This window comes from Paraburkholderia sp. WC7.3g, from assembly GCF_050436345.1.
In the GTDB taxonomy this organism is placed as follows: Bacteria; Pseudomonadota; Gammaproteobacteria; order Burkholderiales; family Burkholderiaceae; genus Paraburkholderia; species Paraburkholderia podalyriae.
Window position 1 is genome coordinate 3,833,988 of record NZ_JBNDMA010000002.1, and the last position, 230,686, is coordinate 4,064,673.

General features: G+C 63.9%; 196 protein-coding genes, 2 tRNA genes, 14 pseudogenes and 1 riboswitch (2 of these 213 only partly in view). Of the genes and pseudogenes, 101 read left to right on the plus strand and 111 right to left on the minus strand.

The window, feature by feature from the left end; all coding sequences use genetic code 11:
• From OKW43_RS29270 to OKW43_RS29280, 3 genes are all read right to left on the minus strand, one after another.
• A protein-coding gene (locus tag OKW43_RS29270) for a TolC family protein (protein ID WP_187639513.1) crosses the window boundary here: on the minus strand, positions 1–573 show its beginning. Its footprint begins 960 nt before the window's first position; only the first 573 of its 1,533 coding nucleotides appear in the window; its start codon is at positions 571–573; its stop codon lies off the left edge, out of view.
• 374 nt (positions 574–947) lie between these two features.
• Positions 948–1,124, minus strand: a complete 177-nt coding sequence (locus tag OKW43_RS29275; RefSeq protein ID WP_187639514.1) for a hypothetical protein — start codon at positions 1,122–1,124, stop codon at positions 948–950.
• Between the two features lie 327 nt (positions 1,125–1,451).
• The gene (locus OKW43_RS29280) at positions 1,452–2,474 is read right to left on the minus strand and encodes an IS30 family transposase (RefSeq protein WP_429445436.1); all 1,023 of its coding nucleotides are present in this window, start codon (positions 2,472–2,474) and stop codon (positions 1,452–1,454) included.
• 93 nt (positions 2,475–2,567) lie between these two features.
• Between OKW43_RS29280 and OKW43_RS29285 the strand changes: the two genes are divergently transcribed.
• From OKW43_RS29285 to OKW43_RS29295, 3 genes are read left to right on the plus strand one after another with little or no spacing between them, the layout of a single operon-like run.
• Positions 2,568–3,089 carry a helix-turn-helix domain-containing protein gene (locus OKW43_RS29285; RefSeq protein ID WP_429451249.1) on the plus strand — a complete coding sequence of 174 codons (522 nt, stop codon included), beginning with the start codon at positions 2,568–2,570 and terminating at the stop codon, positions 3,087–3,089.
• Positions 3,067–3,411: a transposase gene (locus OKW43_RS29290; protein ID WP_429451251.1), complete on the plus strand. Its 345-nt coding sequence runs from the start codon at positions 3,067–3,069 to the stop codon at positions 3,409–3,411. The genes OKW43_RS29285 and OKW43_RS29290 overlap by 23 nt, the downstream gene beginning before the upstream one ends.
• A 2-nt stretch (positions 3,412–3,413) precedes the next feature.
• On the plus strand, positions 3,414–3,602 hold the full coding sequence (locus OKW43_RS29295; RefSeq protein ID WP_429451253.1) for a hypothetical protein: 189 nt from the start codon (positions 3,414–3,416) through the stop codon (positions 3,600–3,602).
• A 50-nt stretch (positions 3,603–3,652) separates the two neighbouring features.
• On the opposite strand, the pseudogene OKW43_RS29300 reads toward OKW43_RS29295, so the two are convergent.
• A pseudogene (locus tag OKW43_RS29300) lies at positions 3,653–4,898 on the minus strand (pyridoxal phosphate-dependent aminotransferase).
• Between the two features lie 390 nt (positions 4,899–5,288).
• On the opposite strand from OKW43_RS29300, the pseudogene OKW43_RS29305 reads away from it, so the two are divergent.
• Both OKW43_RS29305 and OKW43_RS29310 read left to right on the plus strand, forming a co-directional pair.
• Positions 5,289–5,472, plus strand: a pseudogene (locus OKW43_RS29305) (IS110 family transposase); the annotation flags it as partial.
• Between the two features lie 80 nt (positions 5,473–5,552).
• Positions 5,553–5,629: transfer RNA gene (locus tag OKW43_RS29310), tRNA-Asp, on the plus strand.
• 368 nt (positions 5,630–5,997) lie between these two features.
• On the opposite strand, the pseudogene OKW43_RS29315 reads toward OKW43_RS29310, so the two are convergent.
• The 4 genes and pseudogenes from OKW43_RS29315 to OKW43_RS29330 all read right to left on the minus strand — a co-directional run bounded on the left by OKW43_RS29315 (position 5,998) and on the right by OKW43_RS29330 (position 12,107).
• A pseudogene (locus tag OKW43_RS29315) lies at positions 5,998–6,978 on the minus strand (D-alanine--D-alanine ligase).
• A 398-nt stretch (positions 6,979–7,376) separates the two neighbouring features.
• Positions 7,377–8,444, minus strand: coding sequence for an alpha/beta hydrolase family protein (locus tag OKW43_RS29320; protein WP_429451255.1), 1,068 nt, complete (start codon positions 8,442–8,444; stop codon positions 7,377–7,379).
• A gap of 123 nt (positions 8,445–8,567) precedes the next feature.
• Positions 8,568–11,708 carry a Mur ligase family protein gene (locus OKW43_RS29325; RefSeq protein WP_429451257.1) on the minus strand — a complete coding sequence of 1,047 codons (3,141 nt, stop codon included), beginning with the start codon at positions 11,706–11,708 and terminating at the stop codon, positions 8,568–8,570.
• A gap of 183 nt (positions 11,709–11,891) precedes the next feature.
• Positions 11,892–12,107, minus strand: a complete 216-nt coding sequence (locus OKW43_RS29330) for a hypothetical protein (RefSeq protein WP_187639462.1) — start codon at positions 12,105–12,107, stop codon at positions 11,892–11,894.
• A gap of 142 nt (positions 12,108–12,249) precedes the next feature.
• Here OKW43_RS29330 and OKW43_RS29335 point away from each other — a divergent pair.
• Positions 12,250–12,481: pseudogene (locus OKW43_RS29335) on the plus strand (transposase); the annotation flags it as partial.
• 253 nt (positions 12,482–12,734) lie between these two features.
• Here OKW43_RS29335 and OKW43_RS29340 read toward each other — a convergent pair.
• Together OKW43_RS29340 and OKW43_RS29345 are read right to left on the minus strand one after the other, a co-directional pair.
• Entirely contained in the window at positions 12,735–13,775 is a 1,041-nt protein-coding gene (locus OKW43_RS29340; RefSeq protein ID WP_429451260.1) for an OmpA family protein, read from the minus strand.
• Between the two features lie 116 nt (positions 13,776–13,891).
• The gene (locus OKW43_RS29345) at positions 13,892–17,482 is read right to left on the minus strand and encodes an Ig-like domain-containing protein (RefSeq protein ID WP_429451262.1); all 3,591 of its coding nucleotides are present in this window, start codon (positions 17,480–17,482) and stop codon (positions 13,892–13,894) included.
• Here OKW43_RS29345 and OKW43_RS29350 point away from each other — a divergent pair.
• The 3 genes from OKW43_RS29350 to OKW43_RS29360 all read left to right on the plus strand — a co-directional run bounded on the left by OKW43_RS29350 (position 17,435) and on the right by OKW43_RS29360 (position 20,617).
• A complete protein-coding gene (locus OKW43_RS29350; protein ID WP_429451264.1) occupies positions 17,435–20,107 on the plus strand; it encodes a hypothetical protein in 2,673 nt (890 codons plus the stop codon). The two genes, OKW43_RS29345 and OKW43_RS29350, sit on opposite strands and share 48 nt — an antisense overlap.
• A gap of 189 nt (positions 20,108–20,296) precedes the next feature.
• Positions 20,297–20,437 carry a hypothetical protein gene (locus OKW43_RS29355; protein WP_187638106.1) on the plus strand — a complete coding sequence of 47 codons (141 nt, stop codon included), beginning with the start codon at positions 20,297–20,299 and terminating at the stop codon, positions 20,435–20,437.
• A gap of 42 nt (positions 20,438–20,479) precedes the next feature.
• On the plus strand, positions 20,480–20,617 hold the full coding sequence (locus OKW43_RS29360; protein ID WP_187638105.1) for a hypothetical protein: 138 nt from the start codon (positions 20,480–20,482) through the stop codon (positions 20,615–20,617).
• 533 nt (positions 20,618–21,150) lie between these two features.
• On the opposite strand, the gene OKW43_RS29365 is transcribed toward OKW43_RS29360, so the two are convergent.
• Positions 21,151–21,297 (minus strand): hypothetical protein, encoded by a 147-nt coding sequence (locus tag OKW43_RS29365; RefSeq protein WP_187638114.1) that lies wholly within the window; start codon positions 21,295–21,297, stop codon positions 21,151–21,153.
• Positions 21,298–21,668: 371 nt separating this feature from the next.
• Here OKW43_RS29365 and OKW43_RS29370 point away from each other — a divergent pair, with 371 nt between their 5' ends.
• The 6 genes from OKW43_RS29370 (at position 21,669) to OKW43_RS29395 (ending at position 29,475) form a co-directional block, all read left to right on the plus strand.
• Entirely contained in the window at positions 21,669–23,342 is a 1,674-nt protein-coding gene (locus OKW43_RS29370) for an ABC transporter substrate-binding protein (protein ID WP_429451267.1), read from the plus strand.
• A gap of 40 nt (positions 23,343–23,382) precedes the next feature.
• A complete protein-coding gene (locus tag OKW43_RS29375) occupies positions 23,383–24,411 on the plus strand; it encodes an ABC transporter permease (RefSeq protein ID WP_429451269.1) in 1,029 nt (342 codons plus the stop codon).
• Entirely contained in the window at positions 24,408–25,322 is a 915-nt protein-coding gene (locus tag OKW43_RS29380) for an ABC transporter permease (protein WP_429451271.1), read from the plus strand. Before OKW43_RS29375 ends, OKW43_RS29380 begins: the two co-directional genes overlap by 4 nt.
• The gene (locus OKW43_RS29385) at positions 25,319–27,508 is read left to right on the plus strand and encodes an ABC transporter ATP-binding protein (RefSeq protein WP_429451273.1); all 2,190 of its coding nucleotides are present in this window, start codon (positions 25,319–25,321) and stop codon (positions 27,506–27,508) included. The genes OKW43_RS29380 and OKW43_RS29385 overlap by 4 nt, the downstream gene beginning before the upstream one ends.
• Before the next feature lie 439 nt (positions 27,509–27,947).
• On the plus strand, positions 27,948–28,709 hold the full coding sequence (locus OKW43_RS29390; protein WP_429451275.1) for a hypothetical protein: 762 nt from the start codon (positions 27,948–27,950) through the stop codon (positions 28,707–28,709).
• A gap of 304 nt (positions 28,710–29,013) precedes the next feature.
• Complete coding sequence (locus OKW43_RS29395; protein ID WP_429451277.1) at positions 29,014–29,475, plus strand: hypothetical protein; 462 nt, start codon at positions 29,014–29,016, stop codon at positions 29,473–29,475.
• Positions 29,476–29,568: 93 nt separating this feature from the next.
• On the opposite strand, the gene OKW43_RS29400 is transcribed toward OKW43_RS29395, so the two are convergent.
• Positions 29,569–30,414 (minus strand): aldo/keto reductase, encoded by an 846-nt coding sequence (locus OKW43_RS29400; protein WP_429451279.1) that lies wholly within the window; start codon positions 30,412–30,414, stop codon positions 29,569–29,571.
• 195 nt (positions 30,415–30,609) lie between these two features.
• Between OKW43_RS29400 and OKW43_RS29405 the strand changes: the two genes are divergently transcribed.
• Positions 30,610–31,356 (plus strand): GntR family transcriptional regulator, encoded by a 747-nt coding sequence (locus OKW43_RS29405; RefSeq protein WP_187638099.1) that lies wholly within the window; start codon positions 30,610–30,612, stop codon positions 31,354–31,356.
• 42 nt (positions 31,357–31,398) lie between these two features.
• Here the strand turns inward: OKW43_RS29405 and OKW43_RS29410 are convergent, their stop codons facing one another.
• Positions 31,399–32,802 (minus strand): CoA transferase, encoded by a 1,404-nt coding sequence (locus OKW43_RS29410; RefSeq protein ID WP_429451812.1) that lies wholly within the window; start codon positions 32,800–32,802, stop codon positions 31,399–31,401.
• A gap of 126 nt (positions 32,803–32,928) precedes the next feature.
• Here OKW43_RS29410 and OKW43_RS29415 point away from each other — a divergent pair, with 126 nt between their 5' ends.
• Positions 32,929–34,170 carry a citrate/2-methylcitrate synthase gene (locus tag OKW43_RS29415; protein ID WP_429451281.1) on the plus strand — a complete coding sequence of 414 codons (1,242 nt, stop codon included), beginning with the start codon at positions 32,929–32,931 and terminating at the stop codon, positions 34,168–34,170.
• 56 nt (positions 34,171–34,226) lie between these two features.
• Here OKW43_RS29415 and OKW43_RS29420 read toward each other — a convergent pair whose 3' ends face one another.
• Positions 34,227–34,532, minus strand: a complete 306-nt coding sequence (locus OKW43_RS29420) for a DUF2917 domain-containing protein (RefSeq protein ID WP_187638096.1) — start codon at positions 34,530–34,532, stop codon at positions 34,227–34,229.
• Between the two features lie 181 nt (positions 34,533–34,713).
• On the opposite strand from OKW43_RS29420, the gene OKW43_RS29425 reads away from it, so the two are divergent.
• The 3 genes from OKW43_RS29425 to OKW43_RS29435 all read left to right on the plus strand — a co-directional run bounded on the left by OKW43_RS29425 (position 34,714) and on the right by OKW43_RS29435 (position 39,317).
• Positions 34,714–36,132, plus strand: a complete 1,419-nt coding sequence (locus tag OKW43_RS29425) for a PLP-dependent aminotransferase family protein (protein ID WP_187638095.1) — start codon at positions 34,714–34,716, stop codon at positions 36,130–36,132.
• Positions 36,133–36,261: 129 nt separating this feature from the next.
• A complete protein-coding gene (mdtD, locus tag OKW43_RS29430; RefSeq protein ID WP_429451284.1) occupies positions 36,262–37,722 on the plus strand; it encodes a multidrug transporter subunit MdtD in 1,461 nt (486 codons plus the stop codon).
• Between the two features lie 320 nt (positions 37,723–38,042).
• The gene (locus OKW43_RS29435) at positions 38,043–39,317 is read left to right on the plus strand and encodes an EAL domain-containing protein (protein WP_187638093.1); all 1,275 of its coding nucleotides are present in this window, start codon (positions 38,043–38,045) and stop codon (positions 39,315–39,317) included.
• On the opposite strand, the gene OKW43_RS29440 is transcribed toward OKW43_RS29435, so the two are convergent.
• Positions 39,273–40,328 carry a sigma-70 family RNA polymerase sigma factor gene (locus tag OKW43_RS29440; protein ID WP_187638092.1) on the minus strand — a complete coding sequence of 352 codons (1,056 nt, stop codon included), beginning with the start codon at positions 40,326–40,328 and terminating at the stop codon, positions 39,273–39,275. The two genes, OKW43_RS29435 and OKW43_RS29440, sit on opposite strands and share 45 nt — an antisense overlap.
• A 24-nt stretch (positions 40,329–40,352) precedes the next feature.
• Here OKW43_RS29440 and OKW43_RS29445 point away from each other — a divergent pair, with 24 nt between their 5' ends.
• From OKW43_RS29445 to OKW43_RS29455, 3 genes are all read left to right on the plus strand, one after another.
• The gene (locus OKW43_RS29445) at positions 40,353–40,505 is read left to right on the plus strand and encodes a hypothetical protein (RefSeq protein WP_187638091.1); all 153 of its coding nucleotides are present in this window, start codon (positions 40,353–40,355) and stop codon (positions 40,503–40,505) included.
• Between the two features lie 31 nt (positions 40,506–40,536).
• Complete coding sequence (clpP, locus tag OKW43_RS29450; protein WP_429451814.1) at positions 40,537–41,184, plus strand: ATP-dependent Clp endopeptidase proteolytic subunit ClpP; 648 nt, start codon at positions 40,537–40,539, stop codon at positions 41,182–41,184.
• A 176-nt stretch (positions 41,185–41,360) separates the two neighbouring features.
• A complete protein-coding gene (locus OKW43_RS29455; protein ID WP_187638090.1) occupies positions 41,361–42,881 on the plus strand; it encodes an NYN domain-containing protein in 1,521 nt (506 codons plus the stop codon).
• Positions 42,882–42,963: 82 nt separating this feature from the next.
• On the opposite strand, the gene OKW43_RS29460 is transcribed toward OKW43_RS29455, so the two are convergent.
• The 4 genes from OKW43_RS29460 to OKW43_RS29475 form a co-directional block, all read right to left on the minus strand.
• On the minus strand, positions 42,964–43,515 hold the full coding sequence (locus OKW43_RS29460; RefSeq protein WP_187638089.1) for a glycine zipper family protein: 552 nt from the start codon (positions 43,513–43,515) through the stop codon (positions 42,964–42,966).
• Between the two features lie 1,301 nt (positions 43,516–44,816).
• Complete coding sequence (locus OKW43_RS29465) at positions 44,817–46,352, minus strand: sialidase family protein (protein ID WP_429451288.1); 1,536 nt, start codon at positions 46,350–46,352, stop codon at positions 44,817–44,819.
• 294 nt (positions 46,353–46,646) lie between these two features.
• Positions 46,647–48,182 carry a sialidase family protein gene (locus OKW43_RS29470; protein WP_429450517.1) on the minus strand — a complete coding sequence of 512 codons (1,536 nt, stop codon included), beginning with the start codon at positions 48,180–48,182 and terminating at the stop codon, positions 46,647–46,649.
• Between the two features lie 247 nt (positions 48,183–48,429).
• Positions 48,430–50,754 carry a sialidase family protein gene (locus OKW43_RS29475; protein ID WP_246530321.1) on the minus strand — a complete coding sequence of 775 codons (2,325 nt, stop codon included), beginning with the start codon at positions 50,752–50,754 and terminating at the stop codon, positions 48,430–48,432.
• A gap of 447 nt (positions 50,755–51,201) precedes the next feature.
• Between OKW43_RS29475 and OKW43_RS29480 the strand changes: the two genes are divergently transcribed.
• Entirely contained in the window at positions 51,202–51,576 is a 375-nt protein-coding gene (locus tag OKW43_RS29480; protein ID WP_429451845.1) for a hypothetical protein, read from the plus strand.
• Here the strand turns inward: OKW43_RS29480 and OKW43_RS29485 are convergent.
• The 13 genes and pseudogenes from OKW43_RS29485 to OKW43_RS29545 all read right to left on the minus strand — a co-directional run.
• Positions 51,496–51,788: pseudogene (locus OKW43_RS29485) on the minus strand (acyl-CoA dehydrogenase family protein); the annotation flags it as partial. The gene OKW43_RS29480 and the pseudogene OKW43_RS29485 sit on opposite strands and share 81 nt — an antisense overlap.
• 9 nt (positions 51,789–51,797) lie before the next feature.
• On the minus strand, positions 51,798–52,913 hold the full coding sequence (locus OKW43_RS29490; RefSeq protein WP_429451816.1) for a porin: 1,116 nt from the start codon (positions 52,911–52,913) through the stop codon (positions 51,798–51,800).
• A gap of 455 nt (positions 52,914–53,368) precedes the next feature.
• Positions 53,369–54,418: an SMP-30/gluconolactonase/LRE family protein gene (locus OKW43_RS29495; protein ID WP_429451291.1), complete on the minus strand. Its 1,050-nt coding sequence runs from the start codon at positions 54,416–54,418 to the stop codon at positions 53,369–53,371.
• Between the two features lie 177 nt (positions 54,419–54,595).
• Positions 54,596–55,090, minus strand: a complete 495-nt coding sequence (locus OKW43_RS29500) for a YbhB/YbcL family Raf kinase inhibitor-like protein (RefSeq protein ID WP_187638084.1) — start codon at positions 55,088–55,090, stop codon at positions 54,596–54,598.
• Between the two features lie 179 nt (positions 55,091–55,269).
• Positions 55,270–56,079, minus strand: coding sequence for an SDR family NAD(P)-dependent oxidoreductase (locus OKW43_RS29505; protein ID WP_429451293.1), 810 nt, complete (start codon positions 56,077–56,079; stop codon positions 55,270–55,272).
• A 140-nt stretch (positions 56,080–56,219) separates the two neighbouring features.
• The gene (locus tag OKW43_RS29510) at positions 56,220–57,380 is read right to left on the minus strand and encodes an acyl-CoA dehydrogenase family protein (RefSeq protein ID WP_429451295.1); all 1,161 of its coding nucleotides are present in this window, start codon (positions 57,378–57,380) and stop codon (positions 56,220–56,222) included.
• Positions 57,377–59,185 carry an acyclic terpene utilization AtuA family protein gene (locus OKW43_RS29515; RefSeq protein WP_429451297.1) on the minus strand — a complete coding sequence of 603 codons (1,809 nt, stop codon included), beginning with the start codon at positions 59,183–59,185 and terminating at the stop codon, positions 57,377–57,379. The genes OKW43_RS29510 and OKW43_RS29515 overlap by 4 nt, the downstream gene beginning before the upstream one ends.
• Entirely contained in the window at positions 59,170–59,934 is a 765-nt protein-coding gene (locus OKW43_RS29520) for an enoyl-CoA hydratase-related protein (RefSeq protein WP_187638080.1), read from the minus strand. Before OKW43_RS29520 ends, OKW43_RS29515 begins: the two co-directional genes overlap by 16 nt.
• Entirely contained in the window at positions 59,931–61,178 is a 1,248-nt protein-coding gene (locus OKW43_RS29525) for a CaiB/BaiF CoA transferase family protein (protein WP_429451299.1), read from the minus strand. Before OKW43_RS29525 ends, OKW43_RS29520 begins: the two co-directional genes overlap by 4 nt.
• A gap of 23 nt (positions 61,179–61,201) precedes the next feature.
• Positions 61,202–61,750: a 2,4'-dihydroxyacetophenone dioxygenase family protein gene (locus OKW43_RS29530; RefSeq protein WP_429451301.1), complete on the minus strand. Its 549-nt coding sequence runs from the start codon at positions 61,748–61,750 to the stop codon at positions 61,202–61,204.
• Positions 61,747–62,517, minus strand: a complete 771-nt coding sequence (locus OKW43_RS29535; RefSeq protein ID WP_429451303.1) for a cupin domain-containing protein — start codon at positions 62,515–62,517, stop codon at positions 61,747–61,749. The genes OKW43_RS29530 and OKW43_RS29535 overlap by 4 nt, the downstream gene beginning before the upstream one ends.
• Positions 62,514–62,780, minus strand: coding sequence for a hypothetical protein (locus OKW43_RS29540; protein WP_429451305.1), 267 nt, complete (start codon positions 62,778–62,780; stop codon positions 62,514–62,516). Before OKW43_RS29540 ends, OKW43_RS29535 begins: the two co-directional genes overlap by 4 nt.
• A gap of 98 nt (positions 62,781–62,878) precedes the next feature.
• Positions 62,879–63,670, minus strand: coding sequence for a GntR family transcriptional regulator (locus OKW43_RS29545; protein WP_429451306.1), 792 nt, complete (start codon positions 63,668–63,670; stop codon positions 62,879–62,881).
• A 393-nt stretch (positions 63,671–64,063) separates the two neighbouring features.
• On the opposite strand from OKW43_RS29545, the gene OKW43_RS29550 reads away from it, so the two are divergent.
• The 3 genes from OKW43_RS29550 (at position 64,064) to OKW43_RS29560 (ending at position 67,744) form a co-directional block, all read left to right on the plus strand.
• A complete protein-coding gene (locus tag OKW43_RS29550) occupies positions 64,064–64,552 on the plus strand; it encodes a hypothetical protein (protein ID WP_187638075.1) in 489 nt (162 codons plus the stop codon).
• Positions 64,553–65,675: 1,123 nt separating this feature from the next.
• A complete protein-coding gene (locus OKW43_RS29555) occupies positions 65,676–66,551 on the plus strand; it encodes a tyrosine-type recombinase/integrase (protein ID WP_429445530.1) in 876 nt (291 codons plus the stop codon).
• Between the two features lie 23 nt (positions 66,552–66,574).
• A complete protein-coding gene (locus tag OKW43_RS29560) occupies positions 66,575–67,744 on the plus strand; it encodes an IS91 family transposase (protein WP_429445528.1) in 1,170 nt (389 codons plus the stop codon).
• A 699-nt stretch (positions 67,745–68,443) separates the two neighbouring features.
• Here the strand turns inward: OKW43_RS29560 and sodB are convergent.
• Positions 68,444–69,022, minus strand: a complete 579-nt coding sequence (gene sodB / locus OKW43_RS29565) for a superoxide dismutase [Fe] (RefSeq protein WP_187637910.1) — start codon at positions 69,020–69,022, stop codon at positions 68,444–68,446.
• 215 nt (positions 69,023–69,237) lie between these two features.
• Positions 69,238–70,617 carry an exodeoxyribonuclease VII large subunit gene (gene xseA / locus OKW43_RS29570; protein ID WP_187637909.1) on the minus strand — a complete coding sequence of 460 codons (1,380 nt, stop codon included), beginning with the start codon at positions 70,615–70,617 and terminating at the stop codon, positions 69,238–69,240.
• Positions 70,618–71,166: 549 nt separating this feature from the next.
• On the opposite strand from xseA, the gene lpxK reads away from it, so the two are divergent.
• The 5 genes from lpxK (at position 71,167) to OKW43_RS29595 (ending at position 75,253) form a co-directional block, all read left to right on the plus strand.
• Positions 71,167–72,183: a tetraacyldisaccharide 4'-kinase gene (gene lpxK / locus OKW43_RS29575; RefSeq protein WP_429451309.1), complete on the plus strand. Its 1,017-nt coding sequence runs from the start codon at positions 71,167–71,169 to the stop codon at positions 72,181–72,183.
• Complete coding sequence (locus OKW43_RS29580; protein WP_007180583.1) at positions 72,164–72,367, plus strand: Trm112 family protein; 204 nt, start codon at positions 72,164–72,166, stop codon at positions 72,365–72,367. Before lpxK ends, OKW43_RS29580 begins: the two co-directional genes overlap by 20 nt.
• 200 nt (positions 72,368–72,567) lie before the next feature.
• Entirely contained in the window at positions 72,568–73,362 is a 795-nt protein-coding gene (gene kdsB, locus OKW43_RS29585; RefSeq protein WP_187637907.1) for a 3-deoxy-manno-octulosonate cytidylyltransferase, read from the plus strand.
• A 211-nt stretch (positions 73,363–73,573) separates the two neighbouring features.
• Positions 73,574–74,239 (plus strand): adenylate kinase, encoded by a 666-nt coding sequence (gene adk / locus OKW43_RS29590; protein ID WP_187637906.1) that lies wholly within the window; start codon positions 73,574–73,576, stop codon positions 74,237–74,239.
• Positions 74,240–74,494: 255 nt separating this feature from the next.
• Positions 74,495–75,253 carry a 3-hydroxyacyl-CoA dehydrogenase gene (locus OKW43_RS29595; protein WP_429451311.1) on the plus strand — a complete coding sequence of 253 codons (759 nt, stop codon included), beginning with the start codon at positions 74,495–74,497 and terminating at the stop codon, positions 75,251–75,253.
• 125 nt (positions 75,254–75,378) lie between these two features.
• On the opposite strand, the gene OKW43_RS29600 is transcribed toward OKW43_RS29595, so the two are convergent.
• Together OKW43_RS29600 and murJ are read right to left on the minus strand one after the other, a co-directional pair.
• Positions 75,379–76,221: a SirB1 family protein gene (locus OKW43_RS29600; RefSeq protein ID WP_187637915.1), complete on the minus strand. Its 843-nt coding sequence runs from the start codon at positions 76,219–76,221 to the stop codon at positions 75,379–75,381.
• Between the two features lie 5 nt (positions 76,222–76,226).
• Complete coding sequence (gene murJ, locus OKW43_RS29605; RefSeq protein WP_429451313.1) at positions 76,227–77,777, minus strand: murein biosynthesis integral membrane protein MurJ; 1,551 nt, start codon at positions 77,775–77,777, stop codon at positions 76,227–76,229.
• Positions 77,778–78,287: 510 nt separating this feature from the next.
• On the opposite strand from murJ, the gene rpsT reads away from it, so the two are divergent.
• On the plus strand, positions 78,288–78,566 hold the full coding sequence (gene rpsT / locus OKW43_RS29610; RefSeq protein WP_187637903.1) for a 30S ribosomal protein S20: 279 nt from the start codon (positions 78,288–78,290) through the stop codon (positions 78,564–78,566).
• Between the two features lie 153 nt (positions 78,567–78,719).
• Here the strand turns inward: rpsT and OKW43_RS29615 are convergent, their stop codons facing one another.
• A complete protein-coding gene (locus tag OKW43_RS29615) occupies positions 78,720–79,067 on the minus strand; it encodes a DUF3579 domain-containing protein (RefSeq protein ID WP_187637902.1) in 348 nt (115 codons plus the stop codon).
• 518 nt (positions 79,068–79,585) lie between these two features.
• Here OKW43_RS29615 and argF point away from each other — a divergent pair.
• Positions 79,586–80,515 carry an ornithine carbamoyltransferase gene (gene argF, locus OKW43_RS29620; protein WP_187637901.1) on the plus strand — a complete coding sequence of 310 codons (930 nt, stop codon included), beginning with the start codon at positions 79,586–79,588 and terminating at the stop codon, positions 80,513–80,515.
• A 135-nt stretch (positions 80,516–80,650) separates the two neighbouring features.
• Here argF and murB read toward each other — a convergent pair whose 3' ends face one another.
• A complete protein-coding gene (gene murB, locus OKW43_RS29625) occupies positions 80,651–81,733 on the minus strand; it encodes a UDP-N-acetylmuramate dehydrogenase (RefSeq protein WP_187637900.1) in 1,083 nt (360 codons plus the stop codon).
• A 241-nt stretch (positions 81,734–81,974) separates the two neighbouring features.
• Here murB and OKW43_RS29630 point away from each other — a divergent pair, with 241 nt between their 5' ends.
• Positions 81,975–82,460, plus strand: coding sequence for a YajQ family cyclic di-GMP-binding protein (locus tag OKW43_RS29630; RefSeq protein ID WP_187637899.1), 486 nt, complete (start codon positions 81,975–81,977; stop codon positions 82,458–82,460).
• Positions 82,461–82,546: 86 nt separating this feature from the next.
• Here the strand turns inward: OKW43_RS29630 and plsY are convergent, their stop codons facing one another.
• Positions 82,547–83,182, minus strand: a complete 636-nt coding sequence (gene plsY / locus OKW43_RS29635; protein WP_429451319.1) for a glycerol-3-phosphate 1-O-acyltransferase PlsY — start codon at positions 83,180–83,182, stop codon at positions 82,547–82,549.
• 142 nt (positions 83,183–83,324) lie between these two features.
• Positions 83,325–83,816 carry a Cys-tRNA(Pro) deacylase gene (gene ybaK / locus OKW43_RS29640; RefSeq protein WP_187637897.1) on the minus strand — a complete coding sequence of 164 codons (492 nt, stop codon included), beginning with the start codon at positions 83,814–83,816 and terminating at the stop codon, positions 83,325–83,327.
• 152 nt (positions 83,817–83,968) lie between these two features.
• Between ybaK and OKW43_RS29645 the strand changes: the two genes are divergently transcribed.
• Complete coding sequence (locus OKW43_RS29645) at positions 83,969–85,531, plus strand: class I adenylate-forming enzyme family protein (protein ID WP_429451321.1); 1,563 nt, start codon at positions 83,969–83,971, stop codon at positions 85,529–85,531.
• 35 nt (positions 85,532–85,566) lie between these two features.
• Here the strand turns inward: OKW43_RS29645 and xerD are convergent, their stop codons facing one another.
• From xerD to queG, 3 genes are read right to left on the minus strand one after another with little or no spacing between them, the layout of a single operon-like run.
• Positions 85,567–86,523, minus strand: a complete 957-nt coding sequence (gene xerD / locus OKW43_RS29650; RefSeq protein WP_429451323.1) for a site-specific tyrosine recombinase XerD — start codon at positions 86,521–86,523, stop codon at positions 85,567–85,569.
• Positions 86,520–86,990 carry a methylated-DNA--[protein]-cysteine S-methyltransferase gene (locus OKW43_RS29655; protein WP_429451325.1) on the minus strand — a complete coding sequence of 157 codons (471 nt, stop codon included), beginning with the start codon at positions 86,988–86,990 and terminating at the stop codon, positions 86,520–86,522. The genes xerD and OKW43_RS29655 overlap by 4 nt, the downstream gene beginning before the upstream one ends.
• Before the next feature lie 52 nt (positions 86,991–87,042).
• Positions 87,043–88,305 (minus strand): tRNA epoxyqueuosine(34) reductase QueG, encoded by a 1,263-nt coding sequence (gene queG / locus OKW43_RS29660; RefSeq protein ID WP_429451327.1) that lies wholly within the window; start codon positions 88,303–88,305, stop codon positions 87,043–87,045.
• A gap of 17 nt (positions 88,306–88,322) precedes the next feature.
• Here queG and tsaE point away from each other — a divergent pair, with 17 nt between their 5' ends.
• Positions 88,323–88,919 (plus strand): tRNA (adenosine(37)-N6)-threonylcarbamoyltransferase complex ATPase subunit type 1 TsaE, encoded by a 597-nt coding sequence (gene tsaE, locus OKW43_RS29665; RefSeq protein WP_429451329.1) that lies wholly within the window; start codon positions 88,323–88,325, stop codon positions 88,917–88,919.
• The gene (locus OKW43_RS29670; protein ID WP_429451331.1) at positions 88,913–90,508 is read left to right on the plus strand and encodes an N-acetylmuramoyl-L-alanine amidase; all 1,596 of its coding nucleotides are present in this window, start codon (positions 88,913–88,915) and stop codon (positions 90,506–90,508) included. Before tsaE ends, OKW43_RS29670 begins: the two co-directional genes overlap by 7 nt.
• A 10-nt stretch (positions 90,509–90,518) precedes the next feature.
• On the opposite strand, the pseudogene OKW43_RS29675 reads toward OKW43_RS29670, so the two are convergent.
• Positions 90,519–91,400 (minus strand): annotated as a pseudogene (locus OKW43_RS29675) (EamA family transporter).
• Between the two features lie 165 nt (positions 91,401–91,565).
• On the opposite strand from OKW43_RS29675, the gene OKW43_RS29680 reads away from it, so the two are divergent.
• Both OKW43_RS29680 and trxA read left to right on the plus strand, forming a co-directional pair.
• Positions 91,566–92,441, plus strand: coding sequence for a pirin family protein (locus tag OKW43_RS29680; protein ID WP_187637889.1), 876 nt, complete (start codon positions 91,566–91,568; stop codon positions 92,439–92,441).
• An 89-nt stretch (positions 92,442–92,530) separates the two neighbouring features.
• Positions 92,531–93,379, plus strand: coding sequence for a thioredoxin (gene trxA, locus OKW43_RS29685; protein ID WP_187637888.1), 849 nt, complete (start codon positions 92,531–92,533; stop codon positions 93,377–93,379).
• Between the two features lie 80 nt (positions 93,380–93,459).
• Here trxA and tcdA read toward each other — a convergent pair whose 3' ends face one another.
• Positions 93,460–94,317, minus strand: coding sequence for a tRNA cyclic N6-threonylcarbamoyladenosine(37) synthase TcdA (gene tcdA, locus OKW43_RS29690; RefSeq protein WP_429451334.1), 858 nt, complete (start codon positions 94,315–94,317; stop codon positions 93,460–93,462).
• A gap of 248 nt (positions 94,318–94,565) precedes the next feature.
• Here tcdA and pdxH point away from each other — a divergent pair, with 248 nt between their 5' ends.
• Complete coding sequence (gene pdxH, locus OKW43_RS29695) at positions 94,566–95,207, plus strand: pyridoxamine 5'-phosphate oxidase (RefSeq protein ID WP_187637886.1); 642 nt, start codon at positions 94,566–94,568, stop codon at positions 95,205–95,207.
• A 138-nt stretch (positions 95,208–95,345) separates the two neighbouring features.
• Positions 95,346–96,560 (plus strand): class I SAM-dependent methyltransferase, encoded by a 1,215-nt coding sequence (locus OKW43_RS29700; RefSeq protein WP_429451336.1) that lies wholly within the window; start codon positions 95,346–95,348, stop codon positions 96,558–96,560.
• Between the two features lie 350 nt (positions 96,561–96,910).
• On the opposite strand, the gene msrA is transcribed toward OKW43_RS29700, so the two are convergent.
• Complete coding sequence (gene msrA, locus OKW43_RS29705; RefSeq protein WP_429451338.1) at positions 96,911–97,450, minus strand: peptide-methionine (S)-S-oxide reductase MsrA; 540 nt, start codon at positions 97,448–97,450, stop codon at positions 96,911–96,913.
• A gap of 480 nt (positions 97,451–97,930) precedes the next feature.
• Between msrA and OKW43_RS29710 the strand changes: the two genes are divergently transcribed.
• Positions 97,931–98,440, plus strand: a complete 510-nt coding sequence (locus OKW43_RS29710) for a flavin reductase family protein (protein WP_187637883.1) — start codon at positions 97,931–97,933, stop codon at positions 98,438–98,440.
• A gap of 88 nt (positions 98,441–98,528) precedes the next feature.
• Here OKW43_RS29710 and OKW43_RS29715 read toward each other — a convergent pair whose 3' ends face one another.
• Entirely contained in the window at positions 98,529–99,044 is a 516-nt protein-coding gene (locus OKW43_RS29715; RefSeq protein ID WP_187637882.1) for an Lrp/AsnC family transcriptional regulator, read from the minus strand.
• A gap of 130 nt (positions 99,045–99,174) precedes the next feature.
• On the opposite strand from OKW43_RS29715, the gene kynB reads away from it, so the two are divergent.
• The 3 genes from kynB to kynA are packed head-to-tail and all read left to right on the plus strand — an operon-like array spanning position 99,175 to position 102,075.
• Positions 99,175–99,813 (plus strand): arylformamidase, encoded by a 639-nt coding sequence (gene kynB / locus OKW43_RS29720; protein WP_429451341.1) that lies wholly within the window; start codon positions 99,175–99,177, stop codon positions 99,811–99,813.
• A gap of 53 nt (positions 99,814–99,866) precedes the next feature.
• Positions 99,867–101,117: a kynureninase gene (gene kynU / locus OKW43_RS29725; protein WP_429451343.1), complete on the plus strand. Its 1,251-nt coding sequence runs from the start codon at positions 99,867–99,869 to the stop codon at positions 101,115–101,117.
• Positions 101,118–101,127: 10 nt separating this feature from the next.
• Positions 101,128–102,075 (plus strand): tryptophan 2,3-dioxygenase, encoded by a 948-nt coding sequence (gene kynA / locus OKW43_RS29730; protein WP_187637879.1) that lies wholly within the window; start codon positions 101,128–101,130, stop codon positions 102,073–102,075.
• Between the two features lie 16 nt (positions 102,076–102,091).
• Here kynA and OKW43_RS29735 read toward each other — a convergent pair whose 3' ends face one another.
• The 7 genes from OKW43_RS29735 to OKW43_RS29765 all read right to left on the minus strand — a co-directional run bounded on the left by OKW43_RS29735 (position 102,092) and on the right by OKW43_RS29765 (position 110,159).
• On the minus strand, positions 102,092–102,829 hold the full coding sequence (locus OKW43_RS29735; RefSeq protein ID WP_429451345.1) for an SDR family oxidoreductase: 738 nt from the start codon (positions 102,827–102,829) through the stop codon (positions 102,092–102,094).
• The gene (locus OKW43_RS29740; protein WP_429451347.1) at positions 102,826–104,370 is read right to left on the minus strand and encodes an FGGY-family carbohydrate kinase; all 1,545 of its coding nucleotides are present in this window, start codon (positions 104,368–104,370) and stop codon (positions 102,826–102,828) included. The genes OKW43_RS29735 and OKW43_RS29740 overlap by 4 nt, the downstream gene beginning before the upstream one ends.
• 31 nt (positions 104,371–104,401) lie before the next feature.
• Positions 104,402–105,499, minus strand: a complete 1,098-nt coding sequence (locus OKW43_RS29745) for an alcohol dehydrogenase catalytic domain-containing protein (protein ID WP_429451349.1) — start codon at positions 105,497–105,499, stop codon at positions 104,402–104,404.
• Between the two features lie 40 nt (positions 105,500–105,539).
• A complete protein-coding gene (locus OKW43_RS29750) occupies positions 105,540–106,547 on the minus strand; it encodes an ABC transporter permease (RefSeq protein ID WP_187637875.1) in 1,008 nt (335 codons plus the stop codon).
• The gene (locus tag OKW43_RS29755; RefSeq protein WP_429451352.1) at positions 106,534–108,198 is read right to left on the minus strand and encodes a sugar ABC transporter ATP-binding protein; all 1,665 of its coding nucleotides are present in this window, start codon (positions 108,196–108,198) and stop codon (positions 106,534–106,536) included. The genes OKW43_RS29750 and OKW43_RS29755 overlap by 14 nt, the downstream gene beginning before the upstream one ends.
• Entirely contained in the window at positions 108,117–109,070 is a 954-nt protein-coding gene (locus OKW43_RS29760) for a substrate-binding domain-containing protein (RefSeq protein ID WP_429451354.1), read from the minus strand. The genes OKW43_RS29755 and OKW43_RS29760 overlap by 82 nt, the downstream gene beginning before the upstream one ends.
• Positions 109,071–109,181: 111 nt before the next feature.
• Positions 109,182–110,159 (minus strand): AraC family transcriptional regulator, encoded by a 978-nt coding sequence (locus OKW43_RS29765; protein ID WP_429451356.1) that lies wholly within the window; start codon positions 110,157–110,159, stop codon positions 109,182–109,184.
• A gap of 377 nt (positions 110,160–110,536) precedes the next feature.
• Here OKW43_RS29765 and dalD point away from each other — a divergent pair, with 377 nt between their 5' ends.
• The 3 genes from dalD (at position 110,537) to OKW43_RS29780 (ending at position 114,544) form a co-directional block, all read left to right on the plus strand.
• Positions 110,537–111,958: a D-arabinitol 4-dehydrogenase gene (gene dalD, locus OKW43_RS29770; protein WP_429451358.1), complete on the plus strand. Its 1,422-nt coding sequence runs from the start codon at positions 110,537–110,539 to the stop codon at positions 111,956–111,958.
• Between the two features lie 67 nt (positions 111,959–112,025).
• The gene (xylB, locus tag OKW43_RS29775) at positions 112,026–113,507 is read left to right on the plus strand and encodes a xylulokinase (RefSeq protein ID WP_429451360.1); all 1,482 of its coding nucleotides are present in this window, start codon (positions 112,026–112,028) and stop codon (positions 113,505–113,507) included.
• Between the two features lie 89 nt (positions 113,508–113,596).
• Positions 113,597–114,544 carry a sugar-binding transcriptional regulator gene (locus tag OKW43_RS29780; RefSeq protein ID WP_187637869.1) on the plus strand — a complete coding sequence of 316 codons (948 nt, stop codon included), beginning with the start codon at positions 113,597–113,599 and terminating at the stop codon, positions 114,542–114,544.
• A gap of 196 nt (positions 114,545–114,740) precedes the next feature.
• Here OKW43_RS29780 and OKW43_RS29785 read toward each other — a convergent pair.
• Positions 114,741–115,170, minus strand: a pseudogene (locus OKW43_RS29785) (IS5/IS1182 family transposase); the annotation flags it as partial.
• Positions 115,171–115,320: 150 nt separating this feature from the next.
• Here OKW43_RS29785 and OKW43_RS29790 point away from each other — a divergent pair.
• Genes OKW43_RS29790 through OKW43_RS29800 form a run of 3 tightly spaced genes read left to right on the plus strand, consistent with a single transcriptional unit; the run spans position 115,321 to position 118,368 of the window.
• Positions 115,321–116,910 (plus strand): hypothetical protein, encoded by a 1,590-nt coding sequence (locus OKW43_RS29790; RefSeq protein WP_429451362.1) that lies wholly within the window; start codon positions 115,321–115,323, stop codon positions 116,908–116,910.
• Between the two features lie 8 nt (positions 116,911–116,918).
• Positions 116,919–117,824: a glycoside hydrolase family 24 protein gene (locus tag OKW43_RS29795; RefSeq protein ID WP_429451364.1), complete on the plus strand. Its 906-nt coding sequence runs from the start codon at positions 116,919–116,921 to the stop codon at positions 117,822–117,824.
• 7 nt (positions 117,825–117,831) lie between these two features.
• The gene (locus OKW43_RS29800; protein ID WP_429451366.1) at positions 117,832–118,368 is read left to right on the plus strand and encodes a hypothetical protein; all 537 of its coding nucleotides are present in this window, start codon (positions 117,832–117,834) and stop codon (positions 118,366–118,368) included.
• A gap of 459 nt (positions 118,369–118,827) precedes the next feature.
• On the opposite strand, the pseudogene OKW43_RS29805 reads toward OKW43_RS29800, so the two are convergent.
• The 7 genes and pseudogenes from OKW43_RS29805 to OKW43_RS29835 all read right to left on the minus strand — a co-directional run.
• Positions 118,828–119,847 (minus strand): annotated as a pseudogene (locus tag OKW43_RS29805) (IS30 family transposase); the annotation flags it as partial.
• A gap of 501 nt (positions 119,848–120,348) precedes the next feature.
• Positions 120,349–121,458, minus strand: a complete 1,110-nt coding sequence (locus OKW43_RS29810; protein WP_187635987.1) for an ABC transporter ATP-binding protein — start codon at positions 121,456–121,458, stop codon at positions 120,349–120,351.
• Between the two features lie 117 nt (positions 121,459–121,575).
• Positions 121,576–122,298 carry an HAD family hydrolase gene (locus OKW43_RS29815; RefSeq protein ID WP_429451369.1) on the minus strand — a complete coding sequence of 241 codons (723 nt, stop codon included), beginning with the start codon at positions 122,296–122,298 and terminating at the stop codon, positions 121,576–121,578.
• On the minus strand, positions 122,295–123,170 hold the full coding sequence (locus tag OKW43_RS29820; protein ID WP_187635985.1) for a carbohydrate ABC transporter permease: 876 nt from the start codon (positions 123,168–123,170) through the stop codon (positions 122,295–122,297). The genes OKW43_RS29815 and OKW43_RS29820 overlap by 4 nt, the downstream gene beginning before the upstream one ends.
• Positions 123,167–124,102, minus strand: a complete 936-nt coding sequence (locus OKW43_RS29825) for a carbohydrate ABC transporter permease (protein WP_187635984.1) — start codon at positions 124,100–124,102, stop codon at positions 123,167–123,169. Before OKW43_RS29825 ends, OKW43_RS29820 begins: the two co-directional genes overlap by 4 nt.
• 208 nt (positions 124,103–124,310) lie before the next feature.
• Positions 124,311–125,633, minus strand: coding sequence for an ABC transporter substrate-binding protein (locus OKW43_RS29830; RefSeq protein WP_187635983.1), 1,323 nt, complete (start codon positions 125,631–125,633; stop codon positions 124,311–124,313).
• A gap of 97 nt (positions 125,634–125,730) precedes the next feature.
• Positions 125,731–126,513 carry an L-iditol 2-dehydrogenase gene (locus OKW43_RS29835; RefSeq protein ID WP_429451372.1) on the minus strand — a complete coding sequence of 261 codons (783 nt, stop codon included), beginning with the start codon at positions 126,511–126,513 and terminating at the stop codon, positions 125,731–125,733.
• Positions 126,514–126,802: 289 nt separating this feature from the next.
• Between OKW43_RS29835 and OKW43_RS29840 the strand changes: the two genes are divergently transcribed.
• The 4 genes from OKW43_RS29840 to OKW43_RS29855 all read left to right on the plus strand — a co-directional run bounded on the left by OKW43_RS29840 (position 126,803) and on the right by OKW43_RS29855 (position 130,088).
• The gene (locus OKW43_RS29840; protein WP_187635981.1) at positions 126,803–127,300 is read left to right on the plus strand and encodes a Fur family transcriptional regulator; all 498 of its coding nucleotides are present in this window, start codon (positions 126,803–126,805) and stop codon (positions 127,298–127,300) included.
• Between the two features lie 94 nt (positions 127,301–127,394).
• On the plus strand, positions 127,395–128,378 hold the full coding sequence (locus OKW43_RS29845; protein ID WP_429451375.1) for a metal ABC transporter solute-binding protein: 984 nt from the start codon (positions 127,395–127,397) through the stop codon (positions 128,376–128,378).
• Complete coding sequence (locus OKW43_RS29850; protein WP_429451377.1) at positions 128,375–129,313, plus strand: ABC transporter ATP-binding protein; 939 nt, start codon at positions 128,375–128,377, stop codon at positions 129,311–129,313. The genes OKW43_RS29845 and OKW43_RS29850 overlap by 4 nt, the downstream gene beginning before the upstream one ends.
• Positions 129,306–130,088, plus strand: coding sequence for a metal ABC transporter permease (locus OKW43_RS29855; RefSeq protein WP_429451379.1), 783 nt, complete (start codon positions 129,306–129,308; stop codon positions 130,086–130,088). The genes OKW43_RS29850 and OKW43_RS29855 overlap by 8 nt, the downstream gene beginning before the upstream one ends.
• Before the next feature lie 19 nt (positions 130,089–130,107).
• Here OKW43_RS29855 and fghA read toward each other — a convergent pair whose 3' ends face one another.
• From fghA to OKW43_RS29870, 3 genes are all read right to left on the minus strand, one after another.
• A complete protein-coding gene (gene fghA, locus OKW43_RS29860) occupies positions 130,108–130,959 on the minus strand; it encodes an S-formylglutathione hydrolase (RefSeq protein WP_429451381.1) in 852 nt (283 codons plus the stop codon).
• A 15-nt stretch (positions 130,960–130,974) separates the two neighbouring features.
• On the minus strand, positions 130,975–132,081 hold the full coding sequence (locus OKW43_RS29865; protein ID WP_429451383.1) for an S-(hydroxymethyl)glutathione dehydrogenase/class III alcohol dehydrogenase: 1,107 nt from the start codon (positions 132,079–132,081) through the stop codon (positions 130,975–130,977).
• A gap of 151 nt (positions 132,082–132,232) precedes the next feature.
• Positions 132,233–133,699: a xylulokinase gene (locus OKW43_RS29870; RefSeq protein ID WP_429451385.1), complete on the minus strand. Its 1,467-nt coding sequence runs from the start codon at positions 133,697–133,699 to the stop codon at positions 132,233–132,235.
• 430 nt (positions 133,700–134,129) lie between these two features.
• Here OKW43_RS29870 and OKW43_RS29875 point away from each other — a divergent pair, with 430 nt between their 5' ends.
• On the plus strand, positions 134,130–135,539 hold the full coding sequence (locus OKW43_RS29875) for a nucleobase:cation symporter-2 family protein (RefSeq protein WP_429451388.1): 1,410 nt from the start codon (positions 134,130–134,132) through the stop codon (positions 135,537–135,539).
• 115 nt (positions 135,540–135,654) lie between these two features.
• Here OKW43_RS29875 and OKW43_RS29880 read toward each other — a convergent pair whose 3' ends face one another.
• The 3 genes from OKW43_RS29880 to OKW43_RS29890 are packed head-to-tail and all read right to left on the minus strand — an operon-like array spanning position 135,655 to position 141,643.
• Positions 135,655–137,169 (minus strand): efflux transporter outer membrane subunit, encoded by a 1,515-nt coding sequence (locus tag OKW43_RS29880; RefSeq protein WP_187635973.1) that lies wholly within the window; start codon positions 137,167–137,169, stop codon positions 135,655–135,657.
• A 1-nt stretch (position 137,170) separates the two neighbouring features.
• Positions 137,171–140,401, minus strand: coding sequence for an efflux RND transporter permease subunit (locus tag OKW43_RS29885; protein WP_429451389.1), 3,231 nt, complete (start codon positions 140,399–140,401; stop codon positions 137,171–137,173).
• Between the two features lie 18 nt (positions 140,402–140,419).
• Positions 140,420–141,643 carry an efflux RND transporter periplasmic adaptor subunit gene (locus OKW43_RS29890; RefSeq protein ID WP_187635971.1) on the minus strand — a complete coding sequence of 408 codons (1,224 nt, stop codon included), beginning with the start codon at positions 141,641–141,643 and terminating at the stop codon, positions 140,420–140,422.
• A gap of 428 nt (positions 141,644–142,071) precedes the next feature.
• Here OKW43_RS29890 and OKW43_RS29895 point away from each other — a divergent pair, with 428 nt between their 5' ends.
• Positions 142,072–142,716, plus strand: coding sequence for a TetR family transcriptional regulator (locus tag OKW43_RS29895; protein ID WP_429451392.1), 645 nt, complete (start codon positions 142,072–142,074; stop codon positions 142,714–142,716).
• Positions 142,717–142,812: 96 nt separating this feature from the next.
• Here the strand turns inward: OKW43_RS29895 and OKW43_RS29900 are convergent, their stop codons facing one another.
• Positions 142,813–143,451: a cysteine hydrolase family protein gene (locus OKW43_RS29900; RefSeq protein WP_187635969.1), complete on the minus strand. Its 639-nt coding sequence runs from the start codon at positions 143,449–143,451 to the stop codon at positions 142,813–142,815.
• A gap of 200 nt (positions 143,452–143,651) precedes the next feature.
• Here OKW43_RS29900 and OKW43_RS29905 point away from each other — a divergent pair, with 200 nt between their 5' ends.
• Positions 143,652–144,647: a helix-turn-helix domain-containing protein gene (locus OKW43_RS29905; protein WP_187635968.1), complete on the plus strand. Its 996-nt coding sequence runs from the start codon at positions 143,652–143,654 to the stop codon at positions 144,645–144,647.
• Between the two features lie 108 nt (positions 144,648–144,755).
• Here the strand turns inward: OKW43_RS29905 and OKW43_RS29910 are convergent, their stop codons facing one another.
• The 6 genes from OKW43_RS29910 to OKW43_RS29935 all read right to left on the minus strand — a co-directional run bounded on the left by OKW43_RS29910 (position 144,756) and on the right by OKW43_RS29935 (position 150,479).
• Positions 144,756–145,490: a CoxG family protein gene (locus OKW43_RS29910; RefSeq protein WP_187635967.1), complete on the minus strand. Its 735-nt coding sequence runs from the start codon at positions 145,488–145,490 to the stop codon at positions 144,756–144,758.
• A 35-nt stretch (positions 145,491–145,525) separates the two neighbouring features.
• Positions 145,526–145,906 (minus strand): DUF427 domain-containing protein, encoded by a 381-nt coding sequence (locus tag OKW43_RS29915; protein ID WP_187635966.1) that lies wholly within the window; start codon positions 145,904–145,906, stop codon positions 145,526–145,528.
• A gap of 146 nt (positions 145,907–146,052) precedes the next feature.
• Entirely contained in the window at positions 146,053–146,547 is a 495-nt protein-coding gene (locus tag OKW43_RS29920) for a carboxypeptidase regulatory-like domain-containing protein (protein WP_187635965.1), read from the minus strand.
• A gap of 280 nt (positions 146,548–146,827) precedes the next feature.
• On the minus strand, positions 146,828–148,345 hold the full coding sequence (locus tag OKW43_RS29925) for a DegQ family serine endoprotease (protein ID WP_187635964.1): 1,518 nt from the start codon (positions 148,343–148,345) through the stop codon (positions 146,828–146,830).
• Positions 148,346–148,513: 168 nt separating this feature from the next.
• Positions 148,514–149,812 carry an ATP-binding protein gene (locus OKW43_RS29930; RefSeq protein WP_429451396.1) on the minus strand — a complete coding sequence of 433 codons (1,299 nt, stop codon included), beginning with the start codon at positions 149,810–149,812 and terminating at the stop codon, positions 148,514–148,516.
• Positions 149,813–149,816: 4 nt separating this feature from the next.
• Positions 149,817–150,479, minus strand: a complete 663-nt coding sequence (locus OKW43_RS29935; RefSeq protein ID WP_187635962.1) for a response regulator — start codon at positions 150,477–150,479, stop codon at positions 149,817–149,819.
• A 249-nt stretch (positions 150,480–150,728) separates the two neighbouring features.
• On the opposite strand from OKW43_RS29935, the gene dacB reads away from it, so the two are divergent.
• The 3 genes and pseudogenes from dacB (at position 150,729) to OKW43_RS29950 (ending at position 154,226) form a co-directional block, all read left to right on the plus strand.
• Positions 150,729–152,369: a D-alanyl-D-alanine carboxypeptidase/D-alanyl-D-alanine endopeptidase gene (gene dacB, locus OKW43_RS29940; protein ID WP_429451398.1), complete on the plus strand. Its 1,641-nt coding sequence runs from the start codon at positions 150,729–150,731 to the stop codon at positions 152,367–152,369.
• A 191-nt stretch (positions 152,370–152,560) separates the two neighbouring features.
• A pseudogene (locus OKW43_RS29945) lies at positions 152,561–152,824 on the plus strand (sterol desaturase family protein); the annotation flags it as partial.
• A gap of 175 nt (positions 152,825–152,999) precedes the next feature.
• Complete coding sequence (locus tag OKW43_RS29950; protein ID WP_429451400.1) at positions 153,000–154,226, plus strand: SGNH/GDSL hydrolase family protein; 1,227 nt, start codon at positions 153,000–153,002, stop codon at positions 154,224–154,226.
• A gap of 106 nt (positions 154,227–154,332) precedes the next feature.
• On the opposite strand, the gene OKW43_RS29955 is transcribed toward OKW43_RS29950, so the two are convergent.
• The 9 genes from OKW43_RS29955 to OKW43_RS29995 all read right to left on the minus strand — a co-directional run bounded on the left by OKW43_RS29955 (position 154,333) and on the right by OKW43_RS29995 (position 163,994).
• Positions 154,333–155,382 (minus strand): L-threonylcarbamoyladenylate synthase, encoded by a 1,050-nt coding sequence (locus OKW43_RS29955; protein ID WP_429451402.1) that lies wholly within the window; start codon positions 155,380–155,382, stop codon positions 154,333–154,335.
• Between the two features lie 10 nt (positions 155,383–155,392).
• Positions 155,393–156,589: a 5-(carboxyamino)imidazole ribonucleotide synthase gene (locus OKW43_RS29960; RefSeq protein WP_429451404.1), complete on the minus strand. Its 1,197-nt coding sequence runs from the start codon at positions 156,587–156,589 to the stop codon at positions 155,393–155,395.
• A 104-nt stretch (positions 156,590–156,693) separates the two neighbouring features.
• Positions 156,694–157,212: a 5-(carboxyamino)imidazole ribonucleotide mutase gene (gene purE, locus OKW43_RS29965; RefSeq protein WP_429451406.1), complete on the minus strand. Its 519-nt coding sequence runs from the start codon at positions 157,210–157,212 to the stop codon at positions 156,694–156,696.
• Between the two features lie 57 nt (positions 157,213–157,269).
• Positions 157,270–158,160, minus strand: a complete 891-nt coding sequence (locus OKW43_RS29970; RefSeq protein WP_429451408.1) for a phosphoribosylaminoimidazolesuccinocarboxamide synthase — start codon at positions 158,158–158,160, stop codon at positions 157,270–157,272.
• A 135-nt stretch (positions 158,161–158,295) separates the two neighbouring features.
• Positions 158,296–159,360: a class II fructose-bisphosphate aldolase gene (fba, locus tag OKW43_RS29975; RefSeq protein WP_429451410.1), complete on the minus strand. Its 1,065-nt coding sequence runs from the start codon at positions 159,358–159,360 to the stop codon at positions 158,296–158,298.
• Between the two features lie 189 nt (positions 159,361–159,549).
• Positions 159,550–160,986 (minus strand): pyruvate kinase, encoded by a 1,437-nt coding sequence (gene pyk, locus OKW43_RS29980; RefSeq protein ID WP_187635954.1) that lies wholly within the window; start codon positions 160,984–160,986, stop codon positions 159,550–159,552.
• Positions 160,987–161,446: 460 nt separating this feature from the next.
• Positions 161,447–162,640, minus strand: coding sequence for a phosphoglycerate kinase (locus OKW43_RS29985; RefSeq protein WP_429451412.1), 1,194 nt, complete (start codon positions 162,638–162,640; stop codon positions 161,447–161,449).
• A 278-nt stretch (positions 162,641–162,918) separates the two neighbouring features.
• Positions 162,919–163,242: an AzlD domain-containing protein gene (locus tag OKW43_RS29990; protein WP_187635952.1), complete on the minus strand. Its 324-nt coding sequence runs from the start codon at positions 163,240–163,242 to the stop codon at positions 162,919–162,921.
• A complete protein-coding gene (locus OKW43_RS29995; protein WP_187635996.1) occupies positions 163,239–163,994 on the minus strand; it encodes an AzlC family ABC transporter permease in 756 nt (251 codons plus the stop codon). The genes OKW43_RS29990 and OKW43_RS29995 overlap by 4 nt, the downstream gene beginning before the upstream one ends.
• Positions 163,995–164,222: 228 nt before the next feature.
• Between OKW43_RS29995 and OKW43_RS30000 the strand changes: the two genes are divergently transcribed.
• The 6 genes from OKW43_RS30000 to OKW43_RS30025 all read left to right on the plus strand — a co-directional run bounded on the left by OKW43_RS30000 (position 164,223) and on the right by OKW43_RS30025 (position 169,000).
• Positions 164,223–165,146, plus strand: coding sequence for a branched-chain amino acid transaminase (locus tag OKW43_RS30000; RefSeq protein ID WP_187635951.1), 924 nt, complete (start codon positions 164,223–164,225; stop codon positions 165,144–165,146).
• 74 nt (positions 165,147–165,220) lie between these two features.
• Positions 165,221–165,415, plus strand: a complete 195-nt coding sequence (locus OKW43_RS30005; protein ID WP_008920434.1) for a zinc-finger domain-containing protein — start codon at positions 165,221–165,223, stop codon at positions 165,413–165,415.
• A gap of 264 nt (positions 165,416–165,679) precedes the next feature.
• Positions 165,680–166,705: a lipopolysaccharide heptosyltransferase II gene (waaF, locus tag OKW43_RS30010; protein ID WP_187635950.1), complete on the plus strand. Its 1,026-nt coding sequence runs from the start codon at positions 165,680–165,682 to the stop codon at positions 166,703–166,705.
• A 167-nt stretch (positions 166,706–166,872) separates the two neighbouring features.
• The gene (locus tag OKW43_RS30015; RefSeq protein WP_187635949.1) at positions 166,873–167,319 is read left to right on the plus strand and encodes a nuclear transport factor 2 family protein; all 447 of its coding nucleotides are present in this window, start codon (positions 166,873–166,875) and stop codon (positions 167,317–167,319) included.
• 60 nt (positions 167,320–167,379) lie between these two features.
• Positions 167,380–168,432, plus strand: coding sequence for a hydrolase (locus OKW43_RS30020; RefSeq protein WP_429451416.1), 1,053 nt, complete (start codon positions 167,380–167,382; stop codon positions 168,430–168,432).
• Positions 168,425–169,000, plus strand: coding sequence for a DUF2946 family protein (locus OKW43_RS30025; RefSeq protein ID WP_187635947.1), 576 nt, complete (start codon positions 168,425–168,427; stop codon positions 168,998–169,000). The genes OKW43_RS30020 and OKW43_RS30025 overlap by 8 nt, the downstream gene beginning before the upstream one ends.
• A 28-nt stretch (positions 169,001–169,028) precedes the next feature.
• On the opposite strand, the gene OKW43_RS30030 is transcribed toward OKW43_RS30025, so the two are convergent.
• Entirely contained in the window at positions 169,029–170,762 is a 1,734-nt protein-coding gene (locus tag OKW43_RS30030) for a M48 family metalloprotease (protein ID WP_429451418.1), read from the minus strand.
• A 187-nt stretch (positions 170,763–170,949) separates the two neighbouring features.
• Here OKW43_RS30030 and moaC point away from each other — a divergent pair, with 187 nt between their 5' ends.
• Both moaC and OKW43_RS30040 read left to right on the plus strand, forming a co-directional pair.
• Positions 170,950–171,429 (plus strand): cyclic pyranopterin monophosphate synthase MoaC, encoded by a 480-nt coding sequence (gene moaC, locus OKW43_RS30035; protein WP_187635945.1) that lies wholly within the window; start codon positions 170,950–170,952, stop codon positions 171,427–171,429.
• Positions 171,430–171,460: 31 nt separating this feature from the next.
• A complete protein-coding gene (locus OKW43_RS30040) occupies positions 171,461–171,811 on the plus strand; it encodes a nucleotide pyrophosphohydrolase (RefSeq protein WP_187635944.1) in 351 nt (116 codons plus the stop codon).
• Positions 171,812–171,864: 53 nt separating this feature from the next.
• Here OKW43_RS30040 and OKW43_RS30045 read toward each other — a convergent pair whose 3' ends face one another.
• The 8 genes from OKW43_RS30045 to recA all read right to left on the minus strand — a co-directional run bounded on the left by OKW43_RS30045 (position 171,865) and on the right by recA (position 180,335).
• The gene (locus tag OKW43_RS30045; RefSeq protein WP_429451421.1) at positions 171,865–173,649 is read right to left on the minus strand and encodes a PglL family O-oligosaccharyltransferase; all 1,785 of its coding nucleotides are present in this window, start codon (positions 173,647–173,649) and stop codon (positions 171,865–171,867) included.
• Between the two features lie 160 nt (positions 173,650–173,809).
• Positions 173,810–174,418, minus strand: coding sequence for a pilin (locus OKW43_RS30050; protein WP_429451423.1), 609 nt, complete (start codon positions 174,416–174,418; stop codon positions 173,810–173,812).
• 149 nt (positions 174,419–174,567) lie between these two features.
• Entirely contained in the window at positions 174,568–175,272 is a 705-nt protein-coding gene (locus OKW43_RS30055; protein ID WP_187635941.1) for a TerC family protein, read from the minus strand.
• A gap of 166 nt (positions 175,273–175,438) precedes the next feature.
• Entirely contained in the window at positions 175,439–176,320 is an 882-nt protein-coding gene (gene sucD, locus OKW43_RS30060; protein WP_187635940.1) for a succinate--CoA ligase subunit alpha, read from the minus strand.
• A 130-nt stretch (positions 176,321–176,450) separates the two neighbouring features.
• Positions 176,451–177,620, minus strand: a complete 1,170-nt coding sequence (gene sucC / locus OKW43_RS30065) for an ADP-forming succinate--CoA ligase subunit beta (protein ID WP_013090442.1) — start codon at positions 177,618–177,620, stop codon at positions 176,451–176,453.
• A 55-nt stretch (positions 177,621–177,675) separates the two neighbouring features.
• The gene (locus tag OKW43_RS30070; RefSeq protein ID WP_429451426.1) at positions 177,676–178,350 is read right to left on the minus strand and encodes a DUF2889 domain-containing protein; all 675 of its coding nucleotides are present in this window, start codon (positions 178,348–178,350) and stop codon (positions 177,676–177,678) included.
• A 130-nt stretch (positions 178,351–178,480) separates the two neighbouring features.
• Positions 178,481–179,251 (minus strand): recombination regulator RecX, encoded by a 771-nt coding sequence (gene recX / locus OKW43_RS30075; protein WP_187635938.1) that lies wholly within the window; start codon positions 179,249–179,251, stop codon positions 178,481–178,483.
• Positions 179,252–179,258: 7 nt separating this feature from the next.
• Complete coding sequence (gene recA, locus OKW43_RS30080; protein ID WP_018421721.1) at positions 179,259–180,335, minus strand: recombinase RecA; 1,077 nt, start codon at positions 180,333–180,335, stop codon at positions 179,259–179,261.
• A 254-nt stretch (positions 180,336–180,589) separates the two neighbouring features.
• Here recA and OKW43_RS30085 point away from each other — a divergent pair, with 254 nt between their 5' ends.
• The 8 genes and pseudogenes from OKW43_RS30085 to OKW43_RS30120 all read left to right on the plus strand — a co-directional run.
• Entirely contained in the window at positions 180,590–181,387 is a 798-nt protein-coding gene (locus OKW43_RS30085; protein ID WP_429451428.1) for a response regulator, read from the plus strand.
• A gap of 9 nt (positions 181,388–181,396) precedes the next feature.
• Positions 181,397–182,935: a sensor histidine kinase N-terminal domain-containing protein gene (locus OKW43_RS30090; protein WP_429451430.1), complete on the plus strand. Its 1,539-nt coding sequence runs from the start codon at positions 181,397–181,399 to the stop codon at positions 182,933–182,935.
• A gap of 227 nt (positions 182,936–183,162) precedes the next feature.
• Entirely contained in the window at positions 183,163–184,821 is a 1,659-nt protein-coding gene (locus tag OKW43_RS30095) for an MFS transporter (RefSeq protein WP_429451432.1), read from the plus strand.
• Positions 184,822–184,907: 86 nt separating this feature from the next.
• Positions 184,908–184,984 (plus strand) — tRNA-Met (locus tag OKW43_RS30100).
• Positions 184,985–185,149: 165 nt separating this feature from the next.
• Positions 185,150–185,470 carry a DUF6538 domain-containing protein gene (locus OKW43_RS30105; RefSeq protein ID WP_429451434.1) on the plus strand — a complete coding sequence of 107 codons (321 nt, stop codon included), beginning with the start codon at positions 185,150–185,152 and terminating at the stop codon, positions 185,468–185,470.
• A 41-nt stretch (positions 185,471–185,511) separates the two neighbouring features.
• Positions 185,512–186,039 carry a hypothetical protein gene (locus tag OKW43_RS30110; RefSeq protein WP_429451436.1) on the plus strand — a complete coding sequence of 176 codons (528 nt, stop codon included), beginning with the start codon at positions 185,512–185,514 and terminating at the stop codon, positions 186,037–186,039.
• Between the two features lie 214 nt (positions 186,040–186,253).
• A pseudogene (locus tag OKW43_RS30115) lies at positions 186,254–186,310 on the plus strand (hypothetical protein); the annotation flags it as partial.
• Positions 186,311–186,347: 37 nt separating this feature from the next.
• Positions 186,348–186,596, plus strand: a pseudogene (locus OKW43_RS30120) (formaldehyde dehydrogenase, glutathione-independent); the annotation flags it as partial.
• Positions 186,597–186,875: 279 nt separating this feature from the next.
• Here OKW43_RS30120 and OKW43_RS30125 read toward each other — a convergent pair.
• Both OKW43_RS30125 and OKW43_RS30130 read right to left on the minus strand, forming a co-directional pair.
• Positions 186,876–188,651 (minus strand): SWIM zinc finger family protein, encoded by a 1,776-nt coding sequence (locus OKW43_RS30125; RefSeq protein WP_429451818.1) that lies wholly within the window; start codon positions 188,649–188,651, stop codon positions 186,876–186,878.
• A 370-nt stretch (positions 188,652–189,021) separates the two neighbouring features.
• Entirely contained in the window at positions 189,022–189,573 is a 552-nt protein-coding gene (locus OKW43_RS30130; RefSeq protein ID WP_187635932.1) for a hypothetical protein, read from the minus strand.
• A gap of 419 nt (positions 189,574–189,992) precedes the next feature.
• Between OKW43_RS30130 and OKW43_RS30135 the strand changes: the two genes are divergently transcribed.
• Positions 189,993–190,265 carry a hypothetical protein gene (locus OKW43_RS30135; RefSeq protein ID WP_429451438.1) on the plus strand — a complete coding sequence of 91 codons (273 nt, stop codon included), beginning with the start codon at positions 189,993–189,995 and terminating at the stop codon, positions 190,263–190,265.
• 458 nt (positions 190,266–190,723) lie between these two features.
• Here the strand turns inward: OKW43_RS30135 and phaP are convergent, their stop codons facing one another.
• Complete coding sequence (phaP, locus tag OKW43_RS30140) at positions 190,724–191,296, minus strand: TIGR01841 family phasin (RefSeq protein WP_187635931.1); 573 nt, start codon at positions 191,294–191,296, stop codon at positions 190,724–190,726.
• Positions 191,297–192,073: 777 nt separating this feature from the next.
• Between phaP and OKW43_RS30145 the strand changes: the two genes are divergently transcribed.
• Positions 192,074–192,337 (plus strand): XRE family transcriptional regulator, encoded by a 264-nt coding sequence (locus OKW43_RS30145; RefSeq protein WP_429451440.1) that lies wholly within the window; start codon positions 192,074–192,076, stop codon positions 192,335–192,337.
• 344 nt (positions 192,338–192,681) lie between these two features.
• Positions 192,682–192,855, plus strand: a pseudogene (locus OKW43_RS30150) (PRC-barrel domain-containing protein); the annotation flags it as partial.
• Positions 192,856–193,292: 437 nt separating this feature from the next.
• Here OKW43_RS30150 and OKW43_RS30155 read toward each other — a convergent pair.
• Positions 193,293–193,721 (minus strand): VOC family protein, encoded by a 429-nt coding sequence (locus tag OKW43_RS30155; RefSeq protein WP_187635929.1) that lies wholly within the window; start codon positions 193,719–193,721, stop codon positions 193,293–193,295.
• A gap of 377 nt (positions 193,722–194,098) precedes the next feature.
• Here OKW43_RS30155 and OKW43_RS30160 point away from each other — a divergent pair, with 377 nt between their 5' ends.
• A complete protein-coding gene (locus OKW43_RS30160; RefSeq protein WP_187635928.1) occupies positions 194,099–194,407 on the plus strand; it encodes an acylphosphatase in 309 nt (102 codons plus the stop codon).
• Positions 194,408–194,764: 357 nt separating this feature from the next.
• On the opposite strand, the pseudogene lhpH reads toward OKW43_RS30160, so the two are convergent.
• The 5 genes and pseudogenes from lhpH to OKW43_RS30185 all read right to left on the minus strand — a co-directional run bounded on the left by lhpH (position 194,765) and on the right by OKW43_RS30185 (position 200,630).
• Positions 194,765–195,773, minus strand: a pseudogene (gene lhpH, locus OKW43_RS30165) (trans-3-hydroxy-L-proline dehydratase).
• Positions 195,774–195,851: 78 nt separating this feature from the next.
• Positions 195,852–196,799, minus strand: a complete 948-nt coding sequence (lhpI, locus tag OKW43_RS30170; RefSeq protein ID WP_429451442.1) for a bifunctional Delta(1)-pyrroline-2-carboxylate/Delta(1)-piperideine-2-carboxylate reductase — start codon at positions 196,797–196,799, stop codon at positions 195,852–195,854.
• Positions 196,800–196,852: 53 nt separating this feature from the next.
• Positions 196,853–198,112, minus strand: a complete 1,260-nt coding sequence (locus OKW43_RS30175) for an amidohydrolase family protein (protein ID WP_429451444.1) — start codon at positions 198,110–198,112, stop codon at positions 196,853–196,855.
• 10 nt (positions 198,113–198,122) lie between these two features.
• Positions 198,123–199,418 carry an MFS transporter gene (locus OKW43_RS30180; RefSeq protein WP_429451446.1) on the minus strand — a complete coding sequence of 432 codons (1,296 nt, stop codon included), beginning with the start codon at positions 199,416–199,418 and terminating at the stop codon, positions 198,123–198,125.
• A 150-nt stretch (positions 199,419–199,568) separates the two neighbouring features.
• Positions 199,569–200,630, minus strand: coding sequence for a LysR substrate-binding domain-containing protein (locus tag OKW43_RS30185; RefSeq protein ID WP_429451448.1), 1,062 nt, complete (start codon positions 200,628–200,630; stop codon positions 199,569–199,571).
• A gap of 185 nt (positions 200,631–200,815) precedes the next feature.
• Positions 200,816–200,915, plus strand: a riboswitch (guanidine-I (ykkC/yxkD leader).
• Positions 200,916–200,972: 57 nt separating this feature from the next.
• Between OKW43_RS30185 and OKW43_RS30190 the strand changes: the two genes are divergently transcribed.
• From OKW43_RS30190 to OKW43_RS30225, 8 genes are all read left to right on the plus strand, one after another.
• Positions 200,973–202,043 (plus strand): putative urea ABC transporter substrate-binding protein, encoded by a 1,071-nt coding sequence (locus tag OKW43_RS30190; protein ID WP_429451450.1) that lies wholly within the window; start codon positions 200,973–200,975, stop codon positions 202,041–202,043.
• Between the two features lie 75 nt (positions 202,044–202,118).
• The gene (locus tag OKW43_RS30195; RefSeq protein ID WP_429451452.1) at positions 202,119–202,931 is read left to right on the plus strand and encodes an ABC transporter permease; all 813 of its coding nucleotides are present in this window, start codon (positions 202,119–202,121) and stop codon (positions 202,929–202,931) included.
• A complete protein-coding gene (locus OKW43_RS30200; RefSeq protein ID WP_429451454.1) occupies positions 202,928–203,719 on the plus strand; it encodes an ABC transporter ATP-binding protein in 792 nt (263 codons plus the stop codon). Before OKW43_RS30195 ends, OKW43_RS30200 begins: the two co-directional genes overlap by 4 nt.
• 12 nt (positions 203,720–203,731) lie before the next feature.
• Positions 203,732–204,436: an urea amidolyase associated protein UAAP1 gene (locus tag OKW43_RS30205; RefSeq protein WP_429451456.1), complete on the plus strand. Its 705-nt coding sequence runs from the start codon at positions 203,732–203,734 to the stop codon at positions 204,434–204,436.
• A gap of 15 nt (positions 204,437–204,451) precedes the next feature.
• Positions 204,452–205,093 (plus strand): urea amidolyase associated protein UAAP2, encoded by a 642-nt coding sequence (locus OKW43_RS30210; protein ID WP_429451458.1) that lies wholly within the window; start codon positions 204,452–204,454, stop codon positions 205,091–205,093.
• A gap of 172 nt (positions 205,094–205,265) precedes the next feature.
• Positions 205,266–208,865: an urea carboxylase gene (gene uca / locus OKW43_RS30215; protein WP_429451460.1), complete on the plus strand. Its 3,600-nt coding sequence runs from the start codon at positions 205,266–205,268 to the stop codon at positions 208,863–208,865.
• Between the two features lie 18 nt (positions 208,866–208,883).
• Positions 208,884–210,707 (plus strand): allophanate hydrolase, encoded by a 1,824-nt coding sequence (atzF, locus tag OKW43_RS30220; protein ID WP_429451462.1) that lies wholly within the window; start codon positions 208,884–208,886, stop codon positions 210,705–210,707.
• A 171-nt stretch (positions 210,708–210,878) separates the two neighbouring features.
• Positions 210,879–211,217 (plus strand): hypothetical protein, encoded by a 339-nt coding sequence (locus tag OKW43_RS30225; RefSeq protein WP_187635917.1) that lies wholly within the window; start codon positions 210,879–210,881, stop codon positions 211,215–211,217.
• Positions 211,218–211,274: 57 nt separating this feature from the next.
• Here the strand turns inward: OKW43_RS30225 and OKW43_RS30230 are convergent, their stop codons facing one another.
• Positions 211,275–211,718 carry a MarR family winged helix-turn-helix transcriptional regulator gene (locus OKW43_RS30230; protein WP_187635916.1) on the minus strand — a complete coding sequence of 148 codons (444 nt, stop codon included), beginning with the start codon at positions 211,716–211,718 and terminating at the stop codon, positions 211,275–211,277.
• Between the two features lie 205 nt (positions 211,719–211,923).
• Between OKW43_RS30230 and OKW43_RS30235 the strand changes: the two genes are divergently transcribed.
• Positions 211,924–213,393 carry a DHA2 family efflux MFS transporter permease subunit gene (locus OKW43_RS30235; RefSeq protein WP_376776387.1) on the plus strand — a complete coding sequence of 490 codons (1,470 nt, stop codon included), beginning with the start codon at positions 211,924–211,926 and terminating at the stop codon, positions 213,391–213,393.
• A 23-nt stretch (positions 213,394–213,416) separates the two neighbouring features.
• On the opposite strand, the gene OKW43_RS30240 is transcribed toward OKW43_RS30235, so the two are convergent.
• On the minus strand, positions 213,417–214,130 hold the full coding sequence (locus tag OKW43_RS30240) for a FadR/GntR family transcriptional regulator (RefSeq protein WP_187635914.1): 714 nt from the start codon (positions 214,128–214,130) through the stop codon (positions 213,417–213,419).
• Between the two features lie 191 nt (positions 214,131–214,321).
• On the opposite strand from OKW43_RS30240, the gene dgoD reads away from it, so the two are divergent.
• On the plus strand, positions 214,322–215,470 hold the full coding sequence (dgoD, locus tag OKW43_RS30245; protein WP_187635913.1) for a galactonate dehydratase: 1,149 nt from the start codon (positions 214,322–214,324) through the stop codon (positions 215,468–215,470).
• A 205-nt stretch (positions 215,471–215,675) separates the two neighbouring features.
• Positions 215,676–215,978 (plus strand): hypothetical protein, encoded by a 303-nt coding sequence (locus OKW43_RS30250; protein WP_429451465.1) that lies wholly within the window; start codon positions 215,676–215,678, stop codon positions 215,976–215,978.
• A gap of 25 nt (positions 215,979–216,003) precedes the next feature.
• Here the strand turns inward: OKW43_RS30250 and OKW43_RS30255 are convergent, their stop codons facing one another.
• Positions 216,004–216,933, minus strand: a complete 930-nt coding sequence (locus tag OKW43_RS30255; protein ID WP_429451467.1) for a copper resistance D family protein — start codon at positions 216,931–216,933, stop codon at positions 216,004–216,006.
• Positions 216,930–217,307 carry a copper homeostasis periplasmic binding protein CopC gene (copC, locus tag OKW43_RS30260; RefSeq protein WP_429451469.1) on the minus strand — a complete coding sequence of 126 codons (378 nt, stop codon included), beginning with the start codon at positions 217,305–217,307 and terminating at the stop codon, positions 216,930–216,932. Before copC ends, OKW43_RS30255 begins: the two co-directional genes overlap by 4 nt.
• Positions 217,308–217,710: 403 nt before the next feature.
• Here copC and OKW43_RS30265 point away from each other — a divergent pair, with 403 nt between their 5' ends.
• From OKW43_RS30265 to OKW43_RS30280, 4 genes are all read left to right on the plus strand, one after another.
• Entirely contained in the window at positions 217,711–218,442 is a 732-nt protein-coding gene (locus tag OKW43_RS30265) for a c-type cytochrome (RefSeq protein WP_429451471.1), read from the plus strand.
• Between the two features lie 21 nt (positions 218,443–218,463).
• Positions 218,464–219,765: a c-type cytochrome gene (locus OKW43_RS30270; protein WP_429451473.1), complete on the plus strand. Its 1,302-nt coding sequence runs from the start codon at positions 218,464–218,466 to the stop codon at positions 219,763–219,765.
• Between the two features lie 131 nt (positions 219,766–219,896).
• Positions 219,897–220,517, plus strand: coding sequence for a PAQR family membrane homeostasis protein TrhA (trhA, locus tag OKW43_RS30275; protein ID WP_187635907.1), 621 nt, complete (start codon positions 219,897–219,899; stop codon positions 220,515–220,517).
• Positions 220,518–220,741: 224 nt separating this feature from the next.
• Positions 220,742–222,334 (plus strand): DEAD/DEAH box helicase, encoded by a 1,593-nt coding sequence (locus tag OKW43_RS30280; protein WP_187635906.1) that lies wholly within the window; start codon positions 220,742–220,744, stop codon positions 222,332–222,334.
• 56 nt (positions 222,335–222,390) lie between these two features.
• Here OKW43_RS30280 and OKW43_RS30285 read toward each other — a convergent pair whose 3' ends face one another.
• The 4 genes and pseudogenes from OKW43_RS30285 to ggt all read right to left on the minus strand — a co-directional run bounded on the left by OKW43_RS30285 (position 222,391) and on the right by ggt (position 226,197).
• The gene (locus OKW43_RS30285) at positions 222,391–222,924 is read right to left on the minus strand and encodes a hypothetical protein (protein WP_187635905.1); all 534 of its coding nucleotides are present in this window, start codon (positions 222,922–222,924) and stop codon (positions 222,391–222,393) included.
• 136 nt (positions 222,925–223,060) lie between these two features.
• Positions 223,061–223,888 (minus strand): ferritin-like domain-containing protein, encoded by an 828-nt coding sequence (locus tag OKW43_RS30290; protein ID WP_187635904.1) that lies wholly within the window; start codon positions 223,886–223,888, stop codon positions 223,061–223,063.
• A 324-nt stretch (positions 223,889–224,212) separates the two neighbouring features.
• Positions 224,213–224,348 (minus strand): annotated as a pseudogene (locus tag OKW43_RS30295) (MFS transporter); the annotation flags it as partial.
• 211 nt (positions 224,349–224,559) lie between these two features.
• Positions 224,560–226,197, minus strand: coding sequence for a gamma-glutamyltransferase (gene ggt / locus OKW43_RS30300; RefSeq protein ID WP_187635903.1), 1,638 nt, complete (start codon positions 226,195–226,197; stop codon positions 224,560–224,562).
• Positions 226,198–226,498: 301 nt separating this feature from the next.
• On the opposite strand from ggt, the gene OKW43_RS30305 reads away from it, so the two are divergent.
• The 3 genes from OKW43_RS30305 to OKW43_RS30315 all read left to right on the plus strand — a co-directional run bounded on the left by OKW43_RS30305 (position 226,499) and on the right by OKW43_RS30315 (position 228,598).
• Positions 226,499–227,278: a DeoR/GlpR family DNA-binding transcription regulator gene (locus OKW43_RS30305; protein WP_187635902.1), complete on the plus strand. Its 780-nt coding sequence runs from the start codon at positions 226,499–226,501 to the stop codon at positions 227,276–227,278.
• 307 nt (positions 227,279–227,585) lie between these two features.
• The gene (locus OKW43_RS30310) at positions 227,586–227,783 is read left to right on the plus strand and encodes a hypothetical protein (protein WP_167368606.1); all 198 of its coding nucleotides are present in this window, start codon (positions 227,586–227,588) and stop codon (positions 227,781–227,783) included.
• A gap of 161 nt (positions 227,784–227,944) precedes the next feature.
• Complete coding sequence (locus OKW43_RS30315) at positions 227,945–228,598, plus strand: TetR/AcrR family transcriptional regulator (RefSeq protein WP_429451477.1); 654 nt, start codon at positions 227,945–227,947, stop codon at positions 228,596–228,598.
• Between the two features lie 57 nt (positions 228,599–228,655).
• Here the strand turns inward: OKW43_RS30315 and OKW43_RS30320 are convergent, their stop codons facing one another.
• On the minus strand, positions 228,656–229,030 hold the full coding sequence (locus OKW43_RS30320) for a hypothetical protein (protein ID WP_187635900.1): 375 nt from the start codon (positions 229,028–229,030) through the stop codon (positions 228,656–228,658).
• Positions 229,031–229,228: 198 nt separating this feature from the next.
• Between OKW43_RS30320 and glpD the strand changes: the two genes are divergently transcribed.
• A protein-coding gene (gene glpD / locus OKW43_RS30325; RefSeq protein WP_429451821.1) for a glycerol-3-phosphate dehydrogenase crosses the window boundary here: on the plus strand, positions 229,229–230,686 show its 5' portion. 72 nt of this gene lie beyond the right edge of the window; the window shows 1,458 of its 1,530 coding nt (coding positions 1–1,458); it begins with the start codon at positions 229,229–229,231; its stop codon lies off the right edge, out of view.

Consider the following 230,686-nt stretch of genomic DNA (forward strand, 5'->3'; position numbering starts at 1 on the left):
CTTTGTGCGGCCCCAGTCGTACACCGTCGTGGTGATGGTCGCCGTAACCACATTGCCGTTGTCGTAGCCATTCCGATTGCCAGGACCAAATTTAAGTCCCTGCGTCTGCGAGCCTATGTCAACTTGTGGCCATCGCTGCCCTTTCGCCTCGTCGACATCTGCATTCGCGGCTTCGTAGTCTGCATACGCCTGTCCCACTTCGGGACTGCGCTTCTCTGCCTTCTCGACAGCGTTAAGGAAGATGCGACGTAGCGTGGTGGAATCCGTCGAAGGCACGCCATCGGGACTGGACGGTTGCGTTTCAAGCCACTGCGCGAACGTTGCTGGGGGCGTTCGGCTCGTCGACGTTGACGGGTGTTTCGCCTCCGCCGAAATTGATTTCAGTGCAATCGCGGCATCGCTTACCAATGCCTGATCAGGCTTCGTTTGCGCACCTACATGGCCACTCGCCAGCAAGCTAAGAAGTGCCAAAGTCAGCCATGCCATGGGGCGGCGTTCCAAACCGGGGAGGCCGTCCCGGTGGGTAAAGGCATGCACCGCATTTTGCACGTCAGGTCGAATATCTTGAGTCATGATCGGAAACCGCTCAGATTGATCGTTGGTGACGCGACACATGAGCCGAGACCTGGAATTGACAGAACGATGAAACAATCTTCGTCGTCTCTGGGTTTGCCTCGGCTACTTCGCGTGACTGATGAAAGAAACTTGAAATTTCGTACTGGATCTCATTGTCGGAAAATCAGTCAGCCGGCGGAATCGGACTGCAGCACCGGAGTGACAGGACCAGTACGAATTTGTATATCGGCGTGACTTCGATTGGTTGGACCAGTTCCGCCTGCGCCACCTTTACCTTGAACGCCGAGGAGTGTGCACATCGATTCGGTTTCGTGATTTCTGGGTTCCTCTTTGTCCGGCATCATGGCCGACCAAGGCCTTAGGTTTCCAACTTAGCGACCCGTCCGAATTCTCGACGCCGTCTCTGTGGTTACGGCCAGCGGCAATTCGCTGGCCTGCTTGAGGCTGGCGAACTTCGCGGGCGGCACAAGATAGTTCTCGAGTTCGTTGAACCGATGCGAACCTTGCAGCCAGATGCCGCCAGAACTCAGCGCGTTCTTCAGTTCCAACCGCGGTCACCGTCTGCAACGGCCCGCACGAGCCGCTTACGCCGAACCGGGCATGTGCGGAGGCGTTCAAGGCGGCGGCAGTGCAACGGATCCGGGAAGGGCAGAGCATCCGGGCGGTGTCCCGGGAATTGAAGATGTCGCGGCAAAACATTGCGCAATTGGGTGAAAGTAGACGGGCAAATTGAGCAGCGCGGGCGCATAGGTTGTGGGCGCTGGAAGAGATGGAGTAGTCTCGCCTGAAAGCTGAAAGCAGGCGTCTGTAGATGGAGCCAAACACGCCGACATAAATATTGCAGGGCGGTTTCAAAGGTGAAGCGCAACAGCGGGTTAATGAACGGAAGCTGAAGTTATGGAAGCGGTTGCGAGCATACGTTCGAACACCTCGAATGGCGAATGAAATGCATGCGTAGCACGCGGTCGGCTGTTGAGGCTGTCGGCGATGGCATCGAGTTCGTCCTGGCTGTAGATCGAGAGGTCGGTGCCTTTTGGCAAGTACTGACGCAGCAGCCCGTTGGTGTTCTCACAGGTGCCGCGTTGCCAGGGGCTGTGCGGATCGCAGAAGTACACGCGCACGCCGGTGGCGGCGCTGAGCTCCTGATGGCGGGTCATTTCCTTGCCCTGGTCGTAAGTGAAGCTCTGGCGCAGGGGCGCAGCGATCGAATTCAGCTTCGCAGTGAAGCCGGCCAGGGCCGAGGCGGCGGTGGCGTCGTCCATCTTCGCCAGCAGCACCAGGCGACTGGTGCGCTCAACCAGCACGCCGACGGAAGACTGGTTGCCGGCACCCTTGATAAAGTCGCCTTCCCAATGGCCTGGCATCACCCGGTCATCGACCTCAGGCGGGCGCACATGGATGCTCACCATGTCGGGGATCTGGCCGCGCCGGTCAGTGCCCCGCTTGCGTGACATACGCGTGCTGTGGCCGTGGCGCAGACAGGCGATAAGCTGGCGGCGCAGCTCGCCGCGTGGCTGGGCATAGATGGCGGTGTAGATGGTCTCGTGCGAGACATGCTGGGTCGGATCGTTGGGCCACATGCGCTTGAGGGTACCTGAGATCTGCTGGGGCGACCACTTCCATTCCAGCAGGGTGAGTACCACGCGCCACGACACGCTTTGAGGGTGCAGCTTGGGACACGGGCGCGCAGCCTCGCGTCGGCTCGTGCTGAGCGCCTGCGCTGGTGCAGACGCATAGCCCACGGCAGAACACGTGTTCCTGGTCAGCTCGCGGCTCACGGTTGACGCCGCGCGCCCGAGTGTTCGGGCGATGACCTGAACGCTCGAACCCTGCTGCTTCATGCTTGCAATCGTCATGCGTTCTTCAGGCTGCAGTTGTTGGTAACTTCTTTTTTGCATTGGCACACCTTACACGAGCAAGGTGTTGCACTTCAAATTTGATCGCGCCCAGCATAGTATGATTGCATGGTTACTCTTTTTTGAGAGGCATCCATGCGCAAGCTTGAAATAGCAGATGCGGAGATCATGCAACTCGCGATTCGACAGGAAATTGAGCGCAGTGAGGAATCGCGGTATGACCACCGCATGCATGGGGTACTACTGGTTAGTTGCGGCTACTCATGCACCGAGGTTGGCCAGTTGCTCGGTCAGGCAGCAACGACAGTGCAGCGATGGGTCGGACGTTTCGAGCGAGGCGGTTTTGACGGATTGCGCGATGGCGACCGGACTGGACGTCCGCGCGCACTGGATGAATCGCAATGGCGTCGGGTAGAGGCGGATCTGCGCAGGACGCCACGCGAGTTCGGATTCGAGGCGGGCCTGTGGGATGGCCCCCTTCTGTCGGAGCACTTGCACAAGAACTATGGCGTCAGGCTCGGCGCGCGTCAGTGCCAGCGACTGATTGGCCAGATGGGTTTCCGGCTTCGCAAACCACGCCCGCAGGTGGCCCAGTCTGATCCTGCTCGCGTTGCTGCGGTAAAAACCGCGGCACGTGGCAAAACGCGACGACGTTGAGTTATGGAGTCTGGATGAACGTCATTTTCAGCAGCACGGCTCGCGCTGTCGCATGGGGGTGGCCCCGGAAGTGCGCGATCCAGTATTGATGCACGCACCCACGCGCAAATCGGTAGCATGCTTTGGCGCCGTCAGCCTGAGCACTGGCCGCTTCGTGTGGCAGGTTTGTCCTGTGTTCAACGCAGAAACTTTCCTGTCTTTTCTGCGCCGACTGCTGTGTCGTCGACGAAGCGGCAAGCAAATCGTAGCCGTGCTCGATAACGCCAGATATCACCATGCCATCTGCTTAATCCGCTGCTGCAAAAGTAGCGACGGCACCTGACGTTGCTGTTCCTGCCGCCTTATAGTCCGCAACTGACGCCTATCGAGCGCGTCTGGAAATTGACGCGGCGCCTGACATTAAATAACTGCTACTTTGCCACGCTCGCCGAAGTCCTCGAGGCCGTCCACGCCTGCTTCCGACACTGGATCAGGCCAAACGCGGTTCGACCAAGATTATGCTGCATTATTTAAGACGCTTGCTTAATCGGCGTTTTAAGCGAAGCAGCTGTGTGGGTGGACCATCAGGCTGTGTGACGTTTGCGGTAGCCGTCGAGAAAGCGCGCGATCCGGTTGATCGAATCCGCGAGGTCGTCGACGTTCGGCAGGAACACGACGCGGAAGTGATCCGGCGTTTTCCAGTTGAAGCCGGTGCCCTGCACGAGCAGCACGCGCTCTTCGAGCAGCAGGTCGAGGATGAACTGCTGGTCGTTCTGGACCGGATACACCTTCGGGTCGAGGCGCGGGAACATGTACAGCGCCGCCTCGGGCTTCACGCAGCTGACGCCGGGGATCGCCGTCAGCATGTCGTAGGCGAGTTCGCGCTGTTTGTACAGGCGCCCGCCCGGCACGATCAGGTCGTTGTGCTCTGATAGCCGCCGAGCGCGGTCTGGATCGCGTACTGGCCGGGCACGTTCGGACACAGCCGCATCGACGCGAGGATGCCGAGCCCTTCCAGATAGTCTTTCGCGAGCCGGCGGTTCTCGCCGGTCAGGCCCGAAATTGCCATCCAGCCGGCGCGGTAGCCGCACGAGCGGTAGCTCTTCGACAGGCTGTTGAACGTGACGGTCAGCACATCCTCGGACAGCGACGCCATCGACGTGTGTGTCTTGCCGTCGTAGACGATCTTGTCGTAAACCTCGTCGGCAAAGATCACGAGGCCATGCTGGCGGGCGATCTCGATCAGGCCCAGCAGCAGTTCGTCCGAATACAGCGCGCCGGTCGGATTGTTCGGGTTGATCACGACGAGCGCGCGCGTGTTCGGCGTGATTTTCGCGCGGATGTCGTCGAGGTCGGGCATCCAGCTATTGGACTCGTCGCAGATGTAGTGCACGGCGTGCCGCCCGCGAGGCTTACGCCGGCGGTCCACAGCGGGTAATCGGGTGCGGGCAGCAGCACTTCGTCGCCATCGTTGACGAGGCCCTGCAGCGCCATCACGATCAGCTCCGATGCGCCGTTGCCGATGTAGATGTCGTCGAGTTCGACGCCGTGCGCGCCCTTTTGCTGCGTGTAGTGCATGATCGACTTGCGCGCGGCGAACAGGCCCTTCGAATCCGAGTAGCCCGACGAACTGGGCAGATTCAGGATCATGTCCTGAATGATCTCGTCCGGCGCCTCGAAGCCGAACGGCGCGAGATTGCCGATGTTCAGCTTGATGATGCGGTGACCCTCTTCTTCGAGCCGCTTCGCATGTTCGAGGACAGGTCCGCGAATGTCGTAACAGACATTCAATAACTTGTTGGATTTGAGAATCGGTTTCACGGCGGGCACTTCATCCTACATAAACAACTTGGGCAAACCCGCAACATGTGGGGCCTATGCCAAACAGCTGCAACTCCATGAGGTGCTGAAGCCCATTGCCGTGTAGCCAACAATTTAGCATTCCACAAAACATAACAAATCGACTTAAATGAAACTTATTTGCGGCGCAGCAACGTTAACTTAACGGATGTCGGCGACCGTTGAGATGCTACCAGGAATTGATAGATCGTGAGCAGGTGCAAAGGATTCCTTTTCTTTTGCAATGACAGTCCGACTTTCTTACCCCTCGCTACAGTCTCCACTTCTCGACAATTTAGGATTTGGCCTGCTAAGCGCGGGATGATTCTCGCCCCCAGTCGCATACACGCCCTCCCCGGGGGGCGCATCATGCCGTCGTCCTCGATCTTCCTCTCTACCTTCGCTGCCCTGCTCGACCCAATCCCAAAGGGACCAGTACGCCGGAGGTTCAGCAAGGTAAAAGCGCCACAATCAGGTGCTCATCGCTCTTGCCCGACGACGCTGCGACGTTCTGTTCGCCATGCGCGACGGTACCCGCTCCCCGCCAAAATCCACCCCCGCTTGACGAATCACATACCCCCCGTTTTGACAGAGATCTGGCTCGCAAAGCGCGTTCAGATGCGCTAAACTGAACTCACAGATTAAGGAGTGGTAGTTCAGTTGGTTAGAATACCGGCCTGTCACGCCGGGGGTCGCGGGTTCGAGTCCCGTCCACTCCGCCAACATCACCAAAAGGCGAATCTTCATTCGCCTTTTTATTTGGGCCGTTGCGCCGCACAGATCAATTACGAACACGAAATTACGAACACGACATAGAGCCAGCCCTGCTACGTCGTCCGTAACTTCACGCTCCAGCACCTTGAGGCGTTCGCGTTCTGACGTGGCATTGCCTTCGCCTTCGCCGCTATCGGCTTCATTCGCTTGACCCCACCCCCCACCAGCATCTGGCTTGCAACTGATCCTGGGCGCCATGGATTCGATTGCCGCCCACTGTGGCGGGTACTCGTCGCAATCCTCTCGCGCCATGCGCACTGCACGCTCACGGACTTCAACAGAAAACTCGTTTCGACTTTTCATGGCTCCGTTTTTTCTAAAGTTGGAGCCTCCACCAAAATCGAGACGGTTCAGATCCGTCATCCTTCAGCGTGAGTGACAACACATTCATGACCAATTCCTCATAGCTGATCCCAACCGCGCGGGCGGCCTTCGGCGGCAGCGAGTGATCGGTCATTCCAGGCGCCGTATTCACTTCAAGGAAGTACGGATTGCCCTCACCGTCCAGCACGAAGTCGGCGCGGGCCCAATCGCTGCAGCCAAGCACCTCAAACGCGCGGCACGCGAGCGCCTTCAGGCGCATCTCCTGCGACGATGCCAGTCCGCACGGAATCAGGTATTGCGTCGTGTCGGAGATGTACTTCGCATCGTAGTCGTAGAACTCGCCCCCGGCACGATGAGGATGACTGGCAAATCGAGATCACCCGCGATGCGTGCAGTGTATTCACCGCCGCCTTCGATGCTTTTCTCGACCAGCACTATCATGTCAAACTTTGCCGCTTGCGCGATCGCCTCAGACAATGCCTCGGCCGCTTTTACCTTGATCACCGCGACGCTCGAGCCTTCGCTCGCCGGCTTCACAAAAAGCGACAGGCCGGGTTGCGCGACGATCGCCCGCGCGCGCGTATCGTAATCGTCGCCGCGCATCACAGCGTCGAACGGCGGGGTCGGAATGCCCGACTGCTGACACACGAGTTTTGCGCGAAACTTGTCGAGCCCGAGTGCAGAACCGAGTACACCGCTACTCGTATAACCAATGCCGTCGAAATCGAGCGCGCCCTGAATCTGCCCGTTCTCGCCGTAGCCGCCGCAGCACGTTAAACGCGCGCGCAAAGCCCTCATCCTTCAGAGCTGACAGCGGCCTTACAGACGGATCAAAAAGGTGTACGTCGACGCCTCCATCTCGCAAACCCTGCAGCACGAGACGGCCGGAATTGATCGACACTTCAAGCTCAGCGGACACACCGCCAGACACCACTGCCACTTTGCCGAATCGTTTGGGATCGATATCACCCATCTCACCACATCTTTCTGCGCGAGGCGCCCAAGTCCCCGTCGTGAAAACCACGATCATCGCAATCACTGCATTGCGAGCGAGCGCCACTACCAGGAGCGCCCCGAGCATAGACCCCCGTTCCGCGCCACCGAACGGCGATGGGAACCGAGGCGGGACGTTCAGCAGGACACCAGGCTGTTGAAACCCGAAACGCAGCGAACAACAAACCACCCACCATTGCACGAGCTGATGAAAAAAGCCTCCGGGTGTCGATTAGCAGTCCGCACTGGTATGGGCGAAGGAGTGATGACCGAGATAGCCGCTTCCCGAAAAGGGCACGGTCCAATTTGCTGGACAGCGCCCCTCACTGTGACCATTACGGCGAATGCTTCGCCGGAGTTCGCACTTCCGCCGGTGACTTACCGTACCTGCGGAAGATCAAGTTTCGCAAGCGCCATGCGGATTTCCTCCGCAGACTGTCTCTGGGCCAATAGCGCCGCTGCGCGTTTCGCGTGTCTGGCGAGTAGGTGACGTTGCGGCCCCGGAGCATGGGCGTAGATGTGATGCGGCCTCAGGCCGGCGCCGCGCAGGCGGCGGACATAATATAGCTGACTGTAAAAGGGAACAGTACGATCCTCCGGATCCGAAATGAGATAGATTTGCGGTAGTGTGTCCCGGCGAATATGCCCGATGTCGTCGACTGGATCGTAAAAGCTCTGGGCGTCATAAAGGAGCCGGCCGGGAATCTCACGCCTGAATTCCCAATACGCAGTAACCTGTTTCACGGAAACAAGGCCCGAAGACAACACTGATGCCGCGATGTCCTGTCGCCTGTTCAGGAGCGCGGCGACGATCTGGCCTCCAGCCGAATGTCCAGCCAGGATGAATGACGTGATGTTGTAACGCTCCTTTAGCAGGTGCAGTGCGCGATCCATCAGTTCGATCTCACGGTGAGTGCGCCGCATGTTATGGTCACCAGAGGAGCCATAGATACCTGGGCGGGCAAGATAGAGCGCGGGGGCGCCCGCGTCAGCAGACCAGTCAGCCATCTCCTTCCCAATCCCCGTAGGTGAAGCAGATCGGTAGGTTTGTGTAATGTACCTGACTCCCTTCGCTGTTCTCAGCATGACATCGCCGCTGAAATAAACAAGGGCGGTCGGATTCTCACCTTCCGAGAGTCCATGCGCATAGTACCGGATGCAATCTCCCTTTCCGTTGACTTCAACCCAGAGGCTATCAGGCACCCGCGCACAGTGTTCCAGTGAACTCAATGAACCATTCAGAGCTTGCACAGGATCGAAGGACTCATTTCCTACAGGGATCTTGAGTTCTCCAGGCCGGGGATTCTCAAACGGCCCCAGTGCGGGCCGCGCCCCCAGACCGGGTTCGGCCACGCCCCAAACGCCAAAGGCGACGAACAGGAAACGCCGGAGTCTCCAGCGCAGAAGGTGCGATAAACGCCGCAAATATCGGCCAGGCCATTGCATAAATAAGATTCCGTGAGGTTGCCCAGGAAAAACAGAGATGATCAACGATCGTCATGCGCGCGCACGACCGACCCGGCGCGGGTCCCCTCATGGAACGGCGCTGCCCGTCGTGGGGTCATTCAGTCACGCCTGACTGGGTGTATTGCCCGTAGGCTTGGAGGCAGTCAATACGGCCTGCTTTTGCGCACACGCCTTCATCCACGCCACGATGTGGTGTATGCCCGTACTGTTCGAGCCCTTTAGCAGCACCAGATCCTCGTCGACGAGTTCTTCGTGAAGTGCCGATTTCAGTTCATCCAGAGAATTCGTGTGACGTCCACGGCACGCAGCCGGCAACCGCTCCCAGAAATCGATATAGAGATCGCCCATGACATAGACACGATCGATCGCACAGCGCTCGACCACCGCAGCAAGGTCAGCATGAAGCATTGGCGCCTCGGGACCGAGTTCCGCCATCTCGCCGAGCACAGCGACCCGTCTGCGGGCAGGCTTCATGTCCCGTAAATGCTCCAAGGCCGCCTGCATCGAACCGGGATTGGCATTGTAGGCATGATCTACGACGGTCAGATGCCGGCCGTCAAGCGTCAACTCAAGCTCCTCGCCCCGGCCGGACAGGGCGGCAAAGCGTGCGATCCGTTCGATCGCGGGCTCAAGCGAATAGTTGAGCGCCAGGACCGCAGCGAGGACGGCCACGCTGTTCAGCGCCATGTGCAGACCGGCAGCCCCGATCGGGTAGGTGATATTGCGCCCTTTGATACGGACTGTAGCCGACTGCCGCGCCGCATCATGGTCCACGAGCTGAAAATCACTCTCAGCAGTCGTGCCATAAGTAACGATTTTCAGATCCCGTTCCATGGCCGCCTGGTAGACGGTGTCCCATTCCAGCATGTCCCGATTGAGTATCACGGTACTTCCCGCAGACATGCCACGGAAGATCATGCTCTTGGTCCGGGCAATATCGGTGATTGTGCTGCTTTTGCCGAGGTGCGCGGGCTGGATGTTGGTGAAAATGCTGATGTCCGGACGGGCGATGAGCGCGCTCTTCCTCATGTTGCCCACGGCAACCTCCAGGACAACATGAGGAGTATCCCAGTTGATTGACGCAAGATTCCAGCTCAAACCGTGGGGGAGGTTTGCGTTGAACGCACTCGCCGCCGTCTGCCCGTAAGCATTAAGGGCATCAGATAGCATGGCCACAAGCGTGGTCTTGCCGGCGCTCCCCGTCACTGCCAGGACGGCGCCGCTCATCTGCTGGCGTGCGTAGGCACCCATCGCAAGAATTGCCTCCCCCGTATCCGCGACATGCAGGACGGGAAAATCGTTAAGTTGAGCCTGCACATCAGGATCGCTCGTAATGACACCCACCGGGCGCGTGCGCATCTGTCGAATAACAGGCAAAGGAATCCCCCGGTCGCCCTCACGGACTCGAGCGACCACGATGTTTCCGGCCTGCATGGTAGGCACGTAAATACAAAGGCCGCTCGCCGTCCACCCTGATGGCGGGGGTGTAAGCCACGTCCCTCGCGTGACCGACTGGATCACCGAGGCGCTCCACTCCCGCCCCGGCGTAGAGGATACTGAAGCCTGCTGCGCGTTCAGGTAGTTCAGATAGGCAACAAAACCGGACAGATAGTGCTCGACGTCATCAATGCGGATCCGGAAGGCGTGGTGACGAATGAAGAAGCCGCCGGTGATTCTGCCCGGATTGGCAAAGTACATGGCGAGTTCCGGCCAGAAATGGCCATTCAGAAGGCGCTGTGCCCGCGCATGCAGTGCATGGAAGAATTTATCCAGATCAACCCCGGCGAGCAGGTGCTCCATTTCAGGCTGCTGCTGCAGGCGACTGATCATCTGCTCGGCAGCCGTCATCAATTCAAGCAGGGTCGGAAATGTCGTCATCCTCCCGATCACGAAATCGAGGTACCCGGCGAAGTTCTGGATCCCGAACTTGTAATACGCTTCCAGTGGCTTGTGACGGGTCAATTCGTTCACGCAATAGCTAAGCCAGTGGTCATGCGCCTTCCAGTGTTTCGCCTCGATGAAATGACCGAACGCCTTTTCTACTGCTTCGAGCCACCTCGCATCGCCAGTCAGGCCATAAAGGCGCATCAGGCCGAAGGCCGCTTCGCCGTCGTAATAGATGATCCGGAATGCCTGTTTCATCGACAGATCCGGGTAGTTCAGCACATGGCTGAACTCGCCCGTGTCCGCATCCTGCATGAAGAGGATGCCTGTCGCGAGCTGCTCAAGCAGAGTCAGATATTCACCGGAGCCGGTCAGTTGGCTATATTTGACCAGCGCCAGCAGGCACACGCCGTTTCCACCCAGTTTGATTTCAGCCTGTGCGTCAACCAGAAACGCCGCCCAGGCGCCGGACGGCAACTCCACCGGCATGATGAGTTCGTTGACGAGATAATGCAGCGCTGCGTCGATTGCTATCTTGAGGTCATTATCTCCGGTCACTTCCCAGGCTTCGAGCATTGCATAGACTGAACTTGCATGGCGCAGATTGTTGTAGGTGCCGATGGCGCGATCGAAGCAGGGATGCCAACCATAGTTAAAGCGTCCGCCTTGCTGTACCTGCCCGGCCAGATAGCGACTGCCGGATGCGACGAGCGCGGCGACGTCCCCCGGTTCAAGGTGTTCAATGATACGGCGGCCTGCATTGAGGCCAGTTCCGTGCAAAAGATGCACTTCCTGAGATTGCAGACTCGTGAACGCCCCGCGGGCCGAGAACACATAAACCTCCCGCGCGTCTGCGAAATCCACATTGGCAAGCTGATGCCGGATGGCGGCATACCGTTCAAAGTTCTTCGTGTTCACGACGGCATGCGCCTGTGCCGCGCCACCATACAGCATGGCATTGGCATTCAGTTCGGTCTCGAGAAAGGCATGCCTGAAACTGCTGTCCAGCGACAGGCCACAACGGAAGTAGTTGCGTTTGGTCTGTTCGAGGCGGTCCCGAAGTGTCTCCCAAGTCATGACCTCAACGCTTTCAACCCAGTCCACGCGAAGCCACCGGACGTCCCCTCCAGTTGTGCCGGCAGCCTCCGCCACCCGCTCCATGCCGACGTCCCACGCCTGGGCAAAAGTCGGTGCCGTTGCGCTCACGACGTCGGCTCGCCGCTGCCCGTCGCTCCATGAAAAGAACAGGACGATGGTCGGCCAAGGCGCTGCCAAGGGGTCGACCTGCGGTTCAACGACAGAGCGCAGTCGTGCAAACAGGGCAGGAAAATCTGCGGGAGTGAACGCGGTGGGCGACATGGTTTTACCCTCGGGTAAGGGGAGGACAATACGTCTTCGGCCAGATACCTGGCGACAATGTTTCGTCTGGCAGCGGACAATGCAATCTGACCGGAGACGATTGACTAATCCAGTATATACATTTGGCGAACGATGCTTTTGCAGAGGTTCGAGCCTGTAATCAAAACCTGGGCTCCCTGAATTTCACCTTCCGGGGGGGCAGTCGTGTATCGGCACAATCAGCGTTGCGTCGGCGCACGCGAGTTCTCGTCGCCACTGCTCGATGAACTCTCGTTTGTGCGACCAGGATGCAAATGTGAACTCATTGAGCATCCTGTTAAAGAACTCCTGATCACTGTCCTGCAACGCCGCATAAGCGAGCAATACGTTTATTGCAGGAATTGCTGGTTGTTTGGACATTCACAACTCCGTAGTTGAAGCGCTTGTCGTTTCGTTCGTCTGTGGCGAAAAGCGGATTAACGATAAGAAGATGTTGCGAAATTAAGCTTTCGGACTGTTAGCTCTTCTGAGTTGATAGTGTTAGCTTCCTGTCAGGTAGAACATGACAGGAAGCGACAAGGAACTCATAGACGACAAACAGCGGTCACTCCTCGAACCACTGTCGCCTGCACAAGCACCGCGCAATCGACAGCATGCGGGGCGCAAGCCGACATCCGACCGGGCCGTACTGGCGGGCATTGTGTTCGTGCTCCGCACAGGCGTTGCGTGGAATCTGCTACCGCGAGAGACGGGATACGGTTCGGGCGCCGCCTGCTAGGCGACGGCTCGCCGCATAGCAAGCCGCCGTCTGGGCACGCATCCACGAAAATCCGCCCATCGAGGGCATGGCTTCACTCGTTCCCACGCCTGGACAGTCGCTACGAACGCTACGCTGATATTCACGAGGCCTTCCTGTCCCTCGCTTACACGATTGGCCGAAAGCGCCTCAAGCCGCTTTTCATTCATTTCGCAACTGCTTCTTCGTGGGAACGCGACCCTCCGATTCAGAAACGTCGCGCGCCGCAGGAGCCTGCGCCCGCCGCGCCATCAAGCCGGATGAGCGAGGTTCACACGCACCACCACGCGGCGGTTGGGCTCGTTGCAGGCAATTTTCTGCTGCATCGTGCCGCCGCACTCCGTAACCACAGGATCGGAATTGCCCGCGCTTTCCGCTGTGATCTTCAGCGTCGGAACACCCTGCTCAATCAGCATCCTGCGAACCGTCATCGCACGCTGCTCGCCAAGTTTCTGCGCCGCTGCGTCCGAGCCGATCAGGTCCGCGTGACCGATCACCGTAACGGCTTCCAGCGATGCGTTCTCCGCGAGAATCTGCTCGGCAAGGCGCGAAATCTCCGCCCTGCCTTTACCGGTCATGTCCCGGCTGCCTGACTTGCCGAAGGCGAACAGCGTGTCGCCCTTGAGCGTGTAGTTTTTTACTGCGGCAGGTTGTGCCGCCGCGGCAGGTTGTGCCGCCGCGGCAGGCTGGACCACGGGGACCGACGGATAGTCACACGCCTGAACTGCCGATGCACGGGAAAGCACGTGCATTTGCGTGCGCATGCCCTGCAACTGGGTTTCGGCTTCGTTGCGCGGCATCACCACGGGTGCGCCATTGCCGCCAGGCGGCGCGACCTTTACGAAGTAGGTCATGCCGCCCTTCAGTTCAGCGCGAGATCCACTGGTGGTCCTGCCTTTATAGAGCGGTGCATCGTGGATGTACGCACCTAGCGTGTGTTCGCCCAGCTTCACGCAAAAGATGCTGTAGCCGTTAGGAAGCAATGCGGTCTGCAGGTCGCCATCAACATAGACGTCAGCGGCAGCCGAACGGCCCGCACCCGCGGATGCGTCACGGTAGTAGACGATCTGTGCCTGCTGCGAGCTGACCTGGCCAACAGGCGCGTAGCTCTGGCCGAATACCGTGCCAGGCTGTGTGCCGGCGCCGGTCATCGGTCCGGCACCGGGTGCGCCTGCCCGGGTAGCCAGCGACTGCTGGTTGGAGAAAGATTGCTGTGCGGCGGCGGGCAAGATGCCGGCCGTCACGAGCAATGCGCCTGCGAGCGCATGCTTCAAGCTTTTATTGAAAGTCATGTTAGTTCACCAAAATGGCTCCCCGAACCGCCCGATGCGGTTCAGGGGACCTTGTCAAATGAATGGTCAATTCCTGGGTCCGCGACGCAGGTCATGCGTCGCGGACCGTCCAAAGGTCAGTGGTTGTTCAACGTCGTCTCGACACCATGCTGTACCAGCAGTTCGGCGTTCAGACCCGAGTGGTAGAAGACGTCATACTCGACGCCACCCACGGTCGTAGTGCCAGACTCCTGCGCCCAGTCGCCGGGGTCCTCTCCGTCCGGTAGCAGATCGGAAAGTTCAACCTTGTCGCCCGCATCGCCCTTGACCATCAACTGCGTATGGCCGTCGGCAACGAACAGGTCAGTGGCTCCCAGGTCGAGTACATCGCCCAGCGAAAGCTTGAGCGTGTTGTTGCCCGTGCCGGTAATGTCGAACACTTCGATCGACGACAGCTTCTCTTCAACGTTCGTCAGATCCAGCACCAAGCCTGAACCCGTCAGCGTCAACACGTCCACACCACTTTCAGTATGAATATCACCATACACACTGGTGGAATACTCAATGCCCTGAAGATCAAGCACCGTATCTGGGCCTTCAGTCGAAGTCACGCCTACTGACTGTTCGTCACTATCGAGTGCCGACTCTGAATCGTTCAGCTTCTGATCGTCGACGCCACTGTCAGCAGGGACATCAGCATCGGCATCAGACGAATCCTCGATGTCCTGAATCTCGGAAACCGCGACCTCGTCCACCAAGACATCAGACTCGCCGGTTACGGGCTGATATTCAGCAGTGTAGTAAGAAGTACCCGTTATATCGAAACCAGGAGACGCGTTGTCGAACGCAATTTCCAGCCTTACCAAGGTGTAGCCTTCTGGCAAGGTCATTTCAATATGATTTGCACCTTGATCATTCAAATTAAAGATAGTTAATAGCTCTGAATTCCCATAGGCTCCGTTCGTGTCATGGACAATTACCCTCACGGTATAGTGGAACTGCGGATCGATCTGATCGAAATCAACCGAAAACGCAGTCGGACGATTATTCGAGTCTCCGATGGAATAATAGAGCACCGATGTCGCATCCTGCACCGCATTGGTGATCTGCGTGCCTATACGCAAAAGACCACTCACTGTCTTTACTGTATGACGATCACCGGCATTGTGGAAGTTCCTGCTTAGACCAACGATGGTTGAATTACTGAAATCCAACTCATAGTGTCCGGGCAGCAACAACGAGAACCCGAATTGCCCGCTCGGTTCACTGGTGCCCACCTCGTTCGTCGCCACAGCCGTCAGGTTATGGTTCCCTTCGTCCAGCGGCGTCTCCGGCGTGAAACTCCAGTTGCCATTGTCATCAGCCTTCGTCTGCCCCAGCACCTGGCCACCATCGAAAATCGTCACTGTGCTGCCCGGCTCCGCCGTGCCACGGATTTCCGGCTGCGCATCATCCGTCGGCTTGCCCTGACCGATCGGACCCTTCTCCGTGCCTTGATCGTCAATCACTTCGATGATCACCGGCGCGTCCGGCACGGTCGTGTGCACGATCACGGTCCACGGGTCCGACGGCTTGCTTTCGTTGCCCGCCGGATCGCGTTCCACCACCGTGAACTCATGCTGGCCTTCGCCCAGCGGCGTCTCCGGCGTGAAGCTCCAGTTGCCCTCCTCGTCGACCTCCGTCTCGCCAATCGGCTTGCCGTTGTCGATCACGATGATCGTGTCGCCCGGATCGCCCTTGCCCACCAACGTCGGCATCGGGTCGTCCGTGTTCTCCCCATTGCCCACCGGACCCTGGATCGGACCCACGTGATCAATGACTTCGCCAATCGACGGCGTGTCCGGCGGAGTCGTGTCCACGATCACGGTCCACGGGTCTGACGGCTTGCTTTCGTTGCCCGCCGGATCGCGTTCCACCAGCGTGAACTCATGCTGGCCTTCGTCCAGCGGCGTTTCCGGCGTGAAGCTCCAGTTGCCGTCCTCGTCGACCTTCGTCTCGCCAATCGGCTTGCCGTTGTCGATCACGATGATCGTGTCGCCCGGCTCACCCTTGCCCACCAGCGTCGGCTGCGTGTCGTCCGTGCTCTCCCCATTGCCCACCGGACCCTGGATCGGACCCACGTGGTCAATGACTTCGCCCAGCGACGGCGTGTCCGGCGGGGTCGTGTCCACGATCACGGTCCACGGGTCCGACGGCTTGCTTTCGTTGCCCGCCGGATCGCGTTCCACCAGCATGAACTCATGCCCGCCTTCGTCCAGCGGCGTTTCAGGCGTGAAGCTCCAGTTGCCCTCCTCGTCGACCTTCGTCTCGCCAATCGGCGTGCCGTTGTCGATCACGATGATCGTGTCGCCCGGATCGCCCTTGCCCACCAGCGTCGGCATCGTGTCGTCCGTGCTCTCCCCATTGCCCACCGGACCCTGAATCGGACCCACGTGGTCAATGACTTCGCCGATCGACGGCGTGTCCGGCGGGGTCGTGTCCACGATCACGGTCCACGGGTCCGACGGCTTGCTTTCGTTGCCCGCCGGATCGCGTTCCACCAGCGTGAACTCATGCCCGCCTTCGTCCAGCGGCGTTTCAGGCGTGAAGCTCCAGTTGCCCTCCTCGTCGACCTTCGTCTCGCCAATCGGCGTGCCGTTGTCGATCACGATGATCGTGTCGCCCGGCTCACCCTTGCCCACCAGCGTCGGCTGCGTGTCGTCCGTGCTCTCCCCATTGCCCACCGGACCCTGGATCGGACCCACGTGGTCAATGACTTCGCCCAGCGACGGCGTGTCCGGCGGGGTCGTGTCCACGATCACGGTCCACGGGTCCGACGGCTTGCTTTCGTTGCCCGCCGGATCGCGTTCCACCAGCGTGAACTCATGCTGGCCTTCGTCCAGCGGCGTTTCAGGCGTGAAGCTCCAGTTGCCCTCCTCGTCGACCTTCGTCTCGCCAATCGGCGTGCCGTTGTCGATCACGATGATCGTGTCGCCCGGCTCACCCTTGCCCACCAGCGTCGGCTGCGTGTCGTCCGTGCTCTCCCCATTGCCCACCGGACCCTGGATCGGACCCACGTGGTCAATGACTTCGCCAATCGACGGCGTGTCCGGCGGGGTCGTGTCCACGATCACGGTCCACGGGTCCGACGGCTTGCTTTCGTTGCCCGCCGGATCGCGTTCCACCAGCGTGAACTCATGCCCGCCTTCGTCCAGCGGCGTTTCAGGCGTGAAGCTCCAGTTGCCCTCCTCGTCGACCTTCGTCTCGCCAATCGGCGTGCCGTTGTCGATCACGATGATCGTGTCGCCCGGCTCACCCTTGCCCACCAGCGTCGGCTGCGTGTCGTCCGTGCTCTCCCCATTGCCCACCGGACCCTGGATCGGACCCACGTGGTCAATGACTTCGCCCAGCGACGGCGTGTCCGGCGGGGTCGTGTCCACGATCACGGTCCACGGGTCCGACGGCTTGCTTTCGTTGCCCGCCGGATCGCGTTCCACCAGCGTGAACTCATGCTGGCCTTCGTCCAGCGGCGTTTCAGGCGTGAAGCTCCAGTTGCCCTCCTCGTCGACCTTCGTCTCGCCAATCGGCGTGCCGTTGTCGATCACGATGATCGTGTCGCCCGGCTCACCCTTGCCCACCAGCGTCGGCATCGTGTCGTCCGTGCTCTCCCCATTGCCCACCGGACCCTGGATCGGACCCACGTGGTCAATGACTTCGCCCAGCGACGGCGTGTCCGGCACATCGGGCATCGTACCGAGCCTCACATGGGTAGTCGGGCTCGGCAGCGAGACGTGACCCTCCGCGTCGCTCACCGTATAGGAAATGTCGAACTCCGTCTCCAGGTTGACCAAGTCATTCGCCGGGATAAGCACCTTAATAACCCCCTGGAAACCGTCGATCAACGACACCTCGTGCTCGTAAGTCTTGCCGTTCCAGTCCAACGTGATCGTGTCGCCCACGGCCATGCCCGCATAGACCGGGATAAGCACCCACGTGCCGTTGCTGGCCTCCGCCGCGTCGATTACACCGTCTGCCATCTCCGGCACCTCAGGCGCCTTCAGGTCCGTCCACGGTTCCGGTACTTCCGGTACGTCGGCATCAGCATCAGCGTCCGCATCAGCGTCCGCATCCGCATCCGCATCCGCATCGGCATCGGCATCGGCATCGGCATCGGCATCGGCGTCAGCGTCAGCGTCAGCGTCAGCGTCAGCGTCGGCATCAGCGTCGGCATCCGCATCCGCATCCGCATCCGCATCGGCATCGGCGTCAGCGTCAGCGTCAGCATCAGCGTCAGCGTCGGCATCAGCGTCGGCATCAGCGTCGGCATCCGCATCGGCGTCAGCATCAGCATCGGCGTCCGCATCCGCATCCGCATCGGCATCCGCATCCGCATCAGCGTCCGCATCCGCATCCGCGTCCGCATCGGCATCCGCATCCGCGTCGGCATCCGCATCCGCATCCGCATCCGCATCCGCATCCGCGTCAGCATCCGCATCCGCATCAGCGTCAGCATCGGCATCGGCATCGGCATCGGCATCGGCATCGGCATCAGCGTCAGCATCCGCATCCGCGTCGGCATCGGCATCCGCATCCGCATCCGCATCCGCATCCGCATCAGCATCGGCGTCCGCATCGGCATCCGCATCCGCATCAGCATCGGCGTCAGCATCGGCATCCGCATCGGCGTCCGCGTCCGCATCAGCGTCCGCATCGGCATCCGCATCGGCGTCCGCATCGGCATCCGCATCCGCATCCGCATCCGCATCCGCATCCGCATCCGCATCCGCATCCGCATCCGCATCCGCATCCGCATCCGCGTCAGCATCGGCATCGGCATCGGCATCGGCGTCGGCGTCGGCGTCGGCGTCGGCGTCGGCGTCCGCATCAGCATCAGCGTCAGCGTCAGCGTCAGCGTCAGCATCAGCGTCGGCATCCGCATCGGCGTCCGCATCGGCGTCCGCGTCCGCATCAGCGTCCGCATCGGCATCAGCATCGGCATCGGCGTCCGCATCCGCGTCAGCGTCAGCGTCAGCATCGGCGTCCGCATCCGCATCGGCGTCCGCGTCAGCATCCGCATCCGCATCCGCATCAGCGTCAGCATCGGCGTCCGCGTCCGCATCAGCGTCGGCGTCGGCGTCGGCGTCGGCGTCCGCATCCGCATCCGCATCCGCATCCGCATCCGCATCCGCATCCGCATCCGCATCCGCATCCGCATCCGCATCCGCATCCGCATCCGCATCCGCATCAGCGTCAGCATCGGCATCCGCATCAGCGTCCGCATCCGCATCCGCATCCGCATCCGCATCCGCATCGGCGTCCGCATCGGCATCAGCATCGGCATCGGCGTCCGCATCCGCGTCAGCGTCAGCGTCCGCATCGGCATCCGCATCGGCATCCGCATCCGCATCAGCATCCGCATCCGCGTCAGCATCCGCGTCGGCATCGGCATCGGCATCGGCATCGGCATCAGCGTCCGCGTCAGCATCGGCGTCCGCATCGGCATCCGCATCGGCGTCCGCGTCCGCATCAGCGTCCGCATCGGCATCGGCATCGGCATCGGCGTCGGCGTCGGCGTCGGCGTCCGCATCAGCATCCGCATCCGCATCCGCATCCGCGTCAGCGTCAGCATCAGCATCAGCGTCAGCATCCGCATCCGCGTCAGCGTCAGCATCAGCATCAGCGTCAGCATCCGCATCCGCATCCGCATCCGCATCAGCGTCAGCATCAGCATCAGCATCAGCATCAGCATCAGCATCAGCGTCAGCATCAGCATCAGCATCCGCATCAGCGTCAGCATCCGCATCGGCGTCCGCATCGGCATCCGCATCGGCGTCCGCGTCCGCATCGGCATCGGCATCGGCATCGGCATCGGCATCCGCGTCAGCATCCGCATCCGCATCAGCGTCGGCATCCGCATCGGCGTCCGCATCGGCATCCGCATCGGCGTCCGCGTCCGCATCAGCGTCCGCATCCGCATCGGCGTCGGCGTCGGCGTCCGCATCGGCATCGGCATCGGCATCGGCATCCGCGTCAGCATCCGCATCCGCATCCGCATCAGCATCGGCGTCCGCATCGGCATCGGCATCGGCATCGGCATCGGCATCCGCATCAGCATCAGCATCCGCGTCAGCATCGGCATCGGCATCGGCGTCCGCATCGGCGTCCGCATCGGCATCGGCATCGGCATCCGCATCCGCATCGGCGTCCGCATCGGCATCGGCATCGGCATCCGCATCAGCATCAGCATCCGCGTCCGCGTCCGCGTCCGCATCCGCATCGGCGTCCGCATCCGCATCCGCATCCGCATCCGCATCCGCATCTTCTTGCTCACCCGGGGGCGTCTGCGCATCCTCAACTGGATTTACGCCCCCTGAGCCGCCACTCTTACCGCCGCTGGCGGCAGCAATCCCTGCACCCAGCGCTGCAAGCGCACCCAGACCCAAAAAGCCGAGACCGGCAACGCCCATACCAGGCGCGGCTACGACATTTGGGCTAAACCCGTTCAGTTGCTGCGCGCCCAGCACCAGAGGCGAGTCGGTGCCGTCCACAAGGAAACCGGCCTCATGGTCATTCTCGCCGTCTGCAGCGATATATTCGTGATACGCCCCGTCTTCGCCCAAGCCGATCAGTTCGCCTTCATTGCCGTAAAAGTCTTCGATGATCAGTTGCGGTTGGTCGAGTTCCGTCCCTTCCAGGCTGATTAGAAGTTTCTTGCCGGAACGGCGTACGGTAATGTTTTGAGGAGCATGGCCAGTATCGTTGTGGGCCAGAATGAACTTGCCACCCTTGATGGCGTGGATATGAATGGGTGCGCCTTGCGCGGAATCGCGCAATTCGACCGTCTGCTTGATCGTGCCGCCGTCAATGACGGCCAGCTTCACTGAACTCGTACTCACAGTAATATTCCTTTATTTCAGAGTGGGCGCGCTGGCCCAACTGGCCAGCAAATGGATGGGAAATCGTGACCCGGTTGCCGCCGGATTCATCTACGTTCATTTTTGATAAGTGCGCCGGAAAACAAAACTGGACCGATCCGTTTTCCATTAGGACTGGAACGAAAACGATGTTTGGCTGGGGAAATCAGGCAGGGCAATCACCCGAGGTGGCTGTTAAGGAATGTCCGGGAAAACTCCGGCGCTGAGATCCCGGTGAACTATCCCGGGAGTAGAAGAGTCAGTCGCGGGGAAACTTGACTTCCCCCCCGAAATCTCGCCTAGGACCTCCTGAGAAGTACGCCCGGCTTGATCCGCATTGCCGATACTTTCCGCGGTCGGCGCTGTGCGAGGTCCTGTCAGCGAGGGCGAATTCAACCGGTCGATGCAATAGTTCGCTCGAACCGTTCGGCTGGCGTTTCGTAGTTCAGTGTCTTCTTCGGACGTTCATTGATCTTGTCGTCGAAGCCCGTGAAGCGTCGGTCCTATTTGGGAATCAGCAGCGGTTCGAAGCTGCCATCCCGTTCGCGCAGCACCTCGATGCAGATCGGGCTTATAGCAGGCCGCCCTATTGTCGAATGCCAGATGAGACCGTCGAAGACATCAGCTTTCTCGCGCACGGCCTGGTCCATGGAGAGACTGATCTACACCGCAGGTTTCAAGATTCCTGCCTTGATGAGTTCGAAGACGCACCTCGCCCGGCGCAGTTCCGCCAATCCGTCCGCAATGGCGGCCACCTCCCGCGGGCACGCGTCGGGTAACCGTTGTGACGACGACACACCGCGCGCCATTTCTCGGCCGATCGGCTAGCGCGGCGCGCCGCCGGTGCGCCAGAGCCGCGAGCAATCGCTTACACTGAGACCGCTCTGCGCAGCGTTGCGCTTTCGCGATCGGGGGCCCGCCACCTCGCGCCGCTCATCGGAAAGCGCGCTGCCCCTCGCGCCGTCGCGCGGCTCACGCGACGCCTCGGAACCAGCAACAGAACGGACTGGACACGCCATCGATGAAAACGCCAGTGGACCGATTTCTCGCACCTGACGCATTGGACGTAGCCCGCCTCACCGCCGACGCCTACGGCAACCACGCCCTCGACGAGTTGCTCGCCGGCCGCATCACGCGCCGCGAACTGCTGCGATACGCAAGCGTGATCGGTCTTTCGCTCGCGGGCGGCAGCTTGCTCGGTGCGCCGCGTGCGAGGGCGCAAGGTGCGCCCGCCACGTCGAACCAGACGATCCGTGTCGCGCATCTGACGCCGGCGGGCGCCGTCGATCCGCTGACGGTCACCGACGCCGCGAGTCTCGCGCTGCTGAACCAGACCGGCGAGTTCCTGATCGACGACGACGGCGAGAAGCTGATGCTGAAGCCCGCGCTCGCGCTGTCGTGGAAGCCGAACGACAAGGGCGACGTGTGGACCTTCAAGTTGCGCCCCAACGTGAAATTCCACGACGGCCAGAGCTTCGGCGCGAAAGACGTCGTCGCCACCTTCGACCGTCTTGCCGATCCCGCGAGCGGCTCCGCCGCGCTGTCGGTGTTAAAGGGCGTACTGTCGAAAGGCGGCGCGAAGGTCGTCGACGAACATACGGTGGAGTTTCATCTCGACGCGCCGACCGGCAATTTCCCGTACTACGTTTCCTCGGACAATTACAACGCGGTGATCCTCCCCGCCAACTTCGCGGGCAACTACGAAAAGAGTTTCATCGGCACCGGCCCGTTCAAATTCGAAAAGTACCAGCCAAAGGCCGGCGCATCGTTCGTGCGCAATCCCGACTACTGGGGCGAGAAAGCGTTACCGCAACGCGTACAGTTTTCGTTCTATGCCGACGAACAGGCGCAACTGCTCGCGTTGCAAGGCCACCAGGCCGACGTGATGGGCACATTCACCGTGCAGGGCGGCGCGGCCATCCTGAACAATCCGGACTACAAGGCGGTCGGCGTCAAGTCGAGCGCGCATCGGCAGATTCATATGCGCAATGACAGTCCGCTCTTCAAGGACAAGCGCGTGCGTCAGGCGCTCGCGTTGTCGCTCGATCGCGACGTGATCGTGCGCGGCCTCTTCAAGGGCCGAGCGCAACTCGGCAACGACAGCCCGTTCGCGCCGGTGTTTCCATCGTCGGATGCGGGCGTGCCGCAACGCCGGATCGACGTCGCGAAGGCGAAGCAGCTGCTTGCGCAGGCCGGCGTGCCGAACGGTTTCGACGTCACGCTGACCACCGAAAAATACATGGAGATCCCCGACCTCGCAGTCGTCGTGCAGAACGCCGCGAAGGCGATCGGCGTGCGCATCAACCTGAAGGTCGAGACTCAATCGCTGTACTACGGCGCGGGCACGCCGGGCAAATCCGACTGGCTCGACTCGCCGCTCGGCATTACCGACTACGGCCATCGCGGCGTGCCGAACGTGTTCCTCAACGCGACGCTGACGAGCAACGGCACATGGAACGCCGCGCACTTCAAGAATCCGCAGTACGATCAACTGGTCGCGCAGTTCGTCGCGGCGATCGATCTCGCCACGCAGAAGAAAATCTCCGGACAGATTCAGACGCTGCTGCTCGACGAAACGCCGTTCATCATCCCGTTCTTCTACGATCAACTGATCGCGATGCGCAAGGGCGTAAACGGCGTGCGCTTCACCGCGCTCGCGCAACTGTATTTCGATCGCGCGACGCTGAGCGCGTAAGCAGCGCGCCGTCCGCCTCACTTCCGCAGGAGAACTCACGATGCCGGCTCCGGCGCCCTCTCCCGCCTCGAAGGCATCGCGTTTGCCGCGCGCGACGAACAGCAACGCGGGCCGCGTCGCGCGCTTTCTCGCGACGCGCGTCGGCCTCTCGCTGATCACGCTATGGCTGCTGTCGCTGATCGTGTTCGCGGGCGGTCAGCTGCTGCCCGGCGATATCGGCCGCGCGGTGCTCGGGCCACTCGCCGATGCGCGCGCGGTCGCCGCGCTCGATCATCAGCTTGGCGCCGACCGGCCGCTGCTCACGCAGTACATCGACTGGATCACGCATTTCGTGCGCGGCAATATGGGGTTGTCGTACGCATACCGTGAACCGGTCGGGCCGTTCATCACCGATGCGCTCGCGCATTCGGCGAAGCTCGGCCTGCTCGCGTTCATCGTCGTCGTGCCGCTCGGCATCGCGGGCGGCGTGTGGTCGGCGATGCATGCGGGACGCTGGCTCGATCGCACGATCAGCATTGCCGGCTTGTCGGCGACCGTGGTGCCGGAGTTCGTATCGTCGATCGTGCTGATCCTCGTGTTCGGCGTGTGGCTGCGCTGGCTGCCGATCGAGGCCTCATATCCGGCCGATGCGGGCGTGCTCGAACAGCTGCGGCACCTGGTACTGCCGGTGCTGCCGCTCGTCTTCGTATTCTTCGGCTACATCGCGCGGATGGCGCGCGCGGGCACCGTCGACGCGCTCGACGCCGACTACACGCGCACCGCGATCCTCAAAGGCCTGCCGCGCCACGTCGTGATCTGGCGGCACGTGCTGCGCAATGCGCTGCTGCCGACGATCACCGTCGCCGCCACCCAACTCGGCTACATGATCGGCGGACTCGTGGTGGTCGAGACGCTGTTCCACTACCAGGGCATCGGCTCGCTGATCTACAACGCCGCCAAGGCGAAAGACTTTCCGATGCTCGAAGCGGGCGTGCTGACGATCGGCGTCGTCTACACGCTCGCGAATCTGGTCGCCGATGCGCTGCACGTGCTGCTCAATCCGCGGCTGCGCGTGAGGACCGCCGAATGAATACGACCATCCCGCCGGCTTCATCGACGCCACCAGGCTCGCCCGCGCCAGGCGCACCAGGCCCCGCGCCGCGCGCGGCCGCCGAACCGCGCTTCCCGCGTCTGCTGCTACTGCTGCGTTCGCCGACCTTCATCGTGGGCGCGCTGATCGTCGCGTGGTGGATCGTCTGCGCGATCGCCGGGCCGTGGTTCGTGCATCTCGATCCGTACGCGTCCGATCCGCTCAATTCGCTGACGCCGCCCGATCGCACGCACTGGTTCGGCACCGATCAGCTCGGCCGTGACGTGTTCTCGCGCGTGATCGTCGGCGCGCGCGACATTCTGACGATCGCGCCGCTCGCGACGCTGCTCGGCACCGCAGCGGGCACCGCGCTTGGCCTGCTGGTGGGCTACTTCGACGGTTGGGTCGACGACGTGATCGGCCGCGTGATCGACGCGGTGCTCGCGCTGCCGCTCGTGATCATCGCGCTGCTCGCGCTCGCGGCGGTCGGTGCGTCGAACTTCACGGTGATTCTCGTGATCGGCATCACGTTCACGCCGATCACCGCGCGCACCGTGCGCGCCGCCGTGTTCGCCGAGCGCCATCTCGACTACGTGGCCGCCGCCCAGCTGCGAGGCGAGCGCGCGCCGTACATCATGTTCGCGGAGATCCTGCCGAACGTGCTGCCGCCGATCGTCGTCGAGGCGACCGTGCGGCTCGGCTACGCGATTTTCGCGGTCGCGACGCTGTCGTTTCTCGGTTTCGGCATCCAGCCGCCGTCGGCCGACTGGGGGCTCGCGCTGTCCGAGTCGTACACGCTGATGGCTGGCGGCGCGTGGTGGACCGTCGTGTTCGCGGCGGGCGCGATCGCGTCGCTGGTGGTCGGCGTCAATCTGATCGCCGACGGCGTGCAGGGGGTACTCGACCGATGAACGGCCTGCCGCCCTCCTCGTTCGCCGCGTTCGACGTGTCGAAGAGCGATCGCACCGATGCGCTGACCGTGGTCGGCCTGACGGTCACCTACCGGATCCGCGGACGCGATCGCGAAGTGCTGCAGGACGTGTCGTTTCGCGTGCGGCGCGGCGAGGCTTATGGACTCGTCGGCGAATCGGGTTGCGGCAAGTCGACCGTCGCGATGGCGACGCTGCGCTATCTGCCGCGCAATGGCAAGGTGAAAGCCGGCAAAATCGTGATCGCCGGTGAGGACGTGCAGAAGCTCGGCGCCGATGCGCTTCGCGGCATGCGTGCGACGACCGTGTCGATGGTCTATCAGGACCCAGGGCGCGCGCTCAATCCATCGTTGACGATAGCGCGTCAGGTCTCCGAAGCATTCGAGGCGGCCGGCGTCACACGCGACGAAGCGCTGCGGCGCACGCTCGACATGTTGAAGCGCGTGCGCATCGCGGCGCCCGAGCGCGTGATGGACAGCTATCCTCATCAATTGTCGGGCGGCATGCAGCAGCGCGTCGTGATCGCGATGGCACTCGCGTCGAACCCCGCGCTACTGATACTCGACGAACCGACCACCGGGCTCGACGCGACCGTCGAAGCCGAAGTGCTCGACCTCGTCGCGCAGTTGCGCGAGGAGCTCGGCACCGCCGTACTGTTCATCAGCCACAATCTCGCGGTGATCGGCCGCATGTGCGAACGCGTCGGCGTGCTGTACGCGGGCAAGCTGGTCGAGGAAGGCGCGACGCAGGATGTGTTCGCACGGCCGCGTCATCCGTACACGGTCGGACTGCTGCGCTGCCTGCCAACGGCCGGGCGCAGCAAGGACCGCGAGCGGCTCGATACGATCGCGGGCGGCCTGCCGCTGCCGGGCTCGGTCACGCAAGGCTGCATCTACGCAGAGCGCTGCCGTCTCGCCGACGAGCGCTGCCGCCGCGACGCGCCGCCGCCCTATCGGCTCGGCGCCGCGCACGGCGATCAGATGGCGCGCTGCCATTATCACGAGCGCGCGATCGAGCTGCCGCGCGCGGCATCGAGCGCGGCGCCGGTGCCGGTCGCATCCCCCGATGCACCGCCGCGCGCGCCCTCGTCGCCAGTCCTGCGGGCGCGCAACCTGTCGAAAACATTCCACGTATCCGGCGCCCCGCTGCGCGCGGTCGACGACGTGTCGCTCGAACTCGCGAGCGGCGAAACGCTCGGCCTCGTCGGCGAATCGGGCAGCGGCAAGACGACGCTCGCGCGGCTGATGCTCGGCCTGCTCGCACCCGATGCCGGCAGCGTGCTCGAACTCGACGGCGCGCCGCTCGCCGCACGCGTCACACGACGCAGCGACGAGCAGCTGAAGTCGCTGCAGATCGTGTTCCAGAATCCGGACTCGGCGCTCAATCGCGCGCATTCGGTCAAGCGGCTGATCGGCCGTGCGCTCGCGCGCTTCACCGCGCTGCGCGGGCCGGAGATCGACGCGCGGCTTGCGACGCTGACGGACGCCGTGCGGCTGCCCGAGCGCTATCTCGACGCGCACTCGCGCCAGCTTTCGGGTGGACTCAAGCAGCGCGTCGCGATTGCGCGCGCGTTCGCCGGCGAACCGCGCGTCGTCGTGTGCGACGAGCCGACTTCATCGCTCGACGTGTCGGTGCAGGCCGCGATCCTGAACCTGCTCGCCGACTTGCAGCGCGAGCGCGGCGTCAGCTACGTGTTCATCTCGCACGATCTGCACGTGGTGCGCTATGTGTCGGATCGCATCGCGGTGCTCTATCTCGGCCGGCTGCTCGAAATCGGCCCGGCGGCGGCCGTGTTCGATGGGCCACAGCATCCCTATACCGAGGCGCTGCTATCCGCGCTGCCGACGCTGCCGCGTGACGGCGCGTCCGGCGAGCCGCGGCAACGTACGCGTATCCGTCTCACGGGCGAGCTGCCGTGGCCGGGCGCGATGCCAGTTGGCTGCGTGTTTCACACGCGATGTCCGCGCAAGCTCGGCGCGATCTGTGAGCAGCAGGACCCGCCTTTCGCCGATGCGGGCGGCGCCGCGAACTCGCCTTCCGCGCACCGGATTCGCTGCCATATTCCGGTCGCCACACTGCGCGAGCTGCAGAGCGAGCCGCGCGACGACAACGCCGGCAACCCGACGAACGGCGGCCACGCCGACGACGCGTCGCGAAACGCCAGCTAGCGTCGCCTCGAGCCTCGTCTACTTCGCAGGATGCGGCGTCACGCGTCACACCGCCCCACTTAACGAATCCCGCGCCGAAACCCGCTTTTGCGTCCGCACGTTTCATCGCCGCAACGTTTTCAGGCGGTTTTGCGGCGTGGCCGCCGCGCATCCCGATACCGCCCGCGTCGCTTCAAGGCTTTGCGACGCGTGGCATGGATATCGCTAATGAGTCGCCAGAGTTTCGAAGCCAAACCGGGCGCGCAACACCGCGCACATCCGCACGACGAGCGCCCTCACGCGATGGCGCGACATCGGCGATCAGCGCGGCAGCGACGCACGGACAACTTCGACAGAACGGACTCGGGGCGCGACGAACCCGCGGGCAGACAGGTCGGCCGCTGCCGGAGCAGTTATCAAGGCGGCAGCGAGTGCCGTCCTTCGCTCGGGGAGAAGCGCGATGAAGACCGGAAAATTCAATCAGTTCTACTGTTCAATGATGCGCGGCGCGATGATCCTTGCGGGGGTGTCCACGCTGACGGGCGAGATCGCGCACTCGGCATCGACGGACGAAATCCCGCGCTGGATGGTGCCCGCCGACGCGTTGCGAGCGCAACCTGGCGACTCCTCGCCGTTGCTGCTCGCGCAGAACGACGGCGCGGCGTCCGGCGCCGGGGCCGGCACCGCGACGGCCGCCGACGATGCGGCCGCGGTGTTCGCACCGGCCGGCTGCGGCGGGCTCGACGCTCCGGGCTGTGGCCGGCTAGGTGGCGGCAGTGGCAATGGCGGTGGCGGCGCGGCGGGGTCGAGCAATAGCGGTGCTGGCGCAAGCGGCAACAGCGGCGCCGGGGCGGCGGGTTCAGGGAGCGGGAACGGTAGCGGTGGTGGTGGTTCGGGCGGAGGCGGTAAGGGAAATAGCGGTGGAGGCAGCGGTGGGGGTGGAAGCAGTGGCAGTGGAAACAGCAGTGGAAGCAGTGGCGGTGGAAGCAGTGGCGGTGGAAGCAGCGGCGGCCGCGGGAGCGGCGGCTGCGGTTGCGGAGGCTCCAGCGGCGGCCCGAGCGGTGGATTTGGCGGTGGTTTCGGAAGCGCGAATGGCAGTTCGAACGGCGGTGGCTTCGGTGGCGGCTTCGGTGGCGGCTTCGGCGGAGGCTTCGGCGGCGGTCACGGAGGCAAGGGTGGCGGCAGCGGCGGCAGTGGCAACGGCGGCGGGAATGGGCACTAGGCGTCGCCCGTTTTCCTCGGTAGGGGGTCCCCGCGCCCTACCCGCCGGCGACATGTCCCGGCATACTGTCCGCTATCCGCTGGCAACGGCGGTGACGTCCCGATCCCCCGGTCGGGCGTCACCGCCCGAGGCCGGTCGGAGCGGCCCGCCTGCCATCGGCGCGCGCTGACGGAATGGCCCGGAGAGCGCGCGAACCGCGCCGTGAGCGGCGGGAACACAACCTCCATTGCGTGCGAGTGTTATGGAACCAATCCGAGACGACCGCCTCATATCAAATTCATCGTTCGATATGAGGGCCCACAACATGCATCGAAGCGTCCCCCCCTCCGCGACCCGCACGGCAGCCGCCGTGCTGATGGTTGCCGCCTTGGGCCTCGCATCGCTCGCCCATGCGCAAACACCCGCGCAGCCGATGGCGCAAACCCTGTCCCAAGCGGCGCCACCAGTCGACCCGAGCTTCTCCGCCTACTCGCTCGTGCAGAACTGCAAACAGCGCCACGACAATGTCGCGCAAGGGCAATGCGTCGGCGCGATCCGCGGCATCATCCACGGCTATCAGTACGGCGTGCTGTTCCTCGCCCAACGCTCAACCCTGCCCGCCAACGAAACGCAGCGCGTGTCGCTGTGTCTGCGCGACGTGCCGGTGTCGTCGATCGTCGACGACTTCCTCGCCGATGCCGCCCAGGTACCGGACGACGCACTCCAGCACACCCCCGCCGAAGTCGCCGTGCTCGGCTCCGTGCATCAGCACCACTCCTGCACCTGAGCGCCGCGTCAGCGCGAGCGGCGTCATCGATGTCCGCCGCGCTCCCAGCTTCGCTCGCCGCCGCTGCGCAACGGGCGGCGCTCGCGCCAACGCTTACAACATCTCCAGCACACGCTTGCCGCGCGGCGGCTTGAAGTACGCGTCGAGCGCGGCGAGTTCGCCGGCCTCCAGCACCAGTTGCGACGCATGATGGTTGTCCCGCACATGCTCGACGCGCGCCGCCTTCGGAATCGCGCACACATTGGGCTTGCCCAGCGCCCACGCGAGCGCCACCTGAAACACCGAGACGCCGCGCGCGTCGGCGATGTCGTCGAGCGGCGAGCGTTTCGGCAGGCGCGCATGATCGACGGGGCTGTACGCCATCGCCGGCATGCCGCGCGCGGCGAGCCACGGCAGCAGATCGAACTCCGGCCCGCGCCGCGCCACGTTGTACAGAATCTGATTGGTCGCGCACGCGTCGCCATCCGGCGTCGCGACGAGTTCTTCCATGTCGTCCGTATCGAAGTTGCTCACGCCCCAGTGGCGGATCTTGCCCGCGCGCCGCAGCGCCTCGAAGCCGTCGACGGTCTCCGCGAGCGGCACCGAGCCGCGCCAGTGCAGCAGGTACAGATCGAGCCGGTCCGTCTTCAGACGCTTCAGGCTCTGCTCGCACGCGGCGATCACGCCGCGCCGGCTGGCGTTGTGCGGATACACCTTGCTGACCAGAAATACCTTGTCGCGCAAACCGGCGAGCGCTTCGCCGAGCAGCGACTCGGTCGCGCCGTCGCCGTACATTTCGGCGGTATCGATCAGCGTCATGCCGAGTTCGATGCCGCAGCGCAGCGCATCGATTTCCGCCGCGCGTTGCGCCCGCTTCTCGCCCATCTCCCACGTGCCCTGCCCCAGCGCCGGAATGCGTTCGCCGTCAGGCAGGCTCACGCTCGCGATATTGCTCGTCATGCTGACTCCTCGAAAGTGGGTCGATGCAGATGCGGTGCGATCGCACGCCGCCTCACCACGCAACGCCTGCTACGAAAAACACAGTGACGAGTTTAGCGGCTTGGCGGCCTCACAGCGGCGCGCCAGGCAAAAGCCCGCTATAACGGGACGCGCCGATGTTCTAAAATTGCCGCTTGCCCATCTTGCGTGAGCCCCATGACCTCTGCCTCGGAAGACCGCTGGCGCGACCTGCGCCCGGACCCGGAAAACGACACGCCGCTCTATCTTCAACTTGCCCGCAAGCTCGGCAGCGCGATCCACGAAAACCGCTGGAACGCCGGCGAGGCGCTACCCTCTGAACGCGTGCTGTCGGAGGCGCTCGGCGTGTCGCGCATCACGTCGCGCAAGGCGATCGCGCTGCTCGTCGAGCAGGGCTTGATTCGCCGCACTCAGGGCGCGGGCAGCTTCATCACGCCGCGCTATGAAGATCCGTTGTCGCGTCTGTCGAGCTTCAGCGAAATGCTGCGGCGGCGCGGCTTCACGCCGAGTTCGAAGTGGCTGTCGCGCGAAATCTCGCCGGCCAATCGCGACGAGGTGATCCAGTTGGGGCTGTCGCCGGCCGCCGCGGTCACCCGGCTGCGGCGGCTGCGGCTCGCCGACGGCATCGTGATGGCGGTCGAGAACTCGACGTTTCCGGCCGCGGTGATTCCCGATCCGCAGGCGATCGGCGATTCGCTGTACACGTATCTGGAGAATCGCGGACTGACCATCGTGCGCGCGTTGCAGCACTTCCGCGCGGTGAATGCGAGCGATGAGATCGCGCAGCAGATGAGCATCTCGCCGAACGAGGCGTTGCTGTTGATCACGCGCGTGGGTTACACCGCGGATCAGCGGGCGATCGAGTTGACCGATACGTACTGCCGCAACGATTACTACGACTTCGTGGCGGAGTTGAGGAAATAGGCTGCCGCTCGACGGGCAACTAGTCGGGGCGCGCTGCAACCATCAGATCCATCGGGCATCGTGCGCACCGATGCGCGCCGGCGGCAGCGCATAAAACGCGGGCGTCTGTTCCAGTTCCTCCGCGGGCTGCACGCCGAGCACCCGCCCGAATTCCGATTGCACGCTCGCGACGCAATCACGCACATCGTCGAGCGACACTTCGCGCGCCTGCTGCCCGTCGGCCAGCAACCCGAACGACTGCAGCCAGCGCCCGGTCTGCGCAAGCGACACCTTCACATGCCAACTGCCGCCCTCGCGAGAGCGCCGCGCAAGCGCGACCATCGCCCCGAACGCGGCCAGATAGCCGGTCGCATGATCGAGTGCCTGACACGGCAGATGCCGCGGCTCGGCCGAACCCGCCGCCGCGCGCTCGGCCCACGCGATGCCGCTCGCCGACTGCACCAGACTATCGAAGCCGCGTCGCCGCGCCCACGGTCCCGTGTGCCCGTACGCGCACACCGAGACATACACGATGCCAGGCCGCAGCCGCGCAAGTTCGTCCGGTCCGAAGCCGCGCGCCGCTAGCGCGCCCGGACGATACGCCTGCAGGAACACGTCGGCATTACGCGCGAGTCCGCGCAACGTGTCGCAGCCGGCCGCGTCGCGCAGATCGACGAGTGCCGAACGCTTGCCGCGGCCATTGTCGATCACGAGCGGCGCGATGTTCGGTAGATGGGGCCCGTTGATCGTCAACACGTCCGCGCCGTGATGCGCGAGCGCGCGGCCGGCCACCGGTCCCGCGATGATCCGCGTCAGATCCAGCACCCGCACGCCTGCGAGCGGGCGGTCGTTGCCGGTGTCAGCGTCAGCGTGGCGCGGTGGCTCGGCGGGCGTGTCACCGATGCGCTCGATCTCGAACAGCGGCAAGCGCGCGACCGCTTGGGCCTGCTCGAGCGCGGCCCATTCGTCGGGCGCGCGAATCAATGCGGCGCACAGGCCCGCGTCCGCCAGCGCGCGATCGAGCGTCGCGCCCTCCCAGCCGCGAATCGCGGCCGCCACCGCCTCCCGCCCATTGTCACAGCCGAGCACCTCGAGCACGCCCTTCAGGTGATGCGCGAAATTCGTATGCAACTGGATCCAGCGGCCGTCGCCCGTTTCGTAGAAGCCGGTGACCGGATCGCGTAGCGCGGGCGGCGCCCCATCGTCGATCCGCAGATAGCGTTCGCTGCGAAACGCGGCCAGCGCGCGGCGCATCTGCACCGACACCTGTTGGCTGCGTCCTTTGCGCAAGCGCCAGTATTCGGCGGCGGCGAGGCCCGTCGCGGCGATGGTCGACGACGCGAGGGTGCCGACGCGGTAGACCGACGGCAAGCCCGGGTCCGCGCCGGCGAGCGACACGCCGTGCAGCGCGACCGGATCGCAGCCGGCCAGAGTCCAGATGTGCTTGAGGGCGAGTTCGGGCGTCATGGCATCGGGCGCGTTGGCCGCGCTGAGTGGAAGCAGGTGCATCGAGTCTAAAATTGCGCAGGGCCGCAATCAATCTTGATTATGATCATCAACATATATTGATTTCTTCGGTTATCGCACGCTTTCATGCCAGCCCCGATTTATTTGAGCGCCGCCGAAGCGGCCGCAACCCTCGGCGTCAGCTTGCCGACGCTGTATGCGTACGTGAGCCGCGGCATGCTCAGCTCGTCGCCGGATGCGCAAGGCAGGCATCGGCTCTACCATGCCGCCGAGGTGCGCCGCCTCGCGCGGCGCAAGGCGGACGGCAAGCGCGCGGGCAAGGTCGCGCAGAAGGTGCTCGACTGGGGCGTGCCGGTGCTCGAATCGTCGATCACGCTGGTCGCAGACGGCCGCCTGATGTATCGCGGGCACGATGCGATCGAACTCGCGCGCAGTGCGTCAATCGAAGACGTCGCGGCGCTGCTGTGGGAATGCAGCGCGCGGCGCATCGCCGCTGCGCCCGCCGTCCCGCTCGCTCCCGCGCAATGGGCCGCGTGGCTGAAGCTATGGCGTGACAGCACCCCGCTCGATCGCGCGCTCGTGCTGTTGCCGGCCGCCGCCGCGCAGATGCCGCGTGTGTGGGCGCTCGGCCGCGATGCGCAGCTCGACACCGCGTGCGCCGTGATGCGGCTGCTTGCCGCCGCCATGCTGCCGGCGGCGCCGTCGAACGAACCGTTGCATCGGCAGATCGCGACGGCCTGGCGGGTGCGCAGCCGGCCGCAAAGCGGGCTGCTGCGCGCGGCGCTGGTCGCGTGCGCCGATCACGAGCTGAACGCGTCGACGTTCACGGTCCGCTGCATCACATCGACGGGCACGCATCTGTTCGGCGCGGTCGCGGGCGGGCTTGCGGCGCTCTGCGGGCCGCGTCACGGCGGCGAAACCATCCGGATCGCCGCGCTGCTCGATGATGCATCGCGCTCGCCGGAGCTGGACCGCTATCTGGCGAACCGCCTCGCGCGCCACGAGCACGGCGCGCAAGGTCCGGCGCTGTCAGGCTTCGGTCATCCGCTTTATCCCGACGGCGATCCGCGCGCGCGGCTGTTGCTGACGATGCTCGCCGACTGCGCGCCGGCCCGCTCACCGCTCGACGAGGTGCTGCAGCTCGCGCGAGCGGTGCGCGACACGACGGGCGCGGAGCCGACCGTGGATTTCGCGCTTGCGGCAATCGAGCGCGTGCTCGGCTTGCCGACCGGCGCCGCGTTCACGCTGTTCGCGCTCGGGCGGGTGGTCGGCTGGATCGCGCATGCGATGGAGCAGACGCGCGATGGCCGGTTGATCCGGCCGCGCGCGCGGTATATCGGGGAGTACGAGGCGGGAGGGGCTGCGTAGGGGCTCGACGGAGCCGCGTCAGCGCTGCAGAGCGGCGGCTCGCCGTTCGCCGTGCGTCAGACCGCGCCTGGCCGACGCGCCAGCCACCCCGGCATCGGCCAGCCGAATAGCAGCGTCGGCAAGTTGCGTTCCGAGCCGCTCGCCAGCGCGAAACGCGCGCCAGCCTGCCCCGCGCTGACCCATGCAACAGACCCACGCGCCAACTCGATTGACTCTCCCGCCGCCAGCCAGTGATCCTCATGGTGGCCCTCGACGGTCAGCCAGACATTGCCGCTGACCACCTTGAAAATCGCCGGACGCGCGATCCGCCAGGCTGTAACGGGCTCGCCATGTTCCAGTTCGAAAACTCGCATTTCTCGCATCGCCGTTCTCCTCGAAGAGCTTCTGTTGTACCGATTATTGACGTGCGATGATCGGATACCCATGCACAGTTCCGAACAGTTTCGTCGGAACTGTTCAGTCAAAAAACCGAACAGTTGGCATGGCCAGCGCGACGCAAGTTCAAACATTCGCGTTAGGCGGCCGGCGCAGGAAGGCAAGCGTATGAAACTCGAAATCGAGCTCGATAGGGACAACGGCGTGCCGCTGACCGAGCAGATCGTCGCGGGCGTCTCGGCGTGGATCCGCTCGCGCAATGCGCATCCTGGCTCGAAGCTGCCGTCGATCCGCCAGTTCGCCACAGACTTCGGCGTAAGCCGCTTTCCGGTGATCGAGGCGTACGACCGGCTGGTGTCGCTCGGCTATGTCGACTCGCGCCACGGCTCGGGCTTCTACGTCGCCGATCGTCAGCCGACAGACGTGCGCTGCCAAGGCACATCGGACCCGCGCCGCGCCGATGTCGAGTCGGACCACTTGATGCAGCAATTCAGCTATCCGGGGGAGACGCTGAACCTCAGCTCAGGCTTCATTCCCGAAAGCTGGCGCGACATCGATGGCATCGCACAGGCGATCCGCCACGTGTCGCGAACCGATCCGGCGAGCATGGTCGAGTACGCGACGCCGCTTGGCAACCCAGTCTTGCGGGAGCAGTTGCGCGGCCGCATCGGCCAGTTGGGCATCCAGGCAGACGCGTCGCAGATTCTGATCACCAACGGCGCGAGCCAGGCGTTCGATCTGCTGCTGCGCTACATGCTCAAGCCAGGCGACACGATCTTTGTCGAGGACCCGGGTTACTACAACCTGTACGGGCTGCTGCGACTGCACGGCATGAAGCTGATCGGCATTCCACGCACCGGCAATGGTCCTGACCTCGACGCGATGCAGACGCAACTGAAGCTGCACCGGCCCAGATTGCTGCTCATCAACACCGTATTTCACAATCCGACCGGCACCACGGTCGCACCGCAGGTCGCGTTCCGTTTGTTGCAAATGGCGCGTGAGCATGGCTTCCAGATTATCGAGGACGATATCTACGCGGATTTTCAGACCGAGATCACCGATCGCCTCGCCACCCTCGACCAACTCGAACAAGTGATCTACATCGGCGGATTGTCGAAGACGCTGTCGTCGTCGTTACGGATCGGCTGCGTGGTAGCGAATCACGCGATCATCAAGGATCTGGTCGACATCAAGATGCTGACGAGCATCGGCTGCTCGCGTTTTGCCGAAGCGGTGGCGGTGTCGATGCTGGAGCGCGGCGCATATCGCAAATATCTGGAACGACTGCGCCGGCAGATGCGCGGCGCGCTCGGCTCGACCGTCCAAACCCTCGAAGATGCCGGCTGGGAGATTTTCGAAGAGCCAGCAGGCGGCAAGTTCGTGTGGGCGCGCGTGCCTCATGTCGCTGACGCTGAGCGGTTGGTTGAATGCGCCGTGCCGCTCGGTGTGACGGTGCTGCCTGGGCAACACTTCAGGCCGAATCGGGAGGCGAGCCCGTGGATCAGGATTCACGTAGCCTTTGCTAACGAGCCGCGGGCGCAGGCGTTTTTTCATGCGGCGGCGCAGTTGCCGCCTGATGCGTGAACACGGCGCGGAGCTTGGCCGTGACGCAGCACTTGCAGGTACGCAACACGCCGCCGCGCGCTGCGCCGGGCTGCGCTTTTCCCTAGAATAGCGAGTCCCCGCCCGACAGGGCGCGCCCAGCCGCTTTTCATGTCCACGCCGCCGACTCCGCCCGCCCTCGCTCCCGACATTCCCTCGAGCCCTTCGCCCCGCTCGCTGACCGTGATGCTGTGGCTGGTCGCCACCGGCTTCTTCATGCAGACGCTCGATTCGACGATCGTCAACACCGCGCTCCCGGCGATGGCAACAAGCCTCGGCGAGCTGCCGCTGCGCATGCAATCGGTGGTGATCGCCTATTCGCTGACGATGGCGGTGATGATCCCCGTGTCCGGCTGGCTCGCCGACAAACTCGGCACGCGGCGGGTGTTCTTCAGTGCGATCCTCGTGTTCGCGGTGGGCTCGTTGCTGTGTGCGAACGCGCATACGTTGAATCAACTGGTGCTGTTCCGCATTCTGCAAGGCGTGGGCGGTGCGATGTTGCTGCCGGTCGGGCGGCTCGCGGTGCTGCGTACCTTTCCGGCGGAGCGCTATCTGCCGGCGTTGTCGTTCGTGGCGATTCCGGGTCTGATCGGACCGTTGATTGGACCGACGCTCGGCGGCTGGCTCGTCAAGATCGCGTCGTGGCACTGGATCTTTCTGATCAACGTGCCGGTAGGCATCGTGGGCTGCATTGCGACGTTTATCTTCATGCCGGACAGCCGCAACGAACACACGGGCAAATTCGACCTTGGCGGCTACCTGCTGCTGGTGGTCGGCATGGTGGCGATTTCGTTCGCGCTCGACGGCCGCACCGAGTTCGGCATTCAACATGCGACGGTGCTGGTGCTGCTGATTCTGAGCCTGGCGTGCTTCGTTGCCTATGGTCTGCACGCGGTGCGCGAGCCCGCGCCGATCTTCCCGCTCGATCTGTTCAAGATCCACACGTTTAGCGTCGGTCTGCTCGGCAATCTGTTTGCGCGGATCGGCAGCGGCTCGATGCCCTACCTGATACCCCTGCTGTTGCAGGTGAGCCTCGGCTACAGCGCATTCGAAGCCGGCCTGATGATGCTGCCGGTAGCGGCCGCGGGAATGGCGACGAAGCGTCTCGTGACGACGCTGATTCTGAAGTACAGCTACCGACGCGTGCTGATGGCGAACACGATTCTCGTCGGCCTGATGATGGCGAGTTTTGCGCTCACGAGCACGAATCAGCCGCTGTGGCTGCGACTCGTGCAACTGGCGATCTTCGGCGGCGTGAACTCGATGCAGTTCACCGCGATGAACACGTTGACGTTGAAGGACCTCGGCACTGGCGGCGCGAGCAGCGGCAACAGCCTGTTTTCGCTCGTGCAGATGCTCTCGATGAGTCTTGGCGTGACCGTGGCCGGCGCGTTGCTGACGACCTTTACCGGCATCATGCAACGCGTGACCGGAGCCAATTCGCTGCCCGCGTTTCATGCGACGTTCCTGTGTGTCGGCGTCGTTACCGCCTGCTCGTCATGGATCTTTGCGCAGTTGTCGCCGGACATCCGCACGCCCGCGAAAAAGACCGATCCTTCGGAGCGAACCTGAAGGCCGCACGAACCAGGGCGACGCATCCTCGCGCACTCGCGAACAGACATCTGGATATGGCTTTGAGCGCGCCGCGCGCAGTGCACTTGAACAGCGCCGCCGACCGGCAACAGGGCGCGCCCCGCACCAGCGAAGTGCGTGTCGCCGTCTTCGTCCCGCGGCGCGCGCGCAATGGTTTCCTCGAGGCATTGCCAGTGGAGGCTCAAGCTGTGTTCGTACATGCGCATAATTCTTGCTCACCTATCCTGTAAACTCTTGGTCTGCGCGTGCGAACTCCTGCAGAGCCCGACAAGCGCCGCCATTTCCACACGACTGACATGATGAGCATGATCGAACTCGATCCTCCCGGCTTCCAGCCCCCACGCCCGATGACCGGCGATGAAGGCTCCCGGCGTACCGTTCTGTACGGCGGCTACACCATTTTCAGCGTGTTTCAGCCGGTCTTCTCGGTATCGCACCGACGAGCAATCGGGTATCACGCGTCGCTGCGGGTCCATGACGAGCATGAGACGCAAGTGCCCTCGCATGAAGTCTTTACGCAGGCCGCGCGACGCGGCGACCTGCTGGAACTCGGACGGCTGGCCGAATCGCTGCACCTCGGCAATTTCAACGCGTTCGACAGCCACGACGAATGGCTCTTCCTCAGCCTGCATCCGGCCGCACTGATGGACACCAGCTACGGTGACGCGCTGCTTGCCAGCCTGAAGACGCTTGGCCTGCCGCCGCAACGCGTGGTGCTCGAAGTATCCGAACAGGCCGGCGGCGAGACCACGCGCTTCGCCGAAATCGTCGATTCGCTGCGCAAGTCAGGTTTCCTGATCGCGCTCGACGGCTTTGGCGCCAAGCATTCGAACATCGACCGCGTGTGGAATCTGCGGCCGGACATCGTCACTCTGGACCGCTGCATCCTCGCGCAAGCGAGTGAACACTCGCACATCGAGCGCGTTCTGCCGGGCCTCGTCTCTCTGCTGCACGAGTCCGGGCAACTGGTGCTGATGGGCGGGCTGAGCACGGAACGCGATGCGCTGATCGCGCTCGAATGCAATGTCGACTTTGTCCAGGGCGCCTTTTTCGCGGGCCCGAGCGTCGACCCCGTCAAGCCGCAAGTCGCAGCGCGCCTGATGGATTCGCTCTCCGCCTCGCTGCGCGAACGCGTTGCCGCTCGAGAGAAAGCACAGTCCGCGCGGCTCGCACCCTATGTTGCCGCGCTCGAGGCAGCCGCCGCGCATTTGATTGCCGGGGAATCAATCACACAGGCGAGCGCAGCCCTGCTCGCGCTGGGAGAAACGGCGCGCTGCTTTGTCCTGGACGGTTCGGGCCGGCAGATCGGCGACAACGTGCTGCCGCCGGGCCGCACCTCGCAACGCGCAAAGCGCTTCAGCCCCCTGCTGCATTCCGAAGGCGCGAGTTGGGAGCGCCGCCCGTACTTCATTCAGGCGATGCGTCAACCGGGGCGCGTAAATTTGACGCCGCCGTATCTGTCGATCAACGAAGCCCATCTGTGCGTCACTGCGTCGATTGCCGCGCACACGCCGCATGGTACGCAGGTGCTATGCGTCGACATCAACTGGGAAGTCGCGGCTCACCGTAACTGATGCCCTCGGATGGTCCTTGATCCGGACAAGCAGTTCCTTGACCGCATCACGGCCCAACATCTGGTTAGCCGCCTGCAAATGCGTGGCGCTGGTGAGGATGCGCAGGGAGACGATTCTCGCCGAAAGTTCTGTTGTGCCATCCGTCACCACGTCGATTAACCCGACGATGTCGCCGTCGCAGAACAACGCGATACACACAGCACCCGCCATCGACACCACCTCGGCATGGCTCGCCTGTTGTGCGAGCGATGTGATCGCGGCCATCCACTTCGGAACTGAAACCGATTCGCAGGCGCGCTGTGCTTCGGTGTTGGGTGTTGGACCGTGTGCATGCAGCGCCGGCTTGACCGCGGGGAACTGCGTGGGCGGAACGTACAAAGGTAGGTCGCTGATCAGTTGCGGCGCGTCGGTGAAAAGCTGCAGCAGGCCCACCCGGTCTTGGGCTTCGAGCGCCGCGCGCAAACGCTCGACGATTCGCCCATGCACCGCTGGATCTGGCCGCTCCAACGGCGCGCCGGCACGTTTCAGACGCTCCTTGGCGCGGTGAACCATTTGCCGGCAAGCGGCCGGTTTGCGCTCGAGAATCGACGCAATTTCCGCATAATCGCACTCGAACGCTTCATGCAGGACGAACGCCGCACGTTCGTCTGGCTTCAAATGTTCGAGCAGCAGCATCACGCCATATGACATATCCGCCGCGCGCAATGCCAACTCCTCCGCAGATGGCGCGACCTCGTCGAGCCACGGCTCCGGCAGCCAGCCGCTAGCCTGCGACGCTCGCTCGCGCTGCGCGTGCCGCAGACGGTCGATCGCCGTGCGCGTGGTTAGCGTGGTCAGCCACGCGACCGGTGTTTGCACCGCCTGCGTATCGGCCAGATGCCATTTGAGCCAGACGTCCTGCACCACGTCTTCGGCTTCCGCGCGACTGCCGAGCATCCGGTATGCGAGCGCCAGCAGACGGGCGCGCGCGGCCTCGAAACTGGATGCCTTGTCGATTCCCTGCTCCGTCATGCGTAGACCTCCCGATGGTGCATAGTGAAAAAGCAGTTGCGTACCGGCAGCATGATTCAGGTACTCGCCATGTCCGGTATTCCTGAGCTTGACGCATGGGCAGCTGGTGATGTGACAGCGCGGCGCAAAAAATTTGCTGTCACAACGACGGCCGCTGCTTCGTCAAATGAGCAATAACCGGCGCACGTCCATTCTGAACGAGGAATCCATGCCTTCCAGTTACCCCTCTGTCTCAAGCCTGGGCCTTGTGCCCACGGTGATCGAACAATCCGGCCGGGGCGAGCGCGCCTATGACATCTACTCCCGCCTCCTGCGCGAGCGCATCGTCTTCCTTGTCGGGCCCGTGAACGAGCAGTCAGCCAGTCTGATCGTCGCGCAACTGCTGTTTCTCGAATCGGAGAACCCCGACAAGGATATTTCTTTATACATCAACTCGCCCGGCGGCTCGGTATATGACGGCCTTGCAATTTATGACACCATGCAGTTCATCAAGCCAGAGGTCTCGACCTTGTGCACGGGGTTTGCCGCGAGCATGGGCACCTTCCTGCTCACCGCGGGTCAACGTGGCAAACGGTATGCGCTGCCCAATGCGCGCATCATGATTCACCAGCCGTCCGGCGGCGGTCAGGGCACCGCGGCGGACATCGAGATCCAGGCGAAGGAGGTGCTGTATGTGCGAGCGCGTCTCAATGCGATGATGGCTGAGCGCACCGGACGCAGCATCGAAGAGATCGCGCGCGACACCGACCGCGACAACTTCATGTCGGCGCTCGAAGCGAGGGAATACGGATTGATCGATGACGTGCTGGAAGCCCGCGCGACGTGGAATAACGCAGGTCGTCGCGACACCATGTAACGGGACTGACATGGAGCCGCTTGCCGGACCGCCGGTTGGGCTGCCGGTCGGACTGCTTGCTGCAAATCTCCACCTGCCGACCGGTGCGAGCGCGCCACAAAAGCTGCTCACCTTCGCTGGAATCGCTATCATGTCGCGATTCGTCGCGTTCGACGATCGCTTCAATGGAGATACACATGGCGTCATCCAACGAAAACGTCAGCATGGCGCTTTTTTGCGACTTCGAAAATGTCGCGCTCGGCGTGCGCGACGCGAAGTACGACAAGTTCGACATCAAGTTGGTGCTCGAACGCCTGCTGCTAAAGGGCAGCATCGTCGTCAAGAAAGCATATTGCGACTGGGATCGCTACAAGAGTTTCAAAGGGGCAATGCACGAGGCTAATTTCGAGCTGATCGAAATTCCGCACGTGCGCCAATCGGGCAAAAATTCCGCCGACATCCGGCTCGTCGTCGATGCGCTCGATCTCTGTTACACGAAGTCGCACGTCAATACATTCGTCATTATCAGTGGTGATTCGGATTTCTCGCCGCTCGTATCGAAGCTGCGCGAAAACGCCAAACAGGTAATTGGCGTCGGTGTGCAACAGTCCACGTCGGATCTGCTGATTGCGAATTGCGACGAATTCTTCTTTTATGACGACCTCGTCCGCGAAAGTCAGCGCGCAGTCGCGAGGCGCGAATCGTCGCGCCAGCAGCAAAGCGCCCAGCAGGCCGCCAAACGTACGCCTGATGAAGAGAAGACCCCGCCCAAAGAGGATCTCGAGAAGCGCCGCAGCAAGGCCGTTGAAATTGCGGTGCAGACGTTCGACGCGCTCGCTTCCGAACGTGGCGACAGCGGCAAGATCTGGGCGTCGGTGCTGAAGAACGCGATCAAACGGCGCAAACCGGATTTCAACGAGACGTACTACGGTTTTCGCGCTTTCGGCAATCTGCTGGAAGAAGCGCAAGCGCGCGGGCTGCTCGAATTCGGCCGCGACGAGAAGTCAGGCGCGTACGTTTATCGAAGCGCAACTATGAACGTCGCGAGTGAAACTGCAAGCGAAACCGTCGGCGAATCCGTGACGGAGTCTGCTGAAACGGGGTCGGCTGGAGCGGTATCGGCTGAACAGTCAGCCGAACATTCGTATGAAGCGCAGGCCGCGCACGCGGCCGCTTCTGAGTCGGGTGGCAAGCACAAGTCGCGGCGCAAGGACCGCAACAATCGCAAGGCGAGCCGGAGTCAGCAGGAGGATGCGCATGGCAGGAGCAGTCGCCACGAAACGGCTGACGAAGAACCCGCGGCGACCACACCGACGCCCACCGAACACGCGGAACACGCCGAACAGATCCACCGGCAACAACCGCATGAACACGCGCGGCTCCCGCACGAATTCGCCACTGAACAGGTAGCAGAAGTAGATACAGCCGCTGAACAAGTCGTCTCCAGCCACGAAGCCGATCAGTCCATCGACGGCGACCAACCCGCGCAACGTCAAAGCGCCAAAAAGCGAACATCGCGCAAAACGGCCGCGAGGAAAGTGAAGAAAAGTGCGCCGCGTACGATCGATGAAGTACCTGAGATCGCAGCGCCGGCCGAGGCCCCTGCTCCGGCAGTCAGTTCGGAAGAAGCGCCTCAGGCCGCCAGCAAGACCGCCCGTAAAACGGCGTCTCGCAGCCGTCGTCCGCGCAAAGCGGCGTCAACGGACAACCCGACGTGAACGGCGACGCAGTTTGACGATCGTCGTTAGACGCTACCGGCCAGCCGACAATGCAAGATAAGCAAGTTCGGCCTGCCGCCGGTCAGTAAGCCGGATAAGGCGCATACATAACCGGCGGAGGCGGCGCGTAATAGGGACGGGGCGCGAGATACACCGGCTGCGTCGAATAGTAAGGCTGCGGCTGAGCGATCGTCTCGCCCTTCGAGGTCATACACTGGGCGTAGGCGGTGTCATAGCGGGCCTGCATGCTGGCGGCCGAGTACTGGGCGCCGTTCGCGCCGTTCGCGCCGCCGATCAGCAGGCCGCCGCCCGCGCCGATCGCTGCGCCCGCGCCGGCGTCGCCCGCCGCCGCACCGAGCAGCGCGCCAATCGCCGCACCGCCGAGCGTGCCGAGCGCCGCGCTGTTCACGCTATTCGTGGTGGCCGCCTGCGCCGCGCCGGACGGATTCGTCGATTGGTTCGCGTAATCGCGGCACGCGTAGTCGTTCTGCTGGAACTGGCTCAGAGGCTCGCCGCTATGCGGCATCGCGACCACGCTTGGGCCGCTCGGCGGCGCCACTGCGCAACCGCCCAACGCGAGTGCGGTGACGGCCGCGGGAATCGCCAGGTTGAGCGTTTTATTGCTGGAAATCATGGTAGTGCACTTCGGAGGATTGGAATTCAAACGTTAGGCTAATCGCAAAATTCCGTGGTTACGGCTTCGTTACAGAAAGTTTTTTGCGCGGCCGGCTTGCCTCGCGCCGGCTGTGCGTCGACGCAGTGACCGGCTACGTTATATCAGGGAATACTTGTAAATCAGCTACCAATCAACTGACAAGGCGCGCGGCCTACACTCGCGTCAAACGATCCCGCCGCGTCAGCTTGCGTCGCCTGCAGCGCGCCCGTGTTCGCGCAATCGACTCCGGCTGCGCCGAGCGTCGTAGTCCAGCACCGCAGGTAACGCACCTTCGCGTCCGCTCCACCGCAGTTACCAACGGTGACAAAACTTCTTTCACAAGCGCGCAGGAAGGGCACCCCCGTTGGTAAGCGAGCGCAGGCACCCATCCCTCGCCTTCCAATTGCCTCAAAAAAGAGAAAGCCCTCGCATTGGAGGGCTTTCATCTTTCGCTACTCTCTTCAATCGCGACTGCAGCCGGTCACGACATCCGTCGGCAAGCGGTAACCGGCAATTGTGCCGCGACAATAAAGTTTGGAACGTTCGGCAATAAAGTTTGGAAAAGCAAAAGCATCATGTTGTCGCAGACGGGCGGCAAATCGTCAGACTACTATACCAAATTTGGTATCGGAATCGCTTCACTCATATCCAGTTGCATACGACCTCGCGTTATTAGGGCATTGAGACTGGGTTGAAATCGCCATGAAAGCACATTTCTTGACTTTCTTGTTCGTCGACGCCGGCAGCAGTGGTTGGGTAACTACGCTCATCTCGAGCGCAAAAAAAGCGTTGGCGCGATCAAAAGGTTTTCGATCTATCGTTCGCCGCTCTAGCACCCTTGAACTGTGAACCTTGTCAAGTTCTGCGCCTCATCGTCGCTAGTCGACCCACTACGGACATAGAGCCCGGCGTCACCTGTACGGCCGCTTTCAGCGTACAACAGTCATCCCTTTATCTGCAGCGGCCGGCGAGTCCTCGGCCATACCTGCCATTCGCGCTCTCCCGGAAGCAGCTTTTTGGAATGACCGCTCCCGAGCAAAGCGACTCGGCGCTATCGACCCCGTTGCCTCCTCTCGTGTTCCGCGTAAGCGGTCGTTCGCGAAGTTCGCACAGCGGCCAAGAGCTGCCGACCGGTAAGCGCACGGGCAACCCCCGTCTTGAGTTGGCATTGAAGGTCTTGGGAGTACCCGGGAACAGGTGTTGGATATCCGCCCCTTCCGGAAACCAGGTAAGTTGACGTCGCAAAACGGCCCAGCCCCACGAGCGCATTCCATGATCAGCTATCTATTGACTTCGAGCCGCCCGATTTCCTGAAGGGCCACGCTGGTCACCATGGTCATGGCGGCTTTCTGGATTTTGACGCCCTCTGGGTTAGCGACGAGAGTGGCGATCCGTTGAATTGCAACGCCGAGCAAAATGTCTAACTCGGGCCCCCACGGGGAAATGTGAACGAGATGTCCACCGACGATCTCGTCCCCGCCGCCGTCCTGGATGATGCCGAACAGGATCTGCGCGACCTGCCCATAAATGCCGGACGGCACCTCCACCTGCGGATGAGGCGGCACGATATCCATCCAGAGTTCCTGAATGCCCGTCCGGGTGTCTGTCCAGAGCGGATAGAACCCATTGGTGCTCGCGTCGAGGCCAAAGTATTCGCCGATGAACGACGCGATTGGATCCACGAGCGAGACGGGTGCGTCGATGGTCGGGTCCCAGGGACGGTCAGTCACGGTAAAGCGATTGAACGACACCCCGCCGTCAAACGATTGGGCCATGATCACGTCAATAAGATAGGTACTCGCCTTTGGCCCGAACTCATAAAAGGCGCATCCGATGACGCCCTTCGGATTAGCAATGATCTGCGGGTGGAAGTGTTGCTGGTTCGCGGCGAGCGCACCGGTAAGGAGTGGCCGTCCGGAGGGAGGGGTGTCCCAGCCGGCGCCACCATTCGTGGACAGCGCGTAGTAGATGCGGGAGACACCTTCGCGGTAATCGGCCCACGCGACGAGCACGGTCTGTCCCGACACACAGGCCGTAGGCAGGGTAAATACCCGAAAGGTCCCTCCGGGCAGGACCGGCCAGCCATGAGGTTTCCAGGGCGGTAGCGATGACTCGAGTGTCGTGATGCCAGTGGCCGGCGACGCTACCGGATGGAAACTATTGCCACCGTCCGAGGACACCATCATCTTGATTTCACTTCCTGCGGTCCAGGCGATGTAGATGGTTCCGTCGGCAGCTACGTTGATCTCAGGCGAGAAGGGGGTGTCACTGGCGAGGATACTGCCTGCTGGATCAGTTCCGATCCCAATCCAGGTGATTCCATGATCCAGCGTGCGCGCGAAGCGCAGGCTCACGCCATCGTCCCAGGCAGCGTAGACGCGGCCGTGAAAAGCGCTACTTCCGGCATCGCCGGCAACCCATGGCTTTTCGTCCTCGGCGCTCGCATGGATGAGGCTCGGCGCGCTCCAGGTTTGTCCCCCGTCGAAAGACCTGTAGACGGCGATCCCCACGTAGTCAATCGCGGGCGGATTCCTTATCGCGGCGCACACGAGGAAGATGTTGCCGCTATCGTCCCACGCAAGCGCCGGGTCGGAAACGCCAGTCCAGTCGGGCGTTGCCAGATTCGCGGAATCGTGCCATGTGATGCCGGCGTCGGTGGAATAGACCGTCGCCGAGGTGAAATCATAGGCGGCGATGTCTTTGCACTTCCTCGACGCCGCAACCAACTGCAGCGGATTGTTGGGGTTGATGGCGAGACTGCTTTCGCTTCTCGCGTCGTTCGGACTTGCACCGCGAGTCACCTGGATGTTGGCCATCTCCGTCGCTCCCTATCCTTTTCGTGCGCGCCTGCGCACGGATCCGCACTGCTCGCGCCTGCGCAAACGGGCCGACTCGATCGCGCCCGTCAGATCTGAAGCGCACCGCCACCGACGCAACGCGATCCACCGCCGTCGATACGGTGGATCGCGCACGCCGCTCACGCTGACGCACAGCTGCGCACGTCTATCCGAGGTAGTCTTGCATCGCGCGAAAATGCGGACGCAGACCCGCAGCCGTCGCCACGATATAAGTCAGCACGTTGGTGAACTCTCGCACCGCGCGCTGGTCGCCTATCCTTTGCCTTCAAGACGCTTTACTTCCTGTTGAGCTACGTGCGCCACCATGGCCATGGCTGCTCTCTGAATGCCGATACCCCCGGGGCTGGCGACAAGCGTGGCGATCCGCTGGATCGCGACACCCAGCAGAATATCCAGTTCGGGTCCCCAGGGCGGAATATGTACGATATGCCCGCCCACGATCTCGTCGCCACCGCCGTCCTGAATGATGCCGTCCAAAATCTGGGCGACTTGCCCATACAGGCCGGGCGGAATCTTGAGCAGTGCACGGGCCCGCACGATGTCGGTCCAGAGTTCCTGGATACCAGTCCGCGTGTCCGTCCAGAGCGGATAGAATCCCCGCGTGCTGGCGTCCAGCCCGAAGTAGTCACCAATGAAGGTGACGTTGGAATCTCCATGGGACCACGGTGCGTCGATGGCCGGATCCCATGGCTGGTCCGTCACGGTGGCACGATCGAACGAGATCCCGCCATCAACCGACTGGGCGATCATGACATCGATGAGTGGCGTCGACGGCTTGGGGCCGAACTCGTAGAAGGCGCACCCGATCACGCCGTTGGGATCAATGACGATCTGCGGGTGAAAGTGCTGCAAACCCGAGGGTAGCGGTCCTGCCAGCAACGGCTTTCCCGAGAGACCGGTGGGCCAGCTGGCGCCACCGTCAGACGACACTGCGCAGTAGATACGGGACACGCCTTCGCGGAAGTCGGCCCATGCCACGGCGACCGTGCTCCCGAAGACGCTGGCCGATGGGATCGTCAGCACGCGAAAGTTTCCGCCCGGAAACACCGGCCACCCATGAGGGGCCGGCAATCCGGCATTGAGCGTCGTCACGCCCGCGGCCGGCGACACGGCGGGCGTAAAACTGTCGCCCCCGTCCGTCGACACGATCATCTTGATCTCGCTTCCCGCGATCCAGACGATATAGATGTCACCGTTGGCCGCGACTCTTATGTCCGGTGAAAACGAATCATTGACGAGCACCGTCCCCGCGGGTGTCGCGCCAGGTCCCGCACCGATCCAGGTTACACCATGGTCCGTGGTGCGTGCGAACCGCATGTCGGATCCGTCGTCCCAGACTGCATAGACGCGGCCGTGAAACGGACTCGACGGATTCGTGTCTCCTGCCGCCCACTGCTTGTCATCGCCAGCGCTGTTGTGGATCGGCAGCGGAGCGCTCCAGGTCTGTCCGCCATCCGATGACTGGTAGATCACGATCCCGACGGTGTCGAAGGTCGGCGGATTGTTGCCCGACAGACCGACCAGATAGACGTTTCCCACATCGTCCCAGGCAAGCGCAGGGTCGGTGAGCAGCGTAAAACCGGATAGCGTCAAGGCGGCCGAATCATGCCATGAGATGCCACCGTCCGTGGAGTATTCGGTGGCCAGAATGAAGTCGTAATTGTGAATGTCCCCGAACTTCTTGGACCCCGCTACGATCTGCTTCGGGTTATTGGCGTTGACTGCGATATTGCTTTCGCTTCTCGCGTTATTCACGCTCGTATCGTGCGTGACCTGGATATTCGACATGATGCCCCCTTATCGATTATTCGAAAGGTCGAGTGATCGCCCGGCGCGAAACCTTCATTCATGGGGTGGTCACGAAGACACGACCAGCAGAATGAACAAAGCCCCAGGCGGTAACAGCTGGCCGATGGAGCCCGACAGCCCAGCTCGGAAAAGGCGCCTCGCAAAATCACGTGTAAACAAAACCGTGCAGGCAGGACGATTTTGTAAAGTGCGTGCAGTAAAAGCTGGAGTCCGATGGTGCGCGGCGTCATCGCCCTTTTTTGCGCGTCGAAGAATCACGTTGTTTCCGTTCGTGGTTCGCGTCCTCATCGTGGCCGCGAACGAGCTCCAGGATGGCGCTGCCGGTGGTGACATGGCTGTCATTGCGCTGGAAGATCGTCAGCCTTGTCGGCGCGTCGAGATCGAATTCCTTCGGAAGCTTCAGCGACAGCTTCATGCGAAGCGTCTGCCCTGGCGCAACCGTAAAGCCGACTCCAGCCACTCGATGGGTCAGGTTCCAGTGCTTGCCAGAAAACTCGGCCCCGTGCATGTGATTCTCGGTCGGTAAAGGCTGTTTCTCCCCTTTCCTCGGGGGCAGGACGGCGAGCTTCATGGGAACATCGGCCAGCCTGTGGCCCTTGTGGACGATGACCTCGATGAGCGTCGCGTGACTGTACGGGCTGCCGATGATGAAGGGCAACTCGATCAGGCTGTCGGCGGCCGCGAAGACATGGGCGTATGACAGGTTGCGCTGACAGACGTTGTTGTCGCCCCAGAAGTAGCTGCCGTAATCGCACGTACCGGGGGCGACCGACACCGGCGCGCCATCGGTACCGCCTGCTGAGTCGTTATTGTTGCCGCGCGCCTCTGCCAGGAGGCATGGGTGCCAGGTGCCCTCTTGAGGAATCTGTGCGGCAGGCCAGCGAATGGGTCCGAAGATACGGGTGGCGCCCACCGCCAGATTCATCGACGCACTCTCGCCGAGGTACAGGTGTCTCTGCTGGACCGCCGCCGTCTGCCAGTCGCCCGGATACCAATCCTGCGGATAACGAAACTCCAGCCCGGGCAACGCATCAAGCGCGGGATAGTTGCCTACTGTCACGGCGAGCGTGACGTTCTCCGCGGGATTGGGTCCGAGGTTGGTGATCTTGCCGTAGATGAAATGATCAGTCACGCCGTCGCGCAGCAGATCCTGATCGACCCAGATGGCGTTGCCGTCCTGCTGGCGGCGTACGATCAGATCCGGCGCCTCCCAGTGGTTGCCGGGTGACGGTACCGTTCCTGTGTCGCTCGCGGAGTCGCGGATGTAGACGTTCGCGGGCCGGGCCGCGACGCGTGCCGTGAACATTTCCTGGGTTCCGGTGCGAGTGTCCATCCACAATGGGAAGAAGCCGAGCTGGCTCGCGGCCAGACCGAAGTAATCGCCAATGAAGGTTACGTTGGGATCTCCGTGGGCCCAGACAGCATCCACTGTAGGGTCCCATGGCATCTCGGTGACCGTGGCCCGATCCACGAAGGTCGCCGCGTTGTCGGCCGACGCTGTCAGGACAACGTCGATCAGCGGCGTCGTGCCTCCTCCCTTTGGCCCGAAGAGATAGAAAGCGCACCCGACGTCGCCCTGCAGCGTGCAGGCGAGCTGAGGCTGGAACTCGTGTTGATCCGGGGCAGAGACGGCGCCTGCGCTCATCAGCGGCATGCCGGAACCGCTGCCCGCCTGCCAGACGGCGCCACCCGTGGTAGAGCGCGCATAGTAGATGCGGGCGACCGCCTGTCGATAGTCGGGCCAGGTAACAACCAGGTCGGTCGCGTTGACGCCGACACAGACCGTCGAGACCGTCGGCGTCCGAAACGTGCCACCGGGCAGTTGCCCGGGCAAGGCCGTGATCCCGCTCGCGACCGTGGCCGGGTTCGAGAACGAATCCCCGCCATCAGTGGATTTGACGAACTGGAGGTCGGCACCGGCTATGAAGAAAATGTAGACGCTACTGTCTGCGGCCACGACCACCTGCGGCGCGAACGAGGCCGGAGCAAGTGACGTTCCGACCGGGTTCGCTCCGGTCCCGCGCCAACTGGTGCCGTAGTCGATCGTGCGCCCGAAGAGCATGCCACCCGGGCCGTCCCAGGCGGCGTAGATGCGGCCATGATAGGGGCTGCCGGGATTGGTATCGCCCGCGGCCGACTGCTTGTCATCGCCGAGCGCCGAATGAATGAGGTTCGGAGCGGACCAGGTCAAACCGCCGTCCGTAGACTTATAGACGGCGATCGCGATCGGATTGGCGCCTTGAAAAGGAAGGGCGACGAGATAGGCGCCGCCAACATCGTCGAAGGCGACCGTGGGATCCGAAACTCCGTCCCAGCCCGCGAGGAGCCCGAGCGGCGCAGCCTCCTGCCACGATCGACCCGCGTCAAATGTCGAATACGCGGCCAGCGAAAATGCATAGGTGTGCGGGTCGGTGAAGCGTTTGGACGATCCGACCATGTGGTACGGGTTCGTCGGATCGACTTGTATTGTCGATTCGCTTCGGTCATTGCTGGGGCTGGCATCGCAGGTGACGCGGATGTTGTATCTTGGTCCAAGAATGAGCGGGAGCATCGCTTCTCCTAGGTAACGCTATTGGCGGTAACCTCTCTATTTTCTTATCCACCTCGGGAAATAGTTTTGCATCCGTGGTCGACACTCGGAGACGGATTGGACTACGAATCCCCGTTGTTGTTAGATCTAAGACGAACTGACCCGGCTAGAATCGCAGTCGACCACCTCAAATTTTTCGATGACCCGGGCGACCCTGATAGGGGAGCGTTGGTCGGTAGGCATCACGCATGGTGCGGGCGTACTCGCGTACCATCTACAGCGTCTCGCGCCGACGCGCCCATTCCCTGTATCGGCGTGGTCGTCTGCTTACGAGAAAGTCCAATGGCTGAAACGATTCGATAGCGCCTGTTCGGAGTGCCCGGAACCGGCCATTCGCGTTAGGTCGAACTCGCTGAGGTACGAAGGACCGCAATGGCCGACAATGCAACATGAGCGGTCGCCGCATGAATGACCGTTGTCTGGGCGCAGGAGACGCTCGAACGTCTGCATCGGGGCGCAGGCCACTGGCTGAAGTTGGCCGATACCCGACGACCATTCCAACACTCCCGCGCACCCGCAGCCACGAGCAAATTCGAACGCTCGTTTCGATTATTTGAATTTGATGGGCATTTTGCCAATCCGGGAGTCGCAACGACTACCATCGCCTCCACACTGACACGAGCGGAAAATCCACGCAGTGTGGAGGTTGCGCTACTTGAACAGTTGCTTGACGCACGCATCCGCCACGAATCCGACCTCGCGGAGCTTGCGAGCCAGCGCGTTGCCGTCGATGTGATCGACCACCAGCACAAGCACCCTGGCCTAGTCGATTTCGGCGCCTGACTTGGCGATCCATTCTCCGATCGTGCCATGCTCATGCAGTGCTTTGCCAAATGTCCGGCGCGACTGCGCACGCTCGATCACAAGTTCGAGCGCAAGATCGGCCGCGTCAATCGCGCGCATGCAGTGGCGATGCGCCCAGGTACCAGGCGCGGCTGAGCCGACTAAAAATCACTGTCCTCTTCCCCGAGCAGATTGGTCGCCGGTCCGCGAACATATGTCGGCTAAAACCGGTGCGTCACGCCCATGAGCACCAGCGTCTGCGACGCGTTGGGTTCGGTCACGGCGATACCGGGCCAGCTCGTCGTCGCGCCTCCATTGTTCTTCATATAGCCGGCCCGCATGTACACGAACGTGCGCTTCGAAAGGCTATGTTCCGCGCCCACTTCTATTCCGGGCGTGTTGTCGTGTGAACCGCGCACATTACGTTCAATTACGGCGATCTGGATGGCATCCTGCGACGTCGCCTGAATCGTCGCCCCCACCTCAACAATGCTGACGGAATGGACCGTACCAAGACGGGCCGCGAGTGAACCCGCTGCGGCGTCTTTGGGTTGCACGTACAGATAGGCGAACTGCAGGTTCACGATACCGAACCGGTAAGCCAATGCCCCCGTGTAGTGAGCCGTTCCAACCAGATCCAGGCGGCCAGGAAGTCCGGGAAAGCTCAACTGTCCAGCATGCTGATACTGGTATCCGAAACCAGCAAACAGGCCATAGTTAGAATAGGTTGCCGATACATCGAGAAAATTCCCCGACGTGGACGGCAAAGGCTGCGTGACCGTAGCGGCGAACGCGTACATCGCGTTGAACGTGAAACCGCCCAGATTCGGCGATTGATAGTTGATCGAATTGCTGGTGCGTCCGGTGGTGTACTGCGTCGACAAGGTGTTTCGGTCAATTGCGAGGACGGCCGCGGCGAGCGGCGAAATCACTTCATTGATGCGAAAGGGGTCGACGGGGTAGACGACCTTGAAGCTCGGTTGATACTGACGACCGAAGGTCAGCGAACCGAAGTCAGCGTGACTCAACCCGACCCACGCCTGACGATAGAAGAGCGCATTGCTGTCCGCGAAGAACGTCCCGTTGTTCACGTTGAAGCCGCTCTCGAGGGCGAATTCGGCCGTCAACCCGCGGCCGAGGTCCTCACTTCCCTTGAACCCCAAAAGGGACGCTGAAGAGCCGCCACTTCTTTCGGAAAACGAATGAGTCCCACCGTTGTTAAGATACTGACCAAAAACGTCGACCACCCCATACAACGTCACACTCGACTGCGCTACTGCATGGCCTGCGGCAAGAACCAACGTAGCACCGCAAATTCCCCGGCTGATCGCACGCATGCTGCCTCCTATCGGCGCTTGCTTCATCAATATCTCCTCGCTCCCAGTGATCGTCCTGACCAGGCATCTTCATGTCGATTACATGTTCGATGTGCCGACATATTTAGTACTACATATCTGTAAAATCGCCATCACACGCCAGCGCTTTATGGCCCGCATCGTCCCGACGATGGAATCCGTACCTGGCGGCCCATCTCCATGAAAGCAATCTGGTTAGTCCAATTCACACCTGCGCTTCATGTGCCCGAATGACGAGGAGCTCGGGCGCGCGTACCGCAGTTCGAAGGCGAGGCTGGGATCGCACCCACCCTGGGATGTGCCGAGAAGTCGCGCGGCCTCAGAGCGAAGAGCGACTTCTGGGATCGATCGAGAATGTGCGGTAAAAGGACCGGGCATCTTATGGCGCGGATCCAGTCCCCGTTTGGGCATGGACTCTTGAGCGCATCCGGTCACTTCTAGTAAATGTCCGGTATCCGCCTCTTGATTTTCGAGATGGTGTGGACCTTCACCTGATGAGCCCACGGTCCATCGATTGTCCGTTCAGACTGCGAAACGACCGCGCCAAAATCGAGCGAAAGGTTGGTGACAAGAACCTCATCCCCGCGGAATACGAGGCTATTCGACCAGAGAAAGCCTATGGGCGCCCCCTCGCGATCGATTCCGCCGAAATCGCCGAGCTTTGCAATCACTCGCCCCTGCGTCGGTTCGAGTACGAGAATCTCGTTGGACTGGTTGCACGCGGTCCAGATGTTATCGTGCTCGTCAATGATCAGGCCGTCAGGTCCGCCGCCGACGCGATTGACGAAGACCTCAGGCGTGCCAGGTTCAAGCGTCGACCCGGTCGCCGGTATCTTGACAATCGTGTCGTTCGCTGTGTTGGCGACGAACAACGCTGTCCGCTCGTTATTGAACGCCAAACCATTCGCGCCGATGCGCGGTGCTGGCCTTGCCGGACTGAGCAGTGGGCTTTTGACCCACGCGAATGCTTCGCCGCCGCCCGGTCCAGTTTTCCAGATGATGCCCTGGTGAGAGTCGGTCACGTACACGTTGCCCGCAGCGTCGAACGTCATCCCGTCGAGGCCGGGATTATTACCCGTGACCGTCATGAAAACGGATGCGGCACCCGTGTTGGGATCGACGACCCAGACCTTCGCGGCCTGGTAATCGACCACAAGCAACTCGCCGGTCTGCGGATGGAACCCAAGATCGAGCAATAGCCTGCTTGAGCCTTTGACCCGAACAGTCCGAAGGTGCTTGCCATGTGGGTCGAACACAATGAGCGTTCCCTCACTCGTCTCAGGTTTGTTCGCCGCCACTGTGGCGACGTAGACGTTCCCCTGACGGTCGATGGTGATCCCCTCGGGATGCGCCTCACCCGGCGGCAACGTGGCAAATTTCTCGACCTTGCCGCGCTCCCAGGCGTTCGTGGTGAGCGGCGTCGTGAGCAACACCAGCAACGTCAGCATCGGCAATATCAGGATGCTTTTGGCTATGTTCGTTCTCAATTTGCAGTCTCCAAAGTTGGGGGTAGCTGTAATGCGTCGGATTATTCAATCGTGTCTGCCCCCATTGAATCCACCAGCGGTCCCACCACCAGCACCAGCAACGCCGTCCGCCCGCGTCGCGCCGAGCCGAGCGTTGGGGCTGGCGAGCGGTTCAAACAGTCGCAGCAAGGCGCACCCTCACCGGTTGTAGAGGCCGGTCAGGGTGGCCGTAGCGAGCGTGTTCTGGTAGATCATGAAGCGCACCACCGCGTTGGGCGCGTTGGCCGGCAGCTCCAGCTTGGGCACACCCATCGCGTGCACGGTGAAGACATAGCGGTGCGTGGGCAAGCCCTTGGGCGGGCAGGGACCGCCGTAGCCGGTGGCGCCGTAGTCGTTGGTGGCCTGAGTGCCGCTGGCGCCCAGGTCGGTGGCGTCGGCGGAGCCTACGCCCGCGGCGAGCTGGGTGACGGACGAATCGATATCGAACAGGATCCAGTGCCAGAAGCCGCTGCCGGTGGGTGCGTCCGGGTCGTACAGCGTCAGCGCGAAGCTCCTGGTGCCTGCCGGCGCGCCGTGCCATTGCAGCGCGGGCGAACGGTTCTGGCCGGTCCCGTCGAAGCCATCGAACTCATGCACCAGTTGCAGCCGTTCCTGATCTTTGAATTCAGGCGATATTACTGTGAAGTTGCTCACGCCATTTCCTTTGATTTACTTGATTTGAGAACCAGGAAAGCTGCATCGCCTGGATGTGCTCCAGAACCGATGCACTTATTTGTCATCGCGCCGCTTCCTCTAGCTGCGCCACGGCAACCCCTCGCGCGACACGTTCCGTCGCGGACGATTATTCAATCGTGTCTGCCCCATTGATTCCGTTATGCGGACAGGTCCGCGATAACCCGGGCATAGGGGGCGCCCATTTCCGTCGCTGTCGGATTGCGGCGCAGCATCAGGCCGCCATTGACCTGCAGGTTCTGTCCCGTCATGAAGCACACGTCGCTTGCCAACCACAGAGCCGCTTCGGCGACGTCATCCACAGTGCCAATACGTCCGAGCGGATAGCCGGCCTCGAAGGCCCGCACTAGTTCGGGGATGTTCAGGGCGTCACCCGACATCGGCGTGCGAGTGATGCCAGGAGAGATCGAATTGGCGCGAATTCCGAGCTGGCCAAAGTCGTTGGCCACGCAGCGCACGACGTGGTCGGTGCCAGCCTTGGTGCCCATATAGGCGGCGTGGTTCTCAAGCATGATCGTCGCGGTCGCGGACGAGATCATGATGATCGAGCCTCCAGGCGTCGGATTTTGCCTCATGGCTTTCACGAGCGCCTGCATGAACTGAAAGGGCCCCTTGAACTGGAGATCCATCATCGCCTGCAGTTCTTCCTCACTCGTGTCTTCGAACGGCCGGAGAAGTCCCCAGCCGGTGGCGTTGATGCCGACATCGACGCGGCCGTAGCGCTCGCCCGCGAAGGCGACGAGGGCGTCGACGTCTTCCTTGCGCGTGAAATCGCAAAGCCGGCTGGCGCCTCCGATTTCGCTTGCCAGGTGATCCAACGGCTGCGCGCGTCGTCCAGCCACAACCACGCTGGCGCCTTCGCCGGCGAAGCGTCGGGCAATGCACTGCCCCATGTTGTCTTGGCCGGCGGCGCCGACGACGATTACGACCTTACCCGCAAACCTCTTCATGAAACTGACCTCCCGCAAGGTTCATTCTCATTTCGCAGTCTCCAGGCTCGGGTTTATCGACCGTTGCTGATTGATCTGGTTGGTGTCGTCGGACGTGTCGTTGCCACGCCCTGGAGGCGGTTTGTCTCGCGCTGCGCAGGTCAGTACGACTTCGGCAGCCCGAGCGCCTGCTCGGCGACGTAGCACAGCGCGAGCTCCTGCGTCACCGGTGCGAGCAGCGACAGCACGCTTTCGCGCAGGCCGCGCTCAACGTGGTACTCCTTCGCGTAGCCGTAGCCGCCGTGCGTGCGCACCGCACGCAACGACGTCTCGAAACCGGCCTCCGCCGCCAGGTACTTGGCCGCCGTGGCCTCGACACCGCAGGGCCTGCCGGCGTCGTAGAGCGCCGCCGCCTTCCACATCAGCAGTTCGGCCGATTGCAGGCGCATCCAGCATTCCGCCAGCGGATGCTGGATCGCCTGGTTCTTGCCGATCGGCCGGCCGAACACGACGCGTTCCCTGGCGTAGTCGGTTGCCCGCGCCAGCGCTGTCTCAGCGGCGCCGAGCGCGGCAGCCGCGACGAGGATGCGCTCCGGATTCAGGCCATGCAGCAGGTACCTGAAGCCCTGGCCTTCGTCGCCGATGCGATCCTCGACGGGGATCTCCAGCCCGTCGATGAACAGTTCGTTCGAGTCCACTGCCTTGCGCGCCATCTTCTCGATGTCGCTGATGCGCACGCGCGATCGATCGAGGTCTGTGTAGAACAGTGTGACGCCGTCCATCGGCCGCGCGCATGCCTCGATCGCCGTCGTGCGGGCCACCAGCAGGATCTTGTTGGCGTGCTGCGCGGTCGAGGTCCAGACCTTCTGGCCGTGGACGATGTAGCGGTCGCCCGCGCGGCGGGCGAAGGTTCTGACGCGTGTGGTGTCGGAACCGACGCTGGGCTCGGTCACGCCGAAGCAGGCGCGATCCGAACCGTCGATCAACGGCGGCAGCATGCGCCGCTTTTGCGCCTCGCTGCCGAACACGACCACTGGCTGCGGGCCGAACAGGTTCAGGTGTACCGACGACACCGCCGCCGAGCCGAGCTTGCCGATCGTGCGCATCACCATCGCAGCCGCCGAGATGCCGAGGCCGGCGCCGCCATGTTCCTTGGGCATGGTCACGCCGAACCACCCGCCGCGGGCAACGGCGTCGCAGAACTCGCTGGGCCAGCGCCCATCGCGGTCCCGCTCGAGCCAGTAATCGGCGCCGAAGTCGGCGCAGCGGGCCTCGACGGCGTCGCGGATTGCAAGCTGGTCGTCGGAGAAGTCAAAATTCATGCGGGGAGCTCCTGCAACATGCCTGCGGGGACGTCGACCGGCATGTCAAGCAGCATCTGCGCCATGCCCTTGCCGAGCGGGTCATTGCGCAGCGACGCCATGCCGCCGCCGCCCAGCGCCCGCTCGCAGACGAGGTTGATGGCATGGATGCCGGGCAGCTCGTAACGGTGGACCGGCCCCTGCACCAGATGGCGGAGGTACTCCGCGACGCGTTCTGGCGTCACCTGGTCTCTCAGCACCGGCAGCAGGGCCGGATGCCGCGCGATGAGGCCGATGTTGGAGGTGTCACCCTTGTCGCCGCTGCGTCCCAGCGCGATTCTCAGGAGCGGCACGGTCTCGCGTATGCCGGGGGGCAGCGCACCCTCGATGGGCGCCAGCGGTCCAGGCGCGACCTGCGGTTGCGGTGACGGCAGCGTCACGGTGAACGTCGTCTCGCCGAGCGTGACCGTCGGCGTCAACTGCGCCTTCGGAATGAGCCAAGCGAACTGCCGCAGCACCGGCGACACAGAGGGACGGCCACCGGCACCGGTCGTACCGGGTGACCAGGACGTGCCGGGTGCGGCTAACTCGCGGCTGAACATCTCTAGTGCGCGCCGGTCGGCATGCGTCACCGTCAGGCGCAACACGACTTCGCGCGTCGGCAACGGTCGCGCATGCGGCCCGTAAGCCGACTCCGTGCCGAGCAGCTCGATATGGGTGGCCAGGAAATCCGCGAACCCGCTCTCATGCAGCAGCCGGCGGCCGCGCTCGAGCAGCGCCTCGCCCGTGCGTTTGGCCTTCGCTGCGGCGTCGATCCCGACGATAGTGAGCTGCCCGGACAGCTTGAAGCCCGCCGGCGCGGTGGCGCTGACCTTGTAGGTGCCGGTTGGCGGGCGGCCGCGTGCGCCGGTCACGAGCACGCGATGCGGCCCGGCCTGCTCCATGCGCACCTGGCGGAAGTCGCAGATCACGTCCGGCAGCAGATAGTTGGCCGGATCGCCTATCTCGTACAGCAGTTGCTCCCCGACGGTTGCGGGCGTGACAAGGCCGCCGGTGTCCGCGGGCTTGGTGACCACAAAGCTGCCGTCTTCGCGGCACTCGACGATCGGATAGCCGATGTTCGCCCAGTCCGGCACGCTGGCCCAGTCGGTGTGCAGGCCGCCTGTCGCCTGGCAGCCGCATTCGATGATGTGGCCGGCCAGGCTGCCGGCGGCGAGCCGGTCGAAGTCGTCGGCCGCCCAGCCGAACTCGTGCGTCAGCACGCCGAGGGTGACGGCACTGTCGACGCAGCGGCCGGTGATGACGATGTCGGCGCCCGCGGCCAGGGCTCGCGCGATGGGCAGTGCGCCGAGATAGGCATTGGCCGTCACCAGCCGTTCAGGCATCGGTTCGCCGCTGGACATTTCGACCGTGCCGGCCGCTCGCATCGCGGCGGCGAGCGGGAGCACGTCGTCGCCTTCGACGATCGCGACCCGCACCGGTACGCCGAGTTCGTCGGCCAGCGCCCGCACCGCCGCGGCGCATCCCCTCGGATTCACGCCTCCGGCGTTGCTGACGATGCGGATGCCCTGCTCGACGGCCTGCTTCAGCACCGAGCGCAGCGCCACCGTGACGAAGTCGATGGCGTAGCCTTCCTCCGGCCGCTTCATGCGCGCGCCCGCGAGGATCGACATGGTGAGCTCGGCGAGATAGTCGAACACGAGGTAATCGATGGCGCCGCAGCGCACCAGCTGCAGCGGCCCGAGGCTGCTGTCGCCCCAGAAACCCGAGGCGCCGCCGATGCGCACAACCTTGCCCGGCGTCGCGGATGTCAGTTGCCCGTCCATTGCGGTTTCCTTTTTTCCTTGAATGCGGCCAGGCCCTCGCGCGCGTCCTGGGTCAGGGCCAGCAGGCCGATCTGCCCTTCGCCGAAGGCGATCGCCTCTTCGAAGGACATCGAGCGCATCGCCTTCATCGCATACATGCCGCGCCGCAGCGCCGTGGGTGAGTTGGCGAGCAGCCGCGACAGCAGGCGCTCGAGCGCAGCGTCGAGGTCGTCAGCCACCTCGTTCACCAGACCGATCTCGCGTGCCCGCGCCGCGTCGATGGGCTCGCCCGTCAGGCACAACTGCGCCAGGCAGCGCAGCGGCAACTGGGCCTGCAGCACGGCGAGCACCTGCATCGGGAACACGCCCACCTTCACCTCGGGCAGGCCGAAGCTCGCGTGCCGGGCCGTGATGGCGAGATCGCACATCGCGAGCAGGCCCATGCCGCCGGCCATGCAGGCGCCGTTGACCCGCGCGACGAGCGGCACGTTCAGCGTGCGGGCCGTGCGCAGCAGGTCGGCATAGGCGCTGGTCGGCGTGGCGTAGTCGAACGCGAAGGCATCCCCGCCCAGGTCGGCGCCGGCGCAGAACGCCTCGTCGCCCGCACCGGTGAGCACCACCGCGCGAATCGTCTTGTCAGACCTGGCGCGGTGCAGCGCTTCCTGCAACGTGCCGATCACTTCCGCGTTGAGCGCATTCCGGCGCTCCGGGCGGTCGATGGTGAGAATCAGCCGCCCGTCCTGCCGGCTGGCGTGCACGACCTCGCTCATGCTTCGACTCCCGTTGACTCGCTGCACACCGCCACTTGCGTCACGCCCGCCTGCACCATCTCGCGGATCTGCTGCGGCGAGTAGCCGGCCTCGGCCAGCACTTGTGCGCTGTGCTCACCCAGCAACGGCGGCGGGCGCAGCGGCGGCAGCGGGGTTTGCGGCCATTCGCTGGGCACCGCCATGGTTCGCAGCATGCCCTCAGTGGGATGCTCGAACTGCTGGAAGAACTTGATGTCCTGCAGGTGCGGATCGTCCATCAGCGACTCGAAGGTGTGCACCGGCAACACCGGGATGCCAAGCGGCTCCAGCAGCTCGCGCCATTGCTGCGTGGTCCGAGCTTTCAGCTTGTCGGCGAGGATCTCGTACAGCGCCTCGACATGCTGCGTGCGCGATTCGCCGTCGGCAAACCGCGGGTCGCTGTTGAACCGCTCGGCCTCGCCCACCACGCGCATGAAGGCCTGCCACTGTTCGTCGGTGTAGACGACGAGGCACACCAGGCCGTCCTGCGTGGCGTACGGCCGCCGCTGCGGGTTGAGCAGCCGCGGATAGCCGAAGCCGCCGCGCGGCGGGATGAACGTGTGGCCGTACAGATGATCGCCCAGCATCATCTGCGCGGTGGTCTCGAACATCGGCACGTCCACCGCCTGACCGCAGCCCGTGCGCTCGCGCGCCAGCAGGGCCGCGCAGATCACGCCGAACGCGTACAGACCCGTGGCCCGGTCCGAGAGGTTGAGCGGGGCATAGCGCGGCACGTCGGAACCGGCCCGCACGCTGGCCTCGGGGATCGCGACGGCCGCCTGGATCAGGTCGTCGAAGGCGCGCGAGTCCGCATAGCGGCCGCGCTGGCTGAAGCCGAAGGTGCCGACGTAGACGATGCGCGGGTTCACCAGCCGCAGCGCCTCGTAATCCAGCCCGAGGCGCTGCATCGCCTGCGGCCGCACGTTGTAGACCAGTGCGTCGGCCGTCTGCGCCAGCTTCAGCAGCGCTTCCTTGCCGGCAGGGCGCTTCAGGTCCAGCATGACGCTGCGCTTGTTGCGGTTCAGGTTGAGGAACAGCGGGCCGGCGCCCGAGCGCCCGCCGGGTCCGACGGCGCGCAGCATGTCGCCGCCGGGCGGCTCCACCTTGATCACGTCGGCCCCCAGGTCGGCCAGCATCTGCGTGGCTGAAGGTCCCATGACGACTTCGGTGATGTCGATGATGCGCAGGCCGGCCAGCGGCCCACCCTGGTTCGAGTCGTTGTTCATTCTGTGCGTGCTCCTCTTTCCGGTCAGGAACCGGCTACGTCCGCGCCGTTGCCGCGGATATAGGGCACCGGTCCGATGTCGCGCGCTGCCGCGAGGGCCTCGATCGCGTACCGGATCGAAACCGCGTCATTGAGCGAGTGGAACGTGCCGTCATCGTTGAAGCTGACCTGCGCGCCTTCGATCCAGGCGATAGTGATGGTGTCCTCGGTGTTGTCCTCGGGGGTGTAGAAGGTGTGCACCGAGCCGCCCGGCTCGTACAGGTAGGAGCCTGCCGTCTGCCGCTGCTCGGGGTACTCGCGATACGCCCAGCAGCCCTGGATCGTCCACACCTGCGCCGTACCGGTGTGGTAGTGAATCGGCAGTGAGCAACCGGGTTCCAGGATGGCCATGAAGACCCACTCGCCGCGCTCCAGGTCAAGGCGCAGCGGCTTGATGTGGATGCCCGGAAAGACATCCCTGATCAGCGGGATCTGCTCGATGTTGACGGTCAGGAGCTTGTCCTGTGGCAGAGCGGGCAGCGGCAGCGGGGCGCCGGTGGACGTGGTGGGCTGCGCGAGCATTCTTGCGTTCATGAATTGTCTCCCGTTGTTACTGGATTTAAAGCAGTGGATGGAAGCCGCCCCTTGATAAGGAAGCCGGACGCAGGCTGCTCCGGCAAACAGCGCAGGGAGGCGGCGGCCCCGCGCGGAAGAAACAGGAAGTCGCCCGGGGCGAGACCGAAGTGCTGCCCATCGACACGTGCGTCGATCCGTCCGTGTTCGACGTAGAGAACCTGTTCGGCGTCAGGCTCCGCGGTGCAGACCGATGCGCTGCCGGCAGGCATGCGCAGCGCCGCAATGTCGACCCAGCGCGCGCCAGCGGTCTCGCGGTCGATGAGGGGAACCGTGCCGGTGGCGGCGTCGCCGGCGGCAAGCACGCGCACCTTGCCGTGAGCAGGCGCGGCGGCAGCGCCGTCGGGTTCCGTGATCGTGTGCGCCGGGTTCTCGCCATACGGCGGCGTATAGACGACCAGCACACGCCCGGGCTGGTCGCTGGTCACGCGAAACGAATGGAACACGCCTGCCGGCACGTAGGCCCAGGTCCCGGGCTCCATCGCTTCCACGCGGCCCTCCGCCCCCGACTCGCCGGTTCCCTCGATCATGTAGGCGCATTGCTCCAGGTGGGGATGCGCGTGCGGCCGCGCGCCGTGCGATTTCACGATCGTGCCGACCAGCACTTCGAGCGCCGTCGCGCCGACAGTCTCGGGGCCGATCACGCGCACGTTGGAGGTGCCGGTGTGGTTCGCCGGCGCGTAGGCGGCAAGATCGGCCGCCCTGACCATGATAGGTACGGGCTTCATTCTGCCTGGCTCCCTGCGGTCTTGACCGCCGGGGCGGTGGCCTGCGCCGCCATGAAGCCGGAGGCGTTGGGACGGTTTTCCACGATGGCGGGCTGGCCCTTCCTGGCGGGCAGCGACTGGTCGAGCACGCGCCCCCTGCCGTCCGTTCCGCTTCCGACCGGAAAGGGAACGATGAACTTGATGGGCTCGGCCGGATAAGGGGCCGCCGCCATCGCTTGCGACGCGAGCACGGGGGCAGCCAGGAGGAAGAGAAGGTTCCGCATGCGCATTAAGCTCCAGTGAGGAATCAGCTTCGAGGAGTTAAACCTAAATGACTAATGTTAGTAGTTTAGGCATGCGCAAAGTGGCGTCAAGTGCGGGCTTACCCGACAGCCCGCCGCTGGGGCTCGGTGATCCCGGGCACGGTTTTCAGGGCGGACGCGGGGAGGTCGATCTCGGAGACGTAGCGGTCGCCCCGATACCAGGTCGCACCGGCGTACAGCACGTTGCCTTTGCCGTCAACCAGGCGTCGCGACATCTTCGCGACGGGCGAGGCAAACGGGATCTTCAGCATATCGCACAGAGGGAAATCCGCGGGTATCACGGTCACGCGTTGCCGCAAGCGTTTGCAGCGCGCGCCCAGTTTGTCGAGCACCGCGGCGAGCAGCTTCCGCTTCATGGCGATGTCCCTGGGCAGCGATTCGAAAACCGGCGTGGGCACATAGATTTCGGCGTAGCAGAAGGGCTCGCCGGAATAGGTGTGCAGTTTGCGGACGCACACGTATTCGCCAGCCGACCGGTCATCCGGCCCGAGCAGCTCCTGGGGCAGCAAGGTGCGGCGCCCGACTTCGAGTATCTCGAAGGCAAGCGGCTGCGGCGCGGCGAAGGGGTTGTTGATCACCTGTTCGAGGTCGCCCGTGGCGGCGGGCAGCGCTGCGACGTGGGTCCCAACGCCCCGCTGGCTGCGGATCAGCCCTTCCTTGGAAAGCAGCTCGTATGCTTGCCGGACGGTGACGACGGCGACGCCCACGTCGTCCGCGAGCTGCGTGATCGGCGGCAGCTGCGTGCCGAGCGGGTACTCGCCCTTCGCGATTCGGTGCCGCAGCAGGGACGCCAGTCGCTGATATTGTGCAACGCCGCGCTCGGCTGGCAGCTCTGGCCGCGCGGTCTCCATGTGTCGCTCATCCGCCATCATATAAATCCTAAATAACCAACATTCGAATTATATGTCAGCGGTGGGCGAGCAGAAGATCGCGTTCCTGGCACCCTCTTGGCCCCCCACCAGGTTCCTTTGCGGGCTTAGCGTGAACTGACAACGGCACCGAGATGTTCACGGTTGGCGTCGTGCGGTTGCCAGCGCAGTTGCAAACGCGGGTTTCGCCGCGAAACACAATTGGAAGCAGAAAAGAAAGACAAGAATTTTTATCTGGAAAAGATAACCAGCTCCGGTCACATCGGAGTTCGGTTTCCGCTATATTTTCGAGAACACTCAGCTTTCCCTTACATTTACAATCGGTCTGGAACGGCGTCGCAGTTGATCGTTAAACTACGACTTTAGGAGTTCATCGTGCTGCTGTTTCTCGATACCGAGTACACCGGCTTCGGGCAGCGGATTCCCCGGCTGATCAGCTTGGGGATTGTTGTCGAAGACGCTAGCCGCGAGCTTTATATTGAGTTCTCGGACACGTGGCAAATCGAAGATTGCTCAGACTTCGTCAAAAGGGAAGTTCTGCCATTGCTTGAGGGCTCGCCCCTTACGTTCGAACAAGGTCGCGTTCGCCTGCGGGAATGGTTTTTCAATGCTCCGCGTGCGGTCCGGATAGCGAGCGACTCGAGCACAGACTTTCGGTTCCTGCTGGAATTGCTGGGCCATCCTCTTCCGGAGAATCTGGCACCCACCTTTTTTGACTTGCGACCGTTAATCGACACTGCAGTCTATGACCGAACGGTGCAGAACTATTATGCGAAAGACAATCGTGTACATCACGCCCTTGTCGATGCCCGCGCGTACCGCCAAGGTTGGCTAGCTTGGATGGATGGACGCAAGGCCGGCTAGGCCGCCCAATCATAAGATGACGAGTTCACCGCTGGCGAGCTTCAACATATCAATTGCTTCGCTTTCAGCGGCTAGCACAGGATGCCACGACCTGAAAACGCATAGCGCCGCGCCAGACGTTGCAGTCCGCCGCCATCCCAACGGGCAACAATTTTGCCGGAATGCTAATCGGAACATCACTGATCGGATGAACGTACAATGATTCCCTTCGCTGTTGATGTTTGGGTCGGACTGAAATTAGCTCGCCGCGTCAATCTCGTCTCCGACGTGTTCCTGACCTTGACGGGCAGGAGCGCCAACGAATGTCCGCGGGCACACTTTTACTGTCCGAGTGCCCGCGTTGCACCCTCCCTTTCTCCTGCCAACGCCTTGGCGCTCTGACTGTGGCATCGCCGGCAACACCACCTGGAACCACTCAGAATCAAACTGACGACACCAGTCGCCCAGATCAGAATTTTTGTAGTGAAGCTGCTTCCGCGTTCGAACTCCTTGCTCCAGATAGCGCATGACCTTGGAGCGATTCAGCTCTCGAAGACCTTCGACGCCTCCCGAACCACAGGTCGCAGACCTCGTTGGCAGAACGAGGCGCGCGGCCGACGCTGTTACGCGGACTTGGGCCGATAAGACGAAAGGACATCCATTTAGGTTCTGGTTTCGATCACAACAGTGCGCGCGACCGAACGCAGTGGGGCTATGAGTTGCAATATAAACGGCGCACGGAAACTGATGGCTGCTCTATCGTCGCGGTGGTGACTGGGTGCAGTCGGCTACTATTCGACGGCCCTAGTCGGCGAGGGCACGCTGTCGATAGAGACAGAGAAGATCGCGTTCGGCGGCGAGGATACAGGCAGCAAGTTCGCCAAACAGATGGGCAGCGGAGAAAGCGCCTCAGCGCAGCTCGGAAAACCCCAGTCGAACTTGTCGCGGGCCCGACGTCGGCAACGCTGACCGTAGCCGCCATTGGCGGGCGGTCGCGCCAGCGGCTGCTTTGGCCGACAGGACTAAACCGCTCGCGCGGTAGGGGGCTACGGCCCGACTCTGGCGGCGAATGGGAGGCGAGTGGCGCCGGTGCTTATGTTGGTGGTTGAGGCAATCCGCCTCGTCCTCCAGCAGGAGTCCCATCATGACCTCCTCCGATCCGGGCATCAGCCCGCTGCGCCGCCGTATGCTTGAGGACTTGCGCATGCGCAAGTTCGCACCCAAGACCCAGGCCGCCTATCTGCGTGCCGTACGTCAGTTCGCCCGATACCTCGGGCGTTTACCCGATACCGCCACTGTCGAGGACCTCCGGGACTACCAGTTGCATCTGGTCGATCACGGCGCGTCGCCGGTGTCGCTGAACGCCGCGATCAGCGCTCTGAAGTTCTTCTTCGAAGTCACGCTCGGCCGGCCTGAGCTGATGGCGCGGATGCAGCCGGTACGCGTGCCTCGCACGCTCCCGGTTGTGCTCAGCCCCGAGGAGGTGCGTCGGCTCATCGCGGCAGCCGGAAACCTCAAGCATCAGACCGCGCTGTCGGTCGCCTATGGCGCCGGGCTGCGTGCGAGCGAAGTGGTCGCGCTCAGGGTCAGCGACATCGACAGCCAGCGCATGACCCTGCGCATCGAGCAGGGCAAGGGCCGCCGTGACCGCTACGCGATGCTCTCGCCGGTCCTGCTCGAACGTCTGCGCGTCTGGTGGCGCGTTGCCCGTGCCCAGGGCTGCATGCTCGATGGCGGGTGGCTCTTTCCGGGCCTCGATCCGATCGACCCGCTCAGCACGCGGCAACTGACCCGCGCCATCCATGCGGCCGCCGAGACCGCAAACATCGACAAGCGCGTATCCATGCACACGCTGAGGCATTCCTTTGCCACGCACCTGCTGGAACAGAAGGAGGATATCCGCGTGATCCAGGTGCTCCTTGGGCACAGGCAGATCGAGACCACCACGCTCTATACCCAGGTTGCCACTGACCTCCTGCGCAAGGTGGTCAGTCCGCTGGACCGCCTGCCCGCCGGCTAGCCCGGCCGCACGCGGAGCACCCCGTGCTGGAGGTCGCGGATATCTTCCGCGCCTGCGGGCCGGCGTGGCGGCGCACGGTAGCGCTGAGCCTGGGGCAGTTGAAGGTCATGTCGGCCATCGAACAGTGCCGCAGTGCGGCACTGGGGGGGCATGTGCTGCGCTGCGCCGGCTGCGACCGGATCGAGGTTGCCTACAACTCCTGCCGCAACCGTCATTGCCCGAAGTGCCAGGGCAGTGCTGCGCATCGCTGGCTCCAGGCACGCCAGGCCGATCTGCTTCCGGTCGGGTACTACCATGTCGTCTTCACGCTGCCCGCGCCCATCAGTGCCATCGCCTGGTACAACAAGGCCGTCATCTACGGGCTGCTGTTCGATATCGCCGCCGAAACGCTATGCACCATTGCCGCTGATCCGAAGCACCTCGGCGCCCAGATCGGCGCGACGCTCGTGCTGCACACCTGGGGCTCGGCACTCACGCATCATCCGCACGTACACGGTATCGTCCCCGGCGGTGGGCTGTCGCCCGATGGTCAGCGGTGGATCGCATGCCGGCCCGGCTTCTTCCTGCCGGTACGTGTGCTCTCGCGCCTGTTCCGCAGGCGCTTCCTCGAAGCGCTCACGGACGCGCACCGGCATGGCCACCTGCAGTTCTTCGGCCAGTACGCTGAACTTGCCGACCCAGCTGTCTTTGACGTGTGGCTTGCGCCGCTGCGTGCCTGCGAATGGGTCGTCTACGCAAAGCGTCCCTTTGCAGGACCCGAAGCAGTGCTCGCGTACCTGTCGCGCTATACGCACCGCGTCGCGATCTCCAGCCAGCGCCTGCTTGCATTCGATGAACGCGGCGTGACCTTCCGCTGGAAGGACTACCGTGCGAAGGGGCACACCCGCTACAAGACCATGACCCTCGAAGCCGGCGAGTTCATGCGCCGCTTCATGCTTCATGTGTTGCCCGGCGGGTTCCATCGCATCCGTCACTACGGGCTGCTCGCCAACCCGGTGCGCCGCACCAGTCTCGCGAAGGTCCGCGAACTGCTGCACGTCGCGGCGGAGGTCAACACATCACCCGAAGAGACTCTCGTTGAAACTCGGCCGGCCTTCATCTGCCGGCACTGCGGCGCGCCGATGATCGTCATCGATATCCTTGCGCGCACTGCACCGATTCGCGCACCACCCACGCGCCGGGGCGAGATATGAGCGCCACTGTTCCAGGACGAACAACCCGACCCTCGGCTTTGCGGCAACGCGGCCCACGAGCAGACCTTTGCGTCTGTCGCTTCGCACAGGCCCTTGCACGTCCGTTCCGCCATCACGACGGCGCCACTGCACCGCTTCGGCACAGCATCAGCCCTCAGCCAGCATCCCGCCTGACCACGCATCCCGCAACACCGCTCGCCATCCCGGGCAATCAATCGCCATAGCCCCGAAGACTCCCATTGCATCAGAGCACTCCGCGGTTTCCTCCCTTCAGGTTTATTCAACGCCTGCCTGCACGCGCCGGCGCGCACCCCGAGTCCACGGACATGGGCAGGCATCGAACAAACCTCAAGAACTCAAGAACTGCGGCCGGCTGGCTGCCGTGACGCCGATTGGACGCGGCGGATCCTATACGCCGGCGACGGCGTCGGTCTTTACACTCTGAGCGCAAGCGGGTTGTGCTTGAGCCAGCTATTCAAATTGTCGTCGGCCTGCCTGATATTGGGGCGGATGGTGTTGCTACAACATTTATGGACCGGGCACCGAGCGTCAACGGATGGTTTTGCCCAGAAAGCAGAAAGCCCTCATGTCAGAGGGCTTTCATTTTTACTACCGTTTCCAAACTTTATTGCGGCACCTGGTTCGGATTTTCCAATCTTTATTGCACTTTCCAAACTATATTGTCACGCTACAGCAATCTCAAGCGAAGTTCTTCGCTGCGAAGTCCCAGTTGACGATGTTCCAGTACGCTTCGACGAACTTCGGGCGCGCATTGCGATAGTCGATGTAGTAAGCGTGCTCCCACACGTCGATCGTCAGCAGTGCCTTGGCGTCGGTGGTGAGCGGCGTGGCGGCGTTGCTCGTCGACACGAGATCGAGCGAACCATCAGCCTTCTTCACGAGCCATGCCCAGCCAGAGCCGAACGTGCCGACAGCGGTCTTTGCAAACTCTTCCTTGAACTTGTCGAACGAACCCCACTTCGCATTGATCGCGTCAGCCAGCGCGCCGGTCGGTGCGCCGCCACCTTGCGGCGACAGGCTGTTCCAGAAGAACGTGTGATTCCACACCTGAGCCGAATTGTTGAAGATACCGCCCGACGACTTCTTGACGATCTCTTCCAGCGACAGTTTCTCGAATTCCGTGCCCTTGATCAGATTGTTCAGGTTGGTCACATAGGTCTGATGGTGCTTGCCGTAGTGAAACTCGAGCGTCTCTTCCGACATGTGCGGAGCGAGCGCGTTTTTCGCGAACGGCAGCGGCGGGAGCGTATGTTCCATGGTGCTTTCCTTCTCTGTATCTGTTGTGGGGAGTCTGCGGATGACGCTATCGAGCACTCGATTGTAGGCGAGTTGGAATAACCCCGCAAACCAACGGCCTTTGCGTCCGGCATGGCGAATTTGCCGTGAGCAAGGCCCTCGTGAAAGGCGCGCATTGCGCGTGCCCGGGTCGTCGGAACAGAGAAAACGCGCGCCACCCGCCCGTCGGCGAAACGTTAGAAACCGTCGGTCAGACGCGCTTGCACGTCGGCGAGCGCGACATCGGCCGAGCCTTCGGCGAGATGCATCGTCAAACGACGTCCGGGTTTAAGCGACGAAGGCGTGCGAATCGCGCGACCGCTTTGCGCATCGAGCACGGCTGCATAACCGCGCTCGAGTGTGCGCTGCGGACTCAGCACTTCGAGTCGCGCGCTGAGCAAGTCGATGCGCGCGACCTGACGTTCATGCTGGCGCGATAGCGCCGCATTCAGACGCTGCGCCAGCGCATTGACGCGGGTGCGCTCGGCCGCGAGATCCGGACGCCAGCGTTGCCAGCGCATCTGCAGCAGCGAAAATCGCGCACGAGCGTCGCGCACCGGCCGCGCGCCCGCCGACGCGAGCCGCACGCGCAACTGCTGCAGATGGGTGCGCTGCCGCGCGAGCCGCTCGGCCGGCGAAACGAGCCGGCGCGCCAGCCAGTCGAGCTGCTGTGCGCGCCGCTCCATCATGCGGCCGAACGCGCGCGCGAGTGTCGCGTGCCGATGATCGAGTTCGCGCAGCAGTATGACGCGCTGCGGGCTCACGAGCTCGGCGGCACCGGTCGGCGTGGGCGCGCGTACGTCGGCGGCGAAATCGGCAATCGTAAAATCGGTCTCGTGACCGACGCCGCTCACCACGGGAATGACGCTTTCCGCAATCGCGCGCGCGAGCACTTCTTCGTTAAACGCCCACAGGTCTTCGATCGAGCCGCCACCGCGACACACGATCAGCACGTCGACCTCGCGACGCGCGCCGGCCGCATCGACCATCGCCGCGAGCTTCGCGCCGACGCCCGCGCCCTGCACCGGCGCCGGATACACGATCACCGGAATGTGCGGCGCGCGGCGCGACAGCGTCGTCAGCACGTCGCGCAATGCGGCGGCCTGCAACGACGTGACGATGCCGATCGCGCGCGGATGCGTCGGCAGCGCGCGCTTGCGCTCCGCGGCGAACAGCCCCTCGGCCTCGAGTTGCGCCTTCAACCGTAGAAACGCTTCGTACAGACGCCCCTGCCCAGTGCGGCGCACCGCTTCGATATTCAGCTGCAGTTCGCCGCGCGGTTCGTACATCGTGACGAGGGCTCGCACCTCGATGCGATCGCCTTCGCGTGGCATGAATTCGGCATACTGCGCGCGACCGCGGAACATCACGCAGCGCATCTGCGCCTGCGCGTCTTTGATCGAGAAATACCAGTGGCCGCTCGCGGCGCGGGTGAAGTTCGACACTTCACCCGCGACCCAAACGAGCGGAAACGAGCGTTCGAGCATCGTGCCTATCGCGCGATTGAGCGCGGAGACGGGAACGACGACCTCACCGCCTGGTGGGGCCGCCGAAGCAAAAGGATTTTCTGGAGTCATGCGAGGAATAAATAGCGCTGGCCGGACAGACGATAGACCGAGCGACGAGCGCCGTCCAGCCGGAATCGCAGGATTGTTAAAAGTGTCCACATGGCGGGACTCGCCTGACGAATTCCGCCAGAACGGCTGCCAACGTCAATAATTTCCTTGGCAGACCCTTGATTTATATGAAATTTACATTTCAATGGCGAGCGAGCACCGCGATCCAAAGCAAATGGAACGGCCCTTCCGGGCAATCGGATGGCAGGTTCTCCACAAAGTTATCCACAGACTGTGGGCAAGCGCACATAGGGTGGACCCGCGTGCGTCAGGCCCCACGCGACTTGCCGGGCGGGACGCCCGCGCGCTAGAGTGGTGGGTTCGACGGCATGCCGATCGCGCAGCGCAGCGGACAGCTTGCCGGCCGGAGGCCGTCATGCGCGAGCCCTATCGTCGCGCCAGGTGCACCTCATTTTTTCGACCGTATTCGCATTCGATTGCCCGGAGAACCGCGTTGATGTTGACCCTGCGTAGTGCGTACGGCGCGCAGTCCGTGCCCGCAACCCGCCCATGAGCGAACTCAGCGACCGACTCGAAGCGCGCCTCACGCGCGAATGGCAGCAACGTGGACCGCTCGCCTGGGCGCTGACGCCGCTCGCCGGCGTGTTCGGCGCAATCGCGGCCGCGCGCCGCGCCGCGTTTTCTCTCGGCTGGCTCAAGTCGGTGCGCGTTGGCGTGCCGGTGGTGGTCGTCGGCAACGTGACGGTCGGCGGCACCGGCAAGACGCCGACCGTCATCGCGCTCGTCGAAGCTTTGCGCGCCGCGGGCTTCACGCCTGGCATCGTGTCGCGCGGCTACGGCGCGCGCGTGAGCACGCCGATCCAGGTCACGCCCGGTTCGTCGGCACGCGTCGGCGGGGACGAGCCCTTGTTGATCGCGCGCCGCACCGGCGCACCCGTGTGGGTCTGTCCCGATCGCGTCGCCGCCGCCCAGGCGCTGTGCGCCGCGCACCGCGATGTCGACGTGATCGTCAGCGACGACGGCCTGCAGCACTATCGGCTCGCGCGCGACGTTGAACTCGTCGTGTTCGATCACCGGCTCGGCGGCAACGGTTTCCTGCTGCCGGCCGGGCCGCTGCGCGAGCCGCTGTCGCGCCGCCGCGACGCGACGCTGATCAACGATCCGTACGCGCGCACGCTGCCCGGGTGGCCCAACACGTTCGCACTGCAGCTCGCGCCCGCCGACGCGTGGCATCTCGACAATCCCGCGCTGCGCCGTCCGCTCGCGCAATTCGCCGGTCAGCGCGTGCTGGCCGCCGCCGGCATCGGCGCTCCGGAGCGCTTTTTCGCGACGTTGCGCGCGGCGGGCCTCGCGCCCACGACACGCGCGCTGCCCGATCACTACGCGTTCGAGCGCAATCCTTTCACCGACATCGACGCCGACGCGATCCTGATTACGGAAAAGGATGCGGTAAAATTCGGGGCCTGGCACGATGCGCGCATCTGGGTAGTCCCGGTCGAAGCCGCGCTCGATCATCGCCTCACTGCATTAGTTGTGGAGAAAGTCCGTGGACGCTCGCCTGCTTGAAATCCTCGTCTGCCCGATCTGCAAGGGCCCGCTCAGCTACGACCGCGCCGCGCAGGAACTGATCTGCAACGCGGACAAGCTCGCCTACCCGATCCGCGATGGCATTCCGGTGATGCTCGTCGACGAAGCGCGGCAGACCGTCGAAGGCACGCCGGTCGATCTGAATCCCGGCTCGGTCGCCTGACCCGCAGCGCCGCTGCAGTGCGAGGCGTCGCGTCGTCTCGCTCACGCGAGGGCCAAGGCAAGCTTCAATGCCAGTGTCCGCCCCGCATCTGCTCCGCAATCGATCCGCAGCCGTTTTCCCGCTCCGGCTTATGTCCGACCTGCGTGCCCGTCGAGCGCGCAGCTTCTTCCTGCGGTTGATCGCCGCCCGTCCTTGATCCGATGACCCACACCGCCCTTCATCCGTTTATTGCCGTCGTGCCGGCCCGCCTGGCGTCGACGCGTCTGCCCAACAAGCCGCTCGCGGACATCGGCGGCAAGCCGATGGTCGTGCGCGTCGCGGAGCGCGCGCGCGAATCGGGCGCGCAGCAGGTGCTGGTCGCGTCGGACGCGCAGGAAGTGCTCGACGCGGCGCACGATCACGGCTTCGAAGCGGTGCTCACGCGCGCCGATCATCCGTCGGGCACCGACCGTCTCGCGGAAGTGGCGACCCGCTTCGGCTGGAGCGACGACACGATCGTCGTTAACGTGCAGGGCGACGAGCCGCTGATCGACCCGGCGCTCGTGCGCGGCGTCGCCGCGCATCTGGCGACGGCGAGCGACTGCGCTATCGCGACGGCCGCGCATCCGATCACCGATCCCGCCGAAATTTTCAATCCGAACGTCGTCAAGGTCGTGCCCGACGCGCGAGGCGTCGCGCTGTATTTCTCGCGCGCGCCGATCCCGTGGGCGCGCGACGCGTGGCAAGCGCACTGGCCCAACGTCGCGTCGATGCCCACGCCGCCCGCGCCTGCCATCGTTTACCGGCACATCGGCTTGTACGCGTATCGCGCGAAATTCCTACGCACGTACCCGAGTCTCGCGATCTCGCCGATCGAGCAGGTCGAAGCGCTCGAACAGCTGCGCGCGATGTGGCATGGCGAGCGCATCGCGGTACTCGTCACGCATGACGTGCCGTTACCCGGCGTCGATACACCCGCCGATCTCGCGCGCGTACGGGCTTTATTCGGGTCTTGAGCGCGGGAAGCCGTGGCATAATCGAACGGTTATGCGCGCCTCCCAGCGCAGGCGATACGCGGGTTGTCCCGGTCGCGCCGTTCGGGTCTTGCAGCGCCGTCGCATTCGACGTGCAGCGCGAGGTAGCCAACGGTAGCCGATGCGGAACCTGCGAGAATCGCCGGGAAGCATGTCGCGTCAACCAAGAATTCACATAGATCTGGAGATATTCATGCGTTTGATCCTGTTGGGTGCACCGGGTGCCGGCAAAGGCACTCAGGCCAACTTCATCAAGGAAAAGTTCGGCATCCCGCAAATTTCCACCGGCGACATGCTGCGCGCGGCCGTCAAGGCTGGCACGCCGCTCGGCCTCGAAGCAAAGCGCTTCATGGACGCCGGTGAGCTCGTCACCGACGAACTGATCATCAACCTCGTGAAGGAACGTCTGCAGCAGCCGGACTGTGCGAACGGCTATCTGTTCGACGGCTTCCCGCGCACGATCCCGCAAGCCGAAGCAATGAAGCAGGCCGGCGTCGCGATCGACTACGTGCTCGAAATCGACGTGCCGTTCGACGAGATCATCGTGCGCATGAGCGGCCGCCGCTCGCACCCCGCGTCGGGCCGCACGTATCACGTGACGTTCAATCCGCCGAAGGTCGAGGGCATCGACGACGTCACCGGCGAGCCGCTGATTCAGCGCGACGACGACAAAGAAGAAACGGTCAAGAAGCGTCTGTCAGTGTACGAATCGCAAACCAAGCCGCTGATCGACTACTACAACGGCTGGGCGAAAAACGGCGATACGTCGAGCTCCGTGAAGGCCCCGCAATATCGCCGCATTTCGGGCCTTGGCAGCGTCGACGAAATTCGCGCCCGCGCGTTCGACGCGCTGAAGTAAGCCGGATCGGTCTGGAGCTGTGGCACTGTTTGCGTTTGACGAAAGACCCGCCCACATCGGCGGGTTTTTTATTGGGGGCGAGAAAGTCTCAGGCGGCAAGCGGTGCGGATCGTTCCGGATGGTTACTTAGCTTTCCATAGCGCTGGCATGCCGCCGCCCGCGTCGCTTTCCGCATCGCACGACGACCGCTAAGATCGATCGTCGAATCATGCTTCGATCGGGCCAGCACTGAACAACCGTAGCAAAGGAGAAGACATGGAGATTCGTGACAATGTGTTCCTGATCACCGGCGGTGCATCGGGCCTCGGCGCCGCCACCGCGCGCCTGCTCGTCGAGAACGGTGGCAAGGTCGTGCTCGCCGATCTGAATCTTGACACCGGAGAGGCGCTCGCGAAGGAACTCGGCGGCGTATTCGTCAAGTGCGACGTGAGCCGCGAACAGGACGCGCAACAGGCCGTCGAAGCCGCGACGAAGCTCGGCACGCTGCGCGGTCTCGTCAACTGCGCGGGCGTCGCGCCGGCCGTGAAGACCGTCGGCAAGGATGGCCCCCATTCGCTCGGTCTGTTCACGCGCACGATCTCGATCAACCTGATCGGCACGTTCAACATGATCCGGCTCGCCGCGGTGCAGATGGCGAAGAACGAGCCGAACGCCAACGGCGAGCGAGGCGTGATCATTAACACGGCATCGGTCGCCGCGTTCGACGGCCAGATCGGCCAGGCGGCCTACTCCGCGTCGAAGGGCGGCGTGGTCGCCATGACGCTGCCGATCGCGCGCGACCTGTCGCGCAACGCGATCCGCGTGATGACGATCGCCCCCGGCATCTTCGAAACGCCGATGCTGCTCGGCATGCCGCAGGAAGTGCAGGATGCGCTCGGCGCGATGGTGCCGTTCCCACCGCGCCTCGGCAAACCGGCCGAATACGCGATGCTTGCCAAGCAGATCTTCGACAATCCGATGCTGAACGGCGAGGTGATCCGACTCGACGGCGCGATCCGTATGCAGCCGAAGTGACGATCGCGTAGCGATCGATCTGCTCGCCGATGCGCGGCCAGGCCCCGCATCCGGTGAAAAAAACGCCTGTGCATGTGTGACATGTGCAGGCGTTTGCGCTTTATGCAGCGTGGAAATGCGCGTCGCTACTCGCCGCCATCGTGCCGCGTGCGCTGCCGCAATTCATGCAGCTGCGACTCGACCACGGTGGCATCTTCCGCATCGGGGCGATCGCCGAGATAGCTTTCGAGATCCTCGAGCGCTGGCCGCAGATAATCGAGCCGCGCATACGCGAAGCCGCGATCGCGCACTTCCTCGATGTTGTCCGGCAGTAAAATGACGAGCCGTTGCTGCACCGCGAGCAGACGCTGCCAGCGCTCGGTCTGCAGATAGATCGCCTTCAGGTTGCGCAACATCCGCGCGACGATCTCGCGACGCGTAGCCGGTTGCAACAGGATTCGCAGCGCGCGCCCGACCGAATCCCCAGCCGACGCGACGTACGGCTCGAGCATCTCGACCATTTGCGCTTCGGACAGCGAATGACCGGTGGTCGGATCGAGCATCACGTCACCATCGGGCGTCGTCACGCGCAGCAGGAAGTGGCCTGGAAACGACACCCCGCGCACCGGCACGCCGAATTGCTCGGCCATCTCCAGATAGAGCACCGCGAGCGAAATCGGAATACCACGGCGACGTTTGAGTACGACGTGCAGATGACTGTTGTCGGGGTCGTAGTAATCGTTCAGATTGCTCGCGAAACCGAGTTCGCGGAAAAAGAACCGATTGAGGATACCGACCTTCTGACGGATGTCGGCATCGTCGGGCATGCGACGCCGTAGCCGCAGCACCAGTTCGTCGATCTCGGCGAGCACCGACTGCAGATCGAGGTCGGGATAGGCATCCTGCGCGATCGAGAGCGCCGTCTCGGTCAGCGGCAGACTCTCGTCTTCGGCGACGAGCGTACTGAAATAATCGAGAACCCGCGACATGGTGATCACTTCACTCGCCTTTTGAAATACGCGTACTTGAAGCCCATCAGCAAAAGCATACCGAAATATAGCGCGGCGAACAGCACGAGGCACGCACCCAGCAACACGATGCGGCTGACCGGCTGGTTACGCATGCCAATCCAGTCGAAGCTGATCGCGAACCAGCGCATCACGCCGGCGAGCACGAGGCATGCGCCGAGCAACTGCACGAAAAACTTGAGCCAGCCATGCGACGGCATATAGATGCCGCGTTTGCGCAGACCAATGAATAGCAGCAACGCGTTGACGCAAGCGCCGAGCCCGACGCTCAGCGTGAGACCCGCATGCGCGAAGACCGGCACGAACGCGTAGTTGCTGAGCTGAGTGACGACCAGCACGCCGATGCCGATCTTCACCGGTGTCTTGATATCCTGCTTCGCGTAGAAGCCCGGCGCGAGAATCTTGATCAGGATCAGGCCGACCAGGCCGACGCCGTAGGCGGCCAGCGCGCGGCTCACCATCACGACCGCGTTGCCGTCGAACTTGCCGTAGTTGAACAGCACGGCCGTCAACGGCTGCGCGAAAAAGAACAGCGCGATCGCGCTCGGCGCGGCGAGCAGAAACGTGACGCGCAGCCCCCAGTCGAGCAGCGACGAGTACTCGTGGGAATCGGCATCGACGTGCGCCTTCGATAGGCTCGGCAGCAGGATCGTGCCGAGCGCGACGCCGAGCAGCGCGGTCGGAAACTCCATCAGCCGGTCGGCGTAGTTGATCCACGAGACCGCGCCAGGGCCGATGTGCGACGCGATGTTGGTGTTGATGATCAGGCTGATCTGCGCGACCGACACCGCGAACATCGCCGGCACCATCTTCGCGAGCACGCGCTTTACGCCGCGATGCGCGAGCGCGCGCAGCGGGTTCAGGCCGATGCGCGGCACCATGTCGATCTTCTTGAGGCCCGGCAACTGGACGACGAATTGCAGTACGCCGCCGACGATCACTGCCCAGGCGAGCGCATAGACCGGCGTTTGCAGGCGCGGCGCGAGGAATACCGCGGAGACGATGAACGCGACGTTAAGCAGCACCGGCGCGAACGCGGGCAGCGAAAAGTTCTTGTACGTATTCAGCACGCCCGACGCCAGCGACGTCAGCGAGATGAAAATGATGTACGGGAACATGATGCGCGTCATCGCAACCGCGAGCTGGTACGCGTGCCCCTCATGCGCGAGACCCGACGCGACGACGAACACGACGCCCGACGCGCCGATCACGCCTATCACTGACAGCACGGCAAGCGCCCACGCGAGCACGGTCGAGGTCGCGTCGACGAGCGCCTTGGTGGCGTCGTGGCCTTGCTGGTTCTTGAACTCGGCGAGGATCGGAACGAAGGCCTGCGAGAACGCGCCTTCGGCGGAAATGCGGCGCAGCAGGTTCGGAATGCGAAAGGCGACGTAAAAAGCGTCGGTGTATTGACTGGCGCCGAACGCACGGGCGATCAACGTTTCACGGGCCAGTCCGGTCACGCGCGACAGCAGCGTGAAGCCGCTGACCGTCAGCAGGGCTCGGAATAGATTCATGGGGCGCTTATTATACGGGTCCCGCCAATGCGGGCGACGAGCCGGAACGCGATTCGGACCGATTTGCCACGCGGACGTTCGCCGCCATCGACTGGGAAGCGCAATTATTTGTGCTTTTTACGGTATTCCGGGCGCCACCGGCAGCTTCGATCGGCGCCCTCGTACGAGCGGACCAGCGCACAAGCGCCAACATGACGCTGGACCGCTCACTGTGGCGCCCTCGCGCGTTTTCCGTTGCCACGTGCCTGATTTCGTTGCTATAATCGTCGGTTTCGAAGCTTGCTCAATTTTCAAACGGTCTTCGGAAGGGATTGTCAGGTTGGCGCAGCGCCGCCTGTCAATGCAACCGGATGCCGCGAAACACGGGCCCGCCTTCGCGTAGTTCGATCGATTTTTTCGACACTTTTGCGCCCTTGGGCAATCGCTTCCAAGGGTTCGGATCGAGAAGCAGCACCTCGCCTCATCATCGAAGGCCAGGTACTGGAAACAGGAACAGGATAAGGAACCGTCATGGCTAACTCCGCACAAGCACGCAAGCGCGCCCGCCAGGCCGCGAAGGCAAACTCGCACAACTCGGCACTGCGCTCGAAGTTCCGCACGGCTATCAAGGCTGTCCGCAAGGCAATCGAGGCAGGCGACCACGCTAAGGCCGCCGAAATCTTCAAGGCATCGTCGAAGACCATCGACATCATCGCCGACAAGAACATCGTTCACAAGAACAAGGCAGCTCGCAACAAGAGCCGCCTCGCCGCAGCCCTCAAGGGTCTGCAAGCGCCCGCAGTGCAGTAATTCCGGTCGGCCCGCTTCGGCGGGCTACCTCCTGTTTCCGCTGCAAGAAGCCCGCTTTGGCGGGCTTTTTTGTTTCGATGGACCACCAGCCACAAAAAAACCCGCTACTTGCGGGTTTTTGTTTTTTGCTTTTGCCGATCCGATCGGCTTGTGTCAGATCACGTGCCGTTTGGCTTGCGGCGCAGGCGCCTGCTCGAGTTCCAGCTCGCACGCCTCGGTGACGAGCAGGTCGTTGTCTTTCGCGAAGTTCATAACGAAATCGAAGGCCATCGGTTCGATGTCGCGCAGCCGAGAATCGAGAATCACGCATTTGAGGTCGCCGATCATGGTCGGCCGTACGTACAGCGAGTACTGCATATAGGCGTTCGGCCCCTTCCTCACGCCGGGTCCGAACGACGACATGACGCCCGCGAGCCGCTCCGACCAGTCGCTCGGCCGAAACTTTTTTCCGGCCGACGTAATACCCTGAATGAAATATTCGATTGGAGCTGCTTCGGCCATGTAGGAATACCTGTGTGACTGCCCAGCGGAATGACGGCCAACCGGCGAGGCCAGTTGTACGCCAGAATTCACCGCGAGCGGCATACACGGCAAGCGCTTGCAGCCACTTGCTACGTGCGTGGAATCTGGCGCTAACGCGACAACGACGAACCGCACCACGAGAACCGCTGCGGCAAACCGGCTGAACCGCTCTGGCGTCTGTCGTGACGGCCACGCCGTGACAGGCTTTCTGCGCCGCGCGAACCGCGTTTCCTCATGCGAAACGCCCGCCTGCTGGGCCTTGGGATAACCTGCAGATTATAGCGCAGCGAGGCCTTTTCCGCACCGCACACAAGCCGCACACAAGCGCCCTCCGATAATCCCGCGAAGCCTGTCACGACGCTTTCGGACAGCTTGCGCCGCCTTTCCGGCCGACTCGTCAAACGAGGCGAAATCCTTTATGCTGCATTGACTTACCACCCAAATCGACGGCGGCGCAGTCCGGCACCCCTGCCGGGTCAGACCGCCGTATTCGTTTCATGACCGCCAAGAAAATTCGCCACTACCTGCAGTTCAAGGATTTCTCGCTGGAAGACTACGAGTACGTGCTGGAACGCGCGCGCATCCTGAAACGCAAATTCAAGAACTACGAGACTTATCACCCGCTGCATGACCGCACGCTGGCGATGATCTTCGAAAAGAATTCGACGCGCACGCGCCTGTCGTTCGAAGCCGGCATCTTCCAGCTCGGCGGTCACGCGGTGTTCATGAGCACGCGCGACACGCAGCTCGGCCGCGGCGAGCCGATCGAAGACGCTGCCCAGGTTATCTCGCGCATGGTCGACATCATCATGATCCGCACGTTCGGCCAAGACATCATCCAGCGCTTCGCCGAAAACTCGCGCGTGCCGGTGATCAACGGGCTCACGAACGAATACCACCCGTGCCAGGTGCTCGCGGACGTCTTCACGTACTTCGAACATCGCGGTCCGATCCGCGACAAAACGGTCGCGTGGGTCGGCGACGCCAACAATATGCTGTACACGTGGATCGAAGCCGCGCAGATTCTCGGCTTCAAGCTGCGCCTGTCCACGCCGCCCGGTTACAAGCTCGACCGCGCGCTCGTCTCGGCGGAAAGCGCGCCGTTCTACGAGGAATTCGACGACCCGAACGAAGCCTGCGCGGGCGCCGATCTCGTCACCACCGACGTCTGGACCAGCATGGGCTTCGAGGCCGAGAACGAAGCGCGCAAGAAGGCTTTCGCGGACTGGTGTGTCGACGCCGACATGATGGCGCGAGCGAATCCCGACGCGCTCTTCATGCACTGCCTGCCCGCGCATCGCGGCGAGGAAGTCAGCGCGGAAGTGATCGACGGACCCCAGAGCGTCGTGTGGGATGAGGCGGAGAACCGTCTGCACGTGCAGAAGGCGTTGATGGAATACCTGCTGCTCGGCAAGCTCAATCACTGAGCGAGCCGCTCGCCCAGACACCTGCGGGAACCGCGGTACAAAAAAGGCGCCGGGAGGAAACTTCCGGCGCCTTTTTGCATTCGTCGTCGGTGAAGCTTCGCGCGCAAATTCAGCGCGAAACGAGTGAACTGCCGCTCACAGGCAAACCGGCTCCGCCTCCAGTTCCACGCCGAATCGCTCGGACACGTCGCGCTGGATCGCCCGCGCCAGCGCCAGCAGTTCCGAGCCGCTTGCGCCACCGCGATTCACCAGCACCAGCGCCTGCCGCTCATGCACGGCCGCCGCGCCCATCGCGCGGCCCTTCCAACCGCATCGGTCGATCAGCCAGCCCGCTGCCAGCTTCACACGGCCGTCCGCTTGCGTATACGACACGATTTCCGGCTCGCGGCGCTTGAGCGCCTCGAACTGCGCGGCGTCGATCACCGGATTCTTGAAGAAGCTCCCCGCGTTGCCCAGTTCGCGCGGATCGGGCAGCTTGGCGCGCCGCACGGCGACGACCGCATCGAAAATGGCCTGCGCGGTCGGCTGCATCGCCGCATCATCGGCTTCCCCGGCGGCGGCCGCATGACCGCGCGCCGCCAGCTCGCGCGCAAGATCCGCGTAGCCCGCGCGCGGCTGCCACGCCTTCGGCAACCGGAACGTCACCGACGCGATCACGAAGCGCTCGCGCCCTTCCCGCTTGAAAAAGCTGTCGCGATACCCGAACTGGCACGCATCGGCGTCGAGCTCGACCGCCTCGCCGGTCGCGAGCTCGATCGCCCGCAGCGACGCGAAGCGTTCGCACAATTCGAGCCCGTATGCACCGATGTTCTGGATCGGCGCCGCGCCAACCGTCCCAGCAATCAGCGCGAGGTTCTCGAGGCCGGGCATGCGCTGCGCCAACGTCCACGCGACGAACTCGTGCCACGGCTCGCCGCCGGCCGCCTCGACATACCACGCGTGCTGATCCTCGCGCACCACGCGGCGGCCGCGCAGCGCCACCAGCAGTACGAGCCCGGCGAAGTCGCCGGTCAGCACGACGTTGCTGCCGCCGCCGAGCACGAGGCGCGGCAGGCCCGCGACGCGCGGATCGCGCACCGCGGCGAGCAACTGCTCCTCACGCTCGATCAGGCACGCGAACTGCGCGCGCACGTCGAAGCCGAACGTATTGTGGGCCTTCAGCGGATAGCCGGAAATGAGGGACGCGACAGTGGAAGCGGCAAGAGCGGATCGGGACATCGGAGTGGCAACAGGGCAACGACGGGAAGCAACGAGAAGCAACGAAAACGACCAATGACGCGTACGACGACTGCAACGACGCCGCCCGACGCCGGATCGCCCGCCGTCACGACGCAGCGCGGCGGCCTTGGGCAAAAGAGAGCGGCGTCGGTAAAATGACGTCCGGTCCGTGATTATAGCGAGTGCCCCGCGCGCAGCCGACCGGCCGCGTCGCGCACTGCCGCACTATTGGGAGAAAGCAATGCCATCGTTTGACGTCGTCTGCGAAGCGAACATGATCGAAGTCAAGAACGCGATCGAACAGTCCAACAAGGAAATTTCCACGCGTTTCGACTTCAAGGGGTCCGACGCGCGCGTCGAACACAAGGAAAACGACATCACCGCGTACGCCGACGACGACTTCAAGCTCGGTCAGGTGAAGGACGTGCTGCTGTCGAAAATGGCCAAGCGCAACGTCGACGTGCGCTTCCTCGACTACGGCAAGATCGAGAAGATCGGCGGCGACAAGGTCAAGCAGGTCATCAAGATCAAGAAGGGCGTGTCGGGCGATCTGTCGAAGAAAATCGTGCGTCTCGTGAAGGACAGCAAGATCAAGGTGCAGGCGAGCATTCAGGGCGATGCGGTGCGCATCACCGGTGCGAAGCGGGACGATCTGCAAAGCGTGATCGCGATGCTGCGCAAGGACGTGACCGACACGCCGCTCGACTTCAACAACTTCCGCGACTAGGCGGCACGGCGCGCGAGGCTTGCAACGCGCCTTGCGCGCACTCGACAACGCTTCACATCGAGCCGGGCGATGCGGCTCAGCCCACTTCAGAGATCGTTGCCCGCCGCCGGACTCGCGACCTTCTTCTTGTCGCCGATACGGCTCTCCTGCCCCCGCATCAGCTTCGCGATATTGCCGCGATGCCGCCACACGAGCAGCAGGCTCATCACCAGAACCGCGAGCGCCACGATGCGCGGTCCGAACAGGAATACATAGAAGAGCGGCGCGAACAGCGCCGAGCACAGCGCCGCCAGCGACGAGTAGCGGGTAAAAAACGCGACGATCAGCCAGGTCAGCAAGGTTGCGACGCCGAGCGTCGGATTGATCGCGAGCAAAACGCCCGCCGCGGTCGCGACGCCCTTGCCGCCCTTGAAGCGAAAGAAGATCGGATACAGGTGGCCGAGGAACACCGCGAGCGACGCAATCGCGATCGAGCGCTCGTCGAGCCCGTAACGCCCGCCGAAATGCACGACCAGCCACACCGGCAGCCAGCCCTTGAACGCGTCGCCGATCAGCGTCAGAATCGCGGCCTTCCTGCTGCCGCTGCGCAGCACGTTGGTGGCGCCCGGGTTGCCCGAGCCGTACGAGCGCGGGTCGTCGAGACCCATCGCGGCGCTCACGATCACGGCAAACGACAGCGAACCGATCAGATAGGCAACGACAGCGACGATCAGGATTTGCATCTGGGACTCTTATAAGGATCGCGGTCTGACATTCGATACCCCAACCGCAACAGGGCATGCCCGTCGAAACAGGGCGGCGCACATTCTACCGAACGTGCCAGCGCGAAAAACATTCAGGCAAACGTCAACTCGCGCATCCGCGTCAGTCCACGCTCGCGCATTGCACCGGTTTTGCTGCTAGCAGATTGGTGAGCACCTTTGGCTCGATGCTAACGAGAAAGCCGCGCCGCCCGCCGTTCAACCAGATCCGGTCCATCTCGAGAATGGTCGACTCGACATACACCGGCATCTGCTTGCGCGTACCGAACGGCGACGTGCCGCCGATCAGATAACCCGAATGCCGGCTCGCAACCTCGGGCTTGCACGGCTCGACGCGCTTCGCGCCGATCTGCCGCGCGAGATTTTTCGTGCTGACGGTACGATCGCCGTGCATCAGCACGATCAACGGCTTCGCGTGCTCGTCTTCCATCACCAGCGTCTTCACGACGTGACGCTCGTCGACGCCGAGCTGGCGCGACGATTCCGCGGTGCCGCCATGCTCGACGTAGTCGTAAGGATGCTCGCCGAACGTCACGCCATGCCGGCGCAGCAGCTGCGTGGCGGGGGTTTCGGACACGTGTCTGGATTTGCTCATCGGCGCATTGTAATGGCGAGTGGGCACCACGGCTATTTGCCGGATGGCCAATTGTGCGGGTTCGACGTTTGTGGCACGATCGTTCGAAAATATGCCGGCGTGGTGCGAGATACTGCACACAGGGCAAGCGAATTGGTAAAGAGGAGACAGCGTTGAAGCAGGCTTCATCCATCCGTTCCACGATCGACATCCCCGCGCTGCTCGCCGCCCTGCCCCCTCGCATCAGCGACATTCCGGCGCTCGCCGCCGCGCGCGATCCGCGGCATGTCGCGCTGATCGAAGATGCGCGCCGTCTGACCAGTGCGCAACTGCTGCAGGCCGTCGATGCCGCCGCCGCGCTGTTGCGCGGCTGGGGCGTGCGCGGCGGTGATCGCGTGATGATCGTCGCGGAGAACAGCATCACGCAAATCGTGCTGCTGTTCGCGACCGCGAAGCTCGATGCGTGGGCGCTGGTGTCGAATGCTCGTCTGTCGGCCGCCGAACTCGATTCGATCCGCGCGCATGCGCAACCGCGCGTCGTCGCATATGCGGTCGAAAGCTCGCCCGATGCGCGCCAGCATGCGCAGCGTCATCAAGCGACACCGGCACCCACGCTATCGCCGGACATCGGCGCATGGTCGTATGCGGCGGACGTCAGCGTACAAGCCGAACCGCTCGAAGCCGCCAGCGACCGCCAATGCGCGGCACTGATCTACACGACCGGCACCACCGGCGCGCCGAAAGGCGTGATGCTGTCGCATCGCAACCTGCTGTACATCGCGGCCGTGTCGAGCCGGCTGCGTCAGGTCGGGCCCGACGACGTCGTCTATGCGGTGCTGCCGATCTCGCACGTGTATGGCTTCGCGTCGGTGTGCCTCGGCAGCCTGCATGCGGGCGCGACGCTGCGGCTTGCGCCGCGCTTCGTGCCCGAAGCGGTGCGCCGCGCCCTCGCCAGCGAGCGCGTGTCGATCTTCCAGGGCGTGCCGGCGATGCACGCGAAGCTGCTCGAACATCTGCACACGCACGACCACGCGTGGTCCGCGCCGCGGTTGCGCTTCGCGTACTCGGGCGGCTCGCCGCTCGACGCCGCGCTGAAGGCGCAGGCCGAAGCGGTGTACGGTCTGCCGCTGCACAACGGCTACGGGATGACCGAAAGCAGCCCGACCGTGTCGCACACCATGCTCGACGCGCCGCGCGCCGATTGCTCGGTCGGCGAGGTCATTCCGGGCGTCGAGGTGAAGTTCGTCGGGCTCGACGGCGGCGCAGCCGCGCCGGGCGAGATCGGCGAACTGTGGGTGCGCGGGCCGAACGTAATGCTCGGCTACTACCGCAACCCTGAGCAGACCCGCGCGAGCGTCACCGAGGACGGCTGGCTGAAGACCGGCGACCTTGCGCGGCAGGACGCGGACGGCGCATTGCATATCGTCGGGCGCAGTAAGGAGCTGATCATCCGCTCGGGCTTCAACGTGTATCCGGCCGAGGTCGAGCACGTGCTGAACGCGCATCCGCAGGTCGTGCAGTCGGCGGTGATCGGGCGCGCGGTCGAGGGCAACGAGGAGGTGATCGCGTTCGTCGAGCTGACTGCCGGCGCGACGGTCACGCTCGCGGAATTGATGACCTGGTGCGGCGAGCGGCTCGCGCCATACAAGCGGCCGGTCGAGCTGAAGGTGCTCGCGGCGTTGCCGGCCGCGTCGACCGGGAAGATTCTGAAGCACAGGTTGCGCGAATTGTTGTGAAGCGCGGCGGCCACCCCCCTCGCTTCACGTCGTGCTCACCCGCGCGGATGATGCTGCGCATGCAGCGATTTCAGCCGCTCTCGCGCGACGTGCGTATAGATCTGCGTCGTCGAAATATCGGTGTGACCGAGCAGCAATTGCACGACGCGTAGATCCGCGCCGTGATTGAGCAGATGGGTCGCGAACGCGTGCCGCAGCGTGTGCGGCGACAACGGCGCATGGACGCCCGCAGCCTGCGCGTGTCGCTTGATGATGTTCCAGAACTGCTGGCGCGTCATGCCTTCCGCGCGTGCCGTCACGAATAGCGCATCGGCCGCGCGCGGGCCGAGCAGCGCCGGGCGTGCCTCGCGCAGATAGCGCTCGATCCACGCGTGCGCCTCTTCGCCGAACGGAACTAGCCGCTCCTTCGAGCCCTTGCCAGTGACGCGCACGACGCCTTCGTTGAGTCCCACCTCGACGGTTTTCAGCGTGACCAGTTCGGTCACGCGCAAGCCGCTCGCGTACATCAACTCGAGCATCGTGCGATCGCGCAAGCCGAGCGGCGTGTCGATGTCGGGTGCGCCGAGCAACGCTTCGACCTGGACCTCGCTCAACGTCGAAGGAAATCGCGGCGGCTGCTTCGCCGAGCGGATGCGCAAGGTCGGATCGGCGGCCGCGCGATGCTCGCGCACCGCCCATGCGTAATAGCGGCGAAACACCGACAGCCGGCGGTTCGCCGAGGTCGCCTTATCCTTTTGCCGCGCCGCGCTGTAGGCGTTCAGGTCGGCTTCGCTCGCGATGTCGAGCGACGCGTTGCGCGTGTGCGCGAGCCATTCGCAGAAGAGCCGCAAGTCGCGGCGATACGCGTCGAGCGTGTTGCGCGACAGGCCATGCTCGAGCCATAGCGCGTCGCAGAAGGCGTCGATCGATGCGGAGCTGGTCAGCAGCAGCGGTGATGCGACGGCTGTGTCTTCGACGTGTATAGCGGTATCGGTGGTGGTGCTCGTGCTCATACGTACGGCACACCTTCATGCGCGAGCAACCAGCGCTTCACGTTGCGGAAGAAACCGTCGCCGCCATCATGCGCGAAGCCGCCGATGCCGCTCGAACTCACCACGCGGTGACACGGAATCACGATCGGAAAGAAATTGGCGCCGCACGCCTGGCCGACCGCGCGCGGCACGCTGCCGAGCTGCTTCGCGAGTTGTCCGTAAGTCAGCACGACGCCGGGCGGGATGTCGCTGATCGCCTGCCACACGCGCCGCTGGAACGCGGTGCCGCACTCGGCGAGCGGCAGCTCGAACTTCGCTGACGCGTGCTCGAAATAACGCTCGATCTGTTCGGCCACCTCGCGTGCGAGCGGCGTGTCGGGCGTGACGTTGCGCGTCGAGTCGGGCAGATAGACGATCTCGCGCACGGCTTCGCCTTCGAGCCGGATGCCGATCTTGCCGAACGGCGCATCGATCACTGCGTTGAACATGATTGCCTGCTCCTCTAGCGTGCCAGATTGCCGACACCGAATTGCCACGACTTTACGCCGCTTCGAGCGCCCACTCCACATGCTCGCGTACGAGCGCGGACGGATCGTCGACCCGCTGCCTCAACGCCCGCACGATCGCGGCACGCGCATCGGCGTCAAGGCTCGCGGGCGCGGCACGCAACGCGTTGCCCATGCCGACCGCGAGATTGCGCAGCCAGCTCTCATAACCGATGCGGCGAATCGCGCTGCCCTGCATGCGCGTATCGAAATCCTGGGCGCTCCACGAGAACAGTTCGACCAGCGACGCGCGATCGAGCCCATGCCGCACGTCGAAATCGGCGACGGGCGCGGCCTGCGCGAACTTGTTCCATGGACACACGAGTTGGCAGTCATCGCACCCGTACACGCGATTGCCGATCAGCGGCCGCATGTCGAGCGGAATACTGCCCTTCAGCTCGATCGTCAGATACGAGATGCAGCGCCGCGCGTCGACCTTGTATGGCGCGACGATCGCGCCGGTCGGACAGGCGCCGATGCAGCGCGCGCAGCTACCGCAATGCGAGCCCGGCGTTTCGGGCGCGACCTCGGGCGACGTGTCGGCGTCGGTCGGCAGCGGCACATCGACATAGATCTCGCCGAGGAAAAACAGCGAACCGGCGTCGCGCTGCAGCAGCAATGTGTGCTTGCCGCGCCAGCCGATGCCGGCTTTCTGCGCGAGCTCGACTTCGAGCACCGGCGCCGAGTCGGTGAACACGCGATAGCCGAACGGACCGATCGCCGCCTCGATCCGGTCGGCCAGTTGTTGCAGGCGCTGACGCATCACCTTGTGATAGTCGCGGCCGCGCGCATAGATCGAGACGACCGCCGTCGACGGGTCCGCGAGCCGCGCATGCTCGGCCGCGCGCCAGTCGCCCGCACGGGGTGTCGGGCGTGAGGCGGGTTGCGCTACGTCTTGCGGCATGCTTTCACCCCGCGTCTGCGCGGGCAAATAGGCGATGCGCGCGGTGATCACGCGTCGCGTGCCGGCCACAAGCTCGGCCGGCCGCGCGCGTTTCATGCCATGTTTGGCCATATAATCCATCTCGCCGTGGCAACCCGCTTCGAGCCACGCTGCAAGCGGCGCTTCCGCGGCCGACAGATCGGTATCGCTAATGCCGATCGCCCCGAAACCGAGTTCACGGCCCCACGTCTTGATGTCGAGCGCGAGCGCACCAAGCGCCGCTTCGTCGAAACGGGACGTTGCATCAGAAGCTCGCGCGGCATCATCGGCCGATGCGGGCGTGCGGGAAACAGGGGACTTCGGACTTCGGTTCATCACGCTATTTTACGAGAATGCCCGTCAATTCCGATCACGCGACGCTACCGTCCGCGCCCGTCCTGTTCGAACGCTCTTTCGCGCTCGCCGACGAAGCCGCCACGCAGGCGTTCGGCGCGCGCTTCGCACAGGCGATCGAAAGCGTGCGCGCAGCCTCGCAGCCGGGACCGCGAACCCAGCCGGGCACCGCAAGCGGCCTCGCGTTCCACGGCCTGCAAGTGCAACTCGTCGGCGATCTCGGCGCCGGCAAAACCACGCTCGTGCGCGCGACCCTGCGCGGGCTCGGCCACAGCGGCCGCGTGCGCAGTCCGACTTACACGCTCGTCGAACCGTATGTGCTCGAGCGGCCCGCCGGGGAACTCGCGCTCTATCACTTCGATCTGTACAGATTCACCGATCCGGCCGAATGGGCCGACGCGGGCTTTCGCGAATATTTCGACAGCGGCGCGGTCTGCCTCGTCGAATGGCCGCAACGCGCGGGCCCGCTGCTCGGCGTGCCGGATCTCGTCTTCTCGCTCGGGCTCGCCGGCAACCCAGGCGCAAACGCAGACGCACGCGTACTCGTCGCACGCGCCTATAGCGAATCAGGAAAGGCATGTCTCGAAAGATGTTAATCAAACCCTTCCACTCGATCGAATCGGCGGCAGGCGCAACGCATAACTGGCGGCGCCGGCAGATCCTGCGCGCCGGTGCATCGACGCTCGTGCTCGGCCTCGTCGCGCCGCGTCTGGCGTTGGCGAGCTCGGTGCTCGGCGTGCGCGTGTGGCCCGCGCGCGACTACACGCGCGTGACGATCGAATCCGATCAGCCGCTGCAGAACACGCAGCAACTGCTGCAGGGACCGGACCGGCTCGTCGTCGATCTGAACGGCCTCGATCTCGATCAGGCGCTGAAGGATCTGGTGTCGAAGATCACGCCGAACGATCCGCAAATTTCGTCGGTGCGGGTTGGGCAGTATCAGCCGCACGTGGTACGCATGGTGTTCGATCTGAAGGGCTCGGTGAAGCCGCAGGTATTCGCGTTGCCGCCGGTCGGCGCGTACAGGTACCGGCTCGTGTTCGACCTTTATCCGGCTGTCGCGCCCGATCCGTTGATGGACCTGCTCGCGCAGACCGAGCGCAAGCAGCAGGCGCTCAACGAAGAAAACAGCGCGCCGCCCGCGACGCTCGCCGGCCCCGGCACGGCGCCGCCCGCCGACAACAGCGAGGCGTTCTTCGAGCGTTACGCGCAGAACGGCGGCGCCGGTAGCGGGGCCGCGGGCGTGCCGCATCCGCCCACGCATGGCACGACGGCGCCGTCAGCGCCGGTCATTGCCGGCAGACAGGCAACGCCCTCCGCGCCCTCCGCGCCCTCCGCGCCACTCGCGCCGCCCGCCGCGATCGCCCGCAACAAGGGTGGCAACGGCGCCGCGCACGGCCTCGACAACGATAACCTCGCCAATAGCGACGACACCTACGCGTTCACCACGCCCAAGCCGGGCCGCGGCAACACCGTGCGACTGCTCACCGTCGCGATCGATCCGGGTCATGGCGGCGAGGACCCGGGCGCGATCGGCGGCGGCGGCACCTACGAGAAACACGTCGCGCTCGACATCGCGAAGAAGCTGCGCGCGAAGATCGACGCGCAGCCGAACATGCGCGCGATGATGACGCGTGACGCCGACTTCTTCGTGCCGCTGAACGTGCGCGTGCAGAAGGCGCGCCGCGTCGGCGCGGACCTGTTCGTGTCGATCCACGCGGACGCGTTCACGACGCCGGAGGCGAAGGGCTCGTCGGTGTTCGCGCTGTCGGAGCACGGCGCGTCGAGCGCGGCCGCGCGCTGGATGGCGAACAAGGAGAACTCGTCGGATCTGATCGGCGGCATCAACATCAAGTCCGACGACGCCACCGTGAACCGCGCGCTGTTCGACATGTCGACCACCGCGCAGATTCGCGACTCGATGCGCTATGGCAACTTCGTGCTCAAAGAGATCGGCGACATCAACAAGCTGCACAAGGGCTCGGTCGAGCAGGCCGGCTTCGCGGTGCTGAAGGCGCCGGACATCCCGTCGATCCTCGTCGAGACCGCGTTCATCAGCAATCCGGACGAAGAGCGCCACCTGAACGACGACGCGTACCGCGAAAAGATGGCCAACGCGATTCTGACCGGCATCAAGCGCTATTTCGCGGCGAATCCGCCGCTCGCGAAGAGCCGCATGACGTGATCACCGTTGCTCAGCGCGCCGGCATCACGCGCTGCACGAGCCAGCCGCCGAACACGTTGACCGCGAGCCCCGCCATCACGAGCAGCGCGCCCGCGACCTGCGTCGCGGAAAGCTGCTCGCCGAGCAGCAGCGACGCCGACGCGAGTCCGACGATCGGCACCAGCAGCGAGAACGGCGCGACCTGGCTCGCCGGATAGCGCGACAGCAGGCGGCTCCACAAGCCATAGCCGATCAACGTCGCGATCAACGCCAGGTAGACGATCGCGAAAATCGACAGCGCGCTGATGCCGCTCAGCGCGGCGGCGATCTCGCGCGGCCCTTCGAACACGAACGACGCCGCGAAAAACGGCAGCGGCGGAATCAGGCTGCCTCACACGACCAGTCCGACCAGATCGATCTTGCCGACCTTCTTGGTGACGATGTTGCCGAGCGCCCACATGCACGCGGCACCCAGCGTCAGCACGAAACCGGCGAGCGACATCGTGTGGCCGCCCCGCAGGCCGATCACCGCGAGGCCCGCCGCGGCGATCAGCAGACCCGCGACGTTCGGCAAACGCAAGCGCTCGTGCAGAAACAGCGCCGCGAAGATCAGCGTAAAAAACGCCTGCGCCTGCAGCACCAGCGACGCGAGCCCCGCCGGCATGCCGACGTACATCGCCGAGAACAGGAACGCGAATTGCCCGAACGAGATCGTCGCGCCGTAGGCGAACAGCCACCGCCACGGCAGCTGCGGCCGCTTGACGAAAAACACGGCCGGCACCGCGGCGAGCGAAAAGCGCAGCGCGCCGAGCAGCATCGGCGGCACGCCATGCAGGCCGACCTTGATCACGACGAAATTGACGCCCCACGCGATCACGACGACCAGCGCGAGCAGCAAGTCCCTGGGCGACATCCGGGTCTCCAATGTGATGGTCCGATCCGGCAGTGTAGCGGAGGCGGCGACGCCGGTTCATTGCGCCCGCCGATGACCCGCGTGTGCCCTTGCCGTCGGCCGCACGCGACGCGCAGTAGAATCGTCCACTCGAGCCTCTCCTTCCACTTTCCCGTCGAGCCTGCCATGACTTCGTCGATCAAAGCCGTCCTCAAACCGCATCTGCGCGACATCGGCAACCTGACCGTGCGCCGCGTGCTGCCGGCGATGGCGGCACGCCTCGTCGGCCCGTTCATCTTCTTCGACCACATGGGCCCCGCAACCCTGGAACCCGGCACCGGCCTCGACGTGCGCCCTCACCCGCACATCGGTCTCGCGACCGTCACCTATCTGTTCGACGGCGCGATCATGCATCGCGACAGCCTCGGCTCCGAACAAAAAATCGTCCCAGGCGACGTCAACTGGATGACGGCCGGGCGCGGCATCGTCCATTCGGAGCGCACGCCGCCGGAAGACCGCGCGCGCGGCCAGAAGATTCACGGCATCCAGACCTGGGTCGCGCTGCCGCTCGCCGATGAAGACACCGAGCCGTCGTTCGCGCATCACGCGGCGGCGACCTTGCCGGTCGTCGAGCGCAACGGCGTGACGCTGCGCGTGATCGCGGGCACCGCGTTCGGCGCGGTGGCGCCGGTCGCGACGTTCTCGGGCACGCTGTACGTCGCCGCCGACTTCACGCCGGGCAGCGCGTTCGCGCTCGAACCGGAGCACGAAGAGCGCGGCGTGTACCTGGTGGAAGGCGATCTGGAGATCGACGGCACGCCGCTCGAGGCGGGCGCGATGGCCGTGCTCGCGCTCGACGAAACCGTCACGCTCGCGAGCACGCACGGCGCGCGCGCGATGCTGCTCGGCGGCGAGAAGCTCCACGGCGAGCGCTTCATCGAGTGGAATTTCGTCGCGAGCTCGCGCGAGAAGATCGAAGCCGCGAAGCTCGCATGGACCAATCAGGAAATGGGCCAGGTGCCCGGCGAAACCGACTGGATTCCGCTGCCGCAGCACAAGTAACGGCGCCGGACCCGCGCAACAGGGTACGCATTGAATTCGTGCGATTCGGCCCCACGTGGCTACAAACCGTTTCTATCGACGAGGACGCAATGGACACCTCTCTGGCCACTTTCGAACAGGACGTCATCAAGGCGTCGATGCTGGCCCCCGTGCTGGTCGATTTCTGGGCGCCGTGGTGCGGCCCCTGCAAGAGTCTCGGCCCGATGCTCGAAAAGCTCGAAGCCGAAGCCGCCGGCAAATGGAAGCTCGTGAAGGTCAACGTGGACGAGAATCACGAACTGGCCGCGCACTTTCAGGTGCGCAGCATTCCGCACGTGATCGCGTTCGCCGACGGCCAGGCGGTCGATCAGTTCATCGGCGTGCTGCCGGAAGGACAACTGCGCGAGTTCCTCGACCGGCTCGTGCCGCAGGGCGCGCCGGCCGCGCGCATCGAAGCGCAGACTGCGCTCGCCGAAGGCCGCCGCGACGACGCCTACGATCTGCTGCAAGCGGCGCTCGCGTACGACCCGGGCTTCGACGACGCGCGCATGGACCGCATCGAGTTGCTGCTCGAAGACAACCGCATCGACGAGGCCCGCAACGAAGTCGATCTGCTGTCGCCGAAAACCACGCAAGGCATCGACGCGCGTTTCAACGCGATCAAGACGCGGCTCGACGCGGTGGACGCCGCCGCGGATCTGCCGCCCACCGGGGCGCTCGAAGCGCGCGTCGCGGGCAATCCCGACGATCTCGAAGCGCGCTTCGATCTCGCGAATGCGTTTATCGCGCGACGCAAATACGCGCAGGCGCTCGAACATCTGCTCGCGATCGTGCAGCGCGACCGCGCGTTCCGCGACGATATCGGCCGCAAGACGATGTTGTCGGTGTTCGATCTGGCCGCGCATCAGCCGGAACTGGTAGCGCAGTGGCGGCGCAAGCTGAGCGCGTCGTTGTATTGATCGTTTGTCGTGTCTTGCCTGATGGCAGCCTCGGCCAGAGCGGATCAAACCGCTGCCCAGGCTGCCACCCAGGCTGCCACCTAAACCGCCGCCTTCTTCGCCAACTCCCGCAATACAAACGCCGCAGCCGCAAAACCAAAGCTCGCGGTCACGCACACGCTCGACCCGAACCCCGCGCAGTTCAAGCCGACCGGCCCCGTGTGCCCGGGCGACGTGCTCACGTGCTCGGCTTCTGTGTCGATATCGCACACGGCCGCTTCCGGATAGATCAGCGGCTCGTCGGAATACACGGCGCTCACCCTGAACTTCGCCTTCGGACCGCGCGGAAAGCCATGCTGTTTGCGCAACTGCCCGCGCACCTTCGACAGCAGCGGGTCCTGGATCGTCAGCGCGAGATCGTCGATGCGGATACGTGTCGGGTCGAGCTGACCACCCGCGCCGCCGACCGTGATCAGCGGCTGCTGGCGCTCGACGCACCACGCGATCAGCGCGGTCTTCGTGCGCACGCTGTCGATCGCGTCGATCACATAGTCGAAGCCGCCGCCGAGCGTCGCCGCGAAATTGTCCGGCTCGACGAAGTCTTCAATCAGCCGCACGTCGCAGTACGGATTGATCGCCGCGATGCGCTCGGCCATCGCCTCGACTTTCGGTTTTCCGTAGTTGCCGTCGAGCGCGTGAATCTGCCGGTTCGTGTTGCTTTCGGCGACGTTGTCGAGATCGATCAGCGTCAGCATGCCGAGCGCACTGCGCGCAAGCGCCTCCGCGACCCACGATCCCACCCCGCCGATGCCGATCACCGCGACGTGCGCGCCCTCGAACGCGGCGAGCGCAGGCGCGCCATATAGACGTGCGATACCGCCGAAACGGCGCGCGCGGTCGGCGGTTTCGTTGGCGTCGAGGCTGGTAGTAAGATCGGATTGCGCGGTGGGGCTGGACATGATGGCAGGGCTCGAAAACACAGGCTGAACGGAGCAGGCGGCGGCGCTTTGGCAAATGGCTTTGGCAAATTGGAGCGCAGCCCGTATTTTGCCTGAACACGTGAAAGCAGCCGCGCAGGACCGGGCAGCGACGCAACGTTGCAGGCTTGCGCGGGCGCAATTTGCGCCTCGCGCCACGTTGATCCGCTCGCGCGCAAAAACCTGACGCCTTAGCTATACTTGGCCCACTGTAGCGTTCACATAAGAACATGATCTCACTCGCCGAGCTTCGAAAAAACTACTCGCTGGGCTCACTGGACGTTGCCGACGTCGACCACGATCCGTTCCGTCAATTCGACACGTGGTTCCAGCAGGCAATCGACGCCAAGCTACCCGAGCCGAATGCAATGACGCTGGCCACGGTCGACACGCGCGGCCGCCCATCGGCACGCATCGTGCTCATCAAGGGTGTGGACGCGCGCGGTTTCGTGTTCTTTACCAATTACCAGAGCCGCAAGGGGCGCGAACTGAGCGCGAACCCCTACGCGAGCCTGCTGTTTCACTGGATCGAACTCGAGCGCCAGGTACGCATCGAAGGCCGCGTCGTCAAAACGAGCGAGGCAGAAAGTGACACGTATTTCGCGTCGCGTCCGCTTGGCTCGCGCATTGGCGCATGGGCATCGAACCAGAGTCAGGTGATTGAAAGCCGTTCGCAGCTCGAAGTACGCGAACGCGAAATCAGCCTGCAATACGGCGACAGTCCTCCGCGTCCGTCGCATTGGGGCGGCTATCGTCTGGTGCCCGACGCGGTCGAATTCTGGCAGGGACGGCCGTCGCGGCTGCACGATCGTCTGCTTTACACGCGCGCGGAAGAAAGCGCCAACTGGCAGATCACGCGCCTGTCGCCCTGAGCGGACGAATCACGCCGGCGGCGCCGCCAACGTAGCGGCGCGCGTCGGCCGGATTGCGTTGCGCGGCCGACGGAATGCGCCGCGCCCTGTCGCGATCCACACAGCTTTGCTTTAAATCAACGAACACGGAGAGATCGCATGTTCTGGGAGAAAAAGCTGGCGCAGTGGGTTGAAGATGTCAAAGCCACAGCTAACCTGCCCGCACGCCTCGTGCTGTGGGACGGTCAGCAACACGACTTCGGGCAGTTCGCCGCGCCCCGGGTCACGCTACACGTGAAGAGCGCAACCGCGCTGCCCTATCTGCTCGAACCGAGCCTCGACAATCTTGGCGAAGCCTATGTCAAAGGCAAGATCGACATCGAGGGCAAGCTGTCGGACATCATCAATATCGGCTATCAGCTCGCGCGCAGCACCGTGACGAGCGCCGGCAAGCTCGCGCGCGTGCGGCGCTACTTCAATCACTCGAAGACGTCGGATAAGAAAGCGATCCAGTATCACTACGACGTGTCGAACGAGTTCTACAAGTTGTGGCTCGACGAGAACATGATCTACTCGTGCGCGTACTTCGAGACCGGCACCGAAGACCTCGCGACCGCGCAGCTGAAGAAAATCGATCACATTCTGACCAAAATCCAGCTGCAGCCCGGGCAGCGTCTGCTCGACATCGGCTGCGGCTGGGGCGCGCTCGTGCTGCGCGCCGCGCAGAAGTTCGGCGCGAAGTGCGTCGGCGTCACGCTGTCGCAGAACCAGTTCGATCTCGCCACCGCGCGCGTGAAAGCGGCGGGCCTCGAAAACCAGATCGAAATCCGCCTGCAGGACTATCGCGACATCAAGGGGCAGTTCGACCGCATCACGAGCGTCGGCATGTTCGAGCACGTCGGCCGCAAGAACCTGCCCGGCTATTTCCAGAAGATGCACGATCTGCTCGCCGACGACGGCATCGCGATGAACCACGGCATCACGTCGAGCGACGCCGATAGCGGCGAAACCGCGCTCGGCGGCGGTGAGTTCATCGACCGCTTCGTGTTCCCGGACGGCGAGCTGCCGCACATCAGCCTCGCGCTCGAAGCGATGCAGCGCGGCGGGCTCGAACCGGTTGACGTCGAAAGCTTGCGCCGTCACTACGCGCACACGCTCGACATCTGGGCCGAGAATTTCGAAGCGCATGCGGACGAAGCCCGCAAGCTCGTCGACGACGAAAAATTCCGCATCTGGCGCGTGTATCTGGCGGGCTGCGCGTATGCGTTCGAAAACGACGACGTGTCGATCTTCCAGGTGGTGTGCCGCAAAGCCGGCCGCAGCGCGAAAACCTTGCCGTGGTCGCGCCGCTACATGTACGAAAAACCGCTGTGATCCGGCTGTGATCCGGTCGCGCCGCGGCGGCGTGCATCAGCACGCGCCGTGGCGCGATTCTGACGAATAGCAGGCCGGACATTGATGGACCAGAGCGGGACGAGTGACGTTGACAAGCCGTTGAACGGCAAACAAGGCGGAAGGATCGGCGCCGCTCAACTGCGTGAAACTGGCCGAAGAGATCGTCGAAGCCTGCGTGCGGCTCACGCGGGGACGCGAGGATGACGGCGATGTAGGCGTTGGCGCCGATGACGCACGGTCGGAAGCGCAGGAATCGCATTGATGAGCGGCAGCCAGCGGGCGGCCTTGCGCCTCCGCCCGCTGCCGATTCCAATCCCGGCGCTGCGCCTTCAACCCCCCTTGATCCGGTGCGCGAACTTCTGGCGGAATTTCGCGACCTTCGGCGCCACCACGAACGAGCAGTAGCCCTGATTCGGGTGCTGCGCGAAATAGTTCTGATGATAGGCCTCGGCGGGCCAGTAGTTGTCGCCGAGCGACAGCACGTCGGTCACGATCTGGCCGTCGTAGATGCGCTGTTCGTCGATCTCGCGAATCGCCTGCAGCGCGGCTTCATGCTGCGCGTCGGAATGCGTAAAGATCACCGAGCGGTATTGCGTGCCGACGTCGTTGCCCTGCCGGTTCACCTGGGTCGGATCGTGGATCGCGAAGAAGATGTCGAGAATCTCGCGATAGCTGATCTTCGCCGGATCGAAGTCGACCTTGACCACTTCCGCATGACCGGTGTCGCCGTCACAGACCTGCTCGTAGCTCGGCTGGCGCGTATGGCCGCCCGCATAACCCGACTCCACCGCATTGACGCCCTCGACGCCCAGATACACCGCTTCGAGGCACCAGAAACATCCACCGCCGAGCGTTGCCGTCTCGTTCATAAGCTTCACCCCAGAATCAGATTCACACAATGATCGGCAGCCGGCCTGCATAGCGCCGCCGGTCTGCCACCGCATCCGAATATATGGCCGAAAACACGTCCTGAAAGGCACGAGTCAGGCACCCGTCGCGCCATGCCCGCAAGTCCGGCCGTGCAGATATCGAGTATAGAAACGCCAGCACGCGACGTGTGAATAACCGTGCGTCTCACGCAAGCGCCGCGCCCACGCATCGATCCAGCGCGATCGGCAATGTCCGGGTGCAGCCCGTCGAGGAGATCGTCGAAGCCGACGCCCCGCTGCCCCGCACGCATCGCCGTGCGGCGCGTGCGGCGATTGCAGTTAAAATTGGCGGAAATCAACGACTTTCACCATGACTTTCGAAACATCCGCTTCCCGCCGCGCGGGTCTCCACCTTGATGCGCGCCTTCATTCGCGCTGTGGCCCGTCTTTCACACGGCGCGCGCCGGGGACCTCGCCCCGATGAAGCGCGCGAGCCCACCCAACTTCGACCAGTCCGCCTTCAGGCAGGCGCTCAGCCAGTTCGCGACCGGCGTCACCGTGATCACGACGCGCGCCGCGTCCGGCCAGTTGATCGGCATCACGGCCAGTTCGTTCAACTCGGTGTCCCTCTCTCCGCCGCTCGTGCTGTGGAGTCTCGCGACACGCTCGGCGTCGATGCCGGTGTTCCGCACCAACAGTCACTACGTGGTCAATGTGCTGGCCGCGACGCAACTCGATCTGTGCAAGCGCTTCGCGACCGTCAAGGGCGACCGCTTCGAGGGCGTCTCGCACGCGGCGGGCGACAGCGGCATGCCGGTGCTCGACGGCGCGCTTGCGTGGTTCGAATGTCATAACCGCAGCCGCTACGAGGAAGGCGACCACGTGATTTTCGTCGGCGAAGTGGAGCGCTGCGGCGTGCATGAAAATGCTGCGCAAATGCTGCCGCTCGTGTTCCAGAGCGGCCAGTTCCACGGCCTGAAGCCGCTTTGAGCGGCGCGGCGCTGCGGTTGCGTCGGTAGCGTCCGCAACGGCAGTCAGTCAGGCGCGGCGCACGCGGCGCGCCCCATCCCCGTCACGCTCAGCGCTCGCTATGCGCGGCCCCGTGGCCGCCGTTCTTCTTCACGAGCGACACCGGCACGCCTGAATCTTCCTTCAGCGTCTCGAGCACGATGTTCGAGCGGATGTCCAACACGCCCGGCGCCTTGTACAGGCGATTGAGCACGAAATCCGAATAGTGTTTGAGGTTGTGCGCGAGCACGCGCAGCAGATAGTGCGTTTCGCCGGTCACGACGAACGCGCTGACCACTTCGGGCCAGTCGCGCAATGCTTCGGCGAAGCGCTCGTGCCAGTTCTGCTGCTCGTTGCGCATCGATACCTGCACGAACGCTTCGAGCTCGAACCCCAATACTTCGCGGTTCAGGCACGCGCGGTAGTGTTCGACGACGCCCTGCTCCTCCAGCAGACGCAGTCGTCGCAGACAGGCCGATGGCGAAAGCGAGATGCGCTCCGCCAGGTCGAGATTGCTGATCCGTCCTTCCTGCTGAAGCACCGTCAAGATACGGCAATCGGTGGCGTCGAGCGAGATCGCGTTCATATTCGGTCTCCCTTTTCCGTTTGACTCAAATTATGTTCCAAGACACGGCTGGTAAGGAGCTTTTTTCGCAATCACATTTCTCGACTTGACCTCTATCATTTAGGGATAGTCACCTCCGGTCGAAACCGTCATGCGAGCACTTTGGGACATCACTCCTGTCGTCGATACCGCCACGCCCGTCTGGCCAGGCGACACCGCGGTCGGCATCGAGCGCGTCTGGCGCATGGAGGCTGGCTCGCCGGTCAATGTCGCGCGTCTGACGATCTCGCCGCACACCGGCGCGCATACCGATGCGCCGCTGCACTATGACGCCGACGGCGCCGCGATCGGCGACGTGCCGCTCGACGCGTATCTCGGTTTATGCCGGGTGATTCACTGTATCGGCGCATCGCCTGTTGTGACGCCACAACACCTGACCGGCTCGCTCGACGCGCTGCCGCCGCGAGTCTTACTGCGCACTTACAGAAAAGCGCCGACGCGCGAGTGGGATAGCGCGTTCTGCGCGGTCGCGCCCGAGACCGTCGACCTGCTCGCCGCGCGCGGCGTGATGCTGCTCGGCATCGACACGCCGTCGCTCGATCCGCAGGAATCGAAGACGATGGACGCGCATCACCGCATTCGCGCGCATCGGATGGCAATTCTCGAGGGCATCGTGCTCGACGCGGTCGAACCGGGCGACTACGAGTTGATCGCGCTGCCGCTGAAGCTGACCACGCTCGACGCGAGCCCGGTGCGCGCGGTGCTGCGCGCGCTGCCCGCCACGCGCTGACGGACGCCGCCCGGCGGGCTACCCACCCGACAACCCAATCGATCGAATCCACCATGAACCATCGTGACGAAGCCGTGGCACTCGACAGCGCCGACCCGCTCGCAGCGCTGCGCGACCAGTTCGCGCTGTCGCCGACGACCCTCTATCTCGACGGCAACTCGCTCGGCGTGCCGCCGGCCGCCGCCGCGCAGCGCGCGCAGACCGTGATCGCCGCCGAATGGGGCGAAGGGCTGATACGCAGCTGGAACACCGCGGGCTGGTTCGCGCTGCCGCGCCGACTCGGCAACAAGCTCGCGCCGTTGATCGGTGCGGCCGAGGACGAAGTCGTGATCACCGACACGATCTCGATCAACCTGTTCAAGCTGCTGTCGGCCGCGGTGCGGCTCGCCGATGCGCGCGATCCGAAGCGTCGCGTGATCGTGTCCGAGCGCTCGAACTTCCCGAGCGATCTGTATATCGCGCAGGGCCTGATCGAGCAGCTCGATCGCGGCTACGAGCTGCGCCTCGTCGACGATCCGTCCGGGCTGCCCGACGCGATCGGCGAGGACACCGCGATCGTGATGATCACGCACGTGAACTACCGCACCGGCTACATGCACGACATGGCCGCGCTGACGAAGCTGATCCACGACAAGGGCGCGCTCGCGCTGTGGGATCTCGCGCATTCTGCGGGCGCGGTGCCGGTGGATCTGAACGGTGTGAACGCCGACTACGCGGTCGGCTGCACATACAAGTATCTGAACGGCGGGCCGGGTTCGCCCGCGTTCGTGTGGGTGGCGAGGCGCCACCAGAACGAATTCACGCAACCGCTATCGGGCTGGTGGGGGCATCGCGCGCCGTTCGAGATGAACCCGACGTATCAGCCCGACAACGGCGTGGGCCGCTTCCTGTGCGGCACGCAGCCGCTGGTGTCGATGGCGCTCGTCGAATGTGGGCTCGACGTGTTCCTGCAAACGAACATGCAGGCGGTCCGCGAGAAGTCGCTCGCGCTGACCGACCTGTTCATCGAACTGGTCGAGACGCGTTGCAGCGAATTTCCACTGAAGCTCGTGACGCCGCGCGAGCATGCGCAGCGCGGCTCGCATGCGAGCTTCGAACATCCGCACGGCTACGAGGTGATGCAGGCGCTGATCGCGCACGGCGTGATCGGCGATTATCGCGAGCCGCATGTGCTGCGCTTCGGCTTCACGCCGCTTTACACGCGCTTCGCCGACGTATGGGACGCAGTCGAAACGTTGCGCGACGTGCTCGCTCGTGAGGCATGGCGGGCTCCCGAATTCGCCCAGCGCGGCGCCGTTACCTGAGGATTGCAGCATGAACGATCACATGCACACGCCGGGCTTGCCAGAAGAACCGCTCACACAAGGTTGCCCGTTCGGGCACGCACAGACGGCTTCGGCGCCGGCCGCGAGCGGCTCGACGGCTTGCCCGGGCACGACCGACAGCGGCTGGCACGACGCGCAGCTCGACTTCGCGGAGTCGATGAGCTACGGCGACTATCTGTCGCTCGGCACGGTGCTCGACGCGCAGCATCCGTTGTCGCCGGATCATAACGAGATGCTGTTCATCATCCAGCATCAGACCAGCGAACTATGGATGAAGCTCGCGCTTTACGAGTTGCGCGCGGCGCTCGCGGCCGTGCATCGCGACGAGCTGCCGCCCGCGTTCAAGATGCTCGCGCGCGTGTCGCGAATCATGGAGCAGCTGGTGCAGGCGTGGAGCGTTCTCGCGACGATGACGCCCTCCGAATACACGGCGATGCGGCCTTACCTCGGCAGCTCGTCGGGCTTCCAGTCGTACCAGTATCGGCAGATCGAATTCCTGCTCGGCAACAAGAACGAGCAGATGCTCAAGCCGCACGCGCATCGCGCCGACGTGTATGCGCAAGTGAAGGCATCGCTCGAAGCGCCGTCGTTCTACGACGAAGTCGTGCGGCTGCTCGCGCGGCGCGGCTTCGCGATTTCGCCCGCGCGGCTCGAGCGCGACTGGACCAAGCCGACTGAACACGATGCATCGGTCGAAGCGGCGTGGCTCGACGTGTATCGCAATCCGTCCGAGCACTGGGAGCTGTATGAGATGGCCGAGGAACTCGTCGATCTCGAGGATGCGTTCCGCCAATGGCGATTCCGCCATGTGACGACCGTCGAGCGCATCATCGGCTTCAAACAGGGCACCGGCGGCACCAGCGGCGCGCCGTATCTGCGCAAGATGCTCGACGTCGTGTTGTTCCCCGAGCTGTGGCACGTGCGCACCATGCTCTGATTGTCATGTCGACCCATCAACGCGCGGTGTAGCCGCCATCGATCGGCAGACACACGCCGCTGATCATCGACGCCGCGTCGCTCAACAGAAACAGAATCGGCGCGGCGACTTCGGCGGATTCGGCGAAGCGCCTGAGCGGAATCGCCTGTAACGCGGGATCGCGCTTGACGGGATCGCTCCAGGCCAGCACCGCCATCGGCGTCAGCGTGACCGTCGGGTTCACGCTGTTCACGCGAATCCCGTGCGGCCCCAGTTCGATGCACAACGCGCGCGTGAGCGCATCGAGCGCGGCCTTCGACGCCGAGTAGCTCAGATGATCGTCGAGCGCGACGAGTGCAGCCTGGCTCGACACGTTGACGATGCTACCCGTGCGCCCCGCGTCGAGCATGCCACGCGCGACGTGCTTCGCGACCAGCACCGCGCCGCGCGCATTCACCGCCATCACGCGATCGAAGCTCGCGGCCGTCGTATCCACCGCGCGTTCGAGCAACGCGGTGCCCGCGCAATTCACGAGACCGTCGAACGGTTCGAGCGATGCCAATGCTGCGTCGATCGCGGCTTCGTTGGCGACGTCGAGCCTCAACGGCTCGCAGCCGGTTTGCTCGGCGAGCCGCGCAAGCTCGTTGCCGTTGCGCGCGGCCGCGACGACCGACGCGCCGCTCGCGCGCAGCGCCTCGACCGTCGCGCGGCCGATGCCGCTGGAGGCGCCCGTCACCAGGATCGAGCGGCCGGAGAAATCGAAAGTGGCGTTCATGATGATTGCAAGCGATGCATGACCGGCTTCAGTGCCGGATAGAGATCCACGTACACGCCGAAGCGCTGCTCGTACAACCCCATGCGCCGTGCGTCGGGCTGAGCGCGCTCGATCAGCGTGACCCAACCGCGTTGCGCCGCTTCGGGCGACACGAGGCCGACACCGAGCGCGGCGAGCAACGCCGCGCCCATTGCGGCTTCGACGTCCTGCTCGATCGTGTAGACCGGATAGCCGGTGACGTCGGCGACGATCTGCATCCACAGGTCCGAATGCGCGGCGCCGCCAACCACGATCAGCTTGTCGTCGAGCGATTGCGCGCCTTTGCGCCCCGCCTCGATGTTGTGCTTCAGCGCGAACGACACGCCTTCGAGCACCGCGCGATACAGATGCGCGCGCGTATGAAAGAGCGACAGTCCGACGAACGCGCCACTCGCTTTCGCATCCCACACCGGACTGCGCTCGCCCATCAGATACGGCAGGAACAGCACGCCGTCGGCGCCGGCCGGCACCTGCGCGGCCGCTTCTTCGAGCAGCCGATGCGGATCGCCATGCGGCGTCGCGCGCGCGGCCTCGATCTCCGCGTGACAGAACTGCTCGCGATACCAGCTGACCGACGCGCCCGCGGTAATCGCGCCGCCGAATACGTAGATGTCGTGCCGCCCGTTGAAAACGTGCGGCATGCTGATCAAACCGTGCCGTGCGTCGACACGCTGATTGATGTAGCCCCAGCACATGCTGGTGCCGATCATCGCAACATGCTGCCCGGCGCGCGTGACGCCGGCCGCGAACGTCGCCACCGCCGCATCGACGCCGCCCGCGACGATCGCGGTGCCCGCTGCCAGCCCGAGCTGCGCGGTCCATTGCGACAACAGCCCACCCACCACCTCGGACGATTCGACCAGCCGCTCCGGCATCATCGTCGCTGGAATGCCCAGCATGTCGAGCGCTTCGTCCGACCAGTCGCGCCGCGCGATATCGTAGACGCCGCCGATATTGCCGGCCGAACTATGATCGACGGCGACCTCCCCGGTCAGCATGTAGATCACGTACGCGTTCGGCGGCAAAAAATAGCGCGTATGCGCCCACACGTCCGGCTGGTTCTCGCGCAGCCACAGCATCTTGGTGTAACCGTAGTAGCTGTCCACTCCGTTGCCGGTGATCGTATGGAGCCGCTCGACATCGAGGTTCTCGCGCACCCAGTCGACCTGCGCGGTCGCGCGCCGGTCCATCCAGATCAGGCACGGCGCGAGCGGCCGCATGTCGTTGTCGACCGGAATGCCCGAGCCGCCGTACAGACTGCTCACGCACAGCGCCTTGATCGCGCGCGGCGCGATGCCGGCCGCCTTCGCCTCGCTGACGCACGCGGCCACGCATTCGACCACGGCCTTCAGCCACACCGCGGGCCACTGCTCGGCCCACAACGGCTTCGGCGTATCGGGCTGATACGCCGACGCATGCTGCGCGACGATCGCGCCGTGCTCGTCGACCAGCAGCGCCTTCGTGCTTTGCGTGCCGATATCGACGCCGATGACGTAGTTCATAGGGTCTCCGTTGAAAAGCCACGCCCGCGATTCACGCGCGCGGCTTCATCAGCACCTTGATCGAATCGAGCGAATTCGCGATCCCGATCGCTTCATCCCATTCTTCCAACGAAAAGCCGTGTGTGACGATGCCCTTCGACGTGACGAGTCCGCGCGCAAGCAGATCGATTGCGATCGGATAGCAATAGGGCCCAAGATGCGCGCCGCGCACGTCGAGTTCCTTGCGATCGCCGATCACTGACCAGTCGAGCGTCGTATCCGCGCCGAACACGGAGAATTCGACGAAGCGCCCGAGCTTGCGGATCAGGTCCATCCCCTGATTCACGCCGATCGGCGCGCCCGTCGTTTCAATATAGACGTCGCAGCCGTAGCCGTCCGTCAGTGAATGGATGATCGCGAGCGCGTCCTGTTGCTTCGGATTGATCGTCACGTCGGCGCCGTATTCGCGCGCGAGTGCGAGCCGTTCTTCGACGAGATCGATCACGACGAGCTTCTTCGGCGTCTTCAGATGCGCGATCTGCGTCATCATCAGACCCAGCGGCCCCGCGCCCGCGATCACGACGACGTCGTCGAGTTGCAGATCGCCGCGATTGACGGTGTGAATCGCGCACGCGAGCGGTTCGATGATCGCGGCGTCTTCGAGCGAGATGCCGTCTGGAATCTTGTGGACGATCGCGGTCGGCGGAATGCGCATGTACTCGGCCATGCCGCCGTCCGCGACTTCGCGTTGAAAGCCGAAGATGTTGTGCACTTCGCACATCCAGTACTGGCCGGATTTGCAGTAGCGGCACTTGCCGCACGGCACGATCTGCTCGGCGATCACGCGATCGCCCTTCTGCACGCCGAAATGCCCGGCCGCGCCTTCGCCCAGTTCCTCGACATAGCCGAAGAACTCGTGACCCGGAATCACCGGTGCCTTGACCCACGGGCTGGGGCCGCCCCAGAACATCTTCGCGCCCGAATGGCATTTGCAGTCGCTCGCGCAGATACCGCACGCGGCGATGCGAATCACGAGTTCATGCGCGCGGGCGCGCGGCTTCTGTACCTGTTCGACGCGATAGTCTTTCGGTGCATGACAGACGATGGCGGTCATGTTCTGCCGATCGGATTGATTGGATTGAGTCGTCATTACATGGTCCTGCGATAAGAGGGAGGTGAGGAAGCGAGCGTTACTTTCTGCGGTCGCGGCTGATGTAGATCGCGAGCAGAATGATTCCGCCCTTGATCACGTTCTGCACGTACGGATTCACACCGACCATGTTCAGGCCGTTATTCAGGACCCCGAGTAACAGCGCGCCGATCAGCGTGCCGATGATCGAGCCGCGTCCACCGGAGATCGACGTGCCGCCCATCACGACGGCGGCGATCGCGTCGAGTTCGAAACCGACGCCGGCGTTCGGCTGGCCGCTCATCAGACGCGCGGTCAGCACGATCGCGGCGAACGCGGACGTCACACCGGCGATCGTGTAGACGATCAGCTTCACGCGCGCCACCCGCACGCCGGACAGACGCGTCGCCTGTTCGTTGCCGCCGATCGCATACACGTAGCGGCCAAACGGCATGCGTTCGAGCAGTACCCATGCGATCACATAGATCACCGCCATGATCACGACCGGCGCCTGGATGCCGAGAATCTTGCCGCTGCCGAAGAAGCTGACCCAGTCGGGCAGACCGTCGATCGGATAGCCGCCCGTGTAGATCAGCGCAAGACCGCGCGCGATACCCATGGTCGCGAGCGTGACGATGATCGGCGGCATGCCGGCGAACGCGACGAAAAAACCGTTGGCCGCGCCGAAGCCGAGACCGACCGCGATGCCGACCGCAAGCGCCGCCACCGCATTCATGCCGGCGACCATCAGCCCGGCCGACAGCGTGCCCGCGAGCGCCATCACCGAGCCGACCGACAGATCGATGCCGCCCGTCAGGATCACACAGGTCATGCCAACCGCGATGATCGCGTTGATCGACACCTGGCGCAGCACGTTCTCGATGTTCGCGCCCGACAGAAAGCTGTCGCTCGCGAACACCATCACGATGCAGACGACCAGCAGGCCGATGAACGGGTAGAACAGCGTCGAGCGCTTTAGCGCGGCCCACGTGAAGCGCACCGGCGCGCCCGGCGTGTCACTGTTGACACTCGATGTTTTCGGCGAAGAGGAAGGATTAGGCATGTTCATGAGAGGCTCCAGCCGAACCGGCGGTCGCATAGGTCATCACGGCATTCGATTCGATCGCGTCGCCTTCGAGCAGCGCTTCGATGCGGCCCTGCCGGAACACGGCGACGCGCTCGCACATGCCGACGATCTCCGGCAACTCGGACGAGATCATGATGATCGAGTAGCCGCGCGCGGTCAGTTCGCGCATCAGCAGATAGATTTCGGCCTTCGCGCCGACGTCGATGCCGCGGGTCGGCTCGTCGAAGATCAGAATGTTGGTGTGGTGATTGAGCCAGCGCGCGATCACGACCTTCTGCTGATTGCCGCCCGACAGCGTCGCGACTTCGGTGTGCATCGTCGGCGCCTTTACGCCGACGCGCTTCATGATGTCGGCGGTCGCGCGCGCTTCGCTGCGCTGGTCGATGAAGAAACGTAGCGACCGGTACTTGCCGAGGTTGTTGATCGAGATGTTCTGCTTGATCGAGAAGTCGGTAATCAGCCCTTCGGTCTTGCGGCTCTCGGGCAGAATGCCGACGCCCGCGCGCAGCGCATCGGCCGGATCGGCGAGCTTCGCGGCCGTGCCGTTCACGCGAATCTCCTTCACGTACGCACGCTCCGCGCCGATCACCGCGAGGGCGGTCTCGGTGCGGCCCGAACCGACGAGTCCCGCGAAGCCCAATATCTCGCCTTCGCGCAGCGTGAAGCTCAACTCTGGGCTGTTCTTGATCAGTTGCAAGCGCACGACGTCGAGCACGACTTTCGCGTCGGCACGCGGCGCCGGCTTCGGCGGAAAGCTGCTTTCGATGCGGCGTCCCACCATCATCTGAACGAGCCGGCTCACGTCGGATTGCGCGACCTCGGTCATGCCGACGTACTGGCCGTCGCGCAGCACCGTGATGCGGTCGCACACCTCGAAAATCTCTTCGAGGTGATGCGAGATGAAGATCATCGCGACGCCCTGCTGCTTCAGCTCGCGCATGATCGTGAACAGATGCGCGGCTTCGGCGGGCGTCAGCGTCGCAGTCGGCTCGTCGAGAATCAGCACGCGCGCATCGAGCGACAAGGCCTTGCCAATTTCGACGAACTGCTGCTGCGCGACCGATAGTTGCCTGATCGGCACCGCCAGATCGATCGCGACGCCAAGCCGCTGAAAAATCGCGGCCGCTGCGCGCCGCATCCTGCCGCGTTCGAGCAGGCCGAAGCCGTTCTTCATTTCGCGGCCGAGAAACATGTTCTCCACCGCGTTCAGATACGGAATCAGGCTGAACTCCTGAAACACGATACCGACGCCCGCGGCTACCGCGTCGTGATAGTTCGCGAAGTGGCGTTGCTCGCCGTCGAGCGTGATCGTGCCTGCGTCCGGCTGATAGATGCCGCACAGAATTTTCATCAGCGTCGACTTGCCCGCGCCGTTCTCGCCGAGCAGCGCGTGAATCTCGCCGCGCGCGATCTCGAGGTGAATGCCCTGCAACGCCTTCACACCGGGAAAGCTCTTGCTGATGTTCTCGAGCTTCAGAATCGTGTCCATCGCGTGTTCCTGTGCTGCGCGCCGCCGCGCATGATTCCCACACGCGGCAGTCTGCGCTTGCGTTACCAGCTGAAGCCCTTCGCGTTGCTCTTGTCGATCATCTTCACGTCGACCGGAATCGCTTTCGGCACATTGGCGCCCCACTTCTTCGCGAGCGCGATGCCCAGCGCGATGCGCACCTGGTCGGCCGGGAATTGTGCCGACGTCTCGATGAATTTCGAATTCGGCTTCTGGATCGCGGCGATCGCTTCGGGTGCACCGTCGACGCTCGTCAGCTTGATGTCCTTGCCCGACGATTCGATCGCCGACAGCGCGCCCATCGAGCCGCCGTCGTTCACGCTGAACACGCCCTTCAGGTTCGGATGCGCCTGAATCATGTTCTCGGTGACGGACAGCGCGGTCGCGCGTTCCTGCTTGCCGTTCTGCGTATCGACGAGCTTCACGCCCGGCGCTTTCGCGAGCGCCGCTTTGCAGCCGCGCACGCGTTCGAGAATCGGCACGACCGGAATGCCGTCGAGAATCGCCACTTCGCCGCTGCCGCCGATCGACTTCGCGAGGTAGTCGCAAGCCATCACGCCCGCGTCGTAGTTCTTCGAGCCGACGAACGAATCGACCGGACCGTTCGCGTTCGCATCGACCGCGACCACGACCACGCCCGCCTTCTTCGCCGACGTGACCGCCGACTGGATACCGGTCGAGTCGGTCGGATTGACGAGCAGGATATCGATCTTCTTTTGCAGCATGTCTTCGACGTCGCTGACCTGCTTGCTGACGTCGTGATGCGCGTCGGTCACGACGACGGTCGCGCCGGTCGATGCGGCCGCGTCGTTCAGCGCTTTCTGCATCGTCACGAAGTACGGGTTGTTCAGTTCCTGGAACGTCATGCCGATCTTCAGCGGCGCGGCCTGCACGGTCTGCGCGGCCGATACGGCCACGAGCGACAAACCGAATGAGAGCGTGGCGACGCGGCGCGCCAACTTCATTGAAGGATTGAGCGGAAAAGCAGACGGCTTCATGGTTGTCTCCATTTTTTGAAATGAGCACGCCCGTCGCGCTGCGGGCGCGCAGCGCGATCGATGCGTGTTGAAACGCGAGTGGACCGAAAACAGCGAACTACCTGGCAGGCACTACGTGACCGGATACGCGACGCCGCTACGTGGCAAGCCCGGCGCGAGCACGATCGCCGGCGCGTTGTCGATGCCCCTGCCATGCGCGGCCGCCTGCTCGGAAGCGTCGCGGCTCGCATCGTTCAGTTGCTGGTAGCGGCGAAACGTCGACGGCGCCATGCCCTTCATCGCGAGAAACTGCCGGTTGAAATTCGACAGGTTGTTGAAGCCCGCCTTGAAGCAGATGTCGGTGACGCTCAGTTCGCCATCGGTCAACAACTGGCACGCGAGATTGATGCGCATACGGTTCACGTACTGCACGAACGGCAGTCCGGTATGGCGGCGGAAATAACGCGAAAACGCGCTGACACTCTGGCCGGCGAGTTGTGCAAGCTCCGACTCGCGCAACTCGTTCGCGAGGTTCTTGCCGATATACGCGAGCACGTGATTGATGCGGGTCGCCGCGAAGCTGGTCGGGTCGGCCTGATAGGCGGGACTCGCGAGCGTGTCGCGATCCGGCGCGTTGATCAGGATCTCGAGCATCGACATGAACAACACGAGGCGGCGCAGCCCCCGCGCCGCGAGCAGTTCGAGAAAGAGCGGCTTGATCTGCGCCGACGTCCGCAGACTGAACGACAGTCCGCGGCGCGCGTCGGCGAGCAGGGCCTCGACCTGACGCCACTCCGGAAAACTCTCGAGACAGTTCGATACGAACGCCTGGCCGAACTGCACAACCAGATTGCGCTGCGCGACGCTCTCGCCTTCCGGTACGTCGCTGACCCAGTTGTGCGGCAGGTTCGGCCCCATCAGCACGAGATTGCCGGGCACGAAGCTGCCGATGTGATCGCCGACGAACATCTTGCCCGTCGTCGCGACGATCAGATGGATCTCGTACTCCGGATGAAAATGCCAGCGCACCGTGCGATACGGATAGCCATGCGACCACACTTTGAACGATTCGTCGTGGCGTACGGCCACGATTTCGAGATCAGGTTGCACTGTCTGTCTCCATGAAGCGGCGCACGGTAGGCGCCGCCGATCTTGATCTTGTAAGGCGAAAAGTAACCGCCAAACGCGTTGGCGACCACTTTAAAAGAAACCGCGGACCGATACTTTTTTGTATTCGGGTTACTCCCGACGCGCGCGAGGTCAATTTTTGATGCAACGCAATATGCGTGGCGCGGCGGGTTTGCCGACCTCCGGCGCTCGTCGCGGCGGCTGGCGCACCCAGGATGCCGCGTTGCGCCACGAAAACCCACGCCGCCGCCTTGACTTTCGTTTCTCCGGGTACGATCATTCGCTCACATACAGAGCAAATGCTCTGCACGCACAAAACGCGCGCCGCGAGCGCCGCGAACGAGTTTCTGGAGACAAACATGAACAGCGGACAAGGCAGCGGCGCGGCCGCACACGTGATCCTGCACATCGGCGCGGGGTCGTTTCATCGCGCGCACCAGGCGTGGTATCTGCACCGGCTGAACGAAGCGAGCGCGGCCAGCGAGCCGCGCTGGTCGCTAAGCGTCGGCAATATTCGCGGCGACATGAACCCGGTGCTCGAAGCGCTCGCCGCGCAGGGCGGCGTCTATACACTCGAAACCGTCACGCCGCAAGGCGAGCGCGCCTACGAGACGATCCGCTCGATCGAACGCGTGCTGCCGTGGAGCGAAAGTCTCGACGGACTGATCGAAGCGGGCGCCGATCCGGCCTGCAAGATCATCGCGTTCACCGTGACCGAAGGCGGCTATTACCTCGACGAGCACGACCGGCTCGACACCGCGAATGCCGATCTCGCCGCCGACCTCGCCGGCGGCCACACGACGATCTACGGCGCGCTAGCGGCGATTCTCGACGCGCGCGTGAAGCGCGGTGCGGGGCCCGTCACGCTGCAGACCTGCGACAACCTGCGCAGCAACGGCGAGCGCTTTCATGCGGGCATGAGCGAGTTTCTCGAACGACGCGGCGCGAACGATCTCGCGCAATGGTTCGACGATCACACCTCGTGCCCGTCCTCGATGGTCGATCGCATCACGCCGCGTCCGACGCCCGACGTGCGCGAACGCGTGAAGGCCGCGACCGGCGTCGACGACGCGTGTCCCGTGATGGGCGAGGCGTTCATCCAGTGGGTGATCGAGGACCGCTTCATCGCCGGACGCCCGGCCTGGGAGAACGTCGGCGCGGAACTCGTCGATTCCGTGCAGCCGTACGAGGAAGCGAAGATCCGCATCCTCAACGCAACGCATAGCTGCATCGCGTGGGCGGGCACGCTGGTCGGCCTGAACTACATCCACGAAGGCACGCTCGACGCCGACATTCGCCAGTTCGCGTACGACTACGTGACCGAGGACGTGATCCCGTGCCTCGCACCGAGCCCGCTCGATCTCGAACGCTATCGCGACGTCGTGCTCGAGCGCTTCAGCAACCCGCATATCCTCGACACCAACCAGCGCGTCGCCGCCGATGGCTTCTCGAAGCTGCCCGGCTTCATCGCACCGACGCTCGCCGAATGCTTCGAGCGCGGCGTCACGCCGGCCGCGACCGCGATGCTGCCCGCGTTGTTCTTCCGTTTTCTCGAACGCTGGCACACGGGCAAGCTGCCGTACGCGTATCAGGACGGCGTGATGGACGAGCGCATCGCGCACGCCTTTTTCACGGCGCCCGATCCGCTGCGCGCGTTCGCGGCCGACCGGCTGTTGTGGGGCGGCATGGCACAGACGCCCGAGCTCGAAGCAGCGCTCGCGGGCGCCGTCGCGCGGGTCGACGCATGGCTCGCGAAACGCGGTGCAACGAGCCAGGCTTAATGCGCATGACAGCGCGTGCGATGAACCGCTAAAGTAGCGCATCCCCAACGACGAAGGTTTCGCTCCCATGTACCTAGGCATCGACCTCGGCACGTCCGAAGTGAAAGTTCTGCTGCTCGCCTCCGACGGCCGCGTGATTGGCACCGCAGGCTCGCCATTCACCGTTTCCCGTCCGCACCAACGCTGGGCCGAGCAGAATCCCGAAGACTGGTGGGTGGGCACGCGCACGGCGCTCGCCGCGTTGCGCGCGCATCATCCCGACGAGTTCGCGCAGATTCGCGGCATCGGCCTGTCGGGGCAGATGCACGGCGCGGTGCTGCTCGATGCGCAGAACCGCGTGCTGCGGCCGGCGATCCTGTGGAACGACATGCGCAGCGACAAGGAATGCGCGGAGCTGACCGAGCGCGCCCCCGATCTGCACAGCGTCGCCGGCAATCTGGCGATGCCCGGGTTCACCGCGCCGAAGCTGCTGTGGGTCGCGCGTCACGAGCCGGAGATTTTCGCCAGGACTGCCTGCGTGCTGCTGCCGAAGGACTATCTGCGTCTGCAGCTGACAGGCGGCAAGGTGTCCGATCCATCGGATGCGGCCGGCACGCTGTGGCTCGACGTCGCGAAGCGCGATTGGTCCGACTCGCTGCTGGCCGCCTGCAACATGACGCGCGCGCAGATGCCGGCGCTGCGCGAGGGCAGCGCGCCGGCCGGCACGTTGTTGCCGGAACTCGCGCGCGAATTCGGCCTGCGCAACGACGTGATCGTCGCGGCCGGCGGCGGCGACAACGCGACGAGCGCGATCGGCATCGGCGCGACGCAACCGGGCGACGGCTTCGTGTCGTTGGGTACGTCGGGCGTGCTGTGCGTGGTCGGCGACAGTTTCCGGCCGAACCCGGCCTCCGCCGTGCACGCGTTCTGTCATGCGATCCCGGACCGCTGGCATCAGATGAGCGTGGTGCTGTCGGCGGCGAGCTGTTTGCGCTGGGTCTGCAAGCTGACGTCGACCGACGAGCCGACACTGCTCGCCGAAATCGAGGCGCTGCCCGCCGACGCGTTGACCACCGCGCCGCTCTTTTTGCCGTATCTGTCGGGCGAGCGCACGCCGCACAATGACCCGTACGCGCAAGGCGTGTTCTTCGGCATGACTCACGCAACCGACCGCGCGCTGCTCGGCTACGCGGTGCTCGAAGGCGTGACGCTCGCGCTGACCGACGGCCTCGACGCGCTGCGCGCGGCCGGCACCGAGGCGAAGGTGCTGTCGCTACTCGGCGGCGGCGCGCGCAGCGATTACTGGGCCCAGTTGCTCGCCGATGCGCTCGACACCGTCACCGTCAAGCACGGCGGCGGCGAAACCGGCGCGGCGCTTGGCGCGGCGCGTCTCGGCTGGCTCGCCGCCGGTGGCGATCCGGCCACCGTGCTGACCAAGCCGCCCGTCGAAAAGGAGTTCACGCCGAATCCGCACCGCCACGCGCAATTGCGCGCGCGGCTCGAAGCGTATCGCGCGCTGTATCGCCACGTACGGCCGCTGTTCGATGCCGCGCGCGCACCCCTCGCCTGACAGCGTTAACCGCTGCCGGTCGGCGCGCTGATGCGCGACCGGCGGCTATCATCGGCACAGTTCAAGCAAAACCCGAGCGAAACATCATCGTGCCCAGATCCACAGAAAAACTCGATCTCGCTACGCGCGCCGCGTGGCTTTATTACGTCGCGGGCAATACCCAGAACGAAATCGCCGAGAAGCTGCAGGTGTCGCGACCGGTCGCGCAGCGGCTGGTCGCGTTCGCGGTCGAAAAGAACCTGATCCGCGTGCGCGTCGATCACAAGCTCGCCGATTGCCTGTCGCTCGCCGATCAGTTGTCGAAGCGCTATGGCCTCAGCCTGTGCGAGATCGTGCCGATCGACGGCGATACCCCCGAGGAAGTCGACCGCAAGCTCGCGGTGGCCGGCGCGCAGGTGATGGAACGCTATCTGAGCGAGGAAAAGCCGATGGTCGTCGCGGTCAGCAGCGGTCGAACGCTGAAGGCCGCGGTCGATCAGATCGCGCAGCTAGACCGTCCGCAGCATCGGCTGGTATCGATGGTCGGCGCGATCGCGCAGGACGGCTCCTCGAACCGCTATGACGTCGCGCTGCATATTTCGGAAAAGACCGGCGGCAAATATTTTCTGCTGCCCGCGCCGCTGCTCGCCGACAGCGAGGCCGAGCGCGCGCAGTGGTGCAATCACCGTCTCTATCGGATCGTCGAATCTCTGTCGGCGCAGGCCGATGTCGCGTTCGTCGGCATCGGCAACATTGGGATGACCTGTCCGTTGCACGAGGACGGCTTCATCACGGAAGGCGAGGTGAACGAGCTGATGCACAACGGCGCGGTCGCCGAAATGCTCGGCCTGCCGATCGATGCGGCCGGCGCGCACGTCGAATCGCCGACCGGCCGCCGCGTGACGAGCATCGCGCTCGACACGCCGCCGCGCCGGCCGACCATCGGCTTCGCGGGCGGGCTGCGCAAGCGCGAGGCGCTGATCGCGGTGCTCAAGGGGGGGTGGTTGTCGGGGCTCGTGACCGATGAGTTGTGTGCGCGGGCGGCGTTGGAGGCGTGAGCTGCGGTTGCGTGCCGGTCGCGCTCTATCGTGTCAACCTGCCGAAAGCGCCTCTAACGCTTGAAAGTCTGTAGTGCGCGTCCATTACACGCATGACTCTTTCAACGCAAGGCATAAAAAGGTGGCCGCCTGTTTTAATCTGTCCGGCGCGATTACCTAGTCGGTTCTGAATAATTCGCTTTGGTCGGCCCTTGCCTCACGGTTGAAATGCCACAGCGATTGGGCGGTTGAGCAAAGCGATCAGAACAATGGCGCAGAAGAGCCTCAGCTTCGTAAGAATCATCCGCACGTTATGGCCGGCGCCGCACGCACACTGCGTGCCTCGCGTCGCCGAGCGCACCTTTGAGCCAGTTCCGATCGAGCTTGCCGTCCGCCTTCATGTGACCGATGGCCGGCTCGATCTCGCTTCACCTTCGGATCATCGCGCGCAGACCCCGTGCTTCCACGTCGCAGTCCCGGGTGATAAAGCTTCACGCCATTGACGGCGACGCCCTTGTAGCTGCGATCAACAACGGCCACTTCCGGCTTCACGTCGTTCGGATCGCCGCCTGCTCCAGCGCCTCGGCCAGTGCATGGCCATCGTACGGATTGCCGGGTATCGAGTGCGCCCCCGTCACGAGCCCTTGTGCATCGTCGTAATCGACACGGGCCACCGGCAGCGCGGCAGATTGTCATTTGACAATTGTTTGCATAAATTCAGAGCGTGCCGCATTGATGCTGGCTCTCGATCCGTCATAAGGTGGTGCGACCTCATCTACACGGAGTGCACCCAATCCATGACGAGCAAGTCGGTACCGCATCACCCGCAAAAGCCACCGCCGCCCCGCCTCAAGCAACTGGCATTCGCCTTTCCCTTCCTGCACAAGGCGCAAGGCAATGCCCGACTGTCAGTCCAGTTCACCGATGAGCACGATATCTACCGGCTGCTCGCCGCAAGCGAGCCGTCCGGCGCGTATCTCGTCAGCCGCAAGGGCATGTGGCACGGCGGGATTCACATCACCGAGGCCGGCGCTGGGCAGGCGCTCGATCTCGACGCGGGACTACGCTGCATCGCAAATGGCGTGCTGGTCGCCTATCGCGCCGACAGCGACTGTCCGATCAGCGAAGTGAGCGTGGACGGCAGCAACGTGCCGCTTCGGGCTCCCTACAGTACGGGCTTTGCTCTCGTGCGGCATGAGATGGAGTTTCCGCGCGGCACGAAGCTGACGTTCTACACCCTGTACATGCATCTGATGTCGAACGCCGACTACGACAGCAACTTCCCGAAGCGGCAGAAACCGGCGTACTGGTCGCGGCAGTGGCGGGTGACGCAGCACGCGCAGGACAAGCCTCTGCGGGGTCGTGCTGGTCAGCTCGCGGACCCGTCGCAGGTCGGTTTGCATGTACGCAAGACGCCTAACGGCTCCGTTCTTGGCATCCTGCCGCAGGGTGCGAGCGTCAGCATAGGCAAGACGGAGACGGTACAGGGTGCAGCATGGGGCCAGGTAACGCACCTGAATGGAGCAACGCTGTATCCGCCTGAGGCAGGCGGCTATGTCGCGCCTTCCGTGGCTATCAATGGCTGGATTTACCTGGGCACGCAGAATGGCGGCCCGGTCGCCGAAGAGCACATCCCTGAATCGAATTTCGACCGTGTGATTGTCACAACGGAGCAGACATGCAGCCCGGGCGATCCTCAGGGAACACAAGGCGGCGTCCCGATCAAGGCGGGCGACCTGATCGGCCACCTCGGCCGGTATGACTCGCTGAACGGGTGCACGTCCGGGACGCGGATGGCGCACATCGAGGTGTTCTGCGACGACAGCATCCAGCCGTTCCTCGAACAGGGCCGCGCATGGGTCAACCAGCACGGTCCGCACAAGGAGGACTGGGCGGCACTGGGCCTGCCGTCCGAGCCGACGATCCTGCGGATTGCACCGGGCACGGTGCTGTATCAGCGTACGCAGAACGATGAGTTTGTCCCCGGCGCTGACCCGCAGTCGAGAAAGACGGACACCGTCCAGGTGCATTCGCTCGCCGAACTGGCGCGTGACCCGAATCGACGGGTCCCCGAGCCGCATCCGCATCCCGATCCGGGTTACCCGGTGAGCTGGTGGCACGTACACGGGGTGAATGCACAGGGTCAACCGATCGACGGCTGGGTGTGCGACTTCAATCACCCGAGCGGGCGGGTGACGCCGGAATTCGCGCAGAAGTGGATCGACTTCGAGTGCCTGACGGATGCCCATGATCCGGCGCATACGATTTTTGCGACCACCCGGAAGTGGGTGGACTATGCGAGCGGCGCCAATGTTGCGGACCCCGCTTCTATGCGAGCGGCGCCAATGTTGCGGACCCCGCTTCGCGTTCGAATCTCAGCCCGTTGATGCTCAGGGTGTATGACGCCCTGTTCACGAAAGGCGATGGGAAGCAGGCGGCTGATGAGCTTTGCACGTTGTCACAGACTGAGCGTGGCGGGTACCCGTGGCTGATGCAGGCGGCGTCGAGGCTGATCGTCAGGCACGAAAGCGAGTGGGCGAACCCGGAAAAATGGAAGCAGTTGATCGCCGAGCTGGAGAAGCAGACGGGACCCAGGCCGCAGCACGAGGAAGAGCAGAAGCGGATCGAGCGGCTCGTGTGGTGGGATGAGGTGGCGGCTAACGTCCCAAGCTTCCCCGGATCTGATATCTATCACATCAATCCGATTGCTCTGATTAGCAACTTCATGGGGGCAATTCGAGGCCGTCTGACGCTTGAGGAGGCGAGGACCCGTGCGTTTTTGAGGATGATTCGGGTCGGAGAGGGAACACAAACGCCTACCGGTTATGAGCGCCTATTCGGCGGGCAATCGTTTATCAGAGATTACGGGAAAGACTTCGATGATCATCCCCGGATTGTGATTACCAAAGCGAATAAAAAGACAGGTAAATCCTATAGCTCCAGTGCCGCAGGCGCCTATCAGGTTATGGGATATAACTGGGACGACCCAACCTATGTCGCATACCGAAAGCAATATGAAATTAACGATTTTTCGCCGATTTCCCAGGATAGATATTGCGTTATTCTTTTGAGGCATAAGCGTCACGCACTTAGTGACATCAAAAACGGTGATGTAAAGAAAGCAATATTTGCGGACCACTGCAATCTCGAATGGGCGAGTTTGCCGGGTGATCAATATGGGCAAGGTGGCGTGGGAATGGATACAGTAAATGCCAAATTCACAGAATATCTGAAAGACGAGCTGGCTGGAAAGAGTGATTTGGCTGTGCCGATCGGTGGCCTCGATGATTTGATTAAGTGAGGCAAAAATGAAAGCTATATTTCGAGCCTTGATGGTTTTTTTTGTCGGTGAATGCGCCTTTGTTCACGCAGCCGACAACAGGACGCTGCCGAATTTTTCGGACTATTCCGTTGATGTGTATCATGGTACTCTAAAGATTCCGAATTACTATAAAAAAGTGGATGGCGCGTGGCGTGATGATTGGGGAAAAATGGTCTCCCCGATTGGGATAAATTTTGCTGGTAAATATTATATCGGGACTCATAGTTGTGGTGGGGGTTGTAGATACTATACGCTTTCGAACTTGGTAAGCGGATCGGAATCAAACGCGCTCGATATGTTTTCGAATGATGAGAGGCGCTCTCAGAAAACTTCTGATGGACGAAATTATGTAACCAGTCTCGTTAGTCAACCCAATAGCAAGATGTTGGTCGCGCAATATCATATTGATCGAAGTGCAATCTCTGAGGAAGAGTGTCGGGAAAGAATTTTTTATCTTAGTGATGATGGCAAGGAAGTTAGGCCGATAACAAAAACCGTCAATTTTTGCGACGAGCGCCATTGAAATTTGACTGCGTGTGATCCCCTTTTTCATCGAAAAGATGCCTGCGCCGACGGGCTTAGTCTTATCTTGAATAACATTTGTTCTAACGTAGCAGACTGAGGGTCGACATGAAAGCAATATTGTTGATCTTGGCGACGGTCTCCGCAGCCTGTTTTGCATACGGTTCAGAGCCACTTGCATCTGTGGAGAGCCAAGACCTTGGGCCAATCCCACAGGTGATTCGCTCGACCATCGAATCAGACATCTCCTTTAGACCTTACGGGTCGCTGAATTGCAAGGTGCAAGGAAAAAAAATTCCACTGTCATCGGATAGTTTGGTATCTACATGGTTTGTCACAACTAGTGAGGCTTGTGGATGGGGAGCGGCGCTAGGACCTATTTGGCTAGTGGAAAAGCCGTCAACAGGCAATCCTTCACTGATGCTTTCAACTGGTGGCTATAGGGCGGTCTCAAGAGCCAAGTGCAACGTTTAGCTAAACCGGCTTTCTCCAACTCTTTGGCCATTGCTTCCTCGGGGGAATCCCAGCCGAGCGTCTGACGAGGCCGCCCATTAACCAATTTGGCGATGTCGTTGAGCTGGGTTTGCGAGAGCATCGAAAGGTCCGTGCCCTTGGGCAGAAACTGACGCAGCAAGCCGTTGGTGTTCTCATTGCTGCCGCGCTGCCAGGGTGCATGCGGATCGGCAAACCAGATATCGATATTCAACCGCCTGGAGAGTTCGACGTGACAGGCCATTTCCGCTCCCCGGTCGTAGGTCAGGCTCTCTCGCAAAAAGGCCGGCACCTTCTTCATTTGCCGCGTGAAGCCTTCCAGTGCGTCCTTGGCAGTGCAGCCGTCCATGCGGCACAGGATCACGAAGCGCGTCTTGCGCTCGACCAGCGTGCCCACGGCAGAGCGATTGAATGCGCCCTTGATGAAGTCGCCTTCCCAGTGCCCCGGCAACAAGCGTTGGCCGATCTCCTCGGGCCGATACTGGATGCGCAAATCCTCGGGAACATAGCTGCCGCCGGCAAGTGTCGTGCGCCTGTTTCCGCGCGCGGGCTTTTCCTGGCGCAAGGCGGCGATCATGGCCGGTTTCAACGAGCCGCGCGCATAGGTGTAAATCGCAGCGTAGATCGTCTCGTGGCTAACGTGCTGGCTTGGGTCGTCCGGATACATGGCTCGCAGTTTGGCAGCGATTTGCCGCGGCGACCAGCGCCAGTAGACCAGGTGATCATGCACACGCCGATAAAGCGCGCTGCCTTCGGTCAATTTGCGCGGTCGCACGCAGCGCTGGCGACGCAGCCGATAGGCCGAGGCGGCCTGCGTCGCACAGTAGCGTGGCGTGTCCGCGCTGCGATTACGCTCCAGTTCACGCGACACGGTCGAAGCACTGCGCCCCAGCAGCCGCGCGAGAGTTCGTATGCTGCCACCCTTCCGATGTTCGATCATGATCGCCGCGCGTTCTTCCGCACTCAGATGCTTGTAGTTCTTCTTCATCGCAACACCCTATCTCATTCAAGGTGTTGCACTTGGAACTAGAGTCTAAGTAGTGTGTCGATTGCTGGGAAGTCACGCGGCGGTTTTGTTGGCATTGCCGTCATCTCTGGAACTGCTGAGGAGAGTGTTCGTAAGCGTTACTTTTTTGATGGTCGAAAGTATATGTCCGGCACTAAATAGACCACGCTGGCACACGGGCTTGCACAAGCGGATGCACGCCGGACATGATTAACGCGACGGTGGCCGACATAGACCGGTTCAAGAGCGACCCTGCTGGAAATCTTGACTCAGCCTTCGAGGAGGAATTTGGCTACCAGTGCGATCCGACGGCGTGGAAGCAGACCAATGAGGCGGAGCCCGCGCTTCCTCGCACCGGACGACTCCCCGCCGTCCGGTAGATTTTCCGTTCTTTCATTTCACCTTGCAATGCAAAGCGCCTAACGCCCTCCAAGGACAGCGCCTTGCGGGCGCCGCCTGCTTACGCAATGCGTCATCGTGCGATCAAGCCGCCAGCACCTCGACGATCTTGCGCTGGAACGCCTTGCCTTCGCTGTCAAACAGATGGCAATGCTCAGGCGTCCCGCCGAGCTTCTGCACGTTACCCTTCGCATGCCGTTCGAGCGGCGGAATCCGCGCGATCAGGCCATCGGGCGCGACGCTCGACTCCGCGTACAGATACGCGGCATCGCCGAGCGATTCGACCGTCATCGTGCGCGCCTCGATACCGTCCTCGGTCGTGCTGACGTGCAGATGCTCGGGGCGGATGCCGACCGTCACCTTGTCGCCCTGCTTCGCCGCGCCCGGCTCGACCGATACGCGCTGCGTCTCGCCGGTCTCATAACGCACCGTGACGCCGTCGTGCGACACCGACTGCACGACGCCTTCCATGAAGTTCATCTTCGGCGAGCCGATGAAGCCGGCGACGAAGCGATTCGCCGGCGCGTGATACAGCATCGTCGGGCTGCCGACCTGCTCCAGATTGCCCGCCGACAGCACGACGATCTTGTCGGCCAAAGTCATCGCCTCGACCTGGTCGTGCGTCACGTAGATCATCGTCGTCTTCAGCTCGTCGTGCAGGCGCGCGAACTCGAGGCGCATCTTCACGCGCAGCGCGGCGTCGAGATTCGACAGCGGCTCGTCGAATAGAAACACCTTCGGCTTGCGCGTGATCGCGCGGCCGATCGCGACGCGCTGACGCTGGCCGCCGGACAGCTGCTTCGGCTTGCGATCGAGCAGATGGTCGATGTGCAGGATCTTCGCCGCGTTGCGCACGGCTGAGTCGATCTCCGGCTTCTTCGCGCCGGCAAGCTTCAGGCCGAACGCCATGTTGTCGTACAGCGTCATGTGCGGATACAGCGCGTACGACTGGAACACCATCGCGATGCCGCGCTTGGCCGGCGGCACGTCGTTCATGCGCGCGGCGTCGATGTTCAGATCGCCGCCCGTGATGTCCTCCAGGCCCGCGATCATCCGCATCAGGGTCGATTTGCCGCAACCGCTCGGCCCGACGAACACGACGAATTCACCATCCGCGATGTCGAGATTGATGTCGCGCATCACTTCAGTGTCGTCGTAGGCCTTTCTGATGTTGCGCAAGGTTACGCTTGCCATGATGTGTCTCCTTGTAATGCTGTTCGATGCGGTTCGATGCTGTTCGATGCTGTTCGTGACTTCGTGCTGCTATCTGATGCCGTGTCGTAGGGTGCGCGTCCGTGCGCGTCCGTGCGCTTACGGCGCCGCGGCCGCCGCGGCCGTCGCGGACAGCGTCCATTGCGCGACCAGTTCGGGCAACTGACTCATATCGTCGAACACATGGCGCGCGCCCGCCGCATGCAGACGATCGATCTGCGCGTCGCTCGCATGGCCGCCACCGATAAAGCCTAGCACCGCCATGCCCGCCGCCGCGGCCGCCGTGACGCCGGTCACGCTGTCCTCGACGACGAGGCACGCGCCGGGCGCGAGGCCGAAGCCTTGCGCCGCCGCCAGATACACGTCCGGCGCGGGCTTCGGACTCGGCACCGCGTCGGCGCAGAATAGCCGCTCGCCGAAAAAACGCTTCAGGCCCGTGCGCGCCAGCACTGCCTCGACGTACGGCCGGAAGCTATTGCTCGCGCAGCCTTTGACGAGCGGCACCTGGGTCAACGCGATCTCGATGCCGTCGACCGCGGGCGCCTCGATCGCGGCCGCTTCGACCGTGCGGCGGATCGCGTCGATATCGTCGGCGCCGAGCTGTCTGCCGAGCTGCGTCGTGGTGTCCTGCAGCACGCGCTCGATGCGCAGCCCGAGCAGCGGCAGCACGACCGGCGCAACGTCGATGCCGGGCCAGCGCGCCTCGAGTTCGCGCACCAGCATGCGCGCGGCCACCGCTTCGCTGTCGATCAGCACGCCGTCGCAATCGCAGATCAACGCATATCGCGCGATGCCCGGGCCTGCCGTCGACTCTGCCGTCATTTGACCGCCCCGAACGTGAGGCCGCGCACCAGTTGCTTCTGCGACAGCCAGCCGACGATCAGGATCGGCGCGACCGCCAGCAACGAAGCGGCCGACAACTTGGCCCAGAACAAACCTTCAGGACTCGAATACGACGCGATGAACACGGTCAGCGGCGCCGCGCTCGAGCTCGACAGGTTGATGCTCCAGAACGCCTCGTTCCACGACAGGATCACGAGCAACAGCGCGGTCGACGCGAGCCCGGGCAGCGCCATCGGCATCAGCAGATAGACGATCTCCTGCCACGTCGCAGCGCCGTCGATGCGCCCGGCTTCGAGAATGTCGCGCGGAATTTCAGCGAAGTACGTGAACGCCATCCAGACCGCGATCGGCAGATTGATCAGCGTGTACACGATGATCAGGCCCGACACGGTATCCAGAAGGCCACTGTTTTTCCATAGCAGATAGATCGGCACCAGCACGCCGACCGACGGCATCATCTTCGTCGACAGCATCCACAGCAGCACTTTCTGCGTGCGGCGCGTCGGGAAGAACGCCATCGCGTACGCGCACGGCACCGCGAGGATCAGGCACAGCAGCGTGACGCCGACCGAGATCAGTATCGAGTTCCACGCGAACGCGAAGTAGTTGCTGCGGGCGAACACCTCGCGGAAGCTGTCGAGCGTCGGCACGAAAAACAGCGACGACGCATACGCCTGCTGCTCGGTCTTGAACGCGGTGATCGTCATCCAGAAGATCGGGAAGAACAGCAGCAGCGCGACGAGCCACGCGATCACGCCGGGAATGCCGCGACGAATCGTGTCGAACGGCGACTTGGTTGGCACCGCGACCGGCTGCGTCGTCGATGCCGTAGTAGAGGCAACGTGGCTCATTTTTCGTACTCCCCTTTCAGGTTCTTCGCGAGCATCCGCACGAGGAAGATCGACACGATATTGGCCAGCACGACCGCGAGAATACCCCCCGCCGAGGCGAGACCGACGTCGAACTGTTGCAGGCCCAGCGCGAAGATCAGGTACGACAGCGTGGTGGTCGCGTTGCCCGGGCCGCCGCCCGTGGTCGTATAGATCTCGGCGAAGATCGACAGCAGGAAAATCGTCTCCATCATCACGACGACCGCGATCGCGCGTCGCAGGTGCGGCAGCGTGATATAGAAGAACATCGAGAACGGACCGGCGCCGTCGATCTTCGCGGCTTCCTTCTGCTCCTGGTCGAGCGACTGGATCGACGTGAACAGGATCAGGAACGCGAACGGCAGCCACTGCCACGCGACGATCATGATCACCGCGGTGAGCGGATAGTCGGCGAACCAGTCGATCGGCTGCATGCCGATCGCCCGCATGCCCTGCGCGACGAGGCCGTACACCGGGTGCAGGATCATGTTCTTCCAGATCAGCGCGCTGACGGTCGGCATCACGAAGAACGGGCCGATCGCGAGCAGGCGGGCCACACCCTGCCCGTAGAACTTGCGGTCGAACAGGATCGCCATCAGCACGCCGCCGACCACAGTGATCACGAGCACCCACACGATCAGCTCGATCGTATGCGCGATCGACGGACCGAACGACGGATCGGTCGCGAGATAGCGGTAGTTGTCGAAGCCGGCGAAACCGCGCAGATCGGGATTGAGCAGGTTGTAGTGCGAGAACGAAAACCAGATCGTCATCGCGAGCGGAATAACCATCCACAGCACGAGCACGCCGACCGACGGCGCCACGAGCCAGCGGGCCGAACTGGCCTTACGCTCCTCGCGTTCTTTTTCTGTCTTGGGATGGGTTTGCATCAGAGGTAGGCGCAAAGGACGCATGATGGACCACCTGTTCGATAATGCGCGGAGGTTCGCCTGCACACCGCATGCGTGCGATGCGACCTGCCGTGCTGAATGACGCACGGCGTGCCGCATCGCATGCGGCGCGGGCGAACGGCCGCCCTGCTGCATGAGCCGCATCGGTCGATGCGGCGGGCCTGCCGGGTTACTGCTGCGCGGTTACTTCTGCGCGGTTACTTCTGCGCAGTTACTTCTGATAACCCGCCTGCTTGACCGCGCGATCCGCGGCCGCGTTGCCGGCCGCAAGCGCCTGGTCGACCGTCATCTGACCGGCGATCGCGCCGGAGATGCTCTGCCCGACCACGGTGCCGAACGACTGGAACTCAGGAATTCCGACGAACTGCACGCCGGTGTACGGGACCGGCTTCGAGGTCGGATGATCCGGGTCGGCGGTCTGGATCGCCTTCAGCACGAAGTCGCCGAACGGCGCGGCCTGCTTGTACTCGGGGCGCGAATAGGTGGACTGGCGCGTGCCCGGCGGCACCGAGGCCCAGCCCTCATCCTTCGCGACCATTTCGATGTAATCCTTCGACGTCGCCCACTCGATGAACTTCTTCGCCGAATCTTGCTGCTTCGACGACTTCGGAATCGCGAGCGCCCAGGCCCACAGCCAATGCGAGCCCTTCGGCGTGACCGCGGTCGGCGCGGCCGCGAAGCCGACCTTGTCGGCGATCTGCGACTGCTGCTTGTTGTACAGCATGCCGGCCGCGACCGTCGCGTCGATCCACATCGCGCACTTGCCCGACGACATCAGCGTCAGGTTTTCGTTGAAACCGTTCGAGCTTGCTCCCGGAGGGCCGTCCTTCTTCAGCAGATCGACGTAGAAGGTCATCGCCTTCTTCCATTCCGGCGACGTCAGCTGCGCGTTCCACTTCTCGTCGAACCAGCGGCCGCCGAACGTGTTCACGACCGTCGTGCCGTACGCCATGTTCTCGCCCCAGCCCGCCTTGCCGCGCAGGCAGATGCCGTACTGCTCCTTGGACTTGTCGGTGAGCTTGTCGGCGAATTGGGCGATCTGGTCGTAGGTCGGCTGGTCGGGCATCTTCAGGCCGGCCTTGTCGAACAGATCCTTGCGGTAATAGGTCATCGAGCTTTCGACGTAGAACGGCAGCGCGTACAACTGGCCGTTCGCGGACAGGCCGTCGCGGGCCGTCTTCACGACGTCGTTGAGGTCATAGCTCGCCGGCAGGTTCGTGATCGGGGCGAGCCAGCCGCGCTTGCCCCATTGCGGGGTTTCATATGCGCCGATCGTCATCACGTCGAACTGGCCGCTGCCGGTCGTGATGTCGGTCGTCGCGCGCTGACGCAGCACGTTTTCCTCGAGGATCACCCAGTTCAGCTTGATGTCGGGATTCGCTTTTTCGAACGCGGGCGACAGCTTCTTCAGCTCGATCATGTCCGGATTGTTCAGCGTCGCGATCGTCACCGTCGCCGCCGATGCGCTCAGCGCGAAGCAGGTGGCCGCGCCGGCACCGGCCGCCTTCAGCGCGAATTTGATAGCTGGTTTCATCGTTGTCTCCTTTCTCGTACGTTATGTGATGCTGCGTTCGTTTGACGGAATGACGCGCCGCTCAGAGCAGTCAACGTGCCCGCTCCCTGCTCTTTATTCAGCTCATCCAGTTGCCGCCGTCGACGTTCAGCGTCTGCGCGGTGATGTAGTCGGCATCGGCAGACGCGAGGAACAACGCGGCGCCGGTCAGGTCGTCGGGTACACCCATGCGGCCCAGCGGCACCGCCTCGCCGACGAGGCGCTTCTTCTCGCCGAGCGGACGGTTTTCGTAGCGCGCGAACAGCGCGTCGACCTCGTTCCACATCGGCGTGTCGACGACGCCCGGCGCGATGCCGTTCACGTTGATCTTATGCGGCGCGAGCGCGAGCGCTGCGGACTGCGTATAGCTCAACACCGCCGCCTTGGTCGCACAGTAATGCGAAACGAGCGCCTCGCCGCGCCGCCGCCCGGCCTGCGACGACATGTTGATGATCTTGCCGCCGCGGCCTTGCTCGACCATCTGCCGCGCGACCGCCTGCATCAGGAAGAACATGCCTTTTACGTTGACCGCGAACAGGCGGTCGAACACGTCCCAGGATTCGTCGAGGAGCGGGCGCATGTCGAACAGCGCCGCGTTGTTGAAGAGGATGTCGATCTGGCCGAAGCAGTCGATCGTGCTCGTGACGATGCGCTCGATGTCGTCGCGGCGCCGGACGTCGGCGCTGATGCTCGACACGCGCTCGCCGTAGACGCCGCGCAGCGCGCCGCCGATGTCGTCGGTCGGCTTCACGTCGACCAGCACGCAGCGCGCGCCTTCGTCGAGATAGCGCCGTGCCACTGCTTCACCGATACCGCTGGCCGCGCCCGTCAGAATGGCGACCTTGTCCTGCAATCGTGCCACTGCCTGTCTCCGGTTCGTTTTTGCTTTCTGGCGCAGTGAGCGAACGCTCATTGCGCGAACAATTGCTCGGCTGGTGATCGAATGATCGGATACGGACTGGGTCATGTCAAGGCACGCGGACGAATTTCGATGGTGCAGCGCGGCAGGAGCAATCGCATGGCGACAAGGGTCGTCACGACGCGTTCGGTGCCTGTCGCCAAATATGCGCCACTGACAAAAAATCGCGATACGTTATATCATTTCGACCTCGCTGCCCCGCTCGGACCACCCCGTCAGGAGATTCACGCCGATGACTACCTCGCTCGCCGAACAGCACGCCATGCGGCTCGCGCACGCGGACGCGCACGCCGCGTCGCAGGGGCTCGCGCTAACGCCGTTGCGCCGCCAGGTGTATGCGGCTGTCGTCGCGAGCGAGCGGCCGGTCGGCGCGTACGAGTTGCTCGATGCGCTCGCGCCCGAGCGCGGCCGCATGCCGCCGACCACCGTCTATCGCGCGCTCGACTTCCTGGTCGCGCACGGCTTCGTGCACCGGATCGAATCGAAAAACGCGTTCGTCGCCTGCTGCGAAATCGGTGTGCCGCATCGCAGCCAGTTCCTGATGTGCGACGGCTGCGGCGCGACCGTCGAGATTCCCGGCGACGAACTCGCCGACCGGCTGTCGCACAGCGCGCCCGCGCATGGCTTCGAGGTGCATCGTCAGGTGATCGAGCTGAGCGGCCTGTGCGCGCCATGTGCGCGCGCGGCGAAGCCTGGCGGCGCCAGCGGCGCAGCAGGCACGTCGTCGTAATCATCAGATGCGCGGCGCCGCGCCGAGCGCAACGCCCGATCCGCAATCGCCACCGCAACTGGCTCATTCAAACACTCACGCACCAGGAATCACGATGAAAACAATCGGCTCGCTGTTCTCCGCAGCTCGACGTTCGCTGAAGCTATCGACGTTTGTGCGCACGCATCTGTGCACCTGTCTGCTCGCGGTCGCGGCGCTCGGCTTCGGCCACGGCGCGTTCGCCGCCGACGCGAAGATTCCGGTCGTCGCCGCGGAGAACTTCTATGGCGACGCGGTCCGGCAGCTCGGCGGCGATCGCGTCGACGTGACCAGCATCCTCAGCAACCCGAACCAGGACCCGCATCTGTTCGAAGCGAGCCCGGCCACCGCGCGCGCGTTGCAGCACGCGAGCCTCGTCGTCTACAACGGCGCCGACTACGATCCGTGGATGGCGAAGCTGCTGGCCGCGTCGACAGGCGGGCAGCGCACCGTGATCGTCGCGGCCGACCTCGTCGGCAGGAAAGGCGGCGACAATCCGCACCTGTGGTACGACCCGACGACGATGCCGAAAGTCGCGCGTGCGGTGTGCGACGCGCTCAGCGCTGCTGACCCGGCGCACAAGTCGGCGTACGAAGCGAACCTCGCGAAGTTTCTCGATTCGCTGAAGCCGATCGACGCGAAGCTCGCCGAGCTGCACGGCCGCTATGCGGGCTTGCCGGTCACGGCGACGGAGCCGGTGTTCGGCTATATGTCTGACGCGATTGGCCTCGCCATGCGCAACCAGCGCTTCCAGCTCGCCACGATGAACGACACCGAAGCGAGCGCGGCCGATATCGCCGCGTTCGAACGCGATCTGCGCGAGCGGCGCGTGCGCGTGCTGATTTACAACAGCCAGGCCACCGAGGCGCTGACCCGACGCATGCTGACGCTCGCGCAACAATCGAAAGTACCGACGATGAGCGTCACCGAAACCCTGCCGGCCGGCAAGACCTATCAGACCTGGATGCTGTCGCAACTCGATGCGCTGCAAAAAGCGCTGGCGGCGGGTGACACGAGCGGCTCGAATGGCGCGACGAACGCGAAAGGAAAGACTCCATGATTCCGACTGGCCGTTCTGCGCCGGCAGGCTCACCCAGCGCGCGCGGCGACACGCCCGTGCTCGAGCTCGACAACGTGACGCTCGATCTCGGCGGCCGCACGATCCTGCGCGACACCAGCTTCGTCGTGAACCAGGGCGAGTTCATCGGCGTGCTGGGACCGAACGGCGCGGGCAAGACGACGCTGATGCGCGCGGTGCTCGGTCTCCTGCCGGCCGCGGGCGGCGTGATGCGCGTGCTCGGGCAGACGATCGAGCGCGGCAACGCATCGATTGGCTATATGCCGCAGACGCGCAGCGCGCTCGCCGGCCGCCGCGTGCGCGGACGTGATTTCGTCGCGATGGCCGCCGATGGTCATCGCTGGGGTCTGCCGCACGCGGATGCGAAAACACGCGCGGACGTCGAGCGCGTGCTGGAGCTCGTCGGCGGTACGAATCTCGCGAAGCGGCCGCTGTCGGAGCTTTCGGGCGGCGAACGGCAGCGGCTGCTGCTCGCGCAGTGCCTGCTCGGTAATCCGCGGCTGCTGCTGCTCGATGAACCGTTGATCAGCCTCGATCCGCATCATCAGAAGAGCGTCGTCGAACTCGTGCGGCGCGTGCAACAGGAGCTCGGCATCGCGGTGCTGTTCTCCGCGCATGAACTGAATCCGCTGCTGAACTCGATCGACCGCGTGCTGTATCTCGGCAGCGGCGTCGCGGCGCTAGGCACGGTCGACGAAGTGATCACGCGGCCAGTGCTATCGCGTCTGTATGGCTCGCCGATCGACGTAATGCGCGTGAACGGCCGCATCTTCGTGATGTCGGGCGGCGTCGAAGTCGAGAAGCACGATCACGAGCACGAACACGACGAGGACGGCGGACATACGCATTCGCACAGCCACTCGCACAGTCACCCAAACCCGCACGACTTACGCGACGGACACACGCACGATGTTTGAATACGATTTCATGGTGAACGCATTCGCGGCGTCGGGGATCGTCGCGGTGCTGGCTGGCGTGGTTGGCTATTTTCTGGTGATGCGCGGACAGACGTTCGCCGGTCACGCGCTGTCGCATGTCGGCTTCACGGGCGCGACCGGCGCGGTGCTGGTCGGCATCTCGCCGATCTGGGGGATGATCGGCTTCACGCTCGCGGCCGGTGTCGGCATGGGCGCGCTCGGCGAGCGGCTCGCCGGGCGCGACGTCGCGATCGGCGTGATCCTGTCGTTGTCGCTCGGCTTCGGGCTGCTATTTCTGCACTTCTTCACCGCGTACGCGACGCAGGTCACGGCGCTGCTGTTCGGCAACGTGCTCGGCGTGAATGCATCGACGCTCGGCGTGCTCGCGGCGTTGGGTGTCGTCAGTCTGGTGGCGCTCGCGGCGATCATGCGGCCGCTGCTGTTCGCGTCGCTGCAACCGGAGCTGGCCGAAGCGAAGGGCGTGTCGCTGCGCCGCGTGTCGGTGCTGTTTCTCGCGATCGCCGCGCTGGCTGTCGCCGCTTGCACGCAGATCGTCGGCGTGCTGCTCGTGTTCACGCTGATGGTCGGCCCGGCCGCAGCCGCGCAGAACCTGAGCACGCGGCTGTCCACCGGTCTCGTGCTCGCGGCCGTGTTCGCGCTCGCGCAGGCGTGGCTCGGGCTGACGCTCGCATTCCACACCGATTGGCCGACGAGTTTCTGGATCACCGTGCTGTCGGCAGCGGTATATGGCGGGAGTCTGCTGAAGCGGCACTGAGCGGCGCTACACGACGTTTTCAGCCGAGCAATACCTTCGCGTGATGCGCGAGATGATCGTCGATGAACGTCGAGATGAAGTAGTAGCCGTGGTCGTAGCCCGCGTGCCGGCGCAACGTCAGCGGCTGACCCGCGGCCTTGCACGCCGCTTCGAACACGTCAGGATTGAGCTGCGTGGGCAGAAACTGATCCGCGAGCCCCTGATCGACGAGAATCCCTTCCGCGAATTTCCGCGTTGCGTGCGCGACCAGCTCGCTCGCGTCGTACTGCTTCCACGCTTCACGGTTGTCGCCGAGATAACCGCTGAACGCCTTCTCGCCCCACGGACAACGCATCGGCGCCGCAATCGGCGCGAACGCCGACACCGACCGATAGATGTCCGGATTGCGCAGCGCGAGCATCAGCGCGCCGTGGCCGCCCATCGAATGACCGAAGATGCCGAGGCGCTCGCCATCGAGCGGCAGATTCGCAAGCGCCGTTTCGCGTAGCTCGTCGCGCACGTACGAGTCCATGCGGTAGTTCCGCGCCCAAGGCTCCTCGGTCGCGTCGACATAAAAACCCGCGCCGACGCCGAAGTCCCACGCATCGCTTTCGCCCGATACGCCCGCGCCGCGCGGGCTCGTATCCGGCGCGATCAACGCGATGCCGTGCTGGGCCGCGAAGCGCTGCGCGCCGGCCTTGATCGCAAAGGTCTCTTCGGTGCAAGTCAACCCCGCGAGATAGAACAGCGCGGGCACCTTCGCATTACGCTGCAACGCCTGCGGCGGCAGATAGATCGAGAAGCGCATCGGCAGACCGATCGTGCGCGACTCGTGGCGGTAAAAGCGCTGCTCGCCGCCGTGACAGGCGTGCGACGATAGTAGTTCGAGCATCGCGACGCTCCTCTGTTAGTACAGCACGACCGAGCGGATCGACTCGCCCTTCTTCATCAGCTCGAAGCCCTCGTTGATGCGCTCGAGCGGCAGACGGTGCGTGATCAGATCGTCGATATTGATCTTGCCTTCCATGTACCAGTCGACGATCTTCGGCACATCGGTGCGGCCGCGCGCGCCGCCGAACGCCGAGCCCTTCCACTCGCGGCCCGTCACGAGCTGGAACGGCCGCGTGCTGATCTCTTCGCCCGCCGCCGCGACGCCGATGATGAACGACTGGCCCCAGCCCTTGTGCGTGCATTCGAGCGCCTGGCGCATCACCTTCACGTTGCCGATGCATTCGAACGAGTAGTCGGCGCCGCCATCGGTCAGCTGCACGATGTGATCGACGACGTTCTCGACTTCGTTCGGGTTGATGAAGTGCGTCATGCCGAACTTCTTCGCGAGTTCGACGCGACCCGAATTGAGATCGACACCGATGATCTTGTCCGCACCTACCATTTTTGCGCCCTGGATCACATTGAGCCCGATGCCGCCGAGGCCGAACACGACCACGTTGGCGCCGGCTTCGACCTTCGCCGAATACACGACCGCGCCGACGCCGGTCGTCACACCACAGCCGATGTAGCAGATCTTGTCGAACGGCGCGTCTTCACGCACCTTTGCGACCGCGATTTCCGGCACGACGATGTAGTTCGAGAACGTAGACGTGCCCATGTAGTGAAACAGCGGCTTGCCGGCCAGCGAGAAACGCGAGGTCGCGTCGGGCATCAGCCCCTTGCCTTGCGTCGAGCGAATCGCCTGACACAGGTTGGTCTTGCGCGACAGACAGAACTTGCACTGGCGGCATTCGGGCGTGTAAAGCGGAATCACGTGATCGCCCTTCTTCAGCGTGCCGACGCCCGGCCCGACATCGACGATCACGCCCGCGCCTTCGTGGCCGAGAATCGCCGGGAAGATGCCTTCGGGGTCGGCGCCCGACAGCGTGTAGTAGTCGGTGTGGCAGATGCCCGTCGCCTTCACTTCGATCAGGACTTCACCGGCGCGCGGACCTTCGAGATCGACTTCCTCGATCGTCAACGGCGCGCCGGCTTTCCATGCGATTGCTGCTTTGGTCTTCATCGTCAATGCTCCTATGAGTCCGTGAATGCGTGAATGCGAAAAAGGCGTCGCGTGCCCGAAGATGGCGTGGCGCGCGAAAAGCGACATGGTATTGCAAAGTGCGGGACGGCAGCGTTGCCGATGGCTGCGCGCAGCGCCGCGTCCGCCGCTGCTACTTCGCTTCGCGCGGCGCGCTAGCACCGAACCACGGCTCGACCCGCTGATACAGATCGACGAAGCGCGCATAGCGTCCCGCAAGCGCCGCATCGCCTCGCGGACCGGCGACGCGCGTCGCGCCCGGCGCGAGCGCGCCGAGATCGCGCGCGTGCCAGTGGCCGCACGCGAGACCGCCGAGGATCGCCGCGCCGCGCGGCGCCGCGTTCGGACAATCGACCGCGTGCAGTTCGACGTCCAGCGCATCGGCGAGCAGTTGTCGCCAGCGCGCATCGACGGAGCCACCACCCGCGAGCTTGAGCGCCGTCACCGGCGCGCCGCTCGCGCGAATCGCGTCGAGCCCCGCGCGCAGCGAGAACGCGACGCCCTCGAACGCCGCACGCATCATCGCGCCGCGCGTATGCTCGAGCGACAGGCCGAGCCAGCCGCCGCGCGCCTGCGGGTTCAGCCACGGCGTGCGCTCGCCGGTCAGGTATGGCAGGAAGCTAAGCGTTGATGTGGCATCAGCAGCGGCATCAGCGCTGACATCGGCCGTATCGCCGAATGCCTCGCGGTAAGCCTGCGCCCACTCGTACGACAGCCACCCGCGCACCCGCTCGAGCGCGATGCCGACGTTCTGCATCGCCGCCATCCGATACCAGTGATGGCTCGCCGCGCGATAGCGATGCAAGCCCTTCAGCGGCGCGGGCTCGTCGTTCGCGAGCACGACGATCTGTCCGCCGGTGCCGGTCGTCAGCAGCGCGTCGCCGTCACGCGCGAGTCCGCTGCCGAGCGCCGCGCACGGCGTGTCCGCGGCGCCGGTCGCGAGCGCGATACCCGGCCGTAGGCCGAGTGCCTGCGCGGCCTGTGGCGACAGCGCGCCCGACGCCGCAGACGACGGCGCCAGAGGCGCGAACCACTCGCGCGGAATCTCGAGGCGTTCCAGCAGCGCCGCGTCCCACGCGCCGGCGGGATCGGCGAGCGCGGTCGCGCACGCATCGGACGCATCGGTCACGCACGCGCCGCCGAGCGCGACGCGCAGCCAGTCCTTCGGCTGCAGCGCCCAGCGCGTGCGGCGCGCGGCTTCCGGCTCATGCAACACCAGCCAGCGCAGCAGCGGACCGGCCATGCCGGGCGCGACCGGATTCGGTTGCGGCTCGGGCCATTGATCGAGCACGGCGAGCGCGCGCGAGTCGGGCCACAGCATCGCGCGCCGCACCGCCGCGCGGTTTGCATCGAGCAATACGACGCCGTGCATCTGGCCGGACAAGCCGATCGCGCGCACGCCGTCACGCAGTTCGCGCGGCAGGCTCGCCATCGCATGGACGAGCGCGTTCCACCAGGTCTCGACGTCGATTTCTGCCCAACCCGCGTGCGGCGTAACGAGCGCGTAAGCGACGCTCCACACCGCCTGTTCGCGTCCATGTTCGTCGACGATTGCGGCTTTCAGGGAGCCGGTGCCGAGGTCGATGCCAAGAAAACTCATGAGCGCAAGGACGTTGAAATGAGGATGAGAAATGAACCAGCAAAGCTGGCGGCGACACCGCGAAGGTTCGGCGAACGGATCGGACAACACGAGGAAAAGCCCCTTCGCGGGTTAACCCCCCTCATGCGGCGAGCGTCGTCAAAACAGGACTATGCGCGAAGCGTGATACACGTCATCGATTCTCACACATATCCCCGCCGGCGACGAAGCCCCGCCGCGCACACGACGTACCGCCCGCAATCGCCGCCGCATAGGGCTCGCCGTCGGTCCGCAGCCGATCCGCCCCACGCGTAGCTTTAATTTGCCTTTCAAACGACGCCTGTGCATATCGTCGCCGGGAATGCCGGAATAGCCACGTATGGTCTTGTTGCGACTTTTCGTCCCCGATACCTTGGAGTCATCCCAAAACGAGATGGTGGAGACAGACGATATGCAAGCGAACACGGTTCACCCGTGCGACGAGCGCCTACCCGCGGGCCAGTTGCTCACTCTTGGCATTCAGCACGTGCTGGTCATGTACGCCGGCGCGGTCGCGGTGCCGCTGATCATCGGCGCGGCGTTGAAGCTGCCGAAAGACCAGGTCGCCTTCCTGATCAGCGCCGATCTGTTTTCCTGCGGCATCGCCACGCTGATCCAGACGCTCGGGCTGTGGATCTTCGGCATCCGTCTGCCCGTCATCATGGGCTGCACGTTCGCGGCCGTCGGCCCGATGGTCGCGATCGGCACCAATCCTTCGCTGGGCATCCTCGACATCTTCGGCTCGACGATCGCGGCCGGCGTGATCGGCATTCTGCTCGCGCCCGCGGTCGGCAAACTGTTGCGCTTCTTCCCGCCGGTCGTGATCGGCGTCGTGATTTCGGTGATCGGCCTGTCGCTGATGGAAGTCGGCATCAACTGGGCGGCCGGCGGCGTCGGCAATCCCGACTACGGCAATCCGGTCTACCTCGGCCTGGCGCTCCTCGTGCTGACGCTGATCCTGCTCGTCAACAGGTTTGCCAGCGGTTTCGTCGCCAATATCTCGGTGCTGCTCGGCATCGTCGCGGGCTTCGTGATCGCGCTGATGCTCGGCCGCGTCAACATGGACGGCGTCACGCACGCGCCGTGGGTCGGCTTCGTGATGCCGTTCCACTTCGGTCTGCCGCACTTCGATCCGCTGTCGATCGCGACGATGATCACCGTGATGTTCGTCACTTTCATCGAATCGACCGGCATGTTCCTCGCGGTCGGCGACATGGTCGATCGTCCGGTCGATCAGAAGACGCTGGTGCGCGGCTTGCGCGTCGACGGGCTCGGCACACTGATCGGCGGCATCTTCAATTCGTTTCCGCACACGTCTTTTTCGCAGAACGTCGGGCTGATCGGCGTAACCGGCGTGAAGAGCCGCTTCGTCTGCGCGATGGGCGGCGTGATCCTCGTGCTGCTCGGCCTCTTTCCGAAGATGGCGCAGGTGGTCGCGTCGGTGCCCGCGTTCGTGCTCGGCGGCGCGGGCATCGTGATGTTCGGCATGGTCGCGGCGAACGGCATCAAGGTGCTGTCGCGCGTCGACTTCGTCAGGAATCAACACAATCTGTTCATCGTCGCGGTCAGCATCGGGCTCGGCCTCGTGCCGGTCGTGTCGCCGCACTTCTTCTCGCAACTGCCGCCGGCGCTGTCGCCGCTGCTGCATAGCGGGATTCTGCTCGCGTCGGTGTCGGCGGTCGTGCTGAACCTGATTTTCAACGGCGTGAAGAGCGAGAACAAGGCGACGAGCGAGCTTCGCCGCGCCGGGCACGATCTCGACGCCGGCGCGCTCGGCGAACCGCAGCACAGCGAGATGCTGCGGGCGGCGGACCTGCATTGAGCTTTTGATGCAGCGCCGATGCGGCGAGCGGCGCCGAACGACGCGCATCAACGAAAACGCCACGGCATGCCGTGGCGTTTTTGCTTTACTTCAGCGGTTCGTCGAGCCGAAGCGCTTACCCTGCCGTCGCCGCCGAAGCCGCGACCGGCGCGCTCGCCGCACCGTAGTCGACCGGCGTGTCGGCGGGACGCGGCTGGTCGCCGGTATGCTCGACCCAGCCGCCGCCGAGCGCCTGGTACAGCGTGACCAGGTTCTGCAGGCGCTCCATGCGCGCGGTAACCAGCGCCTGCTGAGCCACGTACAGCGAGGTCTGCGCGGTCAGCACCGACAGATAGCTGTCGACACCATTCGTATAACGGAGGGTCGACAGGTCCAGCCGGCGCTGCTCGGCCGCGACATCGCGCTCGAGCGCCGCGATCTGCTCGTCGTATGTGCCGCGCGCGGCCAGTCCATCCGCCACTTCACGGAAGGCCGTCTGGATCGCCTTTTCATACGTGGCGATCTGCACGTTCTTCTGGATGTTGGCGAGATCGAGGTTGGCCATGTTCTGACCGCCCTCGAAGATCGGCAGCGTGATCGACGGCGCGAAGCTCCACGCCGCCGAACCCGGCTTGAACAGCCCGCCGAGCGTCGGGCTCAGCGTGCCGGCGCTGCCGGTCAGCGTGACCTTCGGGAAGAACGCCGCGCGCGCCGCGCCGATGTTCGCGTTGGCCGCGAGCAGATTCTCCTCGGCCTCGATGATGTCGGGACGACGCGTCAGCAGATCGGATGGCAGGCCCGCCGGAATGTCCGTGAGCAGGTCCTGGTCGTCCAGCGGCAGGCCGCTCGCCAGACTAGCGGGCAACGGCTCGCCGATCAGCAGCACCAGCGCGTTGTCAGCCTGGGTCCGCAACCGCGTCTGCGACTGCAGGTTCGCGCTGGCGGTCTCGACGACTGTTTGCGACTGCCGCAGATCGAGTTCGGAACCCGTACCGTTGTCGAACTGCAGTTTGGTGATGCGGTACGACTCCTGCGCCGTCTTCAGCGTGTTCTGCGTGACCTTCAGCAGATCATCCAGTTCGAGCACCGTCATGTACTGATTCGCCACCTGCGTCACCAGCGAGATTTCCGCCGCCTTGCGCGCCTGCGCGGTGCCGAGGTACGTGGCCAACGCCTGATCCTTCAGGCTCTGCACGCGCCCGAAGAAGTCGATTTCCCACGACGCGTTCAAGCCCACCGAATACGTGTTGGAGATCGTCACGCCGGTGAAAGTCAGGTCCTTCGGCGTGCGCGACTTGCTTTGCGAGGCCGCGGCATCGAGCGTCGGGAACAGACCCGCACGCACGATGCGGTACTGCGCCGCCGACGCCTGCATGTTCAGCACCGACACACGCAGATCGCGGTTGTTCTTCAGCGCGATTTCGATCAGCTGCTGCAGACGCGGATCGACGAAGAAGTCGCGCCAGCCGATGTCGGCGGCGGCCTGGCCGTTCGCGCTGCGCGCGCCGTGCGTGCCTGGCTGCTGGTCGTACACGCCGCCCGTCGGGAAAGTCGCCGTCACGGGCGCGGCGGGCCGCTCGTAGTGCGGCGCCAGCGTGCAACCCGTGGCGAGCAGCGCGACGGCCACTGCAATCAAAGAGTGTTTTTGCATCTCAATGCCCATCCTTGCCCGAGCCATTGCCATCCGAGCCGTCGGCCGTGCCACCCGCCGCGCCGCCTTGCGGATCGTGCGGATGGTGCTGTTGGTAGTGGCGCAGCGCTTCATCCGGGTCTTCCTTCTCGCCGCCGAACTTCGCGCGAATCACGACGAAGAACATCGGGATCATGAAGATCGCGAGGAAGGTCGCCGTCAACATCCCGCCGATCACGCCGGTACCGATCGCGTGCTGGCTTGCCGAGCCCGCGCCGTTACTGATCGCGAGCGGCAACACGCCGAGAATGAACGCGAGCGAGGTCATCAGGATCGGACGCAACCGCAGACGCGCCGCTTCGAGCGCGGCCTCGATCGGCCCCATGCCTTCACCTTGCTGCAGTTCTCGTGCGAATTCCACGATCAGAATCGCGTTCTTCGCCGACAGACCGACCGTGGTCAGCAGACCCACCTGGAAGAACACGTCGTTCTCGAGCCCGCGCAGCGTCGCGGCCAGCAGCGCGCCGATCACGCCGAGCGGCACCACCATGATCACCGAGAACGGGATCGACCAGCTTTCATACAGCGCCGCGAGACACAGGAACACAACGAGGATCGAGATGCCGTACAGGATCGGCGCCTGCGAACCCGACTGACGCTCCTGCAGCGACAGACCCGTCCACTCGTAGCCGATGCCCGCCGGCAGCTTCTTGACGATCGATTCCATCGCAATCATCGCCTGACCGGTCGACTTGCCCGGCGCGGCCGCACCCTGGATTTCCACCGACGAGATACCGTTGTAGCGCTCGAGCTTCGGCGAACCGTACGTCCACTCGGTGCTCGCGAAGGCCGAGAACGGCACCATCGCGCCCGCGCTGTTGCGCACGAACCAGGCACTCACGTCTTCCGGTTTCATCCGGAACGGCGCGTCGCCCTGCAGGTACACCTTCTTGATCCGGCCGTCGATGTCGAGGAAGTTGTTCACGTACGCCGAAGCCCACGCGATCGAGAACGTCTGGTCGATCGTGGAGAGCGACACGCCGAGCGCCGACGCCTTCTCGTGGTCGATGCTCACCTTGAACTGCGGCGTATCGTTCAGGCCGTTCGGACGCACCTGTGCGAGCGTCGGATCTTTCGCCGCCAGACCGAGCAGCATGTTGCGCGCTTCCATCAGCTTCGCATGACCGATACCCGCGCGGTCCTGCAGCTGGAAGTCGAAGCCCGCCGCGGTGCCGAGTTCAGGAATCGACGGCGGATTGACCGGATACACGAGCGCGTTCTTGTAGCTGCTGAAGTGCATGAACAGACGTCCAACGAGTGCCTGCACTTTCTGATCCGCGTGCTGACGCTGCGCGTAGTCCCTCATCCGCACGAACACGAGACCCGCGTTCTGGCCGCGACCCGCGAAGCTGAAGCCGTTCACCGTGAAGGTCGATTCGACGATCGCCTTCTCGTCGTTCAGCAAGTAGTCCGACACGTCTTTCAGCGCGCGCGCGGTGGTTTCCTGCGTCGAGCCCGACGGCGTTTGCACCAGCACGAACATCGTGCCCTGGTCTTCGTCAGGCAGGAACGACTTCGGCAGACGCACGAACAGCAGCCCCACCGCGAAGATCACCACCATGTAGATGATGAGCCAGCGGCCCGAGCGCTTGATCACGTGGTGCACGCCCGAGTGATATTTGTCGCGGCTCGTGTTGAAGGTACGGTTGAACCAGCCGAAGAAGCCGGTGGCTTTTTCGTGATGCCCCTTCGGAATCGGCTTCAGGATCGTCGCGCACAGCGCCGGCGTCAGAATCAACGCGACGAGCACGGACAGCACCATCGCCGCGACGATCGTCAGCGAGAACTGCCGGTAGATCGCGCCGACCGAGCCGCCCGAGAACGCCACCGGCACGAACACCGCCGACAGCACGAGCGCGACGCCGACCAGCGCGCCGGTGATCTGGTCCATCGCCTTGCGGGTCGCGTCGCGAGGCGATAAACCCTCCTCCTGCATCACCCGCTCGACGTTTTCCACCACCACGATCGCGTCGTCCACCAGCAGACCGATCGCGAGCACGAGACCGAACATCGACAGCGTGTTGATCGAGAAACCGACCACACTCATGATCGCGAACGTACCGAGCAGCACCACCGGCACCGCGATCGTCGGGATCAGCGTGGCGCGCAGGTTCTGCAGGAACAGGTACATGACGAGGAACACGAGCACGATACCTTCGAGCAGCGTCTTGACCACTTCCTCGATTGACAGGCGCACGAACGGCGTGGTGTCGTACGGGTACTGCACCACGAGACCGTGCGGGAAGTACTTCGACAGTTCGGCGACCTTCGTGCGCACCGCCTTCGCGGTGGCGAGCGCGTTCGCGCCCGTGGCGAGCTGGATACCGAAGCCCGCCGTCGGCTGACCGTTGTACTTGGTGTCGAAGTTGTAGTTTTCGCCGCCGAGTTCGATGTGCGACACGTCGCGCAGACGTACCTGCGAGCCGTCCTGGTTCACCTTCAGCAGGATGTTGCCGAACTGCTCGGGCGTATTGAGCAGCGTGGCCTGCGTGATCGTGGCCTGCAGCACCTGGCCCTGCACCGACGGCGTGCCGCCAAGAGCGCCGCCCGCGACCTGCACGTTCTGCGCCTGCAGCGCGGTTGAGACGTCGAGCGGTGTCAGGCTGAAGTTGTTCAGCTTGTTCGCGTCGAGCCAGATCCGCATCGCGTACTGCGAGCCGAACAGCGTCACCGTACCCACGCCGTCGATACGGCTGATCGGATCCTGAATGTTCGACGCGACGTAGTTCGCGAGGTCGTACTTGTTCATGCTGCCGTCGGTCGACACGAACGCCATCACCAGCAGGAAGCTGCTGCTCGACTTCGTAACCTTGGTGCCGAGCTGCTGCACCGCTTGCGGAAGCAGCGGCGTGGCGAGCTGCAGCTTGTTCTGCACCTGCACCTGCGCGATGTCAGGGTTGGTGCCGGCCGCAAACGTCAGCGTGATGGTGGCCGTGCCCGAGTCGTCCGAGGTCGACGCGAGGTACAGCAGGTGGTCCAGACCACTCATCTGCTGCTCGATCACCTGCGTGACGGTGTTTTCCACCGTCTTCGCCGAAGCACCCGGGTAGGTTGCGCTGATCTGGATCGACGGCGGCGCGATGGTCGGGTATTGCGCGATCGGCAGCGTGAACACCGACGCGAGACCCGCGAGCATCAAGATGATGGCGATCACCCATGCAAAAATCGGGCGATCAATAAAGAACTTTGCCATGAGGCGGGCTCCCTGTTATTACGCGCCCGAGGCGGCGGAGGCAGGCTGAGCCGCGGGTTGAGCTGTCTGGGCGCCGCCCGCGGCCACGTTGGAAGCCGGGTTGCCGGGCAGCTGCGCCGGCACGGGCTTGACCTGCTGGCCGGGACGCGCCTTGTCGGTGCCCTGGACGATCACCCGGTCACCCGGCTTCAGGCCGTCCGACACCACCCAGTACGAACCATGGGTGCCCGTGGTAACCAGCGGACGCAGCTCGACCTTGTTGTCGTTGTCGACGACGAGCGCGGTAGGTTGACCTTTCTGGTCGTGCGTGACGCCGACTTGCGGCACGATCAGCGCGTTCTGGTTCACGCCCTCGTCGATCTTCGCGCGCACGAACATGCCCGGCAGCAGCACGTGGTTCGGGTTCTTGAAGATCGCGCGCACAGTGACCGAGCCAGTGCTCTGGTCGACGGTCACGTCGGTGAACTGCAGCTTGCCCTTCTCGGAATAGACGCGACCGTCCTCCAGCACCAGCGTGACCTGCGCGGCGCCCGGGCCGGTCGTCTTCAGACGCCCTTCCTGCATGTCGCGGCGCAGCTTCAGACCATCGAGGCTCGATTGCGTGAGGTCGACGTAGACCGGGTCGAGCTGCTGGACCGTGGCCATCAGCGTGGCCGCGCTCTGCTGCACGAAGGCGCCCGGCGTGACCTGCGACACGCCGATCTGGCCGGTCACGGGCGAGGTCACGTCGGTATAGCCGAGGTTGATCTGCGCGGTATCGACCGCGGCCTTGCCCGCGGCGACGTCGGCGGCGGCCTGGCCTTCGGCGGCGACCGCGTTGTCGTAGTCCTGCTTGCTGACCGCGTTCGCCGCGACCAGCACCTTGTAGCGATTGGCCTGCGCGGTGGTCGTCACCAGGTTCGCCTGCGCCTTCGCGAGCGATGCCTTCGCATTGTTCAACGACGCGATGTACGGCGCCGGATCGATCTTGTACAGACGCTGACCGGCCTTGACCTCACTACCCTCGGTGAACTCGCGGCGCAGCACGATGCCGTCGACCCGCGCACGCACCTGCGCGACGAGGAAAGCACTGGTACGGCCGGGCAGTTCGGTGACGACGGGCACGGTCGTCGGCTGGAGGGTGACGACGCCGACTTCGGGCGTCTGGGGCGGCGGGGCAGATTGTTTTGGTCCGCACGCCGCCAGCAAGATGGCAGCCGTCGCGGCACTGATTAAGCGGAATGGAACCCGTTCGACGCGCATGGAGCGACCTCTGTCAAAGACTGAGTAATGAAAAAGTGCGCGCGTCCCTACCCCGGGGGACGACAGCGCACGCAGGCGTCTCGCGACGCTCGACCGGCAGCCCATGAATGCAAACTTGCGCTTGCAGGGCACCTTGCTACGAATGCGCCATACCGGGGAATGCCGCACAGCGCCGCCGTTTGGCGGCTGCGATAGCGCTTTCGAAAGGCAACAGTGACGGATATTAACCGGTCGTCACGGCTTGGGCTACGCGCTCGTGGGGTGCTATTATATATACATTCACGAATGCATGTAAAAGTGCATTCATATCTTGCAGGGATGGGGTCCGAAAGTCCGCGTCGCAATTCGCGTCAGAAATAGTCGAATTGTCATCATGCGGACTTAAAACCGCCCGCACAAACCCCAGGATCAGCGCAGGTCACACCAATATGGTCAGAAGAACCAAAGTAGAGGCGCTGGAGACGCGCAACCGGATTCTCGACGCGGCCGAACAGGTCTTCTTCGAGAAGGGTGTATCGCGCTCGTCGCTGGCCGATATCGCCCAGGCCGCGGGTGTCACGCGCGGCGCCATTTATTGGCATTTCGAGCACAAGAGCGAGCTCTTCACCGAAATGTTCGAACGCGTGCTGCTGCCGCTCGACGAACTGAAGGCGGCGTCGCTCGATCCCAACGAAGCCGATCCGCTCGGGCGCCTTATGGAAGTCTGCATTGTCTGCGTGCGCGACACCGCCAATGATCCGCGCCGCCGCCGCGTGTTCGACATCCTGTTCCTGAAGTGCGAGTTGGTCGAAGAAATGGGGCCGATGATGGAACGGTATCAGACCAACATGCGCGAGGGGCTCGCGAAGATCGAGGGCGGTCTGCGCAACGCGATCTCCAAAGGCCAGATGCCCACCGATCTCGACACGAAGCTTGCCGCCGCGATGGTGCACGCGTTCGTCGGCGGCTCGTTGCGCGACATGCTGTTTTTGCCCGATGCGACCGACTTCGGCGCACACGCGCAGCAGATGGTGGAAGCGATGTTCGACGCCTTGCGCCTGAGTCCGGCATTGCGCAGGAAGGCGGCGGCGTAGAAGGTGCGCAAGCGTTGCGGCTTTGGGAAAGCGGGCGGTTCGGTTGAACTGCCCGTTCCTATTGGCCGGCCGGATCGTCCGCCCGCTGCGTCGGGTTCAGGCAACCGCCCGCCGCGCTCGCGCCGCCTGATTCGACGCATAGATGTTGCCGCGCTCGAGCGGCGCGCCGCTCTTTAGCGCCGCCATCCACTGATCGGTGCTCGCGACCGCCGCGAAGCGCGACTGCAGCACGACGCTGAATACGCGATGAATCTCCTGCGCGCTCGCGAAGCCCGCGCTGTTTTCATACGGCACCGAGCCGGTCGCATCGTGCAGGAATTCGACCGCGAGCCCTGCATGCACCGCGTGGTTGATCGTCGACGCGTCGCAGTTGTGGGTCATATAGCCGGTGACGCTCAGCGTGTCGATCCGCCGGGCGGCGAGCCAGTCGGCCAGATCGGTGCCTGCGAAGGCGCTCGGCAGCGACTTCTCGACGAAATGGTCATAAGCGCGCGAGCTGACGACTGTGTGCAGTTCCGCGCCGGCGCTGCCGCGCGCGAACAGCGGCGAGGTGGCGGACGCGACGTTCTGTACGACCACGACCGGCACGCCGGCGGCGCGCGCCGCATCGATCGCGCGACCGATGTTGGCAAGCGACGTGCGCACGTCCGGAAATTCGATCGGCAGCTCGCCGCTCACGTATTCGTTCTGCACGTCGATGACGATCAGCGCACGGCGCGGCGCGGGTGTGGTCATGGCAAGGCTCCTTGTCAGAAAAAACGGTCAATCGAGGGCGCGCGCCCAGCGCGATGGCCGCGGCGCGACGGCAATGACGGCAATGACGGCAATGACGGCATTGTCGCTCCGCTGCCCACCCGCCGACAGCGGCCCGAATGACAAGCTTCGCTAGAATCGGGCCATACTTCTGGCATTCATGAATTCATCAGACGCCCAGCATGGCCACCTTCGCCTCTTCCGACAACGTCTCGGACCACGGATCGCACCACGTCGTCGCCGTCGTCGCGTTCGATCGCATCAGCCCGTTCCACCTGTCGGTACCATGCGTCGTGTTCGGTGAGGACCGGCGCGGCGGCGGTGTTCCCGCCTTCGACTTCCGCGTCTGCGCCGCGGAGACGGGCGCGCTCGCGACTACCGCGGGCTTCTCGATCGCGGTCACGCACGGACTCGAAGCCCTCGCCGACGCGCAGACGATCATCGTGCCGAGCTGGCGCGATCCCGACGAAACGCCGCCCTCAGCGCTTCTCGACGCGCTGAGGGCCGCGCATGCGCGCGGCGCGCTGCTCGTCGGCCTGTGCCTCGGCGCTTTCGTGCTGGCCGCGACGGGCATCCTCGATGGACGGCCCGCTTCGACGCACTGGGCCTGGGCCGACGACTTCGCGCGTCGTTACCCACGCGTGCGGCTCGACCCCGACGTGCTGTACGTCGACGACGGCAATGTGCTGACCTCGGCCGGCACCGCCGCCGGCCTCGACTGCTGCCTGCACGTGCTGCGCAAGATCTGCGGCGCGCGGGTGACCAATCAGGTCGCACGCCGGCTCGTCGTGTCGCCGCATCGCCAGGGCGGCCAGGCGCAATACGTGCAACAGCCGATGCCGCCCAACCCGCGCGGCGATCGTCTGTCTGACCTGCTCGACTGGGTGAGCGGCAACCTGGCCGCGCCGCATACGCTCGACACGCTCGCCGCGCGCGCGCTGATGAGCCGCCGCACGTTCACGCGACGCTTCCGCCTCGCCACCGGCACCACCGTCGGCGCGTGGCTGCTCGCGCAGCGGCTCGCGCGAGCGCAGCAGCTGCTGGAAAGCACCGACGAGTCTGTCGAAGCGATCGCGGCGAACGCCGGATTCGGCTCGGCCGCATCGCTGCGCCAGCACTTCGCGGACACGTTTCGCACGTCGCCGAGCGCGTGGCGGCGGGAGTTTTGCGGGGATTAGATGAAGGCCGCGGGAGCACCGTTATTTCGTAGTGCGCCACCGGGATTTCGTAGTCGCGCGAGCATGTCGGTCGCGCGTTCCGTCAGGCGCTGCACGCGACCCGACGCCTCAATGCTCGCTGAACCAGCGCGCGACGTACAACAACAGCGCGACCAGAAAAATCATCCCGGCCCACGCCCAGTACGGCACGACGTGCTGACCCGGTTCGTGATGCGGCACGCCATGCGACCAGCTATGCGACGCGCTTGCCGCGCGTCCCGGGAGCGCATGGCTGTGCTCGATGCGCGCGCGTCGCGCGATGCCGCCGAGCGTGATCGGCCGCAAAAACACGTACTGGCGACGCGGCGCGGTGCCACGCGCGCGATTCGGCCCCTGGCCGTGCTTGGCGCGCACGACGGCGTCGAATTCGGCGAAAAAATCGTCGGCGAGCTGACGAAGCGCGTTCTCGAGCTGGCGCGTCGGCAGCTCGGCGAGCGGTCCCGACGACGTCGCCCACAACGTGTAATCGATGCGCGTGCCGCGCTCCCGGCCATCGTCCGCGCGCACACGCACTTCGATCTGACCGCGCAACGCGCCGATGCCCTCGGCCCTGGCCTTGAAGTTGATGGTGCGGCGCTGCGCGTCCGCCGGGCCGGAATCCTGGCCGGCGACATGCGCGCGCGCTTCGTAGTGCGCGCGCAACGGGCCGAGCGGTACGGTCATCGTCAGCGCGTATTCGCCGTGAGCGACACGCACGAACGACTCACAGTTGTCGAGGCTGGCACGCAACAGCGCGAGGTCCTGCAACGCGTCCCATACTTCGGACGGCGCAAGCGGAATCCGTAACGCGTCGTTCAGTTCCATGACAACCTCCCCCGATGAACGCGCCGACTGCGGGATCAGGACGTCTGATCGATGCGGTCGACGCGCGATGCGTAAAAAGCGAGATAGCCCTTGATGCGACTGACCTGCTCGAACGGCGCTTCGTAGCTCCACACCGCGTTCTCGACCACGCCATCTTCAGTGCGCAGATGGAAGTAGGACGCGTCACCCTTGAACGGGCAATGCGACGTGTGCGCCGAGCGTTCGAGCCGGGCCATGTTCACGTGCTCGCGCGGGAAATAGAACACGTCGGCCAAACCGGTCTCCGACAACGTCAGCGCGGCCTGGGTGTCGGCCATCGTCACACCCCCGTGAATCACGCGCACGCGGTGGGCGTTATCGCGGATCACGATGGTATGGCCGTCCGGCCGTCCCGCAGATGTCGACGCATCGCTCATGTCCAGGCTCCGTGGTGGGTGGGCGCTGCACTGCCGGCTGTTGCCGCCGGAGCGGCAAAGCCACGGGACACGCCCGTGGCTTCATTATCGGCCAAACTTTGGCCGATTGCGCGAGCTTCCTGCGCGGCGGCGGACGGATCGGTCCGTTACTTCACGTTCCAGATGAACGCGGATTTGACGTTGCCGTGCGCCGGCACGCTAACCGAGCGGGTTTGCTCGCTGTCGTTGTATTTCGCGTGCACCGTGTAGCGGCCGGGGCTCAGGCGCACCAGCATGAACGGTCCGCGCGACGTCGTGTTGAGCAATTCGCCGTTATGCGCATCGACGATACGCACGTGCACATCGGCGAGAAACTCGGCGTTGGGTCCGGTGAAGCGCAGCGTCAGCGGCCACTGGCTTTGCGCTTGTCGCAGCGCCCGCGATTCGTCGAGGCCGACGCCGCCCGACACGTACGACACGTCGCCCTGCTGCTGGACTTGCGGCAGACCGCCGCCGTTGGTGTTGCCGGCGCTGGTGTTGTCGGTGGTCGAGCCGCCGGTCACGCCCGCCTGCTGCGCGTGCGCGCCGCCCGCCAGTCCGAGCGTGAGCGCCGCGCACAGCGCGACGGCTACGATCCGTTGCTGATTGCATTGGGTTTTCATCGGTCCGCTCTCCTTGTTAAAGTCCTTGCCCAGTCCCTGAACAGGTCCAAAGCAAGCATCTTGCAACCTTTGTGCCAAGCGTCCGTTGCGTCGACGGAACACGCGCGACCATCGTGGCACCGATCCGCGTGGCGCGCTTCGGCCTGTCTGCGCTGCTCGCGGCAGCACGGTCCGGACAGGCGAAAAAAAGCCGGTCCTTGCAGTAAATGCAAAGGACCGGCAATCGCTACTACAGCTCCAACTGGGTTGGGCGATCCGTCCGGACCGCCCGGTTACCGGATCAGCCGAGATCGACGGGCACAAAAATCTGCGCGTTGTCCCGCTGGATCAGCAGCGCAATGCTGTTGCCTGCGCCCGAAATCATCTGCTTCAACTGATCAATGTTAGTGACCGGACGGCCGTTGACCGCGAGAATCACGTCGCCCGGCTGGATGCCGGCGCTCGCCGCCGCGCCGCCCGCCTGCTGCACGAGCAGACCGTGCGACACCGATGCGCCGCTCTTCTCTTCTGGCGTCAGCGGCCGCACCGCGACGCCGAGACGGCCTTGCAGCTGGGTCTGCTGATCGGCCTTGGTCGCCGACGCGACCTTCGCGTCCGAGAACGAGCCGATCGTCACCTTCACATCCTTGCTGGCCTTATCGCGCCATACTTTCAGCGTCGCCGTGCTGCCCGGCGCGAGACCGGCGATCTTCGCCGGCAGATCCGTCGAATCGCTGACTTCGTCGCCATTCACCGACAGGATCACGTCGCCCGGCTGCAAGCCGGCCTTGGCCGCCGGACCACTGGCGTCGACCGAGCTGACCAGCGCACCTTGCGGCTTCTTCATGCCGAACGATTCGGCGAGCGTCTGGTTCAAGCCCTGCACCGCGACGCCGAGGCGGCCGCGGCTCACGTGTCCGGTCTTGACGAGATCGTCCTTGACCTTGATCGCCTCGGTAATCGGAATCGCGAACGACAGGCCCTGGAAGCCGCCCGTCTGCGAGTAGATCATCGAGTTGATGCCGATCACTTCGCCTTGCAGGTTGAAGAGCGGACCGCCCGAGTTTCCCGGGTTCACCGGCACGTCGGTCTGGATGAACGGCGTGTAGTTCTCGTTAGGCAGGGAGCGCGACTTGGCGCTGATGATGCCCGAAGTCACGGTGTTGTCGAAGCCGTATGGCGAGCCGATCGCGACGACCCACTGACCCACCTTGCTCTGGCGCGGATCGCCAATCTTCACGGTCGGCAGATCGCTCGCGTCGATCTTCAGCACGGCGACGTCGGACTGCTTGTCGGCGCCGACCACCTTCGCCTTGAACTCGCGCTTGTCGGTGAGCTTCACGGTGACGACGTTCGCGCCATCGACCACGTGCGCGTTCGTGAGAATGTAGCCGTCATTGCTGATGATGAAGCCCGAGCCAAGGCTCGCGCTCGGCTGGTCGGGCGCGTCGCCGCCATCGCCGCCCTGCATGCCGGGCACGCCGCCGAAGAAACGTTTGTAGAACTGATAGAACGGATCGTTCGGATCGATCGGCAACTGGTTGCCGTTGAGGTTGCCGCCGTTACCGCGCATCGCGGTCTGCTTGACCACGTGCTTCGCGCTGATGTTGACGACGGCCGGACCATAGGTCTCCACGAGACCGGAGAAATCGGGGATACCGGTTTTGGCGGCGGCTTCCGCGGGCATCATCGCGGCAGCTTCCGCCGGCGAGATGATCTGCGGTGCGGGCACATCGCGATGGCCCGCCACATAGCCAGCTGAAAGCGCAGCGGCGACAGCTACCGCAACGGCGCCGCGGGACAAGGTTTTCGCGTTCATCATGGGTTCCTGACAGGAGAAAGTGACTTTGGATGCCGAGGAGCGTAAGGGGCGTCACTTAAAAGAGTCTTAAGTAGCGCCAGGTCGTGAGAACCTTATCGGGCCGGCCGCTATGGGTCATCGCGACAGCATGAACGCCGGGTTTGGCTGAAGGGTAAACCAGCATGCTCAGAAGCGTACAGTGACCTGCAAACCACCGGCCGGCGATTCGCTGAGCGACACTTGCGCATGATGTTGCGTGGCAATCCGGCGCACGATCGCGAGGCCCAGACCGCTGCCGGCCACGTCGGTGCGCGCGCGATTCGCGCCCGCGCCCGCGCGATAAAAGCGGTCGAACACCCGCTCGCGATCGGCGGGATCGATACCCGGGCCGCTATCAGCGATCCGCACGACCGGATGGCCGTCTTCGACGCGCAAGCTCACGTCGACGCGGCCGCGTTGCGGCGTGTACTTGGTCGCGTTGTCGACGAGGTTGGTGAACATCACGCGCAGCGCTTCGGCGTCGCCGGTCACGCTGGCGGCCTCGCTCGCCTCGATGCCGAGGTCGACGCCGCGATTCATCGCGAGCGGCGCGTAGCTCGCGACGCACTCCCGCAATAGCTCGCGCAGATCGAGCGCCCCAGCCACCGCAGCGCCGTCCGGCTCGGCGCGCGCGAGCGCGAGCAGTTGCTCGGCAAGGCGCGTCGCGCGCGTGACGCCCGCCTGTAGATCAGTGAGCGCTTCGCTGCGGGCTGTGTCGTCCTTGGCCCTCGCAACCAGCTGGGCCTGGATCTGCACCGCGGCAAGCGGCGTGCGCAATTCGTGCGCGGCATCGGCGACGAACGCCTTCTGGATATCGAGCGCGGTCGCGAGCCGCTGCAGCAGCCCGTTCAGCGCGCGCACGAGCGGCCGCACTTCGAGCGGCAAGCGCTGATCGGGCAACGGATCGAGCGCCTCCGGATGACGCGTGTCGAGCGCGCTCGTCACGCGTCGCAGCGGCCGCAGCCCGCGGCCGACGATCACCCACACCGCGAGTCCGAGCAGCGGCAGCAGCACGATCAGCGGCCAGAGCGTGCGCAGCGCGACGTTGGCGGCGAGCCGGTTGCGCACCGACAGCGGCTGCGCGAGCTGCACGACGTTATCGCCGACGATCGCGCCATACACGCGCCATTCGCCGCGGTCCGTACGCTCCGTCGAAAACCCCAGCTCGGCGCGCGGCGCGAGCGGCGCGCGCGGCCGCGAGTAGTACATCAGCATGCCGTTGCGGTTCCAGATTTGCAGCACGATGCCTTCGTCGCCGGTATCGCGGCCGAGCACCTGCGAAAACGGTTCCGCCGGCAGCGCGGCGGCAATCTGCTCGAGCTGGTAGTCGAACAGCTCGTTCGCTTCGGCGAGCGCCTGCCGATAGATCAGCCAGCCCGCGATGCCGACGCCGAGCAGTACGAGCGCGAGCAGCCAGAACAACAGTTGACGGCGAATCGAGCGCATCGGCTCAGGCGTCCTTCGCGATCATGTAGCCGAGCCCGCGCACGTTGCGGATCAGATCGGCGCCGAGCTTCTTGCGCAGCGCGTGGATATAAACCTCGACCGTATTGCTGCCGATCTCCTCGCCCCAGCCATACATCTTTTCCTCGAGCTGGCTCTTGGACAGCACCGCGCCGGGCCGCGCGAGCAGCGCCTCGAGCAATGCGAATTCGCGCGCGGATAGCGCGACCGGCGCGCCATCAAGCGTGACCTGGTGCGACGCGGGATCGAGGGTCAAATTGCCGTGTCGAATCGTCGAATCGCTGCGGCCGGACTGGCGCCGGATCAGCGCGCGCATGCGCGCGCCGAGTTCGTCGAGGTCGAAAGGTTTGACAAGGTAATCGTCAGCGCCGGCGTCGAGTCCCTTGACGCGATCGGCGACCGCGTCGCGCGCGGTGACGATCAGCACCGGCAGCGCATGGCCGCGCGCGCGCAGCGCACGCAGCACCTCGAGACCGTCGCGCTTGGGCAGACCGAGATCGAGCAACGCGAGGTCGTAAGGCTGGGTGGCCGCCGCGCGCAGCGCCGCCTCACCGTCCTCGACCCAATCGACGGCGAAGCCTTCGCCGCGCAGCGCCTTGCGCACGCCTTCGGCGATCATCCGGTCATCTTCGACTAGCAGGATGCGCATGGTTGTCCGTTCCAAAACATTCGATGATGCCGCATTCTAGCGCCCGCTTCCGGCCTGCGCGGCGTGTGGCGCTTTTTTCACCGCAGCGCCGCGGCATGTCACTACAATGGGCGCTTTGCGTCGCGCGACGGCCGTCGGGCAGCACGCGGCGCGCTACCGCGCCGTCAATCCTCCGGTTAGTCGCTCCATTGTCCCGCGCACGCGGCACGCCCTGAAATCCTGCTCGTCCGTTTGCCTGTTCACCCGTTCATGACGCACGCTTTTCTGTCTTCCGTCGCACGCCGTCTGGCGTCGCGCTCGCGCCGTATGTTCAATCGCGCAGCCTTCATGCCTTACCGCCTCGCGCCGCGCACGGCCGTGTGGCTCTGCGCCGCCGCGCTCGGTGCGAGCGCGGCGCTGCCGCTGGCGGCAGAAGCACGCATCAAGGCCACGCATCCGAGCGTCAACGTCACGACGGTGCTGCCGCAGCCGGTGATGGTCGGTCTGCAGCGCGCTCACGTGCCGTTGTCGTCGATCAGCGTGGTCGTCGAAAAGGTCGGCGATCGCACGCCGATCCTTGCGCTGAACGCCGGCAAGCCGATGATGCCCGCCTCGACGATGAAGCTGGTCACCACGTACTCGGGCCTGTCGATCCTCGGCCCCGGCTACCGCTGGCGCACCAGCGCGTACGCGGACGGCACGCTCGACCCGAGCGGCGTGCTGCACGGCAATCTGTACATCCAGGGCACCGGCGACCCGAAGCTCGTGCCCGAAGAACTGATCGACCTCGTGCAGAAGATCCACAAGGCGGGCATCAACGGCATCGACGGCGCGCTGATGCTCGACAAGCGCTACTTCGATCCGTCGACGCGCGACCTGCCCGCGTTCGACGACGACGTGAGCGCGCCGTACAACGTCGGCCCTGATCCGCTGTTGTACGCGTTCAAATCGTTGTCGTTCACGCTGACGCCATCGGCGGACGGCTCGGTGGCGATCGACGTGCTGCCCGCGCTCGCGCAACTGCGCATCGACAACCAGCTGCGTGCGACGAGCGGCCCATGCCGCGGCGAGCTGCCGACGCCGACCGTCACGCCGGAGCCTGACGGCACGCTCGTCGCGTCGTTCATCGGCGACTTCCCGGTGCGCTGCGACGCGCGCGCGATCAACGTCGCCGTACTCGATCACTCGACGTTCTTCGCGCGCGGCTTCCTCGCGCTGTGGCAGCAAACTGGCGGCACGTTCACGGGCGCGACCCGCGAAGGCGCGGTGCCGGTCGGCGCCAAGCTCGTCGCGACGCACGACGGGCCGATGCTGTCGGACATCGTTCGCGACATCAACAAGTTCAGCAACAACACGATGGCGCGCAACCTGTTCCTGACGATCGGCGCCGCCGAGGAAAGGGCGCCCGCCACGCCCGCGAAAGCCGCTCGCGCAATCGAAGCTTTCCTGGAGCGCGACAGCCTGAATACCGAGTACCTGTCGCTCGAAAACGGCTCGGGACTGTCGCGCGGCGAACACATCACCGCGCTCGCGCTCGCCGATGTCCTGCAACGCGCGAACGCGAGTCCGGTCGCGCAGGTGTTCGTCGACTCGCTGCCGATCGCCGGTGTCGACGGCACGATGCGCAACCGCCTGACCACCCGGGGCGCGGGCGGCAACGCGCACATCAAGACCGGCACGCTGCGCGACGTGCGCGCGATCGCCGGTTACGTCGCGTCGGCCGACGGCAACAGCTACATCGTTGTCAGCCTGATCAACGATCCGCATTCGGAAGCGGCGCGCGCCGCGCACGACGCGCTGCTCGAATGGGTGTACGAAGGCCCGTCACAGGCCTTCACGAAGGTCTCCGCGCCCATCGGGGAAGCGCGCGAGAAGCCCAGGAAAAACCCGCGCAAGCGCGCCGGCCACTGAGTATTCCTTCTAGCGATGCCACGCGCGGCAAGCGGCTAACCGTGTACGCTGTCGGGCAGCATGCGGTGCGCGACATCAAGCGCTTGCCACGCAGGCGCGCCCGGTCGTTCGGACCGCGCGACCCGCACGAACGATAACGACACCACCCGCTGCGCACCGCGCGGCGGTCAGGGACCAGGAAGGGAGACACGATGCAATTCGATGCCGAATTGCTGCTGCTCGCCATGGCGCCCGTCTTTCTTGCCTGCATCGGCTGGGAGGCGTGGCACGTGAGCCGCACGCGCCCGGCCGGGCGGCTCTACAGCTGGCGCGACACGCTGTGCAACGCATCGCTCGCGCTGATGCAGCAGGCCGCCGACAAGCTCGCGTGGCTCGCGATCATCCCTGTCTACGCGTCTTTCTACGAGCAATACCGCATTCATACATGGCCGGCGACGTGGCTATCGTTCGTCGTACCGCCGCTTATCATGCGCAGCACGCGATCGGCTTGAACTCAAACCATACGGTCTCGCTTCGGACATGACGCAGGCCGAAGAAGATTCTGTAAGCTGTCGTCACGCCGCCGACGCGGTGGACGCCGCCTGCAACACATGGCATCAAGGGCCACACATAAGAGGAGATGCAGTCAACATGAATCAAACCGCTTCGAAGAAACAGCAATGGATGCGCGCCACGCAGATCGCCGTGGCTAGCGCAGCGTTCGCCGCGCTCGCGGCGTGCGGCGGTGGCGGCGACAACAATAGTTCGAGCAGCAGCACGCCGTCGGGTGGCGTCACGCTGCAGGTCGTGTCGTTCGGCGACAGCCTGTCGGACGTCGGCACGTACATGCCGACGGTCCAGGCGAACGTGGGCACGGGCGGCGGCCGCTTCACGACGAATCCGGGTGAAATCTGGACGCAGAAGGTCGCCGAGTACTACGGCGGCACGCTCACCGCCGCGTATGTCGGCGGTTTCGGCCAGCCGCTCACCGCGGCGGGCGGCCTCGGTTACGCGCAGGGCGGCTCGCGTGTCGATCTGCAGCCAGGCGAAGGCTTCGCGCCGAACAACATGGCCGCGACGACGGTGCCGGTCACGACGCAGGTCACCGAGTACCTGAGCGCGCACAACAGCTTCAATTCGAACCAGCTCGTGCTGATGAACGGTGGCGCGAACGACATCTTCATCGCGGTACAAGCGGTCTCGGCTGCCGGTACGGCAGCGGCGACGCAGGCGCTCCTGAACGGCGGTACCCCGGCAGACGCGCAGACGGCGGCAGCCGCCGCGTCGCAGACGGCCACGCTGACCGAATTGCAGGCGATCAAGACCGCCGCGGCCACGTTCGTCGGCACGGTGCAGAAGGTCGTCGCGTCGGGCGCGACGCACGTGGTGGTGTCGGACGTGCCGGACATCGCGCAGACGCCGCAAGGTCTCGCCGCGGGCGCGCAAGGCCAGGCGCTCATCAACGCGCTCGTCAAGACCTACAACGGCGTGCTGCAGCAAGGACTCGCGTCGCTAACGTCGACCAAACAGGTCATCTACGTGAGCGCATTCGCGTGGATCGACCAGACGTTGCAGAACTATCAGTCGCTCGGTTTCACCGTGTCCAATACGGGCACCGCATGTAACCTGACGTCGATGGCCGCGAGCGCGACCGCCTACGCGACGAAGAACCCGAGCGTGCTCGCAACCGGGCAGACGGCGGCGGCGTTCGGCAGCGCGTTCGCGAAGTCGCTGTTCTGCTCGCCGCAGACCTACACGGTGGCCGGCGCGGACCAGACCTATATGTTCGCGGACCTCGTGCATCCGACCACGCATCTGCAAGCGCTGTTCGCGCAGCAGGTCGAGACGCAGATCGCTGCTAGCGGGCTCGGGAAGTAACGCGGCGTTAAGGTTGCCCGAATCGTAAAAGGCCCGGCTCGTTGAACGAGCCGGGCCTTTATCTTTTTCCGCTGGCCACGCTATGGAGCGCAGCGAGCCAATCGCGTCAATGCTGCGCTTCGAATGCCGCTGCCGCGCGACCGAGCCGATCGTTGACCGCGATCCATTCGATCGTGTCCGGCAGCTTTTCGATCAGAATCCGCGTGACATTCGCGCGATCGAGCGCGCGCAGTAAGCCGTAGAGCTCGCGTGCATAGACGTGCGGATCTTCGGGCGCGGCGACGAAATGCACGCCGTCGGCATCGGCCCACTGTCCCGCACGCGATGCGCGCGCGACCAGCGCAACGCGCTCGCCCGCCTCGCGCACCGCGAGCAACGGCTCGAGCTCGCCGAACGGCAGCAGCGCGAGCGGCGTGCGCGGCGCGTAATGCGCTTTCAACGTGCCGGACGCGCGCGGCGCGGTCGCATCCGACCCGTCGGGCAGACGCGGCACTTCGCCGAGCACGTCGGCGATATCCTGCGGCGTCACGCGACCCGGCCTCAGCAGTGCCGGAAAACCGCGCGACAGATCCACAATCGTCGATTCGATGCCGACATCCGATGCGCCGCCATCGAGCACATGAATCGCGCGGCCGAACTCGTCGCGCACATGCTGCGCGGTGGTCGGGCTCACATGCCCGAAGCGGTTCGCCGACGGCGCGGCGACGCCGCCATGCCCGCCGCGCAACGCGCTGAACGCTTCGAGCAAAGCCTGTGCGACCGGATGCGACGGGCAGCGCAGCCCCACCGAATCCTGGCCGCCGCTGACCGCCGCGGGAATGCGCGCAGCGCGCTTGAGGATCAACGTGAGCGGTCCCGGCCAGAACGCGTCGATCAGGCGCTGCGCATCCGCCGGCAAATGCTCGACCCAGTAGTTCGGATCGCCGTGCGGCGCGAGATGCACGATCACCGGATGATTGGCCGGCCGGCCCTTCGCCGCGTAAATGCGCGCGACCGCGTCGGGGTTCTCGGCATCGCCGCCGAGACCGTACACGGTCTCCGTCGGAAACGCGACCAGCCCACCGGCGTCGAGCAAGGCCGCCGCGTGCCCGATCTGCGCGGCACTGACGGGCAACGCGTTGACAGCGTCCTCGGCGGGTTTCTGTTGATCCGGCATGGTGCGCGCGTCAGCTGGTAGTGATGTGCAGCAACCGCGCGCAATCGCGCGCCGCGGTGCGGGCTTCTTCGAGCCTCGGCGCGGTGAAGTTCACGTGGCCCATCTTGCGGCCGCAACGCGCGTCTTCCTTGCCGTACAGATGCAGGCGAGCGGCCGGCATCGCGGCGACCTCCTGCCACGGCGGCGTGACCGCCGCACGCTTCGGACCGTCCGGGAACCACACGTCGCCGAGGATGTTCAGCATCACCGCGGGCGAATGCTGGCGCGTGTCGCCGAGCGGCATGCTGGTCATTGCCCGCACCTGCTGCTCGAACTGGCTCGTCGCGCAGGCGTCGACCGTGTAGTGGCCGGAGTTGTGGGGGCGCGGCGCCATTTCGTTGGCGACGAGCGAGCCGTCGTCGAGAATGAAGAACTCGACGCACAGCACGCCGACATAGCCGAGCTTGTCGGCGATCTGCAGCGCGGCCTGTTGGGCCTGCTGCACAAGCGCGGGCGACGCGTCCGGCGCGGGGACGATGGTGAGCGACAGCACGCCGTCTCGGTGTGTATTCTGCGCGAGCGGATAGACGACCGACGCCCCGCTCGCCGCACGCACGATCAGCGCCGACACCTCGAACTTCAGCGGCAGGCGCTTTTCCAGCACGCACGGCACGCCGCCGAGCGACGCGTGCGCCTCGCGCACTTCTTCGGCGTTGCGCACGCGAACCTGGCCTTTGCCGTCGTAACCCATGCGCGCCGTCTTAAGGATGCCCGGCAGCACCGCCGCGAGCGCGCCATCGCCGAGCGCCGCAAGCGCATCCGACGACTCGATCACGAGGTGCGGCGCAACCGTCACGCCCGACGACGCGATAAAGTGCTTCTCGGCGATGCGGTCTTGTGCGACGGCGACGCAACGCCCCGCCGGGCTCACGAACGTGGTCTTGCCGAGAAAGTCGAGGCTCGCGGCCGGCACATTCTCGAATTCGGTCGACACCGCCGCGCACAGCCGCGCGAGTTCGGTCAACGCCGCTTCGTCGTCGTAGGCCGCGCGCAGGTGGCGATCGGCGACCGCGCCAGCCGGGCTGGTCTCGTCCGGATCGAGCACGGCGACGCGATAGCCCATCGCCTGGGCGGCAAAGCAGAACATGCGGCCGAGCTGGCCGCCACCGACCATGCCAAGCCATGCGCCGGGCAGAATCGGTGAAACCGGTGTGTTGTCAGGGTTCATCTTGGTGGTCGGTCGCGGCCGGATATGCGTCGTGCTCGCAGGGCGAGCGGCGGATATCCGGCCGGGGGTCGGACAGGAGACGTCTTAAAAAACGACCGGCGCGCTCACAGCGCCGGCAACACCATCGCGTGAGCCGCTTCGTTCTGGCGCACGCGGAATGCAGCGAGCTTGTCCGCGTATTCGGCGCTCGTGCCGGACAGCAGCGACACCGCGAACAGCGCCGCGTTCGCGGCACCCGCCTCGCCGATCGCAAACGTCGCGACCGGCACGCCCTTGGGCATCTGCACGATCGAATGCAGCGAATCGACGCCCTTCAGGTACCTGCCCGCGACCGGGACGCCGAGCACCGGCAACGTGGTCTTCGCGGCCAGCATGCCCGGCAGATGCGCCGCGCCGCCCGCGCCCGCGATGATCGCGCGAATGCCGCGCTCACGCGCGCTTTCAGCATAGGCGAACATTTCGTCGGGCATCCGGTGCGCGGACACGACCTTCGCTTCGTACGGCACGCCGAATTCCTGCAGGATCGCGACGGCGTTTTTCATGACTTCCCAGTCGGAACTGGAGCCCATCAATACGCCGACAATCGGCGCAACATGCGTATGGGCGGTTTGTGCTTCACTCATCTCTACGGCTTCCTTGTTTCCGGGCGATGCGCGCCTGACACGGCGCGCGCAATCAGATCAGTCGAGCTTGTGCCCGGTCAGGCGCTCGAGCGCTTCCTGGTATTTCTCGCCCGTCTTGACGACCACGTCGTCCGGCAGCTTCGGCGCCGGCGGCTCTTTCTTCCACGGCTGGGTTTCGAGCCAGTCGCGCACGAACTGCTTGTCGAACGACGGCGGGTTGGTGCCGGCCTGGTACTGGTCCGCGGGCCAGAAGCGCGACGAGTCGGCCGTGAGCGCCTCGTCCATCAGATACAGCTTGCCGTGGTTGTCGAGACCGAATTCGAACTTCGTGTCCGCGATGATGATGCCGCGCGTCGCCGCATACTCAGCGGCTTCCTTGTACAGACGGATCGAGATGTCGCGGATCGTGGCCGACAGCTCGGTGCCGATGCGGCGCTCCATCTCGTCGTAGGCGATGTTTTCGTCGTGGTGGCCCATCTCGGCCTTGGCGGCCGGCGTGAAGATCGGCTCGGGCAGCTTCTGTGCGTTCTGCAGACCCGGCGGGAGTTGCACGCCGCACACCGAGCCGGTGGCCTGGTAGTCCTTCCAGCCGCTGCCGGCCAGATAGCCGCGCACCACCGCTTCGACGAGGATCGGCTCGAGACGCTTGACGACTACCGCGCGCCCCTTGACCTGCTCGACTTCGTCCGGCGCGACCACCGACTCGGGCGCGACGCCCGTCAGGTGGTTAGGCACCACGTGCTTAAGCTTTTCGAACCAGAAGTTCGCCATCGCGTTGAGCACGCGCCCCTTGTTCGGAATCGGCTCGCCCATGATCACGTCGAACGCCGACAGGCGGTCGGTCGTGACGATCAGCAACTGGTCGTTGCCCACCGCATAGTTGTCGCGGACTTTACCGCGGCCGAGCAGCGGCAGCGAGCGGAGCGTGGATTCGTAGAGGGTAGACATCGTCGTGGTTCGCTAAAAGTGAGGCAAAAAATGTGACCGGAACAAAAGGGAAACGCCGTTCCCCCCGATGATGCGGGAACGGCGATCGGACGACAACCTGGCCAAACGGCCAGGCGCGGAGCCAAAAACAACTGCTTAGCGGACGACTTGTGCGAGTTCGCCCGACTTGTACTTCTCCGCAATTTTATCAAGCGAAACCGGCTTGATCTTGCCAGCCTGGCCTTCGCAGCCGAATTGCGTGTAACGGTCGATACAGATCTTCATCGCCGCTTCGCGCGCCGGCTTCAGGTAATCGCGCGGATCGAACTTGCCCGGGTTGGTCGCCATGTAGCGGCGGATCGCGCCCGTGATCGCCAGACGCAGGTCGGTGTCGATGTTGACCTTGCGCACGCCATGACGGATACCTTCCTGGATTTCCTCGACCGGCACGCCGTAGGTTTCCTTCATGTCGCCGCCGAATTCGCGGATTTCCGCGAGCAGCTCCTGCGGCACCGACGACGAGCCGTGCATCACGAGGTGCGTGTTCGGAATGCGTTGATGGATTTCCTTGATGCGCTGGATCGACAGAATATCGCCCGTCGGCTTCTTGCTGAACTTGTAGGCCCCGTGCGAGGTGCCGATCGCGATAGCCAGCGCGTCGCACTGGGTCAGCTTGACGAAGTCGGCGGCCTGTTCCGGATCGGTCAGCAGCTGCTCGCGCGTCATCGTGCCTTCGGCGCCGTGACCGTCTTCCTTGTCGCCCTTCATCGTTTCGAGCGAACCGAGCACGCCCAGCTCCGCTTCCACGGTAACGCCGATCGAGTGCGCCGCTTCGACGACCTTGCGCGACACTTCGACGTTGTACTCGTACGATGCGACCGTCTTGCCATCGGCCTCAAGCGAACCGTCCATCATCACGCTCGTGAAGCCGCTGCGGATCGCCGCCATGCACACGGCCGGCGACTGGCCGTGGTCCTGGTGCATCACGACCGGAATGTGCGGATACGACTCGACCGCCGCTTCGATCAGATGACGCAGGAACGGCTCGCCCGCGTACTTACGCGCACCAGCCGAAGCCTGCATGATGACCGGGGCGTTGATCTTGTCGGCCGCGGCCATGATCGCCTGCACCTGCTCCAGGTTGTTCACGTTGAATGCCGGAAGGCCATAGCCGTTCTCCGCGGCATGGTCCAGCAGTTGACGCATTGATACGAGAGGCATGCTGAAAACTCCTTGGATTGGAAACGAATTCTTTTGCCGTCGGCATCTTTTGTGGCGATTTTATCGCGAAGCAGACCGCGTTCCCGCGGTGACGCCAGCGCTTTGGTGCGCCGTCGCACATGGACCATGCGTGCTGTGCCAGCCTGCTTCGCTCAATCAAGCCTGTGCCGATCGAGCAGTCCTGCCGGATCAGTACGGTTCACCGACCCGCACGATCTTCAACGTGTTGGTGCCGCCCGCCTGCCCCATCGGCTCGCCGACCGTCAGCACGACCATGTCGCCGTGCGACGCGTAGCCCTTGCCGACTACCGTTTCGAGCGCCTGCTGCAGCGCGGTGTCGCGGTCGGTGTTCGTGTCCAGATGCAGCGACGTCACATTGCGGTACAGCGCCATCGCGCGTTCGCTGCCGACGCGCGGCGTCAGCGCGAAGATCGGCACGTGGGTCCAGTGGCGTGACATCCACAGCGCCGTCGAGCCCGATTCGGTCAGCGCGACGATCGCCTTCGCGCCGAGGTGATAGGCGGTGAACAGCGCACCCATCGCGATCGACTGGTCGATCCGCGTGAACGTGCGGTTGAGGAAATCCTTGTCGAGCTCCGACTGCTCGGACTTTTCCGCTTCGACGCAGATCGCGGCCATCGTCTCGATGGTCTGCACCGGGTATTTGCCCGCCGCCGATTCCGCCGACAGCATCACCGCGTCCGTGCCGTCCAGCACCGCGTTCGCGACATCCGACACTTCCGCGCGGGTCGGCACCGGCGCGTGGATCATCGACTCCATCATCTGCGTCGCGGTGATCACGAACTTGTTCGATTCGCGCGCCATCCGGATCATGCGCTTTTGCAGCGCGGGCACCGCGGCATTGCCCACTTCCACGGCCAGATCGCCACGCGCGACCATGATGCCGTCCGACGCGTCGAGGATGCCTTGCAGCGCCGGAATCGCTTCCGCGCGCTCGATCTTCGCGATCATCTTCGGCTTCATGCCGTACGGCGCGCCGGCGATGTTCGCGAGCTGGCGGGCCATTTCCATGTCGGTCGCGTTCTTCGGGAACGATACCGCGATGAAATCGACGCCGAGCGACATCGCCGTGCGGATGTCCTCCATGTCTTTCGCGGTCAGCGCGGGCGCCGACAGACCGCCGCCCTGGCGGTTGATGCCCTTGTTGTTCGACAGCTCGCCGCCGATCTTCACGACCGTGTGGATCTCGTGGCCGATCACGCGCTGCACGCTCAGCACGATCAGGCCGTCGTTGAGCAGCAGCACGTCGCCCGGCTTCAGGTCGCGCGGCAGATCCTTGTAGTCGAGGCCGACGCGCTCGTCGTTGCCGAGCTCGCATTCCGCATCGAGGATGAACGGATTGCCGGTGACGAGCGTCGTGCGGCCGTTCTCGAACTTGCCGACGCGGATCTTCGGTCCTTGCAGATCGGCCATGATGGCGACTTCGCGGCCGGCCTGACGGGCCGCTTCGCGAACGAATTCGGCGCGCTGGCGATGATCGTCCGCGGTGCCGTGTGAGAAATTGAGCCGCACCACATCCAGTCCCGCCTGAATCATTTGCAGCAGGATTTCCGGCGTGCTGGAAGCCGGACCGATAGTAGCGACAATCTTGGTGGCGCGATGCATGAGTCTCCTCGTCTGGATAGGATCGCTGGAAAGAGCGCTGCGGGGCTGCTGCGGAGTCTGCGCATCGAACGATGCTGCCTGGGGTCGCGCGCCGGCTGTGGCCGATGTCGCTTTGTGGAGTAATGCAGGTGATGGGGGTAATGAGGGTGATGCGGTATTCGAGACCGGCGCATCGCGCGCCGGCGGGTCGTCGTCCTGCTTGCCGGAAGGCCCTTCCGGCTGGGCCGAATCGTCCTGGGCGGATTCGGTAGCGGCCGTTGGCGGCTGCGCCGCGTCGCCGGCGGGAGGCTGCTCCACAACCGCTGGCGCGGCCGCGCCGGCGGCCAGCGCCGGGTCGACCGTCGCCGGCGCACCGGCTGCGCGTGTCGCGCTCTCCCCTGCCGGTGCTGCCGCGTTACCGCGCGGCGCATTCGCGCCACGCGCCTTGGTCGACTTCGCCGATGGGGAGCGCGTCGCCACGTTAAGCCCGCGATTCCAGAACTTCGACCGCCGGCAGTTTCTTGCCTTCGAGGAACTCGAGGAATGCGCCGCCGCCCGTCGAAATGTAGCTAACCTGGTCGTGGATGCCGTACTTGGCGATCGCCGCGAGCGTGTCGCCGCCGCCTGCGATCGAGAACGCCGACGAGCGTGCGATCGCGTCCGCGAGCGTCTTCGTGCCGTTGCCGAACTGATCGAACTCGAACACGCCGACCGGGCCATTCCACACGATCGTACCGGCCTTCTCGAGCTGCGCGGCCAGCACCTTGGCCGTTTCCGGGCCGATGTCGAGGATCATGTCGTCGTCCTGCACCTCGGCGACGGCCTTCACTTCGGCCTTCGCGGTCGGCGAGAACTCCTTGGCCGTGACCACGTCGGTCGGGATCGGCACCGAGGCGCCGCGGGCCTTTGCCGCGTCGATGATCGCCTTCGCATCGTCGACGAGATCGGCTTCGGCGAGCGACTTGCCGATCTTCAGGCCGGCCGCGAGCATGAACGTGTTGGCGATGCCACCGCCGACGATCAGCTGGTCGACCTTCTCCGCGAGCGACTTCAGGATGGTCAGCTTGGTCGACACCTTCGAGCCCGCGACGATCGCCACGAGCGGACGCTTCGGCGCGCCGAGCGCCTTGCCGAGCGCTTCGAGCTCAGCTGCGAGCAGCGGGCCCGCGCACGCAACCGGCGCGTACTTCGCGATACCGTGGGTGGTCGCTTCGGCGCGATGCGCGGTGCCGAACGCGTCGTTCACGTAGATGTCGCAGAGCTTGGCCATTTTCTGCGCGAGCTCGTCGGAATCTTTCTTTTCGCCCTTGTTGACGCGGCAGTTTTCGAGCAGCACGACCGAGCCCGGCGCGACGTTCACGCCGTTTTCGACCCAGTTCGCGACGAGCGGAACCTCGCGGCCGAGCAGCTCGGCCAGACGCTTCGCCACCGGCGCGAGCGAATCTTCCGGCTTGAAGTCGCCTTCGGTCGGACGGCCAAGGTGCGAGGTAACCATCACGGCGGCGCCGGCGTCGAGCGCGGCCTTGATGGCCGGCACGGAAGCGCGGATGCGGGTGTCCTCGGTGATGTTGCCTTGATCGTCCTGCGGCACGTTCAGATCGGCGCGGATGAATACGCGTTTGCCGGACAGCTTGCCTTCGGCGATCAGGTCGGAGAGACGCAATACCTTGTTCATGGGCTTGAGTATGCGAGTTGATGAGAAGGCGGTGGCGGACAGCGCGCGGGGACGATGCGCGTCGAACTCCAGCGCTTCGGCCCAACGGCTCCGCGGGATCGGGCGCCGGCGGCCGGCCGCGACACCAGGCGCCTTGCTGTGGCGCGCTGAACCCGGAAAAGGCATTTTAACTGATCCAAACGGCCTTCTGACCCGCGGCCGAGCGAATGTCGCGTATTTGATCGCGAGGCCGACCATGCAGCCGCGCAGCATTCATCGCCGCACCGCGGGCCGGAGCGTCACAGGAACACGCGCATCAGTGTAAACACGACCATTCCGGTCACGATCGTGCCCAGCATGGTGCGTCGCCACAAAAACCAGCTCAGGCCGGCGAGCGTCGCATAAAGCTCATGGTTGGACGTCGCGAACGACATCCCTTCGGGCGTCGTCAGCACGTCGGGCACCACCACGGCGGCGAGCGCGGCGGCCGGCGCGTAGCGCAGCATCTTCTGGACGCGCGCCGGCAGCACCGTGCGCTCGCCCCCGATCAGAAACATCGCGCGCGTCAACGCGGTGACGAAGGTCATGCCGAAGATGGCGAGCCAGATTTGCGTGGAGGTCATTGGGAGTCTCCGGCGCGATCGTTCATGCCGCGGATGCGGCGCAGGTCGGCGCGCTCGATGATCAAGTCGGCCGCGCTGCCGGCGGCGATCGCCGCGATCACCGCGAGCGGCAGCGCGAGCCGATACGGCAGATCGAGTGCGAGCAGCGACACGATGCCGGCCACGCTGACCGCGACCATCGTCGAGCGAGTGGCGATCGCCGACACCATCACCGGCAACAGCGCGAGCGTGCCGGCGAGCGCGAGCCCCCAGTTGTCGGGAATCAGGCTCGCGAGCAGGATGCCGATGATCGACGACACCTGCCACGACAGCCAGCTCGACACCGCCATGCCCCAGAAGTACGCCTCCTTGCCCGGCACGTAGCCGGTCGGAAAGCTCTTCTTTACGAACAGCAGATAGATCACGTCGCCGTTGAAATAGCCGAGCACGATGCGCCGCCACATCGACAGATACGAGAAGTGCGGCGCGAGGCCGGCGCTGAAGATCACGAAGCGGGTGTTGACCATCGCCGCGGTCAGCAACACGGTCCACACCGGCAGCTTCGCGGCGAGGAGCGGCAGCACCGCCAGCTGCGACGAACCGGCGTAGCACAGCAGCGACATCGTCAGTGCCTGCGGCAGCGTGAGCACGGATTTGCTCATCGCGATGCCGGTCACGAGGCCCCAGGAAAAAATCGCCATCAGCGTGGGGGCGTAGGCGCGCGCGCCTTCACGAAAAGCGCGGCGATCGGTATCGGACAGTCGAGCGAGCATCGGGCGAAGGGAGCGGGCGCAAGGAACGCCGTCAAGAAGGCCAGGTCGGCGCGCCAGGTCGCAGGGCCACCCGCTGGCGCATCCGGAGTTGATTTATGCGTGCGCCGGATTATAGCGCCCGGGGTGCGCCCAAATGCCCGTTGCGTGTGCAAAAGACGCTAAAATAGCGCTCCCGGCTATGTCCTGCGCTCATGGCCGCACCTCATAACGCACCTGCTGGAGAACCGTATGTCAATGGCCGACCGCGACGGCAAGATCTGGATGGATGGCAAGCTCATCGACTGGCGCGATGCCAAAATCCACGTGCTCACCCACACGCTGCACTACGGCATGGGCGTGTTCGAGGGCGTGCGCGCTTACAAGACCGCCGACGGCGCGACCGCGATTTTCCGCCTGCAGGAGCACACCAAGCGCCTGCTGAACTCGGCAAAGATCTTCCAGATGGACGTGCCGTTCGACCATGAAACGCTCGCCGCCGCGCAGCGCGAAGTGGTCCGCGAGAACAAGCTCGAGACCTGCTATCTGCGCCCGATCATCTGGGTCGGCTCGGAAAAGCTCGGCGTGTCGGCCAAAGGCAACACCATTCACGTCGCGATCGCCGCGTGGCCGTGGGGCGCGTACCTCGGCGAAGAGGGCATCACCAGGGGTATCCGTGTGAAGACGTCGTCGTTCACGCGCCATCACGTGAACGTGTCGATGGTGCGCGCGAAGGCGTCGGGCTGGTACGTGAACTCGATCCTCGCGAACCAGGAAGCGACCGCGGACGGCTACGACGAAGCGCTGCTGCTCGACGTCGACGGCTACGTGTCGGAAGGCTCGGGCGAGAACTTCTTCCTCGTCAACAACGGCAAGCTTTACACGCCGGACCTGTCCTCGTGCCTCGACGGCATCACGCGCGATACCGTCATCACGCTCGCGCGCGACATGGGCCTGCAGGTGATCGAAAAGCGCATCACGCGCGACGAGGTCTATACCTGCGACGAAGCGTTCTTCACCGGCACGGCAGCCGAAGTCACGCCGATCCGCGAGCTCGACAACCGCGCAATCGGCGCCGGCGCGCGTGGCCCGATCACCGAAAAGCTGCAATCGGCCTTCTTCGACGTCGTGAACGGCAAGAGCGCGAAATACGCGCACTGGCTCGCGAAGATCTGAGCGACGTTTCGAGATGCGCCGCGCCGCCCAACGGCGGCGCACTGCAAGCCCTCCGCATACAACGAGAAAGTCTCATGAGCGAAATCAAGGAAATGCCGCTGGTCGAACTGTCGGCAAAAGATTTGCCGGCGTATTGTCCGAACCCGGCCATGCCGCGCTGGAGCGCGCATCCGCGCGTCTTCATCGACGTGTCGCACGGCGAAGCGCGTTGCCCGTATTGCAGCACGCGCTACAAGCTGCGCGACGGCGAAGTGATCAAGGGCCATTGATCCGGCGCAACGGGCGGTTCTGACCCGGCTTGGGCGGCACGAGGCGCGGGGCTCGGATCACGCGCTCGCCGCACCGCAGGCTCGATCGCGCGACCCGCACGACCCGCACGAACGGCGCAGCCGGGCCGCCGCCGCGCCGCCATCGCGGCGCGTGTGGGCAAACGGCATCGCGCCGCGCGGCTTTCCGCTTTCCCCTTTTACCCATCCGAGTGCCACGCGCATGGCGCGCGCGGCGCTTGTTATCGACACCGGACACTCACTTTGATGCGTCGCGCGTTGGTTATCGCACCGAACTGGATCGGTGACGCATTGATGGCGCAGCCGCTGTTTGCGCGCCTCGTGAAATTGCATCCGCGCATCGTCATCGATGCGGTCGCGCCCAGCTGGGTCGCGCCCGTGCTCGAGCGCATGCCGGAAATCCGCGACGTCTACGCGACCGATCTCGCCCACGGCAAGCTGCAAATGCTGCGCCGCTGGCAGCTGTCGAGCGATCTGCGCGACGTCGGCTACGACGCGGCCTATGTGCTGCCGAACTCGTTCAAGTCGGCGCTGATTCCGTGGCTGGCGGGTATTGCGCTGCGCATCGGCTACACCGGCGAGAGTCGCTATGGCGTGCTGAACGTGCGTCACGCGAATCCGCGCAAGGACGCGCGCCCGCCGATGGTCGGCCACTACGCCGCCCTCGCCTACGCACCCGGCGCCAAAGTCCCCGAAGATCTGCCGATGCCGCGCCTCGACACCGACCTGAACGAGGCGTCGCGCGTGTCGGCACGCTTCAATCTCGATACGCGCGTGCCGCTGCTGGTGTTCTGCCCCGGCGCCGAATATGGTCCCGCGAAGCGCTGGCCGCCCGAGCATTTCGCATCGCTCGCGCAGATGGTCGGCCAGTCGTTCCCGTACACGCAGATCGTCGCGCTCGGTTCGCCGAAAGACGCGCCGCTCGCGCAGGCGATCGCCGAGAAAGCGCCGAACGTGCGCAACCTGTGCGGCCAGACCGCGCTCGGCGAGGCCTGCGCGCTGATCTCGCGGTCCAATGCGGTCGTCACCAACGACTCCGGCCTGATGCACGTCGCCGCCGCGCTGCGCCGCCCGCTCGTGGCCGTCTACGGTTCGACCGATCCGCGCCACACCCCGCCCTTGTCCGAGCTCGCGAAGGTACAATGGCTTCATCTCGAATGCAGCCCCTGTTTTCAGCGCGAGTGCCCGCTCGGCCATCTGAACTGCCTGAAGCAACTGAGCGCCGAGCAGGTTTTCGGCGATTTGCGCGGCATGCTGCTCGCGCAGCGCTGAGCCGACTCATACTTGCACGCAACACCGCACGCCCCCGAGCGCGTCGCGTCATGTTCGCGCCTTGCGGCGCGGGCAAGCTGACGCCGGGGAGCGATGGTCCGGCGCTCTGGACCGTCCCGCTACCGCTGACCCGCAACCGCGCGCCGCGCACAAGAGACTGACGAGCCATGCCACGTTTTGCCCATATCTTCGAAGCCGCCGCCGATACCCTGAACGCCTACTATCAGGCCGTCGCCGAGGTCAATATCGACAGCTTGATGGGCTTGTGGATCGACGAGGAATTCGTCAGCTGCATCTGCGCGGACGGCTCGCATCTGCACGGGCTCGACAGCATCCGCCATGGCTTGCTGAGTCAGCTCGAAGCGATGCCGGTGTCGATCGAACCGCTCGACATCCGTGTCTACGACAGCCTCGGCACCGTCGTCTATGCGATTGCCGAAGCGCATCGTCCGGCCGACCCGACCGCCACGCCCGCAATGGTCTTCACCACCTACGTGATGGTCCACGAACGCGGCGAATGGCGCATCGCGCATATTCATGCGAGCGCGATGCCGAACGAGACCGCCAGCCAGTTCGCGACGAAGATGCGGCATGGCCAGGGCCCGCTGCACTGACGCGCGGCGCCGCTGCCGAGTCAGGTTCATGCTTTTTCGTTCTTTCGCTTGTCCGCCGGTATGAGTTCGACGCCCGATCAACCCGCTTCCCCAGGTACAGCGCCCGCCCAGATGGCGGCCGCCGTCGAGGCGACTGTCGAGCTGCTGTACCGCGCGCCGCTGTGGCTGCCGACCCGGCATGCGCAGACCATCGTCCCGTCGCTGTTCGCGCGCCGCCCCGCGGTGTCGTTTCGACGCGAACGCTGGGACACGCCCGACGGCGATTTCATCGATCTCGACTGGGTCGCGCATCAGAGCCCGCCCACCGATACTGCGCCGCTCTTCGTGCTGTTCCACGGCCTCGAAGGCAGTTCGTCGTCGCATTACTCGGCCGCGCTGATGGCAGCCGCGCGCGAATACGGCTGGCATGGCGTGGTGCCGCACTTTCGCAGCTGCAGCGGTCCGCTGAACCGGCTGCCACGCTTCTATCATCTCGCCGACAGCGACGAGGTCGACTGGATCCTGCGCCGCCTGCGCGCCGCGCATCGCGGGCCGGTGGTCGCGGCGGGCGTGTCGCTCGGCGGCAACGTGCTGCTGCGCTGGCTCGGCGAGCGGCAAGACGATGCGACGCGGGTGGTAGCGGCCGCCGCCGCGATTTCGACACCGATCGACGTCCATGCGGGCGGCCGCGCGCTGTCGCAGGGCTTCGGCCTCGTCTACACACGCAGCTTCCTGAAGACGCTGAAACAGAAGGCCAACCAGAAGCTCGAGCAGTTCCCCGGCCTGTTCGACCGCGACGCGATGCTCGCGAGCCGCACGATGTACGAGTTCGACAACGTCGTGACCGCGCCGCTGCACGGCTTTCGCAATACCAACGACTACTGGAGCACCGCGACGACCCGTCCGCTGCTGCCGCACATTCAGGTGCCGACCCTCGTGCTCAACGCGCGCAACGACCCTTTCCTGCCGGCCGAAGCGCTGCCGTCGCGGCATGACGTGTCGGCCGCGGTCGAGCTTGATCAGCCTGAGCACGGCGGCCACGCGGGTTTCATGACCGGGCCGTTCCCGGGCCGCATCGACTGGCTGTCGCGGCGCGTGTTCGGCTACCTGGAGCGACACGTCGATCATGGATGACATCGTTAGACAGGCGCTGGCCAAATGGCCGAACGTGCCGAGTTGCACCGGCTGGCTGATGCTCGACCGGCGCGGTAACTGGCGCATGCGCGACGAAGCGGCCCAGGCGAGCGGCGCGCCCGGCGCACCGATCCGGCACGAGGCGTTGCTTGGCTTCATCAACCGGAACTACGAGGTCGATGAGCGCGGGCAGTGGTTTTTCCAGAACGGGCCGCAGCGCGTATACGTCGAGCTGGCTTATACGCCGTGGGTGGTCAGGTTGTCCGCGCACGCGGATGGAACGCTCGCGCTGCACGATCAGGGCGGCGGCGCGTTCGAACCGGCGGCGGTGTTCGTCGACGAAGACGGCGGCATTCTGTTCATCGATCGCTCGCAGCCGGCACGCATCGCGGTGCTGCACGATCATGACCTGGAGATCTTCTCCGATCACGCGACGCTCGCCGACGATGACTCATTGAGCGGCGCATTCCACTGGAGCGCTCAGCTCACACTGCCGCTACAAAGCGTGCGACGCGATCAGGTGGCCGCGCGCTTTGGCTTCGTCGCGAGTCCGGCGGCGCAGGTCTGACGCGCATACCGGCGCGCGCTCACGGGCCCTACCCCTTCTCGTCGAGCCGCTCCTCCTTGTAGCGGTTCTCCATCTCGTGCAGGCGAGCGTCGACGGTCGCGAGGTCGTAATAGCCGATCGTCTTCAGGTCGCGGGCGTCCTTCAGCTGCCGGATCGCCGATGGCCACGCCCCGTCCAGCGCGAACTTCTCCGCCATCGCGCGATGCTGCGTCAACGCATCGCCGCTGCCCGCGCTCGCCTGCGCGAGATACGGCCACCACGCGGGTTGATCGGGATGCGCCCGGGTTTCCTGCGTCGCGAGCGCCTGCGCGTCGGTGAAGCGGTGCAGCGTCAGCAGCGTGCGGATGTGCATGTCGATCGCGGCGTTCGATTGCGGCCAGCGCTGCTGCGCGAACTCGGCGAGACGCGCGGCTTCGTCGGCGTGACCGGCGCACCGCGCGATGTCGGCCGCGAGCACGTCGAGGCTTGTCGAAGTGCGCTCGGGCTCGCCTTGCGCACGCGCGCCCGCGACGAACATCGCGCGCGCGTTCGCGAGCGAGGCCACCGCGTCGTCGTAGCGCTCGAGCAGCATCTGCCCGTACGCGATGCCGTACCAGTTCGCCGCGACGTTCAGCGCGGTGCGGTCGTCGATTTCCGAGCGCAGCCGCGAAATCTCGTCCGCGTATTCGTTGCGCGAATGGTCCTGCAACAGGCGCGAGCGCGCCCGCACGAAGCCGTATTCGGCGTCCTGATGCGGTTGCCGGTACGGCGAGCGGCGTGCGCGGTCCTCCATATCGGCGATCCGCTCGCCGGTCAGCGGATGCGTTCGCGCATAGGCCGGAATGCCGTTTTCGTTCATCGCCGCGCGGTCGAGCCGGTGGAAGAACGTCGGCATCGCGTAAGGATCGTAGCCGGCGCCGGCGAGCAGCAAAAAGCCGACGCGGTCCGCTTCCTGTTCGGCCGATCGCGAGAAGCGCAGCTGGCTATCGACCGCATACGCCTCGCTGCCGAGCGCGATCGCGCTGCCGAGGTCGCCGCTATGCGCGAGAACGCCAGCCAGCACGCCGAACAGCACACCGACGAGCGCCGCGTAGCCGCCGCGCTCGCCATTCGAGATCATCCGCGAGATGTGCCGCTGCAGCACGTGCCCCATCTCGTGACCCAGCACCGACGCGAGCTCGGATTCGGTCTGCGTCGTGACGATCAGCCCCGTGTTCACGCCGATGAAACCGCCCGGCAACGAAAACGCGTTGATCTGCGCGTCGCGCACCGCGAACAGTTCGAAGTCCGGTCGATAGCCGCCGATGTAAAGCGCGCCGGCCGCCGCCGCGAGCTTGGCCGAGACCGAATTCAGGTAGTCGCGCACGAGCCAGTCGTCGAGATAGTCGGGGTCGCGGCGTATCTCGCGCATCACGCGCTCGCCGAGCTTGCGCTCGGCCTGCGGGGTCAGCGAGCCGGCGCCGCCGCTGCCGAGATCAGGTAATTGCTGTGCGACGATCGGTGCGCGCCAGTCGCCGCCGCCATTGTCGCCGCCGTTGCCGCCGTTCCCACCGCCATTGGAAAAGCGGCTTTGGGCACCGCCGTAGGTGCCGAACACGCCGCGCGCGATGTCGGGCGGCAGGATCGGATCGACACGCGCGTCGCTCGGGCCGCTGACGAGCGGCGCCTCGGACGGTGTCGTTCGCGGCGCGATGGCCGCCTCGCCGGTCGATTGCGCGAATGCGCCCGGTGGCATAGCGAGCGCGACGGATAGCCATGCAGCAAGGAACCGTTTTGAATGCATCGCGAAGCCGGTCTGACGAAGTCGAAAAACGCCGCCCACGGCCCGGACTAAGATAACGGGCAAGGGCGTCGCAGGACGCGTACGAGGCAAAACGCAGAGCACGACACAGCGCAGGTGTAATCAGTCGCCGCGACGATTCGGGGTCGCGCCGCACTGCTATGATAGGCGCCCTCTGAAGGAGTCAACCATGCCTGAACTCACTCATTTCGATGCGGCCGGTGACGCGCATATGGTGGACGTCGGCGGCAAGCAGGAGACCAGGCGCGTCGCGATCGCGCGCGGCTCGATCCGCATGCTACTCGACACTTTCGCGCTGATCCGCGACGGCAACGCCAAAAAGGGCGACGTGATCGGCGTCGCGCGGATTGCGGCGATCCAGGCCTCGAAGCGCACCGCCGATCTGATTCCGCTGTGCCATCCGCTCGCGCTGACACGCGTGAAGGCCGATTTCGAGCTCGACGAGCAGATGCCGGGCGTGCATTGCACGGTTCAGGTCGAGACGTTTGGACGCACGGGCGTCGAAATGGAGGCGCTTACCGCCGTGCAGGTTGGGCTGTTGACCGTGTACGACATGTGCAAGGCGGTCGATCGCGGCATGACCATCACCGACGTGAAGGTGATGGAAAAGCATGGCGGGAAGTCGGGAGATTGGGTCGCGCAAAGTTGAAGCGCGGTTCGGCAACTATCCGGGTAGCGAAATGACCATCGACGACCTGCTCAAGCAGCTACTGGCGTTTCGCGACGCGCGCGACTGGCGGCAGTTTCACACGCTGCGCAATCTGATCGTCTCCACCGGCATCGAAGCCGGCGAGCTTCTGGAGACGATCCAATGGAAAACCGACGCGCAGATCGACGCACTGCTCAGCGATTCCGCGCAATCGACGAACCTCAGGCACGAGTGCGCCGACGTGTTCATGTATCTGCTGCTGGTCGCCCACACTGCGGGCTTCGATCTCGTCGACGCAGCAGCGGAAAAACTGAAGCTGAACGAAGCGCGCTACCCCGTCGACAAGGCAAAAGGCACCGCCGCGAAGTATTCCGAGCTTTGAACTCTGAAGCACGGAAGCCGCGGCGGCAGCACGCCTAAGCTGGCGCGGCACCATCAATCGTCGCCGCTGTCGTCGTCCGGCGTTGCATCGGGCGCCGGCGTGCCGTAGCGCTTAACCAGTTGCTCCTTGAATCCCGCGAGCGACTTCTGCTCGTCGACGAGTTCGTACAGATAGCCGAGCTGCGCCGGCCAGTCCTTCAGTTCCTCGGCGAAGATCCGCAAGCGTTCGACCGTATCGAGCGCCGCCGCGGTATCGCCGGTCAACGCTTGCAGCACCGCATAGCGACGCAGCACCGTCTCGCCCGGCAACAAAGCGATGGCCTGCTTGTGCATCGCGAGCTTGCGTTGCAGGTTCAGCGGATTCATCGGCTGCAGCGTCGCGAGACCGTATTCGCCCCATGCGCCGAACATCAACGACGGATCGGCGCTGTACTGCTCGGCCGGACGCGCGCCGTAGTACAGCACTTCGGCGCGCGCATAGTCGCGATACACCGAATACAGCGCGGCGAGTCCGCCAAACACCACGACCGCGAATGCGCCGAACGACAGGTTCGCGGGCACCGCGCGCAACGGCCGCGTGTCGAGCAGGCCGAATACGAACATCGCGGGCAACAGGAAGAACATGTACTGCTGCGGATACTCGACGAGCGCATGCATCGTCAGCACGCCGATCAGCGCGATGCCGAATACGCGCGCCGCGCTTTGCGGCGCACGCACGACGCGCACGAGCCATGCGACGAGGCCCACGAGCACGATGCCGAGACCGATCAGACCGGTTTTCGCGAGCAGGTCGACGAAGATGTCGTGCGAGTTGTTGGCGATCTCGACGCCGCCCAGTTGCTTGACGAGCTCGAACTGATAGCTCGGAAATTCGCCCCAGCCGACGCCGAGCAGCGGATGCTGCTTGAACATCGTCCAGCCGTATTTCCACAGTGCGAGGCGCGGCGCGATCTGGCCAGCGTCCTGGAAGCGCTCGGCCGCCGACTGTCCGAGTTCGAGGTGATAGCGCACGTTGGCCCAGCGGATCAGCGCATTGATCACGAAGAACAGCACCGCGAGCGCGATCGGGACCAGCCATTCACGGTTGCTGCGGCGCAGTTGCGGTTCGTTGCGCGTCTGCGCGAAGGCCATCCAGAAGCCGGCCACGACGATCACACCCATCTGCAGCCACGGACCGCGCGACACGGTCAACGCGAGGCCGACCGAGAAAATTGTCGACACCAGCAGCCAGATCGGCACCGCGATGCGGCGCGTCTGCACGAGATACAGCGCTCCGGCCATCGCGAACGCGATATACGTCGCGAGGTGGTTCGCCTGCGCCATGTTGCCGAACGGCCGGCGCTCGACGGTCACGTTATACGCGACGACGAGCGGAGCCACGCGCGTCTCGAGGTGAAACAACTGGATCATCTGGCTGAACACCGCGAACAGACCGCCGACGATCAATGCCCCCGCCGCCCAGCGCAACGCGGTCTCGTCGAGCTTCACGCGCGCGAAGCCGTAGCCCACGTGCACAGCCATCCACGCGGCAAGCAGGAAGCCCGCGCCGAGCCAGTTCATCGACGGCTCCGCGACCGGCAGCACCAGCGTCTGCACGACCAGCACGAGGCCGAACAGCAAAGGCACGAGCGCAACGATGGGCGACGCGAAAGCCACGCGCGGCCGCGTGGTCGCGACAAGCAGCACGACGGCCGCTCCAGTCAGCAGATACAGCGCGAGTGCGGTGAATTCGGCGTAGAAGGTTGGGATCGGATACGTATGGTTGGCAACCGCATAGGGCAGGATCAACGCAAGAGCCAGCAGTACGAGAGACAGGTAGCGCGCGAAAGGGGTGGGCATCGAATCAACGGTGGGCGTCAGCAACCGGCGCACTATACAAAAAATTCGTTGCACTGTGCGCCGGCCCGGCCGAAATAGGCTGAAAATCAGCCTTTTACGTTGTGGTTCGAGTCATCCAGTCAGCGCTCGGTCGCTGTCTCGTCGCTGACTTGTTTGCCACTTACGAACGGCATTCGGGCGGCGCCAGATTCGCCGCGAGCGTCGACGCTTCGATCGGCATCGGCCCCGAGCCCGGCGCCGGCAACGACGACGCGTTCTTGCCACTCGCAAAGCATTCCCACGTCAGCGCGCCGGTCTGCACCGCGTCCTTGCTCAACGCGACGCGCGCGCTCGGCGCATCCGCGTTGTCCGGCACCGAGGGCACCAGCGTCAGCGTGTTCGCAGCGGCCTGCGCGACGCGCGTCGAGTACGTGATCGTGATCTGGCCGGTGTCGTCGTCAATCTGGATGGACTCGACGTTGCGCGTGGCGGGCGGCGACGCATAACCGCCGCTGAAGGCGTTGCCGCTCGCGGCGTTTTCGGCCACCGCGAGCCGCGCCGACGCCGCGAGCGACAAGCCCTCGCCGACCCGGCTGCGCGCCAGATAGTCCTGATACGCGGGAATCGCATAGGCGGCGATCACGCCGACGATCGCGAGCACGATCATCAGTTCGATCAGCGTGAAGCCGACGCCGCAGCGGCGGCAGATGCGCGCGAACCAGCTCGCCCGCCAGCGTGCACGGCGCGACGGGGATTGGGAGTACGGGGAATACGGCAGGGTAACGATCATCGGCAGACTCCTGATACGAGAAACGCCTGGCCCGTGGATCGGGAACAGGCGTTTTTATCGTAGCGAGCGAGGCTCACGCGTCACAGTCAGCCGGATGGCCAGGCTTGCGCTCGGACGGCATCACCGTTTAGGCAGCGGCAGCGCCACGCTCACACCGCCGCACGCTTCGCGTTACGGCGCTTCAGCAGATAACCGACGATCACGACGAACAGCGCACCCGCGATACTCATCCCGTACTCGGCGACGGGCGTGTCGAGAATCGGCCAGCGGTCGCCGGCCGGGTCGTTGACCATCAGGCCACCCGCAATCCAGCCAAGCAGACCCGCGCCGAACAGCACGATGCCCGGAAAGCGATCGAGCAGCTTCAGAATCAGCTGGCTGCCCCACACGATCAGCGGAATGCTCACGACGAGGCCAAAGATCACCAGAGCCAGCCGATGCTCGGGCTCCGCGGCTTCGGCCGCGCCGGCGATCGCGATCACGTTGTCGACGCTCATCACCGCATCCGCGACGATGATCGTCTTCACCGCCGAGATCAGCTTGTCGGCCGGCTTTACGTTCTCATGCCCGTCGTGCGCCGGCGCGAGCAGGCGCACGCCGATCCACAGCAGCAGCACGCCGCCCGCGAACTTCAGGAACGGCACGTCGAGCAGCGCGACCGCGAACGCGATCAGCACGACACGCAACAGGATCGCGCCGGCGGTCCCCCACACGATGCCGCGCATGCGCTGCGACTGCGGCAGGTTGCGGCAGGCGAGCGCGATCACGACCGCGTTATCGCCACCGAGCAGAACGTCGATGACGACAATCTGAAAGACTGCGCCCCAATGGAGGGTCGTGAAGAATTCGAGCATGGAAGAAAGAATAAGAAAAAATCGGCCGGGCGGACAGAAACCCGACGCAAGCGCGGACGAAAAAAAGCGGGGGAGTCTGCACTCCCCCGCTTTTCGGGACCGCCCGCTCACGAAAGGATTTCGTAAGCGTATCAAAAATCGCGCGCCTACGGCACGCGAATTCGATTTACAGCATTGCCTTCAGAAGACGCGCCATTTCGGACGGGTTCTTCGTGACCTTGATACCGCACGCGTCCATGATTTCCAGCTTCGCTTCAGCGGTGTCCGCACCGCCCGAGATCAGCGCGCCGGCGTGGCCCATGCGCTTGCCCGGAGGCGCCGTGACGCCAGCGATGAAGCCAACCACCGGCTTCTTCATGTTGTCCTTGATCCAGTGCGCGGCGTTCGCCTCGTCCGGACCGCCGATTTCGCCGATCATGATGACGGCGTCCGTATCCGGATCGTCGTTGAACATCTGCATCACGTCGATGTGCTTCAGACCATTGATCGGGTCGCCGCCGATACCGACTGCCGACGACTGGCCGAGGCCGATCGCGGTCAGCTGGCCGACTGCTTCATACGTCAGCGTGCCCGAACGCGACACGACGCCGATGCGGCCCTTGCGGTGGATGTGACCCGGCATGATGCCGATCTTCAGCTCGTCCGGCGTGATCGTGCCCGGACAGTTCGGTCCGAGCAGCAACGTCTTGCGGTTTTCGCGACGCATACGGTCCTTGATCTCGATCATGTCGCGCACGGGGATGCCTTCCGTGATACAAATCGCGAGATCCAGATCGGCTTCGACGGCTTCCCAGATCGCGGCGGCGGCGCCTGCCGGCGGAACGTAAATCACCGACACGGTCGCGCCCGTTTCAGCCTTGGCTTCAGCGACGCTCGCGTAGATCGGGATGCCTTCGAAATCTTCGCCGGCGCGCTTCGGGTTCACGCCCGCGACGTACGCTTCGCGGCCGTTTGCGTATTCACGGCAAGCACGCGTGTGGAACTGACCGGTCTTGCCGGTGATGCCCTGCGTGATGACCTTGGTGTCTTTGTTAATCAGAATCGACATGTACTGACCTCTGTTCGTTTGGCTTCGCGCGGTAGCGTCACTCGGCGCGATGCTTCACGCCGGTGTCGCTCGCGCGCCGCCACTCGTCAATTTGGCAAATGAGCCGGTAAATGCGCCGTGGACAGCTGGCTTACGCCTTGCCCGAAGCAGCCGCGACGACCTTCTGGGCCGCTTCTTCCATGCTGTCCGCCGAGATGATCGGCAGGCCGGATTCAGCGAGCATCTTCTTGCCCAGGTCTTCGTTCGTGCCCTTCATGCGGACCACGAGCGGCACCTTCAGCGACACGGCCTTCGATGCCGCGATCACGCCTTCCGCGATCACGTCGCAGCGCATGATGCCACCGAAGATGTTGACCAGAATCGCGGTCAGGTTCGGGTTCTTCAGCATGATCTTGAACGCTTCGGTAACCTTCTCCGTCGTAGCTCCTCCGCCGACGTCGAGGAAGTTCGCCGGTTCGCCGCCGAACAGCTTGATGGTGTCCATCGTTGCCATTGCGAGGCCAGCGCCGTTCACGAGGCAGCCGATGTTGCCGTCGAGCGAGATGTACGCGAGGTCGAACTTCGACGCTTCGATTTCAGCCGGATCTTCTTCGTCCAGATCGCGGTACGCGACGATTTCCGGGTGACGGAACAGCGCGTTCGAGTCGAAGTTGAACTTCGCGTCAAGCGCGATGACCTTGCCGTCGCCGGTCAGGATCAGCGGGTTGATTTCGGCGAGCGATGCGTCGGTTTCCCAGAATGCCTTGTACAGGCCTTGCAGAATCGCGCGAGCTTGCGGGATCGAAGCGTCGGGCACGCCGATCTTCTTCGCGAGGTCGTCTGCCTCCGAGTCCTTCAGGCCGGTCGACGGATCGACGGCAACCTTGTGGATCAGCTCAGGCGTCTTTTCCGCGACTTCTTCGACGTCCATGCCGCCTTCGCTCGACGCCATCACGACGATCTTCTGCGAAACGCGATCGATCACGAGACCGACATACAGTTCCTTCTTGATGTCAGCGCCTTCTTCGATCAGCAGGCGGTTAACCTTCTGGCCTTCCGGACCGGTCTGGTGCGTGACGAGCTGCATGCCGAGGATCTGGTTCGAATACTCGCGAACCTGTTCCAGCGACTTGGCGACCTTGACGCCGCCGCCCTTGCCACGGCCACCCGCGTGGATCTGAGCCTTGACGACCCACACCGGGCCGCCCAGCTCTTCCGCGGCCTTGACCGCATCATCCACCGAGAAGACCGGCTTGCCGCGCGGTACCGCGACGCCGAATTTCCGCAGGATTTCCTTACCCTGGTACTCGTGAATCTTCATGCGTGATTCCCTTCAGTCTGAGAGTTGGATTGAACTTCGTTTCCGTTGCCGCCGTTCAGGCCGACGCGTCGCCGCCTGGTTCGCGGCCGGCCGCGTCGTCCGACGAGGCCGCGCGTTCCGCTGGACGCGGAGCGTGGCCATACCAGCGCGGATGAAACTGTTTCACCGCCTCGCCGTCGAAACGCAGCGCGTGGCAGCGCCCCAACTGGAATGGCGGTTTGTCGTTGGAATGATCGCCTGTGCCGTTAGACGATTCGTCTCCCGAACCCGCGTTCGCGCCCGGCGTGCCGGCATCGGTGTTCCACACCTCGCCGGCGAACGCCTGGATCGCGGCGGTCGGCAGGATCGCGCACAGCTCGGTGAGATGCGTGCAACCGGCCGTGCCGGCCAGCAAACGGGCAGCATCGCGACGGAAGTTGTGGAACAGATTGAGCCCGATGAGGGCACGGTAGGCGGGATTGCTGGCCTGGCACAACCCTGGATAGGGCACCCAGTCGGACGACGCTTCGGCGTCGACGACGTTGAGCTTGCGATCGATGGTGATGCGAAGCCAGAGTTCATGGATCGGCTGACCATTGGGCCGGATACCCGACGCAAGCACCACATCGCGTGGCTTTTCGTCGGTCAGGCACGCTTCCACATCCCACAGGCCATCGGTTCGCTCGTAAGCTTCCGCTCTGATTGCGCGACGATGGCGCAACTGACGGGACACTGGCAGGGAGAGCGACATGCGGGAAGGAAAGACCGGATTGGAAAACGTGTGGATTTTAGCATAACGGGTATTTGGGACAGCCCCGATTGCGCACGGCCTGGCGCCAGGTTACGGCGCGGCAATTACCCTACCCGTCGAGACTGGCGTATTAGTCGCCGTCCCCGATGTCGTCGACGTCGCCGATACCCTTCAGGATCTTGCCGATCGTCGCGCCGGAGAAGCCGCGCGACGCGAGAAAGCGCGCCTGCTTCGCGCGCTCGGCCGGCGTTTGCGGCAACTGGCCGAACTTCTTGCGCCAGACCGCCTGGGCGCGCGCGAGCTCGGTTTCGCGCAACTGCGCGCTCGCCTCTTCGACGAGCGCCGGGTTGAGCGCGTGTTGCTTCAGTTCGCCGAGAATGCGGCTCGTGCCGAGCCGCGATGCGCGCCGATGGACCAGGCTTTCCGCGAAGCGCGAGTCGGATAGCCAGTTTTCGGCCTGCAGCGCGTCGAGCATCGCGTCGAGCGAATCGGTTTCCTCGACGTAGGGCTTCAGCTTGCGGGCGAGTTCGGCGCGGCTATATTCGCGGCGCGACAGATAGCCAAGCGCGCGCGCTTTCAGCGAACGGGCGGGGCGTTGGGATTTTCTGCTGGCGTCTTCGTCGGACCGGCCCGGCTTCTGTTCGCCGGGTTGGCGGCGTGAGCGGGTGTAGGTGACTTCGGAGGGGATTGGGGAATCGAGCCCGGAGGAATCCCGGCTGGACGACACTGCAGCGGGTGCAGACCGCGTACGCTGCGGGCCGCGGCCCGCGGCGCGGTCGTGTGCGTCGAACGATTCGAACGATTCGAACGGATCGCTGGACTCAGGCGATCCGTCCGCCGCGTCGCGCGGGCCGTCCGGATAGCGTCCGGAGTCGGACAACGGTCGGCCTTTGCGTATCACGTGATGCTTACTCTTCTTCGCCCGCGACTTCAGCGTCCGCGCCGGTCACGGCGTTCGCCATCGCGGTGACGCCCAGCGATTCGCGGATACGATTTTCGATTTCGCGAGCGATATCCGGATTTTCGCGCAGGAATTCACGCGCGTTGTCCTTGCCCTGACCAATCCGCTCGCCGCTGTAGCTGTACCATGCGCCAGCCTTGTCGACGATCTTCGCCTGCACGCCGAGGTCGATGATTTCGCCCTGACGCGAGATGCCCTCGCCGTACAGGATGTCGAAAATCGCTTCACGGAACGGCGGCGCCACCTTGTTCTTGACGACCTTCACGCGGGTTTCGTTGCCGATCACTTCGTCGTTCTTCTTGATCGAACCGATGCGGCGAATGTCGAGACGTACCGACGCGTAGAACTTCAGCGCGTTACCGCCCGTGGTGGTTTCCGGGTTGCCGAACATCACGCCGATCTTCATGCGGATCTGGTTGATGAAGATCACGAGACAGTTCGTGCGCTTGATCGTGCCGGTCAGCTTGCGCAGCGCCTGCGACATCAGACGCGCCTGCAGACCCGGCAGCGAGTCGCCCATTTCGCCTTCGATTTCCGCCTTCGGCACTAGCGCCGCGACCGAGTCGATCACGATCATGTCGATCGAGCCCGAGCGCACCAGCGCGTCGGCGATTTCGAGTGCCTGTTCGCCGGTGTCCGGCTGCGAGACCAGCAGGTCGGCGACGTTCACGCCGAGCTTGCCAGCGTATTGAATGTCTAGCGCGTGTTCCGCGTCGATGAACGCCGCGGTGCCGCCGAGCTTCTGCATTTCGGCGACGACCTGCAGCGTCAGCGTGGTTTTACCGGACGATTCCGGACCGTAGATTTCGACCACCCGGCCACGCGGCAAACCGCCGACGCCCAGCGCGATGTCGAGGCCGAGCGATCCGGTGGAGACCACCTGGATGTCTTCGACTGCCTCACCTGCGCCGAGCCGCATGACCGACCCTTTGCCGAACTGCTTTTCGATCTGCGCGAGCGCGGCGGCCAGTGCCTTGCTCTTTTCAGCAGTCAGTCCAGCCGAGCCTTTCTTGCTTTCTTCCATGAATCGTCCTTTGCTATGATGAACGGCGTCTGAGGCAGGTGTGCACCCATGGTTCCACTCAAATTGAGCGGAGTCTTCAGGACATCACACGAAACGCAGACACTGTATAAAAAAACAGTGGTTTTGGCAAGCGCGATTGTGATGCGAACGCGCATCTTTTACTGTCGCGTCGCCCCAACTACCCACAATAATGTTCGGAGACCGCTGCGCGCCGGGGCAACCCCACGGTGCCGGCAAAGCCAGGCTGGCGCATCATGCGAATTCTGATTGCCGAAGATGACAGCATACTCGCGGACGGTCTGGTTCGATCACTCCGCCAATCGGCCTATGCGGTCGATCACGTGAAAAGCGGCGTGGAAGCCGATACCGCGTTGTCAATGCAGACGTTCGACCTATTGATCCTCGATCTGGGCCTGCCGCGCATGTCCGGGCTCGAGGTGCTGCGCCGCCTGCGCGCGCGCAATTCGAACCTGCCAGTGCTGATCCTGACCGCCGCCGATAGCGTCGACGAACGCGTCAAAGGCCTGGACCTCGGCGCCGACGATTACATGGCCAAGCCCTTCGCGCTGAACGAACTCGAAGCGCGCGTGCGCGCGCTGACACGGCGCGGCGCGGGCGGCGGCCCGACCGTCGTGCGGCATGGCTCGCTGTCGTTCGATCAGGTGGGCCGCATTGCCCATGTCAACGACCAGGTGATCGATCTGTCCGCGCGCGAGCTCGGTCTGCTCGAAGTGCTGCTGCAACGGATCGGCCGGCTGGTCTCGAAAGAGCAGCTCGTAGACCATCTGTGCGAATGGGGCGAGGAAGTCAGCAACAACGCGATCGAAGTCTACGTGCACCGACTGCGCAAGAAGATCGAACCGAGCGGCGTGCGCATCATCACCGTGCGCGGGCTTGGCTACTGCCTCGAAAAAGCGGCGGCGCCGGCGAATGCGAGCGGGCCCGCCGCCCCGGCCGGTTCCGAGCCGCAAGCGGCACAAGCGGCACAAGCGGCGCAACCGTCCACCGCGCCGTCGTCCGCCGCGATGCCGGCGAGCCACCACTACAAATAGAGGCCCGCGATGTCCGCACGCGCTGATCGCGCCACGGCGCACGCTGCGGACCTCGACGAGGCGCGCGACGCGCGCTACGCCAATCCGTTCGCCCCGCCGGACGAAACCGAAGCCGCCGCCGAAGCGCGTCCGCGCTCGCTGTTCGGCGAAATTCTCGACTGGATGCTCGCGCCGCTGCTGCTGCTGTGGCCGATGAGCCTCGCGGTCACGTATCTGGTCGCAAAGTCGATCGCGAACGGCCCGTTCGACCGCGCGCTCGAAACCGACGCCTACGTGCTCGCGCGCCAGATCCATCCGGTCAACGGCGTCGCGGAGCTTTCGCTGCCCGAGTCGACGCGCGATTTCCTGCGCGCCGACAACGTCGACAGCGTGTTCTTTCAGGTGCTCGGCACGCGCGGCGAGCTGGTGGCCGGCGAGCGTGACATGCCACTGCCGCACGAGGAGGACCGCCCGCCACCGGGCCTCGTCGAATTCCGCGACGACGTGCTGCGCGGCAACGACATCCGCGTCGCCTACACGACCGTCGAGTTTCCGCAGACGCCGGGCGCGCAGGCCGTCCTCGTGCAAGTCGCCGAAACGCTCGACAAGCGCAGCCAGCTCGCCAACGACATCATCAAGGGCGTGATCCTGCCGCAGTTCGTGATCCTGCCGCTCGCGATTCTGCTCGTGTGGTTCGGGCTGTCGCGCGGGCTCGAGCCGCTGCATGCGCTGCAGGCGCATATCCGCGCGCGCCGACCGGACGATCTGTCGCCGCTGGAGGCACGCCGCGCGCCGCCTGAAATCGAGCCGCTCGTCACGTCGTTCAACGATCTGCTCACGCGCCTCGAACAGAACATGGAGTTGCAGAAGCGCTTCATCGCCGATGCGGCGCATCAGATGAAAACGCCGCTGGCCGGCCTGCGCACGCAGGCCGAACTCGCGCTGCGCCTGAACGCGTCGGCCGAGGTGCATCGCTCGCTCGAACAGATCGCGACGAGCTCCGAGCATGCCGCGCGGCTCGTCACACAGTTGCTCGCGCTGGCGCGCGCGGAAAACCGTCGGTCGGGACAGATCTTCACGCCGCTCGAACTGGGCGAACTCGCGCGCAGCGCGGTGCGCGAATGGGTGCAGGCCGCGCTCGCGAAGCAGATGGACATCGGCTACGAAGCGCCCGACGAGCCGGTCGAAGTCGCTGGCAATCCGGTCATGCTGCGCGAAATGCTGTCGAATCTGATCGACAACGCGATCCGCTATACGCCGGCGGGCGGCCGCATCACCGTGCGCGTGCGGCACGACGCCGCCGCGCGGCTCGTGCATCTGGAAGTCGAGGACACCGGGCTCGGCATTCCGGCCAGCGAGCGCTCGCGCGTGGTCGAGCGGTTCTACCGGATTCTCGGCCGCGAAGGCGACGGCAGCGGCCTCGGTCTCGCGATCGTGCGTGAGATCGCGGCGATGCATGGCGGCGAGCTCGCCATCGATGACAACGTCTACCAGGCGTCGCCGCGGCTTGCCGGCACGCTCGTGCGTGTCAGCTTGCATGTGCTGGAACGGGGGCGGGACTTACCCTAACGCGGCCTGATCGTCAGCGAACCGACGGCGTGATTTTGAGATATTTCAACGCGGATTGCCAGAACATCACTGTGGGTTAACGGAAATTGAGCGCCGATTCGACGGTTTACCGGACTATCAGAAGTTCTGGCGTCGAGTCAGAACGCCGTAAGTTTCCGCTCCAATAATCGGTTGCATGGAACGCCTGTGCCGGCGATCCGTGTATATCAATATTGGAGACGACATATATGGCTACCGTTGGCGGGCAAATGTCGCACGTGCCGATGACGCGCGATGAAAAGCGGGTGATCTTCGCATCGTCGCTGGGTACGGTTTTCGAGTGGTACGACTTTTATCTGGCCGGCTCGCTCGCGGCCTTCATCAGCAAGAGCTTCTTCTCCGGCGTCAATCCGACCGCGGCGTTCATCTTCACGCTGCTCAGTTTCGCGGCCGGCTTCGCGGTACGGCCGTTCGGCGCGATCGTGTTCGGGCGACTCGGCGATATGGTCGGGCGCAAGTACACGTTTCTCATCACGATCATCATCATGGGTCTGTCGACGTTCCTCGTCGGCTTCCTGCCGGGCTATGCGGCGATCGGCATCGCTTCGCCGGTGATCTTCATCGCGATGCGCCTGCTGCAGGGCCTCGCGCTCGGCGGTGAGTACGGCGGCGCCGCGACCTACGTGGCCGAACACGCGCCGGCGGGACGCCGCGGCTTCTACACCGCGTGGATCCAGACCACCGCCACGCTCGGCCTGTTCCTGTCGCTGCTCGTGATCCTCGGCGTGCGCACGACGATGGGCGAAGACGCATTCGGGTCATGGGGCTGGCGCATTCCGTTCATCGCGTCGATCGTGCTGCTCGCGGTGTCGGTTTGGATTCGTCTGCAACTGCAGGAGTCGCCGGTGTTCGCGCGCATCAAGGCCGAGGGCAAGACCTCGAAAGCGCCGCTCTCCGAAGCGTTCGGGCAGTGGAAAAACCTGAAGGTCGTGATCCTCGCGCTGGTCGGCCTGACGGCCGGCCAGGCCGTGGTCTGGTACACGGGCCAGTTCTACGCGCTGTTCTTCCTCACGCAGACGCTGAAGGTCGGCGGCACCAGCGCCAACATCATGATCGCGCTCGCGCTGCTGATCGGCACGCCGTTCTTCCTGTTTTTCGGCTCGCTGTCGGATCGCATCGGCCGCAAGCCGATCATCATGGCCGGCCTGCTGATCGCCGCGCTGACGTACTTCCCGCTGTTCAAGGCGCTTACGCACTACACGAACCCGGCGCTCGAAGCCGCGACCGCGAAGTCGCCGATCGTCGTGATCGCGGATCCGGCCGAGTGCTCGTTCCAGTTCAACCCGGTGGGCACCGCGAAGTTCACGAGCTCATGCGACATCGCGAAGGGCGCGCTGTCGCGAGCCGGCCTGAACTATGAGAACGTCGCGGCGCCTGCCGGCGCGATCGCGCAAATCCGCGTGGGCGATACGGTCGTCAACACCTTCGACGGCCGCGCCGCCGACGCGAAGGAGCAAGCCAAGACGTTCGACAAGACGCTCGCCGCCACGCTGAAGGCCGCCGGCTACCCGCCGAAGGCCGATCCGGCGCAGATCAACTGGCCCATGAGCATCGTGATCCTGACGATCCTCGTGATCTACGTGACGATGGTCTACGGGCCGATCGCGGCGATGCTGGTCGAGATGTTCCCGACGCGCATCCGTTATACGTCGATGTCGCTGCCGTATCACATCGGCAATGGCTGGTTCGGCGGCTTCCTGCCAGCGACCGCGTTCGCGATCGTCGCGGCGAAGGGCAACATCTATTCGGGACTCTGGTATCCGATCGTGATCGCGTTGGTCACCTTCGTGATCGGTATGCTGTTCGTGCGGGAGACCAAGGACTCGGATATCTACGCGAAGGATTGAGTGGACGAACAGTCTGGGCTATCTGAAAAAGTCGTGCGCCTGGGGTTGACAGCCCTCGGCTGCGCCAGCATAATTTCGCTTCTTTCGGCGAATTAGCTCAGTCGGTTAGAGCGACGGAATCATAATCCGCAGGTCCGGGGTTCGAGTCCCTGATTCGCCACCAGCTTCAAGAAAAAGCCGCTGCCTCTCACGAAGCAGCGGCTTTTTTGTTCTGGAATGCCGGTAATGCGCCGGAAACGGCGCATTACGCATCTAAAATTTCAGATGCCGCCGGTTTCCGGAGTCCGGGTGCTACACGCCTCTGTTACCTTCCTGAGGAGAGCACCCCATGAAACACCCCTACCTGACCACCCGCGCCGATTCGACCCATTACTACTTCCGCCGCAAGGTGCCGCTCAAGTTGCGCGCCACGCTCGCGAAGACCGAAATCTGGCTGAGCCTGGAAACGCCGTGTCGCAACGAGGCCATCACCCGCCTGCCGATGGCCGCCCTGGCATATGAACAGCTCGTCGCCCCGGCGCGGGCCGCCGCAGCGACCGGCGACAGCTGGCTGCCGCACGGCCTGCGTGCGGCGGGCGACTACGAGACCACGTCGAAAAATTCAAGGCGCTCTTCCTCGAAAAGGACGACGTTGAGCACGGCCGCGTAAACACGATTCTGTCGCTGCTGTCGCCGCTCATCAGACTTGCCATGCGCAAAAAGCTGACGAAGTTGGCCACCAACCCCTTCAGCGGCATGAAATATCCCGAGAAGGTGGTCGAGCTCAACCGGAAGACCGTACGCACGGCCTTCACGATGGCCCAGGTGAACGAGGTCTTTGCCTCACCCGTATGGACACGAGGACACCGCCCGGAAAAGGGCGGCAGCGATGCCGCTTTCTGGGTGCCGCTTCTTGGCCTGCATACGGGTGCCCGGGTCGAAGACCTGTGCCGGCTCACGAGTGCCGATGTCGTGCAGCGCGATGGCGTATGGTGTTTTCACCTGCACGACTCCAAGCGTGAGAGTCGCGCCGGGTACCGGACTGTCATGCGCCACGTCCCGGCCCACCATAGCCTGCTGCAACTTGGCTGGCTCGACTATGTCGAATCCCGCCGGTCAGCCGACAGCTCTGCATGGCTCTTCCCCGACCTCGCGACCAACAAGTACGAGAAACGCGGCGCAGTGTTCGGCAACTGGTTCAACGAATACCTACGCACCCCATCGGCATCCAGGAAGTAGCGAAACGTATAAACCCTGCTAGTGTTCCGTCCCAGAAATAACTTTGCATAAATCCAGATTGTTTCTATGATCGAGTCACGGTGTGTAGGAGGCGATCATGGGACGCAAAGGAATCGAGGTTGTCGTATCCGAACTGGAGCGAGAACAATTGCTATCAATGAGCCGCTCGCGTGCACTGCCTCACTCTCTGGTCCGCCGGGCAAAGATTGTCTTGATGGCCGCTGACGGTCATACGAGTCAGGAAATCGCGACGCAGTGCGAAGTGACGCCGCCGGCGATCACGCACTGGAAGAAGCGGTTTGTCGCGCAGTCTTTCCGTTCGCTTTGGCCTTGGCTGGGCAAAGTCGCACTCGTTCTTCACCGGCCAGACTCCAGTGATGAAGTACAACAAGAATCTCATGCAGGCGATTTTGTGGGACCGGTTGAATATTGCTGAAGTCGTCAATGTGACTGTCATCGAGCTCGACCAGGCTCCCAGTGGTTATGCCGAATTTGATTCTGGCGTACCCAAGAAGATTGTCATCGACCCACACGGTAGTCTGAGAACTGCGGCCTGACAGATTCTCGGAACGATGACCAGGAGAGGTCATCAGCGCCGAACTCTGCTCCAAGGGAAGTGCTTTCCAGCCGGTCGCAAGACCGGCCTTTTTAGCGTCTCGATGCCGCCGGCAAAGCTTTGCTCAGCGACGAAGCGGACAGTCCCACGCGCCCACGCGGGGCACGGCTGTTGACTGAGCATGGTTTTCAAAGAGCTGCCAATGTCCTATCGTTCCCATGCCATGAACTCCTCCATCCTCACCGCCGATGCGTCAGAGAAGCTGCTGCTTTAGCCGCAGCTAACCCATCGTCGCCAGCAGCTTCATGAAGTTGCGCTTCGCACGATATGTCTCGCGAATGGTCTGTAGTTCATCGTCAAACTGCGCATGCTCCTTCAGTTGTGCCCTTAGTCTTCCGATACTCCGCACGATGCCGAACGCCTCGTCATACCGGGCGTTCCGGGTTCCATTTTCGGCGGCGATGGGCAGCAGGCGGTGGTACAGCGCAATGGCATCATTCGGATGGGTCTTTGCGCGAATGGTTGCCATTGTTGCCCACAAGTGTGTCGCCACCGGACCGCCGCAGAACGTCTCCCAGGCAATATCGTGCTCGCGCCCGGCAAGAAAGATTTTGACAAGTTCGGTTCGCGTCGGCATCTGCCAGGAGCTGCGCTGCGCTTTGGTCGCGCCCTCTTCAGCACGAACAAGTTCCCACAAGTGATTAAGCGCGCGCTCGCGCGTCATATCATGCCGTCCGGTAGCCTTTGCGATATCCATCAAGGCGGCGAATGCTTCTGCGCCCGTGTGCATCCCGAAACGCTGCCACGCGAGCACATCAGCCCTTTCGAATTCGCCGCGCCGCAGGTGCTCCTGGATGCAGAAGTCAAGCAGACGCTGGTCCACGTTCTTGCCAGACTCTGTGAGGCCGCGTTCGGCCCACGCGAGTCCTTCGTCGTAGCGCCCGTGCTTCGCGCAAAGCTCTGCGACCAGCCAAAAACGGTAGGGACTCGACAGGTCCTTTGACCGGATGCGAACCAGTGCGTCCACATCGCCGTCGAGGTCCGCCAGCGCCTCCATCGCGCGTTCCAGTCGCATGCGAAGCGGTTCGAACGACCGGCGAAATTCATTGCTCGGCGCCAGTGCCGGCAGGCCGTCCCATCCGTTTTCTACAAGCATGCGGTACCGATGAATCCCAAGGTCGCCGAGCGGTTCGGCGTAAGCCGGCAACACATCGTAGAAGGTATCCCACACGCCGTCGGTCTGGAACCGGAACAGTCGCTCCGCGAGCTTCGTTGGGTCCGGTCGCGTCTGACGACATGCTTCGAGATGTACGGCGGCAAGCTCCATGATGGCCGGCATCACATCACCCCCGGAGTCATCAATCTGCTCCAGACTTGCTTCGGCGCCGGCAATCGCAAGCTCCGCAAGCTCGACCACCTGGGCGGCCTGACGATTGGCAAGCCGCTGCCGCAGCATGTCCGCGAGCGCCATCAAGCCGTCGCCGTACGCGCCGGCTTCGCGCCAGTCGAGCGGCCGCGAAATGCGCGTCGCCTGTCGTACCGCGGTCTTCATGCTCGGAAGGTCACTGGCGTTCGCCGCACGCGCCGCGAGCAACAGCCTGTCGCGCAGCGCCATGTCGCGCTCGACCGCTTCCAGCAAAAGTTCGCGCACGGCTTCCGCATTCAGCGTCGCAACATATTCACGAATCTGCTCCTCGTACGTCTTGCGCTTTTTACGAGGCTTTGCCGGCTCTGACTCATCGGCATGAAACACTTCCGCGCCGGTATTCTCGAGCCACGACAGGGCGACCGCGACCGCGTGCTTGCAGAAGATACCGTCCTCGCCGACCGGACAGTCGCATTCGTAGGTCAGCTCGCCGTCGCCGCCTACGCCAAGCTCGACGCTGTACCGGTGCGTGCCGCGTACGTTCGCGCGAAGGACACCATCGCGCTCTTCGAGGCGCGAGACGGCGCCCTCGTGGAAATACGCCTTGCCGCGCGCGAACGTTTTCGTGTCCGCGAGCGACTGGATTTCGGCGAGGCTAATGATGTCGTGAAGTGGTGATTGGCTGGACATGGCGTACGTTTGATATGCGAGAAGGAAGGATGCACGAGCCAATCGGCTGTGGCACGAATCCGCAAAACCAACGGCTACCCAAAGGCGCCCGTCGCATGAGAAATTCCCTGACTCTGCAAGAGGAATTTCGATTCCGGCAGGGACCAAGACGCGTCCGTCAGTACTACGTCTTTCCTTGAGCGATACGACAGATATAGGCAGTCGAGGAGTACTACCAGCACGGTTTGTCAGCGCCCCAAGCGTAGCGCTCCGTAGAGCAGCGGCGCGCACAATTCGGACCCTGTCGACGTCGACGAACGCAGCGCAATCACCGGCGACGTTGAGTCGGGTCAAGCGAACCGTTCATCCACCCTCACGTCGTCTCCACAACTTACGCGCCGGACTTCCACGGCCATGAGGGGTAGACTCGCCCGCTGCTTTCAACGCTCTCCCGTTGGTCCTCGGCTTGTCCGCCATTGCGCTCGACATCGCCAGCGCTCGGAGCCTCGGCCGCCTGCAAGCTCTCGAAACTGACATCGGTCGAATCAGCGCACACGTCCTCGCCAGCTTTCACCGACGGCAGGCCCACACCGAACCACCGGACGTCGCTACGCAACGCAGCGACGTACGCACGCCATCCGTTTGCGTTGTCGGCAAACAGCTTCCGTCGAACAGTGGAAGCAAGACGCTTGCGATTCAGCTTAGGCTCAAGCAGTTCCCGTGGCCATGCGAAGAAGGCGTCTGACACCCGCTGAACAAACTGCTCTGCTGTCATCCGCGGCGATACCTGTTCCAGGAGCGGGAAGCCTCCAAGCGGGTCGTGCGCTGCCGCCAATTCGCGTACGGTCTTGGGGCCATCGCCACATTTCAGGAGACGGTTCACGACCTCCAGTACGTCTCCAAGGTGAAGCAACAAGGCACGGCGCTCGAATGCATCATTCATCTGCCCATTTCTCTCTACGTGAGTCGAAGCACGATTCTAGCTTGCCTGTCGCGCAGCGCTGTGAGAGGCACGGTGTTCGCGGTGCTTCGAGCGGCAAAAGCCCAGACTCCTCCGCGGACCCGCCTGACAAAGCGTCCATCCTGTCGATTTATCAGCAACCCGGAACTGCCAGTGCATGGCGAGGCGACAGGAGTCGCCCTCAGGCAACGCGGGCGCGCGGATTTCGATGGTCAGGGACGAGCCGGACTGTGCCGTCGGCCGTCCAGCCCCTGGCAATTCTCCGAGGCCCACTCACCTCGAAATATCCGGTTTCAGAAATCACAAATCCCCGGTCAACAGTGCGGGCGTCTGCGGCGTTAAGGAGATGAACGGTGAGAAACCGTCCCGTTACCTGAACGGAAAACTTGCTGGAGCGGAACATGAAAAACACGAACGGGCAGTCCCTGCGTTGTCAGGTCGAAAAGTGGCTCGCACCGGCTCCCACGATGCACGTTCATGTAACCAGATTCAGTCGCACCGCAGGGAATGGGAGACGCTACGTGTGCGTCGAAACGTCGTCACCAGCCGGAGCGCGGGCGTTGTTTTTCTTCAGGCACGATGACGGCAGGTGGAGCGTGTTCCCGCCCACTGCCAACAGGCGGAAGTCAACTGTAGAGCACCCTCTGGTGCAGGTGGCCGCCGCCACCTTTTGATGACGGTCACGAGTTCGCCGCGCTCAATCGCGGCGCTCGGGATTCAATCTGGTTTCGGGCTGGTGCACGGCTATTGAGCCGCATTTTCGCAGGATGCGCGAAGTCCACGGACACGTGGGGCGCCACTGCACGGCGCGTCCGTCATCTCGGCACAAATCGAGCAAGTATGAGCCGGAAAAGCAAGGCGACAGCTCACCCGCCACGGCCCCTTGAAGAAACGGCTCCTTCATCAAAGCACATTGTTAATTGCGATTGGGCTAAGGCTTGCAACACTCACGCTCACTGAAGTAAATGCGCTCTTCGAATTTTGTCGGGGAACGGACGATGGCAACTGGAACAGTGAGTCTGTTCCTCTAACCAGCAGCTAGACCGACGCGCACGGCTGCCAAGGCGCCACGCATTGCGTGTTCACCTTAGCTCGCCGCGCCGTGCGACCCCGGGTTCAACGTTCCTTAAAATTATTGCTTCGCCGCTTTTGCTGCTTTCTCGACTGCCTGGTCAGCCGCTTCGGTCACCTCCGATGCGGCTTTTGTTGCAGCGTCCAGGTTACTTTGCGCGACTTCGACTGCCTGCTTCGTGGCCTTTTGCACACTTTCCTGAGTGGCATTGGACAACGTAATAGCTTGTTTCAGAAATGCGATTGCGGCTTCGGAGCCAACCGGGGCGTTTTGCGCGAGATTCTCGACAAACGATTGAACCTGGCGGCTAACCTCCTGGTACCGCGCATTAACGACCTCTGCCAGTTGCGTTTGAGTGGTCGACGCAATCTCCGCAACCTGACGTTCGTACGTCAGAACCTTCTCCGCCGAGTGCAGCGTCAACGCGTCTTGCAGACTGGTAAGTTCCTGTCGGTCCTTTTTCGCCAGCCCGTCTTGCTCGCGTTGGTGCCAATTGGCAAGCGTCATTTTCGCCGTATCCAGATTCAGTCTGACGAGCTTTTCCTCGCCCTCCAGCATTTTGCTGGCCAGGCCGAAAAAGAAGTCAAGATTGGCTTGCTGCGTTGTAGCAGCCTGTCTCTGAAAATCAGTCATGTTCGCCTCCGGAAGATGTATGCCCAACGCCAGCATGTTCCGCAACGGTGACCAACTGATGAAGCGCGTCGCCTGGAAGCTCTCGGGTCGGCTGTATTTTCGACACCGGCTCCGCAGGCGTATTGGTCTCGGCCGCGAGCCCGCACAACGTCCTCAGCGCTGGGCTGCGTAAGGGTGCTCTGCGGACGTCGACAGATGCACGAGCTACAAACGACGAAAATTCAATTAGAGGACGGTAGCGGTCGGGGTGCCAATTGAATCTGCCTATCCGGGGCACCCTTGAAGAAGGATGTTTTTTTCTCTCGCCGCCACCTGCTGGATGCGTCTGCATCCTTATTGCGATGGCGCTTTCGCCGGAGACCATCATCGCGATGTGTGACGAGGTCGTGGAACAGTACGCCGCTCTTTTCCACGCAAAGCAGATATTCGCCAGTGGAACTTCCGGACCCGCTGATGACCAAAGCCGGTGATGCACGGACAGGTGCCGACCTTAAGTTTTCCGACAGACCTACGTCTGCGAGCGTTGTCATTGCGCTGCTACTTCACTCGAAGAAAGCGGCGGACTAACTTCTGGCCCTGTACGGGATAGGGAAAACGGCATCCGTGTCGATTACACCGGGCATTTAAAGCGTTAACTCAAACCGGGGCAGACGCGCCGCAACGGGCGTTCAGGCGCATTGAAGTTCACGCGAACGACATGCCAGCCCGGTTGACGGCGTTCGACTGCAAGCCTCAACATCGAAGTCGTGTCATGAGTTGCACGGAGCATTGCACGTCATGAATCGTCGTCTGAATTTAGATGCACATCTGCTAGGCATTCTCAAACACAACGGCTCCAGGCGGGCCTTCGCAGCAAGACTGGACATGACCATCAAGCGCGCCAAGGTGACCTCCGGTCGAGTAGCCAGGTCACTCGGCGTACCAGAACGCGAGGTGACCCTTTGGCGCGCCGGAGTTACCGTTCCGAAGAGTACCGATTGTGCGCACCTTTCTGAACTTCTCGACGTGGACGTCGTCTGGCTATGCGCAGGCCAAGCGTAAGCGACAGCATGTCATGGCAGTTCTCATCGGACAGGGCCTCGCACGCGGTTCCGCTTGTCGCCACTCACCGGCACCTCGGTCGGGTCACGTGTCTGGCTCCTGCCATTGACCGGCAGCACGGTGCGCACGTCATCCCACGGACAGACATTGTTCATCACCGGTACTGCAGACGGCTGCAGACCTGCCGGCCAAGCTTGCCCTGTGACCCTGGACTCCGACCGTCTCGCACGAGCCGGCTGCCGTCACGGTCACGGCAGCAGTCGCCGCATGTCGGGCACAAAAAGGGCTTCCGCCGTGGCATGCGCATTGCGCGCGTCCGTGCATCAACTGTTCAGGAGACGACCATGACAATCCACGACCCCAAAATACCGTCGCGGACGGGCGGTTCCGGTGCGAACATCGTCGGCGGTGGAGTGGGTGCAGGGCCGGGGCCGGAGGTGATGGCTGCGTCGACTCTGGATGGCAACAAGGTGGTCTCGTCGGGCGGAGCAGAGATTGGCAAAATATCCGACATCATGCCGCACAGGCAGGCCCAGTACATCGGGGCGTTGCCTCGGTCACGGAGGAAACTATGACGAATCATCGAAAGAAACAGACGCGCGACGTGGGCCGCACCGACGATAAAGATGAGCGACCGCGACCACGAAATGCCCCGCACACCTCCAGCTCGCCGGCGCCTGACACCACGGCCCACATCCTGCAGTCAGAGGACGATGAACTGTTCGATGAAGATGCGCCAAACCAGAAGCGACGCTGCGGAAGTCGTGGTAAGACAAGCGGCTCGTACGCGACGGCTCTGTAACTGGCATGTGGGCCGCCTCGGCGTATGGACCATTTGCAACACATCGGCGTACTGGCCGGCCATCGGGTTCTGCGGCCAGTAATTGCTCGCCCGGCAGGACCACAGTCCGGACACTACCCCCTGTCTGGGCACATTTTTTGTGTCAGGTCGATGCTACTTTGCTTCTCGCATCCCCGGGGTGAAAGTGATACCCAGCAGTAATCCTTCCGGTGAGATGAAACGACTGACTGTCTGCCCCCAAGGTTCTTTCCTGGACTTGACGAGCATTCGATATCCTCGCGACTCAAGCTCCGTTGTTGCTTTCTCGACGTTCTCCACATCGAACTCGAGCCAGGCTTGTGGAACAAGAATGTCGTCGGGCCAGACCTCCTTGCCAAAGCAGGACTGGGCTGCCTGAGAGAGAGGCCAGAGGGCAAAGCTTTTCGCGCCATCGAGAGCCTCCGTATGGAGATAACTGCCGCCCTCCACTTTGAAGGGGATGCCAAGATGCTCGCCGTAGAGCTTGCGGCTTGCCCACGCATCACGGACGATTGGACCAAAGCCCGCGACGAACAGAATTTCGATGCTTCCGGTTCGTTCCATGGCAGCTCCTCTTCCAACAATTTACAGAGTCCCCGGTGGGGAGGTTGACCCAACTTGCATCAGCGCCCCGGTCTTGAGCACGCGGTATGCTTCCTCTTCAACCCAGCAGCCGAAGCGGACGCGGAATATTCAGGCTTCATCGACTAGTAGTACGGTCGACCATCCAGGCACCTTACTTAAACTGGCAGCGCAATTGTTCAACGCAGCAATACGCATACCATGAGCCTGGTCGGCATCGCCGGACGCGATTTCCGGACAGCGGGTTCCTAGGTATCTCCAAGGAAAGGCTGCGGGAGAAGATGAGCAAGTATGCGACTAGAACGGACCCCGCTTCATTGAAAGTCGAAGCTGCGCCAGCACTTGAAAGGGCTACACGCATGGAACCTGCCAACGACGATGAGATTCTTGAAACACGGCTCGTGCAGGTGCGCGGCCAGGTGCAGGGCATCGGTTATCGGGAAGCCTGCGTACGCCAGGCCCAGGCAGTGGGCATCACCGGCTGGGTTCGGAACCGCATGGACGGTTCCGTGGAGGTGATGCTGCAGGGTTCACCGGAACAGCTTGACAACATGTGTGCATGGCTAAGCGAAGGCATGTCCGCAGCGCTGGTCGACGAGCTTGAGGTGGCCGAACTGCAGCCGCCATTTGCTCGCTTTGACCGCTTTGAGCGATTGCCCACGTTGTAGTGGCGAGAGAGTCTCGCGAGATTGTTCGACGCTGTGTACGCCGAGTTCTACAGCTGCCCGCCGCTGCTACGCCCCACTTCCTGCGGCGGTCGGACTGTGGCCTACGTTGGTCGCAAGAATCGGCATGAAAACAAGGTTCTGACCAGTGCATCTTATCGGTTGCAAGTCAGCTCGGCACTCTTTCCGTCGAGATGACTCGGGTTGCGCTATAGATGGGTTGCTCGTCACCCGCGCGCCTTCATCCGCGAAGGCTCCGAAACGAGATGCGGAGCCGGCGTCGGCGTCCTGAGAAAGCGGTCATTGGGGCATCGAAGTGTAAGCATTGCTCGTGTCAGTTGCACAAGCATTGCAGTCTGTCTATCGAACCAGGAACCCGTAAGTCAGAGGGTCACGCTCGTCCACAATCCAATTCGCAAAGCCGCAAACGAAAGCGTTGCCTTCTACCTCGGGGATGACTGCCCTGAAATCGCCCACCGTCGTCTCGCTCAGCACCCGTCCTTTGAATACCGTGCCGATGATGGACTCGTTCACGAGCGTGTCGCCCTTTCCCAACTTACCGCGCAGATATAGCTGAGCGACGCGTCCGCCGGTACCTGAGCCGGTCGGTGAACGGTCTACTTCGCGGTCGGCGAATACGCAGCAGTTGGCTTGCGTGGAACCCTCGTGCCGGCGGTGCGTTAGCGATAATGGTTCCGTAGATATGGTTGATTTCAGGGATATCAGGGTGCACGACCGGGAACGCCTTGTTCGCAGCTTCCTTTACTTCCCCACCAAAACGGATGAGTTCGTCCACCGACGATTCACGAACTTCGAGTCCATGTGGCTGACCATCGGTGTAAAAGTAGAATGCGCCGCCGAACGCAATATCGCCAGTCACCGAACCAAACGACGGCGTCTCGACCGTCACGTCCTGTTTCCAGATGAAGGACGGCACATTAACGAAACGGACATTGCCCGCGTGTTCGCCGTCCCACTGCACGAATGCCTCGATGAATCCGCACGGCGCATCGATACCGACGCGTGTCTCGGGCACCTGACGTCGCACCCAGCCAAGCTCCACCGCCGCCGTCGACAGCGCGATGACACCGTGGCCGCAATGGTCGCTATAACCTTCGTTGTGAAGAAAGATGATGCCGAAATCAGCGTTCGGGCTAACCGGCTCCGTCAGATAGCCGCCGTACATATCGGCATGCCCACGCGGTTCGAGCATCAGGGCCCGGCGGATATCGTCGGCGTTTTCCTTCAGCCATGCACGTCGCTTGACGATAGTGTCGCCAGGCAGGCGCGGCAAGCCACTGGTAACGATGCGGAATGCTTCACCGCCGGTGTGGACTTCAACAGTCGAGATGGTGCGTGTGATTTTCATGTCTGCTTCAGTGAAGTCGGTGGGTATCCTGCTTTTACTCGCCGTACGGAACCGGCAAGCAATTTAAATCGGCGCTTCTTATACGTCAGCGCCGACTTGACAGGCGTTTGCGTCGAGCGCTTTACGTGCTACGCGGCACGCGGCCAGGTCCCACGCAGCGCAGCCAACGCTCTTGAACAGAATCGGCGCACTCGGCTTCAGCTCGCCAGCCAGTGCCTTGGCAAGCGGAGAAACTGAGGTCCAGTCGACCTTGGCCTGGATAAGGTCACCCGCCTCATGCTTTGCGCCGACGGGGTCGTCTACGACCACGCAACTTGCGTCGACGGTTTCCTTGCCGATTTCCGCTGCGTCTGCCGTGAAAGCGCCGACCGCGACGACGAGACGGCCGGGTCGCGCCGGCAACGTGTAGACCGGAGACTTGCTGGTTGTCAAAGTGATGACGACTTCAATGCTGTCGGGAATCACATCGCCATCAAGGACAGACAGGTTCGGTGCTACCGACCGGCTCCGGGCCACGAAGGCCTCCGCTGCTGCCGGCGAGGTGCCCTTTGCGAACAGTTTGGCTTCCGGGAAGGAGGCCGCGAGAGCTTCCGCGTGGTTGGCCGCCTGTTTCCCAGTGCCGATGATGAGAATTTCACACGGAGCCATGTCATGCAGGGTCTGGATGCCCAGCACAGAGACCGCTGCCGTTCGCCGCCCGGTCACGGTCGGCCCGTCGAGCACGAACAACATTTCCCCGGTGTGCGCGTCGCATGCGATGACCTGACCATGGATGGTCGGAAGCTGGCGCTTCCCATTCGAAGGACACACGGTCACTAACTTATGGATGGCGATGTCTTTGGCACTAGCAGGCATCGATAACATCAGGCCGCCGTCTTGCATCGGAATGGCCAGCCGCTCAGGACTCACGATGTGTCCCGCGCCGTATTCGATGATGGTCTCCCGAAGAACGCGAACCAGCGAGGGATAGTCCAGCAGTGCAGCTGTTGCGTGGGCGTCGAAACTTCGGGTGCTGAGAGAGGTCATGTTCGGTTTCGCCTTTGGAGGGGTGGGCGCGACCCATGGCGCGCGCCAGCAGTTCACTCTGCGATGGGTTCGGGCAGTCGGCCGGCTTCCTTCATACACACCCCAGCCTTGATGACCACGGGAATGTGTTCGCCTTGCCCTAGCAGAAGGGAAATGTCCTCAATCGGGTCACCGTCGACCACGATGAGGTCAGCCACGGCTCCGACGGCGACCGTTCCCCGCACGCCTGCTTCACCCGTGATTTCGGCGGCAACGCAGGTTGCCGACCGGATGGCCTCAACGTTGCCGACGATTTCTGCCCGAACCGCGAACTCGTCGGACTGGAAGGCGTGCAGCTCGCCCAGCATGTCCGAGCCGAACCCGACCTTCACGCCTTCGCGCGCCATCAGCGCAAGTGCCTGCCGGCCGACGGAGCGCGCTCCCTCAATCTTTGCGAGCGATTCAACGGGGAAACCAAGCGCGGGACCTTGTTCAATGAGACGGTCGAGAGTAGCGATTGTGGGCACAACCGCTACGCCGCGCTCCGCCAGCAGACTGGCAGTCTCCTCGTCGATGAGGTTTCCGTGCTCGATACATTTCACCCCGCACTCGACGGCGCGCCGGACGGCACGAGCGGTGTAGGCGTGCGCCATCACGTAAGTCCCGGCCGCCGCCGCTTCCTGAACCGCGGCACGGATTTCATCTTCCGAATACTGGGTGTTCGTGATGGGGTCGTTGGGCGAAGCGACACCGCCCGACGCCATTATCTTGATTTGGGAGGCACCTTTGAGGAGTTCTTCGCGTACTGCCAGGCGCATCGCCTCGACACCATCGACCACCCGGGCAATCGCTCCCTGACGTCCCAGGCACCCGCAGGCATCGTCAAGCTTGTCATTGCGCTGACGGAAGTCGCCGTGCCCACCGGTCTGCGATAACGCCTTGCCCGAAGACAGGATGCGCGGGCCCCAAAGCACGCCGCTGTTGACAGCATCGCACATTGCAAAGTCAGCGCCACCTGCATCACGAACGGTGGTGAACCCGCGATTCAGCATGCCGCGCAGGATGGGCAACGTTTTAAGCGCAGCCAGAAAGTTTGGCATCATCGCGTTAGCGCCCAGATTCGCATTCGACGCGACAACGTGGACATGCAGGTCGATGAAACCCGGTAAAACGGTGCGCCCGGGGAGGCTCATTCTGCGGGCACCGACAAACGACGACGGTATCTGTCCTATTGCCGCAATCTTCCCGTCGGCGATGCAGACATTGACGTTTGTCTGGCGTTTCTTCGTTGCGGGGTCGAAAACATTCACCCCTTCGATTACCAACATGCTCATGTGAAATTCCTCAAGCCTGGTATGGCTTTGTCAGCAAGATGCCGAGCAGGCTAACCACCGCGGCGAAGATGATGTAATAAGACGCAGACTCGGCGTCACCCGTGTGTTGGGTGAGCCAGGTGATGATGAAACCGGCAAAGCCACCGAAGATGGTCACTGCGCCGTTGTAGGCCAAAGACAGTCCGGTCGCACGGACGCGGCTCGGGAACATTTCCGTGAAGAGAGCCAGAATCGGGCCGGTGTATGCAGCAATCAGCACGCCGAAAATCGCCTGGAAGGTCAGCAGCGTGGCAAAGTCGGGCGATTTAATCAGATGCGAGAACAGTGGATAGCTGGCAACCAGAATAACGAGCGCAGCAACCGACAGGACCCGCCGCTTGCCGACCTTATCCGACAGTGCCCCGAACACGGGCGCCATGACCATCAGCACGACACCGCTGACGACGCCCGACGTGAAGCCCTCACGCTGGGTCATGTGCAGATACTTCACAACATAAGTCGGGATGTAGAACAGGATGACGTACGTGCAGACGGTCCACAGTACGACCATCAGCAGACTGGAGAGCACCTGGCGGGGATACTCGCGGATGACGTCACGCAGCGGCGTGTTGGTGTGGCGCTTCTCCGATACGAACTCGGGCGTTTCCTCGATTTTCAGCCGAATGTAGTATCCAACCGGAGCCACCAGCATGCCGATGAAAAACGGAATACGCCATCCCCATGCGGTCAGCGAATCAGCCGACATGCTCGACGTGATGAGCGTGCCGGTAAGGCTGCCGATGACCACGGCGAAACCGATACTCGTCTGAATCCAGCTCGAATAGAAAGCACGACGTTTAGCTGGAGCATGCTCGGTAAGGAACGCGGTAGCGCCGCCCATTTCACCGCCGGCGGATAGCCCCTGCAGCAATCGCGCGACGACGATAAGACACGGCGCGGCGATGCCGATAGATTGGTACGTAGGGGCGAAAGCAATGATGCCCGAGCCGAGCGCCATGATGAGCATGGCGAGCGACAGCGCCCGCTTGCGACCCACCCTGTCGCCGTAGATGCCGAACGCGATGCCGCCGAGCGGTCGCATCACGAAACCAACGCCGAAAGTTGCCAGTGATAGCAGCAGCGACGTTGTCTCGTTGCCTGCGGGGAAAAATAACTTGCCGATGGTTGCTGCGAAGAACGCGTACCCGGAAAAATCGAACCACTCCAGGCCGCTGCCAATGACAGTCGCGAAAATCGCCTTCCGGCGCGTCACTGTCCTTATGGGCGGCTCGCCCACCAGCATGCCGCTTGATGCACTCGTTGCCATATAGACCTCTATCAATTGTCGTTTAGCGAGATGAGCGTTCGCGGTTCGTCACGCAATCAATGTAATTTTTGGCGTGACGACCGCATAACGCTAAATTCGCAAACGCGCTTGCAAAAAACGCAACCGCATCGAGGGGCTTGAACGGAGACGTCAGGGTGTGAGTGTCTGACCGATTACCCATTCACGGAAACGACGTGCGGCAGGTGTTTCCGCACGCTCTGATGGCCGGGTGACAAAGTATGAGCCGCCCATGGTGGCGTGAGAGTCCGATGCCCTGACGAGTGCGCCGTGCTCAAGGAGCGGGTCAATGACCCGGTTCCAACCGAGCGCGACGCCCTTGCCATGCGTCGCGAGCTGCACAATGAGTGGGTAGCTGTTGACAATGATGGTTTGATTGAGCGCTGGTCGTTCAAGCCCCGCCTGTTCGAACCAGGTATGCCAGGACATCCAGCTACGTTCCGCGTCCTCCAGAACAAGCAGCGTGCAGGACAGTAGTTCCACTGGCTTCAGCTTGCGCCCATCAAGATAGGTCGGCGAACAAACGGGAAACACCTCTTCGTCGAAGAGCTTCCGTGTATGCGTTCCGGGAACCTCGGGGTCGCGCAGATAAAAAATACCTACGTCGTATTCCGCTGGCGAGACGGCTCCAAAGTGGTCCCGCACAATGATGCGCAGGTCCACATCGGGATTTGCGTCGATAAACGAGCCGATTCTGGGCGCGAGCCAGAATACCGAGATGCCAGTTGTGCAGGACACCGTGAGGCGAGACCTGACGACGCGAGCCATCAGACTCGACGTAGAGCTAGTGCACAGCTCCAACATGCGCCGCACATCCACCGCATACATTTCCCCTGCTGGCGTGAGCCTTAGGGTGTTGTGCTCCCGCACGAACAGCCGGCGCCCCAGGAATTCTTCGAGTTGAGATATCTGGCGGCTCACAGCACTGGTGGACAGGTGCAGTTCCTGCCCCGCACGAGTGAAGCTCAGATAACGGGCGCTAGCTTCGAATGCTTGCAGACATGCGAGTGGAGGCAACGGAGAGAGAGCCATGGCGTGCGGCGAGCTATCCAGGTTGTAGTAGAGCAGCAGGATAGCCCGAGGATCGCAGCCCAGCAGCAACTGAAGGACGAATGTCACGCGATATCGTTCGAACCATGCGGTTCGCTGCAGCCCAGGATGCCTTTTGTCCCGCAGAAACTCGGCGACGTTCAATTCCCCTCCGCCCGAATCAAGTGCACACCCTGACATACATCAGTGCACACCTTCCCCGCCCTAGGGCAAAACGTCCCTTTCGCCACACAAAGCCACGACAAGCCCAAGAGATCCGGGCTGGCACACTTCCCGCTTTAAAGAGCGCGCAAGGAGCCGGCGCAACCTCCGGTTCGACAAACAATCTGGAAATGGACGGCTAGGGTTCCGGTCTGCTTCACGCAGGTGCTGGTCCGAGAGCTGTCGACCTCAGGCGAGGTTACACGGCGGGATAAAAGCCCGGGAGAGAACGCGATGTTTGCGCTGCTCCCTGCCGTCGCTAACCGTCCCCTCCGAGGTCAACCCATGTTCAAGCTCGCTCGCTGTCTTGGCATTGCCGCCGTCTCCCTCGCCACCTTCGCCTCGAGCCCCACGTTCGCCGCGGGCCGCAACGACTTCAAGGTCTGCTGGACCATCTACGCCGGCTGGATGCCGTGGGGTGAGGCAAAAACCCAAGGCATCGTGTCTAAATGGGCCAAGAAATACGGCATCAACGTCGATGTCGTGCAGCTGAACGACTACGTCGAGTCCATCAATCAGTACACGGCCGGCAAGTTCGATGGCTGCGCGATGACCAACATGGATGCGCTCACGATTCCCGCCTCTGGCGGCGTGGATTCGACGGCCCTGATCATCAGCGACTATTCGAACGGCAACGACGGCGTGCTGATAAAGGGCAAGGGCAAGCAGATCGCCGACCTGAAAGGACAGCAGGTCAATCTTGTGCAGTTCTCCGTCTCCCATTACCTGCTCGCACGCGCGCTCGAAAGCGCGCATATGAGCGAGCGCGACCTCAAGGTCGTGAACACCTCGGATGCCGACATCTCCGGCGCATTCGCGACCCCCACGGTTCACAACGCCGTCACCTGGAATCCGATGCTCGCCGACCTGAAGTCGCAGCCGAACGTCAGCGAAGTGTTCGACTCCAGCAAGATTCCCGGCGAAATCATGGACATGATGGTCGTCAACACGAAGACGTTGCACGAGAACCCCGCCCTCGGCAAAGCGCTGACCGGCGCATGGTTCGAAATGGTCGCGCTGATGCACACCGACTCCGCGGCCAGCACGTCCGCGCTGCTTGCAATGGCGAAGGCATCGGGCACCGACCTCGCCAACTTCAAGGGCCAACTGTCGACGACCGCCCTCTTCTATTCGCCGCAGGCCGCGCTCGACTTCGTCACGAGCGCCGACATGCCGAAGATCATGACGCGCGTCGCGACGTTCTCTTTCGATCACGGCCTGCTCGGCCAGGACGCGAAGAGCGCGGACGCGGTCGGCATGGCGTTCGACAAGGGCATCGTGGTCGGCAACAGGAGCAACGTCAAGCTGCGCTTCGATCCGACCTACGTCGCGATGGCGGCCGCGGGCAAGCTCTGAGACCGACCTTTCCAGGCTCTCGCTGCGGGCTCGCATGCTGGGCCCGTATTCCAGGTTTTCAACCAGGCGCTCACCATGCGACTCATCAATCGACATCCGAGCCGGATCGGCGGCTTGATGCTGCTCCTGCTGCCGTTCGTCGTGCTGTTCGCGGTCTACTTCACCGGCTCCTCGATGCGGCTCTCGCTCAATCCCGATGACAAGCTGCTGCCGAGCGCGGCGCAAATGAGCGACGCGGTGAAGTTGGCCGCGTTCACGGAGGACAAGCGCACCGGCGAGTATCTGTTGTGGACCGACACGCTGTCGAGCTTGCGGCGGCTCGGCATCGGCCTCGTCGTCAGTGCCGTGATCGCACTGGTAGCCGCGATCGCGACCGGTTCGTTGCCGCTCGTCAGCGCGACGCTCTCCCCCTTCATCACCGTGATCTCGATGGTGCCGCCGCTGGCGGTCCTGCCGATCCTGTTCATCGTGTTCGGGCTCGATGAGTTGTCGAAGGTCGTGCTGATCGTCGTCGGCATCACGCCGGTGATCATTCGCGATCTGCATGCCCGCGCCCGCGAGATTCCGGTCGAGTTGTGGGTCAAGGCCCAGACGCTCGGTGCCACCAGTTGGACCCTGATTCTGCGTCTGGTCCTGCCGCAACTGCTGCCGCGTCTGCTGGTGGCGACGCGCCTGTCTCTCGGCGCGGCCTGGCTCTTTCTGATCGCCGCCGAAGCAATCGCGTCGACCGATGGCCTCGGCTATCGCATCTTTCTCGTGCGCCGCTATCTGTCGATGGACCTGATCCTGCCGTACGTCGCGTGGATCACGCTGCTCGCATGGCTCACCGACCAACTGCTACACCGGATCACGCAGTGGTGCTTCCCCTGGTACGGAGGCGCACGATGATCGAAGTCCGCAACGTATGGAAAGAGTATGGCGACCAGGTCGTGCTCGAGCGTTTGAATCTGACCGTCAAGGAAGGTGAGTTCTGTTCGATGGTCGGCGCATCGGGCTGCGGCAAGTCGACGTTTCTGCGGCTGCTGCTAGGCCAGGAACGCGTGACGCGCGGCGAGATCCTGCTGGACGGCAAGCCGCTGCCCGCCGAACCGGACAGACATCGCGGCGTCGTGTTTCAACGCTACTCCGTGTTCGACCATCTGAGCGTGTTGCGCAACGTGATGCTGGGGCTGGAGCTTCCACAAGCGAAGTTCACCGGCCGGCTATTCGGTGCCCGTCGGCGCGTGGCGCAAGACGAGGCAGCGGCCATGCTCGAGCGGGTCGGGCTGGGCGCTGCGTTGAGCAAGTTTCCGCAGCAGCTGTCGGGCGGCATGCAGCAACGCCTCGCGATTGCGCAGGCGCTGATGATGAAGCCTCGCGTGCTGCTGCTCGACGAACCGTTCGGCGCGCTCGACCCCGGCATTCGCAAGGACATGCACGAGCTGCTCTCCGACCTGTGGCACGAATCGAAGCTCACGATCTTCATGGTCACGCATGACCTGAAAGAAGGCTTCACGTTGGGAAGCCGCGTGCTGGTTTTCGACAAGGTGCGCATCGACTCGCAGGCGCCAGGCGCCTATGGCGCGCGCATCACCTACAACATTCCGCTCGACCGCAGCCGCGATTCCGTGTCCGCCGTGCATATCGCTGAGGCGGCCGTGCGAGGCGCATCGCATATCGAACTGGTCTCCGACTGAAGGAACTCAGGAATGACATTACTGCTTGAAGAAACCGTCCCGGGCGGCGGTCATACGTCGCTGATCGTCAAGCGCGGCCGATCGCTGCGCATTACCGACCTGCGCGGCGGCGCGAACGTCAGCGTGATGATGGTCAACGCGGCGGAGAAAAGCGAGCGGCTCAATCTGCCGGATTCGCTGAAATGCCAGCACACGGCCAGGCTCACCGCGGGTCACTGCCTGTACTCCGACATGGGCCGCGTGCTTGCCGCAATCGTCGCGGATACCTGCGGCTGGCACGACAGCATCGGCGGTGTGTCGAACGCCGACGAGGTTCGCGAACGATACGGCGCGGGCCGCTACCAGGAACTGCGCAACGCGTTCTATCGCAACGGCACGGACAACCTGCTCGTCGAAATGAGCAAGTGGGGACTTGGCATCACGGACCTGCTGATGACGCTCAATCTGTTCAGTCGTGTCGACGTCAGCGACGACGGATTGCTCAACTTTGTTCGCGGCAACTCGCAGGCCAACGACTACGTCGAGCTGTACGCGCCGATGAACACGCTCGTGGTACTCACCGCGATCCAGCACCCGCTCGACCCGAACCCCGAGTACGCGCCCCGGCCCGTCAAGCTCGAGTTGAGCGACGCGCGCCCCGATGTCGCCGAAGTTTGCCGCACCGCATGCGAAGAGAACGTACGCGGTTTCATCAACACAGAACGCTTCTTCCTTTGAGCGAAGGCCACGCTTATGACTAGCACGCTTATCGTCAGCGACAAACGTCCGGACACCGCGGTCTATCGCGAGACACTCGCCGCCGGCGAGCCGTGGCTTCACGAGGTGAAGGCTGGGCAAACGCTGCGCGTCGTCGACCTCGAAGGCAACCAGGCGGTCGATACGCTGTTCTACAGCCTCGCCGATCCGCGCGAGCGTTTCGACCCGCAACGCACGTTGCGCCGGCAAAAGAGCCTCTACCTGACCTCGGGCACCGTGCTGTACTCGAACCTCGGCAATCCGATGCTGACGATCGTGGCCGACACATGCGGCCGCCACGATACGCTCGGCGGCGCCTGTGCGCAGGAGAGCAACACGGTGCGCTACGCATTGGAGAAGCGCTACATGCACAGCTGCCGAGACAACTTCCTGCGTGCCTGCGCTCATGACGGCCGCCTGTCGAAGCAGGACATCGGCGCGAACGTCAACTTCTTCATGAACGTGCCGGTGACGGCCGAAGGTGGGCTCACCTTCGAAGACGGCATTTCCGCGCCGGGCAAGTACGTCGAACTGCGCGCCGAGATGGACGTCATCGTGCTGATCTCCAACTGCCCGCAGCTGAACAATCCGTGCAACGCCTACAACCCGACGCCCGCGGAACTGCTGATATGGAACTGAAGCGCATCCGCCACTGGTTGTTTCTCATCATGCTGGTTCGCTCGGGACGCTACTTCACCAGTACGCGCGAAGAACTGACCCAGACAGATCGCTGACGCGACTTCGGCCGTGGACGACCACGGCCGGTCATTCCCACGGCGGGACGGCCCGCCTCCGAATCAACACACCTTCCATGTTCGAGAAGATTCTGATCGCTAATCGCGGCGCTATCGCGTGCCGCATTCTCAGGACGTTGCGCGAACTCGACGTGACCGGCGTCGCCATCTATGCCGAAGCCGACAGAGCGAGCCGCCACGTCAGCGAAGCGCCCGCAGCACATGCGCTAGGCGATGGTCCAGCCGCGCTGACCTATCTCGACGTGGACAAGATCCTCGCGATTGCGCGTCGCGAAGGCGTGCAGGCGATCCATCCCGGCTACGGCTTCTTATCGGAGAACGCGGCGTTCGGCGAAGCCTGCGAAGCGGCCGGCATCGCGTTCATCGGACCGACACCCGCGCAGCTTCGCGCGTTCGGCCTCAAGCACACGGCCCGCGAAATCGCGGCCAACGAAGGGGTGCCGATGCTCGAAGGCACCGGGCTGCTCGCGGACTTGCCGGCGGCGCTCGCGGCGGCACAGGCCATCGGCTATCCAGTGATGCTGAAAAGCACCGCGGGCGGCGGCGGCATCGGCATGCGGGTGTGCTGGAACGCCGACGACCTCGGCGCCCATTTCGACGCGGTCAAGCGCCTCGGCGAAAACAACTTCAGCGATGCCGGCGTGTTTCTGGAGAAGTACATCGAACGGGCGCGGCATCTGGAAGTGCAGGTATTCGGCGATGGCAAAGGCGCTGCGCTCGCGCTCGGCGTGCGCGACTGCTCGGTGCAGCGGCGCAATCAGAAGGTGCTCGAGGAAACCCCCGCGCCCTGCCTGCCGGATGGTATTCAGGCCGCGTTGTGCGAGGCCGCGGTCAAGCTCGCGAAGGCCGTCGATTATCGCTCCGCCGGCACCGTCGAGTTCGTGTACGACAGTGCCGCCGAACAGTTCTACTTCCTCGAAGTCAATACGCGTCTGCAGGTCGAGCACGGCGTAACCGAACAGGTGTGGAACGTCGACCTCGTGCGCTGGATGATCGAACTCGCGGCCGGCACGCTCGCGCCGCTGCAGGAACTGGCGGCGGGTCTAACGCCGCGCGGACACGCGATCCAGGCGCGACTCTACGCGGAGGACCCTGGGCGTGACTTCAAACCGAGTCCGGGTCTGCTGACCGATGTCGCGTTCCCGCACGCGGACGGCCGCGCGCTGCGCATCGATACATGGATCGAGGCCGGTTGCGAAGTGCCACCGTACTTCGACCCGATGCTCGCGAAAGTGATCGCCTGGTCGCCGACTCGCGATGAAGCGCGCCATGCGCTCGACGATGCGCTGCGGAACACCCGGCTCTACGGCGTCGAGACGAATCGCGACTATCTGCGCCAGATTCTGCGCGACTGGCCGTTTGCGTCGGGCGAACCGTGGACTCGCTGTCTCGAAGGGCTCAGGTATCGGGCCAGTACGGTCGAAGTCGTCAGCGGCGGCACGCAGACGACGGTGCAGGACTATCCCGGCCGCCTGGGCTACTGGGCAGTCGGCATCCCGCCGTCGGGGCCGATGGATGACCGGGCGATGCGGCTCGGCAATCGCCTGCTCGGCAATGCGGCCGATGCAGCCGCTCTCGAAGTCACGATGAGCGGACCGACACTGCGCTTCAACACAGATGCAGTGGTCGCCATCACGGGCGCGGAGATTCCGGTGCTGCTCGACGATGTCGCACAGCCGCTGAATACGAGCATTCATGTACCGGCGGGTGCGACGCTCGCGCTCGGCACGATACGCGGCGCGGGCGCGCGCGCTTATCTATGCGTGCGCGGCGGCTTCGACATCGCGCTCTACCTCGGCAGCCGCAGCACTTTTACGCTCGGCCAGTTCGGCGGCCATGGCGGCCGCGCGATCCGCGCCGGCGACGTGCTGCATCTTTATCCGCTCGACGACGCGCAGGCCGGCGCGGCGCTCGTCAACGCGCCGAGGCTCGACGGCGTGCGCACTCTGCGCGTGATCTATGGCCCGCACGGTGCACCGGAATACTTCAGCGCCCGCTACATCGCTCAGTTCCTCGACACCGAGTGGGAGGTTCACTTCAACACCAGCCGTACCGGCGTGCGCCTCATCGGACCGAGACCCGAGTGGGCGCGCGAGGACGGCGGCGAGGCCGGACTGCATCCGTCGAACATTCACGATAATCCGTACGCGGTCGGCGCCGTCGACTTCACCGGCGACATGCCCGTGATTCTCGGACCCGACGGCCCGAGTCTCGGCGGCTTCGTGTGTCCGGTGACGATCATCGAGGCGGACCTCTGGCAGATCGGCCAGCTGAAAGCGGGCGACAAGATCCGTTTCGCTCCGGTCGAAGTCGAGGAAGCGCGTGAGGCTGCGCATGAGCGTCGGCGGGAGCTGGAGAGCCTCGACATTGCACGGAGCGCGCCGAGCGAAAGAAGAGCCTCGCTAACGTCGCCCATCGTGCTCGATACCGGCGCGGGCCGCGAAAGACTCGTCGCGCGTGTATCGGGCGACACGCATCTGCTGCTCGAAATCGGGCCAGCGGAACTCGATCTCGTTGCGCGGTTTCGCGGACATGCGCTGATGCAGTCTCTTGAGGCGATGCATCTGACTGGCGTCATCGATCTCACGCCGGGCATCCGTTCGCTGCAGATCCACTACCGGCCGGAAGAATTGCCGCTCGCCAGGTTGCTCGACATCGTCGCGCGGGCGTGGGACGAGGTCTTGCTGCACAAGGACCTGCGTGTGCCATCGCGAATCGTTCATTTGCCGCTGTCGTGGGATGACCCCGCGTGCCAGCTCGCGATCGAGAAATACATGACCACCGTGCGCAAGGATGCACCGTGGTGTCCGAGCAACCTCGAATTCATTCGCCGCATCAACGACCTCGACTCCATCGACGCGGTTAGGCAGATCGTCTTCGATGCGAGCTATCTCGTGATGGGACTCGGCGACGTGTACCTTGGCGCACCGGTCGCGACGCCGCTCGATCCTCGTCACCGACTCGTCACGACGAAATACAACCCGGCGCGTACGTGGACCGCGGAGAACTCGGTCGGCATCGGCGGCGCGTATCTGTGCGTATATGGCATGGAAGGACCGGGCGGCTATCAATTCGTCGGCCGCACGTTGCAGATGTGGAATCGCTACCGCGAAGTCGCGGATTTCGCCGGGCAGCATTATTTGCTGCGCTTCTTCGACCAGATTCGCTTCTACGAAGTGTCGGCCGACGAACTGTTGCGCATTCGCGCGGACTTCCCGCTTGGGCGTTATCCGTTGCGGATTGAAGAGTCCGAGCTTTCGATGCCGGACTATCAGGCGTTCCTCGCCAGCGAATCCGTCAGCATCGAGCAGTTCCGTTCTCGGCAGCAGTCGGCCTTCCAGGCGGAGCGCGAGCGATGGCGTGAAGCAGGCACCTCGGAAGACACGATCGAGACGCCGGTCGCCGAAGACACTCAGTTAGCTCCGCTGAAAAACGGCGAAGTCGCCGTGGACAGCGAGATTGCCGGCAGCCTCTGGCAAGTCAAGGTGAAAACCGGCGACGCGGTCGACGCAGGCGACGTGCTGCTCGTCATCGAGTCGATGAAGATGGAGATCTCGGTGTGCGCGCCGTGCGCCGGAACCGTCGGCGAGATCTACGTGGCGCCGGGTTCGCCCGTGCGCGCGGGGCAACGCGTTGCGGTCGTCGAACGTCACTAAATACCTGGAAGGAAAACCATGTCGTCATTCGATCTACGTCTCCCGACGCTTCGCGCCGCATATCGTGCGGGAACGCTCACGCCGCGCAAGCTCGTCGCTGAACTGCTCACAAAAGCCGCCGCGCTGAATCCTTCGTTCAATCTGTTCATCCATCTTCTGACCGAAGACGAAGTCGCGCCCTACCTCGACTGGCTCGACACGCAAGACATCGAAAGCCTGCCGCTGTATGGTGTCCCGTTTGCGATCAAGGACAACATCGATCTCGCCGGCATTCAGACGACGGCCGCGTGTCCCGCATTCGCGTACACGCCGTCGCGGTCGGCGAGCGTCGTTGCGCAGTTGATCGCGCTCGGTGCGATACCGCTCGGCAAGACCAATCTCGACCAGTTCGCGACCGGTCTGAACGGCACCCGGTCGCCGTACGGCAAGTGCCGCAATAGCGTGCATCCCGACTATCCGTCAGGCGGCTCGAGCGCCGGTTCGTCGGTCGCGGTCGCGCTCGGCGTCGCCAGTTTCGCGCTCGGGACCGACACGGCCGGTTCAGGTCGCGTGCCTGCCGCACTGAACAATCTCATCGGTCTCAAGCCGACGAAAGGCCTGTTGTCCACCGCGGGCGTGGTGCCCGCCTGCCGCACGCTCGATTGCGTGACGTTCTTCACGGCGACGGCGCAAGAAGCGAGCGAGCTGCTTGCGTTGAGCGCGCGCCCCGATCCTCGCGATGCATACAGCCGCGCGAATCCGCAATGGAATACTGCACGCGCGTTTGGCGGGCCCACGGCGTTCCGGTTTGGCGTGCCGGCGCAACTGGAATTTGCCGGCTGCTCCGAGAGCCCCGAACTGTTCGCCAAGGCGCGCGCGTTGCTCGAAGCGGCAGGGGGCGAGGCGGTCGACATCGACTTCGAGCCGTTTGTCGAAGCCGCCAATCTGCTCTATCAGGGTCCATGGGTGGCCGAGCGTTACAACGTGGCGGCCGAGTTGATGACAACGAGGCCCGCTGCGCTCTTGCCCGTCATTCGCGACGTATTGGCGAGGGCGCCGGGCGCCACCGCGGTCGAGCTGTTTCGCGCGCAATATCACCTGCAGGAATTGAAGGCCATCTGCGACGCATCAATCGAGTCGCTCGATTTCGTCCTGACGCCGACGTATCCGCGCCCCGTGACGCTCGACGAGTTGGAGCGCGACCCAATCGGGCCGAATTCGCTGCTCGGCTACTACACGAACTTCATGAATCTGCTGGACTATGCCGCCGTCGCTACGCCGACCGGTTTCATGAACAATGGTCTCCCGTGGGGCGTGACCGTCTTTGGTCGCGCATTCACCGACCAGTATCTGCTGGGCGTGGCCGACCTGCTGCAACGAGAGAGCGGCGTGCAGTGCGTCGGCGGCCTGGCCGTCGCGCCAGGCGAGCCCGGCGAACGACACACGGCGACCCACGACCGCATGAAGATCGCGGTCTGCGGCGCCCACATGCAAGGTTTGCCGCTCAACCGGGATCTGCTTGCCCGACGCGCACGGCTCGTGCACGCCACTCACACTGCCGGACACTATCGGTTGTCTGCGCTGCCCGCGTCGGCGGACGGCACGAGTCGCCCAGGCATGTGGCGCGTCACGGATGGCGGCGCAAAAATTGCTGTCGAAGTGTGGGATATGCCCAGCGTGGAGTTCGGCTCGTTCATCGCGACCGTTCCTTCTCCGCTGGTTCTGGGGAAGGTCGAACTCGTCGACGGTTCGTGGGTTATCGGCTTCCTGTGCGAGCCGTATGGCGTGCAGTCGGGAACCGACATCTCGGGGTTCGGCGGATGGCGAGCATGGCTTGCCAGCGAGCGTGGCACGAGTTCCTGATCGAACGAACGGGTGGGCATCGGCATCACAGGGGTATGGGCAGTGAAACGCTCCAGGTTTGTTGCAGCCTCCTTCTCTTGAGAGAATAGAGTCATGAGCCAGCCTGACAAGGAGCCTGACAGGCTTGCTTCCAGAATCGCCAATCCGTCGCAACTTCGAGGAGGTTCACTGATGACGTTCCGCACCGTCGCGCTCGCCGCAACCACCGCTGCGCTCGCGCTCGCCGGCACGACCGCCACCCTCACCGCCCAGGCCCAAACCCCGACCGCGTCCGACAGCCAATGGCGCGCCAGTTCGACCATGCTCGCGACGCTGCTGCAGGACGGCTACAGGATCGTCGCCGTCGTCAACACCGGCCCGGCCGACACGATCTTCGTGCAGCGCGATCAGAGCGCGTTCAAATGCATCGATCCGCAGCAGCCGGATGCAAAAGCGAAAACGTCGGCGGCGCCCGGCTGTTACGAGCTGGTACCGCCGAGCGGCGGCGCGCCGGCGTCAGAAGCCAAATAACGTGATTTGAAGCGCGAGCCCATCACCACCCCCGGCTCGCGCAAACCCCGCGACGCTTCAGCGATCCACTAGCCGGCTCAGATTGCCGCGCACCCGCTGCAGCAGCGCGATCAATTGCGCCGCTTCTTCATCGCCGAAACCATTGAGGGCTTCGAGCGCGATCTCGTCGCCGACCTTGCGCGCCTTGCCGAGCGTGCGCTCAGCCTTCGGCGTCATGCGTACCTGACGTTCGCGGCGATCCTGCGGATTCGCGGTTCGTTCGATCCAACCGCCCTCCTCCATCCGGTCGAGCAGCCGGCCCGCCGAGATCGGGGCGACCTCGAGCAGATCCGCGAGCCGCGCCTGATTGATGTCGCCGTAATGGCCGAGATAGGCCAGCACGCGACATTGCGCGCGCGTCAGATCGACCGACGACTTCGCGAGATCGTCGAATCGCTTGCCCGCCAGCCGGCCGACGTCGTAAATCAGAAAGCCGAAGCGCTCTTCGAATTGGGTTTTCATGCGCGGATTATACGGAAGCGGTTCGGTTTGCAGCGCGCCTGTGCATGCGTTCCAACCTCGGCAAAACTCCCGATAGCGCAAACCTGCATAGCCGATATAATAAGCATGCTTACGATCTCGACCCTCCCCACCGTCCATGTCCTCTGCCTCCACGTCGGCGAGCGCCACCGCGCTGCTCAACCGGCCGATGATCACGATTTCGATCATGCTCGCGACGCTGATCCAGACGCTCGACAGCACGATCGCCAACGTGGCGCTGCCGCATATGCAAGGCACGCTGTCCGCGTCGCAGGACGAGATCACGTGGGTACTGACCTCCTATATCGTCGCCGCCGCGATCGCCACACCGCTCACCGGCTGGCTCGCGGATCGCCTCAGCGTCAGGCGGCTGCTGCTGATCGCGATCGGCGGCTTCACGGTGTCGTCCGCGCTATGCGGACTCTCCGAGACGCTGCCGCAGATCGTCGTATCGCGTCTGCTGCAAGGGATCTTCGGCGCGTCGTTGGTGCCGCTGTCGCAGTCGATCCTGCTCGACATCAACCCGCGCGAAAAGCAAGGCCAGGCGATGGCCGTGTGGGGCATGGGCGTGATGGTCGGGCCGATTCTCGGCCCGACGCTCGGCGGCTGGCTTACCGATAGCTACAACTGGCGCTGGGTGTTCTTCATCAACGTGCCGATCGGCGCGTTCGCGCTGTTCGGCGTCGCGAGCTTCCTGCCGACGCGCGAGCCGAAACACGACGTGAAGTTCGACGCGTTCGGCTTCATCACGCTCGGCCTCGCGATCGGCGCACTGCAGGCGATGCTCGATCGCGGCGAGCAGCTCGACTGGTTTTCGTCGACCGAGATCGTGATCGAGGCGCTCGTCGCGGCAATCAGCTTCGCGTTCTTTTTCGTGCACACGGCGACGATCGGCGAGCGCTCGTTTTTCAAGTACAAGTTGCTGAAAGACCCGAACTTCGCGACCGGCACGTTGTTCATCTTCGTGATCGGCGCGGTGATGTACGCGACGCGTGCGCTGCTGCCGCCGATGCTGCAAAACCTGATGGGCTATCCGGTCGCGACCACGGGCCTCGTCACCGCGCCGAGCGGCGCCGGCACGATGGTCGCGATGCTGATCGCGGGCCGGCTGCTGAAGCGCGTCGACGCGCGGCTGCTGCTGCTTTGCGGCTTCCTGATTTCGGCGTTCGCACTGTGGCAGATGATGCATTACACGATCGTGCTATCGGCGTCTGACATCGTGTGGCCCGGCGTGATCCAGGGCGTCGGACTCGGCCTCGTGTTCGTGCCGCTGTCCACGCTGACGTTCTCGACGCTGTCGCCGGCGCTGCGCGCGGACGGCACCGCGACTTATAGCCTGATGCGCAACATCGGCAGCAGTATCGGCATTTCGATCGTGCAGACGCTGATGACGCGCAACACGCAGATCGCGCACGCGGACCTCGCCGCGAACGTCACCGCGTTCAATCCGGCGCTCCAGTCGATGCTCAACAGCGGTTCGAACTACGACATCGCGGCGCTGAACGCGTCGATCACGCAGCAGGCGGCGATGGTCGCGTATCTGAACGACTTCAAGCTGATGTTCGTGGCGACGCTGTTGGTCATCCCGTTGTTGGTGCTGATCCGGCCGTCGCACAAGGCACCGGATGCGTCGATCGCGCATGCGGCGATGGATTGAGACCGAATGCGCCGACGTCCGTCTTAGCCTTCGATTCGCCCGCGCGTCACGCCGAGCAATGCCGCCATCGCCGCGTACGCCGCGGCGGCATCGCGCGCGCGGATCGCCTCGAACACCGCCGTGTGCTCGGCGAGCGACGCGTTGAACACATCGGCGCGTTTCGCATTGAGCCGCAGCTGTGCCTCGAGCGTGCGCTCGATCAGCGCGCCAAGCGGAATCAGTAATTCGTTGCTGCACGCGGTGAGCACGCACAGATGGAACTGCAGATCCGCGCGCACCCATTCGTCGACGTTACGCGCCGCCACCATCGCGGTATGCGCGGCCGCAAGCTCACGCAACGTGTCGTCGGTATACGCGGCGGCCGCGAGGCCGGCGGCGTAAGGCTCGACCATCTCGCGCATTTCCTGGAGCTTGAGCGCGAACGCCATCGGCTCGGCGACCCGCGAATACCAGTCGAGCAGATCAGCATCGAGCAGATTCCACGCGGACTTGACTCGCACGCGCGTACCGACCCGCGGCCGCGATTCGATCAACCCTTTCGAGGTGAGCGTGCGCAGCGCCTCGCGCAGCACCGTGCGGCTCACGCCGAACATCTCCATTAACTCGGCTTCGCGAGGCAGGATCGACTCCGGCGCATAGTCGCCGCGCAGAATCGCGGTCGCGAGCATTTGGGCGACTCGCCCGTGCAGATCGTGCGGAATGGTTGTCTCCTCGCGGTCGGTGGTCTCGGCGCGCAACGCGCGCGGTAAGTTTTCCGAATCTCACCACTATGTGATCAATAATACTATTAATAGTACTTTAATGCACTTTTGTTGTAGCATGGAATCCTCGAAATTTTTCGCAGGCGTCGAGGCCTGCTGCACCCATCTTGCACGGGCTGGCGTACACGCTAACGCGCCAACTCCCGCCGACATAGGAGACGCACACCATGAAAATCACCAAGCTCGAAACCTTCATCGTCCCGCCGCGCTGGTGCTTCCTGAAGATCGAGACCGACGAGGGCATCGTCGGTTGGGGCGAGCCGGTGGTGGAAGGCCGCGCGCATACGGTCGCCGCGGCCGTCGAGGAACTGTCCGATTATCTGATCGGCAAGGACCCTCTGCTGATCGAGGACCACTGGCAGGTGATGTACCGCGCGGGCTTCTATCGCGGCGGCCCGATCACGATGAGCGCGATCGCCGGTGTCGATCAGGCGCTGTGGGACATCTTGGGCAAGCATCACGGCGTGCCGGTGCATGCGCTGCTCGGCGGCCAGGTGCGCGACCGGATCAAGGTGTACTCGTGGATCGGCGGCGATCGTCCGAGCGATGTCGCGAACAACGCGCGCGCGGTGGTCGAGCGCGGCTTCAAGGCCGTCAAGATGAACGGCTCGGAAGAACTGCAGATCATCGACACCTTCGACAAGGTGCAAGGCGTGATCAACAACGTCGCGGCGGTGCGCGAGGCGGTCGGGCCGAACATCGGCATCGGCGTGGACTTCCATGGCCGCGTGCATAAGCCGATGGCGAAGGTGCTCGCGAAGGAACTCGATCCGTACAAGCTGCTGTTCATCGAAGAACCGGTGCTGTCGGAAAACGCCGAGGCGCTGCGCGACATCGTCAATCAAACCAACACGCCAATCGCGCTCGGCGAGCGCCTGTATTCGCGCTGGGACTTCAAGCACATCCTGTCGGGCGGCTACGTCGACATCATCCAGCCGGACGCGTCGCACGCGGGCGGCATCACCGAGTGCCGCAAGATCGCCGCGATGGCCGAAGCGTACGACGTCGCGCTCGCGCTGCATTGCCCGCTCGGCCCGATCGCGCTCGCAACCTGCCTGCAGATCGACGCGGTCAGCTACAACGCGTTCATCCAGGAACAGAGCCTCGGCATTCACTACAACCAGGGCAACGACTTGCTCGACTACATCAAGAACCCGGAAGTCTTCAAGTACGAAGACGGCTTCGTGTCGATTCCGCAGGGCCCGGGACTTGGCATCGAGGTCAACGAAGTGAAGGTGCGCGAGATGGCGAAGGTCGGTCATCGCTGGCGCAATCCGGTGTGGCGTCACGCGGACGGCAGCGTCGCCGAATGGTGATCTGAGCACCTGAGCGAATCGAGCGGAATGCCGCCGGCGGGCGGCTGACGTTCATCAGCGCGGCCGGCGTCGTCGGCGCGCTGTCGTATCTGCGCTGTCGTATCTGTTTTCCCGCCTGGCTTTCGTGAGTGTGTTCGGTATCGGACATACCCATGCCCTACTCCTTGCTGAAATGCATGCAAACAATGCATGCATCGGGGAGCCCATGGGCGAATTCCTTCCTGACTATTTGATCCGCGAACAGGCGGCGGTTGGCGCGCTGGTCGCGTTTGGCGTGCTGCGCATCATCGGCGCGATGCTCGCGTACGAGCGCGGATGGAGCATCTCGGTGGTCGGGAAATGGTTTATCGCCGCGGCGGTGCTGTACTGCCTGCCGCAGGTCTTCGATCTGCTCACGCAGATGGCCGGCTCGCACGCGGCCGGCGCCGAACTCGAAGGCAAGGCCGCGGGCTGCGCGATCGCGCTGTTCTGCGCGCCCATTGTTGGACATCACCTCGGTTTCGAGTGAGCGGCCTTCGAACCGCGCCGCGCATTCAACCGAGCCCCGCGAACGCCGGTACGCTATGCGACAACGCGGCCGCGACGACGAACACGCCGATCATCACCAGCGCTTCCAGATACAGCACGTTGACGAACGTGTGCGCATCCATCGTCGATGCGGTGCGACGCAGGCGCGGCAGCGCCGAGCTCCGGTTCAGCGTGCCGAGCACGAGCGCGAGCGCGACCAGCACGAACTTCAACGTCAGCACATGACCCCACGTGCTCGCCTGAATCGCTTCGAACGAGCCGCCTGAGCCGCGCACCGCATTGAAGATACCCGATAGCAACACGAACACGACCGCGACGATCGACACGTTCGAGACCTGCGTCGCCGTGCGAATCAGCATGCCGCGCGCGGTCGAGGCGCCGAGCGCCGGCAGCACCGCGAGGCCGGCGGCCATCGCGAGTCCGCCCCATACGCTCGTCGCCAGCACATGCAGCGTCTGCATGCCGATCTCGGCCGAGACGGCGCCGGCGTCGGCCGCATGACCGAGCGACGCCTTGCCCGCCGCGATCGCGAGCACCGCCAGCCACAGCACCGTGTTACGCCTCACGCCCGTACCATGGCTCAGCGCGGTGACGAGCAGCACCAGCGCACCGCCGAACGCGACGCTCCAGCCGTAGCCGACATGGGTTTGCGTCAGCACCGTCGGCACCATGCCGAACGCCGCGGGCAACGCAACGCCGCCCATCGAGGCCGCCTGATACAACAGCCAGCCGAGATCCGCAAGCACCAGCACGATGGTGGCCGCGAGCATCGAGCGTTGCGCGCGCATCCAGCCCGGGCGCGCCGGTGATGTGCCCGGGAGCGCGTCCTTCGCGAGCCATGCGCCGAGTAGCGCCGAGCCGACGGCGAAGCCAAACGCGACATTCATGAGCGCGGCCATTGCGACCTGCCCGATCCACAGTCCGTCGAAGTTCATTTGACGTTGAACGCGAAGTCGCCTTTCGTACGATGGCCGTCGGTGGCCACCGCGATCCAGTGCACCGCATAGCGGCCGCTCGTCAGTTGAGGCAGTGCGAGGCGCATCACGCGCGCGTCCGCGCTATCGACCGTCGAAGCGGTCGGCGTCGCGGGCTTGCCGCCCGCGTCGGCGAGCGTGATCCTGCTGAACGCCGGCTCGAGCGGCTCGGTGAAATGGATTGTCACGTCGGCGGGCGCGACGGTATCGGCGTTCGCGGCCGGCACGCTCGAGATCAGATGCGCATGCGCGAACGCGGTGGACGACATGGCCAGCGCCACCGCGCCGGACGTCAACGCACGCAGCGTCGACGAGAAAAGATCGAATAGCTTCATGTAAGGCCGATAGCGGATGAGAACGAACGAAACATAGCCGGGCCGGCGGCGCGCATCGTCTGGACGACAGCCGGCGAGCCCGGAAGTGTACGCTTCGATGGCGCGCGCGGGGGCGGGGATCGGTTCAACCTTGCTTGATCGAATGCGAGACGTGGCATCGCGCTTGCGGCTACCGCGCCGCGATTATCGATGAGACGTAGAGGAGGTTGAACATCACGCGTGACGCGGCAGAAGTCGCAAACCGGCATGACGCGACACACTGTCGCATGGCGGTCACACCTGGGACCGTCTCTAATGCGGCAAATAGTCACCATCACCCTGCGATGATAGAATGCTGCGTCGCCGCAGCGACGGCTGTCCTTCACACCGAGCCGCCCGAAGTTCGGTCAGGTCCCCGATTCTGATGGAGTTACGCGTGTCTTCAAGACGCCTCTTCCGCCCGTTGCTTGCCCTTCTGTTGATCGGCACCGCGGGTGTCTATAGCGCAGCGAAAGCGCAGACTCAACCGAAGGCCCCCGACACGATGGAAGCGCGCGTGCAAGGTTGCACGGCCTGCCACGGCTCGCATGGGCAAGGTACCGACAACGACTACTTCCCACGCCTCGCGGGCAAGCCGGCGGAATATCTGTTCAATCAGTTGCAGAACTTCCGTGAAGGGCGCCGCAAGTACCCGCCGATGAACTACCTCGTCACGTATCTCTCCGACGACTACCTGCATCAGTTCGCCACCTTCTTCTCGCAACAGCGCCCGCCGTATCCGACGCCGGCCAAGCCGACGGTCTCGGCCGCCACGCTCGCGCGCGGTGAGCAGATCGTGTTGCACGGTGATGCTTCGAAGCAGGTGCCCGCTTGCGCGGCCTGCCACGGCAAGGCGCTGACTGGTATGGAACCGGCAATCCCGGGTCTCGTCGGCCTGCACTCCGACTACATCAGCGCGCAGCTCGGCTCGTGGCGCTCGGGCACGCGTCGCGCGATCGCGCCGGACTGCATGCACACCATCGCCACGCGCCTTAGCGACGAAGACGTGAACGCCGTCGCGGCCTGGCTTTCCACGCAGCGCGCTCCGCAAAACCCCGTGCCGGCTCCGGCCCGCTCCTTGAAGACTCCGCTTGCCTGCGGCAGCGAACCGCAATAAGGCGCCGGGAGAGACATTCAAATGAAACGCAAGTCTTTGTTCGCCCTCTCGGCAGTCGTCGTAGTCGCGGCCGCCGCACTCGTTCCCGTCCTGTGGTCGGGCGGCGACAATCTGCATAGCAGCGGCGCGGCGGTGGCGGCAACGCCCGCGGACCAGGCCGACCTGATCAAGAAGGGCGAGTACCTCGCCCGCGCCGGCGACTGTATCGCCTGTCACACGGTGCGCGGCGGCCAGCCGTTCGCGGGCGGCCTGCCGATGGCCACGCCGTTCGGTACGATGTTCACACCGAACATCACGCCGGACGACCAGTACGGCATCGGCAAGTGGACCCAGGACGACTTCTATCGCGCGATGCACACCGGCCGCTCGAAAGATGGCAGCCTGCTTTATCCGGGCTTCCCGTTCACGAGCTACACGAAGGTCACGCGCGCCGACTCGGACGCGATCTACGCGTACCTGCGCTCGGTCACGCCGGTCAACGTGCCGAGCCGTCCGCACGAACTGAAATTCCCGTTCAACCAGCGCAACATGCTGATTGGCTGGCGCACGCTGTTCTTCCGTGAAGGCGAGTTCAAGCCGGATCCGACCAAGTCGGTCGAATGGAACCGCGGTGCGTATCTGGTCGAAGGCCTTGGTCACTGCGGCATGTGCCACACGTCGATCAATGCAATGGGCGCCCCGGTCAACTCGGCCGCGTTCGCGGGCGGCCTGATTCCGTTGCAGAACTGGTATGCACCGTCGCTGACGTCGAACAAGGAGGCCGGTCTCGGCGACTGGGACCTCAGGGACATCGCCGATCTGCTCAAGACCGGTGTGTCGAGCCGGGGTGCGGTGTTCGGTCCGATGGCCGAAGTGGTTCACAACAGCCTGCAGTATCTGTCGGCCGAAGACATCAACGCGATGGCGACGTACCTGAAGACGATTCCGCAAAAGAGCGAAGCACCGGAACCGCTGCAGCTCGAAACCTCGGAAAAGTTCGGCGGCGAACTGCTGAAGCAAGGTCAGAAGATCTACGCTGACAACTGCGCGAAGTGCCACGAGGAAAACGGTCTCGGCCGGCCCCCGGCATTCCCGCCGCTTGCGAACAACCAGTCGATCCAGATGTCATCGGCGGTCAACCCGATCCGCATGGTGCTGAACGGTGGCTATCCGCCGAGCACGGAAGCGAACCCGCATCCGTACGGCATGCCACCGTTCGCACAGGCTCTGTCGAATCAGGAAGTCGCGGCGGTCGTCACGTATATCCGTATGTCCTGGGGCAACCACGGTACGGCCGTGTCGCCGCAGCAGGTGGCCGATCTGCGTTCGGCGCCGCTCGACTAGGCAGCGTTCGACGCACCCGGGCGCGGCCTGCGAGTTTCGCGGCCGCGCCCTTCGTTTTTTCAGGACCGGTATCATGTGGGCCTGTTCGTATCGATGGTCGCCCGCGTGGGACCCCGCAGGAGGAAAGAGTTGTGCCCGTCGGTGAGCGTTTGAACAGCATCACCCATCTCGTCGGCGCCGTGCTGTCGGTGGTGGGGCTGGCGGCGCTCGTCACGATGGGCGCGCTCGCCGGTGACGCGTACAAGGTCGTGAGCTTCAGCGTGTATGGTGCGATGCTGTTCGTGCTGTATGCGATCTCGACGCTGTATCACAGCGTGGGCCATCCGCGTCTGAAGGCGATTCTGCAGAAATGCGATCATTCGGCGATCTACCTGCTGATCGCCGGCAGCTACACGCCGTTCGCGCTCGTGACATTGCGTGGACCGTGGGGCTGGTCGCTATTCGGCGTGAGCTGGGGGCTCGCTGCCCTCGGCATCGTGCAGGAACTGACGCTCGGGCGACGCACCCGCAGCGTGTCGATGGTGCTGTACGTGTTGATGGGATGGCTCGCGCTCGTAGCCGTCCACCCGCTGGTGCAGGCGTTGCCGGCCGCGGGGACCGCGTGGCTCGTGGCCGGCGGCGTCATTTATAGCGCAGGCATCTATTTCTTCATCAACGACGAGCGCATCCGCCACGGACATGGTATCTGGCACCTGTTCGTACTGGCGGGCAGTCTGTGTCAATTCGTCAGTGTCGCGCGCTACGTCGCGTGACATTCCACGGCGACGAATTGCAACTTAAGGCCAGTCGACGTGTCTGCATAGCGCGTTGAAACATTCGGCACATCTGTGAACGTGCCGCCGATTTCTCCGTGAACGGAACCGGGCTGCGGCCTCGCACACGCCATGCGGGCGTGTCGATGCCGCGCTGGTTATTCCGCGTTGGGGCCGTTGTGCCCCGCGGGACCGTTCGCGAAACTGCAATGCAAAGAGTTTTTATGTCTTTTGATTCCCTCGGCTTGTCCGAACCGCTGGTCCGCGCTGTCAATGAACTCGGCTACACCATCCCGACTCCGATCCAGACTCAGGCGATCCCGGCCGTGCTCAACGGCGGCGATCTGCTCGCCGGCGCGCAAACCGGCACCGGCAAGACTGCCGGCTTCACTCTGCCGATCCTGCAGCGCCTGAATTCAATGCCGCCGGCCGCCGGCGGCAAGCGCGTGGTGCGCGCGCTGATCCTCACGCCGACGCGTGAACTCGCCGCGCAGGTCGAAGAAAGTGTGCGCGCCTATGGCAAGTACCTGAAGCTGAAATCGACCGTGATGTTCGGCGGCGTCGGCATCAATCCGCAGATCGATGCGCTCAGGCGCGGCGTCGACATCGTCGTCGCGACGCCGGGCCGTCTGCTCGATCACATGCAGCAGAAGACCATCGACCTGTCGCATCTCGAGGTCCTCGTGCTCGACGAAGCGGACCGCATGCTCGACATGGGCTTCATCCACGACATCAAGCGCGTGCTCGCGAAGCTGCCGCCGAAGCGTCAGAACCTGCTGTTCTCGGCGACGTTCTCCGACGAGATCAAGGCTCTCGCCGACGGCCTGCTCGACTCGCCGGCGCTGATCGAAGTCGCGCGACGCAATACGACGGCCGAAACGGTCGCGCAGAAGATTCACCCGGTCGATCGCGACCGCAAGCGCGAGCTGCTCACGCATCTGATCCGTCAGCACAGCTGGTTCCAGGTGCTCGTGTTCACGCGCACCAAACACGGCGCGAACCGCCTCGCCGAGCAACTGACGAAAGACGGCATCAGCGCGCTCGCGATTCACGGCAACAAGAGCCAGTCGGCGCGCACGCGCGCGCTCGCCGAGTTCAAGGACGCCACGCTGCAGGTTCTGGTCGCGACCGACATCGCCGCACGCGGCATCGATATCGATCAGCTGCCGCACGTGGTCAACTTCGATCTGCCGAACGTGCCCGAAGACTACGTGCACCGCATCGGCCGCACGGGTCGCGCGGGTGCGACGGGCGAAGCGATATCGCTCGTTTGCGTCGATGAACTGCAGTTGCTGAAGGACATCGAGAAGCTGATCAAGCGTCCGATTCCGCAGGACGTGATCGCCGGTTTCGAGCCGGACCCGACCGCGAAGCCGGAACCGATCCTGCGACGCGGCCAGGGCGGCGGTGGGCGTTCGCCGCGCCAGGGACAAGGTGCGGGGCGCCGTGAGGGCGCGAGCGCGGGCGCTGCGGGCAGTGGCGCATCGGCTAAGTCCGCTCAAGGTTCCGGTCAGCGTGCGGGGCAAGGCACAGGTCAGCGCTCGGGCCAGCGTCCGTCGAACGGTCAGCCCGCACCGCGGCCGCAAGGCACGAAGCCGGCCGGCAACGGTGGACAGCCGCGCCGCGATACCGAGCGTCACGACGATCGGCCGCGCGCCGCAGCGCATGACGGCGGTGCCGCGAATCATGCGCCGCGCAAACCGCAAGGCAATCGTTCGCACGGCGACAATCGGGGCGCATTGCTCGGCGGCGGCGTAAAGCGCAACGATGCGCCGCGTGGCGCGCAACCGTCGCGCAATGGCGCGCGCGGCCGTTAAGCGTCGCCTTGCCTGAAAGCCGCCGGCGTGTCAGCCGTTAGTGCTTTGCTCGAAGACTAACGGCTGTTTGCGGCGGCGGCCCGCTTCAAATGCTCGACCTGCTGTTCCCATCGCTCGAGCACCGCACTCCCCCCTCCTTGCAATTCGAACGTGATGCCGCCCGTCAGGTGCGCATAACGGACGTTTTGCGCTTCCCCTGTGTCGATCGAGCCGAGCAGATAGACGAGGCCGCTATCGTCGTCGGCAACCCCGGGCAGCGGCGCGACACGCAACTGCACCTGATAGAACGCCGCATCACATACGAAGCTCAACGCCGCCCGTCCACTTTGCGCGATCGCGCGCGTGGCTCGCGCCTGCGGCCATAGCGCGATGCACAGCGTGCGCGAGTCGGGTGCATAGAGTTCGCCGACGCTCAGCAGCGATGTGCGCACGTGGCCGTTCGCATCGACAGTCAGCAGCGACGCGGTGAAGCCCACCTTGTCCGCAAGCGACGCACCGTCGAGCAACGCGCGCACGTTGGCCGGCCATTCGTCGAATACGGTCTGTTCGAGCGGACGCGCGGACGTAGATGCGGAGAAGGAGTCGCTCATGCCATCGATCCAGTCGAAGTAGTCAGTAAAGCGCAATCATGCCTCGAAGAAACCAAAGCCCGCGGGAGCGGGCCTGGATTCGCTTCTCGAGTCGTTGCCGTGCATCCAGCACATGCATCGCGCAACGATCGGGAGTTCAGCGAAAGAACACATGCTGCGTGATCTTCGCGAGCGGGTAATGCACGCCCGGCTGAATGCGCGCGGGCAGGTCGAGCGGTTTGAGCAGCATCTTCACGCACATGTCGGCGGACAGATTGCGCCGCACCAGCTTATTGATGCGCGCCGCGCGCTCGCGGTTATACGCGGAGTCGTGCACGCGTTCCGGATAGCGAATCGCGAACACGTGCCGCAACGCGATCTCCGAATCTTCGTTCTTGATTTCCATCACGCGACGCATCAACGCGCCGAGCACCGCGAGCCGGCCATTGCCCTCGATCCGGTTGTACTTCTTGAAGTACTTGAAAAAGTGCTTGTAGTGACGGACTTCGTCGGTGCGGATGTTGTCGGTGATCTGCTTGAGCACCGCTTCGTCCGAGCACTCGTTGATCGCGCGATACAGCGTCGCCGTACCCGTTTCGACTACGCAACGCGCGACCATCTCGAGCGCGCGGGTCTTTTCGAAATCCTCGACCGAGCAGGTGAGCGAATACTCGCCCATGAAATTGCGGAACGCGGTGTCCCAGTCGAACTCCGGCCACACATGCGTGATATAGGTCTTCAGCGCCCGGCCGTGCTGCATTTCCTCGGGCTCCCACTCGTTGTTGAGCCAGGCGGAGACCTCGGGGTCGTCGTTGAAGAATGTACTCAGATTGCTGGTGTACAGATCGGTGCCGCTTTCGATGAACGAAGCCGCGCACAGCAACAGCAGCAGATCTTCGTTGGCCGCGGCTTTCCGCCGGTCAATGCGCGTCAGATCGATGTCCTCGATCCGCCAGGGCATGACGTGGTTCAGCTCTGTGTGCATCGTGTCTTGCTCCCATGCTGTACCGACCGGTGGAGTTCTTCGCAACTGCCCCGCGCTCGCCGTGATGTTTCGCCGTGTCGGATACAACGCCGTGAATTTGAGTTGAGCCCTTCTACTCTGCATGGTAGCTGGAGATGTCCGACCCTGCAGATCACATAGCACAGACCATGCCGCATCGATGCAGTTCCGATTCCAGGATAGTCGAAATCTTCCAACGCATTAAGCGATGTGCACAAACGCAAAAAAGCCAGCCCAAAAAGCTAGCTTTCCGGACAGACATCAGGCCCGGCGGGGGTGGCGCCCCAAGCGGGTGTGCGCGTCCTCGAGCAGCGTCGAGAGCCGCTCGTCCTGCATGGGGAAGAAATGTCGCGATGATCGTCGCGAAGTCGCCATACACCGGGAAGTCGAACCACTCGAGCGCGTTACCAATCGACGATGAGAAAACGATCCGCCGCACCATCGCTTTCGAAAACGGCGCGACGTGAGGGGAAGCGGTCGTCGAATGCGACGCGGGGGTGTTCTTGTTGGTCTCCTGCTGGTCTGCTGCGTGATATCGGTCGTAGCTGCGGCACCGCCTGCGCCAGCGAGGCGCCGAGGCGGGCGCGCAGTAGCGCGGCATGCGTAAGGCCGCGCGTTCGTTACCTGTTGCCCGGGCGTTGCGTCGCTGCGGCCTAGAAGCCGGCGGCGAGCCCGTCGCGGCGGCTGTCGCTCGCCGCCACGTAGCCGCGCTCCAGCTCGTTGCGATCGAGCTTCCAGATGAACTGGCCGGAGCCGAAGTCCATGTACGGATCGTCGACCGACTTGATCGTATGGCCGAGTTTCTGCAGACCCCCGGTGGTCTTCGGATCGAGTGTCGACTCGATATCGACCGTGAAGTCGCGGTTGACCTTCCAGCGCGGCGCATCGCACGCGGCCTGCGGCTGCTGACCGTAGTCGAGCATGCGCACCACCGTTTGCAGATGGCCTTGCGGCTGCATGTCGCCGCCCATCACGCCGAAGCTCATCACCGCTTGCTGCTGGCCGTTCACCTGTTGCGTGAGGAAAGCCGGGATGATCGTATGGAACGGCCGCTTACCGCCCTCGACGACGTTGGCCGACTTCGGATCCATCGAGAAGCCGCAGCCGCGGTTCTGCAGCGCGATGCCGCTGCCCGGCACCACGACACCCGAGCCGAAGCCCATGTAGTTCGACTGGATGAAGCTGACCATCATGCCGCTCTCGTCCGCGGCCGACATATAGATCGTGCCGCCCGCCTTCGGCATACCGAAGTCGAAGTGCGTCGCGCGCTTCGGATCGATCAGCTTCGCGCGCGAGCTCAGGTACGCGTCGTCGAGCATCTGCTCGGGCGTGACTTCCATCGAACGCGGATCGGCGACGTAGCGATACAGATCGGCAAACGCGAGCTTCATCGCTTCGATCTGCAGATGCTGCGACTCGACGCTGTCGACCTTCAGAGACTTGACGTCGAACTTGTCGAGAATGCCGAGCGCAACCAGCGCCGCGATGCCCTGGCCGTTCGGCGGAATCTCATGCACGGTATAGCCGCGATAGTCCTTGCCGATCGGCTCGACCCAGTCCGCACGGTAGTTGCGCAGGTCGTCGGCGGTGAGCGCGGCGCCGCCTTCGCGCGCGAACGCGACGATACGCTCGGCGATCTCGCCCTCGTAGTACGCGCGCGGACCTTGCTCGGCGATCAGGCGCAGCGTCTTCGCGTGACCGGGAAAGCGCACCAGCTCGCTGACCTCGGGGGCGCGGCCGCGCGGCATGAAGGTTTGCGCGAACCCCGGCTGATCCTGCAGTTCCGGGACGGCGTTCGCCCACTTGTACGCGACAATGCTCGCTACCGCGTGACCGCGCTCGGCGATCTCGATGGCCGGCTCCATCAGATCGGCGAACGGCAGCTTGCCGAACTTCTGGTGCAGCGCCTCCCAACCGGCGATCACACCCGGCACCGTGACGGCGTCCCAGCCGCGCTTCGGCTGCTTCGCGAGGCCGTTTTCCTCGCCGTATTTGCGCTTGAAGTAATCGACGTTCCACGCAGCCGGCGACACGCCCGATGCGTTCAGACCATGCAGCTTCCTGCCGTCCCATACGAGCGCGAACGCATCGCCGCCGAGGCCGCACGAGACCGGCTCGACCACCGTGATCGCGGCGGCGGCCGCGATGGCCGCATCGACGGCATTGCCGCCCTTCCACAGCATGCGCAGGCCGGCCTGCGCGGCGAGCGGATGCGAGGTCGAGACGATATTGCGCGCGAATACGGGCAGACGTTGCGTCGGATAGGGGTTTTGCCAGTTGAAGCCAGTCATATCGAACACTCTCGAAAGCGCGGCCCGGCACGAAAAGTCGCCGGACATCATGGGAAAGGTTGTAAGCAGGTAAAACGCGGAAACCCGGATTGCAGCGCGAACCGGCCCAAAAAACAAATTCATTTATGAAATGAATAAGTGCGTTGTCCGCCTGAATGGGTGTCGAACCTGCTTCCACGCCTTCGCGCCGGATTTGCGCGAGTTGCGCCAGTTGGCGGACAACGGGCGCGATGGTCTTACAATAGCCGCAACCGCGATCGTCGACGGATAGCGCCGACACAACAGCCACGACACGAAACACATGACACGAGACCCCCGCCTGACTCTCAACGCCCGGCAACAGGAATTGCTGGAGTGGGTGCAACGCGACGGCTTCGTGACCGTCGACGACCTCGCGAGCCATTTCGACGTGACCCCGCAGACGATCCGCCGCGACGTCAACTGGCTCGCCGATATGAACCTTCTGCGCCGCTATCACGGCGGCGCCAGTCTGCCGACCAGCTCCGAGAACGTCTCCTACACCGCGCGTCAGCGCATGTTCCATGAAGAGAAACGACGCATTGCAGCGCTAGTAGCCACTCATATTCCCGATCAGGCGTCGCTGTTCATCAACCTCGGCACGACCACAGAGGAAGTGGCGCGCGCGCTGAACCGCCACCGCGGACTGCGCGTGATCACGAACAATCTGAACGTCGCGAGCATGATGAGCGGCTACCTGGATTGCGAAGTGCTGGTGACAGGCGGCATCGTGCGGCCGTGGGACAAAGGCATCGTCGGTGAACTGGCGATCGATTTCATCCGGCAGTTCAAGGTCGATTTCGCGATCATCGGCACGTCGAGCATCGAAACGGACGGTACGCTGCGCGATTTCGACACGCGCGAAGTGCGTGTCGCCGAGGCGATCATCGAACACGCGCGCACCGTGTTCCTCGCCGCCGATCACTCCAAGTTTGGCCGCCCGGCGCTAGTTCGCCAGGGACATCTGGAGCAGATCGACGCGCTGTTCACCGACGCCACCCCGCCTGCCGACTTCGCCGAGGCGCTGGGCGCCGCCAATTGTCAAATCTATACCGCCGGATAATTCCAGGCGTCCTCCGCCATGCTGCGGTGCACGCAAAACCTCGCGTGAAATCAAGAATTTGCCCGCTTGGCCGGACCGCCGCTCGCGCATCCAATTGTCAAACGGAAAATTTGCGGGCGCCAGGTTGGCGTTTCACCGGTGCTCGCCTACACTCCAGTTCCCCAACGCACGTTGCGAGTTTCGCACCGCGTCGGTTGTGTGAATCTGTCGTGAAGCCGCACCTCCCGCACTGATCCTTTAGCGGACCCCGCCCCGGCCTGCCGGTCGACTGCAAGGCTGTCCGCAATTTGCTGACATGGAGAGAACGATGCTGAGTCCGCATGAATTCGCCACGTTGTTGCTCGTCAAGGACGCCCCCAACCAGGTCGAAATGGACCGAGAAGAACTCGATGCTTTGCTCGAACGCCAGCTGGTGCAACTCGAACGCCTCGCATCGGGCAACGAAGAATGGCGCGTGACCGAAACCGGCGACACCGCATTGCGGGCCATCAAACGTTTTTCCTGAGTTTCCCTGCAGTCAGTTCGACAGTCGTTGGCGGCGTATTAGCGCCGCCAACGACTTCGCGTCACCCGATTCGCCTGACAGCGGGCCGCCTTCGCGGCCCCTTGTTGTGCGCATCTCATTTACACAGTAAATTCACGCGACGGACTTCCCACCCCTCGCGCATGCCCAAGACGCTCTCCGCCGACGACATCCAACAGTTTCGCGAAGCCATGCGGCGCGTCGCCGAGAACGCGTTTGCGACCCGCGGCGCGCAAGGCGTGACGATGCGCGAGCTGGCGAAGGAACTCGGCTGCAGCGCGATGACACCATATCGATATTTCCGCAACAAAGAAGAAATTCTGGCGATGGTCCGCGCCGCCGCGTTCAACCGCTTCGCCGCGCGCCTCGAAGCGGCCGCACAAGCCATCCCGGCGAACGTCCCCGCCATCGATCGCAGCGCCGTCAGCGAGGCCTACGTCGCTTTCGCGCTCGATGAACCGCACGCCTACCGTTTGATGTTCGACCAGACGCCGCAACAACAAGGCGCCTACCCTGAACTGGCCGCGGCTTCGCAGCGCGCGTGGCATCTGCTGGAAGCGCACTTCGAGCGGCTCGTCGAGGCGGGTATTCTCGAAGGCGATCCGCGCCTGATCGGCTACGCGTACTGGACTAGCCTGCACGGTTTCACGATGCTTGCGCTCGCGAACCAGTTGCCGCCGTCGGCGGCGCAACAGGCCGATGTCGCCGGCCGCGATGCACAGCAGCCATCGCGCGAAGCGGTGTTCGCGCAGGTTTTGCGCATGCTGTGGCGCGGAGCGCTGGCGCAGCAAAAGTGAACCTGCGCACCGGGCAGGCGGCGCGAGAATCAGGCTCGTCGGTGAACCCGCTGCTACTTACCCATTACGCAAGGTCGGATCGACACCCGCCCGCCAGCTGATCGCCCTGGCGCGCTGCTCGTTGAAAAACTCGACCCACTGGTTGCGCACCTTCGGATCGCTGCTCGCCGCCTCGCTCGCATGGCGCTGCGCAATCGACGCCTGGAACGCGCAGAAGTCGTCGTTCGACAAGCGGCCGCGCCGGTTCGCCACATAGGCGTCAAAGAACGTCTCGTAGACGATCTGCGCGTCGCTGCCGTAATCGACGGTCTGCGGCGAACACATCTTCTGCAACGACTCGAACGACGTCGCGCCCCGCGTCCCTTCCAGACTCGGCGTACTCACGCATCCCGCCACAAGCGCCGCCGCGCCGATCATCAAAAGTCCACGCATTCATCACCTCGAAATGGCTGCTGCCAAGAGTATCGTCCGCGGCCATGCGTTACGCCACTCCGCTCGCCATTCGGCCAGCGCCGGCAGGACAAAGCGAACTTTACTTTTTCGTTTTCGTTCATTAAAGTTCGAAAACGAACATCGTTCATTCAATTCGCTTTCCAACCCGATTCCGATTCGATGCAGAGGACCCAGCAGGTGACGCAAGGCACGAAATACGATTTGCTCGTCGTCGGTGGCGGGATCAACGGCGCCGGCATCGCCCGCGACGCCGCCGGCCGCGGCCTGTCGGTGCTGCTGTGCGAGCAGGACGATCTGGCCGCGCATACGTCGTCGGCGAGCACCAAGCTGATCCACGGTGGCCTGCGCTACCTTGAGTACCGCGAGTTCGGGCTCGTGCGCAAAGCGCTGCAGGAGCGCGAAACGCTGCTGCGCGCGGCGCCGCACATCATCTGGCCGCTGCGCTTCGTGATGCCGCATATGCCGGATCTGCGCCCTGCGTGGCTGATCCGCGCGGGGTTGTTCCTCTACGATCACCTGGCCAAACGCGAGCTGCTGCCGGGTTCGCGCGGCATCGTGATGAGCCGGCATCCGGCCGGCGCACCGCTCGTCGATTCGATCAAGCGCGGCTTTGTTTACTCGGACGGCTGGGTCAACGACGCGCGCCTCGTCGTGCTGAACGCGCTCGACGCGCACGAGCGCGGCGCGACGATCCTCACGCGCACGACGCTGGTCAACGCCGAGCGCGCCGGGAGCGAGTGGCGCGCGCAACTGCAACGCGCGGACGGTACGGCGCTGGAGGTGCGCGCCTCGGCAATCGCGAACGCGGCGGGCCCGTGGGTCGGCGAACTGCTGAAGGGGGCGCTCGGCCGGCCGTCGTCGCATAGCGTGCGGCTCGTCAAGGGCAGTCACATCGTCACGCGGCGCCTGTTCGAGCACGATCACGCGTACATCTTCCAGAACCCGGACAAACGGATCATCTTCGCGATTCCCTATGAGCACGACTACACGCTGATCGGCACGACCGACCTCGAATATCGCGGCGACCCGTCGCGGGTCGCGATCAACGCCGACGAAACGCAGTACCTGTGCGATTCGATCAACCGCTATTTCAGGCGGAAGATCTCGTCCGCCGACGTGCGCTGGAGCTATTCGGGCGTGCGCCCGCTGCTGGAGGACGAGAACGCGGACAATCCGTCGGCGGTCACGCGCGACTACTCGCTCGAACTCGACGCGCCCGCGGGCCAGGCGCCGCTGCTATCGGTGTTCGGCGGCAAAATCACGACCTTTCGCAAGCTCGCCGAGCAGGCCGTCGATACGCTCACCGAGGCGCTCGCTCACGGTGCACCCGCGTGGACCGCCGACGCGCCGCTGCCGGGCGGCGACATCGCGCAGGCGAACTTCAATCGCTTCCTCGGCGAGTTCTCGCGCGAACATGCGTGGCTGCCGGCGTCGCTCGCGCATCGGCTCGCGCGCGCGTATGGCACGCGCGCGAATCGCATGATCGGCCTCGCGCGTTCGCGCGCCGAGCTCGGTCGCGAGTTCGCGCCGGGACTGCACGAAGCTGAACTCGTTTATCTGCGCGACACCGAATGGGCGCGCAGCGCTCAGGACGTGCTGTGGCGGCGCTCGAAGCTCGGCCTGCACGTCGAGCCG

Bases quoted from the DNA above. Each gene is read 5' to 3' on its own strand.
- OKW43_RS29280 (WP_429445436.1), bottom strand. From the start codon at position 2,474: ATGCAAAAAAGAAGTTACCAACAACTGCAGCCTGAAGAACGCATGACG.
- OKW43_RS29285 (WP_429451249.1), top strand. From the start codon at position 2,568: ATGCGCAAGCTTGAAATAGCAGATGCGGAGATCATGCAACTCGCGATT.
- OKW43_RS29320 (WP_429451255.1), bottom strand. From the start codon at position 8,444: ATGCAATGGCCTGGCCGATATTTGCGGCGTTTATCGCACCTTCTGCGC.
- OKW43_RS29325 (WP_429451257.1), bottom strand. From the start codon at position 11,708: ATGTCGCCCACCGCGTTCACTCCCGCAGATTTTCCTGCCCTGTTTGCA.
- OKW43_RS29330 (WP_187639462.1), bottom strand. From the start codon at position 12,107: ATGTCCAAACAACCAGCAATTCCTGCAATAAACGTATTGCTCGCTTAT.
- OKW43_RS29340 (WP_429451260.1), bottom strand. From the start codon at position 13,775: ATGACTTTCAATAAAAGCTTGAAGCATGCGCTCGCAGGCGCATTGCTC.
- OKW43_RS29345 (WP_429451262.1), bottom strand. From the start codon at position 17,482: ATGCCCGATGTGCCGGACACGCCGTCGCTGGGCGAAGTCATTGACCAC.
- OKW43_RS29355 (WP_187638106.1), top strand. From the start codon at position 20,297: ATGGTCATTCTCGCCGTCTGCAGCGATATATTCGTGATACGCCCCGTC.
- OKW43_RS29360 (WP_187638105.1), top strand. From the start codon at position 20,480: ATGGCCAGTATCGTTGTGGGCCAGAATGAACTTGCCACCCTTGATGGC.
- OKW43_RS29365 (WP_187638114.1), bottom strand. From the start codon at position 21,297: ATGGACCAGGCCGTGCGCGAGAAAGCTGATGTCTTCGACGGTCTCATC.
- OKW43_RS29370 (WP_429451267.1), top strand. From the start codon at position 21,669: ATGAAAACGCCAGTGGACCGATTTCTCGCACCTGACGCATTGGACGTA.
- OKW43_RS29375 (WP_429451269.1), top strand. From the start codon at position 23,383: ATGCCGGCTCCGGCGCCCTCTCCCGCCTCGAAGGCATCGCGTTTGCCG.
- OKW43_RS29380 (WP_429451271.1), top strand. From the start codon at position 24,408: ATGAATACGACCATCCCGCCGGCTTCATCGACGCCACCAGGCTCGCCC.
- OKW43_RS29385 (WP_429451273.1), top strand. From the start codon at position 25,319: ATGAACGGCCTGCCGCCCTCCTCGTTCGCCGCGTTCGACGTGTCGAAG.
- OKW43_RS29390 (WP_429451275.1), top strand. From the start codon at position 27,948: ATGAAGACCGGAAAATTCAATCAGTTCTACTGTTCAATGATGCGCGGC.
- OKW43_RS29395 (WP_429451277.1), top strand. From the start codon at position 29,014: ATGCATCGAAGCGTCCCCCCCTCCGCGACCCGCACGGCAGCCGCCGTG.
- OKW43_RS29400 (WP_429451279.1), bottom strand. From the start codon at position 30,414: ATGACGAGCAATATCGCGAGCGTGAGCCTGCCTGACGGCGAACGCATT.
- OKW43_RS29405 (WP_187638099.1), top strand. From the start codon at position 30,610: ATGACCTCTGCCTCGGAAGACCGCTGGCGCGACCTGCGCCCGGACCCG.
- OKW43_RS29410 (WP_429451812.1), bottom strand. From the start codon at position 32,802: ATGACGCCCGAACTCGCCCTCAAGCACATCTGGACTCTGGCCGGCTGC.
- OKW43_RS29415 (WP_429451281.1), top strand. From the start codon at position 32,929: ATGCCAGCCCCGATTTATTTGAGCGCCGCCGAAGCGGCCGCAACCCTC.
- OKW43_RS29420 (WP_187638096.1), bottom strand. From the start codon at position 34,532: ATGCGAGAAATGCGAGTTTTCGAACTGGAACATGGCGAGCCCGTTACA.
- OKW43_RS29425 (WP_187638095.1), top strand. From the start codon at position 34,714: ATGAAACTCGAAATCGAGCTCGATAGGGACAACGGCGTGCCGCTGACC.
- mdtD (WP_429451284.1), top strand. From the start codon at position 36,262: ATGTCCACGCCGCCGACTCCGCCCGCCCTCGCTCCCGACATTCCCTCG.
- OKW43_RS29435 (WP_187638093.1), top strand. From the start codon at position 38,043: ATGAGCATGATCGAACTCGATCCTCCCGGCTTCCAGCCCCCACGCCCG.
- OKW43_RS29440 (WP_187638092.1), bottom strand. From the start codon at position 40,328: ATGACGGAGCAGGGAATCGACAAGGCATCCAGTTTCGAGGCCGCGCGC.
- clpP (WP_429451814.1), top strand. From the start codon at position 40,537: ATGCCTTCCAGTTACCCCTCTGTCTCAAGCCTGGGCCTTGTGCCCACG.
- OKW43_RS29455 (WP_187638090.1), top strand. From the start codon at position 41,361: ATGGCGTCATCCAACGAAAACGTCAGCATGGCGCTTTTTTGCGACTTC.
- OKW43_RS29460 (WP_187638089.1), bottom strand. From the start codon at position 43,515: ATGATTTCCAGCAATAAAACGCTCAACCTGGCGATTCCCGCGGCCGTC.
- OKW43_RS29465 (WP_429451288.1), bottom strand. From the start codon at position 46,352: ATGGCCAACATCCAGGTGACTCGCGGTGCAAGTCCGAACGACGCGAGA.
- OKW43_RS29470 (WP_429450517.1), bottom strand. From the start codon at position 48,182: ATGTCGAATATCCAGGTCACGCACGATACGAGCGTGAATAACGCGAGA.
- OKW43_RS29475 (WP_246530321.1), bottom strand. From the start codon at position 50,754: ATGCTCCCGCTCATTCTTGGACCAAGATACAACATCCGCGTCACCTGC.
- OKW43_RS29480 (WP_429451845.1), top strand. From the start codon at position 51,202: ATGACCGTTGTCTGGGCGCAGGAGACGCTCGAACGTCTGCATCGGGGC.
- OKW43_RS29490 (WP_429451816.1), bottom strand. From the start codon at position 52,913: ATGCGTGCGATCAGCCGGGGAATTTGCGGTGCTACGTTGGTTCTTGCC.
- OKW43_RS29505 (WP_429451293.1), bottom strand. From the start codon at position 56,079: ATGAAGAGGTTTGCGGGTAAGGTCGTAATCGTCGTCGGCGCCGCCGGC.
- OKW43_RS29510 (WP_429451295.1), bottom strand. From the start codon at position 57,380: ATGAATTTTGACTTCTCCGACGACCAGCTTGCAATCCGCGACGCCGTC.
- OKW43_RS29515 (WP_429451297.1), bottom strand. From the start codon at position 59,185: ATGGACGGGCAACTGACATCCGCGACGCCGGGCAAGGTTGTGCGCATC.
- OKW43_RS29520 (WP_187638080.1), bottom strand. From the start codon at position 59,934: ATGAGCGAGGTCGTGCACGCCAGCCGGCAGGACGGGCGGCTGATTCTC.
- OKW43_RS29525 (WP_429451299.1), bottom strand. From the start codon at position 61,178: ATGAACAACGACTCGAACCAGGGTGGGCCGCTGGCCGGCCTGCGCATC.
- OKW43_RS29530 (WP_429451301.1), bottom strand. From the start codon at position 61,750: ATGAACGCAAGAATGCTCGCGCAGCCCACCACGTCCACCGGCGCCCCG.
- OKW43_RS29535 (WP_429451303.1), bottom strand. From the start codon at position 62,517: ATGAAGCCCGTACCTATCATGGTCAGGGCGGCCGATCTTGCCGCCTAC.
- OKW43_RS29540 (WP_429451305.1), bottom strand. From the start codon at position 62,780: ATGCGGAACCTTCTCTTCCTCCTGGCTGCCCCCGTGCTCGCGTCGCAA.
- OKW43_RS29545 (WP_429451306.1), bottom strand. From the start codon at position 63,670: ATGGAGACCGCGCGGCCAGAGCTGCCAGCCGAGCGCGGCGTTGCACAA.
- OKW43_RS29555 (WP_429445530.1), top strand. From the start codon at position 65,676: ATGACCTCCTCCGATCCGGGCATCAGCCCGCTGCGCCGCCGTATGCTT.
- sodB (WP_187637910.1), bottom strand. From the start codon at position 69,022: ATGGAACATACGCTCCCGCCGCTGCCGTTCGCGAAAAACGCGCTCGCT.
- xseA (WP_187637909.1), bottom strand. From the start codon at position 70,617: ATGACTCCAGAAAATCCTTTTGCTTCGGCGGCCCCACCAGGCGGTGAG.
- lpxK (WP_429451309.1), top strand. From the start codon at position 71,167: ATGAGCGAACTCAGCGACCGACTCGAAGCGCGCCTCACGCGCGAATGG.
- kdsB (WP_187637907.1), top strand. From the start codon at position 72,568: ATGACCCACACCGCCCTTCATCCGTTTATTGCCGTCGTGCCGGCCCGC.
- adk (WP_187637906.1), top strand. From the start codon at position 73,574: ATGCGTTTGATCCTGTTGGGTGCACCGGGTGCCGGCAAAGGCACTCAG.
- OKW43_RS29595 (WP_429451311.1), top strand. From the start codon at position 74,495: ATGGAGATTCGTGACAATGTGTTCCTGATCACCGGCGGTGCATCGGGC.
- OKW43_RS29600 (WP_187637915.1), bottom strand. From the start codon at position 76,221: ATGTCGCGGGTTCTCGATTATTTCAGTACGCTCGTCGCCGAAGACGAG.
- murJ (WP_429451313.1), bottom strand. From the start codon at position 77,777: ATGAATCTATTCCGAGCCCTGCTGACGGTCAGCGGCTTCACGCTGCTG.
- rpsT (WP_187637903.1), top strand. From the start codon at position 78,288: ATGGCTAACTCCGCACAAGCACGCAAGCGCGCCCGCCAGGCCGCGAAG.
- OKW43_RS29615 (WP_187637902.1), bottom strand. From the start codon at position 79,067: ATGGCCGAAGCAGCTCCAATCGAATATTTCATTCAGGGTATTACGTCG.
- argF (WP_187637901.1), top strand. From the start codon at position 79,586: ATGACCGCCAAGAAAATTCGCCACTACCTGCAGTTCAAGGATTTCTCG.
- murB (WP_187637900.1), bottom strand. From the start codon at position 81,733: ATGTCCCGATCCGCTCTTGCCGCTTCCACTGTCGCGTCCCTCATTTCC.
- OKW43_RS29630 (WP_187637899.1), top strand. From the start codon at position 81,975: ATGCCATCGTTTGACGTCGTCTGCGAAGCGAACATGATCGAAGTCAAG.
- plsY (WP_429451319.1), bottom strand. From the start codon at position 83,182: ATGCAAATCCTGATCGTCGCTGTCGTTGCCTATCTGATCGGTTCGCTG.
- ybaK (WP_187637897.1), bottom strand. From the start codon at position 83,816: ATGAGCAAATCCAGACACGTGTCCGAAACCCCCGCCACGCAGCTGCTG.
- xerD (WP_429451323.1), bottom strand. From the start codon at position 86,523: ATGAGCACGAGCACCACCACCGATACCGCTATACACGTCGAAGACACA.
- OKW43_RS29655 (WP_429451325.1), bottom strand. From the start codon at position 86,990: ATGTTCAACGCAGTGATCGATGCGCCGTTCGGCAAGATCGGCATCCGG.
- queG (WP_429451327.1), bottom strand. From the start codon at position 88,305: ATGAACCGAAGTCCGAAGTCCCCTGTTTCCCGCACGCCCGCATCGGCC.
- tsaE (WP_429451329.1), top strand. From the start codon at position 88,323: ATGCCCGTCAATTCCGATCACGCGACGCTACCGTCCGCGCCCGTCCTG.
- OKW43_RS29670 (WP_429451331.1), top strand. From the start codon at position 88,913: ATGTTAATCAAACCCTTCCACTCGATCGAATCGGCGGCAGGCGCAACG.
- OKW43_RS29680 (WP_187637889.1), top strand. From the start codon at position 91,566: ATGACTTCGTCGATCAAAGCCGTCCTCAAACCGCATCTGCGCGACATC.
- trxA (WP_187637888.1), top strand. From the start codon at position 92,531: ATGGACACCTCTCTGGCCACTTTCGAACAGGACGTCATCAAGGCGTCG.
- tcdA (WP_429451334.1), bottom strand. From the start codon at position 94,317: ATGTCCAGCCCCACCGCGCAATCCGATCTTACTACCAGCCTCGACGCC.
- pdxH (WP_187637886.1), top strand. From the start codon at position 94,566: ATGATCTCACTCGCCGAGCTTCGAAAAAACTACTCGCTGGGCTCACTG.
- OKW43_RS29700 (WP_429451336.1), top strand. From the start codon at position 95,346: ATGTTCTGGGAGAAAAAGCTGGCGCAGTGGGTTGAAGATGTCAAAGCC.
- msrA (WP_429451338.1), bottom strand. From the start codon at position 97,450: ATGAACGAGACGGCAACGCTCGGCGGTGGATGTTTCTGGTGCCTCGAA.
- OKW43_RS29710 (WP_187637883.1), top strand. From the start codon at position 97,931: ATGAAGCGCGCGAGCCCACCCAACTTCGACCAGTCCGCCTTCAGGCAG.
- OKW43_RS29715 (WP_187637882.1), bottom strand. From the start codon at position 99,044: ATGAACGCGATCTCGCTCGACGCCACCGATTGCCGTATCTTGACGGTG.
- kynB (WP_429451341.1), top strand. From the start codon at position 99,175: ATGCGAGCACTTTGGGACATCACTCCTGTCGTCGATACCGCCACGCCC.
- kynU (WP_429451343.1), top strand. From the start codon at position 99,867: ATGAACCATCGTGACGAAGCCGTGGCACTCGACAGCGCCGACCCGCTC.
- kynA (WP_187637879.1), top strand. From the start codon at position 101,128: ATGAACGATCACATGCACACGCCGGGCTTGCCAGAAGAACCGCTCACA.
- OKW43_RS29735 (WP_429451345.1), bottom strand. From the start codon at position 102,829: ATGAACGCCACTTTCGATTTCTCCGGCCGCTCGATCCTGGTGACGGGC.
- OKW43_RS29740 (WP_429451347.1), bottom strand. From the start codon at position 104,370: ATGAACTACGTCATCGGCGTCGATATCGGCACGCAAAGCACGAAGGCG.
- OKW43_RS29745 (WP_429451349.1), bottom strand. From the start codon at position 105,499: ATGACGACTCAATCCAATCAATCCGATCGGCAGAACATGACCGCCATC.
- OKW43_RS29750 (WP_187637875.1), bottom strand. From the start codon at position 106,547: ATGAACATGCCTAATCCTTCCTCTTCGCCGAAAACATCGAGTGTCAAC.
- OKW43_RS29760 (WP_429451354.1), bottom strand. From the start codon at position 109,070: ATGAAGCCGTCTGCTTTTCCGCTCAATCCTTCAATGAAGTTGGCGCGC.
- dalD (WP_429451358.1), top strand. From the start codon at position 110,537: ATGAACAGCGGACAAGGCAGCGGCGCGGCCGCACACGTGATCCTGCAC.
- xylB (WP_429451360.1), top strand. From the start codon at position 112,026: ATGTACCTAGGCATCGACCTCGGCACGTCCGAAGTGAAAGTTCTGCTG.
- OKW43_RS29790 (WP_429451362.1), top strand. From the start codon at position 115,321: ATGACGAGCAAGTCGGTACCGCATCACCCGCAAAAGCCACCGCCGCCC.
- OKW43_RS29800 (WP_429451366.1), top strand. From the start codon at position 117,832: ATGAAAGCTATATTTCGAGCCTTGATGGTTTTTTTTGTCGGTGAATGC.
- OKW43_RS29810 (WP_187635987.1), bottom strand. From the start codon at position 121,458: ATGGCAAGCGTAACCTTGCGCAACATCAGAAAGGCCTACGACGACACT.
- OKW43_RS29815 (WP_429451369.1), bottom strand. From the start codon at position 122,298: ATGACGGCAGAGTCGACGGCAGGCCCGGGCATCGCGCGATATGCGTTG.
- OKW43_RS29820 (WP_187635985.1), bottom strand. From the start codon at position 123,170: ATGAGCCACGTTGCCTCTACTACGGCATCGACGACGCAGCCGGTCGCG.
- OKW43_RS29825 (WP_187635984.1), bottom strand. From the start codon at position 124,102: ATGCGTCCTTTGCGCCTACCTCTGATGCAAACCCATCCCAAGACAGAA.
- OKW43_RS29830 (WP_187635983.1), bottom strand. From the start codon at position 125,633: ATGAAACCAGCTATCAAATTCGCGCTGAAGGCGGCCGGTGCCGGCGCG.
- OKW43_RS29840 (WP_187635981.1), top strand. From the start codon at position 126,803: ATGACTACCTCGCTCGCCGAACAGCACGCCATGCGGCTCGCGCACGCG.
- OKW43_RS29845 (WP_429451375.1), top strand. From the start codon at position 127,395: ATGAAAACAATCGGCTCGCTGTTCTCCGCAGCTCGACGTTCGCTGAAG.
- OKW43_RS29850 (WP_429451377.1), top strand. From the start codon at position 128,375: ATGATTCCGACTGGCCGTTCTGCGCCGGCAGGCTCACCCAGCGCGCGC.
- OKW43_RS29855 (WP_429451379.1), top strand. From the start codon at position 129,306: ATGTTTGAATACGATTTCATGGTGAACGCATTCGCGGCGTCGGGGATC.
- fghA (WP_429451381.1), bottom strand. From the start codon at position 130,959: ATGCTCGAACTACTATCGTCGCACGCCTGTCACGGCGGCGAGCAGCGC.
- OKW43_RS29865 (WP_429451383.1), bottom strand. From the start codon at position 132,081: ATGAAGACCAAAGCAGCAATCGCATGGAAAGCCGGCGCGCCGTTGACG.
- OKW43_RS29870 (WP_429451385.1), bottom strand. From the start codon at position 133,699: ATGAGTTTTCTTGGCATCGACCTCGGCACCGGCTCCCTGAAAGCCGCA.
- OKW43_RS29875 (WP_429451388.1), top strand. From the start codon at position 134,130: ATGCAAGCGAACACGGTTCACCCGTGCGACGAGCGCCTACCCGCGGGC.
- OKW43_RS29880 (WP_187635973.1), bottom strand. From the start codon at position 137,169: ATGCAAAAACACTCTTTGATTGCAGTGGCCGTCGCGCTGCTCGCCACG.
- OKW43_RS29885 (WP_429451389.1), bottom strand. From the start codon at position 140,401: ATGGCAAAGTTCTTTATTGATCGCCCGATTTTTGCATGGGTGATCGCC.
- OKW43_RS29890 (WP_187635971.1), bottom strand. From the start codon at position 141,643: ATGCGCGTCGAACGGGTTCCATTCCGCTTAATCAGTGCCGCGACGGCT.
- OKW43_RS29895 (WP_429451392.1), top strand. From the start codon at position 142,072: ATGGTCAGAAGAACCAAAGTAGAGGCGCTGGAGACGCGCAACCGGATT.
- OKW43_RS29900 (WP_187635969.1), bottom strand. From the start codon at position 143,451: ATGACCACACCCGCGCCGCGCCGTGCGCTGATCGTCATCGACGTGCAG.
- OKW43_RS29905 (WP_187635968.1), top strand. From the start codon at position 143,652: ATGGCCACCTTCGCCTCTTCCGACAACGTCTCGGACCACGGATCGCAC.
- OKW43_RS29910 (WP_187635967.1), bottom strand. From the start codon at position 145,490: ATGGAACTGAACGACGCGTTACGGATTCCGCTTGCGCCGTCCGAAGTA.
- OKW43_RS29915 (WP_187635966.1), bottom strand. From the start codon at position 145,906: ATGAGCGATGCGTCGACATCTGCGGGACGGCCGGACGGCCATACCATC.
- OKW43_RS29920 (WP_187635965.1), bottom strand. From the start codon at position 146,547: ATGAAAACCCAATGCAATCAGCAACGGATCGTAGCCGTCGCGCTGTGC.
- OKW43_RS29925 (WP_187635964.1), bottom strand. From the start codon at position 148,345: ATGAACGCGAAAACCTTGTCCCGCGGCGCCGTTGCGGTAGCTGTCGCC.
- OKW43_RS29930 (WP_429451396.1), bottom strand. From the start codon at position 149,812: ATGCGCTCGATTCGCCGTCAACTGTTGTTCTGGCTGCTCGCGCTCGTA.
- OKW43_RS29935 (WP_187635962.1), bottom strand. From the start codon at position 150,479: ATGCGCATCCTGCTAGTCGAAGATGACCGGATGATCGCCGAAGGCGTG.
- dacB (WP_429451398.1), top strand. From the start codon at position 150,729: ATGACGCACGCTTTTCTGTCTTCCGTCGCACGCCGTCTGGCGTCGCGC.
- OKW43_RS29950 (WP_429451400.1), top strand. From the start codon at position 153,000: ATGAATCAAACCGCTTCGAAGAAACAGCAATGGATGCGCGCCACGCAG.
- OKW43_RS29955 (WP_429451402.1), bottom strand. From the start codon at position 155,382: ATGCCGGATCAACAGAAACCCGCCGAGGACGCTGTCAACGCGTTGCCC.
- OKW43_RS29960 (WP_429451404.1), bottom strand. From the start codon at position 156,589: ATGAACCCTGACAACACACCGGTTTCACCGATTCTGCCCGGCGCATGG.
- purE (WP_429451406.1), bottom strand. From the start codon at position 157,212: ATGAGTGAAGCACAAACCGCCCATACGCATGTTGCGCCGATTGTCGGC.
- OKW43_RS29970 (WP_429451408.1), bottom strand. From the start codon at position 158,160: ATGTCTACCCTCTACGAATCCACGCTCCGCTCGCTGCCGCTGCTCGGC.
- fba (WP_429451410.1), bottom strand. From the start codon at position 159,360: ATGCCTCTCGTATCAATGCGTCAACTGCTGGACCATGCCGCGGAGAAC.
- pyk (WP_187635954.1), bottom strand. From the start codon at position 160,986: ATGCATCGCGCCACCAAGATTGTCGCTACTATCGGTCCGGCTTCCAGC.
- OKW43_RS29985 (WP_429451412.1), bottom strand. From the start codon at position 162,640: ATGAACAAGGTATTGCGTCTCTCCGACCTGATCGCCGAAGGCAAGCTG.
- OKW43_RS29990 (WP_187635952.1), bottom strand. From the start codon at position 163,242: ATGACCTCCACGCAAATCTGGCTCGCCATCTTCGGCATGACCTTCGTC.
- OKW43_RS29995 (WP_187635996.1), bottom strand. From the start codon at position 163,994: ATGCTCGCTCGACTGTCCGATACCGATCGCCGCGCTTTTCGTGAAGGC.
- OKW43_RS30000 (WP_187635951.1), top strand. From the start codon at position 164,223: ATGTCAATGGCCGACCGCGACGGCAAGATCTGGATGGATGGCAAGCTC.
- OKW43_RS30005 (WP_008920434.1), top strand. From the start codon at position 165,221: ATGAGCGAAATCAAGGAAATGCCGCTGGTCGAACTGTCGGCAAAAGAT.
- waaF (WP_187635950.1), top strand. From the start codon at position 165,680: ATGCGTCGCGCGTTGGTTATCGCACCGAACTGGATCGGTGACGCATTG.
- OKW43_RS30015 (WP_187635949.1), top strand. From the start codon at position 166,873: ATGCCACGTTTTGCCCATATCTTCGAAGCCGCCGCCGATACCCTGAAC.
- OKW43_RS30020 (WP_429451416.1), top strand. From the start codon at position 167,380: ATGAGTTCGACGCCCGATCAACCCGCTTCCCCAGGTACAGCGCCCGCC.
- OKW43_RS30025 (WP_187635947.1), top strand. From the start codon at position 168,425: ATGGATGACATCGTTAGACAGGCGCTGGCCAAATGGCCGAACGTGCCG.
- OKW43_RS30030 (WP_429451418.1), bottom strand. From the start codon at position 170,762: ATGCATTCAAAACGGTTCCTTGCTGCATGGCTATCCGTCGCGCTCGCT.
- moaC (WP_187635945.1), top strand. From the start codon at position 170,950: ATGCCTGAACTCACTCATTTCGATGCGGCCGGTGACGCGCATATGGTG.
- OKW43_RS30040 (WP_187635944.1), top strand. From the start codon at position 171,461: ATGACCATCGACGACCTGCTCAAGCAGCTACTGGCGTTTCGCGACGCG.
- OKW43_RS30045 (WP_429451421.1), bottom strand. From the start codon at position 173,649: ATGCCCACCCCTTTCGCGCGCTACCTGTCTCTCGTACTGCTGGCTCTT.
- OKW43_RS30050 (WP_429451423.1), bottom strand. From the start codon at position 174,418: ATGATCGTTACCCTGCCGTATTCCCCGTACTCCCAATCCCCGTCGCGC.
- OKW43_RS30055 (WP_187635941.1), bottom strand. From the start codon at position 175,272: ATGCTCGAATTCTTCACGACCCTCCATTGGGGCGCAGTCTTTCAGATT.
- sucD (WP_187635940.1), bottom strand. From the start codon at position 176,320: ATGTCGATTCTGATTAACAAAGACACCAAGGTCATCACGCAGGGCATC.
- sucC (WP_013090442.1), bottom strand. From the start codon at position 177,620: ATGAAGATTCACGAGTACCAGGGTAAGGAAATCCTGCGGAAATTCGGC.
- OKW43_RS30070 (WP_429451426.1), bottom strand. From the start codon at position 178,350: ATGTCGCTCTCCCTGCCAGTGTCCCGTCAGTTGCGCCATCGTCGCGCA.
- recA (WP_018421721.1), bottom strand. From the start codon at position 180,335: ATGGAAGAAAGCAAGAAAGGCTCGGCTGGACTGACTGCTGAAAAGAGC.
- OKW43_RS30085 (WP_429451428.1), top strand. From the start codon at position 180,590: ATGCGAATTCTGATTGCCGAAGATGACAGCATACTCGCGGACGGTCTG.
- OKW43_RS30090 (WP_429451430.1), top strand. From the start codon at position 181,397: ATGTCCGCACGCGCTGATCGCGCCACGGCGCACGCTGCGGACCTCGAC.
- OKW43_RS30095 (WP_429451432.1), top strand. From the start codon at position 183,163: ATGGCTACCGTTGGCGGGCAAATGTCGCACGTGCCGATGACGCGCGAT.
- OKW43_RS30105 (WP_429451434.1), top strand. From the start codon at position 185,150: ATGAAACACCCCTACCTGACCACCCGCGCCGATTCGACCCATTACTAC.
- OKW43_RS30110 (WP_429451436.1), top strand. From the start codon at position 185,512: ATGCGCAAAAAGCTGACGAAGTTGGCCACCAACCCCTTCAGCGGCATG.
- OKW43_RS30125 (WP_429451818.1), bottom strand. From the start codon at position 188,651: ATGTCCAGCCAATCACCACTTCACGACATCATTAGCCTCGCCGAAATC.
- OKW43_RS30130 (WP_187635932.1), bottom strand. From the start codon at position 189,573: ATGAATGATGCATTCGAGCGCCGTGCCTTGTTGCTTCACCTTGGAGAC.
- OKW43_RS30135 (WP_429451438.1), top strand. From the start codon at position 189,993: ATGAAAAACACGAACGGGCAGTCCCTGCGTTGTCAGGTCGAAAAGTGG.
- phaP (WP_187635931.1), bottom strand. From the start codon at position 191,296: ATGACTGATTTTCAGAGACAGGCTGCTACAACGCAGCAAGCCAATCTT.
- OKW43_RS30145 (WP_429451440.1), top strand. From the start codon at position 192,074: ATGAATCGTCGTCTGAATTTAGATGCACATCTGCTAGGCATTCTCAAA.
- OKW43_RS30155 (WP_187635929.1), bottom strand. From the start codon at position 193,721: ATGGAACGAACCGGAAGCATCGAAATTCTGTTCGTCGCGGGCTTTGGT.
- OKW43_RS30160 (WP_187635928.1), top strand. From the start codon at position 194,099: ATGGAACCTGCCAACGACGATGAGATTCTTGAAACACGGCTCGTGCAG.
- lhpI (WP_429451442.1), bottom strand. From the start codon at position 196,799: ATGACCTCTCTCAGCACCCGAAGTTTCGACGCCCACGCAACAGCTGCA.
- OKW43_RS30175 (WP_429451444.1), bottom strand. From the start codon at position 198,112: ATGAGCATGTTGGTAATCGAAGGGGTGAATGTTTTCGACCCCGCAACG.
- OKW43_RS30180 (WP_429451446.1), bottom strand. From the start codon at position 199,418: ATGGCAACGAGTGCATCAAGCGGCATGCTGGTGGGCGAGCCGCCCATA.
- OKW43_RS30190 (WP_429451450.1), top strand. From the start codon at position 200,973: ATGTTCAAGCTCGCTCGCTGTCTTGGCATTGCCGCCGTCTCCCTCGCC.
- OKW43_RS30195 (WP_429451452.1), top strand. From the start codon at position 202,119: ATGCGACTCATCAATCGACATCCGAGCCGGATCGGCGGCTTGATGCTG.
- OKW43_RS30200 (WP_429451454.1), top strand. From the start codon at position 202,928: ATGATCGAAGTCCGCAACGTATGGAAAGAGTATGGCGACCAGGTCGTG.
- OKW43_RS30205 (WP_429451456.1), top strand. From the start codon at position 203,732: ATGACATTACTGCTTGAAGAAACCGTCCCGGGCGGCGGTCATACGTCG.
- OKW43_RS30210 (WP_429451458.1), top strand. From the start codon at position 204,452: ATGACTAGCACGCTTATCGTCAGCGACAAACGTCCGGACACCGCGGTC.
- uca (WP_429451460.1), top strand. From the start codon at position 205,266: ATGTTCGAGAAGATTCTGATCGCTAATCGCGGCGCTATCGCGTGCCGC.
- atzF (WP_429451462.1), top strand. From the start codon at position 208,884: ATGTCGTCATTCGATCTACGTCTCCCGACGCTTCGCGCCGCATATCGT.
- OKW43_RS30225 (WP_187635917.1), top strand. From the start codon at position 210,879: ATGACGTTCCGCACCGTCGCGCTCGCCGCAACCACCGCTGCGCTCGCG.
- OKW43_RS30230 (WP_187635916.1), bottom strand. From the start codon at position 211,718: ATGAAAACCCAATTCGAAGAGCGCTTCGGCTTTCTGATTTACGACGTC.
- OKW43_RS30235 (WP_376776387.1), top strand. From the start codon at position 211,924: ATGCTCGCGACGCTGATCCAGACGCTCGACAGCACGATCGCCAACGTG.
- dgoD (WP_187635913.1), top strand. From the start codon at position 214,322: ATGAAAATCACCAAGCTCGAAACCTTCATCGTCCCGCCGCGCTGGTGC.
- OKW43_RS30250 (WP_429451465.1), top strand. From the start codon at position 215,676: ATGGGCGAATTCCTTCCTGACTATTTGATCCGCGAACAGGCGGCGGTT.
- OKW43_RS30255 (WP_429451467.1), bottom strand. From the start codon at position 216,933: ATGAACTTCGACGGACTGTGGATCGGGCAGGTCGCAATGGCCGCGCTC.
- copC (WP_429451469.1), bottom strand. From the start codon at position 217,307: ATGAAGCTATTCGATCTTTTCTCGTCGACGCTGCGTGCGTTGACGTCC.
- OKW43_RS30265 (WP_429451471.1), top strand. From the start codon at position 217,711: ATGGAGTTACGCGTGTCTTCAAGACGCCTCTTCCGCCCGTTGCTTGCC.
- OKW43_RS30270 (WP_429451473.1), top strand. From the start codon at position 218,464: ATGAAACGCAAGTCTTTGTTCGCCCTCTCGGCAGTCGTCGTAGTCGCG.
- OKW43_RS30280 (WP_187635906.1), top strand. From the start codon at position 220,742: ATGTCTTTTGATTCCCTCGGCTTGTCCGAACCGCTGGTCCGCGCTGTC.
- OKW43_RS30285 (WP_187635905.1), bottom strand. From the start codon at position 222,924: ATGAGCGACTCCTTCTCCGCATCTACGTCCGCGCGTCCGCTCGAACAG.
- OKW43_RS30290 (WP_187635904.1), bottom strand. From the start codon at position 223,888: ATGCACACAGAGCTGAACCACGTCATGCCCTGGCGGATCGAGGACATC.
- ggt (WP_187635903.1), bottom strand. From the start codon at position 226,197: ATGACTGGCTTCAACTGGCAAAACCCCTATCCGACGCAACGTCTGCCC.
- OKW43_RS30305 (WP_187635902.1), top strand. From the start codon at position 226,499: ATGACACGAGACCCCCGCCTGACTCTCAACGCCCGGCAACAGGAATTG.
- OKW43_RS30310 (WP_167368606.1), top strand. From the start codon at position 227,586: ATGCTGAGTCCGCATGAATTCGCCACGTTGTTGCTCGTCAAGGACGCC.
- OKW43_RS30315 (WP_429451477.1), top strand. From the start codon at position 227,945: ATGCCCAAGACGCTCTCCGCCGACGACATCCAACAGTTTCGCGAAGCC.
- OKW43_RS30320 (WP_187635900.1), bottom strand. From the start codon at position 229,030: ATGCGTGGACTTTTGATGATCGGCGCGGCGGCGCTTGTGGCGGGATGC.